Below are 230,686 nucleotides of genomic sequence, written 5' to 3' on the forward strand. Positions count from 1 at the left end.
CAAGATGGTTCAGTTTAGGTGCAAAATTTGTTACTTTTTAAATACAAAGGCAAAAAAAAGAGGCTGTCTCAAAAGTCGGAGCAGCCCCTTTTTATTTTACATATTCTTTGTTCCGTAGGAACATTTCATAGGTAGAAATTATATTATTATCATCGTTTACGTTCCGTAGGAACGTTTGATTTTGACATCGTTTTTTAATAATCTGGCATATCAAACGTTCCTACGGAACGTAAATGTGTCCGACCTCTGTTTTTGCAGCCTATGAAACATTCCTAATGGAATGAAACCAGATATCAAAAGCGGTATTTACATTAAAAACAAATTTCCTAATTCGTTCCCGCAGCACTTTTATCTACAAGAAATAATAATTCTCCAGAAAGAGGTTTAATCAACTGCATTGGGTAAGTCGTAGGATTATATACTCCTGTTGTTACTTCTTTTAAAGCATGTGCTTTTTTCTCTCCAAAAGCGACTACAATAATCTTTTCGGCTTTATTTATTAATGGTGCAGTCAGCGTAATGCGATGCATATTTTGCGGTGCTAAATAATAAGCAGCAACCCATTTGTTTTGTTCGTCTAAAACCGCTTCACGAGGAAAAAGAGAAGCCGTATGTCCGTCGTCTCCCATACCTAATAAGATAAGGTCAAATTTTCCTTCATCACCTAAAACAGTTCTGATAGACTGCTCGTAAGTAACCGCAAAATCTTCAGGCGTAACACCGTCTTTATACATTTCAAAAATGTTTTCTGAGGGAATAGGAACGTGGCTTAATAATGTAGCGTAAGACATTTTTGCATTACTCAAATCATCATTTAGCGGAACCCAGCGTTCGTCGCCCCAAAATATAAAAACTTTACTCCAGTCAATTTTTGTTTTGTAAGCATCAGAAGCTAATAACTTGTAAATTCCTGCAGGAGAAGAACCTCCGGTAAGAACAGCAGTAAATTTGCCTTTTTCGGCAATAGCTTTCTGTGCAGATGCTGCAAAAAGATCGGCTGCTTTCGTATTAATTTCTTCTGTGTTATTATAAATCTGTATCATTTAAAACTTCTTCTTTTGTTTGTGTATTCGGAATCCATTTGTGTCCTTGACGGGCTAACAATTCGTCAGCTTCTTCAGGGCCCCAGCTTCCAGCTTTGTAATTAGGGAAATTGGTTGGCGCAATAGTTTTCCATTCTTGTTGAATCGTATCAATAGCGTCCCAGGCTTCTTCTACCTGATCCCAACGCATAAATAGGGTAGGATCTCCTAACAATGCATCTGCAATTAATGTTTCATAAGCTTCCGGCGACATTGTAGAACAAGAGAAATAATCAAATACCATTTCTGCTGGTCGTAACGAAAGCGAAAGCCCCGGTTTTTTGGTCATAAACTGTAGTTTAATATCCATTGCAGGCTGAATATTGATAATCAATCGGTTTGGTGTCATTCCTTCTTTTCCATAAGAAAAGGCAGAGTGCGGCACTGGTTTGAACTGGATAATAATAGAAGATTGTTTTTCTTCCATTCTTTTTCCGGAACGCAGATAAAACGGAATTCCCTGCCATCTCCAGTTGTCCAGATAAATTTTCATTGCCACATACGTTTCTGTATTAGAATCTGGTGCAATTCCTTTATCTTCACGATATCCCGGAACCGGAACTCCTTTTATTTCACCTGCACCATATTGACCTCTTACAATATAATGATCTACTTCCTCTGGTTTGATTCTGCGAATCGATTTCAAAACATCCGCTTTGCGATTACGAATATCATCGGCATTTAACGAAGCAGGCGCTTCCATAGCCGTCATACATAAAATCTGAAGCAAATGGTTTTGAATCATATCTTTTAATGCCCCAACACCTTCGTAGAATCCACCTCGTTCTTCAACGCCCACTTCTTCTGCAACGGTAATCTGGACAAAATCAATAAAATTACGGCTCCATAAAGGTTCAAACATTGAATTTCCAAAACGGAAAGCCAAAATATTTTGAACGGTTTCTTTACCTAAATAATGATCAATTCTGTAAATCTGTTCTTCTTTGAAAGTCTCAGAAAGCATTTCGTTCAATTCAATCGCAGAAGCTTTATCGTAACCAAAAGGTTTTTCGATAATAATACGATCTTGTTTTGGATTTGCCGCAAGTCCAATCTTTTTGATATTGCTTGAAATCGTTGAAATGAAAGAAGGTGTAATCGAAAGATAGAAAAGACGATTAGCACGTTCGCCAAAAGCCTGATCAAAATTGTTGATTTTTTCGTTTAACCCAATATAAGATTCTTCCTTATCAATATCAAGACTGTGATAGGTTATGTGCGAAAGAAATTTTTCAGTTTCAGGATCAGAAATTCCTTTTCTTCTTGAAAAAGTATTTAGGTTTTCTAAGACATAACTGCGAAAATCTTCATTGGTTTTTTCTGCTCTTCCAAGAGCAATAATCTGAAACTTTTCAGACATACGTCCGTCAAGGTACAGATTTTGAAAAGCGGGAAAGAGCTTTCTCTTTGCTAAATCTCCGGTTCCTCCAAAAATAACAATGATTGTTGGATTCTTAAGTTTATTTTTAGTCATTGTGTGTAGTTGTGTTGCTTTAAGTTGCTTATTCAGACCATTGTGTATGGAAAACTCCTTCTTTGTCGATACGTTCGTAAGTATGCGCCCCGAAGAAATCACGCTGCGCCTGAATTAAATTTGTTGGCAGATTTGCAGATCTGTAAGCATCAAAATAAGCTAATGAATTCATCAATCCTGCAACAGGTAATCCTTTTTGAACAGCAAACTGAACAGCAGTTCTCATTCCGGCTTGATTCTCCGATAATTTTGAAGCAATTCCAGCATCCAAAAGTAAGTTTGGCAAATCTGATTTTGCTACATAAGCTTTTCTGAAATCTTCTAAAATAGTAGCACGAATGATACAGCCGCCGCGCCAAATTTTGGCAACAGTTTCTAAGTTTAATCCGTAATTATATTCTTTAGAAGCCGTATGAAGCTGAGCTAATCCTTGTGCATAAGTCACAACAATAGAAAGGTACAATGCCGATTTTAAGGCAGCAATTGCTTCGCTTGTATTTACATTACTTTCAGCAGCGTTCCAAACTAATTTTTTAGCCGCTTCAATTCTTTCAGGTTTGGTTTTAGACATATCGCGCATGTTAACCGCAGCGTCGATAGTTGGAACCGGAACCTGCAAATCCATTGCGTTTTGCGAAGTCCATTTTCCTGTACCTTTAGATTTTGCCCAATCTGAAATTTTATTGATTAACAAACTTCCGTCTTCATCTTTTTGTTTCAGGATTTTTCCGGTAATTTCAATCAAATAAGATCTAAGATCATCCGTTTGATTCCACTCTTCAAAAGTTTTCTGAATTGTTTCATCATCCAGATTATAACCTCTTTTCATAAGGTCATAAATCTCAGAGATCAACTGCATGATTCCGTATTCAATTCCGTTATGAACCATTTTTACATAGTTACCCGCAGAACCGTTTCCTAGATATTCTACACAAGGTTCACCGTCTACTTTTGCTGCAATCGCTTCAAAAATAGGACGAAGTCTTTCGTATGCTTTTTGATCACCGCCCGGCATCATTGCAGGACCGAAACGAGCTCCTTTTTCTCCGCCAGAAATTCCCATTCCAAAGAAATGGATTACTTTTTCAGATAATTCTAAAAATCTTCTGTCAGTATCCGTATAAAAAGTATTTCCGCCGTCGATTATAATATCACCTTTATCTAAATGAGGTAATAAACTTGCGATTGCGCTGTCAACCGGTTTTCCCGCAGGAACCAATAACATAATCGCTCTTGGCTGTTGAATAAGCTCTACAAAATGCTTCACATCTGTAGTTGCTTCAATTGTATGATCAGAATCGGCTTCTTGTTGAAGTGAGTTGACTTTTTCGGTGTCTAAGTCTAAACCTGCAGCCGCAAAGTTATGGCTTGCAATATTTAAAAGTAGGTTACGACCCATTACGCCGAGTCCTACAATTCCAAAATCAAATTTGCTCATAGTTTTTAATTAACTAAATTATTAGAAGTATGTTTTTGCAGCAAAAAGTAAGAGAAAGTATGGTAATTCTTTTTCAATCAATGTTTTGCAGAAAAACAAAGTTTATTTTAATCTTACATTTTAAAATGTAGACCGCTAAGTTAGAGAAAAATGCTGAAACATAAGGAGTAAAATAGTTCACTTTTAGGGTATATTGTGATACTTTTTTAAGTGTGGAAATTAAACTTATTTTGAGTTTTAAGTCTGTTTGAAAATCAAAACAAAAGTTGTTCGTTATTTTACAATTTTCCGCTCAAAGGAATCAATTACTTTGAGAAAAATTATTTAAGATGAAAAGAGCACTTATTTTAAACGGATTACTACTGCTTACCTTTTGGTGTAATGCACAAACCTCAAATTCTGAACTGAAAAACGTCAGAAAGATTATAGAAGCCAGTAATGCAATTTATGCAGATCTCGCTAATAAAAATGACGGATCTATTTTAACAAGGTATACCAATGATGCCTGTTTGTTCCCGCCAAATGCATCTCCAATATGCGGAAGCGAGCAAATTGCTGTGTTTTTTAAAGGCGGTCCAAAAGTACAGGTTAAGTTTACCATTCAAAATTTATATGGAGACGGTAAAACAGCTGTAACAGAAGAAAGTTATTATGAAATGACTGATTTGGAAGGTAAAAAATTAGACGATGGAAAAGTGATTGTTATTTGGAAGAAAACAAAAGACGGCTGGAAAATGCACCGCGACATGTTTAGCAGCAACCATCCGGCAAAATTAAACTAGAAACCAACATTAACAGCTTCTTGAAAATCAGTGCCATTTTTTAGCAGCGAAGATCGCGATGCAAAAGGAGTAATGCCTGTAAACTTTTTAAACTCTTTAATAAAATGCGCCTGATCGTAATATCCGCAGTCGTAGGCTATAGTGGTTAACGACTCAGAAGTATTAAGGACTAAATGCAGACTTTTGTTAAATCGTATTACAGAAGTAAATGCCGAAGGACTTATCCCAATATTTGACAGGTAAAGTTTTTGAATATATCTTTCTGATAATCCCGAATGTTGAGCCATTGCAGGTAGATTTAGTGAATTAGTAACAAAAAGATTTTGACTGAGACCTTGAAGTATCGATACTTTTTTTAATCGGGTTTCATTTTTTTTCAGAAGTTGGAGAAAGTGATTTTCTAAAATATTGATTTTGGAGGTAAGTCCATCTGCCTCCATTATTTTTTCGTACAACTCTCTATTTTCAACTTGTGCTACATCGTACATATCGGTAGCATAATTGGTAAATTCTGATAACGGATCTGAGAAAAACAACGCACTCGCATGCGGATAAATTCGTGTAATAAGTATTGAAGTTCCTTTTGCGACGGTAAGTCGGGTAGGAAGGGTTAAATGTCCCAAAAGTTCGATGGCTGGAGTATCTTTTCGTCTGCCATTAATAATAGTAGCCGCCATTCCTTCAGAAATATTGATAATGAAATCTACATAACCGCTTGGATAAAACACTTCATTGTCAAGATCCTTTTCGATCGTAACAACAGTATAATTTTTTATATACGGCGCTAAACTGGCGGAAGGTAAAATCTGCATTTGATTTTGTCTTAATTCTGAAATTAATTAGTTGATTTATAATTGATTCTAAATTAAAAATAAATTCGATTGAAATGGATATAAAATGGAAATAAAAAAGCTGGATGAACTTTTGTTTTTAAGGTTTTGTATGATTAATAAGAGTTCAATTGAAGAGGCAATGTTTTTTCGTTGCAAAAAATATTAAGTACATTTATAGCACCCAAAACTTGATTTATTTTTTAATCAATTTTTTGAATACGCTTTAAATGGAAAGAAAACAAAATACCAAGAAAGTGAGTAATGATCAAAAGGTTGATGCGTTACAATCTAACGACAGCATTTTTGAAGTAAGTGCTATTTTGCTGGACCTTGGAAAAGATATTACCAAAGTAAGAGAAAAGAAAGATTTGATTTTGCTTTTTTCAAAAAGAATCAAAAGCCTTTTTTATTTCACTCATATTACCATTACACTTATCGATCATAAGGATAAAACGTATGCGGGTTTTTTATTAGATAAAGATGCCGATGCCATATTAGAGAAAGAATCGTATGCGAAACTGCAAAAAACACATTTTACACTTAACGAACCTTTTATAAAAGAAGTTCTGGCTGCCGAAGATCCGATTTCTTTTATGGTAGCAGAAGTGAAAGACAAACCCCAAAGCCCGCATTTTTTGCAGGTAAATTACGATGGGGGCGTTAGGGAATTATTGATGACGACGCTCTGGAATGCCGATGAACCTTTAGGATTTATTCATATTTATACCGATAAACCAGGCAGTTTTACACCACAATTTCGAAATATTATAAAAGGTATTGCACCACAGCTTTCTGTTGCGGTTTCTAATATTATCAAAAATGAAGAATTGCAGAAAAAGGAACAGGAAAAATCATTTCTGCTGGACTTTAGCAATGATATTTCAGAAGTAAGAACTAAAGACGATCTCGAAGCGGCCGTTCGTACCGCATTAAAAAGAATAAATCCGCTTAGAGGTTATGTAATCCGGAAATTAAACAGCGACGGAAATTCTTTAAGTACTTATATATACGACAAAAGCATTACAAACGATGATGATCCTATTTTAAAAGAATTATTACAATCTAAATTTCCGGTAAACGACGGATTGCAAAACAGAGTTCTGGACAGCTATATTCCGTTACTTTTTAATGTCGATATTGAAATAGACCGAGGAATTACTTCGTCCTATCTTTTGTTTTGGAAAAGTTTAGGATTTAAAAGAATGGTTGGGATTGCACTTCGCAACGGCGACATTGTATTAGGGATGTTATGGCTGGCGATTGAGGAAATCAATATTTCGCTGCTGCAGGGAATTTGTTCGCAGATTTCAACGGCAATGTCTAATATTATTGCCAATGAATTACTGGAAAGCAAAAACAATGAACAAGCCGTTCTCTTGCAGTTTAGTAATGAAATCGCCGGAGTTCGTACCAAAGACGATTTAGAACACGCCATTATTAATGTACTTCGGGATCTTCTGGATACTAAACTCGCCATGCTTAATATTTTTGATGATGACGGATTTGGTTTGACTTCCTATATGTATGATCCATCATTATTTGTAAAAGCCGAAATTGATTTTGATAAAATGGTTTCGATAAAGCTGGATATAAAAGAACCTTACACGGCGCAAGTTATAAAAAGCGAAAGTGCGATTGTTTTTAATGTTGAAGAAGAACTCAAAACGACCAATTCTGGTTTTGCTCAATTGTGGAAAAAAGTAGGATTTGAAAATGCTTATGGCGCTTTACTAAAAGTGGGATCTTTAAAAGTTGGTACATTGTGGCTGTTGGCAGATCAATTAAACCCTTCCATTTTAAAAGGATTATGTTCTCAAATTTCTGTAGCGATTGCCAATATACAGGCAAACGAAAAATTACTGCTTTATAAACAGCAGTTAGAACATGAAAATGTTTATTTGAAAGAACAAATCAAGAATATTTATAATTTTTCGGAGATTATTGGAAGCGGTGAAAGAATGCAGAAAGTCTATCATTTAATGTCTTTGGTAGCCGATTCTAATTCTACAGTTTTAATTCTCGGAGAAACTGGAACCGGAAAAGAATTAATTGCCCGCGCCATTCATAACGCTTCTCCACGAAAAGATAAATTAATGATTAAAGTAAACTGCGCTGCAATGCCGGCCAATTTAATCGAAAGCGAATTGTTCGGCCATGAAAAAGGTGCGTTTACCGGAGCAACAGAACGACGAATAGGAAAGTTTGAACTTGCTAATAACAGCACTTTATTTCTGGATGAAATAGGCGAAATGCCGCTTGAAGCACAAGTAAAATTACTGCGGGTTATTCAGGAACGGGAACTGGAGCGAGTAGGAGGAAAAGATACTATCAAAGTTGATGTGAGAATCATTGCCGCCACAAATAGAAATTTAGAAGAAGAAGTGGCAGCCGGACGTTTCCGTTCGGATCTTTTTTACCGATTAAATGTATTTCCAATTTACCTGCCCGCACTTCGGGAAAGAATGGAAGATGTAGAACATCTCGCTAATTTTTTCGTTGCCAAATACAATAAAAACAATCGCAAGAACATTAACCGAATTGCACCAAAAGCCATTCAGCAGCTTCAAAGTTATTTGTGGCCCGGTAATGTGCGCGAGTTAGAACATCTTATAGAACGTAGTGTTTTAATGGCGGAAGACAATGTTTTGAGAGAAGTGTACATTCCGAGAAAAACAGAAAAAACCAGTGAAGAAGAAAATATTTTCAGCAAATCGCTTGAAGAAATGGAACGTCTTTTTATAATCAGTGCTTTAAAAAGATGCAAGGGAAAAATTTCTGGTGCCGGCGGTGCTGCCGAAGTTTTGGATATTCCAGGAAATACACTTCATTCTAAAATGAAAAAACTACAGATTACCAAAGCCGATTATTTTTAAAACTCATTACAACTATAAAAAAGCCCATTGCGAAATAAAAGCAATGGGCTTTTTTATTTTTTCACTATATAAAGTGAATGCTAAAATGAATTCCCTTTATAGAGGGAAAATTTAAAACATGATTTCGTTGTAAGTGTTTGACTTTTAGTTGTTTAAATGAATGGTACACATCTTGGCTATTACTAAGTGAAAATGAAAATCAATTTATAACAATTTAAAAATTAGTATCATGAAAATTTTAGTAATCGGAGGAACAGGATTAATTGGATCAAAAGTAGTAAACAAACTTCGCGATCAGGGACATAACGTAATTGCGGCTGCACCATCAACAGGAATTAACACTATAACAGGCGAAGGACTTGCAGAAGCAGTTAGCGGAACAGATATCGTAATCGATTTGGCAAATTCCCCATCATTTGCAGACAAAGAAGTTTTAGAATTTTTTGAAACCTCAGGAAGAAATCTTTTAGCAGCAGAAATTAATGCAGGCGTAAAACATCATATTGCACTTTCGGTAGTTGGTACAGACCGTTTGCTGGACAGTGGTTATTTTAGAGCTAAACAAGCTCAGGAAAATTTAATTAGAAAATCAGGCGTTCCGTTTACTATTATTCACTCCACTCAATTTATGGAATTCCTTGGCGGAATTGCAGCATCTGCTCACGATGGCGGAAGCGTTGTAATTTCTCCGGCAAAAATTCAGCCAATAGCTTCAGAAGATGTAGCTTCTTTAGTGGTAGAATTCTCACTAGGGAATCCAATAAATGATATTGTAGAAATTGGCGGACCAGAGCGTTTCAAACTTTCAGAACTTTTACAAAATTATTTGATCAAAACAAATGACCCTCTGGAAGTTATATCAGATGAAAAAGCATTGTACTTTGGCGCACCACTTCAAGAACTTACTCTTGTTCCTGCTGTAACAGCAAAATTGGGTGCCATAACTTTTGAAGAATGGTTTCCTAACCGTCCTCAAAGAGCTTAATTAAACCCTTAAAAATATAAAAAGCTTCGAAGCCCGTTGAAACGAAGATGACGGGTAGGCAGTTTGTCGAGGCGGTTGTAATTGGGCGTACACTTTCCACCCGTTCGTGTACAGTTAAACCCTACGTCAGCGTTAAAAAACGGAATCTGATCAACAACACGGCAAATCAATGGGCAGCGGTGCATTTTTTAACCCAAAAACAAATAGTATGAACAAGTTAAAACTCTCAGCAGTGATCATGCCCGAAGTACAGGGAGATGAGCAGTTTTTTGCCAGAAAAGCAAGAAACAATGATTTTGACGGATTGATGGATCCTATTATTGGGTTCGATCATTTTGAACTCACACATGATATTTTCGGGCCACACCCGCATGCAGGAATGTCGGCTATAAGTTACGTTTTCGAAAAATCGGCTCCTTATCACAGTATAGATTCCCGCGGAAATAATGTAATTATAACTCCCGGAAGCCTGCTTTGGACATACGCCGGAAAAGGGATTGTTCATTCTGAATTTCCGGTTCCCGATGGTGCCGCTGTTGAAGGTTTGCAATTGTTCGTAAATATTTCGGCTTCACAAAAACAGCAAGAACCTAAAAGTATCTTCATTGACAAATCGAAAATACCGGAAATAAAACAAGAAGGTTTACGAGTAAGAGTGGTTTGCGGCGAAAGCGGAACAACTTTAAATAAAACACAAACTCCGGATGAACTTACAATGCTGCATGTTTTTCTGGAAGCAGGAAAAGAGTTTTCGCATCAAATTCCGGCACAATGGTCAGGAACCGTTTTAGCAGTCGAAGGTTATTTTGATTTTATGACGAGCCAATCTACAACTGAACTTGAGGAAGGAATGGTAATCGCGATGGGAGAATCAGATTTTGAAGAAACGATAAAATTTATCGCCATCACAAACAGCGAATTACTATTTATTTCAGGTAAACCGCTGCACGAACCTTTATTTTCTAAAGGAGCTTTGGTAATGGATTCTGAAGAAGCTTTAGCAAATGCCACAGAAAATTTTAAAAATGGAAAAATGGGCTTTATTGAAAGAAAAGGTGAAAACCGAAAAGTAATCAAGCCGGTTTAGAAATTGAATTAACCCTTAAAAACTGTAATCATGAAACTTATCAACCTTTTCAAAATAATGGGTTTGTCCAGAACGCCTGTTTATAGCAGCGAACCCGATAATGAACTCAATCTGCATCATCACGATTTAACTGATGGCTGTGAATTGCTTGATGAAACCGTACACATGCAGGATCAGCCATTTGAGGAGAACGAAGAAGAAGATTATACTTCTATCTCTTAAAAATAAAACAAGCATGTCTGCACCCCTAAAGACATGCTTATTTCAATATTATAAAAAATAAAACAACCATCATGTATATAGGTAAATCGTATAAATTATCGGAGTTTATTATCTGGACCAGAAAAAGCATTTATGTACTGCTTATTTTGAGCATTGTGCCCACTGTTTTATATGAAGTTTTTGATTTAAAATGGCTCGGAATTTCCTGGACTGTCGTCGCTTTATTAGGAACGGCAACGGCCTTTATTGTAGGTTTTAAAAACACACAGACGTATAACAGAACTGTTGAAGCACAGCAAATTTGGACTTTTATCTTAAATACCAGCCGTTCATGGGGAATCATGAGCCGGGATTTTATAAACGATCCTGAGAAATCGAAACAGCTTATTTATCGTCATTTTGCGTGGCTGGCCGCATTGCGATACGAAATGCGTTCGTACCGTATTTGGGAAGCAAGCCAGAAAAAACATAATGCAGAATATCAGCAGTTTTATTATGTAATTCCCGAAAATGAAATTAGTCTTGAAGATGAATTGTCAAAATTTCTTTCTCCCGAAGAGTTAGAATATATTCTAAAAACTAAAAATAAAGCAACACAACTTATGGCACTTCAAAGTAAAACCTTAAAAAAGTTATTTGATGATGAAGAAATTGTCTTGCTTCAATTTGTTGATTTTCAAAGAACCATAAAAGATTTTTACGCACAGCAGGGCAGAAGCGAGCAGTTAAAAGATTCTCCTTATCCGAGACAATATGCGATTATAAATACTTTATTAGTGCATTTATTTTGTTTTTTACTGCCTTTTGGTTTACTAAAAGAGTTTGATAAAATGAACGAAACGGTTACCGGCATTGCACAAGGAAATATGGTTTGGCTCGTGATTCCGTTTAGTGTTATTATTTCCTGGATGTACACTTCACTTGGACAAGTAGGAGAAAGCACCGAAAACCCTTTTGAAGGAAATGCCAACGATGTACCTATTTCGCAAATATCTAAAATTATTGAGATTGATTTGAGAGAGATGTTAGGGGAAACTGATTTGCCGGTTTTGGCTGAGGCACAGCATAATATTGTGTTGTGAATCAGAGCATTTTATTATTTTCATGGCGATTAACTCTATAATGAATAATCTTTATTATTAAACAAGGAATCAAATCAGGTAGAAATACCTGTAAGGGGGAATTTTTTTTTATCTATACTTGTTCTTGTTTAATTTTAACTATCTGATTATGAGATATTATGCTATTCAAAAAGATATTCCTTTAGAAAGGAGAGGGTTTGTGGTAGACAACCTTATAACTCTTAAAAATAATATTGGGCCGATTACGGCACCGAAAAAAACAGATAAAAACCTTCTTATAGCCACTTGGAATATAAGAGATTTTGATTCCAATAAATTTGGGTACGGTTATCGACTCAAGGAGTCGTTCTATTATTTGGCACAAATTATATCTTCTTTTGATTTAATTGCAGTTCAAGAGGTGAATAAAAATCTTGCAGGGCTAAATCAGTTAATGTACGTTCTTGGTGATGAATGGGATTATATAAGTACAGATGTTACTGAAGGCCATAGTGGGAACGGAGAAAGAATGACATTTATTTATGATACCAGAAGGGTTAGTTTTAAAAAAATTGCAGGTGAAATTGTTTTACCGAAAACAAAAGAAATTCAAGGCGATGTTCAATTTGCCCGATCTCCGTTTTTAGTTTCTTTTCAGGCAGGCTGGAGCAAGTTCAGTCTTTGTACAGTACATATTTACTATGGTGCAGATACAGGCGCGAAGCTGCAAAGAAGAAAAAACGAAATCGAAGCCATAGCAAAATTTTTAGAAAAGAGAGCAGAAACAGATTTGGAAAACCTTATTGTACTTGGGGATTTTAATATTATTGACCGCAAACATGAAACAATGAAGGCACTGGAAACAAATGGTTTTGAAATTCCTGCTGTACTTAAAAGCAAACCTGAAAGTGAGACTGCAACAAATATTTCAAAAACCAAACATTACGATCAGATTGGGGTTTGTTCGAAAGGAAAACATTTTAAATTAGGTGAGACACCACAAAGTGCCGGTGCCTATGATTATTATAAAGACGTATTTACTGAGCAGCAATTTGATAGATATGAGGAAGCTATGATTTTATCTATAAATAAACAGATTGTGGATTTAAACAAGCTTTTGGAATCAGAAACTGACAGCAACAAACGAACAGAATATCAAGAACAATTAAATTCACTACAGGATACGATAACTAATAAAACTAAACTGAAGAAGTATTATAAAGAGTGGAAGACTTTTCAGATGTCTGACCATCTTCCGATGTGGACTGAACTTTTGATAGATCACAGTGAAGATTATCTCCGAGGGCTTGTGGTATAAAATTCTACATGTTTTTTATTATTCCTGATTTTTAGTTTAATCTTTTTAAGAATTATATAAGTGAGTTCAATAACTTAAGTAAAATTTTTATCTAAATAAAAATAAGGTATTGCTAATAAGTAAATTGTGTTTTGTGTTAAAATGAATTATTGAAATTGAACCCGTTTAAAACCGTCATTCTATTAGTGTTAAATATAAAAAAAAGCCTATAAACAGTAGAGTTTACAGGCTTTTTTTGTGGATTCGATGGGCTGTAATCGAACACCCTATACCAATCTTAACTTTTTTTAAAGTTTAAAATAAACTATATAACATATTTATTTTTTGCATTTTTAAAATTGTTGTTGAGTGTATGCAGAATAAAAAATTGAAGTTTTCTAAATTAATATTAATAAAGGTACTGCTGCAAAAATATTCCTTTAAAAATTTGAGAATATTTCCCTAAAATAAAACCTGATTAACGGTTAACTCTTTCCATGTCTTTCAGCCCCCATTGCTGTATCGTTATTATCACTGGTAAAAATGTCCTGCCATATTCGGAAATATTATATTCTACTCGTGGGGGAATTTCAGCAAAAACTGTTCGCTCAATAATTTTATCTTCTTCCAGTTCCCTTAATTGATTTATGAGCATTTGTTTACTTATCGCCGGGATTACTTTTTGTAACATGCTGAAACGGTTATGTCCCATGTCGATTGCATGAATTACTAATACTTTCCACTTACCGCCAACCATATTCATAAAATGAGTAACCGGGCAGTTATTAGGGTTAAAATCTTTATTTTTCCTTTTATTTTCCATAAGTCTAAAAAAATGTACTAAGGATTATTTTGTGTACTAATCGGTTGATTTTAGCAAATGTATTAATTTTACTTAAATAATAAAATCTATAAAAATGACTAACAAAGAACTCGCTTTAACAGCAATTACAGATGTATTTGTAAATAGGGACATCACTGCTTTTGACAGGTATTTTTCTGAAAATTACAAACAGCATAATCCAGGCTTTCCCAACGGAACTGAGTTTTTAAAACAAGTTGTCCCAACATTCCCAGACGATTTTAAATATCAGCCAGGAATAGTAGCTGAAACTGGTAATTTTGTGATGATACATGGCCGTTATGAGAATTGGAGCGGAAAGAATATGATTGCTGTAGATATTTTCAAGATTGAAAATAGTAAAATAACGGAACATTGGGATGTATTGCAGGAAGAAGTACTTGCAGAACAATCTGCAAATGGAAACGCCATGTTTCCAATAGAATAAAGCCATAGGATTAGAACTCTGCTTCATTAAAAAACAGAAACAATGAAACTTATAGAGGTACGATTTACCCAGATAATATTCATCACATGGATCAATAACGTTAGTACATAAATAAGTAATAAGTATTCTAAAAAATAAAAAGTAATGACAGTTGAGCAAGTAAAACAGCAATCGTTAGGTAGATGGGAAAGTATTACGGTAGAAGTACGCCCAAGTAGTGCAAAAAACGCCGATGGGACTTTGAAACCTTTTTACCTAACTAGAGAATTTACATTTTTATCCAACGACAAATTTGAACTCATAGTAATTAATTTTGCCGACCCATACGGCAAAGTGCCTTTAGCAAAAATGAAAATTAAAGTGCATACGGAATGGAAAGGCGAACATCCAATCGCAGTTGATGCTCAAAAAGCCGATTTTATAGCTGATGAAGAATATGCTGTAACACCTTTATTACAAGGCTTTGCCGATGTTCTGAATCAATACAAAAAAGGATTTAACAAATGGAAAGCAGGGGAAACACAAAATATTTTAGGGAAGGCTTTTGCCCCATTCGGTTTGACAGAAGGACAAATTTTTAAAGAATATGATTTGATTTATCTGAATAATGACATGATGTTTTGGGGAGCAAGAAATATTGACGGACGTGGATTTGATACAGAAGCAAACCGCCCAGCCAATTTACAGATACCCATGATAAGAAAGAAATAGATTTTATCAATTTTTTTCTTGACTGTAATTTTGACATCACTACCTGTGATCTGTATCATCATATTATAGAAAACCAAATAAAAAAGGCAGAAAATCATATGATTTTCTGCCTTTTTGTGGGATGGATGGGACTCTAATCGAACATTTGATTCCTATGTTGATGTTTTTGGAGAGTTTGAAAGAATAGCTGATAACTTCTTTATTTATACGGTTTTGTTATTTTATTTTCAATTCTTAAATCATTTTTTTAATCAATAGTTTCGTCTGCTTTTTTATATCTTATTGTGTTTTCCCCATTGTTTCTATATACTAGTCTAATTAGATATTCTTTATATCAGACTTTATCCAATTTACAGTATCATTAAAGTAAAAATCAAGCACACATATTGTTTTAGATTAAGAGATGGAGATTAAAAAGGAACCATAAATAAATTTCCACCTTTATTATTTGAATTAAATAGTCTGTTTATGTCCAAAACTTCATCTCTAGTATTTTCTTTATATCCTTGAATTTTTATATCATTCTCTTTACTTTTTTCTTTATTAAATTCAATTTGTGATGAAGTATCAAACTCATATTCAATAATAGCTTCAGAACCTTCTAATCCAATATCTTTATTAATTTGAATAGCTTCTTCTTTTCTTTTATTTATTATGTCATCTAATTCGTCTTTCTCTAAAGTTTTATCAATTCCATAAGCATCTGTCATATAATCATTTGAAAGTTTCTCCCAAGAATCATTAATGTTTTTCTGAATTTGATTGTAATAATCACAATCAGATATTTTTGAATCATTGATAATATCAGAATAACTAGAATTCTCTTTAATCAGACTTGCGAAGCTTTTTATTTGATAATAAGAAATGACATCTCTTGAAAGAATTTGTATTAATTCAGATAAATTATTTATTTGCTGAACTAAATTATTTTGAGCTATATATTTTAAAATTTCATTCAAATGATCACGATCATCCCAACTTAAATAACTTACATCTAAATCATTAATTCTCTCTAATAACTCTACTTCAATTTCATTTTTGTTAAATAAACGAATAAGAGTAGATATGATATTTAGATTAGAATCACTATAAAATCCCTTTAGAAGTTTTTTCTTTTCTTCAAAAATATCATATAATTCTTTTCTGCTATGTTTATTAGAAAAGTCTATTCTTTTTTCACCTTTAACTATTGTAGTTGCTATTCTGTATTTGAATTGTTCAAAAAATACAGATGATTTAAGTAGTTGCAAATACTCTTCATAAGAATTTTGAAAATATGCAAAAATAAAGTCATCTATAGATGGATTAAAAAAACTATATCTGACACTATTTTTATCAATAGTTCTAATTATAAAAGCACCTACTAATTCTTTTAAGGCAAAATTATATTCATTTCCTTTTCTCTGATAATTATTAGAAATAACTTCGTGGTTTATTCTACTATTAAAAGCTTCTTTTAGTCTTTCATCTGTGATATAATAAATTCCACCACCCAATGAGTACATGGTTAATAACAATAATCTAGATATATGCGAAATCTGAATATTAAAAGGTTTTTCCCATATTTTTTTTGGATCATTTAATATATCTAAAACAAATTTTTCTGAATAATCGGAATCAATTATATTACTCTTTTTTGTAATGTCTTGAATTACCCTAGGATTATAGTATCGATGCTTAATAACTTTCCAATGAAAATCATTCTGAAAAAAAATCAACTTTTGTTCATCCTGTAAATCTGAAAGATATATGTGATTATATAGAATTCTTGCTTTATCCCAATCTGTATAGTTTTCAATTCTGACTTCATAATTTGAAATATCAATATTAGAATTTTGAATTTTATCAGAAATGTTTTTTGCCTGATTTAAAATTGTTGTTCTACAAGTTAATATTAATCGTTTATGTTTGTCATCCCTAACTCTTTCTATAAAGTTTACAATAGCAGAGTCAGCATTTCTTGAACTATATAAATCCAAAGTAATTGCTCCTAAAAAGTCATCAAAATAGAATATTTGTTTTTTTTCAGGAGAAAAAGATTCTTCAGCTTCTGTTATTTCTCTGACGTATACTAATTCAAAATCTTCAGCTAAAAACTGATAAGTCAACATATTAGCTAATGTTGATTTACCTATACCCGGAGCACCCGTTATTAATATAAAATAATTGTTGTTTAGTGCATTAACGGCTTCATTATGAGTTTTATTTGGAACATATATTGTAATCTCTTTTACTATTTTTTCTTTATAAAATTCTGATCTGCCTTTGACACCATTTTTGACTATTTTCTTTATTATATCAATAGAAGACAGCCAAAGTTTAAAATGTCTCTCTTGAATCTCAGGATAGTCATCTAGCCATTTATTTAAATCTTCTTTGCCTATAATATCTGATGTTGATTGAATATATGGCAAGAAAGTATTTTTAATTTCTTCTTTATCTTGTGGAGATAATGGCAATGAAGTACAGAAAATATATCGCTTAGGTTTTAATGATGCCACTTTTTGAACTTCATTCTTCTTTAAATCTAGTTTTAATTTAGAAATACCAGAACCTATGTAGTGTTTAACTTGAACTACTATTTCGTTTTCATCATTTATTGTTGAAAATCGCAAATCGATACCTTTGTCAGGTCCTGGTTTGAAGGATTGAAAATTTACATTTAATTCTTTTGAAAGCAAATCTCTTGTTAATTCTTCTAAATCTCTATCGTTTAAAGTTGAAAAGTCGTAATTAGCCATTATGATTTACTGAATATGATTTCAAATTAATTCTTTTTTGTGTTAAATCATAATTTTTGAATTTATATCTCATATATGCAGAAGCCATATCTTCATGTGTAGATATTACTAATTGATTAGAATAAAACTCATTTCTTAGTAATTCTATAAATCCCGCAATATTGATTTCATCCATAGTTTGAACAGGGTCGTCAATTAAAATAATCTTGTTTTGAGAATATTTTTTATGTAATGCCAAAGTAAAGGAAATAATTAATGCGGAAAGTTGCCCCGAACTCATTGAAAAAACAGCATCAAATGTTTTTGATGGATTAGTTTGAAATCTTATACCATCTTTATCTGAAAATATAAACAATCCTAAACCTCCCTGAAAATCTTGCATAATTCTTCCAGAGTATATATGAAATATAATTTCAATATCTTTTATTACTTTTTTCTGATATTCTTTTAAAGATTTTTTATATATGTTACTCAGGTTTTTCAAGTTGTCTTCTAATGTTTTTGCATTATTGAACTTGTCTTCTTTGTTATGTAATTCCTGCTTGTTTTTATCGAGAGTTTCATTTTGTAATAGTGAATATTTATATTTTAGGTAATTTTCTTTTTGTATAAAATTTTCTATTTTAATAGAATTCAATAAATCAAACTTATTATCAAAATACTGAGTAAAAAATTCTCTGTAATAAGATTCAATACCATCTAACTCAATTTCTATTTTAAGTGAATTTAATATTGGCGTAAATTTTTCAATTTCAATTAGACTATCACTACTTATAGTTTCGTTTAAGTGTTCTCTATAATCAAAATCAATACTTTCAAATTCCTTTTTAACATTATTAAAAAAGACTTCATCAATTGATAAAAACTTATTTAAAAAGTTAATATCAACTTTAATTTCGATAATTTTCTGATTTAAAATTTCGATTATAGAAAATATAATATCTTCCTTAAAATTAATTAATTCTTCATTGAAGATTTTACTCTTCGATGTAGTCATTTCTTCTAAATTAAGAGATTGGATTTCTATATTTTCTAATAAATCGTCAATATTAGACCAATCATAACCACACAAAAAGCAAGTTCCAGTTATTTCATTATTTTCATCATCTTTTAGTTTTTTGATGCTATCAACTAATTTTTCCCTTGATTCATTTATTTTAGAATAGATATTTTCTAATTCATCTAACTCTTTTAATCTGTTATTTAAAGATTCATATCCTTCATTAAAATTTAAGATTAAATCTTCGTCTATAAAATCAAAATCTTCGAATTTAATTTCAAAGGAATCATCTTTAATATTTTCAATTGAAAATTCAGTTAAATCCTCAATCATTTTATTTATTCTTATGAATCCATTTTTTTCTTCTTTTAGAGATTCTTTTAGAGGAAGAAAATTATAATACAATAAAAAGTTTTCTATTTTTTCTGTATCTGAAATTAAGCGATTAATCTTTTCATTTCGGATATAACTTTTAAACAATTCTTTATTTTCAACTAATTTCTTTAATTTCGGAATAACTCCGTCTTCATTAAAAAGATATTCGTAGTTATTACTCTGAAAGTTGAATTCTTCTAAATCCCAAGAAATTTCTTTTTCAGAAAATAATTTTATGTACTCTGTATTATTAAATTCATTTGCTAAAAATTTTTCAATTTTTAGCATTGATTCTTTTAAATTATCAATTTCACTTTTTTTCTCAGCGTTACACAATTCGCTGATTCTATTTTTTAGTTTATCAATCTTTACAATTTTGTTTTCAAATTCATAGACATTAAATAAATGAGATATATGTTGCTTTCTATTTTTATCTTGGCTTCTTAATAAAAATAAACTGTCCTCTTGTTCAATATAGTTTAAAAATTGAAAATTTTGGTTGTAGTTATGACCTAAAATTTGACTTAGATATTCTACTTCATTTTGAATAAAATTACTTTCTTCTGATTCAAAATCATTTTTTTTCATAAAGTTTGTATAAACCAAAATCTACAGAATTTGTTAACTGATCTCTTTTTGCTATCCTCTTCAAGATATGTGTAGTATCGTTTTTTAGAAATTGAATTGTTATTGAAATATCACCATTTGAATAATCACATAGAAATGGATGTTCGGAAAAACTTTCTCGGCCATCAATCAATCTGTTTCTTAAATCATCAAACCGTCTGATTTTACCGGTAAAAAGTAATTCTATTGCATCATAGATAGATGTTTTACCAAAACCATTAGGACCATCAAAGACAATTAAATCTGAAGATTCAAAATCAATATTAATATTTTGAAAAACTTTGAAATTTTGTATTACTATTTTTTTAATTTTCATCTGAATTCAATGTGCTTAGTAATATATTATATAAAGTGTCAGATTCTATTTCATTAATATTTTCCAGACTTCTATTGAAAAAATTTTGATCAATATGTCTATTGAGTTCTCCAAAGGAACCTGCTTCAATTTTTTGTCTATTATTATCTGTCAAGGTTACTAAACCATTTTCTTGGAGAATATCTAGTTTGATAAATGGAATTTTATGAGCTAAGCGATAAAGGAGTGATTCAAAATTATTATTATTGATATTATCTTTATGTGCTTTAAAGACAGCTTCGTCTAAAATTTTATTCTCTATAAAATTTTTAATAGTTATTTCTTGTTCTTCTAAAGCCTGATATAATTTTTCTAGTTCAATTTCCTTATATAGAATAATTTCCTTTTTAAATAAATATGGATTTTCTTCTATTTCTAGAACCAAATTTTGAATATTATCAAAATTTTCAACTTTATGTAAGATTAGCATACTCACATTTTTGTCAAACCATTCATCATTGACTATTTCTTTAGCAGAATTAAAATATTCAGATTGTTTTTGTAGAACTTCTTTTAAATTATCGGTCTCAATTACCAACCAATATGAATGTTTATTTTCACCTTCAAAAAAATGTATAACGCCACAATTTAGCTCTTTATTTATAAGACCTAATTGAGAGAATAAGTTATTAATTATTGTTTTCATTTAGTTTTTGTTTTGCTTGGTCTATTTCAATCAACGTAATGTTTTTCCACTTTGTAATTTTATCATATTCGGCAGATGTTGAATCATTTAAAATGTCTATATCGGATTGATTTATTCTAGTTGATCTATTAGCTTCTTCTAAAATAGAAAGCACATTACAACCTTCGGTAATTATATAATCTGTGTTAAAGGGAACTTCTATCAATGTTTCTAATGCAGTGTTGAGTATTTCAACAGAAATGATTTGTTTACTTTGGGATGTGTTTGAGACTATTATAGTTGATGGAAAATACTTCTTCTTTTCTGTATCAATCCAACCTATTTTATTTATATCATCATCCGAATGTCTAATACTATGAAGTATATTGAAAAAAACTTTTTTAATTTCATCTTTTAGGAGTGAATTGTCTTTGTACTGTTGAAGCGTTGAGAATTTAACAATTCTATGAGGCATTATTTTTTGCAAAAATGATTCAAACAAAGAATCGTTTAAATTATTAAAATAAACTAAATATAGATGGAGTTTTTTTTGAGCTTCTTGATCAATTTCATTTTCATTTTCAAAACAAAATTCCTGATAATATCTGTTTAAATCTGTTTTTAGTTTTTTTGTAAAATAAATTTTATCTTGGTGAAGTGATGTCAAATCTGTAGCAATAAAATCTCTAAATCTATTCAAAGAAATAGTTTTATAATAGGCGGATTTATTAATTGAATCACCATTTGGTAAATGATTTTGAGCATGAATTGAAACAACATTATCAGTGATTAGTGACTCAAGTTCATTAGATAAAGTTTCTAAATAATTATCATTAGATAAATGAGGTAATCCAAATTTAGTTAAGCAATTGTTTAGTTGGGCTTTTATTTTATCTTGTAAATCCTCTATTTTACAGTAAGAATCACCATCATAGTTATAGATTTTCATTTTAGTATGTAAAGCTTCAATATCCAATTTACTTTTCTCATTGTTTGTTGCTAAATGAAAATAAGCTTCTTCATCACAAGGGAATCATCTTTTCGTTTTTCTAATTTTTCAAATGCTTCTTTATATCTTGAATAATAATGACTTTTGACAGCTTTCACTTGGTGTAATGTAACTGGTTTTGGGTTATTATTTTCATATCTTACTATAGCAAAATCTTCTAATGAATCAAGCTGTAAATGCAATCCATCAACATTACCTTTTTCATTTAGCAATTTTAATATATGGTAAAGAGCTACTTTACCTTGATATATAAAACCATTCCAAGTATCGACTGCAGAATGGATATCATTAGGGTCTATTAATGGAGTCATAGCATATTTCTTTATAATAATACTTGTTGTATTAATTATATTGTTTTAAATCTTTCATTAAGATTTTTTATTTTTTTAAATTCAAACGTTTCCCTATTGAAGAATCTCAATTTATATTAGCTTTTAACGCATTTTGCTAATTCAAAATAAAGATTATTTTTATCCGTATCAATGTTTAAAGCTAAACTATTTTATCAATAGATGGATTAATGTCATATGCTGGATAGTATTTGTTAGTACGAAACCATGATTTCTTAAATGGTCGTCCGTATTGAAAATTATTCTGCAGCATGGCTGATGTAAATTTGCTTCTATGCCATATTGAATTTTTATATTTTAACTGCATTTGATCAATAAAGCAAATGTTACTATTTAATTCATAGCTTTTTTACGGAAAACCATAAGTCTCAAATTGAGTATCTCCAAAAGTATCAATTTAGCAATATAAAACAGTCCGTATAAATACCTAATTTACAAGTGCAAATCTGTTATTCAGTAAGATGAATACTGATTTAAAATCATTTTTATTTAACGATCAGTTTAAATCTAATTTTAAACTTTAAGTCAATAATTTCAATTTGATTCAATACGACTGTTATGAAATCAAAATCTGGAAAATCTTCAAAAAAAGGAACAAAGAAAAAAATGACTGAAGCTGAGAGAGAACAAGCTTTGCTTGATTGGTTGGTCAGAGTTATTATTGCACAAACGCTAAAAGAATTCTATGGAAAAAACAAGGATAGTGAAAGGGATTAAGAAAAATCTGTCGAACAATTATTTTATTCGTTTGTAATGTATTGGTTTTTAATAGTATAAAGTGTTCGATTCTCACTGACTATTAACTTTTTTTAATGAAATTTTGATGCCTTTTCAAATAAAAACGCATCAAAATTTTGAATTGTAAGAATGTAAAATATTGATTAGGAGTGTTTTATAAAATAAAAAAGGAAGGTGTTCGATACCTTCCTTTTTGTGGAGTCGCCGGGAATCGAACCCGGGTCCAAACAAGCAACTAAAGAGCTTTCTACACGCTTATTTCCTGATTAGATTTTCGATGTTAAGCTAGGCCAGAAACAGCCACCGAACACTTATCTTCTTAAGTTTCGAAACCCACCCGAAGCTCATGGATATCTAGGTTTATTTTTACGGTTCCCCTTGACGGAACGCCACAAACCAAGGCTTTCCAGGAGAATCCAGCTTCTCTACCTTGTAGAGACGTGGCGCAATCGTACTATGATTCGGATTATGCAGCTAAAGCGTAATTATTTTCGCCGTGTAAAAGTTTGAGATCTTATATTTACGAGCAAGGTCTCAATGCTCGACGTGCTTACTGTTCAATTCGACTTGCTGTCAAAACCAGTCGACCCCAAAAATAAGTCTGCAAATTTAGAGTATTTGAAATTACTTTCTACTAAAAATTTCAGAAAAATTAGAAAGTCAAAAGTCGAAAGTTGTAAAGTTTTTAAAGTCAAATGCTTGATTACGATTGTTTCTTTTTATTTTACCCAATTGGTGTAGTTAAAAAAGAACAAAGTCAATATTGGTAACAATTTTAAGACTTTACAACTTTCGACTTTTGACTTTATGACTATTTTATTCTTCGTCTTTAAAATTAAAAGGATAATCCCCAAAAATTGGAGCTAATTTACGAACAGCATAAGTGTTTCTTGTCATTTTGTTAGACAACGCAATTATGGTAACATGCTCTTTTATTAAAGTAATGTAAGATGAGGTATTGCCATGCCACCAGCCATTATGGAAATAATAGTTTTGACCCGTTTCCCAATTAATCATTCGAATTCCAAGACCGTAATTTTTAGTTCCTTTACGTTCATTACTATAACCCGTATAAACTTGTTTTAGTAATTCAGGTTTTAAAAAATCAGGTGATTGTCTGGCGCGATCAAATTTTAGAAGATCTCTTACTGTTGAAAAAACATTTTTATCTCCGTAAACATTATCTAAATAGTCAAAACCAATTTCTGCACCATTTCCTTTATATGACGGGACAATTGTTTTTCTGTCTTTATCATCGTCAAAAACATACGTATGCGTCATGCCTAAAGGTTTGAAAATCATTTGGCTCATAGCTTCTTTATAAGTCAAACCAGTAATTTTTTCAATAATAAGTGCCAGCATTGCATAATTGGTATTACAATAGCTGAAACGGGTTCCGGTTTTAGATTCTAAACCAATATCTTTAGTTGCCAAAAGATTTAAAATATCCTTATTGGTCAACTGATTATGTCTGTCCCAAACCGATTTGTCATGATCTGTAAAGTAAGCATAATTACGCATTCCGGTACGGTGGCTCAAAAGCATTCTAATCGTGCAGTCTTCGTAAGGAAATGTTTTTAAAATTGTATTTACTTTTTGGTCTAAGTCAATTTTACCTGCATTCACCAATTTTAAAACGGCTGTTGCAGTCAATACTTTACTTACAGAAGCAATTTGTACGGGTGTATCTGCTGTTATTTTAGTTCCTTCATTTTTATTAGCAAAACCATTGTATTTTTCGTAAATGATCTGACCATTTCGGGCAACTAAAAAGCTTCCGTTCATGCTGTTGTTGGGCCAGTTTTTATAATAAAAATGATTTATTCTGCCAATTACCGAATTTTTATAAGCCTGTGAAATTTTCTTTTCAGGACCTAACGGCTTCATTTTAGGTAATGTATCTTCGACTGTTGGAGTAGTAGCTGTTTTTGTTTTATTGTCATTACCACAAGAGCTTAAAACTAATACTGAGAAAAGTATTTGTGGTATCTTTGTTTTTTTAAGGAAAATCATTTGCATCGTTCTTTAAAAACAAATATATCGAATTCAATTTTGTTGTATTCTCAGTTTTTGATGGTTTAAAAGGATTGTTTTAACATAATTTTAAGAACTGTTTTTTTTATTTCTTTGTTTTTCAGCTGCTAACGGTTTTTAAACATTCTAAATAGTAAATTAGAAACAAAAATTTAACTATATTTGTTATATTTGAAACAAATACGATGTAAAAAGTTATATTATTAAATGCTTTAAATTTATTTAAATGAGATTTGGAATAATAAAAGAAAGAAAAAACCCACCAGACAGAAGAGTTGTTTTTTCTCCAAATGAACTGACAAGACTAAAACAACTTTACCATGAAGCTTCTGTTGAGGTAGAAAGTTCAGATATTAGAGTTTTTTCTGATGCCGAATATAAAAATATGGGAATAACCGTTACAGAAGATGTTTCGGATTGTGATGTACTATTTGGTGTAAAAGAAGTTCCCGTTGACAATTTAATTCCAAACAAAGCGTATTTCTTTTTTTCTCATACGATAAAAAAACAGCCACATAATAAGAAATTACTACAGGCTATTTTAGAAAAAAATATTGATTTATATGATCATGAAACGATTGTAGATTCACTTGATCGTAGATTAATTGGTTTTGGTAAATATGCCGGAATGGTTGGCGTATATAACGGAATCCGTGCTTTTGGAATTAAATTCGAATTATTTAAACTTCCAAAAGCAGAAACCCTTTCAGGAAAAGAAGCTTTGATTATGCATTTAAAGCGTATTACAATGCCGGCTTTAAAATTTGTAATTACCGGAACAGGAAAGGTTGGGAGCGGGGCAAAAGAAATTTTGGATGCTATTAAAGTAAAAGAAATCACTGTAGATAATTACCTCACTAAAAAATATGCGCAGGCAGTTTATGTTCAGTTAGATGTTTTAGAATATAACAAACGTATTGACGGTCAGGTTTTAGATTTTAATGATTTTGTTGAAAACCCGGAAGCTTATACTTCAGATTTTGAGAAATTTACGAAAGTTTCTGATATCTATTTTGCAGGTCATTTTTATGCGAGTAATGCTCCAATGATTTTGACCAGAGAAATGTTAAACGCAAGTGACTGCAAACTAAAAGTGGTGGCAGATATTTCCTGCGATGTAAACGGACCAATTGCAAGTACACTTCGTTCTTCGACAATTGCAGAACCTATTTATGGATATTTTCCTTTAGAAGATAAAGAAGTAGATGTTTTTCATCCGGCAGCAGTTGTGGTTATGGCGGTTGATAATCTTCCATGTGAAATACCAAAAGATGCCAGCGAAGGTTTTGGAGAACAATTTATGGAGCATGTAATCCCGGCTTTTTTCAACGGAGATAAAGACGGAATTTTAAAACGTGCCAAAATCACCGAAAACGGAAAACTTACCGAAAGATTCAGCTACTTACAAGATTATGTAGACGGTAAATAATTTATTTAATTGTGAATTGTTAATTAATTAAAAGAGCTTTCTAAATTTTAGAAAGCTCTTTTTTTATAATAATTAGGCTGAAAAATTAATAATTAACCATTAACCATTAACCATTAACAATTTATAATTAACAATTAAATTAAACCATTTCCTCCGGTTTCACCCAGGCATCAAAATCTTCAGGGGAAACATACCCTAAACGAACCGCTTCTTCTTTTAGAGTAGTTCCGTTTTTGTGGGCGGTTTGAGCAATTTCAGCAGCTTTGTAATAACCAATTTTAGTGTTTAAAGCCGTTACAAGCATTAGAGAATTGTCTACTAATTCTTTGATACGTTTGTGGTTTGGTTCGATTCCTTGTGCGCAATGTTCATCAAAAGAAACGCAGGCGTCTCCAAGCAAACGTGCCGATTGCAGGAAGTTTGCTGCCATAACCGGTTTAAAAACATTCAATTCATAATGTCCCTGCATTCCGCCAACAGCAATTGCCATATCGTTTCCAATAACCTGAGCGCAAACCATTGTTAGAGCTTCACATTGTGTTGGGTTTACTTTTCCGGGCATAATAGAAGATCCTGGTTCATTTTCGGGAATATGAATTTCTCCAATTCCTGAGCGTGGGCCAGATGCCAGCATTCTAACATCATTAGCAATTTTATTTAAGGAAACAGCCAATTGTTTTAATGCCCCGTGTGTTTCCACAATAGCGTCGTGTGCAGCCAAAGCTTCAAATTTGTTTTCGGCAGTAATAAAAGGATGTTTGGTAAACTGAGCGATATATTCGGCTACTTTTACATCGTAACCTTTTGGTGTATTTAATCCGGTTCCAACTGCGGTTCCTCCCAAAGCGATTTCAGATAAATGCGCTAAAGTATTTTTAAGCGCTTTTAATCCAAAAGCTAATTGCGCTGCATATCCTGAAATTTCTTGTCCAAGTGTTAAAGGCGTTGCATCCATTAAGTGCGTGCGGCCAATTTTTACAACGTCTTTAAATTCATTTGCTTTTTTTACTAAAGTTGCGTGTAGTTTTTCAACTCCCGGAATTGTAGTTTCAACTACCATTTTGTAAGCGGCAATGTGCATTCCGGTTGGGAAAGTATCGTTTGATGATTGCGATTTATTTACATCATCATTTGCTTTTATAAATTGTTCGCCTTCGCCAATTTCAAAACCCTTTAAAACCTGAGCACGGTTAGCAATTACTTCGTTTACGTTCATGTTGCTTTGCGTGCCTGAACCTGTCTGCCAAATTACAAGTGGGAATTGATCGTCTAATTTTCCTTCCAGAATTTCGTCACATACAGCAGCGATTGCATCTCTTTTTTCTATTGGTAAAACTCCTAAATCAAAGTTTGCATAAGCGGCCGCTTTTTTTAAATAAGCAAATCCTTCGATGATTTCCTGCGGCATCGAAGCGGAGTTTCCAATTTTAAAGTTATTTCTTGAACGTTCTGTTTGTGCACCCCAATACTTATCGGCAGGGACCTGAACCTCACCCATGGTGTCTTTTTCTATTCTGTATTTCATTTGTTGTAAATATGTTGTTTGTAAAAATGTATTGTTTATAATTGTGAAATGTGATATTTGAGTTGTAATTTGTTTGTGTAAATGGAACGCGGATGACGCTGATTTACTTCGTAAAGACGCGGATTGAAACGGATTTTATGTTTTGGTGTTTAAATTTTTCTTTTGAATACGGATTCTAGCCCCGATAGGAGTGAAAATCCTTTTATGTTTTTTCTTTAAAAACCAGCAGATAGCGGGAAACAGCTCCTGAAAACACTCATGTTCTTCTAATTTAGATGGTTGAATAATTTATCAAAAAATAAGCTTATTTAAAATGAGTATAAATATACGTATAAATGTTATTTCACGAAAATTGATTTAGATTTTATTGCTGAGGAAAAATATATAGCCTACATTTGTCGTAACATTCAAAAATTCCGGAAAACATGTTTGAATTTTCACAGTACTTAGGCTTTTTACTTTTCTTAACCATACTAACTATAGGGTTTTGGTTAATGTTTTTCTTGGTTGGTTTCGTATCTTATTGGGTTACGGGAGCTAGCTGGGAAATGTTCAAAGAAAAGAGAGCTAAAAAAAGACAAGAAGAACAATCAATTTAATTTGAATTGATTTCATAAAAGGATTCGTGAAAACGAGTCCTTTTTTTATTAAATTTCAAAAATAAAATCCCAAATTCCAATGAGAGTCAATCAATTGGAATTTGGGATTTTTTAGTATTGGAATTTATCCGGTGAAATTGGAATTTGGAATTTTAATTTTTGGATTTTAACTTATATTATCCCGGGAAATCGCCGCCGCCATCTCCGCCGCCGTCATTTTTAGGCTGTGCATTTCTGTCTCTTTCACTTTTTGGTTTGTTGAAACGATACGTAAATGATAAATTGAACTGACGTTTACGGAACTGCATTTCGCTGTACGATTTTTGACTTTCAAGGGTAACATCATTTTGAAGATAGGTGTCGGACCTCATGATACGTGAGTTGAAAATATCGCTAATATTGAATGCAATTGTTGCTTTGTCTTTTAAGACATCTTTACTAAATGCTGTATTCATACCAAACTGACCTAAGTTTTTACCTTGAGCCGTTTTTTGTTCGCCATTGTAAACAGCACTTAACTGCCAGTCTATTTTGTATGGTAACGTTAATTTTGAGTTGATTCTGGCAAACCATGTATTAGCTTGATTATCCAGATCTTGTACCACTATATTTTCTTTAGTATCTGTATAAGTATTTTCTCCGGTAGTTTTTACGTTGTAAAAATTGAAGTTACTGTTGATTCTCCATACTTTGAATGGTGTGTAATTAAGAGTAAACTCAAAACCAAATTTTTGCTCTCTTCCTAAGTTAATTGGACGGCTTAAAATAACCGGAATTCCATCAACTGGATTAGCCGGTGTAGGAGTTACAACCTCACCATCTGGAGTTACAACGTCACCTGTTGGAGTTCTCACGAAACTGAAAACGTCTTTTGTGTTTTCGAAATATGCAGAGGTATTAAAAGTTAATTTTTCCCAGCGTTTGATGTATCCAATATCGTATTTGTCTGTCAAAGATGGATCTAAGTCCGGATTTCCCCTAAAAATATTAACATTACTGGAGTAATTTGTCGCAGGATTCATGAAACGTCCCCTAGGTCTTGTCAAACGCTTGCTGTAACTTGCAGTGAAGTTGCTTTGGTCTGAAATTTCGTAACTAATGAAAGCACTTGGAAACAGGTTGTTGTATTTTTTAGTATTGAAATCGTTAGTATCTAAAAGGTTTACCTGAATGTTAGTGTCTTCCCAACGTAATCCAAATAAATAAGAGAACTTATTGATTTTGAAACCGTATTGCGTGTAAATTGCGTTTATGTTTTCCTTGTATTCTAAAGTATTTGATAATTTTGGATCTGGGTTGCCTTGATTGTCGGTTATTACATATTCGTTGTTCAAGTCGCCAAAACTTCCTTTATATCCGGCTTCAAACTGGCTTCCTTTGCCTAATGGTAATACATAATCTGCTTGTAATTGTACTTGTTTTTGAACCTGATCGTTCAATGTATTGTTGAAATTTGGTGGTGCTGTAATGGAACTATTACTATCGTCTGTATTTCTTGAAATCGATAAATCGGCGGTAAGTTTATGTCCTTTATCGTTGAAATTTTTGATTAAGTTTGAAGTATATTCTACGTTTTCACTTCCGGTAACACCATCATTTAATCGGTATGAATTACCTGTAAAATCATGTGCTGCGTCAAAATTACTATACGTGATGTAGTCTCTTGTGTCACCAGAACTCTTTTGATAATTAATGGCGTTTGTCCAAAACGTATTTGGAGCAACAGTCCATTCTATACCAGCCCTTCCGTTAAATCCGTCAGAAGTTCTTTTAGTATCACGATCTTCGTCAAGAAATCCTTTTGGAGTTCCGTCAGCATTTAAGTAGGATGTATTAGTTAAACCTGCACCTTCGCTTGTTCTGTGGTTGTAGCCAAGAGTTGTGAAGTAATTTAATTTCTCTGTTTTATAATTTAAATTACCGCTTAAACCATATGTTTCAGGAAGTCCAGTCGAAGCAATAAAAGTTCCATTTAAACCTTGATTTTTACCTTTTTTTAGAATAATGTTAATGATTCCAGATCCACCTTCGGCATCATAACGTGCTGATGGATTGGTAATAACTTCAACTTTGTCAATGGCATCTGCCGGAAGCTGACGTAAAGCTTCAGCAACATTTATCGCGTTTGAAGGCCTTCCATCAATTAAAATTCGGATATTGTCACTTCCTCTTAAACTTACATTTCCTTCGGTATCAACAGAAACAGATGGTACATTGTCTAAAACATCACTTACCGTTCCACCTTTTACCATCATATCCTGACCAACATTATAAACTTTTTTGTCAAGTTTAATTTCTACTGATGATTTTTCGGCACGAACCACAACTTCGTTTAATTGTGCAGCATCTTCAGATAAATTTACCACACCTAAATTGGTGTCTTCCTGAATACTTTTTTGTTTAATTTCTGTCGATTTAAACGAAATGAATTCTACTTTTATATCATAAGTTCCCGGTGCAACAGCTACTTCAAATTCACCTTTTGGGTTGGTTATTCCGCCGGCAATAACTTTTGTGTCATTTGGAGCCATGATCGAAATAGTAGCATATTCAAGCGGCTGCCTGCTTACTTTTTCGAAAACTTTTCCAGTAACCTTAACCTTGTTTCTTGCTGGTGGTCCTTGTTGCGCATAGTTGTAAAAGCCTGTAAAAAGCAGCACGAGCATTACAACAAAATTGATTTGTTTCATTTTTTTCTGGTTTCTTTTCTTCTTAGATGGCAAATGTACCTTTTGGTTTAAAGAGCAAGATCACAAAAAAATGTTAATTGATTGTAAAATAATTAATCTAAAAAAGAGGCAACTTTGTCTAAATCCCTTCCAATAATTGCTTTTCCGTCTTTTATAACAATAGGTCTTTCTATTAAAATTGGATGATCTACCATTGCCTGAATAGTTTGATCATCGCTTAAATCTTTTCCTTTATAATTTTCAATCCAGATTTTTTCTTTGGTTCGAACCAATTCATTGGGCTGAATATTTAATTCTTTAAGAAGTTTTTTTAGTTCCTCAAAACTCGGAGTATCTGTTAAATAAGGAATTATTTCATATTCTTGTTTGGTATCTTCAATAAAAGCCAAACAGCTTCTCGATTTTCCACAACGTGGATTATGGTAAATTTGTATCATTTTCTTATATTTAAAGTCTGCTAGAATAAGATCTGTTAAAAACCATCGTTATTTAGTACAACAAAAATAGGATTTCCTATTTAAATCGAATTCTCATTTTAAAATTTTTAATTGTATGTTTTTAGAGCAAGGAGTTAAACCTGAAAATCATTTTTGGAAATATCTTTTAGGATCTGTTTTTATTATCACAGCTTCATTTGTAGGTCAAATTCCTTTTTCTATTGCGGTTCTTTATAAAAGTTTTAAAGAAAACGCCGTTTTCCCAGCCGACAATGATTCGGCTTTAAAAATGTTTCAGCCCAATCTTACCTTATTTTTAGTAATGCTTTCGTTTGTTTTTGCTTTTGCGGGAATATATTTTGTGGTAAAATATATGCATCATCAAACACTTTTATCGGTAACAACGGGACGAAAAAAAGTAGACTGGAACAGGATTTTATTTTCTTTTCTGCTTTGGGCTTTGTTTTCTGTAATTAGTTTTCTGATACTCTATTTTCAATCTCCGGAGAAATTTGTCTGGAATTTTAAATTAGTTCCTTTCTTGATTTTAGCGGTTATAGGAACAATTTTTATTCCCATTCAAACCAGTACAGAAGAATATGTTTTTAGAGGATATTTGATGCAGGGCTTTGCTAATCTGGCCAAAAATAAATGGTTTCCGTTAGTTATGACTTCGCTGATATTTGGTTCCATGCACATTCTTAATCCCGAAGTAACCAAGATGGGATATATTATCATGGTTTATTATATTGGAACGGGATTATTCCTTGGAATCATTACTTTAATGGATGATGGAATGGAATTGGCTCTGGGCTTTCATGCTGCAAATAATCTTGTTGGAGCTTTATTAGTAACTTCAGATTGGTCGGTTTTTCAAACGCATTCTATTTTTAAAGATATGTCAGAGCCTTCTGCCGGTGCAGATGTTATTTTACCGGTTATAATCGTTTATCCTATTTTGCTTTTTATTTTTAGTAAAAAGTACAAATGGACTAATTGGAAAGAGAAATTAACGGGTAAAATTGATGAATCAAACAATGAGATGTCAGAATTTTTAAATTTAAACTAACAGGATCATGCCAAACTTAACACATAAGAATGTACATAATTATTTTAAACTTGATGGCTATCATTTAAATGCTGCAGATTTATGCCGTATAGGATATAGTTTTATTAAAGAAGGTGATGTTTATGAACGTGCCATTGGAGAATTTTTTCTGGATTGGTTTGATCATAAAGATTATATTGAAATGACAACTTCTGGAACTACCGGACTGCCTAAGTTAGTTAGATTAGAAAAACAAGCCATGATTCAGTCTGCATTAGCAACGGGAGATTTCTTTGGCTTAGAACCTGGAAATAAAGCTTTGCTTTGTCTGCCGACTCAGTTTATTGCCGGTAAAATGATGCTAGTGAGAAGTTTAATTTTAGGTTTAGAATTAGATGTTGTAGTTCCAAGTACAGAACCTTTGGCTTACAACAATAAACAATACGATTTTGCTGCGATGGTTCCTTTACAGGTTCAAAATTCGCTTGAAAAATTGGGTAACATTAAAAAGTTAATTATTGGCGGAGCAAAAACAGACAGCGACCTTATAGAGAAACTTCTGCCTTTTAAAACAGAGATTTACGAAACGTACGGAATGACCGAAACGATAACGCATATTGCTGCTAAAAGAGTAGGAGAAACTGCTTTTACAATTTTGCCAAATGTTAAAATCGAAAAAGACGATCGCGGCTGTCTGGTTATTTATGTTTCTTCAATTTCAGAAGAGCCAATTGTAACCAATGACTTAGTTGATTTAGTAAATGAAAATCAGTTTATATTTTTGGGAAGAATTGACAATGTGATTAATAGTGGAGGAGTGAAGCTGATTCCGGAGCAGATTGAAGCGAAGTTAATAGGCAGAATTAGTAATCGCTTTTTTGTAACGGGTGTTCCTGATACTGTTTTAGGCGAAAAACTGATTCTGGTAATTGAAGGTGAAAAATATGATTTCTCTGCTGATTTTTTTGATGTTTTAGGAAAATTTGAAAAACCTAAAGAAATTGTTTTTGTTCCGAAGTTTAAGGAAAATGAAAATGGGAAGTTATTGCGTAAGTCGAGTTTGAGATAGGGAAATCCCAATATTTTAAATCCCAAATTCCAATTTTATAGTTGGGGTTTGGGATTTTTTATGTGGAATGTTAAGTCCCTACGGGACAAATGTTGATGTCGTCTCCTGTGTTTTTACCGATATTTAATCTCTACGAGATATTGGGAGTAGGTATTTTTTGTTACCGATATTTAACTCCTAACGGGGTTTAAAGAAAGAAAATAATAATTTGCTAAAAAATAGATTTTTTAAGAATATCTCGTAGAGATTAAATATCGGTAGAAAAAAAGTGAGTACCGATAAAGTTGTCCCGTAGGGACTAAATAAATTATGGCAGCAAAATATCCAAAAATAAAAATTCCAAATCCCAACTATAAAATTGGAATTTGGAATTTAAAATATTAGAATTTAAAATATTGAATTTTATTTTGTTTTACGCTCTAATAACGCCATATAAAATCCGTCAAAACCAGATTCTGAAGCTAGTATTTTACGATCCTGAATAAACGTAAATTCTTTTCCGATATCTGTTTTTAAGAATTTCTCTACTTGTTCCTGATTTTCTGATGGTAAAACTGAACAAGTTGCATAAACTAATTTTCCGCCTGGTTTTACAATTTTAGAATAACTTTCTAAAACCTCACTCTGAACTTTACGAATGTTATCGATAAATTCCGGCTGTAATTTCCATTTAGAATCCGGGTTTCTTTTTAAAACTCCTAAACCGCTGCAAGGCGCATCAATTAAAACACGGTCTGCTTTTTCATGCAGTTTTTTGATCACTTTTGTAGTGTCAATAATGCGGTATTCAATATTAAAAGCACCATTTCTTTTGGCTCTTAATTTCAATTGTTTTAGTTTGCTTTCGTACAAATCCATTGCAATCAATTGTCCTTTGTTTTCCATTAAAGAAGCAATATGCAATGTTTTTCCACCCGCTCCGGCGCAAGTATCAACCACGCGCATTCCGGGCTTAACATCAAGGAAACCGGCAACTAATTGTGAGTTAGCATCCTGAACTTCAAAAAGTCCTTGTTTAAAAGCATCTGTTAAAAATACGTTTGCTCTTTCTTTTAAAACTAAAGCCTCAGGCTGATCTTTTAAATATTCTGTTTCAATATTTAAATCCATCAATGTATTTCTCAGGTTTTCTTTAGTTCCTTTAAGAGTGTTAGTTCTTAAAATAACTTTAGCAGGCTGATTTTGAGCAGCAATTTCTTTTGCCCATATTTTTTCGCCAAGTTCTTTTACACCCAATTCGTCCATCCAGTCCGGGATAGATTCTTTTAAAGCTCTAACTTTTGAAAGCTCGTCAAAACGGCCTTTTATTTTTCTTTCCGGAGTTCCTTCTAATTGTCTCCAATCCGGAATTGGGTATCCTCTTAAAACTGCCCAAACCGCAAACATTCTCCATAAATTGTCTCTGTCGAAAGGCTCTTTTACTTCTGCAATTTCTGCATATAAACGTTTCCAGCGAACAATTTCATATATCGTTTCAGCAACAAATTTCCTGTCAGAACTTCCCCAGCGTTTGTCTTTTTTTAATGCTCTTGCTACCACTTTATCTGCATATTCGCCTTCATTGAAAATTGCGTTCAAAGAATCGATGGTAGTATAAACTAAATTTCTGTGTAATCTCATTTTAATTATTTGAGTTGCAAAGGTACTATTAATTGATTGAAAGTTAAATTTTTAATTATGATTGTTGTTTAGCTTTCTTTTTAAAAAAGAAAAACACTCTGATAAAGTTTTAAAAGAGTGTTTTTCTGAATAGATTTCTGCAAGCAGATTATTCTTTTGTAGTTATTCTTGTCAATCCGATATTTTCCGGAGCATGAAGCACCATCGGGAATTTCTCTACTTTTACCGAGCTGCTGTCTAATCCAAAAGCCCTTTCTTCGGATAAACTCAGTTTCTTAATAAAGAAATAAGAGTTCATAATAATATTTTCGTGCCATCTTAAATCATTGTCATTTGATAAGAATTTCTCAGACAATACAAATTTAAAGTCACCAATAATATTGTTTTTGTTTAATGATTCGTAACGGCTGGTAATATCAACTTCTCCGCGTTTTACCATGTCACGAATAACTTCTCTAAACATTAAATTGATTTTTGTAGGTTCTCTAAATCCTAAATTAAAATCGATTCTGTAAATATCGTCTTTAGCGATTTCGGTAACTTTATATTGTGTTTTATAAGGTTCAGTCAAAATGTTTACGTGTACAAACCAGTAAATATCAGCTCTTTTTGGACGTTTTTGTAAAATCGAATAAATTACTTTTTCCTCCAGTTCATCAACACGGTTTGCATTTGTCATGTAAACTAAATGTGTTGCATATTTAGGAATCGATAAATCTTTACTCAATTCAACCAATACCTTTTTGTAATCCTCAATTTTGATGATTTTAGTATAGCTTTTGTTAATTTTCTTAGCTAAATACCAAATTGTCATTATCGAAATAAGGAGTGTTGCAATGATTAAAGTTACATAACCTCCTTCGGCAAATTTCGTGATATTGGCAATCAGAAAACTAAATTCGATCAATAAATAAATGGTAATAAGTGGAACCATGAAATACAATTTCACACGTTTCATGATTAAATAATAGTTCAGCAAAATGGTTGTCATGATCATACATAAAATGATTGCTAAACCATATGCGTGTTCCATATTTCCTGATTTTTCGAAGTGCAATACAATTCCAACACAACCAAAAAACAATAACCAGTTTATTGACGGAATATACAATTGCCCTTTAACTTCTGTAGGATATTTGATTTTTACTTTTGGCCAAAAATTCAAACGCATTGCCTCATTTATCAAAGTAAATGATCCGCTGATAAGTGCCTGAGATGCAATTACTGCAGCCAAAGTTGCTACTACAATTCCGAATGGTAAAAACCAATGCGGCATGATTAAATAAAACGGATTCCCGTTTTCTCCACCTAATTGCTGTAGTGTACTTCCTTCATGATGAATTAAGTAAGCAGCCTGACCAAAGTAATTTAATACCAGAGTAGCTTTTACAAAAATCCAGCTGATTCTAATGTTTTTTCTACCACAGTGTCCCATATCTGAGTACAAAGCTTCGGCTCCGGTTGTACATAAAAATACAAATCCAAGAACAAAAAAGCCATCAGGATGAATCGAAAGTAAATGATAAGCATAATAAGGATTTATGGCTTTAATAACTTCCGGGAAGTGAATAATTTGTATAAACCCCAAAGTTCCAAGCATAGCAAACCAAATCAGCATCATTGGTGCGAAAAACTTACCAACTAACTTAGTTCCAAACTGTTGTATGGTAAACAAGATAAAAAGAATAGTAATTACAATAGAAATAATGGTCTTTGTTTCCATTGTAGGGTAGAATGCCCTAATACCTTCAACTGCAGATGAAATCGAGATGGGCGGTGTTATAATACCATCAGCAAGCAAGGCGCTTCCTCCAATAATGGCGGGCACAATGAGCCACTGAATTTTTGTCTTTTTGACTAATGCATATAATGCGAAAATTCCACCCTCACCATGATTATCGGCACTTAGGGTAATAAGAACATACTTTATTGTAGTTTGTAGAGTAAGAGTCCAGAAAACGCAGGAAATACCTCCCAATACAATATCAGCATTTATGGTATGATCGCCAAGAATAGCTTTCATTACATAAAGTGGAGACGTACCAATGTCTCCATAAATAATCCCTAATGTTATCAATAAACCCCCTATAGACAACTTACTATGTAAGTTTTTATGCGATGCGCTCATGTATATTTTTAATAAAAGACGGTTGCAAATTTACTGTTTTAAAACAAATTAGCGACAATTATAATTAAAAAGATAAAAAAAAGCACAATCCCCAAATTGTGCTTTTAATTTTTAATATAAATTGAAATATTCTTAACCTCTTCTACCGCCACCTCTAGAGCTTGAATTGCTTTCTCTTTGAGGCTGGCTGGCTCTAGATTCCTGGTTCACTCTTGGTGATTCAGAACGCTGTGGAGCACTTTGAGGTCTTGAAGCATTTGAATTGCTTTGAGAGCTTGATCTGTTTTCGTAGCTTCTTGGAGCTTCAGTTCTTTGAACAGGTGCAGATTGAGTTGGGCTTGGTCTGCTTGCTCTGTTTTCAGAATAACTTCTAGGCGCCTCATTTGTTTGTGAAGATGTTCTGTTAGAATAGTTTCTGTTTTCTGAGTTTCCTCTTGGAGCAGCAGCTGTTGGGTTGTTTCTGTTATAATCACCTCTTGGCTCTGTTCTTGGGGTATTATCAGTTCTTACAGGATTATTTACAGTCCCGGCATTATCTCTGTTAGTTGTTGCACGATTCGTACTGTTGTAACTTCTATCAGAATTATTTCTGTTGCTGCTGTTGTAATCTCTGTTTGTATTTCTATTTTCAGTAGAAGTTACTCTTCCTGTATTTGATCTGTTAGAATCGTAATTGTTTTGAGTTCTGTTAGCTTCTCTGCTGGCAACTCTTCTTTGATCTAAATCATATCTGTTGCTTACATTAGCATGTCTTTGAGCAAAACTATAGTTTGGTCTCATTCTTTCGTAACCGTAAGTACGTCTTGATTCATAAAGAACTGGAGCTCTGTAACTTCTTCTTGTAGTTACATAATTGTAATTGTTGTGAACATTGATACATACATTTACATTGTTTCTGTATCTGTACACAGGATAAGGTCTCCACGCTGCATAGTAAGCAGGGTAGTAACCCCAATACCAAGTTGAGTAGTATGGTCTGTAATTAGTAACCCAAAATGAAGTATAAATTACTGGAGCTATACTATAAACCGGCTCATATATATAGTTGTCACCATATAAATATGTGTTACCTACAACCTGAACGCTTACTTTATTGTAGTTGTCTCTTTCAACATCAATTGTAGCTACATCTTGATAAACATCGCGATCTAAAACGGCCTGAATAATTACAACGTGAGTTCTGTCTTCTACAGATTCAATTACACGTAAATAATCAACCTCGTCGTCGCCATTTAAATCAAGGTTTGAAATTTGATATTTTGGATCATTTAATCTTCTTTCAAAATCCTGAAGATTAGCAGATTCTCCAAACATGGAAGCAACTGCTCTTAAATCTAAATTATCGCTTATATCTGAGTTTTTTGCGTAAACAGTAGTTTGGTTTTGTGCCCCGCAAGAACTAAAAACTAATGCTACAACCGCTATTAAAAGTAATTTCGTTTTCATGACTAAATCATATTAAATTATTTGTGATAGGAGATATCCAATTACTGTGCCACAAATTAAATTAGATACTTTTGGTTTGTAAACGGCACGTTTGTAGTTTGTTATGTTTTTGTTGAATTGTATTTGAATTTTGATTGAACAAAAAATACTGGAAATTATTATTTTCTGAAAATAAACAAAACATATTTGAGATGTTAGAAATAATTGTATTTTAGCATTGAACAAATCTTAATTTTTATGAAAAAACTAATTTTATTTTTTGGTGTTTTTATTTTATTAATGTCTTTTAGAACGCTTAATATCAGCAATAAAAAAGCTTATAGCAGTGGTTTTATATCAGTAAAAATTGATACATTATTTCAGGATAAAATTAGCATACGAGCAATCTTAATTGATAAAGATAAAGTTTGGTATGGAGGAGATAACTCACGTTTTGGCTATTACGATTTAGATAAGAAAGAAAAATTTGAAGAACATATTTATCGTGATACGTTAAAATTAGAGTTTAGAAGTATTGCACAAAACTCAAAAAACATCTTTTTATTAAGTGTTTCTAATCCGGCTTTGCTTTATTCTGTTTCTAAAAAAGACCATAAAGTTAAATTAGTTTATAAAGAAGTTAATGCAAAGGTTTTTTATGACAGTATGCAGTTTTGGAATGATAAAGAAGGAATTGCAATTGGAGATCCTACTGAAGATACTTTTTCTGTAATTGTAACTCGTGACGGAGGGGAAACCTGGACAAAATTATTGTCTGATAAATTGCCTACAAATGCAACCGGCGAAGCAGCTTTTGCCGCAAGTAATACTAATATAGTTGTAAAAGGGGATGATACGTGGCTGGTTTCTGGCGGAAAAAAAGCACGTGTTTTTTATTCTCCAGATAAAGCAAAAACATGGAAAGTAGTTGAAACTCCTATTGTTCAGGGAAAAGCTATGACGGGTATTTATACAGCCGATTTCTATGATTCAAAACACGGTTTTATTGCAGGTGGTGATTACGACCTTCCAAACAAAAAATCAGGAAACAAAGCTTTTACCAAAGATGGTGGAAAAACATGGGAATTAATTGGTCAGGATCTGGGCTTTGGATATGCTTCTTGCATACAATACGTTCCGGGTGGAAATGGCAAAGAGATTATTTGTGTTGGTTCTGAAGGAATTCAATATTCTCAAAATGGTGGAGAAAACTGGACACAATTATCAACAGATTCTAAACTTTTCACCATTCGTTTCGTTAACAGAAACACTGCAATTGCAGCCGGATACAATAAAGTAGTTCGATTAAACTTTAAATAAAAAAATAAGAACCCTAAATAATAAAGTAAGTATTATATTTAGGGTTCTTATCACTGTTGTTTCTTCAAGGAAATTTATTTTCCTGCTTTATCCCGATATTGTTTTAATAATTTTCGGTTAAAATCATCTTCAGATTTTTTAAGCTTTAATATTTTTTTTGCTGGTAATACCTTTTTTAGGTTTGTCATAAACTTTTCACGTAAAAGATATAATTCTTTATCGGTGCATTCAATTTGAGACAATAGTGTAATGGCTTCTTTTTCTGAAATTGAATTTATGTTATCATCATCCAATTTTTTCAGATACGTTTTCATTTTATCATGACGCAATTCATACTGTTTGTCATCATACGCATTGTAAATGGGCCAAAATTTCTCTGCTTCTGTTGGTGTAAGTTCAAGTTCTGTAGTCAAAAAAGAAACCTTAAAAGCTTTAACTTTTTCACGTTTATCATCTGTTTTTTCATTTTGAGCATAAAATGAAAAAGTAACTAAAAACAGAAGTAATGCTAATATATTTTTGATTTTCATATTTGTATAATTTTGTTTTTATTCAGAAATTAAATTTTCGATATTAGGATTTGTAGCCAAAATATCCTCTAAAGTCTCTTCTTCAAGGGCTACATTTTTATTTAATTTGTCAATGTCTTTAGTGTCCAACTCTTTAATTAAATCGTATTGATTTAAGTTTGATTGATAAGTAAGATATGTTTCTAATGTTGCTTCGTCAAGCTCTTTTGATGCTTTATAATAGTGATTTGCAGTTGGAATCAAAAAGGCAATAAAAACTGCCGCCGCCGCAGCTATCGAAATAACTTTTTTGCGTTTATAAAGAGGAATTACTTTTACTTCTCTTTCATTAATCTCTTCTAAAACTTTTGCCGAAAGGGTATCAAAATAATGATCTGGAGTTTTAAATCCTGATTTTACTTTCGGTTCGTTTTCTAATTTAAATTCTTTCATAATGTCTGTAAGATAAGATTTGCTATAAAAGGTTTAATTTGTTGTAACATATAATTCAATTTTTTTCACCGCATGATGATATGATGCTTTTAATGCACCAACGGATGTGCTAAGAATTTCTGCGATTTCTTCGTATTTTAATTCTTGAAAATATTTCATCTTAAAAACCAGCTGCTGCTTTTCGGGCAGTGTAACGATTGCTTTTTGAAGTTTGATTTGGATTTCATCTCCATCAAAATATACATCTGATTTTAGATTGTCGATCGTTTTATTTTGTAAATCTTCAGAAGTTATACCTTTTAATTTTGCTTTCTGATTTAAAAAAGTCAAAGCTTCGTTTGTCGCAATTCGATACATCCAGGAAAAGAGTTTACTTTCTCCTTTAAAGTTTTTTAAATACTGAAATACCTTTACGAAAGTATTCTGCAAAACATCGTCTGCATCATCATGATTCAAAACAATGTTTCGAATATGAGAATACAGAGGTTTTTGATAATCAGATATAAGTTTTTGAAACGCTGTGTTTTGCGTTTTAGGATCTAATAATTGTTGTATAAATTCCTTTTCGTCGATCAAACTTTTTGTTTTATCAATCCTTATATTAACTTAGAATGAATTTTAAGCAAAAGGTTTAATCTAACCTTAAAAAAATTAAAATTCAGAGTCCTCTTCTGTTTTTGCAGGAGTTGTTGTTGCGGGTGCTGCAGGTTTTGGTGTAACTGGTTTTTGCACAGCAGGTTTTTGAACTGCTGGTTTTGGTGTTGTTGGCGTTCCAGTTTCAGCGTCAACTTCAATTCCAGTGTCAGTTCCAGAAGTGTAAACTGGTGTTGTAACAGAAGCAGGAACAACTTTTGGCTTAATTGGGAAATAAATTTCTGTAACTAATTTAGAAGGACTTTTTACATCTAATTTGCTTACCGATAGAATTTCAAGATGTGACCATCCCAATTCAGGTATAATTTTTTGATTGTTAATGTAAGTTATTGTTTTTGTAATTGCTTCATTTGTATGAGTGTAATCCCCTTGTAAAGTTGTTTTAACAGCATCAAAAGCATTTAATTTTCCTGATAAAATATCACTTCCTGAACTAATCGAAATTTCTTTGTTAATAGGTAAACAAATGGAGATTTTTGCCAGCCCTTTTGCAATATCATAAGTATGATAAATAATAAAAGGTTTTCCGTTTGCATTTAGATCATTGGTTTCACTAAAATGAATCAGTTTCGGAATTACAATTCTGGCATTTTTATTAATCTTAGAAATCTCGCTTGTAAATGTCTGTTTGATATATGGTGTCTCCATTTTTTTAACTACTCCATCCACTTTTACAGCGTAAGTTTTGGTTTCGTAATCAAGATTTTTGTCAATGTTTACAAGACTTTTTTCATAAATAGTTCCAATAACTTTATCTGAACCGCCATTTAATGCTGCATATATTTTAAACAAAAAGCTCATTGTTCCTTTTGCTTTCCAGGTCACTTTTGTTTTTCCTGCAAGAGTATCTTTAAAAGTCCATGTTACATCAGCTTCGGTGCCGTCGTATTTCATTTTTTGCTCGATACTTTCACCGTCTTTTGTTTTTAATGTAATGGCATTTCCAGTTTCTTCTTCGCTAGACCAAGAAAATGAACCTCCGTTTCCGGAAGTTTTATTTGGGAAAGTAAATTTTAAAGACGGATCTTCAACTGCCCAAGATTCAAAATCTTCGTAGTTTCTAAAGTCATTTACATAATTATATACAGTTGCTTTAGGCGAATTGATTACTTTGCTTCTTTCAACAGAAAAAATCCCTTTTTGGGTAGCGACAAAAACGGTAAGAGCAACTAAACTTAATAAAAGTAAAAGAAATAAATATTTTAGAATCTTCATTGGTGCAGGTTTTTCGTAAAGTTATAAATTTTCTTGGAGTCTAAACTAATAACTAAAAATAATAGATTGTATTATCTCTTTAAAAAGATTTTGATGACAAATAAAAGGGCAATAAAAAGAAGAAATACAAGTAATACTTTATAATTTCCTTTGTAAAAAATTTTGTGAAGTGCAAGATCTTTGCGGTAAGCGAAAATCATTACGATTACAAATGCAATAAAAAAACAGAGTCCGAATATTAATTGTCCTTGACTAAACATACTTAAAAATAATTTTTGACAAATTTAGAGAATTGTATACGATTTGTTGCTAATTTGCCGACTCATTTAATAGAATAAAAACATGAAAAAACAACTAGACGCAGTTACTGAATTTCATACTGCTTTTAAAATAGGTCACAGCCAGACTCCAATTGCTGATTTGGGAGAAACTAAAAAACTGCTTCGTTATAATTTAATGAAAGAAGAAAACGAAGAATATCTTGAAGCGGTACAAAATAATGACTTAGTCGAAATTGCTGATGCTCTTGGAGATATGATGTATATTTTATGCGGAACTATTATTGAACATGGTCTGCAGGATAAAATCGAAGCTGTTTTTGATGAAATCCAACGCAGTAATATGAGTAAACTTGGAGAAGATGGAAAACCAATTTATCGTGAAGATGGAAAAGTAATGAAAGGCCCAAATTACTTTAAACCTGATTTTTCGAAATTACTATAAATAGAAAACCCGACAGGTTTTTAAAACCTGTCGGGTTTGTATTGTGAACTTATTTTGAATTATTGAACTTTAACTGTCCATCCATAAGTATCTTCAGAAAGTTTATTTTGAAGACTTGTTAGTTTTTCTTTTAAGAAAGAAGCGTAAGAATTCTCGATTGGTGTCATTTCAAAATATTCACCTTTATATGAGAACCCTTTAATTACGCTGATAACTGCAGCAGTTCCGGCTCCGAAGATTTCTTTTAAAGATCCGTTTTTAGCAGCTTCAACTAATTCAGAAACAATTACCGGACGAACTTCAACATTTAATCCTTCTTTTTCAGCCATTGCAATTAAACTTTTTCTGGTAATACCATCTAAAATTCTTTCGCTTGTTGGAGCCGTTAATAAAGTATCGTTGATTCTGAAGAAAACGTTCATTGTTCCAGCTTCTTCCAGTTTTGTATGCGTTGCATCATCTGTCCAAATAACTTGTTGGAAACCTTCTTTGTTTGCCAAGTTAGTAGGGTAAAACTGCGCTGCATAGTTTCCGGCAGCTTTTGCAGCACCAATTCCACCATTTGCAGCTCTACTGTAATGTTCAGCAATAATTACTTTTACTTCGCCGCCATAATAAGATTTTGCAGGAGAAAGTAAAATCATGAATTTATATTCGTCAGATGGATTTGCAATAACCCCAGGACCAGTAGCAATCATAAAAGGACGAATGTACATACTTGCACCGTTTCCTCTTTGAATCCATTCCTGGTCAATTTTTAATAATTCATTTAAACCTTCTAAAAATACATCTTCCGGAACTTCAGGCATAGCCATACGTACAGCAGAATTATTGAAACGTTTGTAGTTTTCATCAGGTCTAAACAACCAAACATCATTATTTTCATCTTTATAAGCTTTCATTCCTTCAAAAATCGCTTGTCCATAATGAAAGACTTTTGAAGAAGGATCCATTAAAATCGGTGCATAAGGCTTAATGACCGGAGCCTGCCATTGTCCGTTTTTGTAATCACATTCAAATAAATGGTCTGTAAATACAGCACCAAAGCTTAAGTTTTCAAAGTCTACAGAACTTATCTTAGACGAAGTAGCTTTTCTGATTTCAATTTTGCTTGTTTGAGTTGTACTCATAATTATGTAAAGTTTTTATCTAATTTGTATTCTTAACAGATGAAAATATAACGTAATGATCTGATGAAGAATAGGTTTTCTTAAATGCAAAATTACGGAAAAATATATAATTTACTTGGTAAAACTGCATTAATTCCTGTGTTTAACTGAGATTTATTTATCTTATAATAAACCTAAAATTTTTGCAGAGTTTTATAAGGAATTTATGAAAAAACTATCATTTTTTAAGGCTTTACGCATTTGTTTTGAGTAAATTTGACTTAGAAAATGGATTATAAATCAATAATTATCCATTGCAAAATTCGAAAATTGTGAAAAGAGAAATAATTAAAACGCTAGATGGTTCAACCACAATTCATTTAGAAGAATGGAACGAAAGTTACCATTCAAAACACGGTGCCATACAAGAAGCAAAACATGTATTTATAAAAAATGGTTTGGCCTTATTTGATAGTAATCCGGTTTCTATTCTTGAAATTGGATTTGGAACTGGTTTGAATGCTTTTATAACTTTTTTAGAATCAGAACATAAGCAACAGCAAATAGATTATGTTGGAGTAGAGGCGTATCCTGTAAATGCCGAAGAAATTCTAGGAATGAACTATGTTGCCGAACTTGAGGCATTGGAATTTGAGAACATTTTCGAGAAAATGCATAAAACGGAATGGAATGAGAAAAACGAAATTAGCAGCAAATTCTCGTTAACTAAAAGGAAACAATTTTTTGATGAAATAAACGATTTTGAAATTTTTGATTTGATTTACTTTGATGCCTTCGGATATCGCGTGCAGCCGGAGCTTTGGAGTACTGAAATTTTTCAGAAAATGTACAATAGTTTAAAGCCTAATGGAGTCCTTGTAACTTATGCAGCCCGCGGAGTTGTTAAAAGAAGCATGATTTCTGTTGGATTTACAGTCGAAAAATTGGCAGGCCCGCCGGGAAAACGAGAAATGTTTAGAGCCTTTAAAAAGGTGTAATTTAGTTGTTTAGAATGGTTCTATATTGATTTATCTGTACTAAGAAAACGTATTCGTTGCTAAAGTTTTTAAAAAAATAAGTTAAAATGAAACTTTATATGTGATTAATGTTTACATTTGGTGCGAGTTTAAAAATATAGATAACCCCCAAAAATCTTATTTTATTATGTCAAAAATGATGTTTGATTACACGAAATCAATACTTGAGAGAGTAAGTTTCGACCCGGTACTTTTCTGCAGAGAGTTAGAAAAAGCTATCAAAACACTGTTACCATACGAAATGGAACAATTGCAAGAATGGTTATTAAATTTTATTATTGAAAAACCAGAATTAAAACAAAGTCTACTACTAATTAAAGTATAAAAGAAAAGGAGCCAAATTGGCTCCTTTTTTTATGCTTGCTTTTTTTGCAGCGGACTAATGATTTGAACATTCTGAAAAACAATTGCGCCTTTTACAACGCCGGCAATTGTAGATCGAATTGCGTCAATGATTTGCATTTTTAATTCGCTCTTTGGGTAAATTAAACTTACCTCTCGGGCAGGTTTTGGTTCCTTAAAGTTTCGTAGTTTCAGTTTGTCGGATTCTTTTAAGTCTAAGGTGTGCAAGTACGGAAGTAATGTTGTGCCTAAACCTTCGTCGGCTAATTTTATTAAAGTTTCAAAACTTCCGCTTTGAATCTGAAAATTATTTTGCTCGACATCAGTGCCGTTTTTGCATAAATTTAAAATCCCGTCTCTAAAACAATGTCCGTCCTGTAAAAGTAAAATCTCATTAATGTTTAAATCAGCCACTTCGATTTCTTCTTTTTGAAAACTGTGGTGATGCTCCGGAATATAAGCTACAAATGGCTCAAAGTATAAAACGATTTCTTTGATCTTTTCATCTTCAAGCGGAGTTGCCGCAATTGCAGCATCAAGATGACCATTTTTTAGTTTTACAATAATTTCATCTGTATTGAGCTCTTCAATTAAAAGCTTAACCTTTGGATATTTCTTAATGAAATTATTTAAAAACATTGGTAAAAGCGTTGGCATAATCGTTGGAATAATTCCTAAACGAAATTCTCCGCCTATAAAACCTTTTTGCTGTTCGACAATATCTTTAATGCGATCTGCTTCGTTTACAATATTTTTGGCCTGATTTACAATCTTTTGTCCAATATCTGTAAGCTGGATAGGTTTTTTACTTCTGTCAAAAATTAAAATATTAAGTTCTTCTTCAATTTTTTGAATCTGCATACTTAATGTGGGTTGTGTTACGAAACATTTTTCGGCCGCAAGAGTAAAGTTTTTATGCTCTGCAACTGCTAACACATATTGTAATTGAGTTATCGTCATTTTGATAGTAATTTTTGATACAAAAATAAGTAAATATAATTTTTTTTTATAATTTTTTTAATGAAGATAATTTAAATTTGTAGTAAACTTAGTTATAAAAAAGGAAGATTATGAAAACAAATATTTTAGGATTACCTGTAAAAGAGTCAGAATTGTTAGTGAAAGAATTAAATGTTTTATTATCAAATTTTCAGGTATACTATCAAAATTTAAGAGGAATTCATTGGAATATTCGTGGAAAACGTTTCTTCGATTTACATGTAAAATTTGAAGAACTATATACAGATTCACAATTAAAAATAGATATGATTGCAGAAAGGGTTTTGACAATTGGCGGAACTCCATTGCATACTTTTGAAGATTATATTAACAACAATAAATTAACTGTTGGGAAAAATATCTCAAACGATGAAAAAGCAGTTCAGTTAATTGTAAATTCATTATCTGATTTATTAAAAATTGAAAGAGAAATCCTGAATAAATCTGGTGAAATTAATGATGAAGGTACAAATTCAATGATGAGTGACTTCATAGCAGAGCAGGAAAAAACAATTTGGATGATGAATGCATGGCTAGACGAATCGCTATAATTTATTGTTTATGAATATCTTAAAAAGCAGATTGGTCATTTTTGATCCTTCTGCTTTTATCTTTTTGTTAAAATTGTATAAAATTTTTAGCCAGTCGCTTTGATTTTATTTGTTTAACGCTATTTTTGCCCCAATGAAAATATTAGCACGCATATTATTATTCATATTTATTGCCTTCTTATCGACCCCAACAATTGTTCAGGCGATTAAGAAAGGGAATTCGTGCGTATCTTTTAATTTTTCTGAAGAAGAAGTGCATAAAGAACTAAAATCTGTAGTGCATCCTGTAATTTTAGAGCATGAAGCACCGCTTCCTGTTTACATTCAAAAGAAAACGATAGTTTCTGAAAACATTGTAAAACTAGATAATATTTCTCCGAGCATATTTGCTCCACCACCCAACTTGGCATAATACTTCCGATTATTTGAAGAACAACTGTATTTACGACAAATGCAGCATGGTTCTAATGTATTAATTTTTAGTATTGTATTATGACAAAAAAAATCAATCTTTTTGCCAACCTTAAGTCTGATTTTGCATCAGGTTTAGTGGTTTTTTTGGTGGCTCTTCCATTGTGTTTAGGTATTGCAATGGCTTCTGGAGCGCCGTTATTTTCTGGAATTATTGCGGGTGTTATTGGTGGTCTTGTGGTAGGTTATTTAAGCCAGTCACATATTAGCGTTTCTGGCCCTGCGGCTGGTTTAACAGCAATTATTTTAACTGCTATTACTGATTTTGGTGCCTTTGATGTGTTTTTACTGTCTGTGTTTATTGCAGGACTAATTCAATTGGCATTAGGATTTTTAAAAGCGGGAAGTATATCAAATTATTTTCCAACAAACGTAATTGAAGGAATGCTTGCAGGTATCGGAATTATCATTATTCTGAAACAAATTCCGCATGCATTTGGTTACGATGCTGATTTTGAAGGCGATCAGGCTTTTATTCAAAATGATGGAAGCAATTCATTTTCATTTCTTTTTGATCTCTTAAATCATATTCAATTAGGAGCCGTTGTGATTTCATTGATTTCACTTGTAATATTAATTTCTTGGGATAAAGTTCCATTTTTAAAGAGATTAAAATTAGTTCCGGGTGCGCTTGTAGCCGTTATCCTGGGCGTATTATTAAATGAATTTTTTATATCAACAGGAAGCTCATTGGCAATTGCAAAAGAACATTTGGTTTCTTTGCCAGTTCCAAAGTCTTTTGATGATTTTAAATCAATTATAATTACACCAAATTTTGCAGCGATTACAAATCCGCAGGTTTGGGTTGTGGGTATTACAATTGCCATTGTTGCTTCTATTGAAACACTTTTGTGTATTGAGGCTTCAGACAGAATGGATGTTCAAAAACGTTATACGGATACCAATGTTGAGCTTAGGGCGCAGGGTATAGGTAATATGGTAAGTTCACTTTTGGGCGGATTACCAATGACTTCTGTTGTGGTAAGATCTTCTGCAAATAATAACGCAGGTGCAAAATCTAAAATGTCGGCCATCATTCATGGTGTGCTTTTATTAATAAGTGTATTGTCTATTCCGGCAATTTTAAATAAAATTCCTTTGGCAACTTTAGCTACGGTTTTAATCTTGGTTGGATATAAATTAGCAAAACCAGCAACCTTTATGCATTTCTGGGAAAAGGGGAAATACCAGTTTGTCCCTTTTATTGCAACTTTGGTCTTTGTCGTTGCGACAGATTTGCTTAAGGGAGTTGCTTTAGGAATTATCATTAGTATCATTTTTGTTTTGAGAGGAAATTTAAAAAGAGCTTACATCTTCAAAAAAGAAGAGTATGAAGACGGCGATGTCATTCATATTGATTTAGCTCAGGAAGTTTCTTTTTTAAATAAAGCCGCGATCAAACAAACGTTGAATGAAATTCCAGAGAATTGTAAAGTAATTATTAATGCGCACGATACAGAATATATTGCGCATGATGTATTAGATTTAATTCGCGAGTTTAAAGAAACCCGTGCCATTGATGAAAATATCAAAGTAAAACTAAAAGGTTTTAAAGAGGCATACGAATTAGAAAACACTCCTGATAACAACAATCACGTTTCGATTGAACATTATTATGATGTTGCAAAACGAGCATTGGTTAAGAAAGAACAAAAAGAAAAATTTTAAACAAATTATATAAATAAAGATATTGATCAGGCTTGAGAAATATCAAAATTTAAATAACTTTACAAAAAAGTCTTTTTGATATGCTTAAGCATTGACAATTCTATAAAAAAAACTAAAAAAATGAGAGAGTTTTATAAGCAGATACTTGAAAACAATAAAAAATGGGTCGAAGATTCATTAGCAAAAGACCCTAATTATTTTGCTGATTTAGCAAAAGGACAATCTCCGCCACTATTGTGGATTGGATGTTCTGACAGCCGTGTTCCTGCAAATGAAATTATTGGAGCAAAACCAGGTGAAGTTTTTGTACACAGAAACATTGCTAATATGGTTGTTCACTCAGATATGAATATGTTAAGCGTACTGGATTATGCAGTAAACGTTTTAAAAGTAAAACACGTTATTGTTTGCGGACATTACGGATGTGGTGGTGTAAAAGCGGCTATGGGTAATTTATCTGTTGGAATTATCGATAACTGGATTCGTCACATTAAAGATGAATACCGTTTACACGATAAATATTTGAATTCTATTGAAGATGAAACAGAACGTTTTAATGCTTTTGTAGAAATCAATGCAAAAGAGCAGGTTTACAACTTAGCAAAAACTTCTATTGTACAAGGAGCTTGGAAAAACGGTCAGGACTTAATGCTTCACGGCTGGGTTTATGGATTAAATTCTGGTTTTGTAACCGATTTAAATGTAAACATCAGTTCAAATGATGAGTTAGATGAAGTTTACCAGCTTACTAATCTATAAAAATAAAAATCGCCTCAAAAGGGCGATTTTTTTATTCGTTTTCGTCTAGGTTTTCATTAAACGCAGATGGTAACATCGTTGGGATAAACTTGATTAAAATCGGCAGTAATAAACTTCCGCCCGGAAGTAAAAATATAGTCAGGGACGGAATCGTTTTACAAATATCTAAAAGCTGTTTTTTTACTTTTTTCTTTTCTTTCGCATCTAAATCCCTTGTTGTAGAATAAGCTAATAGAACCATTAATTCTTTACTCTGAACAATTTCCTTAATTAATCTGTTTTTGTTTCTTATAATCAGTTTTACAACACTGTGCGTCATCTGATCATAGAAATGTTTAACCGGATTTGAATAATTAAAGTATGGAATCTTCTTTTTATGGGTGGTAATAAAATCATGAGTGGTGTCGATACTTGCTTTTACAAAATCATCAGAAACGCCCATCATTGAGCCTAGAGAATACAAGAAATACGATTCTTCATTTTCGACAACGCCATCGCTCCACAACGCCATTCCCGCCATGTCAATTAAATAATAATGCTCTAGAGTATTGTTGAAATAATCTAATTGTAAGGTATCTAAAGTCTCTACGGTAACTTTCGAAAATTTGGAATAACGTATAGAAGCCTCAAAAAGTTTAATTAGCAAATCGTCGTGCTGCGATTTGATTGTTTTTGTTTTTAAAGCTAAACCTACGATTCCAAGAACCGTTTCTTCAATTCTTTTTAGATATTTTTCAGGAATTTCTCCATGTTCTAAATATTGTCTAAAGGCCAAAACATCAATAAACAAAAGCGCATTAGTTACTAAATGCGAAAAATTTTTGCTAATGATACTGTCATTTGTCTGCACTCTTTCGTCAATTATACTTTCTAATGAATGAGAAGGAGTGTCTTTTGGAAGCAGAATCTTAAACAAATTAAACCCTTCCGGATTCATCTGTTTATAGAATTTTAAAACTTCGGTAATAAAGTTATTCGGTTCAGAATTTCTTTTTTCTAAACAAAAAACATGATAAAGTGTATTTAATAAGGCAATTTTAGAAATTTCGGTTTTAAACCAGCCTTTTATCGGAATTGGAATTTGAGAATCAATTGCAATAATATGACCATAGATAAAACCAGTTTCTCTAACTTTATAGTAAAAGGAATCTGTAGTTTCAAAAGGAATTGCTTCTGAAAACTTCTGCTCACTAAAAAACTTATCGATCCAGCCGTGTGCTGATGGGTTAATCATTGAATTAAATTTATTGCTGCAAAGCTATATCTTTTTCTTGTTTTAGAGTGAATTAAAAATAAAATAACCACTAGATTTTTGTGAAATATAGTGGTTATTAGCGTTTTATTATTTTTTATTACTTAATTATCCCGGCACAGGCAACTCTTCCGCCGGCATTTCCGGTTGGCTGAGTTGTAAAATCATCTGTTCCCTGATGTACAATTAATCCTTTTCCTAACACATCTTTAGTTGCATCGCCACAGCCTACGCACCATTCGTCTGTAGTTAATGTAATAGTTCCGTTACCTTTTTCATCAGCGGTAAAGTTTCCAATATCACCTTTATGATATTCTCCAACGCCCCATTTTCCGTGTTTTTTAAAAGTTGGATTCCAGTGTCCGCCAGCAGAACTTCCGTCGGCAGCAGTACAATCTGCTTTTTCGTGAATATGTATAGCATGAACTCCAGGCTGTAAACCAGAAACTTTTGCAGTAAAAGTTACTTTACCATCTTTCTCCGTAAAAGTAGCAGTTCCGCTTACATTACTACTGCTTTTTGGTTCTAATGCTACAGTCAAAGTTTTGGCATCATTTGATTTTGTATTGGTCTTACAGCCAACGATTAAAGCTGTAATTATAGCGAATGATACGATCAGTTTTTTCATATATACGGGCATTTTAAATTAAAGATTAAGTAAATTTAACATAAAATAACGGAATAATTTGACTCTAAAAGTTAAAAAAAAGTCAAACTATACGTCGTAATTTAAGATCGATTGAGCACAAAAACGAAAAATATTGTTTAAATTCGTAATAGTTTTAACGAAAAATTTCTGAAACTAAATTTATCTAATTCGTTCATATTTAATACTTAATGTTATGATGAAAAAGATTTTTATCCTCGTTTTTATTACTTCGTTTTTATTTTCCTGCAAGTGTCAAAAAACAGATTCGGCTGCAAAACTCGACGGAACCTGGGAACTCAATTATATTACCGGACCACGAATTACTTTTGATGGTTTGTATTCGAATAAAAAATCGACTATAACTTTTAATACAAAAGATAATCAGGTTTCTGGAAACAATAGTTGTAATTCCTATACAGGAAAATTGGTTGTAAACGACAATAAAATTGATTTTACGCAGCCAATGGCGGTTACTAAAATGATGTGTGTGGACGGACAGCAAGGTGAACAAACCTATATGAGTACGCTGCAAAAAATTACATCGTATGATATTACAGATGATGGGAAAACGCTGAATTTAATTTCAGGAGATATTGCAATGATGCGATTTACTAAAAAGTAAACAAATAGTTTTACTTAACACGATGTGAGATGAAAATTAAATTATACCTTTTATTAGTATTGTTTGGCTTTTTGAGTTTTTCTGTATTTGCACAGCAAAAAAGCAAAAAAGAACTAAAAGTCGAAAAAGAATTACAAAAGCAAAAAGATACTGAAGCTTTAATCGATTCTAAAAATTTTGTTTTTGAAGCTCAAAAAGTCACACCACAAGGCGGACGGCTTATTATTTTAGATTATAATACTTATTTTTTGAAGTTTAATGCTGAAAAAACAACCTGTGATCTTCCTTTTTTTGGCCGTGGATATAATGTGGGTTACGGAAGTGACGGCGGAATTAAATTTGAAGGAACACCAGAAAATATAAAAATAGGCAAGAAATCAAAAAATTATAGTGTGAGAGCCACGGTTAGAGGCAGAGATGATGTTTATGATTTAATATTTACTATTTTTTTTGATGGAGGTGCTTCACTTTCTGTCACCAGTAATAATAGAGGTCCAATTTCTTATGATGGAGAAATAAGCGCACCAAGAACAGAAGAAACGAAAAATTAAAAGCTGCTTTTTTATAATTAAACTCCCATTTTTTAAATCAATTTAATTTTAAGAATCAAATATATTTTAGAACGCATAATTTTTAGAAACACATTAAAAATCAAACCTATGAAAAAATTAAGTCTTATTTTTATTATGGCAATTGCCGCGTTTTCGTCTTATGCACAATCTTCATTTAAAGAAGATGTAGATGTTTTACAAAGTGTTTACGGAAAATCTAAAGCCGATTTAGTAAAGCAGTATATGAATTTATCTGATACACAATCAGCAGCTTTTACAAAGGTTTATGATGATTATGAAACACAGCGTAAAGCTTTGGGACAAAGTAAATTTCAACTGATAAATGATTATGCTGCTAATTATGCAACTCTTACAGATGCAAAAGCAGATGAATTAGCAAAAGGAACTTTAAAAAATCATATTGCTTACGAGAAACTATATTGTAAAACGTACAGCAAAGCAAAAAAAGCAATTGGAGCCATAAATGCGGCTAAATTTATTCAGTTAGAAGTTTATTTGCAGACGATAATTAGAGCAGAGATTTTAGAATCAATTCCGTTTATTGGAGAATTAGACAAATCAAAAATCCAATAAAAACATCTTTATAAAAAAACGGCAGTTACTTAAAAAAATAACTGCCGTTTTTTATTTGTATTAATGAAACTTATTTAGTCGTTTTAACTTCATAAATGGCATTAACCATTCCGTCACGGAAACTATCTAAAGTCAATTCCCAAAACATGATTCCGCCTAATTTTTTAGACTTTACATATTCTGTTTTTGCTTTAATAGATTTAATATTATCCGAAGTTGCAAAAGTTTTAGTTCCTTCATTATACCAGTATGGAGCTTTTGCTTTATCATCCCAGAAATATTTCCAGCCGTTTGCTTCTGTATAAGTTGTGGCATAGTTTTTAAAGTCAGCACCTTGAAAATGCTCTCCTGCCTGATACAATCCGTTATTGATATTTTCTACATTTTTCCATTGTCTGGTATAAAATGCGCCTCCGATTACTAATTTTTCAGATGGAACTCCAGCTTTTAACAAAAACTCAACCGCTCTGTCTGTAGATTCTTCTTTTGGATTTGTGCTGTACAATGGTGTATGATGTCCTGTAACTTTAGAATATCCATTTACTAAATCATAACTCATAATGTTGATACGATTAACTAGTGGTGCAACCGCTTTCCAGTCAATAGATTCATCTAAATATTTTTGAAAACCACCGGCAGCAAAACTCAACTCGTATTTTTTACCTAAAGTAGAACGTAATATTTTGATCAATTCTGTAAAGTTAGGTTTGTCGGCAGCTTGGTATAAATGTCCAGGAAGTCCTTCGATAGCTGGATATTCCCAATCTAAATCTAAACCGTCCACTTTAAAATAATCGCTGACTTCTTTTACTGATTTTGCGAATTTCAAACGCCCATCAGCAGTAGAAAATGCATCAGAACATGGTTCGCAGCCGCCCCATCCGCCAAGAGATAAAACGATTTTTAATTGTGGATTTTTAGCTTTTAGAGAAACTAAATGCTTTATGGTAATAGAATCTTTAGGAGAATCAACACTTAGTTTTCCATCTTTTAAATGACAAAAACTAAATATAATTTGATCTAGTTTATTGACTTCGTATTCGTCAATTAGTTTAGAATCACCAGTATAATAAGCGATGATATCTAATTTCTTATTCTTCTGCGCAAAAATGTTTGTGGATAAAAGGCAGATAAATAAAAGGGCAATTAGGCTAATTTGTTTCATTTTATGTTTTTTGAAGTTTTAGAACGCTAAATATAAAACATTAGAATTTAAATTTTACTATCAATCCTGTAACATAACCTCAATTTTAATAAAGATTTGTGAAATTGATTAAAACCATATAAGTGATATAAGTTCATTTTAGGTTGAACTTAATTTTATTCCGTTCCAATATTCCGTAGAGACGCACAGCAGTGCGTCTAACATGGCGTAGACGCACTGCTGTGCGTCTCTACAAAAAAATGCCACAGATTACAGGATTAAAATGATTAAAAAATCTGTGAAAATCCTGTAATCTGTGGCAAAACATAAAAAAAACATAGTAGACGCACTGCTGTGCGTCTCTACAGAAAAAAATGCCACAGATTAGAGGATTAAAATGATTAAAAAAATCTGTGAAAATCCTGCAATCTGTGGCAAAACTTAAAAAAAAACCATAGTTAGACGCACTGCTGTGCGTCTCTACAGCAAAAAATCTTTTTAAATGAACTTATATAACTTATATGGTTCAAAACAAAAAAAAATAAACCCGCACAGTTTCGGACTTGTGCGGGTTTAAACAAATTAAAAGCTAAAAACTATTTTTGAATTAGAAGCAGTATGAATTTTCTGCAACTAATTTAGAGGCAATTGTTTCTCTTAATGCCACAACATTTGGCAGGTTAGTGTATTTTGTAAAACGTTTTAATCCCATTAACATCATACGTTGTTCGTCACCTTCAGAGAAAGAAGCGATTCCTTCTTTTCCTCTCAAGTTTACGATATCTACCGCTTTGTACAAGTATAATTTTGCCATAGCGATTTGCTCTTTTACTTTATCTTCACCTTCTCTCTTAGCTAATTTCTCAGTTCTAAGAATAGTACTTTCTGCCATGTAGATTTCTATTAAGATATCAGCAGCAGCCATCAATAATTGTTGGTGAGAATCTAAATCCGGACCATATTTTTGAACAGCACTTCCGGCAACCATTAAGAAAACTTTTTTCAGGTTAGCCACGATTGTTTTTTCTTCTGCAAATAATTCAGAGAAATCCGGAGTATCAAAAGAAGGAATTCCCATTAATTCTTCCTGAACTTTCATTGCTGGTCCAAGTAAATCAACGTGACCTTTCATTGCTTTTTTGATCAACATACCTACAGAAAGCATTCTGTTGATTTCGTTTGTTCCTTCGTAAATTCTAGCGATACGAGCATCTCTCCAGGCACTCTCCATTGGAGTATCTTCAGAGAATCCCATCCCGCCAAAAACCTGAATACCTTCGTCAGAACAGTTTTGAACGTCTTCAGAAACGGCTACTTTCAAGATAGAACACTCGATAGCATATTCTTCAACACCTTTCAATTCCGCTTCTTGATGACTTGTTCCTTCAGCTTCACGAGCAGCGATTCTGTCTTCAATGTCTTTTGCAGCACGGTAAGAAGCACTTTCTCCAGCATAAGCGCTAGTTGCCATTTCAGCTAATTTAGAACGGATAGCTCCAAAAGTTGAAATAGAAGTATTGAACTGAATTCTTTCGTTAGCATATTTTACAGCTCCAGAAGTAACTCTTCTTTGAGCATCTAAACAAGCAGCAGCTAATTTAATACGGCCAACATTTAAAGCATTCATTGCGATTTTGAAACCGTTTCCTCTTTCAGACAACATGTTTTCAACCGGAACTTTTGTATCGTTGAAGAAAACCTGACGAGTAGAAGAAGCACGGATTCCTAATTTATGCTCTTCTTCATTCATAGAAATTCCGTTTGAAGGATCGTTTTCTACGATGAAACCTGTAATGTTTTTATCATCACCAATACGGGCAAAAACGATGAAAACGCTGCAGAAACCTGCATTCGAAATCCACATTTTTTGTCCTGTAATTAAATAATGCGTTCCGTCTTCAGATAAAACAGCTTTAGTTTTTCCTGAGTTAGCATCAGATCCTGCGCCCGGTTCTGTTAAGCAATAAGCTCCAAACCATTCTCCAGAAGCTAATTTCGGAACGTATTTTTTCTTTTGTTCTTCAGTACCATAAAGTGTAATTGGCATAGTTCCAATTCCTGTATGCGCACCAAAAGCAGTTGAGAATGAACCTGTTGCTCCAGAAATATAGTCGCAAACTAACATTGTAGAAACAAATCCCATTCCTAATCCGCCGTATTCTTCCGGAACTGCAACTCCTAAAAGTCCAAGTTCACCAGCTTTACGCATAGAAGATTCTGTATAAGCGTAATCTTTTTTCTCAAAACGATCTTTATGTGCCCATAATTCTTTGTCTACGAACTCTTTTACAGAGTCACGCATCATTAACTGCTCTTCAGAAAAATCTTCTGGTGTAAAGATATCTTCGCTCTTTGTTTCTTTAACTAAAAACTGACCACCACGAGTCACGTTTTTTTCGATTGTATCTGCCATTTTTTATTTTTTTAGAGAAAAGAAAATAGAATATAGAAAATAGATTTTGACTGGACTTACTTTAATCCGTTTTGAAAACCCATTGTCATTCTTTGAAATTCTTCTATTTTAATTTCTAATTGGTTAAATTGTTTTTCGTTTATATATTTTCTATGTGTCGCAATCAATAATTGCGTAATTAGTTCAAATGACGAACCTAGAGAAATGTCTAAAAAATGGCTGAAAGATTTATCAGTTCTTGAAGAACCTTCGGCAATATTACTAGGCATCGAAACAGAACATCTGCTTATTTGAGAACTTAGATCATATCTTTCATGTTTTGGAAACTCTACTAATAAATCTGAAATTTCATTAGCAATTGAGATTCCAATCTGCCAAATCTTCAAGTTCTTATAATTATGTCGCATTCTAAAAATCTATATTCTATTCTCTATATTCTATTTTCTTCTTTACAATACCTCGTAAATCCCTGCAGAACCTTGTCCAGTTCCTACACACATCGAAACGATTCCGTATTTGTTACCTCTTCGTTTCATCTCATCAAATAACTGAACAGAAAGTTTAGCTCCTGTACATCCTAGTGGGTGTCCTAAAGAAATTGCTCCACCGTTTACGTTTACGATTTCTGGGTTAATGTTTAACTCGCGAGTTACTGCTAAAGCTTGTGAAGCAAAAGCCTCGTTTAATTCAATTAATTCGATATCATTCAAAGTTAATCCCGCTTGTTTCAACGCTTTTGGAATTGCTTTTACAGGACCAATACCCATGATTCTTGGCTCAACACCAGAAGAGGCAAAGTTTACAAGTCTTGCAATTGGCTCAAGATTTAATTCTTTAACCATGTCCTCACTCATGATTAAAACAAAAGCTGCACCGTCGCTCATTTGAGATGAGTTCCCCGCAGTTACACTTCCGTCAGCAGCAAAAACTGGTCTTAAACCTGCTAAAGCTTCTTTAGAAGTTCCTGCTCTTGGACCTTCGTCTTTGTTTACAACGTATGATTTAGTTTCTTTTTTACCATTTTCATTGATGAAAGTCTGCTCAACAGTAATTGGAACGATTTGTTTGTCAAATTTTCCTTCTGCTTGCGCTTTCAATGCTTTCATGTGAGAGTTGTAAGCAAACTCATCCTGATCTTCTCTAGAGACTTTATATTGGTTTGCAACCGCTTCAGCAGTTAAACCCATTCCCCAGTAATAATCTTCGTGACCTGCAGCCGCAACTTTATAATCCGGAGTTGGTTTGTAACCTCCCATCGGAATAAAACTCATACTTTCTGCACCACCTGCAATAATACAATCTGCCATTCCTGATTGGATTTTAGCAGTCGCCATTCCGATAGTTTCTAGTCCAGAAGCACAGTAACGGTTTACGGTAACTCCAGGAACATCTTCTACTTTTAATCCCATAAGAGAGATCAAACGTCCAACGTTAAGTCCTTGTTCAGCTTCCGGCATGGCATTTCCTACCATAACGTCGTCGATACGTTTTTTATCAAAATCAGGCAACTCATCCATCATAAACTGAATGGTTTCTGCAGCTAATTCATCAGGTCTTTTAAATCTAAAAACACCTTTTGGAGCTTTTCCAACTGCTGTTCTATATGCTTTTACTATATATGCTGTTTTCATTTGTTTTGTTTTTTAAGAGTATAGAAGATAGAGTATAGAAGATAGACTTTACAAAGTCTTAAATCTATATTCTATTCTCTTTGTTCTATTTTCTAATTTCTAAGTGGTTTTCCTTTAGTTAACATATATTGAATACGCTCCAGAGTTTTTCTTTCTGTACATAAACTCAAGAAAGCTTCACGTTCAATATCTAATAAATATTGTTCAGATACTAAAGTTGCTTCAGATAAATCACCACCAGCCATTACGTAAGCCAGTTTGTTAGCGATTTTCTTGTCGTGTTCAGAAATGTATTTTCCAGCCTGCATTTGATCTGTTCCAACTAAGAACATACCTAGAGCTTGTTTTCCTAAAACTTTAATATCGTTTCTTCTAATAGGCTGTGTATATCCAGTTTCAGCTAATAATAAAGCATGTTTTTTAGCTTCAGCAATCTGACGATCTTTGTTTACTACAATAACATCTTTTCCATGCTGCAGAAGTCCTGTATCAAAAGCCTCATAACCAGAAGTCGAAACTTTTGCCATTGCGATTGTTAAGAAATACTCTTGAAGAACGTTCAACTCCACATCGTTTTTGCGGAATAAATCAGATGCTCTTAAAGTCATTTCTTTAGAACCTCCACCACCAGGGATAACTCCAACACCAAATTCAACTAATCCCATGTATGTTTCAGCAGCAGCAACTACTTTATCAGCATGTAAGCTCATTTCGCATCCACCACCAAAAGTCATTCCGTGAGGTGCTACTACGACTGGAATAGAAGAGTAACGAACGCGCATCATAGTGTCCTGAAACAATTTAATTGCCATGTTCAATTCGTCGTATTCCTGCTCAACAGCCATCATGAAAATCATTCCGATATTAGCACCAACAGAGAAATTCGCTGCTTGGTTACCAATAACTAAACCTTGATATTCTTTTTCAGATAAGTCAATTGCTTTATTGATGGCTTGTAGAACGTCACCACCAATAGTATTCATTTTAGATTGGAATTCTAAGTTTAAGATTCCGTCTCCTAAATCCTGAATGATTGCACCGCTGTTGCTCCAAACTTTTTTGCTTTCGCGAATGTTGTTTAGAATAATGAATGAATCTTGTCCAGGAACTTTAACTTGTAATTTTGTTGGAATGTTATAGAAATAAGTCGCTCCTTCTTTTACAGAGTAGAAACTTTCGCTTCCAGAAGCTAACATTTCAGTAATCCATGCAGCAGGCTCAAGACCTTCTGCTTTCATGATTTCAATTCCTTTGGCAACACCAATCGCATCCCAGATTTCGAATGGACCATTTTCCCATCCAAAACCAGCTTTCATGGCATCATCAATTTTGTATAATTCGTCTGAGATTTCAGGAATTCTGTTTGATACATAAGCAAACATTCCAGCGAAACTCTTACGGTAGAATTCTCCCGCTTTGTCAGTTCCTTTTACTAATACTTTAAAACGATTGATTGGTTTATCAATAGTTTTTGTTAGTTCAAGCGTAGCAAAATTTGCTTTTTTTGCAGCGCGGTATTCTAATGTATCTAAGTCTAAAGAAAGAATATCTTTATCTACTTTTTTATAAAAACCTTGTCCAGTTTTGCTTCCTAACCAATTATTCTCCATCATTTTGTTGATGAAATCAGGAAGTTTGAACAATTCGTGTTGTTCGTCGTTCGGGCAGTTCTCGTAAATACCGTTGGCAACGTGTACCAAAGTATCTAAACCAACAACGTCAACTGTACGGAAAGTAGCCGATTTTGGACGACCAATTACTGGACCAGTCAATTTATCAACTTCTTCAATCGTTAATCCCATTTCTTTCACTAGATGGAATAAACTTTGGATTCCGTAAATACCAATTCTGTTTCCAATAAACGCCGGAGTATCTTTAGCAACAACCGAAGTTTTTCCTAAGAATTTAGATCCGTATTCGTTTAAGAAATCCAATACTTCAGTTGAAGTTTTTGGACCAGGAATAATTTCAAATAATTTTAAGTAACGCGCAGGGTTAAAAAAGTGTGTTCCGCAGAAGTGTTGTTGAAAATCTTCGCTTCTTCCTTCGCTCATAAAATGAATTGGAATACCAGAAGTGTTAGAAGTAACTAAAGTTCCCGGTTTACGGAATTTTTCGATTTGTTCAAAAACTAATTTCTTAATGTCTAAACGCTCTACAACAACCTCGATAATCCAGTCAACATTGGCAATTTTTGCCATATCATCAGTCGTATTTCCAGTTGTGATTCTGCTTGCGAATTTTTGGCTGTAAATAGGAGAAGGTTTTGATTTTAATGAATTCGCCAAATGTTCGTTTACCACACGGTTGCGAACGGCTTTACTTTCAAGTGTTAATCCTTTTTTAGCTTCAGCTTCAGTCAGTTCGCGAGGTACGATGTCAAGAAGTAAAACTTCAACACCAATGTTGGCAAAATGACAAGCTATACCTGAACCCATAATTCCGGATCCAATTACAGCAACTTTTTTAATTGTGCGTTTCATATTTGTAAAATTTGTTTTTTGGGTAGAATTTGAATTTCTCTTAAAAAAGATTATTCATTTTCTGAGTTTTCTGTTTGCTTCGCCAGTTCGCTGGCGTTCGTGTGATTGAAAATATTTTTATCCTGAATTAATTCGTTTATGATTTCAGAAACTTCGATAAAATGTTTCAGTTTTTCGTCTGATACATGTTTTCTCACGGTTTCATTAAATTTCAGAACTGTATTTTTAGATAAATCTCTTTTTTCTTTTCCAAATTCGGTCAGGTAGATTAAGACGCCCCGGCCGTCACTTGGGTTCTTTTTGCGAACAATTAAACCTTTTTCTTCCATAGATTTAAGTGTTCTCGTTAAGCTGGTTGCTTCCATACCCATTCTTGGGCCTAAAGCGGTTGATGGAGTTCCTTCTTCCTTATCCATACTTAAAAGAGCAAATCCTGTTGCCATGGTAGCATCGTACTTTGCAGCCTCTTCATTATACATTCTTGAAACAGCCTGCCATGTAGCTCTCAAAATATAATCTATTGTTTTGTCTTTCATAGGTAACTATATCGATTTCAAATATAATTAAAAAATACTATGCATGCATATAATTTTTTAATAATTTTTTGGTTAGTTAAAAAATCCCACTGATTTAGAGTGGTTTGGTGGTTTATTTAGAGTGAAATATACTATTCTTTTTTTAGATTTTAACATTTTTTGTACGGTCAAAATCTTTTTTTAATTTTAAAATCGGCTTTAATTCTTCATTCTTCAAAAAATTATGAATTTAATTCAATAGAATTTTCAGGTTCATATCTCGAAATTGCCCTTTGAAGAATTTTTTTCATTCGGTTTCGAAGATTTTCGGGTCTCAAAATTTCGATAGAATCTCCAAAACCTAATAAAAGGCGCTCCATTTCATAATTTGGCGAAATGAATAAATGGACAATAATACTTTGGTCTTCATTTTCCTTAATTAATCGCTGTGAAGGATGCAGTGGTTTTGTAGTAACATAAGGCGCATTTGCGGCATCAATCCATAATTCGATGCGTCTGGGCTGCAAACCAGAATTTACTGTTACACCTATTATATCTTTATAATAAGAATCGGCATTAAAATCTTCTTCTAAATAAGGAAGATTAAAATCGTAATCAATCGAAATAATACGGTCAAGTGCTAAATTGGTAATTGGCTGTGAGCCTTTAGTTTTGCCAATTAGAAACCATCGATTATTGAACTCCTTTAATATAAAAGGATGAAAATGAAATTTGGTTTCCTCTCTCGATTTAAAAGATTTATAAGTAATTATAAGAACCATCTTCTTTATAATTGCCTGATAAATTTCATCTAAATAATGCAGACCTTTTAGATTCTCATTTTTATCTAAATAGATTACAGGTTTTGTATGCGACTTTTCAGCATAGATTTTATCTTCCAAACGTTGCAAAATATCGGATACATCATTAAAGAGAGAGAAATCTTTAAACTGTTTTAACATCGAAACCGTTTCGGTCAAAACATTCATATCCGTTTCCGTCAGCGGAATATCGGTTATCGTGAAATCTTCGTCTTCATATTTATAAAACTTTTTATCGTAAACAACAATTGGTGCATTGTAACCCAGCTTTTCACTTCGCATTAATTGAATGTCCATTTGAATAGTTCGTTTGCTTATGGGGTTTTCACGGCCTTCATATTCAAATAAAGCTTCAGAGCAGCATTCGATTAAATCTTCTAAAGTCCATTGCCGGTATTTATTCTGTAGACATTTGTCAATTGTTTTGTACCGAATTAAGGCGTTTTTATTTTGTGACATAAATTATATGTTTTGGTCGCAAAAGCGTTAATTTTTTGTTTCACGCAGATTTAACAGATTTCAGCAGATTTTTTTTATTCATTTTAATCCTTTAATCTGTGGCATTAAATAAACTTAGTGGCTTTGCGAGATTCAAACTAGTACTGTGTTTTTATTTTTTCGGGTGATAGTTTGTGTTTATTTACAGATAAAAATAGTGATTTTATTATAATACGCAATAGCTTTGCGTAGTAGTTTTAAAACTTATTTAAAATGAGTATTTATACTATTTTTTTGTTAAATAAAATCATCTACTTTTACCGCACAAATTTTAACAATACCACATGGGGAAACTTTACTCGCTGCACATATATTGTGTTTTTTTTATAACCACTTCATTATTTGCTTTTAATACAAATGACAGAAGTAATTTAGCCCTTAAAGATTATTATAATCTTACTGTTCCCCCAACTGTTGATTTTAATTTTACCAATAACAATGCCTGTTCAGGTACTCCTGTGACATTCAATGCAGTAGTTACCGGCGCGGCACCTTTTACTTATAAATGGGATTTTGGAGACGGTACTTCAGCAACAATAAATAACCCGAACCATACTTTTACAGCACTTGGCTGCGGTTCTCAAAATTTTAGCGTAAAACTTACGGTTACAGATGCTAATGGCGAAGTAAATTCGGTTACCAAAACCGTTTCGGTTAAGCAAAAACCAGATTTAAAATTCGTAGATTTAAGTGCTCCGACATCTGCAAAACCTTTTGAAAGATGCGGTGATAATAACTCGAATCCAAAATATACCATAAATGTAGGAAACAGTTCGGCTTCTGCATCTTGTATCACATCTTATAATGTTGATTGGGGAGACGGCAGTACAGAAACAAATGTTGTTTTTCCTAAAAAACACGAATACAAAAAACTAGGTTCGTTCAACATGGTAATTACTGCAATGGGAACAAGTACCTGCAATAATTCGATTACCTATGTTGTAAAAAATTCTAATAACCCAATTGGAGCACTTATCGCACCGGGTAACACCACAAACTTATGTACGCCTGTACCGCCAATGGATTTTGCAATTGGATCTTGGGGACTTAACCCGTCAGATACTAATTATCAAGTAAATTATGGCGATGGAACCTACCAAAGTTATACGCAGGCTCAATTAGAAAGCTCTCCTTATTATAATAGTTTAAATCCGCAGGCGTCGCAAAATTTCCCGATACCGCATACGTTTAAGCGATTTAACTGTCCGTCAGGAAATACCGTTACATTAACCATAACAACTTCTTGCGGAAGCACTTTTTTAACAGCCGGGCCTATTATTATTTTAGATGTTCCCGTAATAAGTTTTAATGTACAAAGTATTGCATGTGCCAATACATATACGCCGTTTTATAATACAACTCAGGCGGGTTATACAAACGATTGCAGCACTTATAATGTATACACTTGGGATTTTGGAGATGGAACACCTGTTTCCAGAGAAGTAAATCCTTCTCACGTATATACCACACCGGGAACTTATACCATAAAATTATCTGCTCAAACTCCCTGCGGAATTGGAAGATCAACCACGCAGACTATTTGTGTAGAGCCAGTATTAGTACCAAGTTTTACTTATGCAACGGCTTGTGCCTCAGAAAATGTTCAAATAACGAATACAACAGATACAAGTTTAGGCTGTGGTACAGAAACTTATTATTGGGAAGTTTTGAATTATTATGAAGGATTTTGTGGAAAAGGAAAGGGACAATATTATTTTGTAAATGGTCAGTATGTTAGAAATCCGGTTATTAATTTTAGTAACCCGGGAACATACGAATTACAATTAAGAACAATAAATTCTTGTGGTGTCTATCAATATACTTCAAGATCTATTCAGGTAAAAAAGAAACCAGTAATCAAATTAGATCCTATTTCTGATTTTTGTAAATCTGCCACAATCAGGCCAGTAGGTACAGTAGTAGAAACTTGTTCGCCAAGTTCAGAAATTACCTATTTGTGGAGTTTTCCGGGAGGAACGCCTTCAACTTCTACATCACTTAATCCGGGTTCTATTAATTATACCACAACCGGAAATTATGTAGCTACTTTTAGTGTTACAAATAGTTGTGGAACAACAAGTGTATCAAGGAATTTTTCTGTAGATATGGTTCTTTCGCCTGTAATAACGCCCAAAACGGCAGTAATTTGCAGCGGGAATTCATTTCAAATCACACCAGTCAGCAACGGAACAACTGATAATGTACCAGCCGGAACAACTTTTGTTTGGTCGAATCCTGTAGTTACTCCTGCAGGAGCAATAAGCGGCGCATTTGCAGAAGCAACACCAAGAACAAGCATTGGACAAACTTTAACCAATCTTACTAATAATCGCGCAACAGTTGTTTATACCGTTTCACCAATTTCTAAACTTTGTCCGGGACCAGATTTTACAATTACAGTAACCGTTGATCCATTGATAAATGTGACAGAAATTATAAAACCGGGAACTTGTTTTGAAGCAAATGACGGTGCAATAAACATAACAGTTGCGGGAGGAATTCCGTTTACAACAGGCGCACCTTATACTTATACGTGGACAGGTCCTGATGGATACACGAGTTCGAACCAAAACATTTCGAACTTAAAACCGGGTTATTATAATTTGAGAGTAGGAGATAACGGAAATTGTCCGTTTTCACGATCGTATTATGTTGGTGAACCGGGGAAATTCCAGATTTTAGGAGAATACAAACAAGACATAACCTGTTTTGGTCTTAACGACGGAAGAATTAATATAAACGTATCTGGCGGAAATCAGCCCTATACCTATGTATGGACAAAAGACGAAAATCCTTTTACTGCAAATTCCGGAAACCTTAGCAATCTTGAACCGGGAGTTTATGATGTAACTATTACAGAAAAGAATAACTGTGGAATTCTACATGGAAATTATAAGATTGAAGAACCGCCATTATTAGAACTTAGTTTTGTGAGCAAAGTTGATATTTTATGTTATGGTTATTCTACAGGAGAAATTGATGTAAAAACTGTTGGCGGAAGAGTAACAGAAACTTCTCCGGGTGTTTATAGCTACAGATATTTTTGGACAGGTCCAAACGGATATACGAGTTATTCTCAAAATCTAAGAAATGTTCCTGCCGGAAATTATCATCTAACCGTTTCAGATAATTCGGGTTGTACAGATGATCTTGATGTTATTTTGCTTCAAAACGACGAAATAAAATTAGAATATACCAAAACCGAAATTGCGTGTTATGATTATGCCGATGCTTCGATAACTATCAACAAGATAACTGGCGGAGTTCCATTTGCAACCGGAGATCCGTACATTATTAAATGGAGCAATTTAGGGACCGGACTTGTACAAAATAATTTATCAGCAGGAACTTATATTATTTCTATTACCGATGCAGTTGGCTGTCCTAAAGATTTTACGATAGTAATCGACAACGCACCAATTTTTAAAATCAATCCAGATATTAAAAAAATATCTTGTTATGGCGAAAAAGACGCTCATATCCGTTTAAATCTTGTAGGCGGAAAAGCTCCGGTAAAATTAGTTTGGGATGATGATGCAACAGCTGGAATCGAAAGAAATAATTTAGGACCAGGAACATATTCTGTAACCATTACAGATGGAAAAAACTGTATCATTAAAGGTTCTTGGATCATTGATAATCCGTTGCTTTTAGAATTAAATGCTGATGTTAAAAACCCATTAGACTGTCTTAATGCCAATACAGGTTCTATCAATCTGGTTGTAACAGGCGGAACGCCGCCATTTACATATGACTGGTCAAATGGTGCAACTACTGAAGATTTAGAAAACCTAATACCAAATAATTATACCGTAAAAGTAACCGATGCCAACGGATGTAATAAATCAGCATCATTTAAAATTACCCGTTTCGAACAGCTTACGCCATCAATCGAAGTCTTAACAGATTTTAATTGTGACACAAAACATGTTAAGCAAACATTTGTAGGTCATGTAAAAGGAGGAATTCCGCCTTATACATTGAGCTGGTCAGATGGAGTAGTTTCCGGAGCCAATGGTGAAATCATGAATACCGACAATAATGGTTTGGTAATTTTTACCGTAAAAGACAGTTTTGGTTGTTCTGCCGATGTTTCATACAATGTTGATACGCCAGTTTTAGGTATTGCTAACTTCTCTACAGGTTCTTACGGAAAAGACATGTACGACTTGTATTCAATTTACGATCCTATTACGTTTACCAATTTAGCGACTGGAACTTTCACTTTAATTTCTTGGGATTTTGGAGATGGAAATTTCTCAGACGAAGAAAATCCTAAACACATTTATACTAAAGAAGGAACGTATACTATAAAGCAAACCGTAACTTATCCTTTTGGCTGTCAATACACGTACAGTACAACGTTAAAAGTAGAAAAAGGATACAGTTTAATTATGCCAAATGCCTTTACACCAAATAATGACGGAACGAACGATACGTTTGCGCCCGTATTCCTTGGTTTATCAGACATTACCTTAGACGTTTATGATACTTGGGGAGCTGTTATTTATTCAGAAACCGGAACAAACATCAGAGGCTGGAATGGTAAAGTAAAAGATATAGATGCCGAAAACGGAAACTACTATTATAAAATAACCTTAAAGACCTTTTACCACCATACTGTAGTAGAAAAAGGAGCATTTACACTAATTAAATAAGCAACAGAATAACCAATGAGATTAAAACTATTTATTATAATTATTACATGTTGCTTCTATTCTCAGGCAAAAGCGCAAGATCCTATTTTTACACAATATTTTCTAATTCCGGAAACCCTAAATCCGGGATTTACAGGATTTATGGAAACGACCTATACAGGTATAATTCACCGCGAACAATGGCCGGATTTAGATTTAAGGATTGATACCGATTATGCATTTGTAAATACCTGGAGTGACAAATTAAACAGCGGTTTAGGAATCAGTTTTTTAAACCAAAGAGAAAACCTGACCAGCTATAATTATTCGCAGATAAACGCCAATTACGCCTATAAAGTAAGACTAAACGACGACTGGTATTTTAGACCCGCAGTCGAAGCAGGTTTCGGACTTAAATCATTTGGATTTCAAAATTTATTGCTCGAAGATCAAATTAATATTCGAACAGGTGTTATCAATTCAAACACAATGGATCCGACATTATTAAACAGAAAAATGACATTTTTCGATGTTTCTGCCGGAATGGTTTTCAATAATGACAATGCTTGGGTTGGCCTTTCGATGAAACATCTTAACAAACCGAATATTGCCTTTAGTTCAGATGGAAATGTGCCTTTAAATACCTTTTTTTCGTTAAGCGCAGGTTACGAATTCCTTGTAATAGATTATATAGATGTATTACTGCTTCCGTACGAAACCAAGTTTTTTGTCACTTCAAATTACATGCAGCAAGGCCGATACAACCGACTTGATTTAGGAGCTTCGATTTTATTCGAGAAAATATTCTTTGGCGCAACAGCGGTAACAAATCCCGCAAAAAACGGAATCAATGGCGATTTGCTGACATCTATAAACCTTTTCACAGGCTTGCAATACGAGCATTTAAGATTTGGACTTTCATACGATTTAAACACAACCAAAATTGGAAAAACGGGCGGAATCTACGAACTTTCGTTAACCTATCAGTTTGATTTAAGCAGAAAATGTTTCGGCTGTCCTAATTATTCGGGGAAATAATATAAATCAATAATTCCAATTTCCCGTTCCAAATATTCCGTAGAGGCGCACAGCAGTGCGTCTCCGCAACGATTATCCACAACATAAAGCACATACAGAAAACCCAACAGATTTTCAAAACCTGTCGGGTTTAATTATTGCGTCATATTGGTGTCGAATTACTTTGCGTAGACGCACTGCAGTGCGCCTCTACGGTGCGTCTCTACAGAATATCTATGTGTATAATTTTACGTTAATAAAGAAATCTCTTTTTCAATATTAATTCTCGCTTTCTCTTCATATAAATTCTGAAACTCATCAGTCTGAAAAATAAACTCATTTTCCAGAAAATGTTTCAACGCTTTAGCACGTCCGGATTTGTATAGAAAATCAGGATAAATACGATATTCTTTTCGGATTTGTTCGCAATAGATTTTATAATCTTCCCAATCTTTAGCGAGAATCTTCAAATCAAAATCAATTAGCCAGTTAATATCTTCAATGTCATTATGTTGATGTTGCTGCGTAGCACAAATAGCATCAAAAACTAATTGTCTATTAATACTGATATTTTCAGGTAAAATCGCCAAAGCATATTCGGCACTTTTGAGTTCGTTATCTTTTTTAGAAGCCAAATAAACAAAATCATGGTAAAAAATAGAAAATAATATCTCATTTGGATTTTGAAGTTTATCACGATACGTTTCAAAACTCTCAATCATAGCCGAAATATGAGTTAAGTTATGATAATGTCTTGATTTTGTTGAATATGTCTTTTCTAAATCCTGCCAGTTTTTTTGAATATCATTTGCTGAAAAGCCAATATTTAAAAGTAATTCAGAATAGATTTTCTCTAAATTCATGATCTTTTTTACTCAAATTTAAAATTATTTTTTCACTACGCAAAATAATTGCGCAGTAGTTCTGAAATCTTTGCTCAGGAAATAAAACAATAACTATTGTCTAATTTTAAAAACCAGAAATTATGAAATTCAATTTTTTAGCAAAAGAAAAAAACAATATAGTTAATCACGAAAATGCACTAGCTTTTTCTTTAACATCAGAATACGAATTGTATGCAGCAGTTGTAACAACAAGTTTAAATGCTTCATTTTATGAAAAAGATACAACTCGTTTACAAAGAATACAAAGCTTAATCAAAAAAAGCAATCCGGTATTTGTAGCAAAATTGGCTGTCTATGCCCGCAACGAAATGCATATGCGTTCTGTGCCATTAGTTTTGATTGTAGAATTAGCCAAGATATATTCTGGCGATTCATTAATCAGTAAAATGATTACACATGTTATACAACGTTCAGACGAAATAACAGAATTATTGGCTTACTATCAAATGGCAAACGAACGAAATGGTGTTAAGAAATTAAACCGTTTATCAAAACAAATACAAAAAGGTTTAGCAGTTTCGTTCAACAAATTTGACGAATACCAATTCGCAAAATACAATCGTGATGATGCAGTGAAATTAAAAGATGCCTTGTTTTTGGTGCATCCAAAAGCAAAAGATAAAGCGCAGCAATTAATCTTTGATAAATTGGTAAACAACACTTTGCAAACGCCATATACATGGGAAACAGAATTGTCGCAATTAGGTCAAGTAAAATTTTACAACCACATTGAAAAACAAAAAGCATTCAAACAAAAATGGGAGGAATTAATCGATAGCGGTAAAATAGGTTACATGGCTTTGTTACGCAACTTACGAAATATCTTAGAAGCAAATGTTTCCGGTTTTCATATGTTAAAAGTATGCGATTACCTTTCTAACGAAAAAGCAGTCGCAAACTCAAAACAATTGCCATTCCGATTTTTAGCAGCATATCGTGAAGTGAAAGATTTGAATTTCAAATACACTTCAATGGTTTTAGATGCTTTGGAAGATGCCGTTATGGTGAGTTCACAAAACATAAAAGGTTTTGATGTTAATACATCGGTTGTAATTGCCTGCGACGTTTCGGGTTCTATGCAAAAAGCGATCTCACCAAAAAGTAAAGTAATGCTTTACGACATCGGTTTGATGTTAGGTATGTTAATGCAAAGTCGTTGCCAAAATGTGGTAAGCGGTATGTTTGGTGACCGTTGGAAAATAATCAATATGCCAAAACGAAGCATATTGGCCAATGTTAACGAATATTACAAACGCGAAGGTGAAGTAGGTTATGCTACAAACGGTCATTTGGTTGTAGAAGATTTAATCAGCCGAAAAGAAATTGTAGATAAAGTAATGTTGTTTACAGATGTTCAAATGTGGAATAATGCTTACACAAAAGATTCATTTGCAAACTCCTGGAACCGATACAAAACTATCGCACCAAACGCAAAATTATATTTGTTTGATTTGGCAGGTTACGGTAACTCGCCAATAAACATCGAAAAAAACGATGTATATTTAATAGCCGGCTGGTCCGATAAAGTATTTGATGTTTTAAATGCTTTAGAAGATAAAAACAGCGCGTTGAATTACATCAACCGAATAGAATTGTAAAAAAAGAATCTACTGCGCAAAATAATTGCGCAGTAGTATTTGAATCTTTGTAAAAGGAAAAGTTCATTAAAAATAAAGAAAAAAACAAGTGTCGTAGATAAGTATTACTTCGATCCAAACGTCTCGGTCGAGAGTTCGATTCTCTCCATTTTTGTTAATAATAAAAATGTAGCTCAGTGGTTAGAGCAAGATGAACAATTACTTATTGGTTGTTGCCTTGTTTAAAAAAACATTGGTGTCGTAGACAAGAGTTACTTCGAGGGAATTGTGTTACAGGTTCGAATCCTGTTCAGGTAATCTGATGGTGTAAGTGGAAACACGCATAAAATAGTCTCTTGTCGCTCATAACCCGATAAAATAAAAAGAATGTCGTAAATAAGAGATACTTCGTATCCAATTTTAGGGGAGGAATAACGAAGTTGTAAAATCAGCAAGGTTATCCAGTTCGACTCTGGCACAGACAAAGCCCCGCCCAATTCTCTTATTGCTTTTTACTTCTTTTAAAAAATGGAAAATGTCGTGTGTGAGAGTTACTTCGTATAGGGTTCAAAATACTCTCATCAATTATTACTTTTTCAAAAAATAAGATGCCGTTTATAAGTGTTACTTCGTTGGTTGATTTATTAGGTTCGAGTCCTAAATTATCACTTATACAATATTGCTCTTAAAAAAAGAGTGTCGTCAGGAAATGGTTCCTTCGTTCCAAAGAAAATTAAACCATTCCTAAACATTACCTCTTTTAAAATTATTAATTAAAATGGATGTAGAATAAACATCAAATAAATAAAATTAAACACCAGGTTTGTCATTTCGAGGAACGAGAAATCTCCGCAAGTAACTCCGTAACGAGAGTCCAATCTTTGTAGAGCTTCTCGTGGAGATTTCTCGTTCCTCGAAATGACAAACTGTGTGTTAATCACTTAAAATAAAACTTTGTGCCCTTGCGACTTTGCGAGAAATACGTCTTCGCTGAGCAAAAAAACTTAGAATTAAAACAGCTACGCAAAATAACTGCGCAGTATAAAACAACCTTTGTACTATCAAAAAAACAAAAACAAATGAATACACAAATAAACGGTACAGATATATTAGAATTAGGATTCCCGGAAGGAAAAATAATCGGAATTGCGTTAAAAATAAACAGCAAAAGAAACGGATTTAACCGCGATCAAATGATCACAAACTTTAAAAACGTACTGGAAACTCCAGAAAACTATATAGACGATAAAATCTTTAGCAAACTAGCCGTTGCATTAATCGAAAAAGCAAATGAAAAACCAGAAGATTTCATCGCTTTAAACGAAACTCCAAATGCGTATTCCGCTTACGGATTAGAGCATATCGAAGACGGAGCCAGAAAACAAATGGAAGTTGCCATGAAATTGCCTGTGACAGTTGCCGGAGCTTTAATGCCAGACGCACATCAAGGTTACGGATTACCAATTGGCGGAGTTTTAGCCACAAAAAATGCCATTATTCCGTATGGTGTTGGTGTTGATATTGGTTGCAGAATGGCGTTATCGGTTTACGATATTCCAGAAGATTTTTACTTTGAAAACGAAGCCAAATTCAAAAGAGAATTAATAGCCAATTCTATTTTTGGAGCAGGTCACGGATTTCACGGTCAATACAAATCAGATCATGCGGTTTTGGAGAACGATACATTTAACATGAATCCGTTTGTGAAGAATTTAAAAGATAAAGCCTGGTCGCAATTAGGATCTTCCGGTGGAGGAAATCACTTTGTCGAATTCGGAATCATGGAATTTGCAAAAGACGATCCTGTTTTGAATATTCTAAAAGGTAAATATGTCGCTTTGTTAACGCATTCAGGTTCACGTGGAATGGGCGCAACAATCGCCGGACATTATACCAAAATTGCCAAAGACGAATGTAAACTTCCAGAAGTGGCAAGAAACTTAGCTTACTTGGATATGAATTCACAATTAGGTCAGGAATACTGGTTGGCGATGAATCTTGCAGGAGATTACGCTTCGGCTTGTCACGAGATTATTCATAACAAAATGGAAAAAGCTTTGGGAGCAGTAATTTTAGCCAAAGTCGAAAACCATCATAATTTTGCATGGAAAGAAATCTGGAACGGCGAAGAAGTAATCGTACATAGAAAAGGAGCAACCCCAGCCGGAAAAGGCGTTATGGGAATCATTCCGGGAAGTATGACCGCACCGGGATTTTTAGTGAGAGGAAAAGGGGAGGAGAACGCCATAAATTCTGCTTCACACGGAGCAGGAAGACAAATGAGCAGAACTCAAGCCATAAAAAACATCACACAAACCGATATGAAATCCATCCTGAAACATCACGGCGTTACGCTTATTGGAGCAGGACTTGACGAAGCCCCAATGGCTTATAAAGATATCAACCAAGTGATGGAAGCACAACAAGACTTAGTTGACGTTGTCGCCAAATTCACCCCAAAATTAGTGAGAATGGCAGATGACGGAAGTAGAGAAGACTAGTGGTCAGTGATCAGTTTTTAGTGTTCAGTGTAGAGACGCACAGCAGTGCGTCTAACTCTTTGTGATGATTTTAACCGCAAAGTTCACAAAGATTTACGCAAAGTTCGCAAAGAATTTTTTCACGCAGATTCGGCAGATTTTGCAGATTTTTTATAATCCTTATTAATCTTTATAATCTGTGGCAAAAATAAAAACTTTGCGACTCTGCGAGATTAATACAATAATAATTGGACCAAAGAATAAAAAAAACTTTGTGTCTTAGCGCCTTCGTGGCAAAAACTTAAAAAAATGAAAACATACATAGACATAGGAATCAACCTAACCAATAAACAATTCCAAAACCACATAGACGATGTTGTACAAGATGCGCTCGACGCCGACGTATCGCAAATGATCCTAACCGGAACAAGCATACGAAACAGCGAAGCATCATTAAAAATCGCAAAACAATATCCGGGAATATTATATTCGACAGCCGGAATTCATCCGCATGATGCGAAGAGTTTTGATGCACAAAGCATTTCAAAACTGCGAAATTTATTAAAGCAGAAACAAGTCGTTTCGGTTGGCGAATGCGGACTCGATTTTGATCGTGATTTTTCGCCCAGAAACAAACAGGAAGAATGTTATAAAGCCCAATTAGAATTGGCGATCGAAGTCGAGAAACCTTTGTTTTTGCACGAGAGAGCCGCTTTTAATAGTTTTATCAATATCACCAAAGACTATTTACCGCAATTGCCAAAAGCCGTTGTGCATTGTTTTACAGGAACGCTCCCCGAAGCCAAAACCTATATTGATAACGGATTTTATCTTGGTTTTACCGGAGCGATTTCTGATACCAAACGTTTCAGTTATTTAAAAGAAGTCATTCAATATGTTCCGCTTGACCGAATGATGATCGAAACCGATGCGCCATTTATGCTTCCAAAAAATACTCCAAACAGTCTTTTGAAAAAATACCACGAACGAAGATGTGAACCAGCTTTTCTGCCGTATGTTGCCGGAACAATTGCACAGTTTAAAGGAATTACTTTAGATAAAGTGGCAGAGGAAACGAGTAAGAACGCTAAAAGTTTTTTTAATATTTAAAATGCAATATGTTTTATAATTTAGTAAAATGACAAATCTAAAAAATAGAGGGAAAGAAGCCAGCGATGATGTTTTATTCGGGACTTTAAAAATCCAGTTAAAATTAAAAGAAGCCGTTGCAGATATGCGTTATTTTCTTAGCCGAGGTTATGGCGAAAAAGCGACATTAGCTTTGGTAGGAAATCGGTATCGTCTTAATTCTCGTCAGCAGCAGGTTGTTCGGGGTATGAGTGCTTCTCAAAACCAAATTGAAGATCGGAAATCTAAAGAAATTGAAATTCAAAATCTTGCAGGAAAAGAAATTATCATCGATGGATTTAATGCATTGATTCTGCTGGAAAGTATTTTGTCAAATGCATATGTTTTTAAAGGATTAGATGGTTTTATTAGAGATTTATCAAGTGTTTACGGAACTTACAAAAAAGTAAAACAGACTTCGCAGGCAATTGAAATTATTGCCGATTTCTTTGTAAAACAACAAATTAAAAAAGCCTATTGGTTATTTGATAAACCAGTTTCAAATAGTGGTAAACTAAAACAAATAATTGAAGAAATAGCTTCAATAAACAACTATAACTGGACAGTAGAATTGGTAAATAACCCAGATAAAATAATTGCCGAAAGAAATTTAATCGCCATAACTTCTGATGCCTGGATTTTAGATAATTGCTCGGCTAATTTTAATTTGATAAAACATATTTTAGAGGATCTAAATGTCCACGAAACTATTATTTACAGTGAATAAATATGAATCCCATTCCATTATTTAATAAATTAAAAGAAGTAATTCCTTATCTCAATAAAGCATGGAAAACAAAATATGCTTTGTTTTTAATCGACGAAAATCTGTATCTCTTTGCGGTCAACCTTATTTTCTTCCATAATCAAAATGCAGAAGTTTCAAGAAAACCTTTTTTTAAAGAGGAAATTATAATTTCGATACAAGATAAAATGGTTTACTTTAAAAAAGTTTTGGAGGATTTCGAAAGTAATTCAAATGAAATAAATTCAAGTCTTATCAAAGCTTTACAAGAAACACCTTTTGATATTATTTTGCTTATTTTGGGACAAAGATTAACTTCGGCCAGCAAATGTGACGAAACCGGAATTCCTCCTTCAAAAATAAATCTATTCGAAAGTTGTTTTGCACCTTTTAATAATGAAATTTCTGTTGTTGAAAGAGCCTGGGAAAAACATGTGGGCAGAAAAAATGACAGCGAAAGTGTTTTGGGAGAAATAAAAGGAAACCGTAATCAAAAACGGCTTATGGTAGAAAAATTATTGCATCATATGATTGGATACAAAACATGGTGGAATATATTTTATCATTACAAACACGATTTGGTATACGAAATCAGATTGAGTAACGGACAAGGAATGCGCTGGTCTGCCGATGGGAAAAAATTCATAGGATTTTTAGAAGATTTTTTAGAAGAATAAAATGGAAGAAAATAAAAAATATGCTTTTAGTGATCAAGAATGGGAAGCTTGCATCAAGGTTCTGAAGACATTAAAAGAAGTTCCGCTTGATAATCCTGATAATGATTTGTTTTCAGGACTGATTACTAAGATTCATAAAAATGCAAAAAAGAACTTGCGCAGTGCCAGTTATACTTCTAAAAGAAAAGAAGATCTCAACACAAGTTTAAATGCCGAATTAGCATCAAAAGCATTAAGCGGAGAAACATTATTTGCCGAAAAAGAAAATCCAGATGAGCAGCAGTTTACAGCATTAAAAATTCCTAAAAACTGTTATTGCTGTAATCAATCGTACAAATTTGCCCATAGTTTTTACACACGCCTTTGCCCGGAATGTGCGACAGAAAATTATGAAAAGCGTTTTCAAAAAATAGATTTAAAAGGAAGAAACGTTATTTTAACAGGCGGCAGGGTAAAAGTAGGATTTGCAACAGCCTTAAAATTATTGCGTAATAATGCCAATGTTGTGCTTACAACACGTTTTCCGGCACTCGCTCTGGAACAGTTTCGTCAGGAAAATGATTTTGAACTTTGGAAAGAAAACCTAATTGTATATGGCTTAGATCTTAGAAATTTAAACGCCATAAACGATTTTGTTTCGTTTTATAAATCTAAATTTCAAAGCGTAGATATTTTGATCAACAATGCTGCGCAAACCATAAAATATCCAGATGAATATTATGTGCCTTTAATTAGCAAAGAAAATAAACTGCTGTTAAACTTTAAATCAAACGGAAACCTTATTGCCAATCAAACCAATGTTGTTAAGGAAGTAAAAGCTTTAGAATATGGTTCTGATGAAAAAACAGAACTCAAGCTAACACGTTTTGGACAGCCTGTAGATAATCGCGAAAAAACAAGCTGGAATTCGACTTTAGAAGAAATCAGTATGTATGAATTGGTTGAGGTAAATTTAATCAACCAAATTGCGCCGTATTTTTTAATAAAAGAATTAAAACCTTTATTTCTCAACTCTGCTTTTCAGGAACGCTTTATAATAAACGTAACTTCATCTGAAGGGATTTTTAGTTATACAAACAAAACAGTTTTTCATCCGCATACCAATATGACAAAGGCGGCGCTGAATATGATGACGCTGACTTCTGCCAAAGAATTTGCCGATGATTCTATTTTTATGAATAGTGTTGATGTTGGCTGGATTTCGACCGGAGCAAAGGAAAGTTTACGGAAAAAACAATTTGAAGAGGGTTATATTCCGCCGTTAGATTCTGTAGATGGAGCCAGCAGAATTTTAGATCCCATAGTTCAGGGAATAGAAGGAAAAAGTATATTTGGGGTCTTGTTGAAAAACTACAAAGTTTCGCAATGGTAAAAATGGGATAGTAGTTTAATTGGAAAAACAATTACAACCACCGTAGAAGTTTTGGGTTCGAGTCCCAAATGTCCCACTAAGGTGTTAGCTCAATTGGAAGAGTATTCCCCACCACGGGGAAAGGATGCAGGTTCGAGTCCAGGCACACCTTTCTTTTTGAGCTTCAAAGTTACAGAGATACAAAGGTTCAAAGCTTTTTTCTTGGCATTTATACAAAGAGGTGTTAGTTCAACTGGAAGAACGCTTGTCATGCAAGCAAGAAGCTGCGGGTTCGAATCCCGTACACCTTACTTTTTTAGTCTCAAAGCTTAAAAAAACTTCGTGGCTTTGTGACTTCGTGGCATTTTAAAAACGCAGACAAAAAACACGTGTAATTACTTGGTTCAAAACTTCGATGTTTAATTACATTTGGAACAATCAGGAATAAAATAAATATCAGAAAAGTTTAAAACAATGAACATTCAAAAAAGCAGATTAATTCTATTTTCGGCAGTATTACTAATAATGTTTTCTTGTAAAGAAGAAAAGAAACCCAAAAAGCTTAAAACAAGTCATAAAAAAGAAGTTGCAGCAGTTGAACCTGAGGAAATAGAAGGCAGAATCCTGAATGAAACGCAAAGTAATTTTCTGAAACAAGTCATGTTAGAAGATATTGGAAAAGATAAATATGATAATCTGCAAACAGAAAAAGCACCTTACGATGTACATTTTTCAAATGATGGTGATCCTTATTCTGTTTCGTATGATATTATAAAAGAACAGGATTTTAACAACGACGGAATTATAGATTATGTACTAAATGTAGATTCAACCGGAATGTTGGGCGGAAACGCAAATACAAACCAATGCTACGTTTATTACATCATGAAAGATGCCATTAATTATAAAGAAAAGCATACCATTTTAGGCTATGCTCCATTTTCTTATAATATAATTGATGAAGCAGAATTTGCCGGAGATAAATTTAAAGTCAAGATCACGCAAAATTTCAGGACTTATTCAAACGACAATTTAAAAACAGCTTCTTTGTCGTTTGTTTATAAAAACGGAAACCTATACGAAGAATCCTATTTATCTGATTGTAAGCTGGCAAAGTTAGAATCTAAAACAATTTTTGATGATATACCCGAAGTTACTAAACGTGTTCGCGACATCGATTGGCATAATTACTGCGAAACCATTGGAGAAGTATATAAAAAGAATGATACGCTTATTTTAGCTGATTTAGGAGGCTGCGATAACTTATCACTAACTTTTGATACCGAATACAAAGTCGATAGAAATAAGTTAAAAGATATTCAATTTAGAAAAAATACGGCTTTAAAACTCTTAACCTTTTTAGCAGCCAATACTCAGTTTGTTGAAGAAATTAATGTTATGATCAAATACTATCAGGAAAATCCAATAACCGACAAATTTATCGAATCTGTAGAAGGATATGGTTTTAGGGTTTTAATACAAAATAATGATCCAAAGAAAAATATACTTCGTTTCTTAGTTCAGCTCGACAAAATTGATAATCCTTATCAAAAAGAAAATTGGGAAATAGCAACACGTAATAAAACCGCTCCAAAAGAAGAAGAGATAGATGATTGATTTTTTTAGGGCAAAGGTTTAAAGCTTAAAAAAACTTCTCGGCATTCATACAAAGGTGTTAGCTCAACTGGAAGAGCGTCTGTTTGCTAAACAGGAGGATGCGGGTTCGAGTCCTTGCACACCTTTAATTTAAAATAAAAAAGGTTTTCTTCTTAGAATCTTATGACGAAATCAAAAAAAATATTCAGATATAGATGTTAGCTCAACTGGAAGAATGTCTGTTTTGCAGGGGGGGAGGCTGCAGGTTCGAGTCCCGTACATCTATCAAATTTCAAATGAAATCATTCAATACATCTGGTTTGACAGAATGATGATCGAAACAAATGTACCGTTTATGCTTCCAAAAAACACTCCGAACAGTCTTTTAAGGAAATACTATGACGTTGCTGCGAACCTGCTTTTCTGTCTTTTGTTGCAGAAACGATTGTACAGTTTAAAGGAATTTCAGGAATTAAGATTGTTGCTAAACTATTAGAAATGGGAATAGTTTTTTTATTATTGGGTAAAGAAAATATTTGACAGTAAATTTGCTGTTATTTGTTTTTAGCAGTATATTTGTTGTCAAATTATTTTAACAGTAATTTTGTTGTCAAAAGTTTTTAAAAAAAATATCAATCTATGAGTATGTACTGGAAATCGCCTAAAATTGTTTTAGGTCCTGTAGCAACAGGTGATTATTATTATAAAAGAGAAGAAATTGTAAATGATATCTGGGCGGAACTAGACAAAGGCTCATTTGTTTTAATGGCTGCTCCACGTAGAGTTGGCAAAACTTCAGTAATGAAGCATTTAGAAAAATATCCTAAAGAAAATTATAGAGTTATTTTTAAAAATGTACAAAGCTTAAAATCAGAAAAGGAATTTTATAAGACTATCTATGGGTTAATATTGAGTTGTTTAAGTAAAAGTAGCAAGCTTAAAAATTATTTTAAAAAATATATAGCAAATAAATCAATTAGTGAAGTTGATTTGACAGGTTCTTTCAAGATTGACAGTAAAGAAATTGATTATTTAGAAGAAATTAATGTTGTTATTTCAGATATACAGAAAGAAGGTGAAACGGTGGTACTTTTAATTGATGAATTGCCAGAAGTATTACATAATCTTAATAAAAACAGTAAAAAAGAAGAAGCAATAGGTATATTGAAAAACCTTAGATCTTGGAGGCAAGAAGAAAGATTTAGTAAATTAAAATTTGTACTAGCAGGTTCAATAGGTATTCATTATGTGGTAAATACTATAGAAGGCAGAAGTACTGATTTAAATGATCTAAAAAAAGTTTCCTGCCATGCTTTAGATTATGACGAAGCTAATCAATATATTGATTGGGCGACTAAAGATGCTACAGTTCAATATAATCAAGACTTAAAAAAATATTTATTAGCTAAAATCCAATATTTTATTCCATATTTTTTAAATATAATTTTTGACGAAGTTGATAAGAAAGCAAGAAAAAATAATAAGATTGACATAACCGAGAGTGATATTGATGATGCTTTTAATGTATCAATAAAAAATAATGATCACTTCGAAGATTGGAAAAAAAGACTATCAGATTATTTACCAGCTGAAGATTATACTTATGCCAATAAAATTCTAACACACATAGCTCATAAGAACAAAATTCCAATTCAAAAAATCCATGACTTTGCTATAACATATAATAAAAAAGATGATTTTATGGATATTATCGATGAGTTAGAAAAAGATGGATATATTGTAGAAAATAAGAAAAGTTATAGTTTTATATCACCATTTTTAAAAGAATTTTGGAAAAGAAAAAACCCCATTAATCATGAATAATGAAAATTTTAAAGCAGGAAATTGGTTTATTGATCAATTGAATCTTTATCAATCCGCTAATAGTGATTTTAAATCCGTCAAAAATAATTTTATTATTAGAGAAATGGAATTTGAGATTATAGCAAAATCATTACTTTCTAAAAAGATAAGTGATCCTTTACAACATGAACTTATTTTAGGTAGACGGGGAAGTGGTAAATCAACGTTGTTAAAACGAATAGAAATTGAAATCTGTGAAAATGCTAAACTAAATAAAAAATATATTCCAATTAATTTAGCTGAAGAGCAAGCAGGTGTCTATCGTTTATTTGACTTATGGGAACAAGTTCTCGAAGAGATAAAATATCAATTAAATATTGATCTTGTATTAACTGAATTTTCTGAATTTAATTCTAATGATGATTATACTAATTATTTGTATAGATTAATTCATGATATATGTAAGAAGTATAAGAAAAGAATTGTCTTAATACTAGACAATTTTGATAGAATAGTTGAGAATTTTATTGATGATGGTAATTTATTAAGAGAGACATTAATAAACTATAATGATATTCAAATTATTGCTGGAAGCACTAGAATGGATGAACATTTCTGGAGATATGATATGCCTTTTTATGAGTTTTTTAGGAGACATAGATTAGAGACATTAAGTAAAGAAGAAATATTAAAGTTACTTAATCATTGGAGTTCTTCTTTAGATATTCCGGAATTAAAAATTTACTTAGAAAGTAATATTGGAAAAATTGAAAATATAAGAATTCTTACCGATGGTTTACCGCGTACTTTACAATTTTTTATTCAAATGGTTTTGCAAAATACGGATTTAAATAGTTATGATTATTTAAAAAAAATAATGGATAACGTTACACCTCTTTATCAGGAACGATTAAATAGTTTACCGCCACAATTGCGAAAAACTGTATTGGAATTGGCATTTGTTTGGGAAGCTTGTACAACAAAAAAATTAGTCGAAAAGGTGAAAATGGAAAGTAAATTAATTTCAGCTAATTTAAAAACCTTAGTAGAGAAAGGAGTTGTTGATAGGATTGAAACGAGTAAAAAAAATCATTTATATAGAATTTCAGAACGATTTTTTAATATGTGGTTGATTATAACCCAAGGAAATCCTGAACAAAAAAGAAAAGCAAAATGGTTAAGTATTTTTTTGGAAAATTGGTATGATGCTAAAGATTTAAAAAAAATAGCAGGAATCCATATTCAGAATTTAAAAAATAAGGACATAACTTGGGATAAAGCATTGATTTTTTCAAAAGGTTTATGTCAAAGTAGATATATTTCTACTTTAGAAAGAGACAGTATTATAGAGCTTACAGAGAGAATTAGAGATACAGGTAATAACAGTTTTTTGATTGAATTACCAGAAAAATTCAATAAAATATATGATAATATTATGGAATTTTTAGAAGCTGGAAAGTATTCAAAAGCTTTAGATTTAATTAACGGTATTGAAAATGAGGAAGATGGGGTTAAGTTTAATTTACTAGGATATGTTTATGAAAAGCTGGACAATCCAATAAATGCAGAGAAATTTTATTTAAAAAGTATTAATAAGGATCATACGAATGCATTTTTTAATTTATCATTATTGTATTCGGATTTGAATAGAATAGAAGATGCTGAAAAATTTTATCTAAAAGCTTGTGAAAAGGGAATAAATATGGCTATGTATAATTTAGGAAATCTATACGTAAACCAAAATGAAAATAAAAAAGCAGAAAATTTTTATTTGTTAGCAATTGAAAATGGTGTTGTAGAGGCATATAATAATTTAGGGCTTTTATATTTTTATCAAAAAAAATATGATGAAGCGGAAGAAAATTATTTACTTGGGATAAAAAATAATGATATAAATTCAATGTTTAATTTGGCTATTTTATATAGAACTCAAGGGAAATATGAGGATGCAAAATTTTATTATCTATTGGCTTCTAAAAATGGAATAGATGTAGCACTTGATGATTTAGCTTTGATGTATGAAAAGATTGGAGATTTTGATAAAGCAGAAAAATATTATTTATTATCGATTAAAAAACAATATTTCGAGTCATTAGAAAATTTAGCAATATTGTATCACAAGCAGGAAAGATACGAAAAAGCAGAAAAGTATTACCTATTAGCAATAGAGAAAAAGAAAGTAAATTCTTTGAACAATTTAGCATATTTATATTATGAATTAAATGTTAAAAAAGAGGAATCTCTAAAGCTAATTGAAGAATGTGTAGAAAGTAAAAAAAGTACTATTTCTTTAGAAACCCAATTGATTGTCGAAATTTGGAATGGTATTTTTAGCAATATTGAAGAGAGGATAAATTCAATTGTATCGGAAAAAAAAGGAAATGATTTGGAAGATTTTTTATTTGATTTATTAGTTCAACAACAAAAAAAGATAGTTTTTCAATTATTCCAAAATCAAGATTTTGGTAAAATTTTGCAAGAAAAATATATTGTATTTTATTATGTAGTTTTGTTGCTAAATAATAATCAAGAGGAAAATCTCTCATTAAGAATTCCACCAGAATTAAAAGAAACAATTGATGATGTAATATTGCGTATTCATGAAAAAGAATATTTATATGATTATAAATAAAATAATTTTAGATTTTAAAAAGAATCTTACCCTATAAGATCATAACTTAAACAGGCAAGTTTCAATAAAAAAAAGCGCAAACCCTTTTAAAAAGTTTGCGCTTTTAAAATTCTATATAAAAGAAAAAGAAATCCTTTATTTCCCCTTCATCAATTTTTCTAAATATTCAACTTTATCTTTTTCAGCCTGAACCAAACGTTCATAAAGTTCCACAACTTTATCAAGAGGATTGAAGTTACAATGATTATTAGTTGTATTTCCCTGAGCACCATTATTAGCACTATTATCGTAAAAGTTATTAAAGAAATTAAAAACAGATTCTTCTGTAAAATTTTCAATAGCTTCTACCGTCACGCCAAGTGCTTTTGCAATTTGTACCAATTTTTCGAATTCAACAGTTTCGCTGGTTTCAATGCTTGAAATAGTCTGCTGGCTTGTGCCAATGGCATCCGCAAGTGCTCCTTGTTTCATTCCGCGAAGCTCTCTTATTCGGCTGATATTTCGGCCAATATTTCTGGGTCTGGTTTCTGTACTCATAATTCAAAGATATTTAAAATTTTTGACAAAAATAACTGTCCGTAAAATACAAGATCGATTTGATAAAATACAATTCGTGTTGTTTTTTGAAAAAGTAAAAATACTCTTTTTCTTACTTTAGTTAAAAAAACATTTTTAAAATTAACAAGAGAATTATATAAATAGAAAAAAACTTCTACATTTGCACCCGTAATAAAAAAAACAAAAATACAGATGATACTTTCAGTAAGACAATATTTTGATCACTTAGCAGGAAATCTTCCGGCTAAAATATCAGGATGTATCATGTATTTTTATGAAATTGAAATGTAAATTTTAGAGTTCAACTCAACATAAAATATAAAAGCGTCCTTATTTCGGGACGCTTTTTTTGTTTTTAAGCATTTCGATTTCGTTTAAAAAGCACTTCGACTTCGCTGAGTGTGACAAAAAGTTGGCGAGAATGACAAGAAAAATGATAAAAAATAAACCATAACTAAAAATAATTAAAAAAATAATTGACCAAATGTTTAATGCATAATCTAAATATTGAAATATAATCTTGAAAAGTAATCTGATGAGAGACAGTCATTTGATACAAAAAGGAATCTGCACCAGTATGCGGACAAGGATTTCTATGTTTTAATCTTAAGTATAACTATTTGGTAATCAGTAAAATAATTTTAAAAATGATTTGGATAATTGATTTTTTCGACTTTATCTTTGCCGAAGAAAATCTGAAAACAGAAATTCAAATATCAACAACAATTTCAAAATATAATACAACATATAAAATGGCTTTACATAACAACATATATAACACACAACTGCTAGACCCGAGATTCGATCTTGGACGTTTAACAACACAGGTGCATCAATACAGGCAATAGGATAGTTATATCATATTGAATTTATAAAGCACCTTTAACCGGGTGCTTTTTTTATGCCCAAAAATTAATGATTTTGTAGCTCAGCTGGATAGAGCGTCTGTCTTCTAAGCAGATGGTCGAAGGTTCGAATCCTTACAAAATCACTCGTTCTCTAGAAGGAACTGGCTCATTGGGGTTACTGGCTAACCTTCCCGACTGTCTCTCGGGAGAAACGGGTTCGACTCCCGTATGGGCCGCGAGTTTTGCCACGAAGGCACAAAGGCGCAAAGTTTTTTGTTTCACGCAGATTGAGCAGATTACTTAAGTAAAAACTTTGCGACTCTGCGACTTTGCGAGAGATTGACAAAGTATTGTAAAAAGAGCTGGCGAGCAATTTTCTCGCAAAGGCGCAAAGTCGCTAAGAAAAATAACCTTTGTGTCTTAGTGTCTTCGTGGCAGAACATAAAATGGTGTTTTTAGTTTATTAGGTAAAACCTCGGGCTGTGAATCCGAAGAACAGGGTTCGATTCCCGAAAACACCCAAAACTGGGAAGATAACGGTGGTTGTTTACCCGCCTTGGACGCGGGAGGTCGCAGGTTCGAATCCTGCTTCCCAGACATATGCAGGAATGGCGCAATTGGTAGACGCGGCTGACTTAGAATCAGTTTTTTGAGAGTTCGAGTCTCTCTTCCTGTACTATAGCCACAAAGGCACAAAGACGCAAACAGAAAACAAACTTAGTGTCTTAGTGCCTTGGCGGCAGAAAAATTTGAAGTTTAATTTAAACATTAAAGAATGAAAAAGATAAGCACATTGTTTGCTAAAGACCCAAATAACTTAGCAAGAGTAGTAAATAAAATCAATGCAGAAAATGCATGGGTAATAAACGGAGAAGCAATCGCAACCAGAAAATTTGACGGTACATCTTCGGCAATTATCAACGGAGAATTATACAAAAGATTCGACGCCAAAAAAGGACGTACGATTCCGGCGAATGCGATTCCGTGTCAGGAAGCAGATTTAATTTCAGGACATCACCCGCATTGGTTAAAATGTGATCGTTCAAAATCTGAAGACAAACATTTCTTCGAAGCATTCGACCGTTTAGAAGATAAAACAGACGGAACATACGAGTTATGCGGGCCAAAAGTTCAAGGTAACCCTGAAAATTTTGAGAAACATACTTTGGTAAAACACGGTTCTGAAATTCTTGATTTTGTAAGTCTTGATTTCGATGATTTAGAAAAAACCTTATCAGAAAATGATATTGAAGGAATTGTTTTCCACCACATTTCAGATGGAAGAATGTGCAAATTAAGAAAAACAGATTTCGGAATCAAACGCCTAAAACTAGAAGCCGTTTAAAAAGTAAAAACAAACCTGTTGAATGTAATTTGTAAAAAATATTCAACACATAGAGACATAGATTTAAAATAAGAGTAAAGGATACAAAAGAGAAATATATTTCTCTCACATAGCTAACTCTGTGTTTTTAACAAGTGAAACGCCTTTTTTAAGGCAGAAAAACTATGTCACTATGTGTTAAAATAATTACGTTCAACAGGTAAAACAAGTAACATTTAAAATTAAAAACGATGAAACAAAAATACAACCGAATAGCCCTTGTTGGAATTGAACAGGAAGAATATGACATTATAAAAGCCCAGTATTCAGGACATATTATCTGGCATCAGTCTATACCTAAAATCGTGGTTAAGGATGAGGTTTTGTATATGGAAAAATCGAATGGAGTTGGAATGTTACCTGTAGATAAAGTCGTCTATTACGGAATTTACGACAATGATTTTGATTTTATTTCAGGTCTTGCGATCTGGAATGGCGATTGTTATCCAAAGGCTTCAGCAATGCTGGACTGCCGTTTTAAAATTCCTTGTCTGGTAAAAGGTTTGTCTCTTTCAAGATTCAGTGCCCCACGCGGATTTATAAGTGCAGGCACTTCTGTCAACACAACTGGAGATACCATTGCAAAATGGGGAAACTGGCATTGTGGTGAAAACAAACATCGTTTTACCGGAGAATGGGAAAGCGAATTTACAGCAACCATTGAACCTTATTTTGAAGGTGATGCCGTTCGTATTATGATGATTGGCGATACCTATTGGCAGATAAAACTAGAAGGTGACGATTGGTTAAAATCAATCCATCCTGATAATGCCAATTTTATGCCTGTCGATCAGGATTTGTTAGAAGACACGCTTTATATCAAGAATGTTTTGCAGATGGATATGATAGGAAATGATTACATCGTTGCAAAAGACGGTTCTAAATATTTATTAGAAGTCAATCATATTCCCAATATAACCCGATTTGAAGAGGTTAGACAAGTCTATTTATCGACTGTAATAGAATGGATTAACTAAAAATTTTTACACTGCGCAAAATTACTGCGCAGTGTAATTTGAATATTTGTTCAAGAAAAATAATGGTTATGAAAACGATTAGAATTTATTGTAAAAAATGTAAAGAACAGCTAACTCAAAATTTAGTTGAAACAGAATCAAAACATTTAAGATTTGAAGATGGAACTAGAGCAATTAATTCAGGTAAATTTTCAATTTATGAAAACGAGAATAATGTTAAAGAAGTTATTGTTGCTATTGAGGATTATGAATTAAGAAATCATAAAGATTTGAGAAGATTTACAGGATGTTGTGGAAGTTCTGGAACGGATGGAATGAATAAGACTTGTAAAAATGGTCATGAAGTAGCAACAGAAGTTTCAGATTGCTGGACACCGCATTATATAAATTTCGATTTAAACAATATTATTATAAAAGAAGTTATAGATGATTATAATCTTAGAATAATGAAATTTTAAAAATATCAAACAAGCCCAGTTGCGTGTTTCTGTATAGCACCATTGTAGGGAACTTTCCGCGAAAGCGAATTATGTTTTTCTATGCAGCTTGGTTTGGAGGTTTTCGGGTGGTTTTCCAAAAAACTATTCATCGATCTATGGGTCATGGGTTCGACTCCCATTCGCAGCAATGCGATAGCTCAGTCTGGTTAGAGCAATAGAAGTTTACGCAGGTTCGAATCCTGCACTACTCCCGATGGGGTAGTTGGACGAGCGGTAAGTCAACTACAGACTGAAAATCTGTTTTTCCAGAGACCATCACTCTTAAAAAGATGACCAGAAAAAAAGCTGATTTGTCTTTGTCAGTGAAATTAGGATTTTCTCCCGAGGTTTCGGGACTAAAATTTCACACTCATGATAAAGCCAGTGCGAAAAGCAATGTTTTTTGAAATACTTGTTTTCTTCTCGATATGATTGTTAAGATGATTTGGGGATCGTCGCTGCAAAATACAATCGAAAACAATTCGGGTAAACAAATTACAAACTCTTCATCCGTTTTTTTCGGAGGAGAAAGACAAAGAGGTTTTTTTATTTAGAAAGAGAGAATAGAATAAAGAGAATAGAATAAAGAGAATAGAATAAAGAGAATAGAATAAAGAGAATAGAATAAAGAGAATAGAATAAAGAGAATCATTCTAATCTGACAAATCTGTGGCAAAAAAATAAACAAAGATTTTCACGTGTTTCATAACCTGAAACCTGAAACAAGAAAAACTTGAAACAAAAAACAACATGATAAAAAGAATTAAAATCGAAGCGTACCAAGTAGGTTTGCTTTTCGAAAACAGAAAATTAATTAAGGTATTAGAAGAAGGTTTACACTGGACTTTTGGAAACAAAAGCGTATTGATTTACGATATGAATGCCATTTTTCACGCTCCTTTTGAATTGAACATTTTATTGCAGAATGAAGTTTTGGCTTCAATGCTTGAAGTTGTTGAGGTTGCCGATAACGAGATTGTTTTACATTTCGTAAACGGAAACTTTAAAGGAACGCTGACTCCGGGAAGACATCCTTTCTGGAAAGGAATTGTAAAAAACGAATTCAAAAAAGCAGATCTTTCTAAAATTGAAATTACAGAAAACATTCCGGTAAACTTATTGGAACATAATCAATTGAAATACTTTGTTAGAAAATTTATTGTAGCAAGTAACGACAAAGCTTTGTTGTTTGTGAACGGAACTTTCGTTAAAGAATTAAAATCTGGAACGCATTACTTTTGGAACAACTCTATTACAATCGAAGTTAAAACAATCGATATGAGACAGCAGCAAGTAGAAATTTCAGGGCAGGAATTATTGACTAAAGATAAAGCAGGATTAAGAATCAACTTTTTTGTGAGATACCAAGTTGTGAATATCATGAAAGCTTTAGTTGACAACAAAGATTTTGAAAAACAATTGTATGTTGCCATGCAGCTGGCTTTAAGAGCTTTTGTAGGCGGATTAACTTTAGACGAATTATTGGCTAAAAAAGATACCATTGCCGAAGCTATTTTAGCAGAAGTAACCACTAAAATAGAAGATTTAGGTTTAACGATTTCTGATGCAGGAATTCGTGACGTAATCTTGCCTGGAGATATGAAAGAGATCATGAATCAGGTTTTGGTTGCCGAGAAAAAAGCACAGGCCAACAGTATTATGAGAAGAGAAGAAACCGCTTCAACAAGAAGTTTATTGAACACAGCAAAGCTGATGGAAGAAAACGAAATGTTGTGGAAATTGAAAGAGATGGAATACGTTGAAAAAATCGCCGATAAAATTGGAGAAATCACAATTTCAGGAAGTGGAAACGTAATTGGTCAATTGAAGGAAATCTTCGTGAAATAATGGAAAACCATCAACGGAAACGCTGGTGGTTTTAGTTTAAAAATAAAATTTAAAATGAATCAAAAAATATTTTTTACGTCAGACCATCATTTTGGTCATACAAACATAATTAAGTTTAGCGAGCGTCCGTTTGCTTCAGTAGAAGAAATGGATTCGGAACTCATTAAACGATGGAATGAAAAGGTGAGTCCGAGAGATATTGTTTATCACTTAGGTGATATTTCTCTGGCAAGACCAGAACGAACAAAAGAAATTTTAGACCAGTTAAACGGTTCAATTTTTCTGGTACAAGGCAATCACGATAAATCGGCTTTGAGTTATAAAAAGCGATTTGAGTGGATTAAAGATTACTACGAGTTAAGCGTTGAAGATGCAGATGCGCCAAACGGAAGACAGAAAATAATCTTGTTTCACTACGCCATGAAAGTGTGGAGAAGTTCATTTAGAGGAACATGGCACTTGTACGGCCACTCGCACGGTCATTTGTTTGACGATGAAACATCACGTTCTTTTGATGTTGGCGTAGACTGCCACAATTATAAACCACTTTCTTATGATGAAGTAAAAGCACTCATTATGAAGAAAGACTGGAAAGCTCCTTTTGGAGATAGAGAATTATAAAATATTTAAAAATTAGAAAAAATGAAAACTACAGATAAAATTATCATCATTGATTTAGAAGCCACATGTTGGCAGGGCGCGGTCCCGCAGGGCCAGCAAAACGAAATTATCGAAATCGGGTTAGCCGTTTTAGATTCTAAAACTGGACAAATTACTAAGAACAAAGGTATTTTAATAAAACCGCAGCGTTCGCACGTGAGTCCGTTTTGTACCGAATTAACGACTATAACTCAGGATTTACTGGATAAAAACGGAGTAAGTTTTGAAGATGCCATTAATGAGCTAATCGACGAATATAATCCCGATTTATATACGTGGGCAAGTTACGGTCAATACGACCTGAATATGCTTAAAAAACAATGTAAATCGTTTGGTATTTCATACCCAATGGGAGATGAGCATATTAATGTAAAAGAACATTTTGCCGAAAAGTTTGGTCTGCAAAGGTCAACCGGAATGAATGGTGCTTTACATATGCTGAATATTCCACTAGAAGGAACACATCACCGCGGAATTGACGATGCCAAAAACATCGCTAAGATTTTGCATTGGTGCCTTAAAAATTAGAATTTAATTTGTTAATCGCAGTTATAAAAGGATAGTTGATAGCTGCAGAAGGAAACTGCAGGTGTTTTTGCAGCTGTGGTTTCTCTTTTTATTTTAACACAATAAGTGCACATATTATTTGTGTTCAAAACAATTGCAAAAGTGAGAATAATATTTTGACAAACGCTCGTATTTAATAATATATTTGTCGGTATAGAGTATGCCAATACTGGGTTTCGATAAAATAATAATTTGATGCAAATGGCATAATTTAAAAATATGGATAAAACAAAAACACCTTTTTTAGATACTATTTATCATCTCAGAACCATCGAACAGGTTATTTTGTATGATAAACTTATAACGATTTCTGAAGCAGAAGAAACAGAAGCCGTTTTGTTTCTTGAAACAGAATACGAAAAGGAAATTTTAGAATACCCCGGAACAGCACCCGATTTTAATGCAGAAGCTGCTTTATGGGCTGCCAAAACGGTATATCTTGCCGCACAATTGTTATTGCACAGGGAACATAAAAGAGATGACCTTAATATACTTTTGCCAGATTATGCAGGAATACAAGATGCTTCGGCAATTATTTCGGCTGATCTTTGTCTTCGGTTTTTACCACAGATTGTTGGCGAAATAAAAAGATTAGATCCAGAAGATTTAATTATTGAAATTTTAGAAAAACATTTAACCCAATTTCATTATTCAGCCATTGGTTCTGAATTAGATATTGAAAATGTAAGTTTTGAGATAATCGAAGCAAATGATTGTTTGCTGCAGCTTTATATTGACAGGATTGTTCAAAGAAAATCCATAAAATGGGCACAGCCTGATTTTATAAAAAAGCAATTAGAAATAGGATTTGGCGATTACCAAAAACTATTCTGGTCACAACTTTAAAACAAGTAAACGAATAAAAAATAGAAGTAAACTAATGAATGCTACAGCTAAATTAAATGCCGTTTTAAAACATATTAAAGAAACTTTTGTTGGTAAAGATGAAATTATCGACCTTCTTGGGATTGGATTACTGGCAAGAGAAAATGCCTTTTTGCTGGGGCCTCCGGGAACGGCAAAAAGTGCTATCGTGAGATCATTGTCTAAAGGAATTGAAGGGGATAAAAATTTCGAATATCTGTTAACCCGATTTACGGAACCAAATGAGATTTTTGGACCTTTTGATATTCGAAAACTGAAAGAAGGAGAATTGATCACCAATACTGACGGAATGATGCCAGAAGCTTCAATGGTATTTCTTGATGAAATTTTTAACGCCAACTCGGCTATTTTGAATAGTTTGCTGATGGCACTTAACGAGAAAATCTTTCGCCGCGGAAAGGAAACTAAAAAATTGCCGGCATTAATGTTTGTTGGTGCAAGTAACCTTATGCCCGAAGATGAATCGCTAAATGCTTTGCTTGACCGTTTCCTAATTCGTATAAAATGTGATTATGTAGAACCAAACCTGCTGCATCAGGTATTGCTGGCGGGATGGAAACTGGAAGGATCTGCTGCTGAGGAAGTGCCGACAATTTCTGCAGCCGAAGTTCAGGAACTGCAAAAGCTCTGCCGCCAGGTAGATTTAACTGCAACCCGAAACGAATATGTAGATATTATTCACAGTCTTCGAAATACGGGAATTAAAGTGTCTGACCGACGTGCGGTTAAACTTCAAAACCTTATTGCGGCAAGTGCCTTAATGTGTGGCAGAAAAGAGTCAATAGTATCTGATTTCTGGGTTTTAAAATATATCTGGGACAACGAAGAGCAGATTGAAATTCTGGAAGGGATTATTAATAAAATTATCGAAAAAGATAATTCGACAGAAGCACATCCACAGGCTTTGTACAATAAAACACCAGATGCCGAAAGTGTGATGAAAGAAGTAAATTATCTAACCGAAAAATGGCAGGATGATTCGCTTTCTTTTGAAGAACAAAATGTAATAAAGGATAAACTGAGATACATTCAAACCCGCTGTGACTGGATTAAGGATTCAGAACAGAAAAAATATATACAGGAACATATAGAATCTTTGTGGCAGAAAATTCTACAAACTATTTAAAATGTATTTTCTAGAAATTAATAAAGAACATAAAGATTTTTTAGGTGCAGTACGACATTGGGAAAACCTCAAAATCGCTTTTGAAACAAATACAATCTGGATTAAGGATTTTTCGGCTGAACAGATAAATTCAGCCGAGATCCTGCAGATTCCGTATATCAAAATATACGAGCTAAAGAAAAATTTGCTGTTTGAGAAAAGGAAACAACTTCCTTCTAAAAAACTGCCTTCGGGATTGTTGTGGACGCCAATTTTGCGTGCTTTGCCAGTTTCGCAGCCAAAGTTCAATCACAACTTTTTTGGTATCAGCGATACGTTTCAAATAACTTTAAAACGTTCAGAAGAAGTCAAAGAAGCTTATGCTTTGCTGGTAGATTATGAGGAATTGAAATCCTATATAGAATTTGCACCAAAATTTCGACTTGAACCATTGCGATGGATTGTTATTGATAATAAAGCATTAATTATCGGAACTCCGTTACTGCCTTTAAAAGGTAATACGTTTTGGTTTAAAGAAGGTTTTTTAATGCCTTCGGGATATGATTTTGAATGGCATGTTTTAACAAAGACTTTGCAGGAAAAATTAAATCCTTTTCAGGAAAATCTAATACTGTGGAATAAGGATAACAGTTATTCTATAATTCCAAAAAACAATATTAAAGAACTATCAATTAGTTCATTTCGCTTAACTTTTTCATAAAATAAAAATGGAATTTCAAAGATATTTTCAATCGTTCACAGACTATTTTTGGGAATGGGATAATCAAATATTTTCTTCGGACAGTGTATTTGAAACCATCACAATTCCGAATGGACAGACTATCGGTTATGAGAAATTTGTCTTTGAAATTTTAGAATTTCTTTCAGAAAATAATTTTCCGCCATTCGGAACCCTTTTATTAGCCATTACGGCTACCAATCATGATAGCCAAGAAGCTATTGACAGGATTCATAATTGGGCAAAAAGCAGAGAAATAACCAAATCTTTTCCGGTAGAACATTCGTTTCGATTAGGCGCGAGTATTGGTTTTTTGAGACAGCTTTCGGCTCTGCCATTAGAATATAAAAGTGGTGAAAACAGGCTGAAAATGTTTCAGACCATTTTTGATGGATGTCATAACAGGATTTCAGCTGAAAAAGCAAAAAAGATTCTGGATGAATACAAAGAACACAGACATCATTTGGTTAGAGCAAGTGTAAAAGATCCTTTTAATGAAGCTAATTTCATAAAAGATTTTAGAACGCTGGCTTTATTAAAAACAAGGTTTCCAACGGTTCAGTCGATTTTGTATGCTATGGAAAATCTTCCGCATGAAAATTTGAATGATAAGCTGAAAGAGGAAATTTTAGAAGAGAAAAATCCATCTGATACTGCGAGTTTTGTAGATCAGCTTATTGAAGATAACAGGACATTTGAAGTAGGAAGCCTTATCAAACGATTGTGGTCAGGATTAAATATTCCGCTGCACCATAATCATCCGAGTGAACAGCCTTTGGGCGGAGTTTCGGATTTGACAAACAAAGGTGATTTTGATAAACTGGTAATTTCTGAATTTGCTTATGACGATGACATTTTTATGTCCAGAATTGCAAACAATGAAGCCCTTTATATTCAAAGAGAAGTACCGCCGCAGTCAGATAAGTTTGAACGCATTTTGTTAATCGACAGCTCGCTAAAAAACTGGGGAAATCCTAAGATTTTGTCGTTTGCTTCGGCAATTGCGATTGCAAGGCACCCGAAGACTGATATCGCGTGCAGAGTTTTTATTTTTGATCAGGATTTTAAGGAAGTATCTTTAGAAAACATTCATGACGTAATTAATGCGCTGGGTAGACTTAGTGGTAAACTGGATTGTTCAGACGGACTTGAATCATTTTTTCTGCAAAATAAAATCAGCAGTAAAAATCAGGAAGTGTTTCTTTTTTCTTCACAAGACAGTTTGAAACTAGCTCGAATGCAAAACATCATAAGTAATTATTTTACGGATATAAAGTATGTTTTTGAGATGGAGATGGAAGGCATCAAAGTATATAAAAACCAAAATAAAGGCAGAAAAATGCTCCAGCATATTATAATGCCTTTAGATGAATTATGGCAAAAAGAAAAGCAGAATTTGCCTCGCAGAGTAAGAGATGGAGAATTAAATGAGTTTCCGATTTTGTACCCGGTAGAAAGAGGTTATCAAAATATTTTTCATTATGAAGAGGATTTTTATATCTATTTGAATGGAAGTTTATTCTTGTTTGTCAGTAATACGTTTGATAAAGGATTCAAAAAGATTGCTTCAAATCTTCCTTTTGAAAACGGAGAGTTTGCCATAAGAAGAAATAATAAGGGACAAAAACTTTTGTTTTGTTATTACAACAATGACTTAGTCCAAAATGCAGGTATAATAAATCTGGAAACACAGGAATTAAGAACTGAAACAGTATCTTATAATGAAGACGAAGAAAAAAAAATCAAGGCATTTGTATTCAACAGGCAATTTTATTTAAGTGATTATACATCATATTGGAACATTGGAACCGATTTTAAAATGCAGCATTCTACAAGTAGTTTGGTAAAAAGTGCTTTCGATGATTATTCAGAAAAACTTAATTCTTTCATAAGTAATTTTATGCAAAGTAGATTTAAATACAGCACTATAAAAAGACTAAAAGGTTTATCTATTGTAGAGGATAGTATCGAAATTAACGGATTTAACCTAACACATTTTGAGTTTTCTAAAAGAACTTACTATTCGAGTATAGTCAGACAAAATGCGATACGATTTGATGAAAAAGTAAATCTTATTTTGAAAAACAAAGGTACATCAGTTTTAGATCTTGTTAAAACGATGAAACTGCAGACAGGTAAATCTTTGGCTGAGAGTAAAGCTATAGTAGATGCAGAATTTGGTGTTATTTTAAATGATGTAACAAAAAAAGAGGCAGAAGAATTGAAGAAAACAATCGAAAGTAACGGAGCAGTTTGTTATATGCAAACCTTGTCTTTTGAGTCTAAAGATGGCAGTAAAGTAACTAATAAGGACGGGATTCTAATATTTGAAAGTAGTAAAGAAGCAATACCCACATTTTATATTCCTTTCATAATAAACGGAAGAACCATTATGGCGACAGAAAGTGAGTATTCCGGAAACGATTATTTTATTTCAGATTCTGTTCTGGAAAGTATAAAAGAGAAAGAATTTCTCGAAAAATATTTGGAGCCATTTATACAAAATGTAAAACAGCATGGAACTTAAACTTAGAATAAATTCTAAAAATACGTTTCCGAAAGGAGGGATTTTTATAAAAAGTGCATTGCCAAAGGTTTGGCTTCAGGAAATCCAGAATATCGGATTAGCGCTCCATTCGGTTAAAGCTTTTCCAGTTCCCGGAGTTAATGCAAACGAATTATTCGGATGCTTATTGGTTTTAGATCAGCGTTCGACTAAAATATATACTGTTGGAAAAAATAATTTCTGTCAATTGATAGAAAACAAATTGTTTATTCCAGAAAATACGATTGTGACTCCTCAGTTAACAAAAGAGGAGTGGCACAATCTGTTTTTAGAGAACTATCATTTCATGCATCCTGAAATTGGTTTGGTTGAATTAAAAGAAGAGGTTTCATGGATCAATTTACTCGAAGCTCCGGCTTTAAGAAATATTGATATAATAGAACCTTCAAAAACGATTCATATTCCGCAGTTTATTTCGTCAATGCGTTATGAAGCAGATACGGAGAAAATTTTAGAAGCAATTGAAAATCCATTTTCAGAAGAAGATGCCATAAAAGAATTGCCTTTTGATTTGCAGGAATTGATGAATGGTAATCAAAAAGAAATGGATAAGTTTTTGGAGTTTTTTGATAAAAATCCAGAATTGGCTTTAAAAATGGCTATTCCACTAGATACTTTAGGAACCGCAAGAGGCGGTAATGACGGAAGGTTTTCTTTTGGAGAAAATAACTATGGCGGAGGTTCTTTTGCAGGAAGACAAACAAATACTTTGAATAGATCTGGATCTGACAGCCAGCCTTTTGTGGTTGCTTTCAAGATAATTTTTGTACTGGTGATTTTGTTTAATTTGAAAAGATGTGATTTTAGCCGTACTAATATTAGTGGCGATTCATCTCTTATTTTGGTGGTTATTGTGTTCGCAATAGGTTTAATTATTGCACTGGCACTTATCAATAGTAGTTCTTCCCGTTCATCTGTGAGTTATTCACAACCGCAAAGATCATCAGGATCAGGAAGTTCAGCTTTAATTGATTCTGAAAGGTTTGCCAGTATACAAAGCCGTTATGAAAAACTAGCCCAGGAATTTGAAGACAGGAAAGACTATACTAAAGCGGCACATATTTATATGAAGCTGCTTAAAAATCGTTATAAAGCAGCAGAAGTTCTTGAAAAAGGAGAATTGTATAGCGAAGCGGCAGCAATTCATTTAAAGTATTTAAATAATAAGCCAAAAGCTGCTGAGTGTTATGAAAAAGGGCATGTTTATAAACAGGCAATCGAATTGTACAGAGAACTTAACCAACATGAAAAAGTTGGCGATTTGTACACGATTTTAAAAGACAAACCAGAAGCTGATAAATACTATGGCAGAGTAATAGAGGAATATAAGGGAAATGGACAATACGTAAAAGCATCGTTTATTTACAAGGATAAAATCAAGAATATAGACGAAGCACAAGAAGTACTTTTAACAGGCTGGAAAAATAAAAAAGATGCAGCCAATTGTTTGAATAACTATTTTGCAAATATCAAACCGACAAAGAAATTATCCGGAGCAATCACATCAATTTATAATGCTGAGGTAACAAATGAGAATTCTGAATTGTTTTTACAGGTCATGAAACAGGAGTTTAAAAAGCATCAGGATTTAGAGGAACTCACTAAAAATATTGCCTACGAAATTGTAGCCGATAAAATTAGTACAAAACCAGAAATTGCTTCAGAATTAATTTCTTTTAATCCAAAGAACAAATCAATGATTAAAGATGTAATGAAGTATAAGCTTAAAAAGAAATAGAATTTTATAGTACAATTAAAAAAGGCTGTCTTATTAAGACAGCCTTTTTCTTTGGTTAAATTATTTTGATTAATTGTGATTATAGATTTTAGCGTAAAGATCTTTATAGATTTCTTTAATGATTTTACGTTTTAATTTTAGAGTAGGAGTAAGCTGTCCGCCATCAATAGACCAAACATCTGGAGTAAGCTCAAAACGTTTGATTTTTTCCCAATGTCCAAATTTCTCGTTGATGCCTTCCACTTCTTCATCAATACGTTTAATAACGTCTGCATTTGAAGCAATTTCTGCATTAGAATCTCCTACATTAATTTTATGGATTTTAGCCCATTCTTTTACAAATTCAAAATTTGGCTGAATAAAAGCTGCCGGCATTTTTTCACCTTCACCAACAACCATAATCTGCTCAATAAAACGAGATTGTTTCATTGCATTTTCGATAAGTTGAGGTGCGACATATTTACCGCCAGACGTTTTAAACATTTCTTTTTTACGATCTGTAATTTTTAAGAAACCTTCGCTGTCAATTTCGCCAATATCTCCCGTGTGGAAATATCCGTCTTGTAAAGCTTCAGCTGTTTTTTCTTCATCTTTAAAATAACCCAACATTACGTTTGGTCCTTTACAAAGAATTTCTCCGTCTTGTGCAATCTTAACTTCAACGTTGCGAATTACTTTTCCAACAGTTCCAATTTTAAAACCTTTGTTTCTTTGATCGTTAACCGCAATTACCGGAGAAGTTTCAGATAAACCGTAACCTTCCATAACCGGAATTTCTGCAGCAGCAAAAACTCTTGTTAAACGCGGTTGTAAAGCGGCACTTCCAGAAACCATTAAATCTAAATTTCCTCCCAAACCTTCTTTCCATTTACTGAAAATAAGTTTGCGGGCAATTTTTAGTTGAAACTCATACCAAAAGCCATTTGCTCCGTATGGTTCATATCTTAAGCCCAAATCAATAGCCCAGAAAAACAGTTTTTTCTTGATACCTGTTAATTCAGTTCCTTTTGCGTAAATTTTATCGTAAACTTTTTCTAAAAGCCTCGGAACAGCCGTCATAACTGTTGGGCGAACTTCTTTTAAGTTGTCACTGATTTTATCAATCGATTCTCCAAAATAAACCGAAACCCCATAATATTGATAAATGTATAAAATCATTCTCTCAAAAATATGGCAGATTGGTAAGAAGCTCAATGCAGTGCTTTTTCCCGGATCAAACGGAATTCTTGGCGCACTGTCTAAAACATTCGAAACAATGTTTTTATGAGAAAGCATAACGCCTTTTGGTCTTCCGGTAGTTCCAGAAGTATAAATAATAGTAGCTAAATCATCCGTTTTGATGCTGTCTTTTCTGGCTTCAACTTCACTTTGATTGCTGTTGTCTTCTCCTGCTAATAATAAATCAGACCAATGTTTACAGCCCGGAATTTCATTAAAAGAATAAACTTCTTTTAAAGTAGGAACGTTAGCTCTAATAGCTTGTACTTTTTGATATACTTCATCATCAGAAACAAAGCAATAGATACTTCCGCTATGGTTTAAAATATATTCGTAATCTTCCTCAGCAATAGTTGGATAAATGGGAACATTTTGCGCACCAGTCTGCAAAATACCAATATCCATCACATTCCATTCGGTTCTGTTATTTGAAGTAATTAAGGCAATTTTATCATCTTTTTGAATGCCCATGCGCAATAATGCTCTCGAAACGGCATTAGCTTTTGCAATATATTCTGCGCTGGATGTTTTTTCCCAGACTCCATTTTTTTTAGTTGCAAGTGCAACCGGAAGGTTATAAGTTTCTTGTTGATAATAGGGAAAATCAAAAAGTCGTGTGATTGAAACCATGTTTAATATATTGAATTTTACTGCAAATTAAATAAAAATAAGGTATGATTTTTTATTTTATGGAATTTTATGGGAAAATTTATAGAGACTATTAAAAATTTACGAAAACGTTTTCTTTTTTATAGCAAATATTCCCAAAAACCAAGAAAAATTTAATTTGCGAGGAAGTTTTAAAAGACTATTGTACGTTATAATCTTCGTATTCTTTTACTCTTTCACCCATTAAGAACATTTTTTTCTTAACAAAATGAATGGAGAATTGAGAATAGAACCATTCGTTACCTTCAACTGGCCTGTACCAAAATGTATAAGACTTACTGTTGAAACCTTCTTTAAAGACCGGAGTTCCTTCTTCAGTACATTCAATTCCCCAATTGATTTTTTGCTTGCTTAAATCTTCGGCCTGAATAGAACCTGTTCCATCAGGATTTAAAACGGTAACAGGCTGTTTTAAACCAATAGGAGCATAAGTTCCCTGAACAGGAAAGCCAATAGTGGTCGTGATATAACGCTCTTTTGAATTGTGGGTTATTACATTTACTTCAGCTTGTGAGTATGATTTTGAGGCAGCAAAAAATAACGTAATAAGTAATAAATGTACGGCTTTCATTTCTATGTAGGTTTAAAAGTGTTCTTTGGCATTTATAAAAATCAGCGGCTAATTTTTATGTAGCGAATATAACTTAAATTTTGATTAAAACAGAAGAATTTGATTCAACTAAAAAATACCGTGTTTTTCCCCTTTTAAAAACAGTAGATTACCTTGTTAATTTAGATTTGGCTTATTCTATTTTTACCCGAATTAAATGCGGAAGCCGAAAAGCACATAGAGTAGGCACTAATCAACCAAAATAATTATGGAAACTGCCTTCTATTTAGCAATGGGCTGGTGCGGTACCAAATATCCAGGCTGGTGGAAACGCTTTTGGAGAAGCCCTCCGCCGCCTCCGGATCCGGAACCGTGGTGGACTATTGTATTAATTGGAATAGGACTGGTTGCGGGAGCTGCCGGCGGCTTATTCTTTAGTAATGCAATTGCAGAAATTCAATTTTTTGCAGGCCAAAATGCAGTTGCCTCAGGGCTATTTGCATTTGGAGCAGCCAATGTCATAACCGGAATTGCATCAGCATTTAAAGACTAAAAAAAAATGCCTCGATTTAGGGATAGCGTCGGGGTATTTTTATTTTATTTAAAGACTAAAAAAGCATTTTAAGATTATAAAAATCGCCACGAATTACACGAATTTTCACGAATTAATTTTTATTTACCAGCATTAACGGAAAATAAACAATCATTTTAATCCTTTAATCTGTGGCTATAAAAAAAGAATTAGTGAAAATTCGTGTAATTCGCGGCAAAAAAAACGCCCGATAAAATTCGGGCGCTTTAATAAAAATATATTTTTAGTTTTTCTCAATCCATTTTCTGGCATTAACAAAAGCTTCGTGCCAAGGCGAAACCTCGTCATTTCTGTCTTTTGGATAATGTGCCCAGTTCCATTGGAAAGTTGAACGCTCAATATGAGGCATCATAACCAAATGTCTTCCCGTTTTATCACACATCATTGCCGTGTTATAATCAGAACCATTAGGGTTTGCAGGATAACCTTCGTAAGCGTATTTAGAAACAATGTTGTATTGATCTTCTGAATAAGGTAATTTAAATTTACCTTCTCCGTGAGAAACCCAAACTCCTAAAGTACTTCCTGCCAATGTCGATAACATAACAGAGTTGTTTTCCTGAACTTTTACAGATGTAAAGATACTTTCGTGTTTTTGGCTCTCATTGTGCAATAGTTTTCCATGAACTTCATGCTCCGGATTGATAACTTCCAATTCCATAAACAATTGGCATCCGTTACAGATTCCAACAGATAAAGTATCTTCTCTTTTGAAGAAATTATCCAAAGCTGTTTTTGCTTTTTCGTTGTATAAGAAAGCTCCAGCCCAACCTTTAGCAGAACCTAAAACGTCTGAGTTAGAGAATCCTCCAACAGCACCAATAAACTGAATATCTTCAAGAGTTTCACGACCAGAAATTAAATCGGTCATGTGAACGTCTTTTACGTCAAAACCTGCTAAGTACATTGCATTTGCCATTTCACGCTCAGAATTACTTCCTTTTTCACGAATAATAGCTGCTTTTGGCCTCTCGACTCCGCTCGAGATGACAGGCGCTTTTCCTGTAAAGTGCGCAGGGAAAGTATAATTTAAAACCTGATTTTTATAGTTTTCAAAACGTGCCTGAGCTCTTCCGTTTTTAGATTGTTTTTGATCTAATAAATAAGAAGTTTCAAACCAAACGTCACGGTAAGTTGGAATATCCAATTTATAATCTCCAAATTCCAAAGTTGCAGTTTGTTGAACTGAACCAATTTTGAAGAATTCGATATTATTAGCTTTCAATTTAGCTTCAACAGTTGTATCAGATTTAGCTTGGAATACGATTCCGATGTTTTCAGCGAAAAGGATTTTCAATAAGTCTTTTTCCGCGAAAGCGCTGAAATCAATTTTAGCTCCAAGATTTACATCAGCAAAACACAATTCTAATAAAGTAGTGATTAAACCACCGCTTCCGATATCGTGTCCGGCTAAAATTTGGCTTTCGCCGATTAATTCCTGAATTGTGTTAAAAGCATTTTTGAAGAAAGAAGCATCTTTTATAGTAGAAGTTTCATTTCCGATTGTATTTCTAATTTGTGCAAAAGATGAACCTCCTAATTTGAAATCATCCTGAGACAAATTGATATAATAAATAGAATCTCCGTTTTTCTGTAAAACCGGTTCCACTACTTTTCTAATATCTGTACAGTTTCCTCCAGCCGAAATAATAACCGTTCCCGGCGCGATTACTTCGTCATTTGGATATTTTTGTTTCATCGAAAGTGAATCTTTTCCTGTCGGAATATTGATTCCTAATTCAATTGCAAATTCCGAACAGCCTTCAACAGCAGCATACAAACGAGCGTCTTCACCTTCGTTTTTACAAGCCCACATCCAGTTTGCAGATAATGAAATTCCTTTTAAACCATCTTTAATTGGCGCCCAAACAATGTTTGATAAAGATTCTGCGATAGCGTTTCTACTTCCCGCAACCGGATCAATCAAAGCAGCGATAGGAGCGTGCCCAATAGAAGTTGCGATTCCTTCTTTTCCTAAATAATCCAGAGCCATAACCCCAACATTATTTAAAGGCAATTGTAACGGACCTGCATTTTGCTGTTTCGCTACTTTTCCTCCAACACAACGGTCAACTTTGTTCGTTAACCAGTCTTTTGAAGCAACAGCCTCTAAACGTAAAACGTCTTTTAAATATGATTCAAAATCTCCTGCGTTGTAAGCAACATCAGCATATTTTCTATCGATAGTTTTGTCTGTCATAACCGTTTTAGGAGAACTTCCGAAGAAATCTTCTAAAGCATAATCCATCGGTTTTGAACCATTTGATTTTGATTCAAATGTAAAACGGTGATCTCCCGTTACATCTCCAACCTGATACATTGGCGAACGCTCTCTGTCGGCAATTCTTTGTAATGTATCAATATCTTTTTGACCAATAACCAATCCCATTCTTTCCTGAGATTCGTTACCAATAATTTCTTTTGCAGAAAGAGTAGGGTCTCCAACCGGTAATTTGTCTAAATCAATTAAACCTCCAGTTTCTTCTACCAATTCAGAAAGACAATTTAAGTGTCCTCCAGCTCCGTGATCGTGAATCGAAACAATTGGGTTATTGTCGCTTTCTACTAAACCACGAATGGCGTTTGCAGCACGTTTTTGCATTTCAGGATTTGAACGCTGAATTGCATTTAATTCGATTCCTGAACCGAAAGCTCCAGTATCTGCAGACGAAACCGCAGCACCACCCATTCCGATTCTATAATTTTCTCCTCCAAGAATTACGATTTTATCGCCTTCTTGTGGTTTCTTTTTAATTGATTGATTCAGTTTTCCGTATCCAATTCCTCCCGCTTGCATGATTACTTTATCGTAACCAATTTTACGGTCGTTTTCTGAATGTTCGAAAGTTAAAACAGAACCTGTAATTAACGGCTGACCAAATTTATTTCCAAAATCAGAAGCTCCATTTGATGCTTTGATTAAAATATCCATTGGAGTTTGGTACAACCATTTTCTTTCTTCAAGAGCATTTTCCCATTTTCTGTCATCCTGAGCGGAGTCGAAAGACTTTAAACGAGAATATGAAGTCATGTAAACCGCAGTTCCTGCTAATGGTAACGAACCTTGACCTCCAGCTAAACGGTCACGAATTTCTCCACCAGAACCTGTTGCAGCTCCGTTGAAAGGCTCAACAGTTGTTGGGAAATTGTGTGTTTCGGCTTTTAATGAGATAACCGAATCAAATTCTTTTATTTCGTAAAAATCAGGTTTGTCTGCCGATTTTGGTGCAAATTGCTGCACTTTTGGTCCTTTTACAAAAGCAACGTTGTCTTTGTAAGCAGACACTATATCGTTAGGATTTTCCTGAGATGTTTTTTTGATTAATTTAAAAAGAGAAGTTTCTTTTTCTTCACCGTCAATAACAAAAGTTCCGTTGAAGATTTTGTGACGACAGTGTTCTGAATTGGCTTGTGAGAAAGCAAAAATCTCAGAGTCAGTTAACTTTCTTCCTAGTTTAGTCGAAAGATTATTTAAATATTCAACTTCTTCTTCGCTTAAAGCTAAACCTTCTACTTTATTGTAAGTGGCAATATCATCAATTTCCAGAATTGGTTCCGGCTGAATGTTGATAGTGAAAATTTCCTGATCTAATTCATTGAATTTTTGGAAAAGCATCGGATCAAAATCAGTAAAATTTTCCGTTGCCGGGTGAAATTCTTCAATTCTGATAATGCCCGGAACACCCATATTTTGAGTGATTTCTACAGCATTTGTACTCCAAGGTGTGATCATAGTGGCGCGGGGACCAACAAAAAAACCCGTCAGTGCGGATTTTTCGATCTTATTAGAGTCGGCAAAAAGCCAGTTTAATTTTGAAATGTCTTGAGCTGAAATTTCGTTTTGCGTTTGTACGGCAAAAACAGTTTTGCTTTGGTTTTCAAAGAAATGGATCATTGTGATGTGTAGTTTGTTGTATTGAGCTGCAAATTTAGTGTAAATAAATAGTAAGCACAAATTTGATAACAAACTCTTTTAAAAAAGATGGGTATTTTTTTACCATGTGTAGAGGCGCACAGCAGTGCGTCTTTTGGCATGTAAGGTTTTCTTGAAAAAGGAAAGTGTTTTAATCTCGCAAAGGCGCTAAGACGCAAAGTTTTTTTGTTTCACGCAGATTTTGCAGATTGAGCAGATTTTTTTGGGTAGAGTTATCAATAAATCTGTGTCAATATTTATTAAATTTTTAATCTGCTATATCTGCAAAATCTGCGTGAAAAAAAAATTTTTTATCAGAATTTAGAGGCGCACAGCAGTGCGTCTTCTTGTATGCAAAGTTTTTTTGTTTCACGCAGATTCAGCAGATTATGCAGATTTTTTTGGGTAGAGTTATTAATAAATCTGTGTCAATATTTATTAAATTTTTAATCTGCTTTATCCGCCAAATCTGTGTGAACAAAAATATTTAGTTGATAACTATCTTTTTAATTATAGTTTTTGAATCTCTTGTAATTTTAGCAATATAAATTCCGCTTGAAAGATGACTTACAGATATTACAGAATCTGATGCGTTTTGTTTTTCGAAAACTTTTTGTCCTGAAAAGGAAAGGATTTCTATCGAATAAGGAGAATCAGAATTGTCTAAAACAATATTAAAAATTCCGTCAGAAGGATTTGGGAAAACCACAATTTCATCTGAAAGTTCTACCACTTCTTCCTCAATTGGTTTCGCTATTTTGCTTGCTAAATTGTTACAAGTATCTTGTGTAAATGAGTCCCATTGTGAACTTAAATTGAATGTCGTACTTGGAGAAGTTACTGTTGATTTTCTTCTTAAAGTAACATCTATAGCAAAATTAGCTGTTCCTCCATTAAAAGTTCCGATGACGTCAATTAGAACTCCATTTTTAAATAAACCTACGGCGTCATTTCCGTTAAAAGTTAATTCAGTTGCCGTTGTTGAAATGTTAGCAGAGCTTGGAGAAAAACAGCTTGAAGAAATAGAACTGTTTACAATTACAAATTTGCTTCCTGTTGTTAAAGTTCCGCTTAAAGCTAAACCTGTACTCCATGAACCAGCACCATTGGTTTGTTTTTTAATAGTATAAGCAGACAAACTAACAGAACTTCCTGTATTGTTTGCAATTTCTAAAGCTTTGTTATTTCCAGAACCTTCAATGTATTCAGAGAAAAGCAAATCTGTAGCAGTTCCTGTTCCGCTGCTGTTGGTTGTAACCGAAATAGTATTGCTTGATGCAGAAGCATTTCCGGCTGCATCTTTTGCTTTTACATAAATAGAATAAGCTGTAGAAGCTGTTAAACCTGTAATTGTAGCCGTAACTCCAGATACAGTTGTTTTTAAAACGCTATTTGCATAAACATCATAACCAGTTACTGCAACATTATCTGTAGAAGCTGTCCACGAAAGTGAAATTGAAGTTGCTGTTTTTGATGTTGAAGCCAAACTTGTTGGAGTAGTTGGTGCCTGAGTATCTCCAGAAGGAGTTCCGCCCCAAATTTGATTTACATATTCCGGATGATCGATATATGGATTTCTATTATTTTGACGTGCATAAATGGCATTATTTCTTGCAATTTCTCTCGCGCTTACAGGATCTTGTGCATTCCAAGCCAAAAGCAGATTTAAGAAAGCTGTTGTAAAAACTTTATTGCTTGAACCGTCAAACATTGCATAAGAATATCCGGCAACAGTATTTTCGTAGCGAGTTGCAAAATAAAAATACATTCTGGCAATATCTCCTTTAAAAGCATTGATAGGTTCAAAAACAGTTCCTGAATATCCAGAAACAGAACTTGATCCTAATTTCCCTCCATTTTGAGAAGTATAAGTTGCAGAACTTACCGTTCCGTGCGGGTAGTTAGAACGTATTCCGTTTACTTTTCCATCTGTTGGAGTTATAAAATGTGCATCGGCAACCATTGGCGACTGCTCATTAAAAACAGATTGTGGAATAATATGCTCTCTGTTATAGCAATCGCCTTCAACGGAATAATTTCCACAACGCTGTGTACTTCCTGTGCTGTAATTGTATGGATCTGTTCCTGATGGATTTTCAGAATACATGTCTAATACTGTTCCGTCATTTTCGTAAAAATTGTCAACGTCTGATGTTTGGTACGTGGTATATAAACCAGCATATCCATTATCAGTATGACCTTTAATAATGTTGTACAATTGAGTTTTTAAAGTATAACCTGTTCCGGTTGCGGTGTTGTAATAACCAGAAGGAATTTGGGCAAAGCCAATCGTAACAGAAAGCAATAACAGTAAAAAGTAATTTTTTTTCATAAAAATAGGGGGTTAAGTTTGGTTGTAATACTTTTTAAAGTTCTGGATTTTAGAATTTTAAATAAGTATTGTAGCAAATCTATTACTTTTATGAATACGAAACGTTAAGCGATGTTTAATTTTGAGGTATATTTTCTTACTGTTGAATTTACTGCCGCGAAGGCGCTAAGGCACGAAGTTTTTTAATCTCGCGAAGTCGCAAAGTCGCAAAGTTTGATTTGTAAGTAAAGCAAAAAATCTTTGCGACTTAGCGAGCAAAATTCACACAGAACTTAAATCTCTTATATCACTTATATGGTTTAAAAACTTTGCGTCAGTGCCTTTATGACAAAACTTCTATTTAGGGAAATCTTTACTTTGATAAGCACCCAAATCTGGGGGAGAAGTTCTGGTAGTTCCTAAAATGTCTAACAGAATTACATACGCCGGATTCCCTTTCGCGAAAGCGGCAGAAGTTTTATCAATATTCAGCTGATTTTTAGAAACATTATAAAATTTCGGATTTACGTTTACTATAATATTGGTGTAATGTTCTGTATCAGTTTTAAATTGATAATCAGGATTTGTTGTGCTTCCAAATTTCAACAGACAGTTATTTAACTGATAAACAAAAGCAGCACTTGCATTTTTTTGTAAATTGAATTCATTCGTGCTGGAACCATAAATAATACAATTATTGAAAGTCGCCTGTGTCAACGGATTTGTTTCTGGAGATGCTCCGGCTAAACTATTACTTAGGGTAACTGCAAAATGCGAACTGCTTTGCCAGTTATTATTAAAGGTACAATGTGTAAAGCTGTAATTTCCGCCGTAAACACAAGATAAACCTGCAATTCCGGCATAATTGATTACGATATTTTCACCGTTGATGTGGGCATTTTGGGCTAAAATTCCGTATTCGACACAATTATAAATCTGTGTATTTTTGATTTCAATTGTATTTAACTGATTTTTAAAATCCAAACCAACAATGGCATTTTTTAAAGTCAAATGATTGATTGAGTGGTTTGTACTTCCGTTTGCAAAAAGAACAGATTTCCATTGTCCCGGAATATCAGAATAAAGAGATTCTAAACGATCGCCTTCAAAAATAACTTCGTTTTCGAGTTTCTCAGTTGTCGATGCAGTTCCGTTAACTTGAAGAGTAGCTTTATCTCCAACATACAAACCAGAATTAGCATGAAAATGCACTCTGGCACCGGCTTCAAAAGTTACCGCTTTATTTTCTGGAACTCCGGCATAACCGTAAATAACGTATGGTTTTTGTTTGGTAAAAATCAATTCATTTCCGTTTTCAGGATCATTTTCTTCGAGATAAAACCCGTCGACATCTTTACCTTCAATCTGTATTTTTTCTTTAGTTCCGTCGGCATTTTGCTTTGGAAATAAAAATACAGCATCCTGAATTAATGTTACCAAAGCCACTTCCTGAAGATTGGCACCGCTGTCAAACTGAATTTCATCGGTATATAAAAAATCAGTAGGATTAGCATCTGTAATATCTGCTGTTGTTTCTATAAAAATATACAAACTGTCTTTGGCTAAAAGTGTAACATCTTTAAAAATCTTTCCGTTGTTGCCGCTCATTCCGTCAACCGTCATTCGGTATTTTGAATTTAAACCTTTTTTTAGCTGTACAATTGGAATCGAAATATCGTTTTTACTTCGGTTGTAAACCTTAAGCTGATACGTGCTTGAACCAATGTTTTTAAAAACAGTATCTAAATAAACGGTGTCTTTTGAAAACTTTAAATCTCCGGTACTGACAACGGTATCAAAATCAGTTCGGCAGGAACTAAAAGCTAGAATTATTCCGAAAATAAAGAGTACAAAGTATTGACGCATATTTGTTTTATTTTTTGCCACAGATTAAAAGGATTAAAAAGATTTTTTTTCGCCATGAATTGCACAAATTTCTGCGAATTTTAATTTGTGAAAATTTTTGCAATTACTTCGTCTGTCCCTTCGGTCGAGTCGTGGCGGTATATTTTTAAATCCTTTTAATCTGTGTAATCTGTGGCAAAAAAAACTTCCAGCCAAAGATTGATGTTTGATTGTTTTTGTAAAAATAGCAAAAAACTTACATGTTTGAAGTTTAATTTTAGAATATGATTTTCGAATTTGTATCTCATCTTTTCTTTAATTTTACGATTTTAAAGTCCATTTTAATGAATTATACAAAAGAACAAATTATAGCGTACTGCAATGAGTTTTCTAAAAACACTTTGATGGAAACGCTAAAAATAGAATATATCGACGCTGGGGAAGATTTTTTAACTGCAAAAATGCCTGTAAATCCAAGTGTTCACCAACCAATGGGCTTATTACACGGCGGAGCTTCAGTAGCTTTGGCAGAAAGCGTTGGAAGTGCAGCTTCGCACTTTTTTATTAATCCAAAAGAACAAGAAGTCCGCGGTATAGAAATCTCTGCAAATCATTTAAAAAGCATTCGCGAAGGTGTAGTTTTTGGTACAGCCAGAATTATTCACAAAGGTAGAAGTCTTCATCTTTGGGAAATTAAAATTACGGATGAAGCCGGGAATTTGATTTCGCTTTGTAAGCTTACGAATATTGTTTTAGACAAAAAGAAAATTTAAAAAATATCTTAATAATCTAACCTTTTAAGTTTAATGACCCAAAATTACCAGGCCCAAGTTTCTTCTACTTTCAAAAAGATGACCACAAAAGCGATTCTTTCTGTTTTGTTCTTTTTACTAGTTTATATCTTTTTAATTCTTTGCGGAATTGGTATTACAGCTCTCGCGGCTGCTGGTGGAATAGCAATTATAATTGCAAAACCAGCGTTTATAACCATTATGATTGGAGCAGGATTACTCTGTATGGGAATACTTGTTTTAATTTTCCTTTTTAAATTTATGTTTGTAAAACATAAGGTCGATCGTTCTCATTTAATTGAAATAACCCGCGAAGAAGAACCAAGGTTATTTGCTTTTATTGATGAAATTGTCAACAAAGTCCAAACAGATTTTCCTAAAAAAGTTTATTTGTCTTCTGATGTAAACGCTTGTGTATTTTACGATTCTACTTTTTGGAGTATGTTTCTGCCAATCAAAAAGAATCTGCAAATTGGTGTTGGACTTGTAAATTCTGTTTCAGAGATAGAACTTAAAGCAATTTTAGCGCACGAATTTGGGCATTTCTCTCAAAAAAGTATGAAAGTAAGAAGTTATGTTTACAATGTAAATCAAATTATTCATAACATGCTTTATGATAATGATTCCTATAATTCCATAGCTCAAAGCTGGGGCAGCGTTAATGGTTATTTTGCTTTTTTTACTGCACTTGCTGTTAAAATTGTTACCGGAATTCAATGGGTTTTGAGACAGGTTTATAATGTGGTTAATATTAGCTATCATGCGTTGTCAAGACAAATGGAATTTCATGCAGATGCCGTTGCAGCAAGTGTTACAGGATCTAAACCATTAATTACTTCTTTATTAAGATTAGACCTTGCAGATCATTCTTTTAATACTGTATTAGATTATTATGGAAAGAAAATCCCAGATTCTATCGCTACAGAAAACGTATATTCACAGCAGTCGTTTGTAATGAATTTTATTGCTGCAAACAGTAATTTAGAAGTTGAAAATGATTTACCGCAATTAACTCCTGATTTTTTAAACAGATTTAATAAATCTAAACTGGTTATCGAAAATAAATGGGGAACGCATCCAAGTACTGAAGACAGAATTAAGGAGTTAGAAAAATTGAATCTGGATGTTGTAAATGACAGCAAAGCATTAGCGATTGGGTTATTTCAAAACGGAGTTGAATTACAAAGTAAGTTTACTAATAAGCTGTTTTCTTCTGTTACCTATTCGAATGCGGTTGTTTTTCATCAAAATGAGGAATTTTTTAATGAATACAAGAATGATTTTTTTGCCAATTCATTTAATGAAATTTATAATAAGTATTATGACAGCAAAAATCCGGAGGTTTTTGATTTAGATTTTTCAGGAGAAGAATCTTCAAAAAAAGAGCTTAAAGATTTATTCAGCAATTCGGAAGTAGATTTAGTTTACAGTACAATTTCGCTTCAAAATGATATTGATACATTAAAACAAATCGCAAACGGTAATTTTAAAATAAAATCATTTTCGTATGACGGACATAAAATTTCTGCTAAAAATGCGCAGGAATTAGTGAATGAACTGGAAGTTGATTTAAAGAAAGCTAAAGATGAAATTATCGAAAATGATAAACAAATCTATCTTCATTTTTTAGCGCTGGCAAACAATCAAAATAAACGTGAAGAATTCAAAAAACTTTACAAAGACCTTTTTGAACTGGATAAAAGCTATGATGAAAAGGTCGATTTTTATATTAAAATGATAAATGCTTCTGAATTTATTTATAGAACATGTACGGTTGATGTAATTAAGCAGAATATGATTTTGCTTAAAAATGAAGAAGAAAAATTTAAAAATCAAATAGAAAAAATCTTAGAAGATAATAAGTATAGAGAAACCATAACAATCGATATGAGAGTTGCTTTTAATAAGTATTTGTCTGAAGATTGGGTTTATTTTAATGGAAATCAATACATGGAAGAACTATTGCAGATATTATCTGAATCGATCCATAATTATCAGATTGTTATATCAAAAACATTCTTTCAAACAAAAAAAGAACTTTTAGATTATCAAGTTCAACTATTAAATCATGAATAATTTTTTCTCAAAAACAAAACAACATTACAATCAAAATTTACCTTTTGTAATTTATTCTAAACCTAATACTTCAAGTGTTTTTGGGCTTTTGCAGCAAAATGACACTTTATATAAAATTACGGATTACAGCGAAAAAGGATTTGTTTTTGCTTCTTTTGATGAAAAGCAACTTATTTTAATTCCCGAAAATGAATCGGAAATTATTAGTGCTGACAAGGAAATTACTGCATTTGAAGTAACTGAATCTGATGATCAAAAATTTGATGCAGAAGCCAAAAATCAATATGAAGGTTTAGTTTCAAAAGGAATCGAGGCCATTAAAAACGAAGAATTCAAAAAAGTAGTTTTATCAAGAAGCGAAAAAGTAAATTTATCCGAATTTGATTTTGCTTCAACTTTTCAGCATTTGGTTCAATTATATCCTACGACTTTTTGTTATTGTTTTTTTCATCCTAAAATTGGACTTTGGATGGGCGCAACGCCGGAACAATTGCTAAAAGCAAACGGAAATGTTTTTGAAACAACCGCTTTGGCAGGAACACAAAAAGCAAATTTAGAAACCGAAATTCGCTGGGAACAAAAGGAAAAAGACGAACAGCAATATGTTACTGATTTTATTGTAAAACGTTTACGAGAAGTTGCCAATTCGGTTGTGGTTACAGAGCCGTATAGTTTAAAAGCCGGATCGATCTGGCATATTAAAACGGACATTTCGGGAGTTTTAAACGAGAATTCAACTCTGGAAGAAGTTATTGATACGCTTCATCCAACTCCGGCAGTCTGCGGTTTGCCAAAGAAAAAAGCAAAAGCGTTTATTATAGAAAATGAAAACTACGACAGAACTTTTTATACGGGTTTTCTGGGTGAATTAAACAGCAGTTTTGCGGGAAGTAAAACAAGTTCTGATTTATTCGTAAATTTGCGCAGCATGCAGATTCAGAATAAAACAGCAATTTTATATATGGGATGCGGCATTACAAGAGAAAGTATTCCCGAAAAAGAGTGGGAGGAAAGCGTCAATAAATCCATGACGATGAAAAGAGTTTTGAGAATAGAGAATAGAGAATAGAGAATAGAGAATAGAGAATAGAGAATAGAGAATAGAGAATAGAGAATAGAGAATAGAGAATAGAGAATAGAGAATAGAGTAAAGAATAAGGACAAAAGATTGATTTTAATTTTCAGAATTGTAATTGAAATTGATTTTTGACATTGATATTAAAAATTATGAAACTAGACATATTAGCCTTTGGCGCACATCCGGATGATGTAGAATTGGGTTGTGCCGGAACAATTTTAAAAGAAGTTTCCCTAGGGAAAAAAGTGGGTATTGTAGATTTAACGCGCGGTGAACTAGGAACGCGTGGAACTGCTGAAACTAGAGATGAAGAGGCAAAAGCCGCAGCAAAGATTTTGGGGGTTTTGATTCGTGAGAATTTAGGTTTACGCGACGGATTTTTTATGAATGACGAAAAACATCAATTAGAAGTCATTAAAATGATCCGAAAATATAAACCTGAAATCGTATTGTGCAACGCAGTTGATGATCGCCATATTGATCACGGTAAAGGAAGTAAACTAGTTTCTGATGCGTGCTTTTTATCTGGATTGGTAAAAATCGAAACTTCGATCGATGGAGAGAAACAAGATGCCTGGAGACCAAAAGTGGTATATCATTATATTCAGTGGAAAAATATTACTCCTGATTTTGTGGTAGATATTACTGGTTTTGAAGCCAAAAAGGTTGAAGCGATTTCTGCTTATAAAACACAATTTTACGATCCGAATTCAAAAGAACCTGCAACGCCAATTACAAGTAAAAACTTCTTTGAGAGTTTGAATTATCGTGCGCAGGACCTAGGAAGACTAGTTGGAAAAGATTTTGCAGAAGGTTTTACTGTTGAAAGATGTTTGGCAGTCAATAGCTTAGAAAATTTGATGTAAATTTTTCATTTTTTTCTTTGTAGAAGTAAACCTTTGTTATATATTTGCACTCGCTAAGCAAAAATGGTGGTTGTAGCTCAGTTGGTTAGAGTAGCGGTTTGTGGTGCCGCGGGTCGCCGGTTCGAACCCGGTCAGCCACCCAGAAATTTAAAGCCTTGAAGAAATTCAAGGCTTTTTTTGTGCGTTTAATTTTTTTTGAACCATATAAGTTATGTAAGGTCATTTTAGATTAGGCTTTAATGCTGTAACTAAAAAGTTTAAAAAGAGAATAGCTCAATATTTGTTGTATCTCAAAATTTTTCTCATTTAAAATATAGCCCGCGGTTTCAACCGCGAGGATGCTTGGGATATGCGTATTATATATAATATGCGTTGTGAGATATTGCATTTGTGTTATACATTACGTTCCAGCGGTTAAAACCGCTGGCTATGTTTGATGCAGCTTATCTAAATTTCTTCTAAAATGTTATTGCATTTCAAATATAGCCCGCGGTTTCAACCGCGAGGACGTTCAGGGTACGTATTGTGATATTCGTTGCTGTATTGAGGTGTGATATACTTTACGCCCCAGCGGTTAAAACCGTTGGACATGTTTCCTTATATGATCTACAATAATTATAACATTAAAATAACCACAAAGCAATCTAAAATGACCTTACATAACTTATATGGTTAAAAATAAAAAAACAAAAAAAAGCATGACGGTTAAATCATGCTTTAGTGGTTATTATATTTGGCTTATTGTGTTTTTAAATTTCCTCAAAGGTAGTTCCCTGTTTGATATCGCCGGTTTTGAAACCTTTTTTAAACCAGTACATTCTTTGTTCTGATGTTCCGTGAGTAAAGGAATCCGGAACAATTTGTCCTTGCATTTTGCTTTGTATTGCGTCGTCACCAACTGCATTTGCAGCACTTAATGCTTCTTCGATATCGCCTTCATCTAAATATTGTTGATTGTCGTGTGCCCAGACTCCGGCATAAAAATCGGCCTGTAATTCCAGAGCTACAGAAAGTTTATTGGCTTCGGCCTGACTTTTACCTTCTTGATCCTGATGCATTTTTGCAGAAGTGCCTAATAAAGTCTGAATATGATGTCCAATTTCATGGGCAATAACATACGCAATGGCAAAATCTCCGCCTTTGGCACCGAATTTTGTTTTTAGTTCTTCAAAGAATCCTAAATCCATGTAAACCTTTTGATCTGCGGGACAATAAAACGGACCCGATGCAGAAGATGCTCCACCGCAAGCAGTTTGAACAGAACCTCTAAAAAGCACCAATTTTGGGTTTTTATACGTCATTCCGTGTTCGGTAAATATTTTTCCCCAAGTATCTTCTGTTTTTGCTAAAACAGATTTTACAAAATGCCCCATTTCTTCATCTTCCTTGCTTAATGGTGCAGCAGCTTCAGTTTGAGTCTGCCCGCCTTGCATTTGTTCTAAAACAGGTGTGATAAGTTTTGCATTTTCACCACCAAAAACATTCAACAGCAAGATAATGATACCAATAACACCGCCTCCAACAGCTATTTTTCCGCCAGAAACTGATCTTCTATCTTCTACATTATCGCTTTCTCTTGAACCTCTCCATTTCATAGTAAATTGTATTTAAGCTTTTTATGTTTTTTCTTGTACGAATTTATATAATTTTTGGGAATAACTTATGATTTGAGGTGATTTAGTTTTAATTATTTTAACCATTTTACCAAAGTCTCTTCGACAGTGCCTTTCATAATTGGTTTCGAAATATAATCATCCATTCCGGCAGAAATACATTTGTTGCGCTCTTCTTTTTCGGCGCCCGCAGTTACCGCAATGATCGGAATATCTTTTCCTGTGGTGGTGTTTCTAATGGCTTTTGTGGTTTCATAGCCGTTCATAATTGGCATTTGAATATCCATAAAAACAAGCGTTGGATTAATGCTTTCAAATTGTTTTACAGCTTCATAACCATTTTCGCATTCAAAAATAAAAGCATTGTGATACAGGTTTTTCACAATTGTTTTTAAGAGCAGCATGTTAACTTTATTGTCCTCGACAATTAAAAAACGTATGTTTTTGCTGGTTGCTTCATTATGATTTTCATCAGGTAGAGCCTGTAAGTTTTTTAATTCTGTATTATACTTTTCATTGATGCTTTGATTGCTGGTTTTTAAATTTAAATCGAAAAAGAAGTTACTTCCTTCACCAATCTTACTTTCCAGCTGTAATCGGCTTTCCATTAAAGCTAAAAGCTGATTGGATATGGTTAAACCTAAACCGGTTCCGCCAAATTTTCTCGTTGTAGAACTATCTGCCTGCGAAAAGGCTTTGAAAATTTTCTTTTGATTTTTCTCCATAATTCCAATTCCCGTATCAATTACAGAAAAACGTATGGTCGAAAAGTTATTTTTAGTTTTCGATAAAACAGAAACATTCAGTTTTATAGAACCCTCATTGGTGAATTTTACTGCATTCGAAAGCAGATTAATCAGGATTTGTTTTATTCGAACAATATCTGTCCAGATATATTTAGGAACGTCTTGATCTACATTGAGTTCCAGCTGAAGGTTTTTTTGATTGGATTCAAAAACAATTAAATCGAAAACCTGACCCAGTACTTTTTTAATATCATATAAATCAATAAAAAGCTCCAGTTTTCCGGCTTCAATTTTAGAAAAATCGAGGATATCATTGATAATCTCCAACAGCGAATGTGCCGATTGATTAATGGTAGTCATGTATTTTTCCTGAATTTCTTCTAATTCAGTTTTCATCAATAAATGTGTAAAGCCTATAATTCCGTTTAAAGGCGTTCTAATTTCATGCGACATATTGGCCAGAAAATCCGATTTTGATTTATTGGCGGCTTCTGCCAATTGTTTGGCTTTAATGGCGTCTTCGGTTTCTTTTTTATTGGTGATATCAAAGTAAATTCCACCCACAAATTCAATTTCATCGCCTTTTTTAATAACGTCGCCAAATTCTTCAACCCAAATATATTCGCCTGTTTTTCGTTTAATGCGGTAAACATTATGCAAAGGCATTCCGTTTTGAAGATTATCAATTTGATTATTAATAACTTCATCACGATCTTCATGATGAATAAGAGATAAAAATGAAAGGTTATTTTCGATAAATTCCGCTTTAGAATATCCGGTTAAGTTTTGAATCTCATCGTTTAGGAAAATCTTAGTCGAAAACGCATCAAACTTCGATAAATAAACGGTTCCGGGAATATTATTGGCGATTAATTTGAATTTTTCTTCACTTTCAATAATCTTACTTTCGTTTCGGTTTCTTTCTAATGCGGATGAAATGTTATTGGCCAAAACCTGAAAAATATAAATTTCCTCTTCAGACCATTTTCGCTCTTTGCTGCAATCATCAAAACCAATAAATCCGGTAAAAATATCATTGATGTACAACGGCAGAATTAAAATTGATTTTATCTCATTATTGATGAGTAATTGTTTGAAAAATTTATCTTCAAGCTTTCTGGTATACGTATTTAGAATTCGCTTGTTTTTTGCGGCATCAAAAATTTCTTGTAAATTTTCCTCTGTCATATGGCGCAAAGGCGTGATTTGATGCGGAATTCCTTTTCGGGACCATTTGTATTTTTGAATAACAGTATTGGTCGTAAAATCTCTTTCATAATAAAACATATGATCTGCTTTTGAAGCTTTTCCAATCAAATCATACGTTTCCTGAAACATTTGTTCTGTAGATTTACTCAGCAAAAATTTCTCAGTACAAAGTGAAAGTGCCGATAAAAGCTGACTTTTAAATTCTAATCGGCGTTCTGTTTCCAAACGCATTTGCATCGAAATAGCCAGCGAAACAACGTCAGAAATAGTTCTGGCATAATTGATATCTTCATTATCCCAATCTCTTTGTTCGTCTGTACTTTCAAAACAAACAACACCAGCCAGCTGTCCGCTTAAAAAAATCGGAACATCCAGCATTGATTTAATTTTGTTTTTAGTGAAATAAAGCTTTTGAAATTCAGATGTTTCTAATTTATTAAAAACGTCAGGAGCATTTATAATCGCTTTATTTTTTAAGGTTTCAAAATAGATAGGATAGGATTCTTTGTTTAGAATATTTTTATCGTTTAAATTCTGATTGTCAACACTGTATAGATTTTTGCAGGTAATCAAATCTCTGGAATATTTCCAAAAACTCACCCTGTTAGCTTTACTTACAGTCGAAGCTTCTTTTATAATATAATCGATAACGGTATTTAAGTTAGTGTAAGTGCTAAAGTCTGTTGTTGATAATTTTTTAGTTGAATTGTTGTATGCTTCAATTTTTTCGAGACGTCTCTTTTTCTCATTTTCGGCATTTTTGATATCGGTAATATCTCTCGCAATTCCTGCAAAACCAATAGTTTGATCTAAATCATTTTTGCGAATGATAATCTTTTGCGAAATCCATAATTCCTGTCCGTTTTTCTTTAAAATAGGAAGTTCAATTATTGGGAATTTATTTTCGTTGCTTTCAAAATTCTCATAAAAATCAACCGCACTCATGGTATACTTTTCATGAATAAAGTTTGAATAATGTTTTTGAAGTATTTCATCTTCAGAATAACCTAAAAGTGAATACGCAAATTCATTTATAAAAGTAAAATGACCGTCGGCATCGACTTCAAAAATAATATCAGTTGCCGTTTGAATTAAATTTTTATATTGATCCTGAACAATAATCTGCTCGGTAACATCCTGACCAATACTAATAATTAAATCCTCTGAGAATTTTTTATCTTTCCATTGTATGTATCTATATTCTCCGTTTTTAGTTTTTAGTTTTCGGGTATAAATTTTATTTTCTTCATGATGTATTATAGAAATACTTTTATCGTATTCGTCTCCTTTTGTAAGTTTCCAAAAATTAAGTCCCATAACTTCTTCGGGCTGATAACCCAAAATAGGAGTTACTGTTTCGCTGCAAAATAAGATTTCCCCTTTTTGATCTGTTGCAATTGTTAGGGAATTTCCTTTGTGTACAATTTCGTTTGCAAACCTGAAATTGTCCCTGTTATTTTGTAAAACAGCGTATTTTACCTGGTTAATAATAAAAATCAGGATACAGAAATTAATTAATAAAACAGAAGATTTTAAAGGAATTAATTGAAATGTAACTGTTGAAAAGAGAAATATAAAAACGAGAGCAACAAAAAACCAGTAAACTTTAATTGGTTTTAAAATGTTGTATGAAAAGAAAAACGAGATTAAAAAAACGATTATCGGCACAACATCTTCTGCCAGAAAAACGATGTTGTAACAAACATAAATAATGTAAATAAAGAAACTAAAGACAAAAATTTGCTGAATTTTATCTCTCAGCCATTTTACTTTGTCGGTTATTACATAAGCAATAAGAACAGAAAAACCAATTGAAACGTTTACGACCAGTAAACTTTTTGGCCTGATTTTAAAAATTTCATTTATGATTTCGATTACAATAACTGCAATTCCAAAAAATAAAATATAAAGCTGATATTCCCTTCCTGCAGTTTCTGCTTCTTTCTTTTTTTCAATGAAATTCCCAATTTTTGCTTTGATGCGAAAAAATTGATAAACCAAAAGCCCCAAAAAGCCCAGCAAAGAAAAGCCGAGAACTATAAATTTTGGGTTATTATAAAAAATAATGTCTGAATTGAAAACATACCAGTTTGTCATAATTGATTTCAGAGTATTACCAGAACAGGTAATACCTGAAACCAATAGATTGAAAAAACTATAGTTTTCTACCATAGATTTTGGGATATGTTTGGTTTAGTAAATAGCAATTTAAATCCTAATAATAGAGTTGGTTAAGCCCTTTGAAATTTACTAGAACTTTGTTTTTATTCAAAATCCGATTTTCCAATTGAATCAATAGAATCTGCTTGCTCTTCTTCGGTAAAAATTGAATAATAAGCAGCATACGTTACTGATGTATTGAATATAACAGTAAAAATTACTCCGATGCAGCAGGCAACAAGACCCACTAATGAGCCAAGAAACCCTATGACAAACAGAGCGAAAATTATTAATGGATTTTTACTTACAATAACAATACTTGATTTAATGGCATCTATTGCTTTTAAATTTCCAAAAATCACTAAGGGAATTGAAAAATAAGTAAAAAACGAAATCATTATTGATACTCCGCCGCCTAAAAACATTATCCCGGTGCTGTCTAAAGCATACGAAATACCAGTACTTACAATGGCTAACAGAAATGCTAAAGAAAATAATTGAAAAAAGTACGGTGCTCTATAATAGGTGAAAATTGTTGAAACATTAAACTCTTCATCTTTATCTGCGCAGTCTGCCATTTTAAGAAATCCGGCTCCAAGCGGCGCAAATATTGCGCTTACTACTGCAACAGCAGCTGTTGAAACTAATTGTTCGATGTAGGTAAGTTTTTGGTTTTCGAAGTTTTTAATGAAATCTTCAGAGAGTGCTTGTATACCATAAACTACGGTGGCTAATCCCATGATTACTATAAAAGCAAGAATTGAAAACACAAGAATTATCAATCCTGAATACAAAGCTATCTTTTTGTAATTTTCAAAAGCATATGTGAAAACAGTGGAAAAGTCTATCGAATAGCCATCTTTTTTGATGTCTTCAATTTGTTCAAGTGTAGATTTCATTTTAAAAGTAGAGTTGTTTTATATTCTTCGTTGTCATAAATTAGTTGACGTAAATATAATATTTTAAATCAATTCCGAATAAAAATCTACAAATATTACGAAATTGTTTCCCTAATTTAAAGCCAGTCTAAAATTCGTTTTATAGAAGCCAGTTTATCTTTATAAGGAGCATAGCGCATTGGCAGATCCAGCCAGTTTGCTTTTTTAACTATCGCTTTATGATGAGAAAAAATGTCAAAACTCAATTTTCCGTGATAAGCCCCAATTCCGCTGTGTCCAACACCGCCAAAAGGAAGCCTTTTATTAGAAAAATGGACTACTGTATCGTTTATGCAGCCGCCTCCAAAAGAGTAATTTGCAATTAATTTTTTAGCAAATGATTTATTTTCACTGAATATATAAAAAGCGAGAGGTTTTTCGTACTTGCTGATCACATTATGAATCTCAGCTTCGGTTTCATAAATTAAAATGGGTAAAATAGGTCCAAAGATTTCTTCTTTCATTACGGCACTGTCCAGGCTTGGTTCTTCAATTAAAGTGGGAGAAATATAGAGTTTGTCAGCATTTGTTTCTCCTCCAAAAATTACCTTTTCGCGTTCAATCATTTGATCTAAACGCACCCAGTTTTTAGTATTTACGATTCGGGCAAAATCTGGCGATTTGTCTATTTTTTTACCATATGCTTTTACAATTTCTTCCATTAAAAAGGTGATGAAATTGACTTTCATGTTTTTTTGAATCAAAACATAATCCGGAGCGATGCAGGTTTGTCCGGCATTTATAAATTTTCCCCACACAATTCGTTTAGCCGCCAGTTTTAAATTAGCAGTTTCATCAATAACGCAGGGATTTTTACCGCCCAATTCAAGTGTTACGGGAGTTAGGTTTTCGGCAGCAGCTTTTGCTACGATTTTTCCAACAGGAGCACTTCCGGTAAAGAAAATATAATCCCAGCGCTGTGCTAGTAATTTGTTTGAAACTTCGACACCGCCTTCAAAAACTTCAACATGGCTGATATGAAATGTTTTCTCAATGATTTTAGCAATAATAGAAGAAGTATGCGGAGTAAGTTCTGATGGTTTTAAAACGACTCTGTTTCCGGCAGCAACGGCTGAAATCAACGGACATAAAGCCAATTGAAACGGATAATTCCACGGTGCAATTACGAGAACATTTCCGTAAGGTTCTTTATAAATATAATCTGAAGAAGGAAAATTAAGAATAGAAGGGAAGACACGTTTGGGTTTTGCCCAGGAATTAAGGTTTTTGATGGTATCTTTTAATTCCGAAATAACGTAATTCGTCTCAGTTATAACAGCTTCAAATTCTGGTTTTTTAAAATCATCATACAAAGCTTTTACAATTAAATCTTCGCTTTTTTGAATGTTATATAATAACTTTTTCAGCGTTTCTTTTCTGTAACCAATGTCGTTTTTGAATTCCATTTTATGATCAGCTTGTTTTTTAGGATATGCAAGTTAATCGATAAAATTTAAAAAATTAACAATTTAATCATAAAAATCAGACGGCATTCCAAATCGTTTCATCTGGAGTTGGAGCAATGATTGTGATGTTTTCCTTTGAAACAGGATGAACAAAAACTAGTTTTCTGGCATGAAGATGAATTCCTCCGTCAGGATTGCTTCTGTCGGCGCCATATTTTAAATCGCCTTTAATAGGAGATCCAATTGCCGACAACTGCGCACGAATTTGATGATGACGCCCCGTATGAAGATTGATTTCCAGAGCCGTATAATTTTGAAGTTCTTTGATTATTTTATAATCCAGACTTGCTGCTTTGCTGTCTGGAACTTCTTTTAAATGCGCCTTTGAAGTATTGTTTTTTTCGTTTCTTTTTAAAAAATGAACTAGTTTGGCAGAAGCTTCAACAGGTTTATTCTTCACAACCGCCCAATACGTTTTTTTAGTTTCGCGATTACTGAACAATTCGTTCATTCGCGTCAATGCTTTGCTGGTTCTTGCAAAAACCACAATTCCGGTTGTAGGACGATCTAAACGATGAATTACACCCAGAAAAACATCCCCCGGTTTATTGTATTTGTCTTTTATGTATTCTTTTACAACATCAGATAAAGGTTTGTCGCCTGTTTTATCACCTTGTACAATATCGCCAACGCGCTTGTTAACCACAATAATGTGATTGTCTTCATGCAAGATTTGGAGATTATTTTTATCCGAAAGAATTTTCATATTAGACGTATGGAGGGAATTTTAGATTTTAGATTTCTGATTGTAGATTGGAAAAGTTTGGCTAAAGCCTTCAGTGAAGCTTAAAAAACACCTCCAGCTAAAGCTGGAGGCAATTATTTTTTTTCGTATTCTTTTAAAGCCTTTGTCCCGAAGCTTCGGGATTGTCACTTTGAACCTTTGTACCTAAAAAAGAAACCTTAGAATCTCAGCAACTTAGAACCTTAGCACCTTAAAAAAATTAATACTGTTCCCCAGCATTAGGGAAATCACTCGACTTAACATCAGCAGCATATTGACCAATTGCTTTTGTCATTAGCTCGTATAAGTTTAAATAACGACGTAAGAAACGAGGACTGAATTCATTGTTCATTCCTAACATATCGTGAATAACCAAAACCTGTCCGTCAACGCCGCCTCCGGCACCAATTCCAATAACCGGAATCGAAATACTTTTCGCTACTTTTTCGGCTAAATCAGCAGGAATTTTTTCAAGAACAACACCAAAACAGCCTATTTTTTCAAGCATTTTAGCATCTTCAATTAATTTTTCAGCTTCTTCTTCTTCTTTTGCACGCACACTGTATGTTCCGAATTTATAGATAGACTGAGGCGTTAAACCTAAATGTCCCATAACCGGAATTCCTGCGTTTAATATTTTTTTGATCGATTCTTTAATTTCTTTTCCACCTTCAAGTTTTACAGCATGTCCGCCGCTTTCTTTCATAATTCTGATAGCAGAACGCAAAGCCTCTTTAGGATCAGACTGGTAACTTCCAAAAGGTAAATCAACCACAACCAAACCTCTTTCTACAGCACGAACTACAGACGAAGCGTGGTAAATCATTTGATCTAAAGTAATTGGCAGCGTCGTTTCATGACCCGCCATAACATTTGATGCCGAATCTCCCACTAAAATCACATCGACTCCTGCGGTATCAACAATTTTAGCCATTGTATAATCATACGCCGTAAGCATAGAGATTTTTTCTCCGTTGCTTTTCATTTCAATTAATGACTTTGTTGTGATTCTTTTATAATCTTTTTTTGCTACTGACATTTTATATTTTTTTGAAGATGTAAAAGTATTGAATAATTATAACTTGAGAATCAGCAATAAAAGATTATTTCGACAGAAAAAAGTTTTCCGTCTTTAAATTCTAATCTAAACTGACTGTCTTCCATTATAATAGAATAATTATGCGGCGATTTTATCGAAGGATCGATATAAGTCCCATATTTTTCAATGAAAGCTTTTTCGGACACTGAATTAAGTTGTTTTGATTTTTTTTGCCACAGATTAAAAGGATTTTCACAGATTTTTTATTTTATACAGATTTAAAAATAAGAAGATTTAATTTTAAATAAAATCTGCTTAAATCTGCAGAATCTGCGTGAAAAAATCATTTTAATCTATGGCAAAAAATATATTTAGCAATCAGCCATGTTTACCGCAATGGCAAGTCCGCCTTCTGAGGTTTCTTTGTATTTAGAATTCATGTCTTTTGCCGTTTGCCACATCGTATTGATTACTTTGTCTAACGGAACTTTTGCATTTTTAGAATCAGTTTCAAGAGCCAATTCAGCCGCATTTATGGCTTTTATAGCGCCCATTGTATTTCTCTCAATACACGGAATCTGAACTAAACCACCAATTGGGTCGCAGGTTAAACCTAAATGATGTTCCATTGCAATTTCTGCCGCCATTAAAACCTGAGCGGGAGTACCGCCCATTAATTCGCAAAGAGCCGCCGCTGCCATCGATGAAGAAACGCCAATCTCTGCCTGACAACCGCCCATTGCTGCAGAAATCGTAGAACCTTTTTTAAAGATACTTCCAATTTCTCCGGCAACCATCAAAAATTGTTTGATTTCTTTTTCGCCGGCATCATGATTTTCAATAACCAGATAATACATTAAAACAGCCGGGATAACACCCGCACTTCCGTTTGTTGGCGCCGTAACAACTCGGCCTAACGAAGCATTTACTTCATTTACGGCCAATGCAAAACAGCTTACCCATTTTAAAATCTGACGAAATTTTACTTCCGTTTTTCTGATTTCTTCCAGCCACGATTGCGGATCTTTATAATTTGATAAACCAATTAAATTTTGGTGCATATCAAAAGCTCTTCTACGAACATGCAAACCGCCCGGAAGGATTCCTCCGGTATGACAGCCAATGTACATGCATTCTAACATTGTATTCCAAATGCGCATTAATTCGGAATGAATTACTTCTTCAGAACGCATTGATTTTTCGTTTTCATAAACAATCTCAGAAATAGATTTGTTTTCAGAAACCGTATAATTTAAAAGCTCAACCGCATTTTGAATTGGAAACGGAAAAGCACATTTTATAACTTCTTTGATTTTGGCATTTTCGCGTTCTTCTTTTACCACGAAGCCGCCGCCAATAGAATAAAAAGTAGATTCGTATTCAGAATCATCATTTTTATAAGCCGTGAATTTTAATCCATTTGCATGGAAAGGAAGAAAGTCTTTATTGAAAACAATATCCTGAAGAAAATAAAACGGAATTTTATATTCATTTGCGAGATTGATCTCGTTTGTATCTTCAATAGTTTTAATGATTCCGGCAATATTCTCCACCGGAATATATTCAGGATCCTGACCACTTAAACCAAGCATAACAGATAAATCGGTCGCGTGGCCTTTTCCGGTTAAGGAAAGAGAACCGTACAAATCGACTTTTACACGTTTAACCTGATCTAAAATTGATTCATTTTTTAACTCTTCTAAAAAACGTTCGGCGGCTCTCCACGGACCTAAAGTATGTGAGCTCGAAGGGCCAACGCCAATTTTAAGCATATCAAAAACAGAGATACATTCTTCCATTGTGCAATTTTTGTTAAGACAAAGATAATTGAATAATGCAATGAAGAATTAATTTTGAATGTTAATCTTGCGTATTTGTTAAAAAAAATATTAAATTTTATCAATTTAGCAACGAAATAAATTTAATTCCTTAATATGGGGTTTTCGTAAAAAGTTCACCTTTTTTCGGTATTTTTGTAGAGATGCAACTATCAAAATCTGCTGTTTCTTTTAATTGCCCAAAATTGAAAATTAACCGAAACTGTAGATGATTTCGTTTTAATTCTACCAATGTCTTTTTACGAAAATTTAGAATACCATAAAAAGATAAAATTATATTATGATAGAATTTTTCAAGCATTTTATACACGAATTTGAATTACCTCTCAGCAATCCAGTATTGATTTTCTCTTTGATACTTTTCATTATTCTGCTGTCACCCATTTTACTTAAAAAAATAAATATTCCGGGAATTATTGGTTTGATTATTTCTGGAGTTATCATTGGGCCGCACGGACTTAATATTTTGGCAAAAAACTCTGCAGTCGATTTATTTTCAACAATCGGGCTTTTGTACATTATGTTTATTGCGGGTCTGGAACTGGATATGAATGAGTTTAAAGCGAACCGAAACAAGAGTTTATTATTCGGATTTTTTACGTTTATTCTGCCGCTTTCAATAGGTTTTCCAGTTTGTTTTTATTTACTGCAATACGATTTCAACGCTAGTTTTTTAACCGCGAGTATGTTTGCGACTCATACTTTAGTAGCATATCCAATTGTGAGTAAACTCGGAATTGCAAAAAACCAGGCTGTAGCCATTACCGTTGGAGGAACTATTTTAACTGATACTGCTGTTTTGATTATTCTGGCCGTAATTATGGGAAGCAGCCAGGGAAGTTTAAATCAGGCATTTTGGATCAAATTAGGCGTTTCATTGGCAATTTTCTCTGCCATTATGTTTTTATTGATCCCTCGAATTGCCAAATGGTTTTTCAAAAAACTGGAAAGTGAAAAACATGCCCATTATATTTTTGTTCTTTCTGTAGTTTTCTTTGCAGCCTTTTTGGCAGAAGTAGCAGGAGTAGAGCCTATTATTGGCGCGTTCGTTGCCGGTTTAGCCTTAAATCCTTTAATTCCGCAATCATCGGCTTTAATGAACAGAATTGAATTTATTGGGAACTCCTTATTCATTCCGTTTTTCCTGATTTCAGTTGGAATGCTCGTTGATATCAGTGTAATTTTAAGCGGGCCAACGGCTTTAATCGTTGCCGGAACTTTGAGTGTTGTCGCTATTTTTGGAAAATGGATCGCAGCCTTTTTTACACAGGTTGTTTTTAAATACAGTAAAACCGAAAGACAGCTTATTTTTGGTTTGAGCAGCGCGCATGCCGCGGCAACTTTAGCCGTAATTTTAGTTGGTTTTAAAGCCAAAATTCTGGATGAAAATATCTTAAACGGAACTATTATTTTAATTCTGATTACTTGTATTGTGGCTTCTTTTGCAACCGAAAAAGCGGCTAAGAAAATAGCCATTTGTGAAGAAGAAATTTCACATACGGACACAGATAAAGATCAAATTTTAGACGAACACATTTTAATTCCGCTGGCAAAAACTTCTGCAGCAGCAAGTTTGCTGGATTTTGCACTTTTAATAAAAGATAAAAAATCTTCGAATCCGATTACGCTTTTAACCATTGTACCGAATAATGATCAGGCTGAAAAGAACATTTTAAAATACCGAAAAGCAGCGGACAAATTTGTGATTCAAGGTTCGGCATCTGAAGTAAAAATAAATACAATTGCAAGGATTGATCATAATCCGGCGAGTGGAATTGCCAGAACTTCTAAAGAAATAATGTCAGACATTGTGATTGTGGGCTGGCCAAAGAAAACGGGTTTCTTAGATAAAATTTTTGGAGAAAATGTAGATTCTATCATAAATAATGTTGACAAAAGTTTGTTTATCAGCAGATTTCAAAAAACATTTATTGAAGATAAAAGACTGGTGTTTATCTGTCCGCCATTTTCAGAAAGAGGAATTGGATTTCAGCTTTTATTACAGAAAATATGCCGATTATCACAAGAATTAAGTATCCCGATTGTAGTTTATGCCGAATATAAAACGCATCAAACCATTCAGCAGATTGCCAATAATCTTCGTTTGAATGCCAAATTAGGTTTTAAAAGTGTAATAGAATGGGATGATTTTGAATCGATTTCAGATGAAATTCGCGAAACGGATTTAATTGTTTTCAATTTATCCCGAAAAGGTTCGGTTTCCTATCATTCTATTTTTGACAGACTGCCTCAAAAATTCGAAAAATTCTTCAACAATAATAATATCATCTTGGTTTATCCGCAGGACGATCGAAAAATCAGTTCTATGGATGCCTATGAGGATTTTACTGCATCACCGTTAACCAAAAGTTTGGAAGCAATCGAACAAATTGGACGTGGTTTGGGAAGTATTTTGAAGAAAGGTTAGATTTAAATAATTATAAGCCATTAAATGATACCAAAGTTTCCGTTACTAGTATTGACATTTTTAACTTTTGCAGCGACTGCACAAAACAAAATGAAAAAAGCCGAAGAACTTATAGACAAAGCAGATCCGGGCTGGACTCTTGTAGAAGATTGGATTAAAACAGCAACAAATAAAGTTGAGATTTTACCGGTCGATGCAGTAAAAGCAAAAGATGCTTTGTATAAAACTCAGGTGACAACCCGTTCAACAATGGGAGCAGTTATTTTTAATACTGGAGGGATTTTAATTGATGATGGCTGGATTAGAATTTTGGGTTCTGGAAGTTCAAAATTTAATCGTTCGCTGCCAGATTGGAACAAAGGAAAATCATTTAATGAGTTTGGAGAAACTCCCGCTTTTTTATTAATTGCCGATGATGCAATTGGCGGTTTTTACTTTTTAAATGGAGGAGGATTAGGAACTGATGTTGGGAAAATTTATTATTTTTCTCCTGATAATCTGGAGTTTGAACAACTTGATATTACCTATTCTGAATTTTTAGGATTTTGTTTTAGTAATGATTTGGATAAGTTTTACGAAGGCAACAGATGGAAGGACTGGAGAACAGAAGTTTCTAAATTAAAAGGTGATGAAGTATTCAATTTTTACCCGTTTCTATGGACTGCCGAAGGAAGTGATATTAATAAAAATACACGAAAAATAATTTCGGTTCAGGAACAATACAGTTTGAATTTAGATTTACGAAAACAGCTTGGGTTTGATAAATAACTTCAAAAACAATAAAAATGAATCATAATATAAAATCAATCCGACCATTTATTGGTGCTAAAGATTTTGAAGTTTCGAGAAGTTTTTACCGCGATTTAGGATTTGAAGAAGTAGTTTTAGAATCTAATTTTTCTGTTTTTAAATCAGGAGAAACGGCCTTTTATCTACAAGATTATTATGATAAAAGCTGGATTGAAAATACGATGATTTTTATTGAAGTTGATGATGCTGATCGATATTATAAGGAACTTTTAGCTTTAAATTTAACTGAAAAATATGGCGTAAAACTAACACCAATTCGCTATTTAGATTGGGGAAGTGAATGTTTTCTGCATGATCCGTCTGGAGTTTTGTGGCACTTTGGAACGTTTAAGAAATAATTTTTCTGCCACGAATTACACTAATTTTTATTTTTAATTCGTGAAAATTCGTGTAATTCGTGGCAAAAACTTAACTCAAATTAAATTCAGTTAAATGAATTGTGTTTTTTGCTCTCTGATACCAATCATTAAAGACTAATTCGAGTTTATCGACTGTGAATTCTCCAAAATTATAATCCCTAAATTGCTCAACAACTTCAATTAATTTTTCAGGATTTTGAAGTTTTTCTGTAAAACGCATTACAGTTGAATGAGCTGTAGCAATTGAATATCGGCTGTCGATACTTTGTTCTAAAGCCGAGTTTCGAAAATTCTCCCGAAGTTTATTTCTTAAAGTATTCAAAGTTTCACCAGAAGGAAATCCCTGAATCATTATTGCAGAATTTGAAGCTGTAACGCCTCGAAATTCAATTTTGATTTCGCCTAAATCTTCTAAACTTTTCTCGATGATTTTGATATAATCTTCTACATTAATTTTATCTAAACTAAAGCCTTCATAACACGAAATAATCGACATTACCGTAATATGAATATCAGAGTTTGGATAATAATATTGATTGGCTTCTATTGCTTTTAATTCATCTAAAAATAACCAAATATTGGTTTTTATTTTTTCGCTGGGGCGGAGGAGAAGCGTAATTCCAAATCGGGAATCAGAAGGATCATTTATTTTGGAATCCAAGCTGTAATTTCCGCTTAAAATAGTTTCAGAAGAACTTGCATAAAGCCGGTTGTAATGTTCTGCTAAATCCATTTCGGTTATTTCTTTTTCGCTTTCTCCAGATTTTGCTTTACTCTAAATTTCACAATTTTAGTAATTAAATCGTACGGCATTTTTTCTTTCAAAGGAAATTGAACAGAACCTTTTCCTGATTTATATTTAGAAAGTTCAGCAGCAAAAGCTTCATGACCACTTGGTAAAGCATAGAGTCCAATATGATTTTTAAAAGCAGCAAAATAAACCACGATTCCGTTTTGGTCAAAAGCCGGCATCGAATAGCTGATTTTTTCTTTAGCATCTGGCGCTGCTTTCTGAATCGTCATTCTCACTTTTTCTAAAATTTCCTGAACATCATTGGGAAATGCACCAATGTATTCGTCTATATTTTCGGGTTTCTTTGTATCCATGATTTTTAGTTTTTTTGTTTCATGTTTCAAGTTTCAGGTTGCTGTAGAGAACTTGAAACTAAAGAAACTTGAAACGTGAAACTTTTCTATGCCAGCCCTTTTGGGAATCTATCTAAAACTAAATTTAACTGCAATTGATGTTCTAAATACGCTTTTGCTCCGGCTAAAACTAACGTAAAACCTTCGGTAGAATTACGGACCTGATTGATGATTTTGTCTGAATCTCCTTTTAAACCTGAGTTTGTAATACTCACAAAAGTCTCATTTTCATTTAATGGTGTAAAAATCCATTCTACTAAAGTTATTTCGTCAGGATTTCCCCATTCAATAACAATCTTTTTATTTTCCTGTAAAACTAATGTTTTAACCGAAAGTGAAAAACCATACATTTCCCAAGTCCATTCGGTTTTCTTACCTTCTTCTAATTTCCCGGAGCCTTTTGTAAACCAAAATTTACTGGTAATTTCTGGATCAATAAAAGCCTGAAAAACTTCTGAAACAGGCTTTCTAATCAGCATTTCGGCTTTTGCGAATTTGTTGTTTTCTGGTTTCATTTTTTCGACGTTAGATGTTATAGCTTAATGCGAGAAGTTGGTTTACATCTCTAAACCTCTAAATTATGAAATTGCTATAGGAAAAACGTCAAAAATAAATTAAAATGTAAATCCGGCTAATAAATTCAGTGAGTTTGTTTTTATAGTACCGCCATTCATAACTTCACCTTTAGCAATATTAGCTAATCCTAAGTTATCTCTCAATTCGATATAAAAATTATGTTTTTCGTTAAGTCTGAATTCTTTCCCAAATCCAGCCGAGATACCATAATCTAATGATTTTCTATTCTTTGTATCTTCTACATCACCATTATACATTGAAGAGAAATTACTTTCTGATTTCATTCCTGATTTAAGTAAATAACCTAAATAAGGTCCGCCGTTTATGTAAAAACTTTTATTCTTAGAGAAATTATATTTTAACATAACAGGAAGTACGATATAGTTTAAGTATGTTGTAGTTTTAGATCTATAAAAGGTTTGCTCAATTGGTAATGGTGATTCTGCATTGTCTATTAAACTAATTGTACTTTTCGATTTCTGCGTTTTTCTCTCATAATTTAAATCAACTTTTATAGATAAGTTTTCTTGAATTTCATGTTGAAACGAAAAACCAAATAAATAAGCAAAGCCTGGGTTGTCGTCTACAAAACCGTCATAACCTCTAAGGCTGGAATAGTTTAAACCTCCTTGCATACTAAATTTAACTTTTGATTCCTGCGCAGTTGTTTTAAATGTGATAAGAACGATTGTAAAAAATAAAAATGTAATTTTCTTCATGTTTGTTTTGGTTGAATATTTTTGACGGCGAATATATGTAATTATGATTTATGTATTTTTTTTATCAATCCATTTTCCAACCGTTGGCGGCGTGTAATTTTTCATTTGGTTTAATAAATCGTCAATATCATCACTTACCAAAAGCATTTTTTGATTAGCTTCTTTCAATAAACCTTTTTCACTCATGGTTTGAAGCAATTCTAAAAGCGAATCATAGAATCCGTTGATATTTAAAATTGCGATAGGTTTTTTATGTAAACCTAACTGCGACCAAGTGAGCATTTCAAAAAGTTCTTCCAGAGTTCCAAAACCTCCCGGAAGTGCAATTACTCCATCGCATAAATCATTCATCTTCATTTTTCTTTCGTGCATGCTTTCCACCAAAATTAATTCGGTTAAGCCTAAATGCGCAATTTCTTTCGATCTTAGAAAATTGGGCAGAACTCCAATTACGGTTCCGTTTTCACTTAAAGCGCCATCCGCAACAGCGCCCATTAAACCCACATTTGCTCCGCCATAAACTAAACCAATATTTTGTTTGGCTAAAGTTTTTCCCAATAATTCAGCTTGATCTTTATATATTTCTTCGGAACCAAAACTTGATCCGCAGAAAACGGTGATATTTTTCATTGTTTATAATGTTATTTTATAGCGTTTTATAGTTTGTTTGTTTGTTTGTTTGTTTGTTTGTTTGTTTGTTTGTTTGTTTGTTTGTTTGTTTTTTGCCACAGATTAAAATGACAAAAAACTGTGTTAACCCGTTAAATCAGTAAAATCCGTGTGCCATCAAGCCATCAAATCCGTCTAATCTGCACACACGAAACATTCTCCATTTTAATTTCTTTTCCTGTTTTCTTCAATAATCCGGTTTTAGGATTTCTTCTAAAAACGATAATATTTCCGTTATTTACATTTGTGGCAACTAAAAATTTTCCAGTTTCATCGATTGCAAAAACTCTAGGATGTTTTCCTAAAGTAGATTGATAACCAATGTTTTTTAATAATCCATTTTCGTCAATTGAAAAGATGGCAATGTTATTTTCTTTTCCGCGATTTGTGGCATAAAGAAATTTTCCGTCTGGCGAAATATGAATATCAGAACTCTCAAAACCTTCTTTTATTTTATCAGGATGTGTCGCAATGCGCTGGATTTTATTTAAAGTTCCGTTTTCGTATTTATAGACACTTATCTGCCCCGCCATTTCTTCAATACAATACCCAAATTTTTGATTCGGATGAAAAGTAAAATGTCTTGGGCCGGCCTCTAAATCAGTTTTTGTAAATGGAGTTTGAGTTTCAGTTAAAGGCTGTTTTTTATTTTCATCGAAGGCATAACTGCGAATTTTATCGGCACCTAAATCGGGTAAAAATAAATAATCGAATTGAGGTGAAAATACGGCCGAATGAACATGAGATCTTGTTTGTCTTTCTTTATGTGTACTTCCATCCATATATTGAAAATTCTGCGCGATAGAATCAATTTTTCCATTTTCGAGAATTGGGAAAACCGAAACACTTCCTTCTGTATAATTAGCATTTGCAATCCATTTCCCGCTTTTATGAACGGTAACATAAACCGGATTTTCGCCGCCGCTTCTCTGGCTGTTTAAAAAAGTAAGGCTTTTATTTTCAGGATTAAATTCAAAACTGCTTATACTTCCCGCATTTGGCGTTTTGGTATCGGTACAGGCATAAACATATTTTCCGTTTGGTGAAACAGTTAAATATGAAGGATTTATAATGTTTTTTACCGAGGCTATTTTGGACAGTTTTCCGTTTAAAGTATCTAATTGATATACCTGAATCGCTTCTGCAGTTTTATCCCGATTGTATGATCCTAAAAACACATAGGTATTTTGAGAAAACATACTGCATGTTATCAAAAATACAATTGTTAGGAAGGTTATTTTTTGTTTCAAGGTTTTGTTTTTTGGATATTAATTTTCTGAAATAAGCGATAATCTGAAACCAAATACAGCCAGTTCTCCCTGCATGAAATCTAAATCTAAAGATCTTTTAAAACCTAGTTTTTCATACATTTCCCAAGCTGTTTTCATGGCAAGTGTCGAATGAATAATAAGCTGTTTCTGTTTATTTTCAGTGGCTTTTTTGATGCATTCTAATGTCAGCAGTTTGCCAATTCCTTTTCCGCGCGCATTATGGTCAACGCCCAATAATCGAAATCCCGCCGAGTTTTTTTCCTGAGTTGCAATTCCGCCAGAACCATAATACTGCATGTCATTAAAAAAAACAACCGCTCCAAGAATGGTGTTATTTTCGTCAACTGCAACTAAAAGTTCTGTTTCCTGATGATTGGTAAAATCACCAATATTCGCCAGCATTTTATAATAATTGGGTTGTTCGTTTTCTTTTGGAAAACCTTCTAATTGCGAATAAACGCGAATTAAAAGTTTCCCAATTTCCTCAAATTCTGAAGGAAAAGCGTTTCGAATATTATAGTTTGAAGTGTTCATGTTTTAGTTTACTTCGTCAGTTCGGCTAAAGCCTCGTGTCAGGTTTCAAGTTTCAAGTCTTGTCAGGCTGAGCGAAGTCGAAGCCCTTTGTGTGCCCTTCGACTTCGCTCAGGGTGACAAAAGAGTGTTTTAGGTTTCAAGTTTCAAGTTTTCAATCTAAAATCTAAAATCTGCAATCTAAAATTTATTTAACCCCTTTCCACCATTGTTTAAATTCCTGATTTTCATTTTTCAATTCAACCAATTCTCCAATCATAGGCGTAATTAAAGGAACTGGATTTGCCGAATTTGCATTCAGTTCCGTTACTTTAATTAATGGTTCGTCCCAGGCATGCAGCGATAATGAAAACTTGGACGAATGCACCGGAAATGCTCGTTTTGCTTTTAAATCCTGTATCGCCTGTACAACATCTTCGGGCATATTATGAATGTATTTCCAGTTTTTATTGTATTGACCGTTGTCGATTAAAACAATATCAAATGGTCCGAATTTCTCACCAATTTCTGCAAAATGCTGATCATAGCCGCTGTCTCCGCCTAAATACATTTTAAAATCTTTGGCTTCTAAAACAAAAGAAGTCCAAAGTGTATTGCAGCGTTTAAAACTTCTGCCTGAAAAATGCCTTGACGGCGTTGTATAAAGCGTTAGATTTTCGTCTAATTCTATTTTTTCATGCCAGTCTTTTTCGATAATATTTTCTTTTGGAAATCCCCAAAATTCAAAATGTGAACCAACGCCAAGTGCCGTGATTACTTTTTTGGTTTTAGGTTTTAGCTGAAGGATTGTTTTATAATCTAAATGGTCGTAATGATCATGCGTAAGCAGTAAATAATCAATTTCCGGAAGATCATCAACCGTATAAATATCTGTTCCTTTAAACGATTTTGTGGTACCCGAAATAGGAGAGGCGTTACCGCTAAAAACAGGATCGATTAAAAAACGTTTTCCTTCCAGCTGAATATAATAAGACGAATGTCCAAACCAAACTAAAACATCCTGATCGAGAGGAAGTTCATGTAAATTGGTCTTGATTGACGGAATTAAATCGGTTGGGATTTTTCTATCGACTTTTTTGAAAATGAATTCGAATAAAACGCCAATTAAGCCGGCACCTTCAGCAAGGTCTGGCGTGAAGTTTTGGTTTTCAAATTTTCCGTTTTTGTATTGAGGTGATTTTTCAATTAAAGCTAATCTTTCGCCGGAAGGCTTTTTTCCGAATTTTGGATGTTGTAAAAAGTTGTAAACGAGAAGAACTATTATTAATAACAGAATTAAGAATGTGATCATTTTTATTTTGAGGGATATAAATTTTGGACTTCTTCAATCGAAAGCGAAATGATTTTTTTTAAGATTTCGATGTCGATATCAGCTAATTTCTTGATGTAAATACAGGCTTTTGATACTTTGTATTTTCCCAGGTTTGAAAAAAGTTCTTCTCTCTTTTCTTCGGGTAAATAAAAATAAACTGTAGTTGCGGCTTTTCTGGGAGAAAAAGCGGCCAAAGGTGCGTCGCCTTCGTGTCCCGTGGCATATTTGTAATGATAAGTTCCAAAACCAATAATACTTGGCCCCCACATTTTAGGTTCAAAACCTGTTATTGATTTCATTATTTTTACCAGTTCAAAAGCATCATTTCTTTTTGCTTCACTATCTACAGCATTTATAAAATCAATAACACTGCTTTGGGTTTCTGCTGTTTTATTCTTTGCCATCGCCTTTTATTTTTGATGTACTAAATCGCTTTTCAGCAGAATATTTTTGATTTTAAATTCAGAAATATAAAACAAATCGCGGCTTTCGTTCATTTGATTTTCTAACACAATTAAGCTGACATCGCTTTCCGGGAAATATAAATTTACCGAAGAAAATCCGTCGCCTAAACCTGTATGACCTACATATTTTACGGCTTCTTTTTCGATAATTTTAATTCCGTAACCATAGCCTTCATCTGCTTTTCCGAAGAAATTATGCTGTGCCAATATATTATATTTCAGCATTAATTGATACGTTTCTGGTTTTAGGATTTTTCCTTTATGAAGATTATTATTCCAAACCGATAAATCATTAACCGTAGAAACAACTCCGTCTGCGCCTAAACTTTGAGGCGTAATCTGCGTAGTTTTTACAGCTTCAAATTTTCCATTAGAGTTAAAATACCCTGTAGCTAAATTTTGAGTTTTGTCTTTAGCATAACAAAATGTATTGTTCATTTTTAATTTCTTAAAAAGAGCATTCGCCACTTCGGTATAATTTTTTTTGGTGCTTAATTCAACAATTTTTTCAGCAAGGCTAAAGCTTAAATTTCCGTAGCTAAATTGAGTTCCGGGTTTAAAAGCCAAAGGCTTTTGCAAATCGACAATTCCATGTGTATGATTTAAAAGCTGATGAACCGTAACAGAATCTGCCCAGGATTGCGTTAATTCCGGAAGATATTTTTTAATTGGAGCATTTAAATCGACTTTGCCTTTTTCAACTTCCAATAAAAGTAAAACTGCTGCAACCTGTTTGCTGTTTGACATGATTTCGAATTGAGAGTTTACCGTTAAAGGTTTTTTTGTTTCAAAATTAGCAAACCCTTTTGCTTTTGAATACAATGTTTTTCCGTTTTTAGAAATCAAAACAACACCGTTAAAAATTGGAGAAGTTGTATGTTCAACCAAACTGTCAATTTTAGCGGTATAATTATCTTTTTTTTGTGCAGAAGAATTGTAGTATGACAAAAGAAAAGTCAAAAGTAATAAAGCAGGAATTTTGTATTTAATGTTCATTTTTTTAGTCTCGGTTTTCGGTTTTTTAGTTTTCAGTCACAGTCTCAGTCTCAGTTTTTCAGTTTTCGACTCAGTTAATAATTAACAATTCACCATTAACAATTCACAATTAATTCAAAACATCCCATTTTCATTAATCATTTCACTTGGAATTGGCTGTCCCAAATCCCAGAGTTCGATAATTTTATCTGACTCGAATTTGAAAATATGAACTACGACAAATCCCAAATCAGTTGAGTTTTGTTTTAAATGCGAATGTACAGCGACCAAATCATGATCGGTTATCATATGATGAATTTTAAAAGTTTTATTTGGATTTGTTCTTGCTGATTCTTCCATTGCCAGCATTAAAGTCTGCGCATCTCCTTTAAAATGAATATTATGATGCTTGAAATTTTCGCCTACATAAAGCCTAAAAGCTTCATGCGGATGACCGCTTGCAGCAAGTTTTAAGAAGTTTTCTACGATTTCTTTCTTAGTCATAATCTAAAGGATTAAACAGCAAACTAAGTTATGAAATTTAGAAGTACTTTTTGAATTAAAAAAACCTGAAAATTTTTATAAATCTTCAGGTTTTATCTGTGTTATATCGATACCTAATTTTGTGAATTCTTTTTCGCCTAAATCGGTAATATAAAAGTGTTTATCAGTTGGGCTTTTCTTGGCGATCCATCCTTTTTCTTCAAAAGTTACAGCGAGCAATTGACCGAGTTTTCCGCCAATATGTTCGTAGCACATTTTTGCCGGTTTTTGTTTGGATGGTTTCTCGCTCATTTTATTCTTAATTACAGTTTTCGTTATAAAAAGCGGCAACTTGTTCTAAGCCGCTTCTCATTCTAAAATCTTTATTTTCAACTTTATCAGTAAGTGCTTTACAATCTGAGAAATATTTTAAAACATTTTCCCTTAAAGTAGAGGACAAAGGATTGTAATTGCCTAATGCTGTCAGTTTTTCTTCAGAAGGTCTTTTAGCAAAATAATAAGTTACGGTATTTCCTCCTGACATTCCTATTCCCGCACCCATGCCCATTCCTCCGGCACTCATTCCAGTATTTATTCCAGTACCCATTCCGGGATAATTGGAATAAGTACAATAAAGTTCAACATTATTTCCTGAAACTACTTCTAAAACAGCAACAAACTTATCACTGTTTGTAGTTTGAAAAAATTTATAAACTTCTGTAACGTTATCCGGTTTTTTAATTTTTACCAGTTTGATTTGCGAAAAATCAATTTCACGTTTATCAGTTCCTGCGTAATTTTTATATTTAAAACTATCGAATTTTATTTTTCCGAAACCATTTAAAGAGTCTCCAGATTTTAAAACTATTAATGAATGATTCATTTGGGCGTTTCCAATACTAATGGTTAGTATTGAAAAAAATAAAAGTAATCTTGAGATCATAAAATGGCGGCGGTATTTAAGGTAATTTGCAGCCAAATTAGGCATTAGGATTGTTTTTTACAAACTAATCTCAAAGCCAAATAAGCCGTTGGAATATAAGCAAAAACCAAATCTACAAATGTAAACCACATTGGTGCCGGCAGGGAGCAGACACTTACAATTCCGCCTAGTAAAAAGAAAGCGCCAATTACTAAGGCTAATTTCTTTTTATGATTAACAGCGATTAAAGCCGTTGTAACTGCTCCTGCAAATGTTCCGATTGCGTGAGCCAGAAAAGGAAAAATAAAATGCTGTACTTCAAATAAATGCATTGTTTTTTGCAAACCTTCCATCGTTGTATTGTCAACTCCATCTGGCGGTGGAATAACGGAGTCACTGATTAAAATGATACTCATATTTACAATACTTCCAATAACAATTCCAGCAATAACAGCCAATATATTCCTTAAAACGGGATTCATAATTTTGATTTTTAATATTACGAATATAGGAAAATTAAGATTGTTTTGACCATTTTTTTTTAGTTGAATGACTGCCTGAATTCTAATGGTGAAACGTTTGTTTTTGTTTTGAATAATTTACTGAATGACTGCTGATGTTCAAAGCCTAATTCATAAGCAATTTCACTTACAGATAAGTTTGTGGTCGAAAGTTTTTCTTTTGCTTTTTCGATTAATTTGTCGTGAATGTGCTGCTGTGTGCTTTGACCAGTAAGATGGTTCAATAATCCGCTTAAATAATTAGGTGAAACATTTAGATTATTAGCGATAAACTGAACGGTTGGCAAGCCTTTTTTTGATAAGGAATCGTTTGTAAAATATTCTTCCAGCAGTTTTTCTAAACGAGCTAAAATCTCATGGTTGCTTATTTTTCGGGTTATGAATTGGCGGTTATAAAAACGCTCAGAATAGGTTAGAAGTAATTCTATTTGTGCTATAATAACATCCTGACTGAATTTATCGATATTAGATTGGTATTCCTGCTGAATATTTTTCATGATATCGATAATCATTTTTTCTTCTTTATCAGAAAGATGGAGTGCTTCGTAAACCGAATATCCAAAATATTCGTATTGTTTTATTTTCTGCGCAAGCGGCGTGTTCCATAAAAAATCCGGATGAACTAGTAAGGAATATCCGGTATGTTTCAATTCTGAGTTTCCTTCGATAGAAAAAACCTGACCGGGCGCGATAAACAATAAAACGCCTTCTTTAAAATCATATTCCTGCTGTCCGTAGCGCATTACGGCATTTGCATTTCTTTTTAATGCGATTGAATAAAAATCAAGAATAAGACTTTTAGGTTCTTGTTCGTTTAGAAATTTTAAATCTTCAAAATTATATACGCTTACAAGCGGATGTTCAGGCTTTGGCAAATCTCTAAACTCATGAAATTCGCTGATACTTTTTATTCGATGTGGTTGTTGATTTGCCATAGCCTAAATTATCTATTTTTGATTATATATTGCTGCAAATTCTTTTGCATATTCTGCCAGTTTTGTTTTTCCTAAAACTGCCGGTTTGTTTTTATAATAATCTTCGCCCAATAAACCGCTGTAAAGTGCGGCGTACATTTCGACCAAACCTGCTGCGATTTTTGGCTGCATTCCTACCGAAATTAATCCGTTTAGCACTTCTTCATCGCTTATAAACTGCCATTTTAAATCTGGTTTTCCAATTGCTGTTCCTAAGATTTTAGCAGTTTCGTGTCCATTTAATTCTTCGCTTGCTACATAACGAATTTTTTTTCCGTCAAGCGGAGTTGTGATTTCCTCGGCAATAGCTTCGGCAATATCATTTGGAGAAACCCACGGAACTAATTCATCGGCACCATAATTTGCCGAAATGAAGCCTTGATTTTTAATTGCAGGAATGTAAGCCAGCAAGTTGTAATAAAAAGAAGTTGGACGCATAAACGTAATCGAAACTTCTGCAAGCTGATTTAAAACGGCTTCAATTTCATTGTAACGCTGAATAATTCCTGATTTTTCTTTTAAATGTGCACCAATACTGCTTAAAAAGACAACACGCTTTACATCAGATTGTTTAATGGCTTGGGCATAAGCGTTTCCGATTTTGCGTGTAAAAGCATCCAGATCTAAATTCGGATCGAAATAATTAGCACGCGGAATCATGCAGTAAACGGCATCTGCGTCTGTAAATGTTTTAGCCAAAAAATCTACATATTCTACTGAGCCAATGGCTGCTTTTGCGCCTAAGGTTTCGATTTCTTGTGTTCTATCGTTACTGCTGGCAATTACGGTAACGGAATGTCCTTTTTGAATTAATTCTTTTGCCAAAGGCTTGCTGATGTTCCCTAGAGAACCTGTAATTATAATTTTCATAAGTTCTAAATTTTTGATGTTACAAAGTTGCGCAACATCAAAAAGATAGGTGTAGCCAAATCTACTATTGTTGTAGCCGGAAAAGTTGCTAAGGCTCTAAGTTGCTGAGATGCTAAGGTTTTGCTTTTTTGCCCACGGATTTTACGGATTAAACGGGTTTTCACTGGTTGCTTTTTTATTTTTTTTTGCCACAGATTTAAAGGATTAGCCCAGATTTTTTTTTAATCATTTTAATCTGTGGCATATTTAAATTAACCAGTGAAAACCCGTTTAATCCGTAAAATCTGTGGGCCAAATAAATCTCTCAGTTTTGAGATAATTTCTTTTCGTTTTCGGTTTGGGGTTTTCCAGTTGCGTTTGGTTCACCTTTTCCAGTTTCGATTAGTTTTTTAAGACTGTTTTGAATGTAGTTTGTCCAGGCATCACGGCAGATTTGGAAGCATTCGTATTCTTGGTTTAAACCAAAATGGGTAAAACGAAGTTCTGTTTTTCCGTCTTTTTCTGTGATTTCAAAAGTTGGTTTTGTTCCTGTCCATTCGGTTTTGTCTTCGGTAAACTTGAAGTAGTTTTCTTCAACCAGCCAGACAATTTTTTGATTTAGAATTACTTCTGTCAATTTAATTTTGCAGCGATGAATATCTTCATAATGATAATTAAATTCATCATTTTGTTTTGCTGTATTTCCTTCAATTTCTTCTGACCACCAGCCTCGCACGTTAGTAATTGCATTAAAAACTTCCTCTGGAGATTGATTGACTAATATTGCTGTTGTAAAATCTGATGCACTCATTTTTATGGTTTTTAAAAGTTGAATATCAAATTTATTCTTTAAAAATCAATAAGTTAGGTTTTAATAAGACAATTGTAAGGTGTATTTCGGACAGATGTTTTGATTTTATATTGTTGATTTTAGATTTTTCAACTTTATGGTTAATTATTCACTTTCTTTTTGCTGAATAAGGCAATTAGTAAATTAATAATGTATAGCGGCGTGGCAATAAAAATGATAAGTAAAAACTGGCTTATTAAAACAACATTAACTAATTGGTAATCGTCAAATAATGGAAAAGCCATGTCTCTTGGAAATAGTTTAAAATAAAGCATTAAAAGCCAGTAACCAATAAAACTTCCTATCAAAATAACAATATGTATTGCGGTTAAATATTTTATAAGCTGTTTTTTAAATACTTTTTGAATAAACCAATATCCAAGTCCCATTAAAAAGTAGAACAGTGAAAGAACAACGGCAATATAAATATGAGCAATTACAAAATAGGTATCATGAACATTAATATCTAAAGTGCTGTCTGGATTATTTATTCCGGCTATTCCGATTAATAAAATGATTGCAGCAGTAATCCAGAATAGGTGGTAAGCTTTTATTTTTTGAAAGTTCATAAAATAAGTTGGTTTTATAGAAGATATTTTTTCTCTAAACGAATAAAAAAGATAATTGCTTTATTATCTCATTATATCCATTCTGCTTATTTTTTGATTTGTTATTTCAAAAATAACAACTTGCTCTTTTTTAGTTTCATCGCCATTTCGTCCTGATACATATTCATGTACTATTATTTTATTATCAAAATGAATGATTTTTATTACTTCGGCATATATAGCAGGCGATTGTTTAAAAAGGTTGATAAACATTTCTTCGCATTCTTTTTTACCATTTATTGCTAATGTAAGGTCTTGAAAATTATAAATTTTTATATTATCACTATACAAAGGCATCATTTCTTGTATCGATCTATTATTAAAAGCAGACATCTGTAAGTCTACAATTTCTTCTATTGTCATTATTTTAGATTGTTTTATAATATGAATTTCTGTTTTTTTAGGCAATATAGTTTTTAATTTTTTCAACAGTTTTATGAATCTGCAAAAAATGATTTTCCATTACATTTTCCAGTTCTAAAGTTCCGCCCAGAATTAGCATTTCTTTATTTTCGAAGCGTTTTCCTAAACGATCTTCGAGCATTATGGTTTCCATACTTTGCGCCATTTTAATTTCGGTTAAAAAAGCATTTGGATGCCCGGCGGTGCAGATTACTAGTCCAAACGGAATTATTTTCATCTTCGGAAAATCATCAGTTTGTCCGTAAGCATATCCAACCGAAAAAACACGGTCGAACCAGCCTTTTAGTTTTGCGGGACAATCACTCCACCAAACGGGATATAGAAAAATAATGCAATCGGCTTTTTCGATTTTTTCTTGTTCTGCTAAAATATCTTTAGAAATGGGAAGATTGAGTTTTGCAAATCCTTCTCTATCATATTCTTCTTCAGACATATCGCTTTGAAAATTAGAAGCGTATAAATCTGAAACTTCGAAATTCCAGTTTTGTTTTGCTATTGCAGATTTTAATTGTTCTAAAACCTGAAATGTATAAGACTTTTTGCTCGGATGACTGTATACGATTAAGATATTCATTTTGATGGTTTTAGAAAGTTGTTGAATTAAAAAAGAGAACCTAAAGTTCTCTTAAATACGAAATTACGAATAAAATTCTAATACCTTATTCTTCGACAAATTCTAAAATATCTACCAGCTGGTATTCCGGAACTTTGCAGATTGCCTCAAGCGTGCTGAAACGAACGGTTTTTGCTTTGCCTGTTTTTAATATGGAAAGATTAGATAACGTCAAATCAACTTTTTCTGAAAGTTCATTTAATGGCATTTTGTGTTTGGTCCATCATCACGTCTAAATTTACTATAAATTGGTATAATTCATAATTCATAACTATTTGACGCGTTCATATTCTGATGTAGAGCAGTCAACACATTCGTCTATTAAATACAGTTTATTGTTGTGAAATTCAAATGATCTGTCCAAATAAAAATCTTGTGTAATGGAATCACCTTTATCAATAACAATCATTTTTCTGTCTCCGCCAAAAACCGATTTTTTTGTTATGATAAAAAATTTCTGCTGCTGCGACAGATTTCCATTTATATAGGTTTTAATTGTAGAATTCGAGATCTCAATTACGATCTTTTGATCTGATGTTTCTGAACTCGTTGGTCCGCCAAATCCGCCAGAAGTGCGAATCCAGCTCCATTTGCCTTCTAAGCGATTTTCGTCAGAACGATTATCATCATTATCATGGCAGGAAGAGAATACAATTAAAATAAGAAGAAGTAAATATTTTTTCATCGGTTTAAAATTTTGGTTCGTTTATTTATAAGATGAAAAAAATGTTAAATAGTTGCTTTAAAGTGTTTTAAAAAAGTTTAAATTATTTCAACCGAATTAAAACGCCTTTTCGTTTCACGATATTTTTATAATCCCATTGAATGTTTCTGGCTTTATCGAGCCATCTTTTTAAATCGTCAATATTGATTTGATCTGAGTTTGTATAACGGGCTTCGGCGGCTTTAAAGCTTCCTTCATTTTGAAGTCCGCTTTCATCAAAAGATTGTCCGCTCCAAAAAAGCAGCCTGACAGAATCTTTAAGTTTGCTATATCCTGCAACGGGATTTCCGTCTAAAAACCAAACCGGATGCCGATGCCAGATTTTGCTTTCGGCTTCTTGCAGGAAATCGTTAATTTCAACGCTTAAGATATCACATATTTTTTTGTCTTCAGCGTTTTGTGAGTCGTTATATGCCTGGATTTCCTGATTCATGGTTTTGAATTTTAATTTATATCTTTTGAAAGCTCAAATAAAATGTAGGTTCCGTTTTCAGAGCGTCCTTTTTCTTTTTCAATAAATCCTGTTTTGTTATAAAATTCAACGGCTTTTATGTTGTTTTCTAAACATTTTAAGGTGAGCGGAAATTTCGTTTTTTGAATGGCTGCTTTTAACAATTCGGTTCCAACTTTCTGCCCTTGATATTCCTGATCAACGTACAGATGATGAATGAAATTATTTGGCATCCAAATCGAAATAAAACCAACGGGAATTTCATTAATATGTGCCACTAAAATGTATTCTCCTTGCGTATGTTTTTCAAAATCGTCTAATTTAAATTCTGATGTATCAAGCCACGAAAATGTTCTTTGTCTTTCTTTTAAATACAGGATTTTTAAAGGTTCAAAATCACTTTTTGTAATTTCTGTTATTTTCATCAAATCGGGTTGTTGAATTTTGTTTTAAAAATAATCTTTTTTGTCTAAAATGATCAATTAAAAAACAATGTTATTATGAAACCGGATTTGCGTTAGGGATGGAAGCGGCATCTCCCGATTTAGAAAAACAAGGCTTTTTAGCCGTAGTTTTTGTTAATCGGGAATATAGTGTACAGTCCGGCCGTAGGAAACGCCCAAATTATTCTATTAATCGGTAATCCACTTTCCTTGTTCTTTGGCAATGTCAATTAACTTTTGTCCGTGTTCCGTCATTAAATTTTCCTGAATCATGCGTTCGGCTCTTTCTATGTTGGGTTTACTCCATTTGCTGGTTTTTGGGTTGCGATGCGAAAAGGTGAGATAATAACTTTCGCCATCGCGTTTTTTGCACAAACTGTCGATCCAGCCAAAACAAAGCGCTTCTTCTGTGGCTTCGATTAAATTTATGCTTTTGGTCTGGCTTTTTTTATGAAACAAAATCAGCCAAACTGATTTTTCGTTTACACTATTTTCTGTCAGCCATTTACGCCAGTCTGCTCTGGTTTCGGCATATACTGCTAATTTTCCGTCTTTTGTTTCCATAAATCTTATTTTTAAGTAAAGGTAAAATGGGAATGTGACAACGGTTTGTCAGTAGTAAAAATAATATTAAAATATTGATTATTTGATGTTTATGTTTTTAAATCAAGTGTTAAAATGTTTGTTGAAAGTAACTGTAATATTGTTTACGAAATCTTTGGTATATTTTCCGGTTTCGTCTAAATCCGGATCAAGAATTGTAATTTCAAGTCCGCTTAGTTTCTTACTTTCAAATAAATAGGAGGTAAGTTCATTAAATTCATCATAGGTTAAACCGTCTGGCGTTCTGCTGTCTACGCATGGCATAATATCGTCGTTAAGAACGTCGACATCGATATGAAGCCAAAAACCATCTAAGTTTTTGTTTTCAACTTCTGAAAGAAATGTTTTTACAGATTTTGTAATGCCTTGTTTTCGCAGTTCCTGAAGACTTAAATATGTTGCCGAAGATTTCCGTATTTCGTTTTCGTATTCATCATCGTATTCGCGATTGCCAACGCACCAAAGGTTTTCTTCTTTTATATAAGGAGATAAATTGAGAATATTGGTTAGTTTTTGATGTCCGTTTCCGGTAACAATTGAAGCCGCCATGCCACCAACACCGCCGGTTTCAGAAAGAGAAACATCCATAAAATCGGTATGGCCGTCGAGATAAAATAAGCCGTAATTGCCTTTTTGTTTTAAAGCCATTGCAGGGCCCAAAAGAATACTGCAATCGCCGCCCAAAATAAACGGAAATTTATTGGCACTCAATAAATTGTTTATTAAATAGGCTTGTTCTCTGGCGTAGGTTACTAATGAATCTGCGTTGAGAATATTGGTTTCGGGATCTTTTATATTGGAGTATTTTGGAGGATCAACTCTTATGATGTTTTTTGGGTTAATTGCTTTATGCAAATTATGTTTCCATAACCAATCCGGCAAACGATTTACGCCTGGTTCTTTTCCTGTCTGCGGTTCTTTTAGGCCTAAATTAGAAGTGAATTCAACAATGCATATTTCTTTCATAGCAAAATTATTTACGGATAAAGTTATTAAAATTAATGCTGCTGTAAATTATTTTTAACAGCCGGAAATCAAAAAATCCGATTTGTTTTCACCAATCGGATTTTTAATATTTTATGATTTTCTCGTTAAATCTGTAATTAACAGCAGGTTGTTTTCTTTTAATTTATTGACCAATTCTTCGACTGTTCCGGGATTTTCTTTTATGGCTTCGTATTCAGCAGAAGTTATTCCGACTATTTGCAAGAAGGAAAGTTCACCATGCGGAGTTTGTTTCTTTTCGATTTCAGGATCGGCAACAATTACTAAAGCTGTTATATCCGTTTCTGTATCAAGTCTTATAGGACCGTTTGCAGGCATATAATGAAATTCTTCAAACCAGTTGCCGCTGTCAAAAACATATTTTGCAATGTTTTGTAAAAGGGCAATTACCCAGCTTGGGTTTCCGTTATCTTCTGCAAAAGGTTTTAGTCTAAAAGTGAGTTCGAATCCCCATTTGCTAAATTCATCTTCGATTTTATTTTCGTCGTAATACAATTCAGAAAATCCATAAGTGACAAAGTGAAAATGATCTGTTTGTTTTTTGCTTTCGTAAATGCTTACGCCGTCCAGCGGATGTTCTCCGCCAAGTATATAACTTATGGCCGGAGCAAAATGTTTGGGCTCCTGATCTGGATAAAGACGTTCAAATTCTTTATCGATTTCAAGCCATCCTACAGCATCATCTTCTGAAAATTGTTTTTTGTATTCTTCTAATGTCATAATTTTCTTTTTATGATTAAACGAATACAATTTAAGATTTTTGGTTAAAAGAAGAAATTAATATGTTTTTAATTTATTCATAATTTGATCGACGGCAAGTTCTAAACCTTTGCCATAATCACCTTTTTTAAATTCGGGAACGGCATAGGTTGTAATAATATTTTGGGTGTCATTGTCGCTTAGTTTATAACGGATAAGATCAATGCTTTGAACCTGGATTTGCCTTAATTCTTTGCTTACTACAATTAAAATAGTAGGGTCTAGTTTTGGGTCTTTAGCCAGATATCTGTCTAATTCTAAAGCATAATCAGGAAAAGTTGTATAAGGCTGTATTGTTGAGGTTGTTACGACCGTAATTTTGTAAAGAAATTGTTTTTCAAATGCCTTTAGCATATTGGTGAGGTTTGTAATTTGATCTGGATTTAAGATTTTTTCGAAATCATTTACATAATCATAAGGTCTTGAAAAAACATTTTGGGCGTCAGGAACTGTGTTTTCTTTTTTTGTTTGGGAAAATAATATACTTGCTGGAAACAAGATTATTATAATAAGGAATAATATTTTTTTCATCGCAGGCGAAGATTAGATTTGGTGCTGCAAAAATACCACATTATTGGTTTAGGATAAAAAGATAAATTGATATTTATGTAAAGAAAAAAACCGATCTGTTTTACAAATCGGTTTTTTACTATTTAAAGAAACTGAACTTAGAAATTTACATCGTCTGCGATATTGCCGCCTTGTTCTGCAGCAAATTTTGCGGCATATTCTTTTTGTTTTGCTTGTTGATAATCATGGAATTCTGTGATATTTTCAGAATTCCAGTTTTGATTTTGCTCTGTCATCCACTGCATTGCTGCAGATTGGAAATCAGCAAGGTTGATCCCGAAAGTTTCTAAAATCCATTGCGCGCCATCGATTCCGTATTCGTATGCAGCTTGTCTTGCTCCGGCAAGTTCTTCGTAGAAATAACGGTCTGTTTTGATTCTTTCAAGATTTGCTGCTCCTTCTTCAGAAATTTCTGCTTTTAGGTTTTCTAATTGCGGAACCGTTACATTTTCTGCATAATACTGCCCGAACAAAGTTGTAACCGTAAATGAAGTGTCTTCGCCCATACGCTGGGGCCAGATTGTGTTTAACTCTTCCCAAATTACAGATTCGAAGCCCATTGCTTTGCAAACTTCCTGATAATCGATTCCGGCACTTATTTTAAGGCACATTGCGGTATACGTTCTTAAATCTACGCCGTGTACAGGCTCAAGAAACGGATTATTTTCTTCAACCTTTATGAATCCTGAAGTTTGAATTCCGGTATATTTTAATGAATTAGCATGTTCAAATCGTATCATTTGGTCAGAATCGCAATTATTCCATTCGGTGTAAATTTCTCTTCTGTAACTAAAATATATGCCTTTAATATCTTTTTCTTCAAGGTTTTCACCACTTGCGCGTTGGTCAGCAATCCATGCTTCGGCTCTTTCTGCTACTTCGGCATCAAAATCATCAACATTATAATGCGTTCCGTGCAAAGTTTCTGGATCGTATTCTACTTCCTGATAATCATTTCTGTAATTATCTTCATAGTTTTCGTTTGATGTTTGTGCCTGCTCAAAATTTTGATTTTCCTGTTTACTGTCTCCAGTTAGAGCTCCAAAAAGTTTCTTAAACATTTGTTGATTTTTAAGGATTAATAATTATTTATTGTGTACCTGATTCTGATACATTTTTTCGTTGTGCTCTTTTAAATCGGGCGTAATTTTATTCCACTCGTCATACATGGCGCGCAGATAAACCTGATATAATTTTGGAGCATTTTTGATAACAAATTGCCTTTGTTCTTCGAGATCATCCATTTTTGCCTGAATTTCATTCAGCACTTTTTTATCTGATTCATGTATTTTGCTTAAACTTAATTCATGTCGCTGATGATATAATTCCCGCTCTTTTTTATCCTCCGTTTCAAAAGCTTCGTATAAGTGTGCTGTTCTTTGTTCAGCAAGTCCGCGTGCAATGTTTTGCAAATTTCTGCCTTGTGTGCTTGGCGCAAACGTGTTTTGCGTTTTACAATACGGACATGAAATATAGGTTTCGATTAAAAAGATTTTTTCGATTTCGATATTTCCGCCGCATTGGGTACAACTGAATTTGTTTTTAATGGCTTCGTATTCGTCTAATATTTTTTTGTATTCGATTTCAAGATCACGTTCCTGCGTTTTTTCAATTTGTTTTCTCCAATAATCATATTTATTGTCAAAATCGCTGTAACGATCAGTACAATCACTTCTAAAATCAGAAACTAGATCGTGATGTTTACTTAAAACCGAAATCTGCGAATTGTAATTTTGGTAAACAGCAAGAATTTTTTCGTCATATGTATCTCTGGCTTTTTCTCTAATGTTATTTAACTGGCCATTTATACCCGAAAGTACTCTGTGAAAAGTTCTTTTATAAAGATCTTCATCTTCTTGTAAAAGCTGTTTCAATTCTGGAATTGAGGCTGTTGCCAGTTCTTCCATTTTTGCTTCGAGTTTTTCTAAAAAGGCAAACCATCTTTGCTGTGATTCCTGAAGTTCTGCGTACCATTCTGGAAACGTTTCTTTACTTCCTTCGTTTTTTTCTGGGCCTTTTGATTTATTAAATAGTCCGAACACGTGATATGATTTTTAAATTGAATTATCTTCTTTTTTAATATAAACTCCGTCTGTAAGTTTTACGGTTATGAATTCAAATCCGCAATAAGCGCAATGCGTTACGCCATCTTGTTTTGCTCTTCCGGCGCCGCAATTTGGACAGTCTTTTGCATTCATTTTGGCGTCGTTGATTTCCATTTCACCGCCATAATTAGTTTGGTTTTGAGCTTTTTGTTTTAGTCTGTCTAAAAACGAATTGACTTTTTTCTCTTCCATTATAATTGGCTTAATAATTCGGATTTTTTTGTTTTGAATTCGTCTTCGTCAATTAAACCGGCATCAAATAAAGATTTCAATTTTTGAAGTTTTGAAGTTAAATCGTCTTTTACTTCTTCTTTTGGTGTTTCTTTATTTTGCTGTAATTGATTTAGAAGAATTCCCATGCTTAATGCGTTTTGGGTTGCATCGTGAAGTGCGGTTCCTTTATCACCAATTGCAGTTGCGGTATTGAATTTGGTAAATTTATCCATATCGGTTACCATATTCATATTGGTGATTTTGTCGTAATGTGCCGTAACTTCTTCGGGTAATGTAACGCTGGTGATTACAAACTGCGTTAATTCAATTCCGAATTGAAGAAAATAAGGTTTAAGATACGGTTCGATTTTTTTGCCTAATTGGGTAATATTTCCGGCAATATCGGTAACGGTTATGTTTTCGTTTGCCAGAACTTCTCCAAATTTTGGCGCAACAAAATCTCTTAATTGGTTTTGTAATTCAAAAATGGTAAGCTGCTGATACGTTCCGGCATATTGGCGGAAGAATTTGGCAACATCAACAATTTGAATATCAAAACTTCCGAAAGCGCGAATTCTGATTTGTCCGAATTGTGGATCGTTTAGCAGAATAGGAGCGGGAGTTCCCCATTTATTATTGATGAATTGATGGGTGTTGAAAAAATAAACATCGACTTTAAAAGGACTTTCAAAACCGTATTTCCAGCCTTTCAGCTTGCTTAAAATCGGAATATTTTCTGTAGATAAAGTGTGAAGTCCCGGAGAATACACATCGGCAAGCTGACCTTCGTTTAAAAGCATTACATGCTGACTTTCGCGAACGGTTAGTTTTGCTCCGTTTTTTATTTCTTTATCTTCATCATAAAATTTCCACATTAGTAAATTAGGGTCACTGGTCGTGGCTTCGATTATTTCTATAAAAGGTAATGTCATAAAATCTTATTTATAAAGAATAAAAATAAGAATTATAAGACGACTTCAATATTTTTTAATGTGAAGTTTTTAACAAATTTTTCTTTATAAATTTTAAAGTTTATGATTTTTGTCAAAGTTTTGTCAATCCTAAATTTTTGCTTTTTTTATTAGTAATAATAAGTTTGTTTTTCTTTTGTTCGACAATTACAACTTCGCCTTTTTTAAACCCAAGTTTTTCAAGCCATTTACCTTCCAGTTTTATTGATGGAATTGTAATGTGTTTGTATGTTCTTTTTTGATATTTGGTGTGAATTTTAAGTTTCCTCTCGTTGTTCATTGCTGTTGTTTTTTTAAGACGAAGTTTGTAAGGACCAAATGTCTAACGAATAGTTGAGAATGTTGTCAACTTAAAATATGACAAATCTGATTTTAAGACAAAGATTGGCGATTTGCTTTGCTGAGTTTTTCTGTCGATATACGAGTGCGATTTCTCGTTCCTCGAAATGACAAAACAAAAAAATCCGATCTGTTTTCACAAATCGGATTTTTAAATTGAAAATTATATATGACCGTAAAACGGTATATTTTTACAAGTGAATTACTTCGCCGTAAGCATCTGCAACAGCTTCCATAACAGCCTCGCTCATTGTTGGGTGAGGGTGGATAGATTTAAGGATTTCATGACCTGTAGTTTCTAGTTTACGAGCTACAACTGCCTCAGCAATCATATCTGTAACACCAGCACCAATCATGTGGCATCCCAACCATTCTCCGTATTTTGCATCGAAAATTACTTTTACGAATCCGTCTGGAGTTCCAGCAGCTTTTGCTTTTCCTGAAGCTGAGAATGGGAATTTACCAATTTTTAATTCGTAACCTTTTTCTTTTGCTTGTTTTTCAGTTAAACCTACAGAAGCGATTTCTGGAGTTGCGTAAGTACAACCCGGAACGTTTCCGTAATCGATTGGGTCTACGTGAAGTCCTTTAATTTTTTCTACACAGTTAATTCCTTCTGCAGAGGCTACGTGAGCTAAAGCCTGACCTGGAGTAACGTCTCCAATTGCGTAGTATCCTGGAATGTTAGTTTCGTTGTAAGCGTTTACTAAGATTTTATCTCTGTCAACAGCAATTCCAACTTCTTCTAAACCAATATTTTCAATGTTTGTTTTGATTCCAACTGCCGAAAGTACGATGTCAGCTTCAAGAACTTCTTCTCCTTTTGCAGTTTTAACAAATGCTTTTACTCCTGCACCAGTTGTGTCAATACGCTCAACAGATGAGTTAGTCATAACCTTAATTCCTGCTTTTTTCAAAGAACGCTCAAATTGTTTTGAGATATCTTCGTCTTCTACAGGAACAACGTTTGGCATGAATTCTACAATAGTAACATCTGTTCCCATTGAGTTATAGAAGTGAGCAAACTCAACTCCAATTGCTCCAGAACCTACAATAATCATAGATTTTGGCTGTGTTGGTAATGTCATTGCCTGACGGTAACCAATTACTTTTACACCATCTTGTGGTAAGTTTGGTAACTCACGAGAGCGAGCTCCGGTTGCGATGATGATATGATCAGCGCTGTATTCAGTAACTTTATTATCTTTATCTGTAACGTCTAGTTTTTTTCCTGGTTTTAGTTTTCCAAAACCTTCAATAACGTCAATTTTGTTTTTTTTCATTAAGAATTGAACACCTTTGCTCATTCCTTCTGCAACACCACGGCTGCGTTGAACAACAGCAGGAAAATCTTTATCGAATTCAGAAACTTTTAATCCGTAGTCAGAAGCGTGTTTTAAATAATCAAAAACCTGAGCTGATTTTAATAATGCTTTTGTTGGGATACATCCCCAGTTTAAACATACACCACCAAGGTTTTCTTTTTCAACTACAGCTACTTTAAAGCCTAATTGTGAAGCTCTAATCGCTGTTACATATCCTCCAGGACCACTTCCTAAAACAATAACGTCGTATTTCATTTTTTGTGTTTTTAGTATTAACTATCGAAAATGAGGTTTATAGATTCCGAAACTCACTTATCGATTTTCTTTTGTTATTTGTGCTTGCGAATTTAATGATTTATTTTAAAAAGAGTATCATGTAAAAAAGTAAAAAGGTAAAATGTGGAAAATTTGAAATATTGATTCATTTGTCAGGCTGAGCGAAGTCGAAGCCCTGCTACTTGTAAAAAAGCTCTTCGACTTCGCTCAGAGTGACAGAAATTATTAAAAAAATAAAGCCACAGATTATCAGGATTAAAAAGATTTTTAAAATCCGTTTAATCTGTGTAATCTGTGGCCTTATATTTTGTTGTCATGGAACTATATGGAAGAGGTTTGCGTGGGCTTCGACTTCGCTCAGCCTGACAAAATAATGGTGAATTGTGAATTGTGAATTGTAAATTGTTAATTATTAATTAAACATTCTCAGTCATTAACAATTCACCATTTACAATTAATAATTAAACCTTCACGTGTCCCCAGTTTTCACCGCTGGCAATTCTGCGAATCTGCATTTCGCTTACGCCGAATTGTTTAGCGATCATTTTAAGACGTGTTTTTTGTTCTGGTCTTGCTAATATTTTTTTGATTAACATGACTTTTGTGGTAGTTAATTTTCGTCCGTCGGCTTTTAAGTTGTGTTCAATCAGGTTTTTCTTCGCCTGAATCACACGCGGACTTTTGCGGCTGTGCGCCATCATTTCTTGTTTTGTTGCCCAGCGTAAATTGCTGATATCGTCATTGCTTCGGTTGTAATCGAGATGCAGAACATAGGTTTGATCTTCTGATTGTTTTGGAAGAAAATATTGGGCAACTAATTTGTAGAGAAATAAATATTTGTTGATGATTTTGTCATCTTTTTTAACCTTAAATCTAAAAGTAGGATATCCATCGCTTAAACCGCCTTTTAAGATTCGGCCGTTTTCAATTTCATCTGTAAAGCTTATTAATCTTCCTCTGTTTGAAATTGCGTATTTAAGTTGTAATGATGCGTTTATTTCTATTTCTTTGAATTCTTCGTTAGGATAAAATCTGTTATGTGGCATTTTCTTTTTCATTTAAATTTTTGTCTCTCAAAGATAAAGAATTCTAAAATGAAGAAAGTTATACTGTAAGTTACATAATATCAACTTTATGATTCTTATAACGCTATTTTAACTTTTTAGAATGATTTTGACACTTATTTGGTCAGTTTAAAACTTCAAATTGTGAATTATGCAGTTTTCAATTTTCCGCGAAAGCGTAAATTTTAGCGTTTTACGATTCAAAAAAATGATCCGTTTTATTGATCGAGCCAGTTTTTGAAATTGTTTATTTCTTTTTTACTGATAATTATTGGGTCGTTTTCGATGGGAGGAACGGTAAGAATGAGTTCTATTTTTTGATGCGAGTGTTTTACGACTTCTTTTATAATGTTTCGGTGTACGATATATTTTCGGTTTATTTTGAAAAAAATAAAAGGATCAAGGCTGTTTATAATATCAGTAATCGTGCTGTTGTACAAATAACTGTTTCCTGATTTTACATAAATAAACAAATGCTTTCCTGATGCAGCAAAATAGGTGATTTCAGATTCGTTTACTGAAATTAGTTTATAACCGTGATTTACTAAAAAATGACGTTGTATTTTGCTTGTTTCAGGATTTTCGATGGCCACTAAAGACTGCAGCGTTGCATCGGCGTTGAAACTGTCTTTTATTTTTTTGAATTTGGTTAGGGCTTCTAATAGTTCTTGTTCTTCAAAAGGTTTTAAAAGATAATCAATTGTAAAGTGTTTGAAAACCGAAATGGCATAAGAATCATAAGCGGTAACAAAAATGACAGGGCAGGAGATTGTGGCTTTCTCAAATATTTCAAGACTTTTACCGTCGCCCAAATGAATGTCCATAAAGGCTAAGTCGACATTGTTTTGTTTAAAAAATTCGACTGCTTCTTTTACCGATTTTAGAACTGCAATTTCGGCTATCTGTAAAATGTCCTGCTGTTCTAAAATTGATTTTAGGTAAGTGGATGCAAGATATTCGTCTTCGACAATGGCAATTTTCATTTTCCTTTTGAGATAAAGTTAAAAAGTTTCATTTTTAAGTGAGAAGCTCTTAAATGATTTTGCAAATATAATTGTCTATAGTTTTTTTACAACAAGTTTTTATAGGAGTTTGCAGTTTTGTTGTTATTTAATCTTTTTTGTCATATTTCAAATATTGTTTGTGGATTGAACGACGGGTTACGGATCGTGAATATATTGTGTTCCCGCGGTTGAAACTACGGGCTATATTTTTTTAAGCTTTAATGAAAATCTATTTTTGTATTTCAAATATAGCCTGTGGTTTCAACCACAGGAAACGAATTGTGAATATATTGCGTTCCCACGGTTGAAACCGTGGGCTATGTTCTTGTATGAATAAATCTGATTGTGTTTAGGTTTCTTTTAAATGCAAAAGAGGCCCAGCTTTGCAACTGGACCTCTTTAAAAAAAAACAATAGGTATTTATAGATTGGGATTGTTTAATCTCGCGTCTGCCGGGTAAATAATGGTATATCGAGGATCGTTTTGTATCAATGTATAATTATCACCGTCAAAAGTATGAACGATTTGTTTTTGAGATGTTCTTCTCAAATCAAACCAACGTTGTCCTTCAACAGCAAACTCACGGTGTCTTTCTTCATAAATGAAGTTTGTTAAATCTGCAGCATTCATTGCGTTAACTTCAATTTCAAGTTGTACATAAGCTGTAGCAGTGTATCTGTTTTTGATAAAACTTAAAACAGTTGTTTTAGCATCAGCAATATTGTTCAGTTTTAATGAAGTTTCTGCTTTTGTTAAATACAACTCAGAAGTTCTGAAAGAACATTTTTGATCAATATTTCCACCTTTTTGAATTCTGTAACGGCTTCCGCTTGCTAAGAAATAAAGAGGAAAACGTAAATCAGTTGTTTTGCTGTAAGCAGCAATTAAATCTGGTGAAGCATAAACAGCACCTTTTAAGTTGTTTATTAAACCATCTTCAAGAGCTAAAATAGATTCTTTTGAATCGTATTTTGTTGCAAATACAGGTGTAGCTTTTAAATCAACTAAAGCGTTGTTAATTGCTAACGCTTTGTTTGCAGCGTCAAGCGATTTTTGCCATTGTTGTACATATAAATAAATACGGCTTTCTAAACTGTATAAAGCAACTTTAGAGAAACGGTAGTTTAAACCTTTTGTTTGAGAATCTTTGTTGATGAATTTTTCAGCTTCCTGAGTATCAGAAATAATTTGATTATAAATTACTTCTACTGTCTGAGGTACGAAAGCCTGCTCTAAATCAATCTCTAACGCTAATGGAACTCCTTTGTCTGAACCTGCAGTTGCTGCATTGTAAGGTTTTCCGAAAAGGTTAATTAAATCAAAGTAAGCCATTGCTCTTAAAGCATACGCTTCTCCAACTAATTGGTTTCTTTCTGGAGTTACATCTAATTTTTTAGACGCTTCGTTAATGATTACGTTCGTATAAAAGATAGTTTTATATAAATCTGCATATTGAAAAGTAGTTGTAATACGATCCGGATTTGCATCTTTCCAAATATAAATATCTCTATAGTATGTTACGTCATCACTAAATTCATTCATCGTTAATTCGTCTGTACGAACTGCCGTTAATGATTTGTGTTCAGGATATACGTCGTATCCTTTTGTTAAAACTGCGCGGTACTGCTCTAATGTTTCTGGAATAACACGACCAACTGGTTGGATATCCAGATAGTCATCACAGCTTGTTACTGCAAGTGCTGCAGCAAAAAGTAGTATATATTTTGAGAATTTTTTCATCTTTATTTTTATTAGAAAGTTACATTACATCCTAAAGTGAATGACTTAGGAACTGGTTGTGCATAAATGTTTCCGAAAGTTTCAGGGTCAAAGTAACCTTTGTAATCAGAACTGATTACGAATAAGTTTCTAGCTTCAACATTAAGTCTGATACTTGAAATGTTAATTTGATCTGTAAACGCTTTAGGGAATGTATAACCTAAACGCATACTGCTTAATCTCATATAACTCATTTCGCTAACCCATGTATCTAAATAATTGTAGGTTGTAATTTGATTTTGTCCAGAATACCATAGGTATGCCATATAAGAATCTCCTGTTCCTGAATCTTTACTCGTAATTCCTGGTAAGTTAGAAGATGTATTAGTTGGTGACCATGCATCTAAAATATCTCTACTGTAATTTTGTCCTCTGTCTACGATTGTTCCATTGTATGGAGGAGTTCTTGTTACAGTCTGTTTAATGTTAAATGAAGCTGCAATTGTTAAATCAAAATTACTTACTTTAAAAGTATTGGTAATACCTCCAGTAAATTTAGGATCCCTGTCTCCTAAATAAACAAATAAGTCTCTAAATTCAGCAGCGGATAAATTTGACTGCGCTAATTCTCCTGGGAAAATATCAGCAAATGGATCGTATAAACCAAAGAATGTTTGAGAGTTTACAGTTTCTCCTTTTTTGTTGATAAATAAAGGATATCCATTTTCGTCGATTCCGTTTGTTTTAAATCCAAATACAGCATTTACCGGACGCCCTTCTCTATTTGGCAGGTAATCTGTGTCACGAACTTCGATACGGTCTACATTACTTTTGTTATGAGAAAAGTTAATACTTGTATTCCATTGAAAGTTTGGACGGTCAATATTTTTTGTAGACAAAGTAATTTCGTAACCTTTGTTACTTACCTGTGCCCAGTTCATATTTGTATACTCAAAACCATTTTCTAATGGAAGTGCTCTTAAACCAATTAAGTCAGAACTTTTTCTTCCGTATAAATCAGTTACAAGGCTAATACGATTGTTGAATAAACCTATATCAGCACCAAGGTTAGTGTTAGTTGTTTTTTCCCAACGTAATTTTTCATTTGGCGGACTCTGAACATCAATAATCTGCTCATTTTGTCCTGGCAAAATAATAGTTGTTCCGTTAGTACCCATTACATAAGGAGAAGTATTTTTGTCAATGTTTCCTTGTAAGCCGTAAGAAGCACGAAGTCTTAAGTTAGAAAGTGTTAGGTTGTCTTTTAAGAAATCTTCTTCAGACACTGCCCAAGATGCAGATGTTGACCAAAGTGGTAAATATTTGTATTTAGGATCTACACCAAATAAATCTGAACCATCGTATCTCACACTTCCAAATACACTATATTTTCTGTTGTAAGTATATGCAGCTGTAGCGAAGAAAGAAGCGAAAGCATTTTCATTTTCACTTTTAGCATATTGTTTATAATCAGATTCCTTAGCGAAACCAGCGTTAGGGAAAAGAATTGGCTGTGTAGTTAAATTTTTCTCATCAAAACCAAATCCTTTAGTTGAAACAGATGTTGTGTAGTTTCTTCTTAACTCGTTACCAACCATTGCTTCGATTTCGTGTTTTTCAGCAATTTCAGTTTTATAACTCACCATTGTTTTTAAGTTATACTGAAAAAAGTCTGTATTTGAGTTTTGAATAATTCCACCTTCTGGAAGGAAATAATTGTAAGCTCCGTTAGTAAAATAACGTGATTTTTCTTTTTGTTTTCTTGTGTAATAAGTTTCTTTTCCAGCAAATTTTTCGCTAGCAGTATTGTCTAATTGTAAACCTAATTGAGACGTTACTTTTAAGTCTTTAGTAACTTTATATTCAGCATCTAATAATGCTTTAATAGCTCTTGTTTTTAAATCGTAAGAAGTATTTGCTCTTTCTTCTAAGATGTTAAAAGGAACATAACGACCAGAATAACCAGTGATATCCGGATCATATTTATAACTTCCATCTTCGTTGTATGGAGTTAAATATGGATTTACGTTTCTTGAGTAATTTGATGGGTTTGTAAACGCATCTGTATCTGTAAGGTAAGATGTAGTTTTGTTTTCAGAACCAAAAATTCCAACACCAACTTTAAATTTATCTGTTATTTGATAGTTGTTTTTTAATGTTAAGTTGTAACGTTTGAAACCAGTTCCAATAGTTGCTCCTTTTTCATCATAGTATCCTAAAGAGAAATAATAATCTGATTTTTCTCCACCACCAGATAAACTTAAACCGTGCTGCGTGTTGATTGCTGTTTGGTATAATAAGTTACCCCAGTTTGTGTTGTTTCCTCTTAAAGAATTGATAGATTGTTGCGTTGCAGGGCTTAAAGAAGAAAATCCTCCAGCTCTGTAAGCGTCTAATTCACCAGATCCGTTTAAGATGCGAGAAATATCTCCGCCAGTATCTCTGTAAGTTAAATCTGCACGGCTTGCCATGTTAAGTTCTAAATCAATTTTCTCGTTTGAGTTCATCAAGTTTAATTTAGAAAACTGAGGTCTCTGCGTGATAAATGTATTCGTATTGAAACTTACTACCATTTTACCAGCTTTACCTTTTTTAGTTGTTACCACGATTACACCGTTTGCAGCGCGTGCACCGTAAATAGCCGTTGCAGCAGCATCTTTTAAAATCGTAATATCTTTAATATCGTCTGGGTTTAAACCTGCAATAGAATAGTTGCCTAATACGTCGATATTGTCTTTGTCAAAATTTTTAGGAACTTCATTTCCTTCTAATGGTAAACCATCAAGTACCCATAAAGGATCTTGTGTACCGTTAAGAGAAGCTGTACCCCTGATTCTGATTTTCGCAGGCGCTCCAGGTGCTCCAGATGGTGTGCTTACCGCAACCCCGGCAATTTGTCCTACCAATAATTGGTCAATACTGGAAACTCCTGTCTGCTGGATTGCAGACATGTCGATTTTAGAAACCGCAGCAGTAAGTTTTCTTTTCTCAATTTTTTGGTAACCTGTTACAACAACCTCCTGAAGTTTTGCAGTTTCAGATGTTAAGTTGATTGTATAATTTTTTTGAGGAGAAAGTTCAAGAGTATACGATTTGTATCCCATGAAAGTAACTCTCAAAGAAGTAATGTTTTTTGAAATTTTCAAAGAGAATTTACCGTCGAAATCTGTAGTAGTTCCGATTCCTTCACTTTGAATAATACCTGCCATAGCAGTTTTATTTGAGATGGAATTGTTCTCAACAAAGATGGATGCACCAGGAATTGGCGACAAGTCAGCTTCATCTTGAATGATCCCCGTAATAGTTCGGGTTTCCTGCGCATATCCTGCGATGGCCAGGAACAGCAGTAGGGCATGTAGAATTTTTTTCATGTTTTGGGTTTGGGTTATGTATTAAAAGGTTGTATTGTTCAAAGCTTTGTCGATTCGTTGTATTAAATCGCGGTAATGATTTTGGGTCGATTCATCTCCGGTACTTCTTTTTGTTCTTAATAATTGAAGTACTTTTGTTAATTCCCCTTTTTTATCAGATGTTACTTCTGTAACTCTTTTTAAGAAAGAATTATTAATGTTTCTCGCCATATGTGCATCATCTAAAGAACATAAATGAGGCATTTGTAATGTTTCTTGTATTTCGACGGGTTTTTTAACATCCGTTTTTTCAAATAATTTATTTGTCGAAACAATTAAAACATCTACATAATTCTTTTGTGTCATACGCTCCAGAATAGTAAGCGATTTGTTTTGGATAGTTCCTGCAAATACATTCTGATGCATTTTTTTAAACAATTCATTTACGGTAAAAACCTTCTCGTTGGTTTTATTTCGCTGGTATAATTCATTTTCTGTCATTCGAAGTAAACGGTCATCGCTGAATAAACTATATATAACATCGTATTGTAATGCTCTTGACATTGTATATGGCGTGTACTCATAAGGCCCAAAAGGAGAATCTTTCAGCGGATTTGTTTTGTCTAAAACGTCATTAAAAAACAACCACTGCGGAATTGTAATTACATTTTTTACTAAATAATCTACTGCTCTTTTTTGCATTGCTGCAGGAACCGGAACATAACTCTGTTTGTTATCGCCGTGAACCGTTGGGTTTAAGTAAACACCGCCAATATTGGTTAATACATGTCCATTGTACGTTTGCCATTGTCCGATAGCTCCAATATACAGTTTACCAGTTTCGTAGTAAGACTGATCTTTATCGTAGGACCAGTTTAAGATATTATCTACAACACGTTTTAAGTTTTTCAATCCGTACTCGCTTGCTTTTACAGCATCGTTTCCTAAATCTTCAGACTGCGAACGAGGATCGATTTGAGAGCCTTGCTCACCGTAAAAATAAATTGGGTCATTTTGATGTTTTGTAATTAAGGCGTTTAGTTTTGCTGTTTCGTTTTCGTTAGGCGAATACCATCTGTAACCCCATTCAATAGCATATTTATCATATTCTCCAATTTTAGGAGTAATTACCGTAACACTATCTTCTGGCTGTGCAACGTAATTATAACGGGCATAATCCATAATTGAAGGTGCAGTTCCACCCATTTTTGCTGTAAATTCTTTAGAACGCAAAGACTCAACATCATAAGCAAACGAAGAGCCCATATTGTGTCTTAAACCAAAAGTGTGTCCAACTTCATGAGATGATACAAAACGAATGGCTTCTCCCATATGTTCATCGCTAAATACATTTCCTCTTGCTTTTGGGTCAATTGGTCCGGTCTGGATACGCATCCAGCTTTGAAGCGAAGTCATCACATTGTGCCACCAAATAATGTCGGCTTCAATAATTTCTCCGCTTCTTGGGTCAACAACCGAAGGGCCCATAGCATTGGATTTTGGTGATGCCGCATACGTAATAACAGAATAGCGAGCATCATCTATGTCAAAGTCTAAATCTTTTTCAGTAGGTTCTTTTGCAATAATAGCGTTTTTAAAACCCGCTCTTTCAAAAGCTGCCTGCCAATCGTGAACTCCATCAATAATATACTTTCTCCATTGCTTCGGAGTCGACGGATCGATGTAATAAACGATTGGTTTTTTCGGCTCTACTAATTCACCTTTCAAATATCGTTCTTCATCTTCTTTCTTTGGTTCTAAACGCCAGCGGGTAATCAATTCTTTTTCAAGCATTGCCTGCTGTGCATCGGCAAAATACCAATGCTTTTCAGAGAAGAAACCAATTCTGTTGTCAGAAAAACGAGCTTTCATTGGAGTTTTATCCAATAAAATAATATTACTTGTTACGCCAAGCGTTACCGACAATGCCGGTCCGCCGCCTTCGCTGATAGAAGTTGTCAGCTGCGATTTTACTACAATATTTTTAGGGAAAGCTTTTAAACTCTCTATATATGATAAGTCAGATTTTACAGAACCGCCAATACCAATGCTGCTCAAAACATCATTGAAGCTTTTTTGTTTTCCGTCAAAAATCTTATTTACTTTAATAACTACAGCACTCGAATCGTTGTTTTTGGTTTCAATATCAAAAACTTCAATAATAGATTCTGAGAAATTATCAATTACAGATGCTGTAATGGCATCTTCTTTTGGTGAAGAAACTTTAGGAACATATGTTTTTATCCAAACTTTCTTTGCAATTGTATCTTTATAAAAGGAAATGATTTTGTTTTCATAATTCATTCCTTTATTTAAGCCAGCTTCGTTAATCTGAAAAGGGACCTGAGATAATTTATTTACAACCAGAAATTCTCTTTTAAATAAACTATCCTGAATTTCAAAATAAACATCGGTTTTAACCTGAATGATATTGAACAGTCCTTTTTTAAGTGTGCCCTTTTTTATTAGGTCACTATATTTTTTTCCTTTTTTGGAGTCAGTAGAATCTTTTACAATTTCAGTCTCTGTTTCTTTTTTCTTTTTCTTTTGCGAAAGAACTGTAACAGGAATGAATAATAATAAAATTAGTAAGCAAAGTAATTTTACATTATGCAGGAATGCCTTTTCCCTCATTTTGGTGTTAAGTTTAAGTTAATTTTCATCGAAACTATTCGATTTTAGTTCAGAAAAAAAACAAAAAGGAGTGAATGGCTTTTTTTTAGGAGTGAATGGATATTAATGGTAAAATACAAACGAAATTGCCTTCTTTTTCTGAGGTTTTTAAATTGGTTCTGGAGTAAAAATTATAAATGCTTGAGAGATATTTTAGACCGAAATTAGTACTGGGTTCACCGTGTGCCTTTTTTTGAAGATTATTACTGATAATAACCTGATCTTTCTGAATTAGAATTTCTGTTGTCAGCGGATTTTCCTGTGTTGCCATATTATGCTTGATAGCATTTTCAACCACAACCTGAAAAGCCAGATATGGGATAAATTTATCCAAAGCTTCTTCGTTTTCGATTTTTATCGAAAAGAATAATTCTTCTTTGAAACGAGTCTGCTGTAAAAAGATATATTTTTCGATAAACAATAATTCATCCTTTAGCGGTACAATATTTTTTGCCGGCGGATCTATCAAATAGCGGTAAATACGGGAAAGATTCAAAGTAAATTTCTGCGCTGTTTTTACATCACTTCCTACCAGCATATAAAGCGAGTTTAACGAATTAAATAAAAAGTGCGGATTAATCTGCTCTTTTAAATGCTGGAGCTGAATAAGCGCTTTTTCTTTTACAATTTTTTCATTCTCTACAAGGAGTCGGTTTTTTTCTTTAATGGCAATTCCCTTCTCTTTATAGGCCCGTCTGTTGGCATACGAGAATAAATAGAAAATCAGCAGAAGCATTACTGTTGTAATCGAATAAATCCAGGTCAAATATTTTTTAACCAAAAAAACATTTTCATTATCAATCATTTTCGGAAAACTAATGCAGACATACCAAGGCAGATTTTTAACATCTAACCTTGTTGTAAAACTGATAACATCCAGTTTTAAAAATTCAGACATCGTATTTTTTTTAGTGTAATCCAATTTTAAAAAATCAGATGCCGAAGTATTGGCGGGATCTTTTTTATAAGTAAAAACCGTATCTGATGGCTGAATAGCCGAAAAATCATAAATATTTTTTCCTATAAAAGTAGAGTCAGGGTGATAAACACATCTTCCTGCGTTGTCAAATACAAAAGCATAATTAGAAGCTGCTTTGTCAACAGTCGCAAAATTATCATGCAATTTTTTTAAGTTGATGTCATAGCCGCAACGAACCGTTGTGTAGTTTTTGGAAATGATTTTAAAGTAAACTCTCCAAACCCATTCTTTTCCTTGTTTAATTACGGTATTGCTGCGCGTAGTGTTTTGGTTTTTTGAAATAAATTCGACAACGTCTTTTTTTATTTCATCAGAAACAGAATCGTTTCCAAATTCTATTTTTTCATCATTAATCTGAAACCAGTTATCAACTATCATTAAATTGATGGACTGAACAGACGAGAGTACTTTTATATTAGCAGATAAATTAGATTTACTGCTGATTTTTAAAGCATGTTTGATTCTGTTTTCCTGCTCCAGAAACCTCGAAAATTCCCGCGACATTAATTCATGTTTTTTAATGAAGTTCAATCGCGCCTCACTTTCATTCGCTTTTTGTGTAACATCAGTAATCAAATTACTTAACATGTAAACAGAAAAAACGATAATAAGAATAGACACAATGACGTAAATTACGAAAGCACGTCGGGATGTTATTTTTTTTAATCTAAATCTCAAAAAGCATTTATAATTTAAGCCTAATTCGCAACCGAAAATTGAGAATCGTATAAGTTTTTATAATAACCATCAGTTTTCATTAATAATTCCTGATGTGTTCCTTGTTCCACAATTAATCCTTTGTCCATAACCACAATTTTATCTGCATTTACAATTGTTGCCAGTCTATGCGCAATAATAATCGAAGTTCTTCCTTTTGTAATGGTTTCAGTCGCACGCTGAATTAATTCTTCAGAATACGTATCTATTGAAGAAGTTGCTTCATCTAAAATCAAAATACTCGGATTGCTTACATACGAACGTAAAAATGCAATTAATTGTCTTTGTCCGGACGAAAGCATTACGCCGCGTTCTTTTACATCAAAATCATAATTATCAGGAAGACTCATAATAAAGTCATGAACGCCTATTTTCTTTGCAGCATCCAGAACCTTTTCTCGGGTAATTTCAGGATTATGAAGTGTAATATTATTGTAAATCGTATCGGCAAACAAAAATACATCTTGTAAAACCACCGCGATTTGTTTTCTTAAAGAAGCCAAAGTATAATCTTCGATATTTTGTCCGTCAATGCAAATCGTTCCGCTGTTGATTTCATAAAAGCGATTCAGCAAATTGATTATAGTCGATTTCCCGGCTCCGGTTGAACCTACAATTGCAACGGTTTGTCCGCGATCTACAGATAAATCAATTCCTTTTATTACTTCTTCTTCGGGGATATAACTAAAACGAACTTGTTTAAACTCGATGCTTCCGTTAAAAACCGGAGCTTCAATTTTTCCTGTATCCTGAATATGATCTTCAGTATCAATAATATCAAAAACACGATTGGCAGCAATCATTCCTAACTGCATCTCATTGAATTTATCTGCAATTTGACGAAGCGGATTAAAAAGCATTCCGATAAACATGGTATAAGAAAACAAATCTCCAAACGTCGTAAAGTTATCTCCGTTTAAAATTTTAAATCCACCAAAAACAACTACTAAACCTAAAGTGATAGATGAAATAATATCGGCAATGGGGAAGAAGATCGAGTTGTATAAAATGGTTTTAATCCAGGCAACTCTGTGTTTGTCATTAATAACCCTGAAATTTTCGGCATCGATTTTTTCACGATTAAAAAGCTGAACGATTTTCATACCCGTTACACGTTCCTGAACAAAGGAATTCATATTAGCAATCTGCGTTCTTACTTCCTCAAAAGCAACCTGCATTTTGCGTTGAAAGATTCGAGTAATGTAAACCAGAATTGGCATGGCAACAACGACAATCCAAGTCAGCTTCCAGTTCATGTAAAACATAAAAATAAGAACCACGAGCATTTTCATCAAATCACTTATAATCATAAACAATCCCTGACTGAAAATACGTGCAATCGATTCAATATCCGAAACAGATCTGGTAACCAATTGTCCAACCGGAACCAAATCAAAATATTTCATTCTAAAACTTAAGATATGTTTGAAAAGTTTGTTTCGAATATCTTTTACAATATCTTGTCCAAGCCAGTTCGCCCAATACACAAAATAAAACTGAGAGAAAACTTCCATCAACAAAACGCCTCCCATTAAAATAATGTATAACAGCAAACCTTCTTTGTCGTGTGTCTTGATATAGCCGTCGACCGTTTGCTTTAATAAGTAAGGTCTAAGTGCTGCAAATATGGAAAGCGAAACCGCAAAAATAATAACGCCGTAATAGCGCCACTTATAAGGTTTCGTATATTTTAAAATTCGTTTAAATAAACCAGTATCAAATGCTTTTGCTTTCATTTATTTTTAAGCTTTAAGCTTTAGGCAATAAGCTTTAGGCACAAGGTTTAAAGCTTATTGCCTACAGCCTACAGCTTAAAGCTATAGATAGTCGTAATATATTTTGGTTAAATACAAACCATGCGCCGGAACCGAAAATCCAGCTTTTTCTCTGTTTTTGCTGGCAATAATATTTTCAAAATCAGCCAGCGTAATTTTGTGTAATCCTATATTAATTAAAGTTCCCACAATTGCCCGAACCATATTTCGTAAAAAACGATTCGCTGAAATTGTAAAAACCAGTTTGTTGTTTTCATTTTTCCAATACGCTTCAAAAATCGTGCAGTCAAAAGTATTTACATCTGTATTCACTTTCGAAAAACATTGAAAATCGGTATGTTTTAATAATAGCTTCGCTGCCTCGTTCATTAAATCAATATCTAACTTTTGATTTACATACCAGCTTAATTCCTCTAAAAACGGATTTTTTACCGTATTGATATGATATTCATACGTTCTTTTTGTAGCGTCGAATCTACAATGCGCATCATCGTGAACGGGAATCAGATTATATATTGCAATATCTTTTGGTAAATACGAATTCAGTTTATGTACAAAAACCGGTATATCAATTGACTTTTCTAAATCAAAATGTCCGTACATTTCCTCGGCATGAACGCCAGTATCTGTTCTTCCGGCACCCATCACGTTTATCTCCGAATTTAATAAAACTGAAAGCGCTTTATTTAAAGTTTCCTGAACTGATGAAGCGTTAGGCTGAAACTGCCAGCCATGATAATGAGTTCCGTTATAAGCAAAATGAATAAAATATCTCATTGTTGAGGTACAGAGGTTTTGAGGTGCAAAGGTACAAAGGTTTTTTTTAAAAGTTGCTAAGGTTCTAAGTTGCTAAGGTTCTAAGTTTTTTTATACCTCAGTATTATGTAGAGACGCACAGCAGTGCGTCTAACGCCAGATTGGTTTTAAAAAGGTTCTAAGATTCTGAGAAGCTAAGGTTCTAAGTTTTTTATACGTTATGATTTGTAGAGACGCACAGCAGTGCGTCTTACGTCAGATTGGCAAATTGTATATATAATAGGTATAATAATTTCCGATATATTTTAAAATCGATAAACATCCATTTTAATAAAATCTAAAAACAAAACTTAGAGCCTTAGCTTCTCAGAATCTCAGAATCTACTCAAAAAACTGTTAACTCCCAAAATGCAAATCATAGTTTGCTCAGCTAAAAATCGTGTCAGAAATTGACAATTCCAACGATATAATTAAAATCATTTTTTAACATTTTTAGGAAGAAAATTCCAAGTGTTAATTTTTAAAATTTTTCATTTTAACACTTCATATTTCTCCTATGTTTGCACAACTAAATATCAAAAACTATGAATGAAATTACTTCTTATTGGTGGATACTTTTAATATTATTCGCCATTGTTTTTTACAAATTTATTTTACGTGTTTTCTTCGGAATGGTGATGGTTCCAGAAGATAAAATTGGTTTAGTGACCAAAAAATTCGTTTTGTTTGGCACGGACAAATCATTACCAGACGGCCGAATTATCGCTACAAAAGGCGAAGCCGGTTATCAGGCAAAAACACTTGCTCCGGGTTTATACTGGGGAATGTGGATTTGGCAGTATTCAATTGATATGACTAGTTTTACAATAATTCCGGAAGGAAAAATTGGACTGGTTTTAAGTAAAGATGGAAAAGAAATTCCAACCGGAAGAATCTTGGCCAGAAGAGTAGATAGTGATAATTTTCAGGATGCAACTGCCTTTTTAGACAATGGAGGTCAAAAGGGACGTCAGACTGCTTTTATCACAACGGGTTCGTACCGTATTAATACATTTTTGTTTGAGATTGTAATTACAGATCAAATCAAAATTTTTGAAAACATGATTGGTATTGTAACCGCTCTTGACGGTGAACCAATTCCGCAGGGACAAATTGCGGGTAAATTTGTTAACGATCATAATAACTTTCAGGATTTTGATAAGTTTTTGGAACATGGCGGAAATCGTGGTTTACAGCCTCAAGTTATGTTAGCCGGTTCTTACTATATCAATACATGGGGCGTTTTAATTGAGCAAAACCCAATGACAGATGTGCCAATTGGTTATGTTGGAGTTGTGATTTCTTATATTGGAGAAGACGGACAAGACGTAACGGGTGATACTTTTAAACACGGTAACATTGTTTCAAAAGGACAGCGTGGTGTTTGGATGGAACCATTTGGACCTGGAAAATATGCGTTGAATAAATACACTACAAAATTAGAAGCAGTACCAACAACGAACTTAGTTTTAAACTGGGCAAACGCACGCAGCGAATCACACGATTTAGATAAAAATCTTTCTACAATTACGGTTCGTTCAAAAGACGGTTTCCCATTTAATCTTGACGTTGCGCAGATTATTCACGTTCCGGCAGCAGAAGCTCCAAAAGTAATTGCACGTTTCGGAAGCATGAACAACTTGGTTTCTCAGGTTTTAGAACCTACGATTGGTAACTATTTTAGAAACTCGGCTCAGGACAGCGATGTGATTTCGTTTTTGACAACCAGAAAAGAGCGTCAGGAATCAGCTAAAAATCATATTAAATTAGTACTTGATGAATATAACGTAAATGCAGTTGATACCTTGATTGGAGATATCGTTCCGCCGGATTCATTGATGAAAACTTTAACAGATAGAAAACTGGCTGAAGAAGAGCAAAAAACGTATCAAACTCAAAGAATGGCGCAAGAACAGCGTCAGGGTATGGAGAAAGAAACGGCGATTGCTGATATGCAGAAAGAGATTGTACGTGCTTCACAAAGTGTTGAAATCGCTCAGCGTACTGCAGATGCTACCGTTAAGAAAGCAGAAGGGGACGCAACCAGTTTAAAACTGAATGTAAACGCAGAAGCAGAAGCTACAAAAATGCGTGCCAATGCAGAAGCCGAAGCAACAAAAGCAAGAGCAGGAGCACAGGCCGAAGCAACTAAATTGAATGCGAGTGCCGAAGCTGAAAGAATTTCGAAAACCGGTCTTGCAGAAGCTGAAAAGATTATGGCAATTGGTAAATCGACTGCTGAGGCATACCAACTACAGGTAACCGCAATGGGCGGTGATAACTTTACGAGATATAAAGTAACTGAGGAAATTGGTAAAGGAAACATCAAAGTAATTCCAGATGTTTTAATTACTGGAAATGGCGGTTCTGATGGTTCTATCAGTGGCTTATTAGGATTAAAACTAATGGAAATGATGGATACAAAAGATTCTAAGGATTTGAAAGAAGTTAAAAATCAAAACCCGAAGAAATAATAATTATTATAAAATGTTAAACGTTAGATGTGAAATGTAAAAGACATCGTATATCGTAGAGACGCACTGCAGTGCGTCTAACACATAGTTTGAAACCGATTTGCACCAGCAGATCGGTTTTTTGTATTTATAAAGAAATGAAAACCTGACGAAAGACGCACTGCTGTGCGTCTCTACATAATACTGACGTAAAAAAAATCTTAGAATCTTAGCGCCTCAGAACCTTAGCCCCTTTTAAAAAACCTTTGTACCTTTGTAACTCTGAACCTTTGTACCTTTAAAAAAATTGAAAAAAATCCTCCTGCTTTCCGATACACACTCTCACATTGATGATGTTATTTTAAAATATGCTGCACAAGCAGATGAAGTCTGGCATGCTGGAGATATTGGCGACTTGCATGTTACAGATACTATAAAAAAGCTAAAACCACTTCGTTGTGTTTACGGAAATATTGATGATGCAAAAGCAAGATTAGAATTTCCGCTTCATAACAGATTTTTATGCGAAAATGTTTCCGTTTGGATCACGCATATTGGCGGTTATCCGGGGAAATACAATCCAAGTATTAGGGAAGAAATGGCTTCGAATCCGCCGAAATTATTTATCTGCGGGCATTCGCATATTTTAAAAGTAATGTTTGATAAAAAGAATAATTTATTGCACATGAATCCGGGTGCGGCAGGAAAAAGTGGTTTTCATCAAATGCGAACTATGCTTCGTTTTGTAATTGATGATGATAAAATAAAGGATTTGGAAATTATCGAGATTGGAAAAAAATAAGACTTTATGAAATTGGAACTTTTATTTTTATAGATGTTCCTGTATTTTCATCTGCTCTCGAAATAATAGAAAAACTTCCTTTTAGTTTTTTTATTCTCACCCGAATTCGGTTTAAGCCAAAACCTTCAATTTCATTTAATTTTTCTGCATTAAAACCTATTCCGTTATCATGAATAATAATGATTAACTGATTATTGTTTTCGTGTATTGAAATTTGGGCTTTTTGTGCTTCGCTGTGTTTTATAATATTGTTGAATAATTCAGAAACAATAAAATACAGTTTTGTTTCAAATTTTTCAGAATATCTTGTATCTGTTGCAACAGAACTTGTAAATTCAAAGTGAATGCTCGAATTGGAGTTTCTTTCGCATAAATCTTCTAAAGCATAAATTAATCCAAAACGAACCAAAAGAGTAGGCACAAGATCGTGTGAAATGTCACGCAGCAAATCGTGGGCTTCTGATAAAATAGCTTTTGCCTTTTGAATTTCTTCAGATTGGATATTATTTTTGGTTGTAAACACATTCAAATGTAATCCTGCAGAAGACAGAAGTGAATTGATGTTGTCATGTAAAAAAGCTGCAATCTTTTTTTGTTCGGTTTCCTGACTGTCAATCCCTGCATTTATTACATTTAAAAGGATTTTTTGTTTGGTGTCTTTTCGCTTAATTTTTTGCTTTAGTTTATTGTTTTGATAAACGAGATAGAAAAGAAAAAATAAAATAATGATTAGCACAATAAATAAACTTACGACTTTTTTGTTTCGTAACTGTTCTCTTTTTGATTGTTCTAAAACCTCTTTTTTTGCTGGTTTTACAATAGAAATAGTAGATTCTTTAAGTGTTTTATTTTGCTGGCCGAAAACCTTGTCTCCAGTAGAGATAAGTATAATAATCGATATTAAAATTCTAATAAAAAACATATTTCGGTATATTATTCTCTTGATTTTTAATTTTACGGGTTTATTAGGTTGTTTTTTAAAGCATACTTTACAAGACCAATTGTGTTTTTTATGTTGAGTTTTTTCATAATATTCTTGCGATGCGTTTCGACAGTATTTATACTGATAAAAAGCTGTTCGCTTATTTCTTTTCCGCTGTATTCTAAGCAGATTAATGTTATAATTTCCATTTCTCGCGGACTTAAAATGGGATTTTCAGTATAAACATTATTGCTTAATTTGGGATTGTTTTGAGAAAACATGCTAAAGATTTTTTCCCGCACAGCATCAGAATAATATTCCTGGTCCTGATAGACTGCATCAATAGCTTCAATGATATTTTCGCCTGCGCATTTTTTGGTTAAATAGCCTTTAGCACCCAATTTCATTACTTCTTTAATGATTTTTAGATCATCATAACTTGATAAAATAATGACTTTACACGGAAATCCTTTTTGACTGAATTCTTTCAAAACTTCGATTCCGTCTTTTTGCGGCATACTGATATCCAAAACTAAAATATCTGCCTGATCCTTTACTACATCATCATATATAGTGATACCGTTCAATGAACTGCCGGCAATTTCAAAATTTGGAACTGTCTGCAGTAAATTGGTGAGTCCATCAATAAGAACCTGATGATCATCAGCAAGGTGTATCTTTATTTTATCTGACATAAATAATTTTGAACAAAAAGCAAATTTATGAATAAATTATCTTACAAAATTGATTTTCGAAAATGATTTCAGATTTCTCACTTTACAGTAAAAATTAACCACAAAAAAACCCGAATATAAATTCGGGTTCTCTTCGCACAAAAAAATTAAGTTTATAGGTTTATCTCAAACGATCTACAGATTTTACAAGATCTTCGTCCTTCTTGATGGCCTTATTAGCAAGAACTAATAACACGATAGCAACAATAGGAAGAAACATCCCAATACCTTTCTCTGATACAATTGTTGTTGTATCTCCAGATAAATTTAGAGAGCGGTAAACAAATAATCCTAATAAAATTAAATTTAATATTATGTTCAGTCGGTTCATCACAAACTGATTTTGTCTCTTTTTGTATGAAATAATACTAACAATCGTAAGCATTGTGCTTAAGCCTAGTAAAATTGTGTAAAACTGGTCTTGCATAAAATAGAAAGCTTTTCCAGTATTTAATGTCCAAAGCGGCATAAAAAACATTAAAACCCCTGTAACAACAAAGGTAAGAATTAGATATACGGTTTGAATTCTTTGTATCATGATCTAAAATTGTTTTACAAAAATATATTTTCTTTTTTTAAAATACTATTGTATGATTAAATTTTATTCGTATTATTGCATCATAATACCGTAAGCACTTCATACTGCGGGCAATTGAAAAAAAATATCTACCTATTCTTTTTACAGTATTTCCTTTAAAATAATTAAACTCATAGAACAATTCATGTTTGATATTTCTGCATTAAAAGAAATGAAGCTTTCTGAGCTTCAAGAAATAGCTAAATTAGCTAAAACTATAAAGATTAATGGCGTTAAAAAAGATACTCTGATTACTCAGATATTAGCGCATCAGGAGGCGGCATCTGCACCGCCAGCAGAAACTATTGCAGAAAAGGAAGCAAACAGTGACAAACCAAAAAGAGCACGAATTGCTCCGGTTAAAAAAACAGTCAGTAAAAATGCCCCTGTTCTTGAATTTGATAGTGTAGAGGAAACTCCAAAGGAAATTGAAACTCCTGCGGCTGTAGAAGAAAAGCAGACAGCACAAACTGAAGAAGCTGTCGAAACTAAAACTCCAGAGAAAAAAGGACCTAAAATTGTAAAATTTAATAAGTCAGCTTATGAAAAAAAGGTCGCTCTGCAAAAGGAAAAAGAAGCTGTAAAAGAAGTAGTTTCTACTGAAGAAGTTACAGAAAATGATACAACAGCACCAGTTGCTGAAAAAACTGAAAATACTGCCCCGGTTAAAAAGATTAATCCTAATCAGAATAAAAACCAAAATCCTAACCAGAATCCGAATCAAAACCAAAACCCAAACCAAAATGGGAACGGAAACGGAAATAATGGGAATCAAAACCAGAATCAAAATCATAAAAATAAAAAGAACAATAATTTCAGGGATTCAGATTTTGAATTCGACGGAATTATCGAAAGTGAAGGTGTTCTTGAAATGATGCCTGATGGTTACGGATTTTTACGTTCTTCTGATTATAATTATTTAGCTTCACCAGATGATATTTATTTATCAACTTCACAAATCCGATTATTTGGTTTAAAAACCGGAGATACTGTAAAAGGTGTGGTTCGTCCTCCAAAAGAAGGCGAGAAATTTTTCCCTCTTGTTCGCGTATTAAAAATCAACGGACATGATCCGCAGGTTGTTCGCGACAGAGTTTCTTTTGAACACCTGACTCCAGTTTTTCCTTCTGAAAAATTCAAATTAGCCGAAAAAGGCAGTTCTATATCAACCCGTATTATTGATTTGTTTTCTCCTATTGGAAAAGGGCAGCGTGGAATGATCGTTGCACAGCCAAAAACGGGTAAAACAATGCTTTTAAAAGATATTGCCAACGCAATTGCTGCTAATCACCCAGAAGTTTATTTGATCGTTCTTTTGATCGATGAGCGTCCTGAAGAGGTTACAGATATGCAGAGAAGTGTTCGTGGTGAAGTTATCGCGTCAACTTTTGACAGAGAACCGCAGGAACACGTAAAAATTGCCAATATCGTTCTTGAAAAAGCAAAACGTTTGGTTGAATGCGGACACGATGTTGTTATTCTTTTAGATTCGATTACACGTTTAGCAAGAGCTTATAATACAGTACAGCCAGCATCTGGAAAAGTGTTAAGTGGAGGTGTTGATGCAAATGCATTACAAAAACCAAAACGTTTCTTTGGAGCGGCTAGAAATGTAGAAAACGGAGGTTCGTTAAGTATCATTGCAACTGCATTGACAGAAACAGGTTCTAAAATGGATGAGGTTATCTTTGAAGAGTTTAAAGGAACGGGTAACATGGAACTTCAGTTAGATCGTAAAATTGCGAACAAACGTATTTTTCCTGCAATCGACCTTACTTCATCAAGTACACGTCGTGACGACTTATTACTTGACGAGAAAACTTTACAAAGAATGTGGATCATGCGTAAATATCTATCTGATATGAACCCGGTTGAATCTATGGATTTTGTAAACGATCGTTTCAAGAAAACAAAAAATAATGAGGAGTTTTTGATTTCTATGAATGACTAAGGGAAGTTGCTAAGGTGCTAAGGTTCTGAGTTGCTAAGTTTTTTTTCTTTGACTTTAAACTTTAGTTCACAATATAAAAAAGGGATGAGTTTTATAAAACTCATCCCTTTTTGTTTTTATCTTAGAATCTGAGAAACTCAACAACTTAGAATCTTTAAAAAAAATCTTAGAATCTTAGCATCTCAGAACCTTAGCAACTTATTTAATCGGTTTATCAACCACCGGTCTATTCTCTCTATTCGCTAATTCCCAAGCTAGGACAAAAGCCAGTTTTGTTCTTTTAGTTAAAGCGTCGTATTCGATTTTTTGAGGTTCGTCGCCTTTTCCGTGGTAATCTTCGTGAACTCCGTTGAAGAAGAAAATTGCAGGAATACCATGTTTTGCAAAATTGTAGTGGTCAGAACGCTCGTAAAAATGATTTGGATCTGCTGGATCATTAAATTTAAAATCTAAGTCCATTTTGATATATTTTTCATTTTGAGCCACAACTGCATTGTGTAAGTCAGATGATAATCTGTCGGCACCAATTACATACACATAATTGTTTGTGTTAGCGTGTTCAATATCGCGACGTCCGATCATATCAATGTTGATATCTGAAATCGTGTTTGCAATTGGAAACAAAGGATTTTCAGAATAAAAACGAGACCCGTGTAAACCATGTTCTTCACCAGTTACGTGTAAAAACAAGATAGAACGTTTAGGTCCGTGGCCTTGTTTTTTAGCTTTCGCGAAAGCTTTAGCCATTTCGATAACAGCAACAGTTCCAGAACCATCATCATCAGCTCCGTTATACACTTCACCATCTTTAATACCCACGTGATCGTAGTGAGCTGAAATTACCAAAACTTCATCCGGTTTTTCAGAACCTTCGATGTAAGCCCAGATATTCTCAGAATCAGGTAAATTTTGATTACGTTTTGCATTTAAATACGATGCAGGAATATGCTGGTAATAATCAGATGCACCTTTAGGGAAAGATACGCCGCTTTTTTTGTATTGCTCAATCATATAAAGACCCGCTTTTTTCTGTCCTGGTGATCCGGTTTCACGACCTTGCATTTCATCAGAAGCAACAATATAAAGCATTTTTTTAAGGTCTTTTTCAGAGATAAGCTTCACGTATTTCGTTGGATCTGAATTATCCTTAGAAGCAACAGACTGCGCATTTTTACATGAAAACGCCGAAGCAATTAATAATAGAATTACAATTTTTTTCATTATAGTATATTAGTGTAAATTGATAAATGTGTATAAAACATAAAATGTTAGTAAAAATAGAATAAAAAAGAAGTTAATAAAGAATAATATTACGCTTTTAACAAACGAAACTACTCTGCTTTCTCCATAAAAACGATGGTGTGCCGGATAAAAATAATAACACATCCATATTGTGCCCACAACATTGACTATACTTGCAATAAAACTAATCGGGTTGTCTTCTCCAAATAATCCAACTACTCTTTCTACGATAAACATAATGAGGAAAATGAGCAGTAAAAACGAGAAATAATGCAGTGTAAAAATTCCGTGATCAAAATAATACCATTTCTTTTTATTATGGAAAATCCATAGAAAGAAAGCGAAAAACGGCATTATAATGAATAGGATTTTGGGAATATTATGGAAAAATGATTCAATGAATTTTGTTACAATTTCTCTTTTGGTATTATTCTCTGTAACATGAACTGATTTTTCATATAACCAGTATTCAAGCTCTGAGAGTTTTTCATCTTCCTTACCATACTTTTGAATCGAATCGATTTCTTTCATCGTTTTTAATTCAAAATGGGTTTTGTACTTACTTTTAACACCATCTTTATCCTGATTAATGAGTTTTGTAGAAATTTCTTTTTCACCTTTACTGATCTGATCGCCTACTTTACTTGGAAATATGGCAATTAAAAGAAAAGTAATAAAACTGATAAAAATATAAAGACGAACGGGCGCCAGATAAGACAATCTTTTTCCTGAAAGATATTCTTTTGTCAGTGTTGCCGGCTTAAAAAGAAGGTTTCTTATTGTTTTCCAAAAAGCATTTTCATAATGCGTTAAATCTTCAAAGAAATGAATAAATAAATGATGAAACGTTTTTCTGGAATCTGAATTTTCCTGTCCGCAGTTTGGACAAAATTTTTGTTCAACAACATACCTGCAGTTTAAACAGGTTTTGTCTTCTCTAATTTTGTTATGTGACATTGATTATTTTTGGTTGATTTGATTTTGGTTATTGGTTTGCCCGCTGATTATACGGGTTAAACGGGTTTACAATGGTTTTTGCTACGAATTACACGAATTTTCACGAATTAATTTTATTATAATCAGTGTAAACCCGTTTAATCAGTATCATCCGTGTGCCATAAAAGGTGTTATTTTTTAAGAACTTCGTTTAAAAAAAGCTGTAAATGTTCAAATGATCTTTTTGCTGCAACGGGATTGTAAGCAGCGCCTTTTGAATTGTCATTTCCGGCTTCAGGATTTGTAAAAGAGTGTACAGAATTTGCATAATAAATCATTTGCCAGTCGGCTTTTGCATCACGCATTTCCTGTTGAAAAGAGGCAATTTCTTCTTTTGGAACAAAAGGATCATCAGCTCCGTGACAAATTAAAACTTTAACTGAAGTTGGTTCGGTTTTTCTGGCTGCATCTTTACCTAAACCGCCATGAAATGAAGCAATTCCTTTTACGTTAAGATGTCCGCGAACCGCTTCAAGAACTCCGGTTCCTCCAAAACAATATCCAATAGCTGCAATATTATCAGCATTTGCTCCGGATTTTACTAATTCCTGCAAAGCTGCGTTGATTCGTTTTTGATAAGCTTCGTAATTTGTTTTATAAAAACCGGCTTGTTTTCCCGCTTCAGAAGTGTTTGTTGGATAATTTCCTTCTCCATAAATATCTGCGATAAAAACATTGTAGCCTAGTTTTGATAATTCTTGGGCAATTCCTTTTGAAGCATTATCGATTCCTAACCAAGCTGGTAAAAGCAAGATTCCAGGATTATTAGCGCTCTTTTTAGCAGATTTTATAAATAAACCATTCAATGCCTGGCTTCCTTCAGCATATTTTACGGGTTTTAATTGTGCATTCATAGTAGTTGAAAACAATATTGCAGCAAAAATAAGGGTGACTAATTTTTTCATTTTTTTACAATTTTTAACAAATATCAGAAATATTATGTTACAAAAAAACCTCGGAAGCTATTTCACGAGGTTTATTTAACACATTTCATCAAACAAAATTATTTTCCGGGATGATAGGTTCGTTCGGCATTTTTAAGAACGTCTTCTTTATAAAATAAAACGTCTTTAAATTGTCCGTTTCGATACATTTCTGCCTGATCTGTAAAATGCTTTGAATTGGCATCACCGCTGTTCCCACCGGCTAATAATGATTTTGCTTTTATTTTTGATCCAAATTCAACCGCGCACACAAAACTGTTTCCATTGTAACCGTATCGTTTTTTTGAATTATTTTGATAATTGGCTTTAAAAGAAGGCAAACTTCCCCATGAACCAGGGCCAAAACCAATTGGTAAACTCGGTTTAGTATCATCATATTTTAAATCAATATCGCCGCTTGAACGCTGAAAACGATTGATTTCGCCCCAAGCCGTTTTCCAGGTTCCCCATTTTGAGTTAAGTTCTTTTATAACAGTTTGCAATTGCGGAATCATTTGCGATACAACAGCATTTTTTGCAAAATTTTTAGTGTTTTCAACCTGATCTAATTCTCCTTCATCAATATAAGCTTTCTGAATAATTGGGTCTAATTTATAAGCCCATTCAACGGCTAAAGTTGTGGCAACAGAATTTTCTTTAGCATAATTATCCCAGTTTTTAAGAATCGAAATAGGTTCAGCTAATTCTGAATATTCAATCGATTCTGGCTTTATATTTTTTTCGAAAACAGCAATTAAACTCGGAATTAATATTTCAAAAATGGACAATTTAGTATCATAACCATTGGCGATAACTTTGTCTAAAGTATATTTTTCGTTGTTGCTGAAAATTCGAACAGCATTTACACCTCTAAAATTTTCTCCATCCGGCGCCATATATGGAATATAATTTTCTTTTTTCGGACTATTATTTCCTGCGACAGAAAAAGGGGTAGAGTTACAATTTTGAAGCCAGCCATTTACTGGATTATACAAATGAACCGTTTCATTAACATCATGCAATCCTTTCCATTGTGTTGAAGAAATTGAGCCGTCAATAACTTTTGCCCAGTTTAAAGTTTTATCCCGAATTGGAATAAAATTGCCGTGCCAATAGGCGATATTTCCTTTACTGTCGGCATAAACCGTATTGTTAGAAGTATTGGCTTTTAAATCCATTGCTTTTTTGTAATCGTCAAAATTGGTCGATTTAGTTCGAACCCAGCTCTGAATCAAACTTGTCATGGAACGATTATTTGATTTTAAACTAATCCATTTTCCATCTCGTTTGGCCATAATTGGGCCGTTATTCGTAGCGTAGGTTTTGAATTTCTTCGGAATTAGTTTTCCTTTTTCCAGATATTTTATCGTGATTTCTTTTTCAATAATAGGTAAAAGTTTAGAATCAAATTCGTAGAAAAGTTTTCCATTTTTATTGGTGATTTTTTCGGCGTACATATCGGCAACATCAACATTTGAAGAAGTATGCATCCAGCCGCAATTTTCATTAAAACCCTGATAAATAAAAAACTGACCCCAGGTTACGGCGCCATAAACATTTAAACCTTCTTCACTTGAAATTTGAACTTCTGGCCTGAAATAAAATGTTGTATGCGGATTAATATATAAAATCGAATTTCCGCTTTCCGTTTTTGATGGAGCAAAAGCAAAACCGTTTGAGCCGGTTTGTACATATTTTTCTCTTTCTACATAAGCCACTTTATCATTATTTCCAGAATAAAAAGCTTTTAATTCTCCAGTCGAAAGATCTGCAGTGCTTATTGCGCCAATACTTCCGTCAGTCCAAAGCAGCGGAAACCACGGTTCAAAATGTGTTAAAAGTGCAGGTTTTACTTCCGGATGTTTGTAGAGATAAAAGTTAATTGCATCGGCATAACTGTTTAAAAGTTTTTTAAGCCAGTCCGGTGCTTTTTTATAATCTGCTTTGGCTTCATTAACATCAATTAAAAGTTTAATTTCTAAATCATTATATAAAACAGATTCGCCATTTATTTCAGAAAGACGACCTAATTTTTCTATATAATTCATTTCAATTCTTTTAAAATCATCTTCACATTGTGCATACAATAAACCAAAAACAGCATCGGCATCAGTTTTTCCGTAAACGTGGGGAATTCCCCAATTATCACGGATTATAGTAACTTTTTCAGCCAGTTTTTCTAATCGGCTACTTTCTTTTGTGCTGATTTTTTGTGCCGAAAGCTGAAAACTAAAGCAGATTAAAAAAGTTATTTTTAAGATTTTAGAATACTGAAACATGTTTATTTGATATTAAATTTTTGCCCGGCGGTATAAATGCTCATTTCTAATTTTTCAATTGAAATTAGATTATCTTTTTTCGCTTTTACAATGCCTTTTGGATTCTTGAAAACAATTACTTCACTTTCTCCGGCAACTTCTACTTTATTATTTCTAACAATAATGGCAGTTGCTTCGTCAATTCCAATTCCCGTTAAATCAGGAAATTCAATCAAGGCAGAAAGTAAACGGTTGTAGCGGTTTCTCTTTAAAAAATGCTGATCAATAACGACAGTTTTTAATAAACCCAAACCTTCATCAGTTTCGAGATTATCGTATTTAATAACAGAGAAAGTTCCCGTATATTCTTTTTGTAATTTTTGGTTTCCGGTAATCATTTTTTCAGACATTACGGCTGCTCCGGCGCTTGTTCCAGAAATTGTACTTCCGTTTTCATACGCTTTTAAAATTGCTGTTTTTATGGGAGTATTATGAACAACTTTCATAAAACGCGTTTGATCGCCGCCGCTTATAAAAATCAATTTAGCATTTTGTACGGAATCTGTCAGAGTCTTATTTTGCGCCGTTTCTTTGTTGAAATTCAGCATTACAATTGGGTTTGATGTCAGCTTTACCATTTGCGTTTTAAAAAAGATAAACGAACTGTCCGGTTCTTCGCTTGACATGGGTAAAACCACGATATAATCTTTTTTGCCCAATTCTGCTACATCCAAAACCTGTTTCATTAAATCATCAGAACGATCGCCGCCGCCAATGATAAATAATTTTCCCTTTGGATTTTGCGCCTGAACAAAACAGCTCGTTAATAGCAAAGAAAGAATGGTAAACGATTTGATAAGTAGCTTATTTTTCATGGTTTATCGTGTTTAGTTTGGCTGGTTTTCTATAAATTTTAAAAGAGAATTGTTGACAATAAATAATACGTCTTGTATTTTATCCAAATCTACTTTTGAAGCTTTATCGCGCGGTGTATGGTAATCTTCGTGAAAGCCGCTAAAGAAAGTCATAATCGGAATTCCTTTTGCGGTAAATGAAGCATAATCGCTTCCGGAATGTCCGTTAGTTTCCCATAAATCTAAAGTAAATGGATTTTGAAGTTTAGCGTTGCTTTCGCTGGCAATTTTCTTTAAGTATTCTGTTTCTTTTTGGGTTCCGATGCTAAGAATTCGATGGGTTTTATCTTCAGACGCACTTCTCGAAATCATATCCATATTGATACAGAGAAGTATTTTTTGATTTTTTAAATTCTGAGCAAAATATTCACTTCCTAGAAGTCCCATTTCTTCGGCAGTCCAGGATGCGAAGAGAATATTATATTTAGGCTGTATTTTAGATTCTGACCAGTTTTTTGCCAAAGCCAGCATTCCAGATGTTCCAGAAGCATTATCATCTGCACCATTATAAATAGAATCATTTTTAATTCCTAAATGATCGTAATGCGCACCAACGATAATTGTTTTTGTTGTGTCTTTTCCGGGAATAAACCCTAAAACATTTTGAACTGGAAATGTTTCAGATTGTAATTCTATCGAAAAATTGATTTTTACATTTTTTAATAGAGTAGAAGTGAACTCTTTTTTTATTGAAATAGAAGTTCCTGAAAAGAGACTTTCTGCAGTTACTTTACTAATTCTAAAAACGGGAATTGCTTCTGATTTTGAGTTTTCTAAAGAATGAAAAACTTCGTTTTCTTTAGCGGTTTCAGGTTTAAAATTTTCTTTTGTATCAATAATAATCAATGCAATTGCACCTTTGCTGATGACCGTTTTTAGTTTTGTTTCCTCTAAATCATTTTCTTCCGGAAATATCTTTTTGAATTTCTTATATGCTGCAGATGTGCTGTCATTATCGCTGGGAAACCCGCTTTGTACGATAACAATTTTATTTTTTGCATCTACGTTTCTATAATCGTTGTAGTTTTCTTTTGATAAACTTAAGCCATATCCCACAAAAACTACTTCAGCTTCTTTTTTCTCAATCGATTTTGATGTTGGAGTCACTTCAAAATCTTTTTCAGGAGATAGGGAGATGGTTTCTTTATTTCCTTTTTTGATTTCTAAAGTGACTTTTTTAACTGAATGTTCCTGAATTTTAAATTCCTGAAAAAAAGATTTTCCGTTGTTATTATAAGGTTTCAGTTTATAGGAGTACATCGTAGACGCAATATAAGTGGCTGCTATATAACCGCCTTTTTGATTGGCTTCTCGGCCTTCCATATAATCAGAAGCTAGAACAGATAACGCTTCTGCAAAATCACTTTTTACAGGATTTGAAACCGTCGTTTGCGATACAAGTATTGATTTACAAAAGAATAATGTAAAAAAGATTAGTATTCGTAAACGCATATTTCACCAGATAATTAATTATAAAATGATATTTCTTTTAAAAGCGCACCCTAATTCAATAATAGAATCTGTTTTAGCGATTCCGGGAATATTATCGATTTTCTCGTAAAGAATTTTTCGCATATGTTCGTGATTCTTTGCCACAATTTTGATGTAAAGCGTAAATGAACCCGTAACATAATAACATTCTGTAATTTCGGGAATATTTTTTAATTCTTCAATAATTCTATCAGAATCAGAATCTTTGTTTAAAGTAATTCCGGTAAAAGATGCCCAGTCAAATCCAATTTTTTTCTCCTGAATAATGGGTTTTATACCGCCAATTATTCCTTGTTCCATTAATCGGTTAATACGCTGATGTACCATTGTATTTGATATTTTCAAATTGGCCGCAATGGCAGAAAAAGCCATTCTTCCGTCTTTTTCTAATTCTTTAATTATGTTGATATCAAATTCGTCTAAACTATCCATTTTGTAATGTTAATTTTTATTTTTTCAAATATTCTTTTTTGAAAATAAATATGTGTTAGCATATGTCTCTACGGGACATTTTAACGTGATTAAATTATTTTTTTCTACCGATCTGTAACTCCTAACGGAGTTAAGATGCTGTACGTTTTATTTTTTAAATATTTTGTTTGAAATAAATTCGTGTTTTACTGTATAGTCCCTACGGGACATTTTACCGTTGTCTTATTCTTTTTCCTACCGATATTTAACTCCTAACGGAGTTGTGCTGTTATGCGCTTTATTTTTCAAATTTTGTTTGAAATGAGTATTTGTTTATCAGATGTCCCGTTGGGATATTTTGCAGTGATCAAACCTTTTTTCTAACAATATTTAACTCCTAACGAGTTGCGCTGCTACTGATTTTATTTCTAATAATCATTTCATGAATTATTGATGACCACTTCATACATTTATCCATCATTTCAAAAATATCTCGTAGAGATAAAATATCGGTAGCTTTAAATATATCGTCCCAGCAATTAGTCCCGTAGGGACTACACTATCATAACCATAAAAGTAGCTATTTTTTTTAATAAAAGATTATAAAGTCAAAATTTCTAAAAATTAAATTTGATTCTACATTGTCTTAAAAACAACTATTTTGACTTTACAATCGTTAATATGGAGTCAAAATATACTATTTAAGCTTGTGGATTTGAAAATTTTATTACTTTTGCTTTTTTAAAGTTAAATATCATGACACATACAGAAAACACCCTTTCGTCAAAATCAGAAATTTTGATTGAAAAAGAGAATAAATACGGAGCTCATAATTATCATCCGCTTCCTGTGGTTTTAGAAAGAGGAGAAGGAGTTTATGTATGGGATGTTGACGGGAAAAAATATTATGATTTTTTATCGGCTTATTCTGCAGTAAACCAAGGACATTGTCATCCTAAAATTGTAAAAGCAATGGTTGATCAGGCGCAGACATTAACGCTTACTTCTCGTGCTTTTTACAATGATAAATTAGGGAATTACGAAGAATACATAACAAAGTATTTTGGTTTTGATAAAGTACTGCCGATGAATACTGGTGCCGAAGCTGTTGAAACAGCTTTGAAAGTATGCAGAAAATGGGCGTATGAGGTAAAAGGAATTCCTGAAAACCAAGCACAGGTTATTGTTTGCGAGAACAATTTTCACGGAAGAACTACTACAATCATTTCATTTTCAAATGATGAAACGGCTCGTAAAAACTTTGGACCGTTTACAGATGGATTTATAAAAATTGAATACGATAATCTTGAAGCTCTTGAAAAAGCTTTAGAATCATCAAAAAATATAGCAGGATTTTTAGTGGAACCAATTCAGGGTGAAGCTGGAGTTTATGTTCCGTCTGAAGGATATTTGGCGAAAGCAAAAGCATTGTGTGAGAAACATAATGTTTTATTTATTGCTGATGAAGTTCAAACCGGGATTGCACGTACCGGAAAATTATTAGCGGTTCACCACGAAAATGTACAGCCGGATATTTTGATTTTAGGAAAAGCAATTTCTGGTGGTGTTTATCCGGTTTCGGCAGTTTTATGTAATAACGAAATCATGAACGTTATTAAACCAGGTCAGCACGGATCTACTTTTGGTGGAAATCCTGTTGCGGCGGCAGTTGCGATTGCAGCTCTTGAAGTGGTGAAAGATGAAAAACTGGCTGAAAATGCAGAGCGTTTAGGTGTTATTTTAAGAAAAGGTCTAAATGAAATTGCTGAAAGAAATCACTTAATTACGCTTGTTCGTGGTAAAGGTCTTTTGAATGCAATTGTGATTAACAGCGGTGAAGATTCTGATTTAGCTTGGGAAATCTGCCTAAAATTTAGAGACAACGGATTATTGGCAAAACCAACACACGGAAACAAAATTAGATTTGCTCCGCCATTAGTTATGACTGAAGATCAAATTAAAGAATGTCTTGAAATTATTGAGAAATCTTTAAATGAATTCAAATTATAAAAGGTTGCAGTTTATTGTTAATGAAGCTGCATTTATGATGCAGCTTTTTTATGAAGTTAAAATTATATAACAAACAACAATAATTATATAATTTATAAATCAGGTTACTGAGTAGTTTTGGGTGTTGATTTAACGTGCTTTTTTGGATGTAACAAAAGTGGCGGTTGAAGCTTAATTGTAATTTGATTAAAAATACCTTTTTAAATATTACTTAGAATCTGTTATTAAATGAAAAAGCCATTCCGTGGGGAGAATGGCTTTTTTTATTTTAAATAATTTATTAAATTCTGTATCCAGGATTTTGAGTGATTTTTTTGTTAGCATCCGTTTCTTTTAATGGAATTGGGAATACTAATTTATCAGCATCATAAGTTAATAATAACGGATCTCCATCTGGGGTTTCAGTTAAAATGGAACGTTTAGTTCTTTTAATATCATGAATTAGGAATCCTTCCATTCCAAGTTCTAATTCTCTTTCTAATAAAATATCATCAATTGTTACGGTTGCCAAATCATCAGCATGGGCTCTTTCTCTGATAATATTAATATCATCAACAGGAGCGTTTCCTATTGCAGTTCCTTCTTCAAAATTTCCTTCTGCTCTAATTAAATACATTTCGGCCAGACGAATAATTCCAACATTGGCAAACTGATCTGTAAATTTAGAAGTCAAAATTCTGCCATTGTCTTCGTTTTCGTAGATAAACTCTGCTCTGTCATCAGGATCACTGAATTTTTCCAAATAAGCATCTCTAATAGAAAAATCTCCACCGCGTCCTCCGTTACCTTCAGAAGCATAAAAAGTTACAGCATCATTTACACCTGTTTGTTTGGTAATTTGAATTGAGAAAACATCTTCTGTTTGGTCTGTATCGTGATTAAAAGCTCCAGCATAACTTTGAGATAATCCATGTCCGCTGTTTTCAATAACGTCATTTGCAGCATCTCTGGCTAAATCATATCTGCCTTGCTGCAAATAGACTCTTGCCAATAAAGCCTGTGCGGCATATTTATCGGCATAAAAACCATTGTCTTCCGGTAAGTTGGTGTAAGCCAGATTTAAACCATCAATTATGACTTGGTACACTTCTTCAACCGTGCTTCTTTCTTTTGAAAGGTCTACACTAAAATCATAAATAGCGTTTGGTCTTATTACAACTCCAAGCTGTGTATTTGTCTGACCAGTTTCGTAAGGTTTTGCGAAAAAACGAACCAAGTCAAAATAAGCCAATGATCTTAAAAAGTTAGCTTCACCAATCATAACCGCTCTTCTGTCTGGATCTTTTACTTTGTCGATATTTTCGATAACCGTGTTTGATGCGTTTATAATTTCATATAATCTTGCATACGTTCCTTCGATAATTACGTTATCAGACAGCATATTTTTGCTATACATTTGTCTTAATTCTCCAAAAGTACCGCGCCATCTTAAATCAGTTGTACTTAATACTCCCGTTACACCAAGTAAATCGGCATACAATAAAACTCTTCCGCCGTAAGCGTTTCCGTTTGCTGCCAGCGCATAAGTTCCGGTAAGTACGTTTGTTACTCCGGTTTCTGTACTTAATGTTGTATTAGCGTCTTCTCTCTGTTTAGGCTCTATGTCTAATTCATTTTCGCAGCTTGTAAAAAACGCAGCGAAAAATATAAATAGGATTAGTTTATTTGCTTTCATCTTTTTCTTTTTAAAAATTAAAGTTTACACCAATTGCAGTTGTTCTCGCTGGAGGTGCTGAATAAAAATCTTCTCCAATTCCGGCATCATCTCTTCTTGCTTCAGGATCGTTTCCTTCGTAGTTTGTAAAGGTCAATAAGTTAACTGCAGTAAAATAAACTCTTAAACTACTCATTCCTAAATTTTTCAGTACGTCCTTAGGAAGTGTATATCCTAAAGTTAAATTTCTTAAACGAACAAAATCGGCTTTGTCAAGATAACGAGAAGAATCTTGTGTACCGTTTGATCCTCCAAATCTGGCCTGCGGTACATCTGTAATATCACCAGGATTCTGCCATCTGTTTAGCTGATCGGCTGTTTGGTTATCAAAATAATCAGCCGCAGTTGATTGATAAATCCCTGCTGAATTATAGATACTTGCGCCCCATTCTCCCTGAAATGTAAAGGTGAAGTCAAAACCTTTGTAAAGAATTGTGTTTGTTAAACCAGACATTAAAGTAGGGAAAGGGTTTCCTGCAATAATACGTTCTGCTTCACTATAATTACTTGTTTTAGTACGGTCAAGTGAGCCATCAGCATTTTTAGTGTTTTTGTAAAATAAAGCATCACCATTTTCTGGATCAACTCCAGCGTATTCAACTAAATAGAAAGATGAAATATTTTCTCCAACTCTATTAATATTGTATGAAACTATAATGTCTCTGTTATCGTTTGGAAGTGATTTTACCTTTGATTCATTTGTTGTCAAATTGAAACTAGTATTCCATTTAAAGTTTTCAGTATCAATATTTTTAGTGTTGATAGTAAGTTCAAAACCATTACTTCTTATTTTTCCAATATTTTTATTGATAGAAGCGGCTCCAGAACTTATTGGTAACGGAACTTCAAAAAGCAACCCGTCAGTATCTTTTTGGTAATAATCTGCTTCAATAGAAAATCGGTCTATAAAACCAATTTCAAAACCAAAATCAGTTTGAGCTGATTTTTCCCAAGTCAAATCATTGTTTCCAGGCTGATCAAATGTAAGCCCTGATTTTAAGTTATAAGGATTTGGTCTGTAAAGCTGACGTGAAGCAAAATTTCCAATTTCGGCATTTCCTAATTTACCCCAGCTTCCTTTTATTTTTAAATTTGAAATAGCTTTACTATCCTTTAAAAACTCTTCTTGCGAAATAACCCATCCGGCAGAGAACGCCGGGAAAACTCCAAATCGTTCATTTTTTCCAAAACGAGATGAGCCATCACGACGAATACTGGCTTTTAAAAGATATTTATTCATGTAAGAATAATTTAATCTTCCAAATTGAGAAACAAAAGCATAATCAGTTTCATTTCCGTGGCCTTCATTTACTTCGGCACCACCGTCAACAGTTTGAAAATCATCACTAGAGAAATAAATACTGTTTACATCCTGATATCTTCTGTTGTATTTGTTGAATTCCATACCAGCTACAACATTAAAAGTATGTTTTTCTGCAAATGTTTTATCAAATGTAAAATAGTTACTCGAAACATAATTTTCTGTATTTACAGAAGTCGCAAATACAGCCCCGTCTGTTGCCATAAAAGGAGCATTTTTACCTTGCCAGTAATCTTCAGTCTGAGATAAAAGATCGTATGAGAAATCAGAATTAAACTTTAATGAAGAAAGTATTCTAAATTCGGCAAAAAGTTTACCTGTAAGTCTGCGCATAATAGTTTTCCAAAACGTATTATCTTTTGCTAAAAGGTAGTTTGAATATTCTGTATTTGGGTTTGCACTTCCGTCTTCTAATCTTGCCGGTGAAATAGGCGCCTGTGCAACTGATTGAAGTGGAGAAGAAAAGGAGTTATCATCCTGAACCCTGTGAATTAAAGATCTTGAAAAACCAAGGTTCATTCCTAATGTTAAACGATCTGTAACTTTATGCGATACGTTTGTTCTGGCCGTAAATCTTTCTAACGTATTACTGTCAACAATACCAGTTGTATTATTATACGCACCAGAGAAGAAATACTTAGTTTTCTCATCTCCTCCAGAAGCAGAAAAATCAGCATCTGTAGTATAACCCGTTCTTAAAGCAATGTCCTGCCAGTCTGTATCAACTTCGCCATTTCTCCAATCCGTTCCCTGAGATAAGTATTCTAACTCATCTTCAACAGATTCTAAATCGTTGACGTTTCTTCCGGCTTCCTGTAATAATTCAACATATTGTTTTGCATTCAGCCATTTTCTTTTGTGTGTAGCTTCACTAACTCCCTGCGAAAGATTTACTGTGAAAGTACCTTTTCCTTCACGGCCTTTTTTGGTAGTAATTAAAACAACTCCGTTTGCTCCACGCGCACCGTAAATTGCTGCAGAAGACGCATCCTTTAAAACATCTATCGATTCAATTTCATTCGTACTTAAAGTCAATAAAGGGTTTGTTGGTGCACCGTTGCTTGATTCATTATCATTAATTAACGGAATTCCGTCAAGAACATACAAAGGCTGCGTTCCCGCACTGATACTCGCCGCACCACGCACACGAATATTAATACCACCATCAACCTTACCATTTGTCTGCGTAATTTGAACCCCGGCCAGTTTACCAACCAAAGCATTTTGCACGTTTGAAACCGGAATCTGCTGGATATCTTTTGCTGTTACACGCGCGATATTATCTGTTAAGTTTCTTTTAGATTGTGTTCCGTATCCCACAACAACTACAGTTTCAAGTTCATTTTGAACTTCATCCAGCTGAATTGTAATGTTATTAGAAGCAGGAACTTCTACGGTTTTATAACTTACATAGGTTACAATAAGTATTTCGCCTTTTTTTGCGGCAATTTTAAAAAGACCGTCAAAATCAGTTTGGGCACTGATATTTTTTCCCTGTACTACAATATTTGCTCCGGGAATTGGCAGGCCTTTTTTATCTGTTACTTTTCCGGAAATAGATTCTTGTGCTGCAGCTATTTGTACAAATAGTAAAAACAACCACAAGCAGTGTTTTAATTTAATTTTCATATTCATTTCGTTTAAATTAGTCTCTCAAATATCCTAATTTATTGTTAATTTTTAATGATAATTTAACATTAAAAATAACAATTATGACTAGTTTTGTGATATTGATAACTTTTACATACGTGTTTGTTGGTTTTTGATGAAAATTGTTTGATTTTTTGATAAAAATGTAAGGCAGAATAATTTCGTTAAAAAAAGTGCTGTTTTTTTAGCGCCAAAAAACGTAGTTTTAATAAAAAAAGCGACTGTTATAAAACAATCGCTTTCAGGGTATAATTACTTAAAATATCAAAAAAAGCAATTATCATTTTTGAGAAGAGTTCTCATTATTTTTAGAATCTAACTTTTTTAAGTTCCCAAATGGTTTTAATAAAAGTATCAACATCATCGGTTGTATTATAAAATGCTAATGAAGGACGAACGGTAGTTTCAACTCCCATTCGGCGTAAAATAGGCTGCGCACAATGATGTCCGGTTCTTACTGCAACACCTTCTTTGTTTAAAGCCTGTCCAACCTGATCGTTTGAATAACCTTGTAAATTAAAAGACAATACACTTGCTTTATCTTTGGCAGTTCCAATCAATCGTACACCCGGAATTTCTTTTAAAAGCCTTGTAGCATATTCTAACAAATAATGCTCATATTGACCAATAGCTTCAATTCCTAATTTGGTTACATAATCGATTGCTGCGCCAAGACCAATGGCATCGGCAATATTTCCGGTTCCAGCTTCAAAACGATTCGGAGCTTTGTGGTATTTTATTTCCTCAAAAGTTACGTCCTGAATCATGTTTCCGCCAGATTGATACGGCTGCATTTCGTTTAGCAAATCTTCTTTTCCGTATAAAGCTCCAATTCCTGTTGGACCAAATAATTTATGTCCGGAGAAAACCAGCCAATCTGGATTTAAATCCTGAACATCTACTTTCATATGTGAAACAGATTGTGCGCCGTCGATTAAAACTTTTGCGCCGGCAGCATGTGCCATTTCAACTATTTTTTTCGCTGGTGTTACGGTTCCCAATGCATTTGAAACTTGTGTAAAAGAAACCAAACGTGTTTTTGAATTTAGCAGTTTTGCATATTCGTCTAGCAGAATCTGACCGTCATCATCAACAGGAATTACTCTTAATTTCAAACCTTTTTTATCTGCAAGGCGTTTCCACGGAACAATGTTCGCATGATGCTCCAGATTACTCACAATAATTTCATCTCCAGAATTTAAATTCTGTTCGCCCCAGGTTGCCGCAACAAGATTTATTCCTTCTGTTGCACCTCTTACAAACACAATTTCGTTTACAGAAGAAGCATTCAAAAAAACTTTTACTTTTTCACGAGCGGCTTCATACGCATCAGATGCGCGGGCAGCTAATTCATGTGCCGCACGATGAATGTTTGAATTTTCATGTTCGTAGAAATACGCAATTCGATCAATAACCGATTGCGGTTTCTGCGTTGTTGCTGCATTATCAAACCAAACTAATGGTTTTCCGTTTACGGTTTCTCTTAGAATTGGAAAATCTTTTTTTACCAATGCTGCATCAAAATGATGTCCTGTAAAAAGATTGATTTCTTTGTGTTCAAAAGAGTTTCCAACAATGATATCTGTACTTCTTTTATCAAAAGCGAAAGGATTCTGATCCAGAAAATAGTAAGAAGATGTTGTTTCATTTCCGTTTAAAGGAAAATCTTCGCGTTTTTTAAACTGTGTATCAACAGATGCCAAAGCAGCTTGTAATTCAATTTCAAAAGAAGAATTCTCTGTTTGAAATGGCAGATATTGATTGTTTAATAACAACGATGAAAAAACAGATTCTTCATTCAATTGAGCAGGTTTTGCATTTTTCAAATTAATATCATGAAATCCGGTATGCGGATCATTGATATTTAAATCATGGTTTTCCTGAACTCCAGACGACGAATTTTTGCTTTGCGGATCAAATCCTGCCCCGGCATTTGGGTATAAAACAGAAGCTCCTGTATTTCCATAATTTAATGCAGAAGGAGAAGCTCCAAAACCGCTAAATGCAGGCGGCGCAGGCGATGTACTCGACGGACTTACTGCGGGAATCTGACCTAACTGATCAAGGTTTCCCGTATGCAATATCGTTTCTGCAATTTTTGTCGCACGCGGGTGTTCGGCTTTATCCGGACTTAATGATATTTCTTTTGGAAATTCATATGGTAAAGCTTTGAACAATTCGTTTGCTAAATTTTGCAAATCGTCGATGTTTGGTAAACCGTTGCTGTTAATATTTGTACTCATGATACTTTCCTATTTCTACATCTTCTAAAACAGCAATAGCATCATCTACTAAAATAGCCAAAGAACAATAAAGAGATACTAAATAAGAAGCAATGGCTTTTTCATTAATTCCCATAAAACGAACTGATAATCCAGGAGATTGTTCGCCTTGTAAACCAGGCTGAATTAATCCGATAACACCTTGACGGCTTTCACCTGTTCTTAAAAGAATGATTTTTGATTTTCCTTTTACGATTGGCAATTTATCCGAAGGAATAAGCGGAATTCCTCTCCAGGTTAAAAATTGTGATCCAAATAATGAAATTGTTGGAGGCGGAACACCACGACGTGTACATTCGCGTCCAAAAGCCGCAATGGCTAACGGATGTAAAAGGAAAAATCCAGGTTCTTTCCACACTTTTGTCAATAATTCATCTAAATCATCTGGAGTTGGAGCTCCGGTTCTTGTTTTTATAATTTGAGATGGCGCAACGTTGCTTAATAATCCATAATCTTTGTTATTGATTAATTCGCTTTCCTGACGTTCTTTGATTGTTTCGATAGCTAAACGAAGCTGTTCTGAAATCTGATTGTATGGTTTACTGTATAAATCAGAAACACGGGTATGAACCTCGACAATGGTTTGAACTGCAGCCAGATTGTACTCTCTTGGATTCTCGATATAATCGACAAAAGTATTCGGTAAAATCCTTTCGTCGCGTGCAGAACAATCAACCTCGATGTGGTTTGCGTTTTTAACTTTATTCAAACGAAACACACCCGATTCTACTGGTGTCCAATGCAAAAGATGCGTTAACCAGCGTGGGGTAATAGTTCCAATTTGAGGAACAGTACGAGTTGCGATCGCTAATTGTCTTGCTGCAACATCGCCTAATGCGGTCTGTTGTTTTGGTAAATCTGCCATAATTTTAAGGTTTTTCGGTTATAATTTTGATTAAAATTTTTCTAGCTTTATTGAATTAAATTTATGGGTTTTTATTCAATTATAAGCTTTTGATTTGTAATTTGTTAAGAGAAAAAATCGAATAATTCCTCTACAGATAGATATCGCTCTCCGGTATCATAATTAAAAGTCAGGATTACGGCATCTTCGGGAATATTTTTCAGTTTTTTTGATACGGCTGCTAATGCTGCTCCAGTCGAAATTCCTCCAAAAATCCCTTCTTCTTTAGTTAATTTTTTTGCAAAATTAAAAGCATCATTTTTTTCAATAGTCACAATTTCATCGATATATTCTCTGTTAAAAACTTCAGGAATAAATCCGGCGCCAATTCCCTGCAATGGGTGAGGAGCAGGAATACCGCCGCTTAATACTGGCGAAAGTGCAGGCTCAACGGCAATCGTTTTTAAATTAGGAAAATGCTGTTTTAATATTTTAGAAACTCCGGTAATGTGACCGCCCGTTCCCACGCCTGTAATCAGATAATCAATTCCGTCCGGGAAATCAGCTAAAATCTCTTGTGCGGTGGTTCTTTCGTGAACTGCGACATTGGCAGGATTTGTAAATTGCGAAGGCAGAAAAGAATTTTTAATCGTTGCAGCTAATTCTTTGGCTTTTTCAACCGCTCCCGAAGTTCCTTTTTCTCTCGGAGTCAAAACATATTCTGCGCCGTAAGCTTCGATAATTTTTCTGCGTTCCACACTCATCGATTCCGGCATAACGATAATTACTTTGTAACCTTTTACGGCTGCCACTAACGAAAGTCCAATTCCGGTATTTCCCGATGTTGGTTCAATAATAATAGAATCAGGATTTAAAAGTCCTTTTGCCTCAGCATCTTCAATCATTGCCAGTGCAATTCTGTCTTTGATACTCGATCCCGGATTTGCTTTTTCTAATTTAATCCATACCTCGTGGGTTTTAAAAAGCTTGTTGAGCTTGATGTGCGGCGTATTGCCAATGGTTTCTAAAATGTTCTGATATTTCATGTGTTTGATATTTTTAAATAGAATAAAAAATGGGTTCGGGAAAAGGATTATTGTCCTTAACCTTCATCTCATTTTTATGGTAAACAACCGAATTGGAAGGCACAGAATACGTAAGCCATACATTTCCTCCAATAATTGAATCTCTGCCTACAGTTGTCTGCCCGCCAAGAATTGTGCTATTGGCGTAAATAATAACATTGTCTTCAATAGTTGGATGCCTTTTGATAAAAGCTTCCTCTTTTTTAACGCTCAAAGCACCAAGTGTCACGCCTTGATAAATTTGAACATTATTGCCAATAACAGTTGTTTCGCCAATAACGATTCCCGTGCCATGATCAATTGCAAAATCATTTCCAATTTTGGCTCCGGGATGAATTTCAATGCTCGTTTTAATATGCGCATATTCTGAGATTGTTCTGGCTAATAATTTTAAATCCTGCTTCCAAAGCTGATGAGAAAATCGATAAACGGCAATAGCGAAAAAACCTGGATACGAATATAATACTTCTTCTAAAGTTTTGGCTGCAGGATCTTTAGCAAAAATGGTTTGAGCATCATTCAATGCTTTTTTATGTAAATAAGGCAGAGCCTCAAAAAATGTTTCCGTCTGTTGTTTGGTGTTTTGATTTTTAGGAGCAAAGTCTAAAACCAGCTCGTCAAATTGTTTTTCTAATCCATCAAACTTATTTTCAATAATAGCCACAATGCCGTAGGATTTTGAAGTATTCGAAAACAAAATTGAAAACAATTCATCTATAAACTGATGGATTAATTTCTTTTCAGGAAGTATTAATAATTCCTGATGCTGTCTTGCAATTTCCTGATAAAATGAATTCATATTGATTTGATTTTATGATTAGAAAAATTAGGCTTGTTTTTTAAACACATAGAGACATAGAATTTGTTACGGATAAAGGCGTTTCACTTGTTTAAATGCACATAGAAGGCTATATGAAAGAAATGTATTTCTTTATTGTAGTCTTTTTTACATCTAAAAATATTCTATGTTTCTATGTGTTTAAATAATTTTATTTTTTAAGTGCCGCGCCGCCCGGCATTGTTTCTGGTTTTAATTTGAATTTACTGTATTCTACCACTCCGGTTTTGTCTGCCCATTCAAAATACGAAGCCGAAAGTTTGTTTACAATTCCGGGATTCTGTTGTGCTACATTAGTAGTTTCGCCTCGATCCGTTTCTAGATCGTACAATTCCCATTCATAAGAAGGATAAATCGAAACCAATTTCCATTTTCCATCACGAACGGCTCTGTTTCCAGCTCTTTCCCAAAATAATGGTGCGCCTCTATCGACCTGTGAAACATTATTAAATAAAACAGGCAACAAACTTTTTCCAACCAAAGCGTTTGTCGTCACGCCATTATATTCTTTTGGGTAATCTATTCCGGCTAATTCGTAGAAAGTAGGAGCGAGGTCAATAATATGTCCAGTTCCTTTATCAATTCTTCCCGCTTTTATTTTGGATGGAAACCAAGCAATAAACGGAGAGCTGAAACCACCTTCGTGCATATTATTTTTATATTGCTGAAGTGGAGTATTCGATAAATAAGCCCAGTTTTGTTCCTGATAATCGAATGAACCCGAAGTTCCAACTGGCCCGTCATTTCGAACCAAACCTCTTCCAAGCGGATTATAAGTATTGAATCCACCTTGAGCGCCATTGTCTGAAATAAAAACAATCAGCGTGTTTTTATCTTTTTTAAGCGCTTTTAGTTTGTCCAGAACTTTGCCAACGTTTTGATCCATATTGTCGACCATTGCGGCGTATACTTCCATTTTAGCTTTCCAGAATTGTTTTTCGTCGTAGCTTAACTTATTCCATTCCGGAACTTCAGGATCTCTTGGCGATATAGTTTGATCGGCAGGTAAAATTCCGCTGGCTTTTAGTTTCTGGATTCTCTTTTCTCTTAAAACATCCCAGCCTTCGTCAAATTTGCCTCTGTATTTGGCAATATCAACAGCTTTCGCCTGCAGCGGCCAGTGCGGCGCCGTAAAAGCTAAGTATAAAAAGAAAGGTTTATTTTCTTTGTTTTGTTCGTCTAAGAAAGTAACAGCATTATTCCCAATTTCATCTGTAAAATAATACGAATCATCTTTTGGATACAGTTCTTCGTTATTACGGATTAATTTTACCGGATAAGGCGTTTTTCCGAAAGGCAAAGGTTTTGTATCAAAATAATTCGATGCGCCTTTTAAGATTCCGTAAAATTTATCAAAACCTCTTTGATTAGGCCATTGTGCCTGATCTTCAGAACCAACGTGCCATTTTCCTGATAAAAGAGTGCTGTAACCGCCGGAACGGAAAACTTCTCCCAAAGTCAAAGATTCTTTATTTAAATAGCCCTGATAAGCTGGTAAACCCAAATTAACATCGAAGAAACCAACTCCGGCTTTATGCTGATATTGTCCGGTTAGGAGGGAAGCGCGTGTTGGCGCACAAATCGAGTTATTGTAGAATTCGCGTAAGCGTAAACCTTCTGTAGCTAGCTTATCGAGATTTGGTGTTTTAATTTCGGAACCATAATTTCCTAAATCCGAATAACCCATATCATCAACCAAAATCAAAATAATATTGGGTTTTGATTCTGTTTGAGCATGTAACTCGTGAGAAGTTACAACTCCGGTTAAGAGAATAGAAAAAAGAAGTTTTGTGATTTTTGTATTCATTGTAATGTAGTTTTTGTCTGTTTTTTTTGTTTTTGTAAGTGATAAATGTTCTTCAAATCAGGTCATTTCTGTTGCCGCAGAAATGACCTTTGGTAATCAAAAAGAATGTTAGTTTGTCGTCTCCATTTTCATTTTTGATTTAGTATAACGTGATATCTTCTGAAGCAAAAGCATCAAAGGAATATTTCAATAAAGTTAGGGAATGGTTGTAGTTCGATTTATAGTTTCTGATTTTTATTTTAAACCGATTCAAAGCGAACGTATAAGGAAGAATTAACAGCAGCTGCACATATAACAAGAGGCGCTATAAGTGTGTTTTTTACGAAGAATGTGATACGTATTATTTACTGTTGTTTTCAAAATGTAAGTTTTTAATTTTAAACTCTACTAATTCTATAGACAAAGTTATATTTAATATTGTAATATCCAAATTAATCTTTGCTTTTTTTGAAAAAAAGATGTGATATAATGGGGTGTAGGTATGTTTTTAGAAGGTAATTTATTGATTTTTAAGTGATTGATTTTTTGTGTGAAAATAAAAAAAATAGCTGAGTCATTGCGAGGAACGAAGCAACCACACTAAATAATAAGACACAAAGTTTGATGTAGCAAATTAAGATTGCTTAGTTCCTCGCAAAGACATACTGGGGTTTTCGCAGAGACTTGTTATTACGAATTGTTAGAATCTTGCAAAGTCGCGAAGACGCAAAGTTTTTGTTTCACACAGATTTTAAAAGATTTAAGCAGATGCGCGCAGAAGTTTTATAATTAAATCTGCAATAATCTGCTAAATCTGCGTGAAAAAAAACCTTTTTAATCCTTATAATCTGTGGCTATAAATAAAAACTTTGCGTCATTGCGAGGAACGAAGCAACCACACTAATAATAAGACACAAAGTTTGATTTAGCAAATGAGATTGCTTCGTTCCTCGCAAAGACATAACTAAATGGTTTTGCCACGAATTACACGAATTTCCACAAATTTAATTCGTGCTAATTCGTGAAATTCGTGGCAAAAAATAATTAACTAAATAGCAAAAACGCAATAATCAACGTAACAATCACATTGAATAATTGTGCAATTAAAAAGGCGTATAACGGTTTACGGCTGTTATTGCTCAATAAATCTTTAAAATTAGTTTCTAAGCCGATACTTGTAAAAGCTAATGCAAACCAAATTCCCTGCAGGTTTTTCAAACTGTCTTTTACGCTGTCTCTGGTTTCGGGCGTAATCAAAAATGAAAAGATTAAAGAAGCACCAATAAAACCAATTACAAATTTTGGAAAGCGTTCCCAAATTACTTTTAAAGTTGGTTTTGATTCTACAGCTTCTGAAGTAGTATTATGCGAATACGTCCAATAAACAGAAATTGCAAAAGCCGCTAATCCTAATAAAACGTTTTGAGAAAATTTTACAATTGTACTAATTTTTAAAGCCGTTTCACCAACTAAAGTTCCAGACGCTGCAACGGCTCCAGAAGTGTCGATACTTCCGCCAAGCCAGGCTCCGGTTACTTCTTCGGGAAAATTGAAATATTTGGCAATAATGGGCATGAAAATCATCATGGGAATTGCGGTTACCAAAACGATTGAAATGACATACGATAATTTCTTTGAATCACCTTTTATTGCGCCCGAAGTTGCAATGGCAGCAGAAACACCGCAAATTGAAACAGCACTAGAAATCATCATGGTTAATTCATCATCAACTTTTAATTTTCGGCAAAGCCAAAAGGCAAAATACCAGACGGATATCACAACAACCAATGCCTGAATTAAGCCTAATGAACCTGCCTTTAATATATCTGAAAAAATTACTCCGGTTCCCAATAAAACCAATCCGATTTTTACAAAGACTTCTGTAGAAAGCGATGAACGAAACCATTCCGGAAGTTTGAAGAAATTCCCGATCGCTAAACCAATTATCAAACTGAAAATTACGGCTTCTAAATTGATGGATTTTATAGCTGAATTTCCGGCGAGAATAAGTGCAATTATGGTTAAAAGATAGACTATCGGAAAAGTAAATAGAAAATATTTTACGGATCTTCCAATTAAAAATGCTCCGATTGTACCAATTGAAATGAGATATAAAAATTGAATTAAAAGGATTTTAAGATTTGCTAAATCAAATACTTTCGTAAATAAATCAGAAGTGTTTGACCAGCTAAAAACGGGAACTTCGGGAAGAAATATAAAAAGGGAAATCCCGATGATAATAAATCCTAAAATTACGACTGTCCAGTCTTCGTGAATATTAAATTGTTTGGGTTGAGTTGACATTTGTTTTTGATTTGATTATTCTAAGAATTATTGATTCTGAGATTTTATTTCAATTGCCTCCAGCTTTAGCTGGAGGTAACCAATTTGTGAATAGAAAAGGTTTTTAATTGCCTCCAGCTTTAGCTGGATTTAACTGATTTGCAAATAGAAAAAGGCTTTAGCCGAATTAAAAGTTTGGCTAAAGCCTTCTGCACTTTAACTCTAAACCTCCAGCTAAAGCTGGAGGCAATTTATTATTTATTTCCTGCAAGGTTTCCAAAACCTTGTAGGTATTAGTTATTAATATAGTATTTAAAAATGAAAGACCTACAAGGTTTTGGAAACCTCGCAGGACTGTTGTAATTGTTACAAATCAACAAAGTATTTTTGTTTACCAAAGTCGAATTCATAATAAGTCAAATTAGGCCAAAGTGGTTTGATTAAACCTTTTTCCCAAGTTTGTAAAGCAGTTTGTAATTCTTTTACTTTTTCAGGATTTTTTGCAGCCAGATCTGTAGTTTCAGATTTGTCTTTTGATAAATTATACAACCATTTTTCATGCGTTTTTCCGCTGATGATTAATTTCCAGTCGCCGCTTCGAATTGCTTTTGCATCGCCTGAACGCCAGTATAAATCCTTGTGAGCTTCTTTATTGTTATTGACAACATCTACTAAATCAACTCCGTCATAAACTCGGTCTTTAGGTAAACCAGAATGTGTAACGGCTGAAATTGTGCTAAAAATATCCAAAGAACTTACGGGAGTTTTGTAAACAGTATGCGGTTTGATTTTTCCCTTCCACGAAAGTGCAAACGGAACATTTATACCACCTTCAAAATGAGAAAATTTTCCCCCTTTTAATGGTGCATTTGTTGTCGCAAAAGTATAATCGGCGCCACCATTGTCGCTGATAAAAAAGATTAAGGTGTTTTCTTCTAAACCTTCTTTTTTTACTTTTTTCCTAATTCTTCCCACGGCATCATCAAGTGCGCTGATCATAGCAAAATAGACGCGTTTGTTTTCGTCTTTTACATTCGGGAAGCGATCGTAATATTTTTTGCGAACCTGAAATGGAGTATGCGGCGAATTAAACGGAACGTATAACAAAAATGGTTTGTTTTTATTTTTGTCGATAAAAGCTTCTGCTTCATCTGCAAAAGTTTCGGTTAGATATTTTTTATCTTTTATGATAGTGGTATCGCGGCGAATTTGTCCAATTCCAACGCGTCCATTCCCCCAAATCGTTTTATCGGTAAAATCTTTGTGATGATGATTTATGATATCCGGATTGTCATCTTCTGGAGTATAAAGCGAAAATGCCTGATAAAATCCGTAATGATAATCGAAACCTCTGTCTAAAGGAAAAAATCCTTTGTTGTGACCCAAATGCCATTTTCCGATAATGGCAGTATTGTAACCTTGTTTTTTAGCTAAATCAGCAAACGTAATTTCAGATTTTGGCAAACCCTGCGTTGCGATCGAAGCTTCGTTTGGATAATTTATTTTGTCGTTTAATCGCCAGCTGTTTGTGTTGATTAAATATTTAAAAGCATAATATTCTAAATTGTTTTTCGGATAACGATCTCCCGGCTGATATTCATGTCCGAAACGTTCCTGATAGCGGCCAGTCAATAATCCCGCACGTGATGGCGAACAAATCGATGCCGAAACATATCCATCTGTAAAAGTTACTCCAGAAGCTGCAAGTGAATCAATTTGTGGCGTTGGTGTTGATTTTCCTCCGTAAAGAGAAATATCATATTTGCCTAAATCATCGGCAACTAGAATGATAATATTTGGCTTTTTTTCTGAAGTTGTATCTTTTTGAGAAAGAAATGCGGCCTTTCCTTCGGCTAGTTTTTCATCGGCTTTAATTAATGTTCCATCGGTATTTATGGGCCAGAATAAAAATGCTGCGATGATAAGAAGCACTAATAAAATAGGAACAACAATCTTGGTTATTTTTTTATAGTTTGCCATTATAGGTTAGTTTATAATTTTGAATTTTGGTTTTGTGTTGTTTAATTTTTTTAGGTACAGTTTGTCAGGCTGAGCGAAGTCGAAGCCCACATAAGTAGCTCCGTCACGAAAATTCAATCTTTGTAGAGTTTCTAACGCGGGCTTCGACTTCGCTCAGCCTGACATTCGACTTCGCTCAGCCTGACACGATTGTAGCGAACTTTGTCAAAGTTTTAAACTTTGACAAAGTTTACGTATATTTTAAGGATGATTATATGTATTTATTTCGAGGCCAAAGCCAAATCAACATCATTTTTCAAATCGCCTAAACCGTCTTTTTTGAAAACGATTTTACCATTTTGATATAAGATCAAAGTAGGGAAGACCTTTACGGTTTTTAAATCGGCAATTACTTGCGGGCTGGTTTCTAATTCGATTTCTACGATTTTTAAATTTTCGCCATATTGTGCTCTAATGGTTTCCAGAACTGGTTTTACTTTTATACACGCACCGCAGTATTTAGAACCAATATCAACCAAAACAGTTTTATTATCAGCAATGATTTTGTTGTATTCCGCTAAGGTTAGTTTGCTTTTAGAATTGGCATAAAAAGGTTTTCCGTTTCCAATCCAATTCGCAATTCCGCCTTCTAAACTGTAGGCTTCTTTAAAACCTTTTTTTAATAAATCGTCTGCTAACCAAACACTTCTTCCGGCTCCAATTGAGTAAGTAAAAACGGGTTTAGATTTGTCTAGTTTTGCAACTTGTTCTGCATAATCTTTTGACTCTAAATTGAAGTTTACTGCGCCATTAATATGGTTTAAGGCAAATTCTTCTGGACCGCGTGCATCAATTATCTGCGGCTTTTTTTCAGCCTGAATTTTACTGTAATAAACATCTAATGAAACGGTAGTTGTACTTTTATTTTGCGAAAAACCTACTATTGTAAACAGCAGGATTAGTGTGGTAATATTTATTTTATTTTTCATGATGGAAAGTTTTTGATAAAAGCTGGCAGCGTATTCAAGGTTAATTTGAATACACTGCCGTACTTTATATTTTTTTATTGCTTTTTAAAATTAAGCCTGTTCTAAAACCGGAGTTTGTTCAACAGTTTCTACTGCTTTTTCTACAGGTTTGGCTTTTAGAGGAAATGCCAATACGCCTTCGGCAAGAGAACTTCCTTCTTTTTTAGATTTGAATATCGGCCACAAAAATTGTGCGTACCATTCTTCCTGTTTGTATGATTTTGTTCCGTAAGATTCCGGGAATTTACGAGTGATTAATCCAGTTCCGAAAATCATGTCCCAAATGAAAAACATGTTTCCGAAGTTTCCTTTAAAGTGTCCAACACCGTCACCGCTAGTATCAGCGTGATGCGCGTGGTGTGTTGCCGGAGTAGAAATCAATCTTTCTAAAACCCAAGCAATTGGATGTAAAACTTTGTATTTGTAAAATGGTTTGTCCCATGCTATGCTTGAGTGCGCGCCTAAAGTGATGAAACTTTTAATTACCAAAACAAATAAAGCCGGTAATCCTAAACCTAAATACGTTAAAGTTGCAGTCAAATAAATTTGAGAAAAGAAAACCGTGTAAATAAAGTTTTGTCTTGAAGCCATCGCCATTCCCATATATGGAGCAGAGTGGTGTGTTCTGTGAAAACGCCATAAAAACGGAACTTGATGGTGTAATCTGTGGTACCAATATTGGGTTAAATCATCGGCAATTGCGATTAGGAAAAAACCTCCCCAAAATGGAACCCATGAAAGTGTGTTAGCTAAATTTGGTAATAAATAAGGTAAAGCTGTTAAGCTGAAAAATGCAATTACAGGAGGTAAAAGTAATTTTGGAGCTAAGAAACAAACAATATCTATTTTACGTTCTTCGCCTGTCCATTCGTCATCGTATAAACCTGCCGCAAATTCTATAATTCCCAAAACTACCATAAAAACGGTTAATCCCCACGTGCGGATGTTTTCGAATGCTGGTTTTGCGAATTCTAAAAATGAAGGAAGTGCAATATGCGATTCGCTTACGGCTCCGCCTGTTAATTTAAAATACAGGAAAATTGCCACTACTGGCAAACTGTATATTAATAAACTGATACTTAAATCTCTTTTTAGTTTTTCTTGTTGAACTATTGCCATGATTTCTTATTTTAAAAATTGATTAATTAATGCTAATCCTCCGGCTAAAATTACCAGCGGAACTAAAAATACAATTGCCCCAACGACAATCTTTTTTCCTATGATTTCATAATCTACTCGTTTCATATCTTTTTGAATTTTAATATGTTAATGTAAAAATAAATAATTTAACTTCTAATTCTATGGATGTAGTCGAGTTTTATTTTTTATTTTTTCACTAATTTGTTAGAATCTTCTGTTTTTTATTGAAAAACCTACAAGGTTTTTTAAACCTTGCAGGTTGATAATCATTATTTTGCAGTTTCTGTATCTGCAGGTTTAGTTACTTGTTTCACTAAATCTTGTAATGTTTTACCTTTATCAGCTCCTGTATTGTGGATTCTTCTGTTGTAAACATCCTGCCAGTCAATCAATGGATAAACATTGTTTTCTTTTGCCTGTTCGTCAAATAATTTTTGAAGTTCGGCTAACTTTTCAGGATATTTTTTAGCCAGATTGTTACGTTCGTTGAAATCTTCGTTTAAGTTGTATAATTCCCAAACATCAGTATCAAAATTGCTTGCAGCAGGTTTTTCGTTTTTACCTATTGATTGTTTTACAGCAAATGAATCTGGTAAATGCGCCGCAGCAGCTTTCCATCCATCTTTATAAATAGCTCTGTTTCCGAAGATATAGTAGTACTGAACTTTGTGTAAAGATTCTGCTTTTGGATTGTCTAAAGAAGCTTGGAAAGAAGAACCCTGAATAATATCTTGTTTAATTCCTTTGATATATTCCGGAGCTTTAATTCCTGCGATTTCTAAAGTTGTTGGAAGTAAATCTGTTACGTGGCTGTATTGATTTCTGATTCCGCCTTTGTCTTTAATTCCGTTTGGATAAAAAACAATTAACGGGTTACGAGTTCCACCTTCAGAATGTGCATCTTGTTTCCAGTTTTTAAAAGGAACGTTTGTTGCCTGCGCCCATCCTAACGGATAATTTGTATTTAAACCTTTTGCAGTTCCAATTTCTCCAATATTATTTAAATTGCTTTGAAGATTTTCTGCTTCTGTTTTTCCTTGAGAAAATAAACTTTGGTTGATTGTTCCTTGTAAAGTTCCTTCTTTACTTGCTCCGTTATCTCCAATAGCAACAAAAATTAAAGTGTTGTCAAGCTGTCCGCTTTCTTTTAGATAATTTACAACTCTTCCAACTTCAGCATCCGTATAAGTCAGGAATCCAGCGTAAGCTTCCATGAATCTTGCGTATACTTTCTTTTCATCCGGAGTTAATTTTTTCCAATCTGTTATAAGAGCATTACGTTCCGGTAATACCGCGTTAGCAGGAACAACACCTAATTTCTTTTGGTTTGCCAATACTTTTTCGCGATACACATCATAACCTTCGTCAAATTTTCCTTTGTAAGGCTCGATCCATTTTTCAGCAACCTGATGAGGTGCATGAACAGCTCCCGGCGCATAGTACAAAAAGAATGGTTTTCCAGGTGCCGCTTTTTGCTGTTTTTTAATGTAGCTGATCGCTTTATCTGTAATTAATTCATTTAAGTGACGTCCATCTGGTTTCACATGTGCCTGATCTTCCACTAAATCAGGATTGTATTGATCAGTTTGAGAACCAAGGAATCCGTAGAAATGGTCGAAACCTTTTCCGGTTGGCCATCTGTCAAACGGACCAGCGTCTGTAGCATCTTCATCTGGAGTTACACCGTATTTACCAACGGCAAAAGTGTTGTATCCATTTTCACGTAAAATCTCTGCAATTGTTCCTTTATCAGATGGAATTCTTCCGTCCCAGCCCGGAAAACCAGCTGATAAAATAGTGTGTGAAAATCCGCTTTCGTGTACTCTTCCAGAATTTCTTCCAGTTAATAATGCTGCACGCGTTGGCGCACAAATTGCAGTTGTATGAAAGTTGGTATAACGTAAACCGTTATTTGCCAGATTTTCAAAAGTTGGCGTTTGAATTAAGCCGCCAAAAACACTTGCAGCTCCAAATCCAACATCATCTAACAAAATCCAAACAATATTTGGAGCTCCTTTTGGTGCTTTTACAGGCTCTGGCCAATATTCTTTTGAATCGGCTAATGTTTTACCAATTGTTCCTTTGAACTCTTGAGTATCTTGTGCAAAGCCAAATTGTGCAGCTAGCAATGCAGTAATCAAAAGCCCTTTTCCAGAGCTTTTGATTGTACTGAAATTTTTAAAATTTTTCATTCGATTAAATTTTTATTTATTAGTAATCAGTATTTTAATTAAACTATTTTATTCTATTCCAATCTTCGACACCTACTTTTACAGACCATTTTTGATGTAACTCAATTAGGGTTTGGAGTAGTTTCGGTTCTAATTTTGCTACGTTTTTTGTTTCTGTTCTATCTGCAGTAAGATTGTACAATTCCCAAGGCTGATTGTTTTCGGCTACTGCTTTCCATTGATCTTTTCTTACTGCTTTGCTGCCTTCATGTTCCCAAAACAAGGCTTCATGTACATCAGATTGCTGTCCTTCAAATTCCTTTTTTAAGCTGATTCCTTCTAAAGGTGTGAGGTTTTTTCCTTGAAAAGCATCAGGGTATTGAAAATCTGCATATTCCAGACAAGTCGGGAAAATATCAATCACATGACTTACTCGGTTACTTACTGTTCCGGCTTTAATATGCTTTGGATAGTAAGCAATAAAAGGAGAAGCAATTCCGCCTTCGTGGGTATTCTTTTTGAATAGTTGAAAAGGCGTGTTGCTCACATTTCCCCACGGACTTTCGTAACTATCAATAGATACAGCAGAACCTGGTGTTCCATTTTTTTGTGTAACATAATTCCAGTTTTTTACATCATCGGCACTTCCTCCATTATCTGAAAGAAAAAGAATTAGGGTATTATCTTCTTCTCCCAACGTCTTGACTTTCTGCAGGATTTCTCCAATTCCGGCATCCATTCTGTCTATCATGGCGGCGTAAATTGCCATTCGGGTATCCCATTTGTCTTTTTCTTCGGTGCTTAGTTTTTCCCAATCCGGCACTTTTTCAAAACGATTAGATAAGTCCCAATTTTTATCAATAATTCCTTGTTCTTTTAATTTTTTAAAACGGCTTGCCCTCAATTTATCCCATCCTTTTAGGTATTTACCTTTGTATTTTGCAATATCTTTCGGCAATGCCTGAATGGGCCAATGTGGAGCATTATAAGCAACATACAGAAAAAATGGTTTTTGCTGATTGTGCTGTTTTTCTAAAGAACTGATGGCAAAATTGGTAATTTCCTGAGTCAGATAAGTTGAAGTATCCGTGCGGATAATTTCTTTATCTCCTTTCAAAAAAGTAACTTTTCTTCCGTCATTATATAAAGGCTGCGAGTTAAAATAACTGCTCCCGTTGTTTTGTAATGTAAAAGAATCATCGAATCCTCTATTAACCGCCCAGGCTGATGGCACTAAACCAACGTGCCATTTTCCTGAAACAATCGTACTGTATCCTGCCTGTTTAAGTGCTTGTCCAATGGTGATACAATGCTCGTTTAAATATCCCTGATAAGCCGGAAATCCTTTATCCTGAACCATATCGCCAACACCTGCCTGATGCGGATACAAACCCGTTAGCAATGAAGCCCGCGAAGGACAGCAGCGGCCTGCATTATAAAACTGCTTTATAATAAGCCCGTTTTTAGCAAGTTTATCCAGGTTTGGAGTTTTAATTTCTGAGCCAAAAGCACCAATATCTGAGTAACCTAAATCATCCGCCAAAATGACGATGATGTTAGGCTGCTTTTTCTGTGCAAATAGGTGAGATTGTGCAGCAACCAATAGGGCAAGGATGAACAGTTTTTTAATCATTTTATTAATAACCTGGATTTTGTGGCAATCCTATCGGATCAATATTTCTTTCGCTTTGCGGAATTGGATATAAATTATTACGTTCTGAAACCGAGTTTTTAGCCGTAACTTTTTTAACTTCAGTAACAAGTGTTCCCCAACGTACTAAGTCAAACCAGCGTTGTCCTTCTTGAACAAATTCTTTTTTGCGTTCTTCCTGAATGGCAGCCCTAAAAGTGGTTTGGTTTAATCCAGCTAAATCTACAGCTGCATCTGGTGTTGCAATTGGTTTTCCGTAAGCTCTTCTTCTTACCTGATTAATTAATTCATAAGCTTCTGCAGTTGGTGCACCTTGCTCATTTATGGCTTCCGCCAAAGACAATAAGATGTCTGCATAACGAATTAAAGGGAAATTGATCGCTACGTTTGATGGAGTAGCCAAATTGGACAAATCAAGGTATTTTTTGAAAATTGGTTTTGGGAAAGTATACAAAGTTCCTGTAGTTGGGTTAAGCAGTTGTTTAGCATAACTTACATCTCTACGCGTATCTCCAGCTTCATAAATGTCATAAAACAAGGCTACATCTGAAATAATATCAGCAGGTTCAGTTGCTGTAAATCCGGTAAAAGATGTTGCCTGAAAAGTACTTCCGCTAGATCCGTTTCCGGCTTGGTTTGGCTCAAATTGAACAGAGAAAATATGTTCTTTTCCGTTCTTTTTTGTTTTCGTAAAAATGTCCTGAAAGTTTTCAAATAAAGCATAACCGTATCCTCCGTTAATTACTTCTCTTGCTTTTAAAATAGCATTTGGATAATCTTTTCTTGTCAAATACACTTTTGCCAAAATAGCTTTTGCAGCTCCAGAAGTAGCACGTCCGGCATCTGCAGCAGTGTAAGTTGCAGGTAAACTTTCGGCAGCAGTTAAATCTGAAATAATTTGAGCATACACATTATCTACAGATTCTCTTCTTGATTTTAAACTTTCTAATTGAATAGAAGTTGGTTCGTGTAAAACAATTGGAACACCGCCCCAGATACGAACAGCCTGAAAATAAAGTAATCCGCGGATAAATTTAGCTTCGTTGATTAATCTTGTTTTTACAACTTCAGATCCTGTAACTTTTGGGATATTGTCAATAGAAACATTGGCTCTGTTAATTCCCGCATAAATTTGTCTCCATGCCACCTGAACACGGTCTGAAGTTGCATCGTGCGTTAAACTGCTCAAAGCTCTAACCTGTGGGTTTGTTGCAGAAACTCCGGCTGCAGCATAATCAGAACCCATATCGGTTAAGAAATATAAGTTTCTCCCAAATAAACTCTGCTCTCCCGGATCAAGGCTTAAAGAAGCATAAACCGCAGTTACACTCGCAACGGCATCATCTTGGGTTATAAAGTAATTATCTTCGGTTACAAAAGAGGTTGGTGTTACCTCCAGATCCGTGCACGATACAAACAGTCCGGCACTTAAAAGGAATGTTATTATAATCTTTTTCATTTTGATATATTTTTTTTACTTAGAAAGTTACGTTCAAGCCCGAGATGAATGTTTTTGAGTTTGGATAAGAACCAAAATCAATTCCCGGATATAAGTTGTTTTGTTCGTATGAACTTACTTCTGGATCATAACCAGAGTATTTTGTCCATGTAATTAGGTTTTCTGCAGAAACATAGAATTTCACACTTTTTGCTCCCAGTTTTTTAGAGGTACTTTTAGGTAATGTATAACCAAGAGTGATTAATTTTAATCGTAAGAAAGAAGCATCTTCTACATAACGCTCAGAAACAATTCCTAACGGAGAACTTGTTGCTCTCGGAATTTCGTTGCTTGGGTTTGTTGGTGTCCAGCGATCTTCTAACGTTACATTAGCATTTGTTCCAAGAGTTGAAATTTCTAACTGCTGGTTTAAAGCATTGAAGATTTTTCCTCCATAAGAACCTTGAAAAGAGAAATTCAAATCAAAATCATTATAGGAAATCGTGTTGCTGAAACTTCCAACAAATTTTGGCTGAGATGAACCTAAATTTCCTTTGTCAAGAGCTGTAATTACACCGTCTCCGTTTGTGTCAACATATTTTCTGTCTCCCACTTTTGTGTTCGCTAAACTGTTGATTTTTGGCTGTGTATTAACTTCTTCCTGAGTTTGGAAAATTCCATTTGTTCTGTATCCCCAGAAAGTTCCTAAAGGCAGTCCTACTTTTACTGTAACCGGCTGCTGTTGCAATAAAGAACCGTTTGGTACTACAGGGAAAAACTGATTTACTCCGTTTCCAATAGCTACAACTTTGTTTCTGTTAGCAGAGAAAACAATATTTGAATTCCATGAGAAATTTTCTGTTTTTAAGTTTTCAGTCGTTAAACCAATTTCGATACCTTTATTTTCAACCCCTCCAATATTTTGAAGTACACTTGCATATCCTGAAGTTAACGGCACCGGAACACTGATTAACAAATCGTTTGTTTTTTTGTAATACACATCAAAAACAAAATTGATTTTTCTTTCTAATAATGATAAATCTAAACCAACATTATACTGCGTTGTTTTTTCCCATTTCAAATCTGGATTTGCCAATCGGGTAGGAGCAAGACCAGTGTATAATGTTCCGCCAAAAGAATAGTTTACAGATCCCATTTGAGCTAAAGCTAAATAGTTTCCAATTTCCTGATTTCCTGTTGTTCCGGCAGTAAGTCTAAGTTTTGCCTCAGTTACACCTTTAATGTTGTTTGCAAATTCTTCATCGGTAATATTCCAGGAGAAACCTGCTGAAGGGAAATAACCCCAAAGTGATTCCGAACCAAATCTTGAAGATCCATCCGCACGGGCAGAAAGTGTAAAGTTGTATTTTCCTTTATAAGAGTAGTTAACTCTTGCCAGCCATGATTTTAAAACACTTTCAAAAGCATCACTGCCAGGTTTTACCGCAACACCATCCTGAAGTGCATTATAGGTATTGGCATCATTTACAAATGTATTAGCTCCAGCTGTAACCACTTCACCTTGTGTGTATTGAAGTGTATAACCTCCTAAAGCTGAGAATTTATGGTTTTCACCGAAGTTGGTATTATAGTTTAAAGTATTTTCATTTAATACAGAACTTACCAATCTGTCTCCAACAGAAGCTGAACCTTTTGTTCCTGCACCATTTGATGTATTTGCAGGGGCATAATAGTTTTGTTTTGTATTGATAACGTCACCGCTTACAGCAACTTTAGCCGTCAGTTTTTTAGTGATTTTATATTCTCCAAATAAACTGGTTAGGATTCTGTTGATTTTAGTTTCGTTAATTGTATTTTCCAAATCATTAATAGGGTTTGGAACAAAACCGTTAACAGAAGTTGCATAAGGATTGTTAGTTACATTATAACTTCCATTTTCATTTCTAATAGGCACTACAGGAGCAGTTAACAAAACACTAACCAAAGGGTTTGGATTTCTTCCTCCGCTTCCGTTATTGGCTATACCATTAGAAAGTGAGTTGCTGTAATTGGCATTAATACCAAATTTAAAGTTTTGAGAATAGTTTCTTTCATAATTAATACGAAGAGAGATACGTCTAAAATCAGATCCCAGAACAGTACCTTCCTGATCAAAGTATCCTGCAGAAACCGCATATCTTGATCTTTCGTCTCCGCCTGAAAAAGACAATTGATGATTTTGAACCGGAGCCGCAGTTCTAAACGCTGCATCCTGCCAGTCGTAACTTCCAGAAGTTTTAAAAGCTTCGATCTGCGCTGCAGAAAAAGACGGAGCCTGACCAATACTTGCCTGAACATCATTTCGTAAACTAGCCCATTGGCTGGCATTCATTACATGAAGTCTTTTTGAAACATTTTGAAATCCAAAATAACCTTGGTATGAAATATTATCCTGTCCTTTTGTTCCTTTTTTAGTTGTAATAATAACAACTCCATTTGCACCACGTGAACCGTAAATTGCAGTTGCAGACGCATCTTTTAAAACTTCGATTGATTCAATATCAGCAGGATTTATAGTAGACAAAACATTTAAACTTGCTCCGGCGTTAGATATTCCGGCAGAACTGTTATTGTTGTCATTATAAATCAAAATTCCGTCAACTACATATAAAGGCTCGTTACCCGCTGTGATTGAGTTTCCTCCACGAATACGTACACTTGAAGAAGCGCCCGGACGACCAGAACTTTGTGTAACTACCACACCGGCAACAGCGCCTCGTAATAAGTTATCTGCTGATGAAGTTACCTGAGATAAATTGGCTTTTGGTACAGAAGCTACAGAACCTGTAATGTCTTTTCTCTTTTGAGTTCCGTAACCTACAACAACTAATTCGTCCAGTTCTTGTCTTTCTTCTTTTAAATGAATCGTTACCGGATTTTTCTCAACTATAATTTCTAGTTTCTTATATCCTATGTAACTTACGATTAAGGTGTAAGGAAATTTCTGACCCGTTTGAAAATAAAATTTTCCTTCTGCATCTGTCTGTACACCGTGAGTAGTACCTTTAATTGTTACTGATGCACCTATAATTGGCTGATTTGTAATATCATCGACTACCGTTCCGTCGAGTTTAGATTGGATAAGCGGTGTTGTATTTTGTGCCTGAAATTGCAGGGATGTTAACAAAATTGTAACCCATAAAATGAGGTTTATATTTTTTTTCATTTCTTTGTAATGGTTTAAGTAATTAACAAGGCGCCCTGAGAGCTGAATTTTCAGCACTCTGATTGTTTCCTTGATTTAGTGATAAATGTTCTTTAAGCCTCGCCATTTCTGTTGCCGCAGAAATGGCTTTTTTTATTTACAGCAGCAGGTTTGCATTGTTTTCATTTTGGTTGTTTTTTAGTTGATTAATTATTTTCTTTTTAAAATATAGGTATATTCAAAAATCCTTTTGCTGCAGTTTTATGCATCAATTAGACAATTGTAATTCAATAAAAGTAATCTTGGTGGTGAAATTGAGATTTCGTTTATTAGATTTAAAATTTAATCTAATAACGAACGGATTGCGTTGGTAATTAACAACAGAAGCACATATAACAACAATTGTTATAAGTATCATTTTTTGGAAGAATATAATACGATATGCTTTCGGTTGTTTTCAAAATATAGTTTTTTTGGTTTCGAATATTATTTATAACTCTACTAATCCTATAGACAAAGTTAATTTTAATCTAATAAAAACCAAAAGTTTAGTAAACTTTTTTTCAAAATGATGCAGATAAAAGTATTTAATTAATCTATTTTTGTTTTTAAAATATTGATTATCAGTATTTTGATTGTTTGTTTTTATTTCTCAAAATGTTAAAAATATTTTTCTGCGTAATAATAAATTGTAATATTTTTCATTTAATTTGCTAGTTTTTAATGTCTTAAATTACTTTTTAAGCATTTAAAAAACACTCAAAAATGTCTTGAAAAGCACTTCAATTCAAAAAATTAGAAAAATACTTCAGATTTATAAAAACTACTTTTAGAGTTTAAAAGATTAATAATTAATGTTTTAATAGGTTTTTTTCTTAATTTTAATATATCCATATAAAAACAGACTGAAATTTTATTCGCCAAAACATCGGAGTTATACACAATAAGTTTTTAATCACTAATTACTAAAAAGTATTTTCTATGGCAGATCTTTCACAATCACACCGCATTCTTTTTTTCAATACGTTAGCCTTTATGGTTTGTTTTGCCTGCTGGACGTTAAACGGCGTATTAGTTACTTTTTTAAACGACAGGGGAATTTTTGAATGGAGTGTCGTCGAGATAGGATGGCTGCTTGGGATTCCAATTTTAACGGGCTCAATTATGCGTTTGCCAATGGGAATTCTAACCGATAAATTTGGCGGAAAACCCGTTTTTTCCTGCTTATTGATTTTATCCTCAATTCCGCTTTTTTTATTACCATTTGCAGATAGTTTCTGGACATTTGCCATTTTAAGCTTTTTGTTCGGAATGGTGGGAACCAGTTTTGCAATTGGCGTAGGATATACTTCTATTTATTATCCAAAGGAATGGCAGGGAAGAGCTTTGGGAATTTTCGGAATGGGAAGTTCCGGTGCCGCACTTACCACATTTCTTGCCCCAACCTTATTAACCAATTTTTCAGAAACTGATCCTGAAAATGGCTGGAAATGGCTTCCCGTAATTTACGGAAGTGCTTTACTCTTAATGGGAATTGTATTTTTAATTTTTACAAAAAATAAAAAAATAGAAGCGCAGTCTAAAACTGTCGGTCAATTATTAAAACCACTTAAAAGTGCCAGAGTCTGGCGATTCGGATTATATTATTTTCTGGTTTTTGGTTCTTTTGTAGCCTTTTCACAATGGCTGCTTCCTAATTTTTTAAATGTATACCATACGACTTTAGTAATGGGCGGACTTTTTGCGGCTTTATTTAGTCTACCGTCAGGCGTAATCAGAGCGTATGGCGGATTTTTATCGGATAGATTCGGAGCGCGAAAAGTAATGTATTGGGTTTTAAGTTCCTCAGTTGTACTTAGCTTTTTACTAATGTTTCCTAAAATGGATATCACAACTTCAGGCTCAGGGCTTGTGGCTTCAAAAGCCGGAACAGTAACCAAAGTTTCAGAAAATGAAGTTGTAGCAGGAGGTAAAACGTATCAAATTGCGCAGGAAGATAAAAATGCGGTACACAATAAATATTTCCCTTCTAAAAAATCTTGGCAGGAAGTTGTTGTCGAACAAAATCAGCAGGTTCAAAAGAAAGATTTATTGGCCGAAGGAATCACACAAATTCATTTTGAAGCCAATATGTGGGTATATCTTGTATTAGTTATTTTGATTGGTGCCGCATGGGGAATTGGCGCCGCTGCGGTTTACAAACACATTCCGGATTATTTCCCTAATGAAGTAGGTGTTATTGGCGGAATGGTTGGCCTTCTTGGCGGTCTCGGCGGATTTTTCGGCCCAATCATATTTGGTTATCTTTTAAGTTTTACGGGTTTCTGGACCAGTTCCTGGATGTTTATTTTAGCAATATCCTTAATTTGTTTGATTTGGATGCATCGTATTGTAGTAAATCTCATGAAAGAGAAATCACCAGAATATGCAAAAGATATGGATCGAAAAAATTAAAAAATTATAACTCAAAATTTATAAAAGCTTTTCTCTTACAAAGAAGAAAAGCTTTTTTTATGCAAATAAATTTAGATGTTTATTTTCAGTTATATCTCTATTAAAGATAAAAATATCTTTTTTGTATGATATATATCATTTTCTATAAGAAAGTGTCGCTTTAATTTTGCTTTTGATAATTGAGGAACTATACCTCATTAAGTCGAAATAGATTAAAGTTTTTATGAGCAGTTTATCTCAATCCCACCGAATTTTATTTTTAAATACTCTCGCTTTTACGATATGTTTTGCCTGCTGGACACTAAACGGAGTTTTAATAACATATTTAACAGATAAAGGAATTTTCAATTTTACAGTAGTCCAAATAGGATGGCTGTTAGGAATTCCAATTCTTTCCGGTTCAATTTTCAGACTTCCAATCGGGATTTTAACAGACAAATATGGCGGTAAAATCGTTTTCTCAGTTTTACTTTTACTTTGTTCAATTCCACTTTTTTTACTGCCTTTTGCCAGTTCGTTTTTAAGTTTTGCTTTGCTGAGTTTTTTCTTCGGATTAGTAGGAACAAGTTTCGCTGTCGGAATTGGATATACTTCAATCTGGTATCCAAAAGAATGGCAGGGAAGAGCTTTAGGAATCTTCGGAATGGGAAATGCCGGCGCAGCCATTACCACTTTTATTGCACCAACTTTATTGAATTATTTATCTGAAAAAGACCCAATAAACGGCTGGAAAATGCTTCCCGTAATTTATGCCGTTATGCTGGTAATAATAGGAATTCTTTTTATTGTTTTCGCTAAAAATAAAACCAATCCCGGAGTTTCTAAAACAATCCCACAATTAATGTCTCCGCTTAAAAACGCCCGAGTTTGGCGTTTTGGAGCTTACTATTTTTTAGTCTTCGGATTTTTTGTGGCGTATTCGCAATGGCTGCTTCCCAATTTCATGAATGTTTACAGCACCACATTAGTTATGGGCGGAATGTTTGCAACACTATTTAGTTTACCATCGGGCGTTATCAGGGCTTTTGGCGGCTATCTCTCAGATAAATTTGGAGCCAGAAAAGTAATGTATTGGGTTTTAGGATCATCAATAGTAATCAGCTTTTTATTAATGTTTCCGAAAATGGAAATCTACACCGCAGGCCCGGGCGTTTTGGCAATGAATAATGGAGTTGTAACAGAAGTTTCGGCTGATAAAATAATCGTAAACGACAAAACACATCAAATCAATACTAAGGAAAATTCAGAAGTAAATAGCGAATCTGTTTTTCCAGTAAAAAAATCATGGCAGGAAATTGTTGTAAAGCAAAATCAGGAAGTCAAAAAGAAAGAATTATTAGCGAAAGGAATTACACAAATTAACTTCAGTGCCAATCTTTGGGTGTATCTGGTTTTAGTAATCCTGATTGGTATTTCATGGGGAATTGGAAAAGCCGCCGTCTATAAACACATTCCCGAATATTTTCCAAATGAAGTGGGAGTGGTTGGCGGAATGGTAGGTTTAATTGGCGGACTAGGCGGGTTCTTCGGGCCTATAATCTTTGGATATCTTCTCAATTACACCGGACTATGGACAAGTTCATGGATCTTCATTTTTATAGTTTCTGTGCTTTGTCTGCTCTGGATGCATAGAACGATCATTAAAGCTTTGAGAAGCAAATCACCAGATTTTACAAGAGAAATAGAAGATAAATAATTTAATAAATAGAAAGAATGAAAACTTGGTTAGACAAATGGGAACCGGAAGATGAAGGATTTTGGAATTCTGGCGGAAGTAAAATTGCATGGAGAACGTTAACAATAACAACATTAACATTAATATTATCATTTGCCTCTTGGTTTATGATGAGCGTTATAGCCGTTAAATTACCCGGCTTAGGATTTAATTTTTCAAAAGACCAGCTTTTTTGGTTAACCGCAATTCCTGGATTAGCGGCCGGATTGCTGCGAATAATTCACACATTTATATTACCCATATTTGGAACACGTCACGTCGTTTCTTTTGCAACAGCAATTAAATTAATTCCCGTAATAGGAATTGGTTTTGCCGTTATGGATGTAAATACACCTTTTTGGGTATTTGCTGTTTTAGCATTTACAACAGGTTTTGGAGGAGGCGATTTTTCATCTTACATGCCAAGCACAAGCCTGTTTTTCCCAAAAAGATTAAAAGGAACAGCACTGGGAATTCAGGCTGGAATAGGAAATTTTGGTGTTTCGATAGCACAATTTGTAACGCCGCTTATTATAAGTGTCGGAATTTATGGCGCATCAACAGTATTTACAAGTATAGATTCTAAAGAAGTCGTAACAGTTCTTCAAATCACAGCTGTAGAAAAACAAAAAGAAGTTTTCACATCACTTGATGCAGAAATTCAAACCAAAATACTTTCAAACGTAAAACAAAACGTAGTTGATTCTGTAAGTACAGCAGTACATTCTACAGATAAAACAATTGTTTTTGCTTTATTGCCTGTAAAAGCAAAAGCCAAAGCAATTGCCAATGCAAATCCAAAACTGGCTGAAAAAATATTAAATCAAATCAGCCCGGAAAATTCAGCAGTTAAAAATACACCAATTTATTTGCAGTCAGCGGCATTTTGGTTTGCACCATTTTTAATTCTTTTAGCCATTGTAAGCTGGTTTTATTTGAGAAGCATACCAATGAAAGCTTCTATTAAAGAACAGCTGGATATATTTTCTAATAAACATACGTGGTATTGCACCATTACTTATGTAATGACTTTTGGAACGTTTGCAGGACTTTCAGCGGCTTTCCCTCTAATGATTAAATTTTTATACGGAGATTTTCCAAACGCACCAGATCCATTAGTATATGCATTTTACGGTCCGCTAATTGGTTCAGCCAGCCGAATTGCTTTTGGTTTTGTAGCTGATAAAGTAGGCGGGGCGATATTAACTACCATAACAGGTTTAGGAATTTTGGCAGGAGCCGTAATTCTCGTAACACAAGGATTAGTAGCGCCAACAAGTATGGATCAGTTTCCTCTTTTTGTAGCTGTAATTCTGGGAATGTTTTTCTTTACCGGAATTGGAAACGCAGGAACCTTTAGACAATACCCAATTATTTTTGCCGAAAATCAGCGTCAGGCAGCGGGAGTAATTGGCTGGACAGCCGCAATTGCAGCATTTGGGCCCTTTATATTTTCTAAACTAATTGGGAATAATATTTCTGCTAATGGTACTGTAAATCAATTTTTTATTGGTGTTTGTTTTTTCACTATATTAGCTACAGGTATCAATTGGTGGTTCTACAATCGTAAAAATTGTGAGAAACCAAGTTAAAAAGTAATCATTAAATTAAAAATTAAGGATGAAAGATAAAACGTACAATACCAAAGCCTTACTTGTTGCGACACTAGTTTCTATACTTACAATCATACTAGTGTTTTACGGATCAAGACAATTACAAAATTTTGATGCAGCATTAGTTACTTATTTATTCGGAACCGTTTTTGCCTTCTTCGGAATCGTTTATCGATACACTGTTTGGCTGCAAAGACCTCCAACGTGGATGTATTTTAAAAGAAGTCTTAAATTTCTTTTTACCGGAAAAATAATTTCTCATTTATGGTTTCTGGGAAAAGAATCCGTACAAAATATTGTCGTTCAAAAGTTTATATATCCAAGAAGCAAATGGCGCTGGTTTGCCCATTTTTGCATTGCAATAGGCTGTTTATCGGCTTTTGCTATAACAATCCCGCTTACATTTGGATGGATTCACTTTACACTCGCACCAAATTCAATTTCCATTTACGAAGCACATTTCTTCGGATTTAAAATGATGGATTTTCAAATAAACTCATTTCTGGCTTTTCTGATTTTTCATGCCTTAAACTGGTCGTCATGGCTAGTAATTATTGGATCTGTTTATTATTTAAGAAGAAGATTAACCAATCCCGGATTAATTGCAACCCAAACTTTTGAAGGCGATTTATTGCCATTGATTTTATTAATCGCCATTTCAGTTACAGGATTATGCCTAACATATTCGTATCAATTCATGAAAGGATTTGCATATGATTTCCTTGCCGTAATTCATGCCGTAACGGTAATCATGTTTTTGATCTGGATTCCGTTTGGAAAATTCTTTCATATCATTCAGCGTCCGGCGCAAATTGGAGCGCACATTTATAAAAAAGAAGGAATTAAACAAGGAATGGCAGTTTGTCCGCATACGGGAGAAGAATTTGCAACCCAGCTTCATATAAACGATTTAAAAATTGTAACCAAAGAACTAGGTTTTGATTTCACCCACGAAGATGGAACATCTCACCTCGATTTAAGCCCAGAAGGAAAAAGATCCCGCTTAGCTCAAGCACACTTAAAAGCCAGACAAGAAGGCGGAAATTTATTTGGATAGAAAAAAAATAGTTTCAAGTTTCAAGTTTCAAGTTCCGCACAGAACGTGAAACTTGAAACCTGAAACTTGAAACAAAACAAACAAAAATTAGACATGGCAAAACTACCCGTATCAACTGAAAAAATAATTGAAGCATTTGGTCCACATCTAAACTATGCACCAGTAGATGGTTATGATGGAAGAGATGAACCAGATGACGTCGTAAAAACACATTGCTGTTTTTGCGGAATGCAGTGTGGAATTCAGTTATTGGTTAAAGAAAATAAAGTAGTAGGTTTTGAACCGTGGATGGAATTTCCTTTTAATGAAGGACGTTTGTGTCCAAAAGGCGTTCAAAGGTATCTTCAAAATAATCACCCGGACAGACTTTTACATCCGATACAAAGAGTAGAAGGAAAAGGTTTTGAAAAAGTTTCATGGGATGATGCGATGGATAAAACGATTTCTGAAATAAAAAGAATTCAGGAAAAATACGGAAAACATGCATTCTCGATGTTATCTGGAGTTTCATTAACCAATGAAAAAAGTTATTTAGTTGGAAAATTTGCCCGTGTCGCTTTAAAAACAAGAAACCTCGATTACAACGGAAGACTTTGTATGGTAAGCGCCGGAGCCGGAAATAAAAAAGCATTTGGTTTAGACAGAGCTTCAAACAATTATTCTGATTTAGAATATGCCGAAGTTATCATTGTAACCGGAGCTAATATCAGCGAAACTTTCCCAACCTTAACACATTGGATTTGGAAAGCCAGAGATCGCGGTGCAAAATTAATTGTAATTGATCCGAGAATGATTCCGCTTGCCAGAACAGCCGATATTCACTTAGATGTAAAACCCGGAACAGATTCTGCTTTATACGGCGCAATGCTAAAATATTTAGTAGATCATGATATGCTGGATCACGATTTTATTGATAATTATACATCAGGATTTCAGGAAACAATTGACGCCGTAAAAGATTATACTTTAGAATGGGCAGAAGAAGTTACCGGAATTGATAAAGAAAAAATAAAAGCCGCCGCCGAATTATGGGGAAAAGCAAAAACAAGCTTTTTACTCCACGCGCGCGGAATAGAACATCACTCAAAAGGTGTTGATAATGTTTTAGGCTGTATCAATCTTGTTTTGGCAACAGGAAGAATTGGAAAACCTTATTGTGGTTATGGAACCATAACTGGACAAGGAAACGGTCAGGGTGGAAGAGAACACGGTCATAAATGTGATCAATTGCCCGGAAACAGAGATATTGAAAATCCTGAACACAGAAAATACATATCAGAAGTTTGGGGAATCGACGAAAAAGATTTACCCGGAAAAGGACTTACCGCTTATGAAATTATTGAAGCCATTCACAGAGACGAAATTAAAGGATTAATTTCCATTTGTTTCAATCCGCTGGTTTCTCTTCCAAATAATAATTATGTGCGTTCTGCATTAGAAAAATTAGAGTTTTACGTTTGTATTGATTTCTTTTTGAATGAAACTGCGCGTCATGCTGATATTGTTTTGGCAGGTTCTTTACAGGAAGAAGAAGAAGGAACAACAACTTCTGCAGAAGGAAGAGTAATCAGAATCAGACAAGCGGTTACGCCTCCGGGAGAAGCCAGAACCGATACTTCAATTTTATTAGAAATAGCTAAAAGATTAGGCGAAGAAGATAAATTTACTTACGATAACAGCGAACAAATTTTCAACGAATTGCGTGTCGCTTCAAAAGGCGGAACAGCAGATTATTTCGGAATTACGTATAAAAAAGTTGAAGATAATATGGGCGTTTTTTGGCCTTGTCCAACAGAAGATCATCCGGGAACGCCAAGATTATGGGAAGATAAAAAGTTTAAAACACCAGACGGAAAAGCACATTTTAATCCCGCACCATACAAACTTCCGGGCGAAGTTACCGATGAAGAATATCCAATAACCTTAACAACAGGCCGTGTTGTTTCGCAATATTTAAGTGGAACTCAAACACGCCGAATAGGAAAACTGGTAGATCAGTTTCCAGAACCTATGTTAGAAATTCACCCTGAATTAGCTGCGAAATACGGAATCAAACAAAGAGAATTAGTAAGAGTAGCAACAAGAAGAGGCGAAGGAATTTTCCCTGCCAATATTGTAGAAACCATTAGAAAAGATACCGTTTTTATTCCGTATCACTGGCCGGGACACAAATCAGCCAATCAATTAACACCGGGAACTTTAGATCCAATTTCGAAAATTCCAGAGTTTAAAGTCTGCGCCTGTTTATTAGATCCGCAGGGAAAAATAGCGCCGCCAGCCAAAGAATCGGAAGCGTATGCAAGTGTTTAATCTATATAAAAGGAAGTTATGAATTTGACCAATTTTAATACAAACGAAGAGTTTTTTGTAGATATGCAGCGCTGTATTGGCTGTAAAGCCTGTGAAATGGCCTGTGCCGAATGTGAAACCAACGGCCAGCAAACTTTAATAAGCGTAAATTATGTAGATCGTTCGTCGACAATTCAAACCACAGTTCAGGTTTGTATGCACTGCGAAGATCCGGTTTGCGCCAATGTCTGCCCTGCCGATGCCATTTCGCAAGACGAATTTGGTATAGTACATACTGCAAATACGGAAAGATGTATAGGATGTTCGAACTGCGTTATGGCTTGTCCTTTTGGAGTGCCGAAGAAAGTCGAAGAATACGATTTGATGATGAAATGCACGATGTGTTACGACAGAACAAGCGTAGGCAAAAAACCAATGTGTGCTACAGTTTGTCCAAGTGGAGCGTTGTTTTACGGAACAAGAGAACAAATCGAAGAAATGAGACCAAATAGTACGCCAATAAACAACTTTATTTTTGGACAGGAAAAAGTCAAAACAAAAGTCAATATCATGATGCCAAAAGGCAGTACAGAATTAAGAATTTATTAAACCAGAATCATGTCAAAAGAAGATAATTTAAATCAAAACTGGAAAAAAGATTTCCCCATAAAAAAACAGGAATCAACTCAGGTCAGCCGACGCGATTTTGCTAAATTCCTGACTTTTGTTTCCGGCGGATTAATGGTTGGAAGCGGATTTGTAACCGCAAAAGCCTTTTTATTACCGAAAGAAGAAGTACAAGGCGAACATTTTATCTGCAATAAAGAAGATGTTCCCGTAGGCGGAACTCGCGGTTTTGTTTTAGAAGGAAGTACAATTCCGTATATATTAATTCATTTAGAAAGCGGTGAATTTAGAGCTTACGAACAAAAATGTACGCATCTTTCGTGTTCCGTATTTTACAAACCCGGAACCGGAATAATTCATTGTCCTTGTCATGAAGGTTCTTTTGATGCCATGACAGGTGATGTGCTTGCAGGTCCGCCGCCAAGAGCTTTACCACAGTTAGAAGTGATATTTAAAGAAAATGCTGTTTTTGTAAAAGCAATGATAGAAAAAAAAGACAGCTAAACTGTATAATTAAAATTTATAAATATGAGTACTTTTAGACGAAGCCAAAATCGCGCTAACCCTAATAAGCTGAACAATATACTTTCGACACTTATTTTTATTCTGATTTTAAACGTCAGCATTCAAATCTGGCTTTTATATGCATCCTTAAATAATGCATTAGAAAATAACAAGGAAATATTAATTCCTGCCTTTATAGCTTCTGCGATACTATTTTTTATTGGTTTTGCATGGTTATATTACCTTCCAAAAGGTAATTTTAAAAGAAAGTAAATCAAACACTTCAACTTTAAAAGCTATTTGATTTTTTCGCTCGGTATTTAAAAGAATTAAGCTAAATTTATATTTTTAAAAAATTTAGGTACTTAATTGATTTAACTAAGTAAAAATACTTATATTTGTAATAAGTATTTTTTGCTTGTAAAAATAACACGAATGATTAAAGTAGAAGATGCTATAGCGATTATTGAGGCGAACAGCAAAAAAATGCCCACAAAGCTAATTCCGGTTAGCAAAGCGTTAGGATATGTTTTGGCAGAAAAAGTAATTTCGCCAATCGACATGCCGCCGTTTCGTCAGTCAGCAATGGATGGATATGCATTTACGCACAGTATTCGACATCAATACGATATTATTGGAACTTCGCAGGCTGGAGATCATTCAAACATAAAGCTAAAAAATACAGAAGCAATTCGAATATTTACAGGCGCTTTTGTTCCCGATAATGCAGATACAGTTGTAATGCAGGAACATGTAATGGCAAATAAAGATTCAATTTTGATTGCCACAATGCCTGAAAAATTGTCAAACGTTCGTCCAAAAGGAGAACAAATTGCGAAAGATGAAGTAGTTTTTGAAGCCAATACTTTAATCACGCCCGCAGCAATTGGATTTCTGGCTTGTTTAGGAATCACAGAAGTTGAGGTTTACAAAAAACCGAAAGTGGCCATTTTAGTTACCGGAAACGAATTAGTACAACCGGGGAAAAAGCTTAAAAAAGGAAAAATTTTCGAAAGTAATTCATTTATGCTGGAAGCGGCTCTTGAAACTATCGGAATCAAAAAAACAAAAGTTTACAGAGTAAAGGATAATTTAAAAGCGACAAAAAATGCGCTTAAAAGTATTCTGAAAAAATACGATGTCGTTTTAATTTCCGGTGGAATTTCAGTTGGAGATTATGATTTTGTAAAAGAAGCTTTATTGCAAAACGGTGTTCAGGAATTGTTTTATAAAATCAATCAAAGACCCGGAAAACCAATGTTTTTTGGCTCAAAAAATGAAACTTTAGTTTTTGCATTACCTGGAAATCCAGCTTCATCGCTGACGAATTTTTACATTTATGTTTCGCCCGCAATTAAAAACAAATTAGGATTTTCGGAAATTCATAAAACAAAAGTAGTTCGAAAATTAAATTCGGATATTAAGAATACGACAGGAAAAACATTATTCTTAAAAGCAAAATACGACGAAACAAAAGTCACCGTTCTCGACGGACAAAGTTCTGCAATGCTCAACACTTTTGCCGTTGCCAACAGTTTACTTATTGTACCGGAAGATATTCAGGAATATAAAAAAGGACAATTAGTAACGTTATTGCCGATAGATTAAGAAATTTTAGATTTTAGATTTTAGATTTTAGATTGTTGATTTTAGATTTTTAGAAAATAGAATAAAGAGTATAGAAAATAGATTTTTGGGATTAAGGATGAAAAGCAGTATGTAATATAAAACATACAGCTTGGCAACTTGAAACCTGAAACAAAGAAAACTTGAAACAAAAAAATAATGAACCTATTAAGTTCCGAAAATATAGTACTATTCAGTTTTGCACTAATCGTTATTGCGTTTTTATATTCTAGTGTTGGTCATGGCGGTGCTTCTGGATATTTGGCATTGATGAGCATTTTTGCTTTCCCAATTTCGATTATGAAACCATCGGCTTTGTTATTGAATTTGTTTGTTTCGAGTATATCATTTTTGTTTTATTATCGAAAGAATTATTTCAAACCAAAGCTTTTTTATCCGTTTGCCATTGCCTCAATTCCGGCAGCATTTATTGGCGGTTTTATAACTTTAGATAATGCGATTTATAAAATAGTTTTAGGAATTGTATTGGTTTTCGCAGCATTGAGATTGTTTGGAGTATTTAATTTTAAAGAAAAAGAAGAAGTAAAAGTCAATCTCCCAATTGCATTGGTAATTGGTTTTGCGATAGGTTTATTGTCAGGAATGTTAGGAATTGGCGGCGGAATTATCCTGAGTCCGATTTTATTGTTTTTAGGATGGGCATCAGTAAAAGAATCGGCAGCGGTTTCGAGTTTATTCATTTTTGTGAATTCAACTGCAGGAATGTTAGGATTCTTTTTAGGAGGAAAAACAATCCCGATGGAAAGTTTTTACTTAGTTCCAATTGCAGTTGTAGGAGGAATGTTAGGTGGATTTTACGGAAGTGGTTCTTTCTCCAACAGAACATTAAAAATGGTTTTAGGAACGGTTATTTTGATGGCAAGCGTCAAATTGATTTTTCCTTGAAAATATTAAATTAGAATTAACCGCAAAGTACGCAAGGTTTTGTAAAAGCGGTTAATAGAAATAGTAAAGTTAAGTTCGCAAAACTTTGCCACAGATTTCACAGATTTAAAGGATTTTTATTTGCCACGAATTGCACGAATTATCACAAATTTTTATTCGCAAAATCAAAAAATTAATTCGTGGAAATTTGTGTAATTCGTGGCAAAAGAATCAAGACAAAGCATTTTAAAATAATCTGTTTAATCTGTGAAATCTGTGGCAGAATAAATAAAAGAAAACCTGAAACAAAAAAGATATGGAAACATTAACAACATTTATTCTTTGCGGTGGAAAAAGCTCCAGAATGCAGTCTGAAAAAGGATTAGTGCTGTTTCAGGAAAAACCATTTATCGAACATATAATTAAGGCGATTTTGCCCATTACAGAACAAATAAAACTGATTACGGCATCAAAAGAATACGATTATCTGCCGTATGAAAAAATACCGGATATTATTTCAGATAAAGGTCCTTTAGGCGGAATTTATACCGCTTTATCCTATTCTGAAACCGAATTTAATTTGATTTTAAGCTGTGATATTCCGTTGATTTCAACCGAATTGTTAAGCGAATTAATTTCAAAACATACAGAAGAAGCCGGAATAACCGTTTTTGCTTCAGAAAGTAAAACGCATCCATTAATTGGGATTTATTCAAAAAAAATTGTTCCGATTATTAAAAATGCGATTGATTCAGATGAATTAAAAATGATGGATTTATTGGCTAAAGTGCCGCATCAAATTTTGAATATAGAAGAAAGTGAAAACTTTCATTTGACGAATATTAATTCGGCCGACGAATTAAATGACCTGAATATCAATTTAAGTTAAAGATTATGCAAAACTTAAAAACACCAAAATTAACGATTGTTGGCGCAGGCCCAGGGGACGTTGAATTGATTACGATGAAAGCGATTAAAGCTTTAAAAAGTGCCGATGTAGTTTTGTACGATGCTTTGGTCAACGAAGAATTGTTAGAATATGCATCAAATGCAGAAATTATTTTTGTTGGAAAACGATTAGGCTGCCACGCTTACACACAAGATCAAATTAATGATTTGATTGTTTCGATGGCCAAAAGTCATGGGCATGTGGTAAGATTAAAAGGCGGAGATCCGTTTGTTTTTGGAAGAGGTAGCGAAGAAATCGGGTTTGCAGAAGATTTCGGTATCGAAACCGCTATTGTTCCCGGAATTTCATCTGCTTTAGGCGTTCCAGCTTCGGTTGGAATTAGTTTGACACAGCGTAAAGTAGCCGAAAGTTTCTGGGTCATTACCGGAACAACTTCAGATCATAAATTATCTAAAGATGTTCTTTTGGCGTCAAAATCGGCGGCAACGGTAGTTATTTTGATGGGAATGCATAAATTGAACGAAATAATTTCGATTTATCAGGAAAACAGAAATGACGATTTACCCATCGCAATTATTCAAAACGGAACAAAAAATTCAGAACAAAAAGTGATTGGAACTATCAATACAATCACTAAATTGGTTGCTGAAAAAAATATATCATCGCCCGCAATTATTGTGATTGGCGAAGTGGTTAGAAATACTTCAAGCTGGATTTCCTATTTTCAGGAACATTTTGAAGATGAATTCATTTTTCAGAATTTAAATTTATAAAAATGATTGAGGTTAAATATTTTGGAGCTGTTGCCGAAAAGACAAAATGTGAGTTCGAAAAAGTAGCTTTTTCTGAAGTTTCACTGCAAGATTTATTACGTGATTTAGATGAGAAATATCAATTTGAATCGCTTTCTTTCAGCGTAGCAATAAATCAAAAAATAGTTTCAAAAGCAGCAGCATACGATTTGCAGACCAATGATATTGTTGCTTTATTACCGCCGTTTGCGGGAGGATAAAAATTAATTTATGAGTGCATCAAACCGATATAACCGACAAATGATTCTTCCTGAAATAGGAGAGGATGGTCAGTACAAATTATCGAAATCTAAAGTTTTGGTTATTGGTGCCGGAGGTTTGGGCGCAGCAATTCTGCCTTATTTGGCTGCAGCCGGAGTTGGAGAAATAGGAATTGTAGATGATGATGTTATTGAGATTTCAAATTTGCACAGACAAGTTATTTACAAAAGCTCAGCTGTTGGAAAATCTAAAGTTGAAGAAGCAAAATTGATGATTTCAGAATTGAATCCGCTGATAAAAGTCAACGCTTTTGCTGAAAAATTATCAGGTAAAAATGCCATTTCGTTATTTGAAAAATATGATATTGTTGTTGATGCAACAGATAATATTTCGATTAAATATTTAATAAATGATGCTTGCCTGTTAACCAATAAATCAATGGTTTACGGATCTATTTTTAGATTTCAGGGGCAAGTTTCGGTTTTCAATTATCAAAACGGACCAACATATCGATGTTTATATCCAGATGAAAACAATAACGCATTAAACTGCGAAGATGCCGGAGTAATAGGAATTTCGGTTGGAATTATCGGAATGCTTCAGGCAAATGAAGTCCTGAAAATGATTCTGGGAATTGGAGAAGTTTTAAGCGGAAAAATATTGGTTTATAATATCCTGAATAACGAACAGCAAAAATATGATTTCGATAAAAGTGATTTCCAGTTAATAAGCCGAGAATCATTTGAAGAAAAATATAATAAATCTGAAGTTGAAGAAGTCAATTTTGAATCGATTTTGGATGAAATAAATAATGATGCTGTTTTATTTTTGGATGTTAGAAACGAAGAAGAACTGCCAAAAATCAGTTTAAAAAATCAAATCCAGATTCCTTTGCAGTATCTAGAAAATGAAATTGAAAAACTGGATAAAAACCAAACGATTTATATTTTCTGTCAATCCGGAATTAGAAGTAAAATAGCAGCAGAATTACTTCAAAAACATCAATTTAAAAATATAAAAAGTATTGCTGGCGGTGTTTTAGCGATGAAACAATTATTAGCAATTGAAATAAATTTATAGCTACAGATTACACAGATTAAAAGGATTTTTGAATTATTTTGTATAAAGTTGTTTGCCACGAATTACACGAATTTTCACGAATTAATTTTTTGATTTTTGAGAATAAAAATTAGTGGAAATTAGTGTAATTCGTGGCAAAAGAAAAAAATCATTTTAATCCATATAATCTGTGGCAAAAAAAAACATAAAAAATGAGTAAAAATGTATTTGTAGAAGGGCCAATTTCTCCTGAATTTATAGCCGAGTCGATTGCGAAACACCAATCGAAACATACAATTGGGGCGCACAATATTTTTTTAGGACAAGTTCGTGCCGATGTAATTCACGACAATACAGTCGTGGCGATTGATTATTCGGCTTATACTGATATGGCGAATGAAGCTTTGCACACCATTCGCGAAAAAGCTTTCGCTAAATTCGATTTGACCTGTATGCACATTTACCACAGTTTAGGCGTTGTAAAAGCAGGTGAAATTTGTTTGTTTGTGTTTGTTTCGGCAACACGTCGCAAACAAGTTTATGAAGCAACAGAAGCTATTGTAAACTGGATTAAAACTGATGTGCCGATTTTTGGTAAAGAAATGTTTGAAAACGATACATTCACCTGGAAACAAAATACCTAATAAAACAGAATGGTAGATATTACGCATAAAATAAGCACATTAAGAAAAGCAACCGCAACAGCAATTGTGAAAGTCAGCAGACAAGAAACCATTGATGCCGTGGTGAATAATTTAGTTCCGAAAGGGAATGTGCTCGAAATGGCAAAAACGGCAGGATTATTTGCGGTAAAAAATACTCATTTATCGATTCCGGATTGTCACCCGCTTCCAATTGAATTTACTTCGGTTGAATATAAAATTGAAGATTTGGAGATTCAGATTATCTTTAATGTAAAAACCGTTTATAAAACCGGAGTTGAGGTTGAAGCCATGCACGGCGCATCGATTGTGGCATTGACGATGTATGATATGTTGAAACCAATTGATAAAGAAATCGAAATTTCAACCATTAAACTGATTAATAAAGAAGGTGGAAAATCTTCTTTCAAAAATAAATTTCCGTATGCGATAAAGGCAGCAGTTTTTGTTTGTTCTGATTCGATTTTTGCAGGAGATAAAGAAGACAGATCTGGAAAAATTATTGTGGAAAAATTAGATTCATATGGAGTTGAAACTTCGCATTATGAAATTATTCCTGATGAATTGGATATTATTCAGGAAAAAACAAAAGCTTACGCAAAAGATAATCAGCTGGTAATTTTTACAGGCGGAACGGGATTGTCTCCAAGAGATGTTACACCGGAAGCTTTGTCGCCAATTTTAGAAAGCAGAATTCCGGGAATCGAAGAAGCAATTCGCGATTACGGACAGCAGAGAATGCCATATGCCATGCTTTCGAGAACTGTGGCGGGAACTTTGGGTAAAAGTTTAGTTTTGGCTTTGCCGGGCTCAACAAATGGAGCGAGAGAATCGATGGACGCTGTTTTTCCGCATGTAATGCACGTCTTTCATATTTTAAAAGGAAAAAATCATGACAGCCTCTAACACAATTTTGACGGATGTTTTTGGGCGCAGGCATAATTACCTGCGCATTTCGCTGCTGGAAAAATGCAATCTGCGTTGTACGTACTGCATGCCGGCTGACGGAATTGCGCTTTCTCCTAAAGCCAGTTTAATGACGGCCGACGAGATTTTTGGTATCGCTCAGACTTTCGCACAAAATGGTGTTGACAAAATTAGATTAACAGGCGGAGAACCACTTTTACGAAAAGACTTTCCGGAGATAATCGCAAAATTAGCTGATTTAAATATTTCACTTTCGATAACTACAAACGGAATTTTAATCGATCGTCATATAGACGTTTTAAAGCAGTTTAAAGTCAAAAAGATCAATTTGAGTTTAGATACTTTGGTTTCGTCTAAATTCCATTCTATAACGCTCAGAAATCAGTTTGAAAAAGTGGTTGATAATCTGCATTTGCTTTTAAATCATGATTTTCAGGTGAAAGTAAATGTCGTTTTAATGAAAGGTTTTAATGATAACGAAATTGTCGATTTTGTTAAGCTGACACAGTTTCTGCCTATTTCAGTTCGGTTTATTGAGTTCATGCCTTTTGCTGGAAATGAATGGGACAGAAGCAAAATGGTTTCTCAAAATGAGATTTTATCTTTGGTAGGAAATAATTTTGCAGAAGATGAAATTCAAAAACTGGAAGATGAAAAAAACTTTACGGCCAGAACGTATAAAATAAAAGGTTTTCAAGGTGATTTCGGAATTATAAGTTCGATTACAAACCCGTTTTGTGACAGCTGTAACCGAATTCGTTTAACTGCGGATGGAAAAATAAAAAACTGCCTTTTCTCAAACTCTGAAACGGATCTTTTAACGCCTTATAGAAATGGCGAATCGATTACAAATTTGATTTCTGAATCTGTTCAAAATAAAAAGAAAGTCCGCGCGGGAATGGTAACGATTGATGAAATGAATGATCCTGCCAAACATTTTGATAATCGTAGTATGATTGCGATTGGGGGGTAGTCCTTCGACTTCGCTCAGGATGACAGAATGTTGGTGAGGTTTATATAATTACTGCTCATTGCAAAAAGCCCTTCGACTTCGTTCAGGGTGACACAGGTATTGTCAGGCTGAGCGAAGTCGAAGCCTTTAACCGCAGTGCTTTGTCCTTGCGAGGAACGAAGCAATCTCACTATTATGAACAACGTTACTTATTGCTAGTGCGGTTGCTTCGTTCCTCGCAATGACTGCATAAAAAAAGGTTCAACTTTATTAAAGTCAAACCTTTCTTAGATATTATTTTTTATTTTTAGCTTTAGCCTTCTTTTTAGACTTAACTTTCTTTTTAGCAATTTTTTTCGCTTTCGCTTTATCTTTTGCTTTTTTCGCTTTTTCTTTTTTCTTAGCTGCAGCTTTTAATTTCGCTTTCTTAGCTTTTTCTTTCAGTTTGTCTTTTTTAGCTTTCTCTTTTTTCTTAGCTAATTTCTTTTTCGCTTTGTCCTTTTCTGTGTCTTTCACTTTCTTTACTT

At 33.7% G+C, this 230,686-nt stretch carries 190 protein-coding genes, 10 tRNA genes, 1 other RNA gene and 1 pseudogene (2 of these 202 only partly in view); 86 read left to right on the forward strand and 116 right to left on the reverse strand.

Going from position 1 to position 230,686, the window contains the following annotated elements:
• On the forward strand, nt 1-41 hold the 3' portion of the coding sequence (locus BUE10_RS09960; protein WP_073484695.1) for a TonB-dependent receptor plug domain-containing protein. The gene continues 1,825 nt to the left of window position 1, outside the view; the window shows 41 of its 1,866 coding nt (coding positions 1,826-1,866); its start codon lies off the left edge, out of view; the stop codon is at nt 39-41.
• Between the two features lie 285 nt (nt 42-326).
• On the opposite strand, the gene pgl is transcribed toward BUE10_RS09960, so the two are convergent.
• Genes pgl through gndA form a run of 3 tightly spaced genes read right to left on the reverse strand, consistent with a single transcriptional unit; the run spans nt 327 to nt 3,994 of the window.
• Nucleotides 327-1,043 carry a 6-phosphogluconolactonase gene (gene pgl / locus BUE10_RS09965; protein WP_073484697.1) on the reverse strand — a complete coding sequence of 239 codons (717 nt, stop codon included), beginning with the start codon at nt 1,041-1,043 and terminating at the stop codon, nt 327-329.
• Nucleotides 1,027-2,556: a glucose-6-phosphate dehydrogenase gene (zwf, locus tag BUE10_RS09970; protein ID WP_073484699.1), complete on the reverse strand. Its 1,530-nt coding sequence runs from the start codon at nt 2,554-2,556 to the stop codon at nt 1,027-1,029. The genes pgl and zwf overlap by 17 nt, the downstream gene beginning before the upstream one ends.
• A 28-nt stretch (nt 2,557-2,584) precedes the next feature.
• Nucleotides 2,585-3,994, reverse strand: coding sequence for an NADP-dependent phosphogluconate dehydrogenase (gndA, locus tag BUE10_RS09975; protein ID WP_073484700.1), 1,410 nt, complete (start codon nt 3,992-3,994; stop codon nt 2,585-2,587).
• A 329-nt stretch (nt 3,995-4,323) separates the two neighbouring features.
• Between gndA and BUE10_RS09980 the strand changes: the two genes are divergently transcribed.
• The gene (locus BUE10_RS09980) at nt 4,324-4,776 is read left to right on the forward strand and encodes a YybH family protein (RefSeq protein WP_073484702.1); all 453 of its coding nucleotides are present in this window, start codon (nt 4,324-4,326) and stop codon (nt 4,774-4,776) included.
• On the opposite strand, the gene BUE10_RS09985 is transcribed toward BUE10_RS09980, so the two are convergent.
• Nucleotides 4,773-5,588 carry a helix-turn-helix domain-containing protein gene (locus BUE10_RS09985; protein ID WP_073484704.1) on the reverse strand — a complete coding sequence of 272 codons (816 nt, stop codon included), beginning with the start codon at nt 5,586-5,588 and terminating at the stop codon, nt 4,773-4,775. The genes BUE10_RS09980 and BUE10_RS09985 overlap by 4 nt on opposite strands.
• Before the next feature lie 248 nt (nt 5,589-5,836).
• Here BUE10_RS09985 and BUE10_RS24225 point away from each other — a divergent pair, with 248 nt between their 5' ends.
• The 6 genes from BUE10_RS24225 to BUE10_RS10010 all read left to right on the forward strand — a co-directional run bounded on the left by BUE10_RS24225 (nt 5,837) and on the right by BUE10_RS10010 (nt 13,155).
• Nucleotides 5,837-8,482, forward strand: coding sequence for a sigma-54-dependent Fis family transcriptional regulator (locus BUE10_RS24225; RefSeq protein WP_234984731.1), 2,646 nt, complete (start codon nt 5,837-5,839; stop codon nt 8,480-8,482).
• 229 nt (nt 8,483-8,711) lie between these two features.
• Nucleotides 8,712-9,467, forward strand: coding sequence for an SDR family oxidoreductase (locus tag BUE10_RS09995; protein WP_073484706.1), 756 nt, complete (start codon nt 8,712-8,714; stop codon nt 9,465-9,467).
• Between the two features lie 208 nt (nt 9,468-9,675).
• A complete protein-coding gene (locus BUE10_RS10000) occupies nt 9,676-10,554 on the forward strand; it encodes a pirin family protein (RefSeq protein ID WP_159439056.1) in 879 nt (292 codons plus the stop codon).
• Nucleotides 10,555-10,584: 30 nt separating this feature from the next.
• Entirely contained in the window at nt 10,585-10,776 is a 192-nt protein-coding gene (locus BUE10_RS23875; RefSeq protein WP_143055955.1) for a hypothetical protein, read from the forward strand.
• Between the two features lie 71 nt (nt 10,777-10,847).
• On the forward strand, nt 10,848-11,858 hold the full coding sequence (locus tag BUE10_RS10005) for a bestrophin family protein (protein ID WP_073484710.1): 1,011 nt from the start codon (nt 10,848-10,850) through the stop codon (nt 11,856-11,858).
• Nucleotides 11,859-12,006: 148 nt separating this feature from the next.
• Nucleotides 12,007-13,155, forward strand: coding sequence for an endonuclease/exonuclease/phosphatase family protein (locus BUE10_RS10010; RefSeq protein ID WP_073484712.1), 1,149 nt, complete (start codon nt 12,007-12,009; stop codon nt 13,153-13,155).
• Nucleotides 13,156-13,612: 457 nt separating this feature from the next.
• Here BUE10_RS10010 and BUE10_RS10015 read toward each other — a convergent pair whose 3' ends face one another.
• Nucleotides 13,613-13,957, reverse strand: coding sequence for a winged helix-turn-helix transcriptional regulator (locus tag BUE10_RS10015; RefSeq protein WP_073484714.1), 345 nt, complete (start codon nt 13,955-13,957; stop codon nt 13,613-13,615).
• 94 nt (nt 13,958-14,051) lie between these two features.
• Between BUE10_RS10015 and BUE10_RS10020 the strand changes: the two genes are divergently transcribed.
• Complete coding sequence (locus BUE10_RS10020) at nt 14,052-14,423, forward strand: nuclear transport factor 2 family protein (RefSeq protein ID WP_073484716.1); 372 nt, start codon at nt 14,052-14,054, stop codon at nt 14,421-14,423.
• Between the two features lie 144 nt (nt 14,424-14,567).
• Nucleotides 14,568-15,134: a hypothetical protein gene (locus BUE10_RS10025; protein WP_073484718.1), complete on the forward strand. Its 567-nt coding sequence runs from the start codon at nt 14,568-14,570 to the stop codon at nt 15,132-15,134.
• Nucleotides 15,135-15,544: 410 nt separating this feature from the next.
• Here the strand turns inward: BUE10_RS10025 and BUE10_RS10030 are convergent, their stop codons facing one another.
• From BUE10_RS10030 to BUE10_RS10055, 6 genes are read right to left on the reverse strand one after another with little or no spacing between them, the layout of a single operon-like run.
• The gene (locus BUE10_RS10030) at nt 15,545-17,875 is read right to left on the reverse strand and encodes an nSTAND3 domain-containing NTPase (RefSeq protein WP_073484720.1); all 2,331 of its coding nucleotides are present in this window, start codon (nt 17,873-17,875) and stop codon (nt 15,545-15,547) included.
• Nucleotides 17,868-19,838, reverse strand: coding sequence for an ATP-binding protein (locus BUE10_RS10035; RefSeq protein WP_073484722.1), 1,971 nt, complete (start codon nt 19,836-19,838; stop codon nt 17,868-17,870). The genes BUE10_RS10030 and BUE10_RS10035 overlap by 8 nt, the downstream gene beginning before the upstream one ends.
• Nucleotides 19,825-20,193 carry an AAA family ATPase gene (locus BUE10_RS10040; RefSeq protein WP_073484724.1) on the reverse strand — a complete coding sequence of 123 codons (369 nt, stop codon included), beginning with the start codon at nt 20,191-20,193 and terminating at the stop codon, nt 19,825-19,827. The genes BUE10_RS10035 and BUE10_RS10040 overlap by 14 nt, the downstream gene beginning before the upstream one ends.
• Nucleotides 20,183-20,878 (reverse strand): ABC-three component system middle component 1, encoded by a 696-nt coding sequence (locus BUE10_RS10045; protein ID WP_073484725.1) that lies wholly within the window; start codon nt 20,876-20,878, stop codon nt 20,183-20,185. The genes BUE10_RS10040 and BUE10_RS10045 overlap by 11 nt, the downstream gene beginning before the upstream one ends.
• The gene (locus BUE10_RS10050) at nt 20,862-21,806 is read right to left on the reverse strand and encodes an ABC-three component system protein (RefSeq protein ID WP_143187736.1); all 945 of its coding nucleotides are present in this window, start codon (nt 21,804-21,806) and stop codon (nt 20,862-20,864) included. The genes BUE10_RS10045 and BUE10_RS10050 overlap by 17 nt, the downstream gene beginning before the upstream one ends.
• A gap of 50 nt (nt 21,807-21,856) precedes the next feature.
• The gene (locus BUE10_RS10055; protein WP_073484729.1) at nt 21,857-22,177 is read right to left on the reverse strand and encodes a dsDNA nuclease domain-containing protein; all 321 of its coding nucleotides are present in this window, start codon (nt 22,175-22,177) and stop codon (nt 21,857-21,859) included.
• 597 nt (nt 22,178-22,774) lie between these two features.
• Here BUE10_RS10055 and BUE10_RS24005 point away from each other — a divergent pair.
• Nucleotides 22,775-22,933, forward strand: coding sequence for a hypothetical protein (locus BUE10_RS24005; protein ID WP_159439057.1), 159 nt, complete (start codon nt 22,775-22,777; stop codon nt 22,931-22,933).
• Between the two features lie 214 nt (nt 22,934-23,147).
• On the opposite strand, the gene ssrA is transcribed toward BUE10_RS24005, so the two are convergent.
• Together ssrA and BUE10_RS10065 are read right to left on the reverse strand one after the other, a co-directional pair.
• Nucleotides 23,148-23,545: a transfer-messenger RNA gene (ssrA, locus tag BUE10_RS10060) on the reverse strand.
• Nucleotides 23,546-23,770: 225 nt separating this feature from the next.
• Complete coding sequence (locus BUE10_RS10065; RefSeq protein WP_073484731.1) at nt 23,771-24,973, reverse strand: serine hydrolase domain-containing protein; 1,203 nt, start codon at nt 24,971-24,973, stop codon at nt 23,771-23,773.
• A gap of 241 nt (nt 24,974-25,214) precedes the next feature.
• Between BUE10_RS10065 and BUE10_RS10070 the strand changes: the two genes are divergently transcribed.
• A complete protein-coding gene (locus BUE10_RS10070; protein WP_073484733.1) occupies nt 25,215-26,417 on the forward strand; it encodes an NAD(P)-dependent oxidoreductase in 1,203 nt (400 codons plus the stop codon).
• A gap of 139 nt (nt 26,418-26,556) precedes the next feature.
• Here the strand turns inward: BUE10_RS10070 and fumC are convergent, their stop codons facing one another.
• The 3 genes from fumC to arsC all read right to left on the reverse strand — a co-directional run bounded on the left by fumC (nt 26,557) and on the right by arsC (nt 31,668).
• Nucleotides 26,557-27,942 carry a class II fumarate hydratase gene (fumC, locus tag BUE10_RS10075; protein WP_053471812.1) on the reverse strand — a complete coding sequence of 462 codons (1,386 nt, stop codon included), beginning with the start codon at nt 27,940-27,942 and terminating at the stop codon, nt 26,557-26,559.
• 775 nt (nt 27,943-28,717) lie between these two features.
• Entirely contained in the window at nt 28,718-31,231 is a 2,514-nt protein-coding gene (locus BUE10_RS10080; RefSeq protein ID WP_073484735.1) for a TonB-dependent receptor, read from the reverse strand.
• A gap of 92 nt (nt 31,232-31,323) precedes the next feature.
• The gene (gene arsC / locus BUE10_RS10085) at nt 31,324-31,668 is read right to left on the reverse strand and encodes an arsenate reductase (glutaredoxin) (RefSeq protein WP_073484737.1); all 345 of its coding nucleotides are present in this window, start codon (nt 31,666-31,668) and stop codon (nt 31,324-31,326) included.
• A 115-nt stretch (nt 31,669-31,783) separates the two neighbouring features.
• Between arsC and BUE10_RS10090 the strand changes: the two genes are divergently transcribed.
• Both BUE10_RS10090 and BUE10_RS10095 read left to right on the forward strand, forming a co-directional pair.
• Nucleotides 31,784-32,737, forward strand: a complete 954-nt coding sequence (locus tag BUE10_RS10090; RefSeq protein ID WP_073484739.1) for a CPBP family intramembrane glutamic endopeptidase — start codon at nt 31,784-31,786, stop codon at nt 32,735-32,737.
• A gap of 7 nt (nt 32,738-32,744) precedes the next feature.
• The gene (locus BUE10_RS10095; protein ID WP_073484741.1) at nt 32,745-33,785 is read left to right on the forward strand and encodes an AMP-binding protein; all 1,041 of its coding nucleotides are present in this window, start codon (nt 32,745-32,747) and stop codon (nt 33,783-33,785) included.
• A 402-nt stretch (nt 33,786-34,187) separates the two neighbouring features.
• On the opposite strand, the gene BUE10_RS10100 is transcribed toward BUE10_RS10095, so the two are convergent.
• The 3 genes from BUE10_RS10100 to BUE10_RS10110 form a co-directional block, all read right to left on the reverse strand.
• Nucleotides 34,188-35,405 carry an RsmB/NOP family class I SAM-dependent RNA methyltransferase gene (locus BUE10_RS10100; protein WP_073484743.1) on the reverse strand — a complete coding sequence of 406 codons (1,218 nt, stop codon included), beginning with the start codon at nt 35,403-35,405 and terminating at the stop codon, nt 34,188-34,190.
• Between the two features lie 148 nt (nt 35,406-35,553).
• Nucleotides 35,554-37,533 carry a KUP/HAK/KT family potassium transporter gene (locus BUE10_RS10105; protein ID WP_073484745.1) on the reverse strand — a complete coding sequence of 660 codons (1,980 nt, stop codon included), beginning with the start codon at nt 37,531-37,533 and terminating at the stop codon, nt 35,554-35,556.
• Nucleotides 37,534-37,665: 132 nt separating this feature from the next.
• On the reverse strand, nt 37,666-38,979 hold the full coding sequence (locus BUE10_RS10110; protein ID WP_073484747.1) for a hypothetical protein: 1,314 nt from the start codon (nt 38,977-38,979) through the stop codon (nt 37,666-37,668).
• A gap of 237 nt (nt 38,980-39,216) precedes the next feature.
• Between BUE10_RS10110 and BUE10_RS10115 the strand changes: the two genes are divergently transcribed.
• A complete protein-coding gene (locus BUE10_RS10115; protein ID WP_073484749.1) occupies nt 39,217-40,278 on the forward strand; it encodes a WD40/YVTN/BNR-like repeat-containing protein in 1,062 nt (353 codons plus the stop codon).
• A 74-nt stretch (nt 40,279-40,352) separates the two neighbouring features.
• On the opposite strand, the gene BUE10_RS10120 is transcribed toward BUE10_RS10115, so the two are convergent.
• The 4 genes from BUE10_RS10120 to BUE10_RS10135 all read right to left on the reverse strand — a co-directional run bounded on the left by BUE10_RS10120 (nt 40,353) and on the right by BUE10_RS10135 (nt 43,109).
• The gene (locus BUE10_RS10120) at nt 40,353-40,808 is read right to left on the reverse strand and encodes a sensor of ECF-type sigma factor (protein ID WP_073484750.1); all 456 of its coding nucleotides are present in this window, start codon (nt 40,806-40,808) and stop codon (nt 40,353-40,355) included.
• An 18-nt stretch (nt 40,809-40,826) separates the two neighbouring features.
• The gene (locus BUE10_RS10125) at nt 40,827-41,240 is read right to left on the reverse strand and encodes a hypothetical protein (protein ID WP_073484752.1); all 414 of its coding nucleotides are present in this window, start codon (nt 41,238-41,240) and stop codon (nt 40,827-40,829) included.
• A gap of 33 nt (nt 41,241-41,273) precedes the next feature.
• Nucleotides 41,274-41,816, reverse strand: coding sequence for an RNA polymerase sigma factor (locus BUE10_RS10130; RefSeq protein WP_073484753.1), 543 nt, complete (start codon nt 41,814-41,816; stop codon nt 41,274-41,276).
• 75 nt (nt 41,817-41,891) lie between these two features.
• Nucleotides 41,892-43,109, reverse strand: coding sequence for an SRPBCC family protein (locus BUE10_RS10135; RefSeq protein ID WP_073484755.1), 1,218 nt, complete (start codon nt 43,107-43,109; stop codon nt 41,892-41,894).
• A 342-nt stretch (nt 43,110-43,451) separates the two neighbouring features.
• Between BUE10_RS10135 and BUE10_RS10145 the strand changes: the two genes are divergently transcribed.
• Entirely contained in the window at nt 43,452-43,832 is a 381-nt protein-coding gene (locus BUE10_RS10145; RefSeq protein ID WP_053471798.1) for a pyrophosphohydrolase domain-containing protein, read from the forward strand.
• 59 nt (nt 43,833-43,891) lie between these two features.
• On the opposite strand, the gene BUE10_RS10150 is transcribed toward BUE10_RS10145, so the two are convergent.
• Entirely contained in the window at nt 43,892-44,962 is a 1,071-nt protein-coding gene (locus tag BUE10_RS10150) for a branched-chain amino acid aminotransferase (protein ID WP_073484759.1), read from the reverse strand.
• A 311-nt stretch (nt 44,963-45,273) separates the two neighbouring features.
• On the opposite strand from BUE10_RS10150, the gene mnmD reads away from it, so the two are divergent.
• Nucleotides 45,274-45,939 (forward strand): tRNA (5-methylaminomethyl-2-thiouridine)(34)-methyltransferase MnmC2, encoded by a 666-nt coding sequence (mnmD, locus tag BUE10_RS10155; protein WP_073485264.1) that lies wholly within the window; start codon nt 45,274-45,276, stop codon nt 45,937-45,939.
• Between the two features lie 166 nt (nt 45,940-46,105).
• The gene (locus BUE10_RS24235; RefSeq protein ID WP_053471796.1) at nt 46,106-46,303 is read left to right on the forward strand and encodes a hypothetical protein; all 198 of its coding nucleotides are present in this window, start codon (nt 46,106-46,108) and stop codon (nt 46,301-46,303) included.
• A gap of 29 nt (nt 46,304-46,332) precedes the next feature.
• Here BUE10_RS24235 and BUE10_RS10165 read toward each other — a convergent pair whose 3' ends face one another.
• Nucleotides 46,333-47,280, reverse strand: coding sequence for a LysR substrate-binding domain-containing protein (locus BUE10_RS10165; protein ID WP_073484761.1), 948 nt, complete (start codon nt 47,278-47,280; stop codon nt 46,333-46,335).
• 110 nt (nt 47,281-47,390) lie between these two features.
• Here BUE10_RS10165 and BUE10_RS10170 point away from each other — a divergent pair, with 110 nt between their 5' ends.
• The 4 genes from BUE10_RS10170 (at nt 47,391) to can (ending at nt 50,768) form a co-directional block, all read left to right on the forward strand.
• Nucleotides 47,391-47,870, forward strand: coding sequence for a Dps family protein (locus tag BUE10_RS10170; protein WP_073484763.1), 480 nt, complete (start codon nt 47,391-47,393; stop codon nt 47,868-47,870).
• A gap of 133 nt (nt 47,871-48,003) precedes the next feature.
• A complete protein-coding gene (locus BUE10_RS10175) occupies nt 48,004-48,282 on the forward strand; it encodes a hypothetical protein (protein ID WP_073484764.1) in 279 nt (92 codons plus the stop codon).
• Between the two features lie 80 nt (nt 48,283-48,362).
• Nucleotides 48,363-50,009, forward strand: a complete 1,647-nt coding sequence (locus BUE10_RS10180) for a SulP family inorganic anion transporter (RefSeq protein ID WP_073484766.1) — start codon at nt 48,363-48,365, stop codon at nt 50,007-50,009.
• Between the two features lie 120 nt (nt 50,010-50,129).
• On the forward strand, nt 50,130-50,768 hold the full coding sequence (gene can, locus BUE10_RS10185) for a carbonate dehydratase (RefSeq protein WP_073484768.1): 639 nt from the start codon (nt 50,130-50,132) through the stop codon (nt 50,766-50,768).
• Between the two features lie 31 nt (nt 50,769-50,799).
• Here can and BUE10_RS10190 read toward each other — a convergent pair whose 3' ends face one another.
• Nucleotides 50,800-52,002, reverse strand: a complete 1,203-nt coding sequence (locus BUE10_RS10190) for an LETM1-related biofilm-associated protein (RefSeq protein ID WP_073484770.1) — start codon at nt 52,000-52,002, stop codon at nt 50,800-50,802.
• A 118-nt stretch (nt 52,003-52,120) separates the two neighbouring features.
• Nucleotides 52,121-52,648, reverse strand: coding sequence for a superoxide dismutase family protein (locus tag BUE10_RS10195; protein WP_073484772.1), 528 nt, complete (start codon nt 52,646-52,648; stop codon nt 52,121-52,123).
• A gap of 214 nt (nt 52,649-52,862) precedes the next feature.
• Between BUE10_RS10195 and BUE10_RS10200 the strand changes: the two genes are divergently transcribed.
• From BUE10_RS10200 to BUE10_RS10210, 3 genes are all read left to right on the forward strand, one after another.
• On the forward strand, nt 52,863-53,291 hold the full coding sequence (locus BUE10_RS10200; protein WP_073484773.1) for an META domain-containing protein: 429 nt from the start codon (nt 52,863-52,865) through the stop codon (nt 53,289-53,291).
• Nucleotides 53,292-53,320: 29 nt separating this feature from the next.
• Nucleotides 53,321-53,842 carry a DUF4251 domain-containing protein gene (locus BUE10_RS10205; protein ID WP_073484775.1) on the forward strand — a complete coding sequence of 174 codons (522 nt, stop codon included), beginning with the start codon at nt 53,321-53,323 and terminating at the stop codon, nt 53,840-53,842.
• A 108-nt stretch (nt 53,843-53,950) separates the two neighbouring features.
• Complete coding sequence (locus BUE10_RS10210) at nt 53,951-54,436, forward strand: hypothetical protein (RefSeq protein ID WP_073484777.1); 486 nt, start codon at nt 53,951-53,953, stop codon at nt 54,434-54,436.
• Between the two features lie 70 nt (nt 54,437-54,506).
• On the opposite strand, the gene BUE10_RS10215 is transcribed toward BUE10_RS10210, so the two are convergent.
• From BUE10_RS10215 to BUE10_RS10245, 7 genes are all read right to left on the reverse strand, one after another.
• Nucleotides 54,507-55,601 (reverse strand): glycoside hydrolase family 18 protein, encoded by a 1,095-nt coding sequence (locus BUE10_RS10215; protein ID WP_073484779.1) that lies wholly within the window; start codon nt 55,599-55,601, stop codon nt 54,507-54,509.
• Nucleotides 55,602-56,187: 586 nt separating this feature from the next.
• Nucleotides 56,188-57,993: an acyl-CoA dehydrogenase family protein gene (locus BUE10_RS10220; RefSeq protein WP_073484781.1), complete on the reverse strand. Its 1,806-nt coding sequence runs from the start codon at nt 57,991-57,993 to the stop codon at nt 56,188-56,190.
• A gap of 56 nt (nt 57,994-58,049) precedes the next feature.
• A complete protein-coding gene (locus BUE10_RS10225) occupies nt 58,050-58,400 on the reverse strand; it encodes a four helix bundle protein (protein ID WP_053471784.1) in 351 nt (116 codons plus the stop codon).
• A gap of 42 nt (nt 58,401-58,442) precedes the next feature.
• Nucleotides 58,443-59,624, reverse strand: a complete 1,182-nt coding sequence (locus tag BUE10_RS10230) for a thiolase family protein (RefSeq protein ID WP_073484783.1) — start codon at nt 59,622-59,624, stop codon at nt 58,443-58,445.
• A gap of 92 nt (nt 59,625-59,716) precedes the next feature.
• Complete coding sequence (locus BUE10_RS10235; protein ID WP_369826604.1) at nt 59,717-62,158, reverse strand: 3-hydroxyacyl-CoA dehydrogenase/enoyl-CoA hydratase family protein; 2,442 nt, start codon at nt 62,156-62,158, stop codon at nt 59,717-59,719.
• Entirely contained in the window at nt 62,158-62,643 is a 486-nt protein-coding gene (locus tag BUE10_RS10240) for a MarR family winged helix-turn-helix transcriptional regulator (protein WP_073484785.1), read from the reverse strand. Before BUE10_RS10240 ends, BUE10_RS10235 begins: the two co-directional genes overlap by 1 nt.
• Before the next feature lie 221 nt (nt 62,644-62,864).
• On the reverse strand, nt 62,865-63,902 hold the full coding sequence (locus BUE10_RS10245) for a helix-turn-helix transcriptional regulator (RefSeq protein WP_073484786.1): 1,038 nt from the start codon (nt 63,900-63,902) through the stop codon (nt 62,865-62,867).
• A gap of 323 nt (nt 63,903-64,225) precedes the next feature.
• Here BUE10_RS10245 and BUE10_RS24355 point away from each other — a divergent pair, with 323 nt between their 5' ends.
• Both BUE10_RS24355 and BUE10_RS10255 read left to right on the forward strand, forming a co-directional pair.
• A complete protein-coding gene (locus BUE10_RS24355; RefSeq protein ID WP_073484788.1) occupies nt 64,226-68,599 on the forward strand; it encodes a PKD domain-containing protein in 4,374 nt (1,457 codons plus the stop codon).
• A 15-nt stretch (nt 68,600-68,614) separates the two neighbouring features.
• Complete coding sequence (locus tag BUE10_RS10255) at nt 68,615-69,616, forward strand: PorP/SprF family type IX secretion system membrane protein (RefSeq protein WP_073484791.1); 1,002 nt, start codon at nt 68,615-68,617, stop codon at nt 69,614-69,616.
• Nucleotides 69,617-69,843: 227 nt separating this feature from the next.
• Here the strand turns inward: BUE10_RS10255 and BUE10_RS10260 are convergent, their stop codons facing one another.
• Nucleotides 69,844-70,458 (reverse strand): HD domain-containing protein, encoded by a 615-nt coding sequence (locus BUE10_RS10260; protein ID WP_073484792.1) that lies wholly within the window; start codon nt 70,456-70,458, stop codon nt 69,844-69,846.
• Between the two features lie 122 nt (nt 70,459-70,580).
• On the opposite strand from BUE10_RS10260, the gene BUE10_RS10265 reads away from it, so the two are divergent.
• The 13 genes from BUE10_RS10265 (at nt 70,581) to BUE10_RS10320 (ending at nt 84,489) form a co-directional block, all read left to right on the forward strand.
• Entirely contained in the window at nt 70,581-72,098 is a 1,518-nt protein-coding gene (locus tag BUE10_RS10265; RefSeq protein ID WP_073484794.1) for a TROVE domain-containing protein, read from the forward strand.
• 1,058 nt (nt 72,099-73,156) lie between these two features.
• Nucleotides 73,157-74,578 (forward strand): RtcB family protein, encoded by a 1,422-nt coding sequence (locus tag BUE10_RS10270; RefSeq protein ID WP_073484795.1) that lies wholly within the window; start codon nt 73,157-73,159, stop codon nt 74,576-74,578.
• Nucleotides 74,579-74,866: 288 nt separating this feature from the next.
• Nucleotides 74,867-75,667, forward strand: coding sequence for a TatD family hydrolase (locus BUE10_RS10275; RefSeq protein ID WP_073484797.1), 801 nt, complete (start codon nt 74,867-74,869; stop codon nt 75,665-75,667).
• Nucleotides 75,668-75,695: 28 nt separating this feature from the next.
• The gene (locus BUE10_RS10280) at nt 75,696-76,412 is read left to right on the forward strand and encodes a DUF434 domain-containing protein (RefSeq protein ID WP_073484799.1); all 717 of its coding nucleotides are present in this window, start codon (nt 75,696-75,698) and stop codon (nt 76,410-76,412) included.
• Nucleotides 76,413-76,414: 2 nt separating this feature from the next.
• A complete protein-coding gene (locus BUE10_RS10285; protein ID WP_073484801.1) occupies nt 76,415-77,107 on the forward strand; it encodes a hypothetical protein in 693 nt (230 codons plus the stop codon).
• 1 nt (nt 77,108) lies between these two features.
• A complete protein-coding gene (locus BUE10_RS10290) occupies nt 77,109-78,479 on the forward strand; it encodes an SDR family NAD(P)-dependent oxidoreductase (RefSeq protein WP_073484803.1) in 1,371 nt (456 codons plus the stop codon).
• Between the two features lie 4 nt (nt 78,480-78,483).
• Nucleotides 78,484-78,555 (forward strand) — tRNA-OTHER (locus BUE10_RS10295).
• A gap of 2 nt (nt 78,556-78,557) precedes the next feature.
• Nucleotides 78,558-78,631, forward strand: a tRNA-Trp gene (locus BUE10_RS24010).
• Between the two features lie 65 nt (nt 78,632-78,696).
• Nucleotides 78,697-78,769 (forward strand) — tRNA-Ala (locus tag BUE10_RS10300).
• A 163-nt stretch (nt 78,770-78,932) separates the two neighbouring features.
• Entirely contained in the window at nt 78,933-80,075 is a 1,143-nt protein-coding gene (locus tag BUE10_RS10305) for a hypothetical protein (protein WP_143055956.1), read from the forward strand.
• Nucleotides 80,076-80,127: 52 nt separating this feature from the next.
• A tRNA-Ser gene (locus BUE10_RS10310) sits at nt 80,128-80,201 on the forward strand.
• 492 nt (nt 80,202-80,693) lie between these two features.
• Nucleotides 80,694-81,878 carry an AAA family ATPase gene (locus tag BUE10_RS10315; protein WP_143055957.1) on the forward strand — a complete coding sequence of 395 codons (1,185 nt, stop codon included), beginning with the start codon at nt 80,694-80,696 and terminating at the stop codon, nt 81,876-81,878.
• Nucleotides 81,871-84,489 carry a tetratricopeptide repeat protein gene (locus tag BUE10_RS10320; RefSeq protein WP_073484808.1) on the forward strand — a complete coding sequence of 873 codons (2,619 nt, stop codon included), beginning with the start codon at nt 81,871-81,873 and terminating at the stop codon, nt 84,487-84,489. Before BUE10_RS10315 ends, BUE10_RS10320 begins: the two co-directional genes overlap by 8 nt.
• 135 nt (nt 84,490-84,624) lie before the next feature.
• On the opposite strand, the gene BUE10_RS10325 is transcribed toward BUE10_RS10320, so the two are convergent.
• Entirely contained in the window at nt 84,625-85,026 is a 402-nt protein-coding gene (locus BUE10_RS10325; protein ID WP_073484810.1) for a helix-turn-helix transcriptional regulator, read from the reverse strand.
• Between the two features lie 938 nt (nt 85,027-85,964).
• Here BUE10_RS10325 and BUE10_RS10335 point away from each other — a divergent pair.
• From BUE10_RS10335 to BUE10_RS23640, 16 genes are all read left to right on the forward strand, one after another.
• Nucleotides 85,965-86,038, forward strand: a tRNA-Arg gene (locus tag BUE10_RS10335).
• A gap of 20 nt (nt 86,039-86,058) precedes the next feature.
• Nucleotides 86,059-86,131, forward strand: a tRNA-Asp gene (locus BUE10_RS24015).
• Between the two features lie 213 nt (nt 86,132-86,344).
• Nucleotides 86,345-86,415 (forward strand) — tRNA-His (locus BUE10_RS10345).
• Nucleotides 86,416-86,420: 5 nt separating this feature from the next.
• Nucleotides 86,421-86,492, forward strand: a tRNA-Pro gene (locus BUE10_RS10350).
• Nucleotides 86,493-86,497: 5 nt separating this feature from the next.
• Nucleotides 86,498-86,571 (forward strand) — tRNA-Leu (locus BUE10_RS10355).
• Between the two features lie 99 nt (nt 86,572-86,670).
• Nucleotides 86,671-87,240, forward strand: coding sequence for an RNA ligase 1 family protein (locus tag BUE10_RS10360; protein WP_073484815.1), 570 nt, complete (start codon nt 86,671-86,673; stop codon nt 87,238-87,240).
• A gap of 230 nt (nt 87,241-87,470) precedes the next feature.
• Complete coding sequence (locus BUE10_RS10365) at nt 87,471-88,256, forward strand: ATP-grasp domain-containing protein (protein WP_073484817.1); 786 nt, start codon at nt 87,471-87,473, stop codon at nt 88,254-88,256.
• Between the two features lie 68 nt (nt 88,257-88,324).
• Nucleotides 88,325-88,714 carry a hypothetical protein gene (locus tag BUE10_RS10370; RefSeq protein WP_143055958.1) on the forward strand — a complete coding sequence of 130 codons (390 nt, stop codon included), beginning with the start codon at nt 88,325-88,327 and terminating at the stop codon, nt 88,712-88,714.
• A 771-nt stretch (nt 88,715-89,485) separates the two neighbouring features.
• A complete protein-coding gene (locus BUE10_RS10375) occupies nt 89,486-90,583 on the forward strand; it encodes a slipin family protein (RefSeq protein ID WP_073484820.1) in 1,098 nt (365 codons plus the stop codon).
• Nucleotides 90,584-90,637: 54 nt separating this feature from the next.
• Nucleotides 90,638-91,204, forward strand: coding sequence for a metallophosphoesterase family protein (locus tag BUE10_RS10380; RefSeq protein ID WP_073484822.1), 567 nt, complete (start codon nt 90,638-90,640; stop codon nt 91,202-91,204).
• 21 nt (nt 91,205-91,225) lie between these two features.
• Nucleotides 91,226-91,771 carry a 3'-5' exonuclease gene (locus tag BUE10_RS10385; protein ID WP_073484824.1) on the forward strand — a complete coding sequence of 182 codons (546 nt, stop codon included), beginning with the start codon at nt 91,226-91,228 and terminating at the stop codon, nt 91,769-91,771.
• A 258-nt stretch (nt 91,772-92,029) separates the two neighbouring features.
• The gene (locus BUE10_RS10390; protein ID WP_073484826.1) at nt 92,030-92,656 is read left to right on the forward strand and encodes a hypothetical protein; all 627 of its coding nucleotides are present in this window, start codon (nt 92,030-92,032) and stop codon (nt 92,654-92,656) included.
• Between the two features lie 34 nt (nt 92,657-92,690).
• Complete coding sequence (locus tag BUE10_RS10395; RefSeq protein WP_073484828.1) at nt 92,691-93,821, forward strand: AAA family ATPase; 1,131 nt, start codon at nt 92,691-92,693, stop codon at nt 93,819-93,821.
• A gap of 1 nt (nt 93,822) precedes the next feature.
• Complete coding sequence (locus tag BUE10_RS10400; protein ID WP_073484829.1) at nt 93,823-94,521, forward strand: hypothetical protein; 699 nt, start codon at nt 93,823-93,825, stop codon at nt 94,519-94,521.
• Between the two features lie 7 nt (nt 94,522-94,528).
• Nucleotides 94,529-97,066, forward strand: a complete 2,538-nt coding sequence (locus BUE10_RS10405) for a ribosomal protein L7/L12 (protein WP_073484831.1) — start codon at nt 94,529-94,531, stop codon at nt 97,064-97,066.
• Nucleotides 97,056-98,843, forward strand: coding sequence for a hypothetical protein (locus BUE10_RS23640; RefSeq protein WP_083598028.1), 1,788 nt, complete (start codon nt 97,056-97,058; stop codon nt 98,841-98,843). The genes BUE10_RS10405 and BUE10_RS23640 overlap by 11 nt, the downstream gene beginning before the upstream one ends.
• A 69-nt stretch (nt 98,844-98,912) precedes the next feature.
• Here the strand turns inward: BUE10_RS23640 and BUE10_RS10415 are convergent, their stop codons facing one another.
• Nucleotides 98,913-100,691, reverse strand: a complete 1,779-nt coding sequence (locus BUE10_RS10415) for an AMP-dependent synthetase/ligase (RefSeq protein WP_073484833.1) — start codon at nt 100,689-100,691, stop codon at nt 98,913-98,915.
• A gap of 178 nt (nt 100,692-100,869) precedes the next feature.
• A complete protein-coding gene (locus BUE10_RS10420; RefSeq protein WP_073484834.1) occupies nt 100,870-101,301 on the reverse strand; it encodes a hypothetical protein in 432 nt (143 codons plus the stop codon).
• 247 nt (nt 101,302-101,548) lie between these two features.
• Here BUE10_RS10420 and BUE10_RS10425 point away from each other — a divergent pair, with 247 nt between their 5' ends.
• Complete coding sequence (locus tag BUE10_RS10425; protein WP_073484836.1) at nt 101,549-101,833, forward strand: hypothetical protein; 285 nt, start codon at nt 101,549-101,551, stop codon at nt 101,831-101,833.
• Nucleotides 101,834-102,095: 262 nt separating this feature from the next.
• Here the strand turns inward: BUE10_RS10425 and purL are convergent, their stop codons facing one another.
• The 3 genes from purL to BUE10_RS10440 all read right to left on the reverse strand — a co-directional run bounded on the left by purL (nt 102,096) and on the right by BUE10_RS10440 (nt 109,962).
• On the reverse strand, nt 102,096-105,767 hold the full coding sequence (purL, locus tag BUE10_RS10430) for a phosphoribosylformylglycinamidine synthase (RefSeq protein WP_073484838.1): 3,672 nt from the start codon (nt 105,765-105,767) through the stop codon (nt 102,096-102,098).
• 505 nt (nt 105,768-106,272) lie between these two features.
• Complete coding sequence (locus tag BUE10_RS10435; protein WP_073484840.1) at nt 106,273-108,117, reverse strand: endonuclease; 1,845 nt, start codon at nt 108,115-108,117, stop codon at nt 106,273-106,275.
• 336 nt (nt 108,118-108,453) lie between these two features.
• A complete protein-coding gene (locus tag BUE10_RS10440; protein ID WP_073485267.1) occupies nt 108,454-109,962 on the reverse strand; it encodes a hypothetical protein in 1,509 nt (502 codons plus the stop codon).
• Nucleotides 109,963-110,285: 323 nt separating this feature from the next.
• Here BUE10_RS10440 and BUE10_RS10445 point away from each other — a divergent pair, with 323 nt between their 5' ends.
• The 5 genes from BUE10_RS10445 to BUE10_RS10470 all read left to right on the forward strand — a co-directional run bounded on the left by BUE10_RS10445 (nt 110,286) and on the right by BUE10_RS10470 (nt 114,892).
• Complete coding sequence (locus BUE10_RS10445) at nt 110,286-110,714, forward strand: PaaI family thioesterase (RefSeq protein ID WP_073485269.1); 429 nt, start codon at nt 110,286-110,288, stop codon at nt 110,712-110,714.
• Nucleotides 110,715-110,747: 33 nt separating this feature from the next.
• Nucleotides 110,748-112,808, forward strand: a complete 2,061-nt coding sequence (locus BUE10_RS10450; RefSeq protein WP_073484841.1) for a M48 family metallopeptidase — start codon at nt 110,748-110,750, stop codon at nt 112,806-112,808.
• Entirely contained in the window at nt 112,801-113,877 is a 1,077-nt protein-coding gene (locus tag BUE10_RS10455; protein WP_073484843.1) for a chorismate-binding protein, read from the forward strand. The genes BUE10_RS10450 and BUE10_RS10455 overlap by 8 nt, the downstream gene beginning before the upstream one ends.
• A 158-nt stretch (nt 113,878-114,035) precedes the next feature.
• Nucleotides 114,036-114,752, forward strand: a complete 717-nt coding sequence (gene bshB1 / locus BUE10_RS10465) for a bacillithiol biosynthesis deacetylase BshB1 (protein WP_073484847.1) — start codon at nt 114,036-114,038, stop codon at nt 114,750-114,752.
• Nucleotides 114,753-114,818: 66 nt separating this feature from the next.
• Nucleotides 114,819-114,892: transfer RNA gene (locus BUE10_RS10470), tRNA-His, on the forward strand.
• A gap of 609 nt (nt 114,893-115,501) precedes the next feature.
• Here the strand turns inward: BUE10_RS10470 and BUE10_RS10475 are convergent.
• From BUE10_RS10475 to BUE10_RS10505, 7 genes are all read right to left on the reverse strand, one after another.
• Entirely contained in the window at nt 115,502-116,347 is an 846-nt protein-coding gene (locus tag BUE10_RS10475; RefSeq protein ID WP_073484849.1) for a KPN_02809 family neutral zinc metallopeptidase, read from the reverse strand.
• A 92-nt stretch (nt 116,348-116,439) separates the two neighbouring features.
• Complete coding sequence (locus BUE10_RS10480; RefSeq protein ID WP_073484851.1) at nt 116,440-120,492, reverse strand: PAS domain S-box protein; 4,053 nt, start codon at nt 120,490-120,492, stop codon at nt 116,440-116,442.
• Between the two features lie 92 nt (nt 120,493-120,584).
• Nucleotides 120,585-121,379 (reverse strand): DUF2189 domain-containing protein, encoded by a 795-nt coding sequence (locus tag BUE10_RS10485; protein WP_073484853.1) that lies wholly within the window; start codon nt 121,377-121,379, stop codon nt 120,585-120,587.
• Between the two features lie 116 nt (nt 121,380-121,495).
• Complete coding sequence (locus tag BUE10_RS10490; protein ID WP_073484855.1) at nt 121,496-122,824, reverse strand: aldehyde dehydrogenase; 1,329 nt, start codon at nt 122,822-122,824, stop codon at nt 121,496-121,498.
• Between the two features lie 76 nt (nt 122,825-122,900).
• Complete coding sequence (locus tag BUE10_RS10495) at nt 122,901-123,590, reverse strand: RluA family pseudouridine synthase (protein WP_073484857.1); 690 nt, start codon at nt 123,588-123,590, stop codon at nt 122,901-122,903.
• Between the two features lie 238 nt (nt 123,591-123,828).
• Nucleotides 123,829-124,647: a 3-methyl-2-oxobutanoate hydroxymethyltransferase gene (panB, locus tag BUE10_RS10500; RefSeq protein ID WP_073484859.1), complete on the reverse strand. Its 819-nt coding sequence runs from the start codon at nt 124,645-124,647 to the stop codon at nt 123,829-123,831.
• Nucleotides 124,648-125,018: 371 nt separating this feature from the next.
• On the reverse strand, nt 125,019-126,446 hold the full coding sequence (locus BUE10_RS10505; RefSeq protein ID WP_073484860.1) for an L-serine ammonia-lyase: 1,428 nt from the start codon (nt 126,444-126,446) through the stop codon (nt 125,019-125,021).
• 319 nt (nt 126,447-126,765) lie between these two features.
• Between BUE10_RS10505 and BUE10_RS10510 the strand changes: the two genes are divergently transcribed.
• From BUE10_RS10510 to BUE10_RS10520, 3 genes are read left to right on the forward strand one after another with little or no spacing between them, the layout of a single operon-like run.
• The gene (locus BUE10_RS10510; RefSeq protein WP_073484862.1) at nt 126,766-128,913 is read left to right on the forward strand and encodes a cation:proton antiporter; all 2,148 of its coding nucleotides are present in this window, start codon (nt 126,766-126,768) and stop codon (nt 128,911-128,913) included.
• 24 nt (nt 128,914-128,937) lie between these two features.
• Complete coding sequence (locus BUE10_RS10515) at nt 128,938-129,681, forward strand: DUF2625 domain-containing protein (protein WP_083598031.1); 744 nt, start codon at nt 128,938-128,940, stop codon at nt 129,679-129,681.
• A gap of 17 nt (nt 129,682-129,698) precedes the next feature.
• Nucleotides 129,699-130,061: a VOC family protein gene (locus BUE10_RS10520; RefSeq protein ID WP_073484864.1), complete on the forward strand. Its 363-nt coding sequence runs from the start codon at nt 129,699-129,701 to the stop codon at nt 130,059-130,061.
• 70 nt (nt 130,062-130,131) lie between these two features.
• Here the strand turns inward: BUE10_RS10520 and BUE10_RS10525 are convergent, their stop codons facing one another.
• The 42 genes and pseudogenes from BUE10_RS10525 to truA form a co-directional block, all read right to left on the reverse strand.
• Nucleotides 130,132-130,815, reverse strand: coding sequence for a 2'-5' RNA ligase family protein (locus BUE10_RS10525; protein WP_073484866.1), 684 nt, complete (start codon nt 130,813-130,815; stop codon nt 130,132-130,134).
• 5 nt (nt 130,816-130,820) lie between these two features.
• Entirely contained in the window at nt 130,821-131,189 is a 369-nt protein-coding gene (locus BUE10_RS10530) for an iron chaperone (RefSeq protein WP_073484868.1), read from the reverse strand.
• 86 nt (nt 131,190-131,275) lie between these two features.
• Complete coding sequence (locus tag BUE10_RS10535) at nt 131,276-131,743, reverse strand: SRPBCC family protein (RefSeq protein ID WP_073484870.1); 468 nt, start codon at nt 131,741-131,743, stop codon at nt 131,276-131,278.
• Nucleotides 131,744-131,842: 99 nt separating this feature from the next.
• Nucleotides 131,843-132,523 (reverse strand): porin family protein, encoded by a 681-nt coding sequence (locus tag BUE10_RS10540; protein ID WP_073484872.1) that lies wholly within the window; start codon nt 132,521-132,523, stop codon nt 131,843-131,845.
• A 48-nt stretch (nt 132,524-132,571) separates the two neighbouring features.
• Entirely contained in the window at nt 132,572-133,153 is a 582-nt protein-coding gene (locus BUE10_RS10545; RefSeq protein ID WP_073484874.1) for an LOG family protein, read from the reverse strand.
• 164 nt (nt 133,154-133,317) lie between these two features.
• A complete protein-coding gene (locus BUE10_RS10550; protein ID WP_073484876.1) occupies nt 133,318-134,442 on the reverse strand; it encodes a lactonase family protein in 1,125 nt (374 codons plus the stop codon).
• 18 nt (nt 134,443-134,460) lie between these two features.
• Nucleotides 134,461-134,997 carry a GNAT family N-acetyltransferase gene (locus BUE10_RS10555; RefSeq protein WP_073484878.1) on the reverse strand — a complete coding sequence of 179 codons (537 nt, stop codon included), beginning with the start codon at nt 134,995-134,997 and terminating at the stop codon, nt 134,461-134,463.
• A 184-nt stretch (nt 134,998-135,181) separates the two neighbouring features.
• On the reverse strand, nt 135,182-136,285 hold the full coding sequence (locus tag BUE10_RS10560; RefSeq protein ID WP_073484879.1) for an MBL fold metallo-hydrolase: 1,104 nt from the start codon (nt 136,283-136,285) through the stop codon (nt 135,182-135,184).
• A 2-nt stretch (nt 136,286-136,287) separates the two neighbouring features.
• Nucleotides 136,288-136,710 carry a DUF1801 domain-containing protein gene (locus tag BUE10_RS10565; RefSeq protein WP_073484881.1) on the reverse strand — a complete coding sequence of 141 codons (423 nt, stop codon included), beginning with the start codon at nt 136,708-136,710 and terminating at the stop codon, nt 136,288-136,290.
• A 6-nt stretch (nt 136,711-136,716) separates the two neighbouring features.
• A complete protein-coding gene (locus BUE10_RS10570; RefSeq protein ID WP_073484883.1) occupies nt 136,717-137,766 on the reverse strand; it encodes a serine hydrolase domain-containing protein in 1,050 nt (349 codons plus the stop codon).
• Nucleotides 137,767-137,880: 114 nt separating this feature from the next.
• Nucleotides 137,881-138,249 carry a nuclear transport factor 2 family protein gene (locus BUE10_RS10575; RefSeq protein ID WP_073484885.1) on the reverse strand — a complete coding sequence of 123 codons (369 nt, stop codon included), beginning with the start codon at nt 138,247-138,249 and terminating at the stop codon, nt 137,881-137,883.
• Nucleotides 138,250-138,324: 75 nt separating this feature from the next.
• On the reverse strand, nt 138,325-138,540 hold the full coding sequence (locus tag BUE10_RS10580) for an ArsR family transcriptional regulator (protein ID WP_073484887.1): 216 nt from the start codon (nt 138,538-138,540) through the stop codon (nt 138,325-138,327).
• A gap of 7 nt (nt 138,541-138,547) precedes the next feature.
• Nucleotides 138,548-139,216 (reverse strand): hypothetical protein, encoded by a 669-nt coding sequence (locus BUE10_RS10585; protein WP_073484889.1) that lies wholly within the window; start codon nt 139,214-139,216, stop codon nt 138,548-138,550.
• The gene (locus BUE10_RS10590) at nt 139,216-139,632 is read right to left on the reverse strand and encodes a hypothetical protein (protein ID WP_073484890.1); all 417 of its coding nucleotides are present in this window, start codon (nt 139,630-139,632) and stop codon (nt 139,216-139,218) included. Before BUE10_RS10590 ends, BUE10_RS10585 begins: the two co-directional genes overlap by 1 nt.
• 59 nt (nt 139,633-139,691) lie before the next feature.
• Nucleotides 139,692-140,606: a helix-turn-helix domain-containing protein gene (locus BUE10_RS10595; RefSeq protein WP_073484892.1), complete on the reverse strand. Its 915-nt coding sequence runs from the start codon at nt 140,604-140,606 to the stop codon at nt 139,692-139,694.
• Between the two features lie 12 nt (nt 140,607-140,618).
• Nucleotides 140,619-141,515 carry an NmrA family NAD(P)-binding protein gene (locus BUE10_RS10600; RefSeq protein ID WP_073484893.1) on the reverse strand — a complete coding sequence of 299 codons (897 nt, stop codon included), beginning with the start codon at nt 141,513-141,515 and terminating at the stop codon, nt 140,619-140,621.
• Nucleotides 141,516-141,819: 304 nt separating this feature from the next.
• Complete coding sequence (locus tag BUE10_RS10605) at nt 141,820-142,305, reverse strand: SRPBCC family protein (RefSeq protein WP_073484895.1); 486 nt, start codon at nt 142,303-142,305, stop codon at nt 141,820-141,822.
• Between the two features lie 140 nt (nt 142,306-142,445).
• A complete protein-coding gene (locus tag BUE10_RS10610; protein ID WP_073484896.1) occupies nt 142,446-142,913 on the reverse strand; it encodes a cbb3-type cytochrome c oxidase subunit I in 468 nt (155 codons plus the stop codon).
• Between the two features lie 63 nt (nt 142,914-142,976).
• Nucleotides 142,977-143,315 (reverse strand): nuclear transport factor 2 family protein, encoded by a 339-nt coding sequence (locus BUE10_RS10615; protein ID WP_143055959.1) that lies wholly within the window; start codon nt 143,313-143,315, stop codon nt 142,977-142,979.
• A gap of 37 nt (nt 143,316-143,352) precedes the next feature.
• Nucleotides 143,353-143,949, reverse strand: coding sequence for an NAD(P)H-dependent oxidoreductase (locus BUE10_RS10620; RefSeq protein ID WP_073484900.1), 597 nt, complete (start codon nt 143,947-143,949; stop codon nt 143,353-143,355).
• An 85-nt stretch (nt 143,950-144,034) separates the two neighbouring features.
• A pseudogene (locus BUE10_RS10625) lies at nt 144,035-144,257 on the reverse strand (helix-turn-helix domain-containing protein).
• 2 nt (nt 144,258-144,259) lie between these two features.
• Entirely contained in the window at nt 144,260-144,673 is a 414-nt protein-coding gene (locus BUE10_RS10630; protein ID WP_073484902.1) for a hypothetical protein, read from the reverse strand.
• An 82-nt stretch (nt 144,674-144,755) separates the two neighbouring features.
• The gene (locus BUE10_RS10635; protein ID WP_073484903.1) at nt 144,756-145,145 is read right to left on the reverse strand and encodes a DUF1801 domain-containing protein; all 390 of its coding nucleotides are present in this window, start codon (nt 145,143-145,145) and stop codon (nt 144,756-144,758) included.
• A gap of 11 nt (nt 145,146-145,156) precedes the next feature.
• Nucleotides 145,157-145,588, reverse strand: coding sequence for a GNAT family N-acetyltransferase (locus BUE10_RS10640; protein ID WP_073484905.1), 432 nt, complete (start codon nt 145,586-145,588; stop codon nt 145,157-145,159).
• A 207-nt stretch (nt 145,589-145,795) separates the two neighbouring features.
• Entirely contained in the window at nt 145,796-146,170 is a 375-nt protein-coding gene (locus BUE10_RS10645; protein WP_073484907.1) for a YdeI/OmpD-associated family protein, read from the reverse strand.
• Nucleotides 146,171-146,272: 102 nt separating this feature from the next.
• On the reverse strand, nt 146,273-147,175 hold the full coding sequence (locus BUE10_RS10650; protein WP_073484909.1) for an arginase family protein: 903 nt from the start codon (nt 147,173-147,175) through the stop codon (nt 146,273-146,275).
• A gap of 111 nt (nt 147,176-147,286) precedes the next feature.
• A complete protein-coding gene (locus tag BUE10_RS10655) occupies nt 147,287-147,934 on the reverse strand; it encodes a suppressor of fused domain protein (protein ID WP_073484911.1) in 648 nt (215 codons plus the stop codon).
• Nucleotides 147,935-147,991: 57 nt separating this feature from the next.
• Nucleotides 147,992-148,504 (reverse strand): TPM domain-containing protein, encoded by a 513-nt coding sequence (locus BUE10_RS10660; protein ID WP_073484913.1) that lies wholly within the window; start codon nt 148,502-148,504, stop codon nt 147,992-147,994.
• 137 nt (nt 148,505-148,641) lie between these two features.
• Nucleotides 148,642-149,604 (reverse strand): DUF6620 family protein, encoded by a 963-nt coding sequence (locus tag BUE10_RS10665; RefSeq protein WP_073484915.1) that lies wholly within the window; start codon nt 149,602-149,604, stop codon nt 148,642-148,644.
• Nucleotides 149,605-149,628: 24 nt separating this feature from the next.
• The gene (locus tag BUE10_RS10670; RefSeq protein ID WP_073484917.1) at nt 149,629-150,585 is read right to left on the reverse strand and encodes a hypothetical protein; all 957 of its coding nucleotides are present in this window, start codon (nt 150,583-150,585) and stop codon (nt 149,629-149,631) included.
• Nucleotides 150,586-150,597: 12 nt separating this feature from the next.
• Nucleotides 150,598-150,840 (reverse strand): hypothetical protein, encoded by a 243-nt coding sequence (locus tag BUE10_RS10675; RefSeq protein WP_053471715.1) that lies wholly within the window; start codon nt 150,838-150,840, stop codon nt 150,598-150,600.
• Complete coding sequence (locus BUE10_RS10680) at nt 150,840-151,793, reverse strand: SPFH domain-containing protein (protein ID WP_073484918.1); 954 nt, start codon at nt 151,791-151,793, stop codon at nt 150,840-150,842. Before BUE10_RS10680 ends, BUE10_RS10675 begins: the two co-directional genes overlap by 1 nt.
• 112 nt (nt 151,794-151,905) lie before the next feature.
• On the reverse strand, nt 151,906-152,112 hold the full coding sequence (locus BUE10_RS10685) for a SymE family type I addiction module toxin (RefSeq protein ID WP_073484920.1): 207 nt from the start codon (nt 152,110-152,112) through the stop codon (nt 151,906-151,908).
• A 250-nt stretch (nt 152,113-152,362) separates the two neighbouring features.
• Entirely contained in the window at nt 152,363-153,751 is a 1,389-nt protein-coding gene (lpdA, locus tag BUE10_RS10690; RefSeq protein WP_073484922.1) for a dihydrolipoyl dehydrogenase, read from the reverse strand.
• A gap of 482 nt (nt 153,752-154,233) precedes the next feature.
• On the reverse strand, nt 154,234-154,830 hold the full coding sequence (locus BUE10_RS10695; RefSeq protein WP_234984732.1) for an NUMOD4 domain-containing protein: 597 nt from the start codon (nt 154,828-154,830) through the stop codon (nt 154,234-154,236).
• Between the two features lie 224 nt (nt 154,831-155,054).
• Nucleotides 155,055-155,819, reverse strand: a complete 765-nt coding sequence (locus tag BUE10_RS10700) for a LytR/AlgR family response regulator transcription factor (RefSeq protein WP_073484924.1) — start codon at nt 155,817-155,819, stop codon at nt 155,055-155,057.
• Between the two features lie 441 nt (nt 155,820-156,260).
• Nucleotides 156,261-157,580, reverse strand: a complete 1,320-nt coding sequence (locus tag BUE10_RS10705) for a RagB/SusD family nutrient uptake outer membrane protein (RefSeq protein WP_073484926.1) — start codon at nt 157,578-157,580, stop codon at nt 156,261-156,263.
• 11 nt (nt 157,581-157,591) lie between these two features.
• Nucleotides 157,592-160,930: a SusC/RagA family TonB-linked outer membrane protein gene (locus BUE10_RS10710; protein ID WP_073484928.1), complete on the reverse strand. Its 3,339-nt coding sequence runs from the start codon at nt 160,928-160,930 to the stop codon at nt 157,592-157,594.
• A gap of 21 nt (nt 160,931-160,951) precedes the next feature.
• The gene (locus BUE10_RS10715; protein ID WP_073484930.1) at nt 160,952-163,543 is read right to left on the reverse strand and encodes a zinc-dependent metalloprotease; all 2,592 of its coding nucleotides are present in this window, start codon (nt 163,541-163,543) and stop codon (nt 160,952-160,954) included.
• Nucleotides 163,544-163,628: 85 nt separating this feature from the next.
• On the reverse strand, nt 163,629-165,182 hold the full coding sequence (locus BUE10_RS10720) for a sensor histidine kinase (protein WP_234984733.1): 1,554 nt from the start codon (nt 165,180-165,182) through the stop codon (nt 163,629-163,631).
• Nucleotides 165,183-165,259: 77 nt separating this feature from the next.
• The gene (locus BUE10_RS10725; RefSeq protein WP_073484934.1) at nt 165,260-167,014 is read right to left on the reverse strand and encodes an ABC transporter ATP-binding protein; all 1,755 of its coding nucleotides are present in this window, start codon (nt 167,012-167,014) and stop codon (nt 165,260-165,262) included.
• Nucleotides 167,015-167,095: 81 nt separating this feature from the next.
• Nucleotides 167,096-167,830, reverse strand: coding sequence for a tRNA pseudouridine(38-40) synthase TruA (gene truA / locus BUE10_RS10730; protein ID WP_073484936.1), 735 nt, complete (start codon nt 167,828-167,830; stop codon nt 167,096-167,098).
• A 563-nt stretch (nt 167,831-168,393) separates the two neighbouring features.
• On the opposite strand from truA, the gene BUE10_RS10735 reads away from it, so the two are divergent.
• Entirely contained in the window at nt 168,394-170,322 is a 1,929-nt protein-coding gene (locus BUE10_RS10735; protein WP_073484938.1) for an SPFH domain-containing protein, read from the forward strand.
• 286 nt (nt 170,323-170,608) lie between these two features.
• Entirely contained in the window at nt 170,609-171,103 is a 495-nt protein-coding gene (locus tag BUE10_RS10740; RefSeq protein WP_073484941.1) for a metallophosphoesterase family protein, read from the forward strand.
• Nucleotides 171,104-171,107: 4 nt separating this feature from the next.
• Here the strand turns inward: BUE10_RS10740 and BUE10_RS10745 are convergent, their stop codons facing one another.
• The 3 genes from BUE10_RS10745 to BUE10_RS10755 form a co-directional block, all read right to left on the reverse strand.
• On the reverse strand, nt 171,108-172,025 hold the full coding sequence (locus BUE10_RS10745; protein ID WP_073484943.1) for a sensor histidine kinase: 918 nt from the start codon (nt 172,023-172,025) through the stop codon (nt 171,108-171,110).
• Nucleotides 172,026-172,057: 32 nt separating this feature from the next.
• Nucleotides 172,058-172,720, reverse strand: a complete 663-nt coding sequence (locus BUE10_RS10750) for a response regulator (RefSeq protein ID WP_073484945.1) — start codon at nt 172,718-172,720, stop codon at nt 172,058-172,060.
• A gap of 160 nt (nt 172,721-172,880) precedes the next feature.
• On the reverse strand, nt 172,881-173,297 hold the full coding sequence (locus BUE10_RS10755) for a DUF4293 domain-containing protein (protein ID WP_053471698.1): 417 nt from the start codon (nt 173,295-173,297) through the stop codon (nt 172,881-172,883).
• Between the two features lie 184 nt (nt 173,298-173,481).
• On the opposite strand from BUE10_RS10755, the gene rho reads away from it, so the two are divergent.
• On the forward strand, nt 173,482-175,287 hold the full coding sequence (gene rho, locus BUE10_RS10760; protein WP_073484947.1) for a transcription termination factor Rho: 1,806 nt from the start codon (nt 173,482-173,484) through the stop codon (nt 175,285-175,287).
• A 198-nt stretch (nt 175,288-175,485) separates the two neighbouring features.
• On the opposite strand, the gene BUE10_RS10765 is transcribed toward rho, so the two are convergent.
• From BUE10_RS10765 to BUE10_RS10795, 7 genes are all read right to left on the reverse strand, one after another.
• Nucleotides 175,486-176,508: a M28 family peptidase gene (locus tag BUE10_RS10765; protein ID WP_073484949.1), complete on the reverse strand. Its 1,023-nt coding sequence runs from the start codon at nt 176,506-176,508 to the stop codon at nt 175,486-175,488.
• Nucleotides 176,509-176,517: 9 nt separating this feature from the next.
• Nucleotides 176,518-177,486 (reverse strand): DUF3667 domain-containing protein, encoded by a 969-nt coding sequence (locus tag BUE10_RS10770; protein WP_073484951.1) that lies wholly within the window; start codon nt 177,484-177,486, stop codon nt 176,518-176,520.
• 170 nt (nt 177,487-177,656) lie between these two features.
• Nucleotides 177,657-178,430: a dienelactone hydrolase family protein gene (locus BUE10_RS10775; protein ID WP_073484953.1), complete on the reverse strand. Its 774-nt coding sequence runs from the start codon at nt 178,428-178,430 to the stop codon at nt 177,657-177,659.
• A 98-nt stretch (nt 178,431-178,528) separates the two neighbouring features.
• The gene (locus tag BUE10_RS10780) at nt 178,529-180,727 is read right to left on the reverse strand and encodes a penicillin acylase family protein (protein ID WP_073484955.1); all 2,199 of its coding nucleotides are present in this window, start codon (nt 180,725-180,727) and stop codon (nt 178,529-178,531) included.
• Nucleotides 180,728-180,729: 2 nt separating this feature from the next.
• Nucleotides 180,730-181,581 carry a cyanophycinase gene (locus BUE10_RS10785; protein ID WP_073484957.1) on the reverse strand — a complete coding sequence of 284 codons (852 nt, stop codon included), beginning with the start codon at nt 181,579-181,581 and terminating at the stop codon, nt 180,730-180,732.
• A gap of 12 nt (nt 181,582-181,593) precedes the next feature.
• Nucleotides 181,594-183,072: a M20/M25/M40 family metallo-hydrolase gene (locus tag BUE10_RS10790; RefSeq protein WP_083598035.1), complete on the reverse strand. Its 1,479-nt coding sequence runs from the start codon at nt 183,070-183,072 to the stop codon at nt 181,594-181,596.
• An 18-nt stretch (nt 183,073-183,090) separates the two neighbouring features.
• Nucleotides 183,091-183,543, reverse strand: a complete 453-nt coding sequence (locus tag BUE10_RS10795; protein WP_056202639.1) for an Lrp/AsnC family transcriptional regulator — start codon at nt 183,541-183,543, stop codon at nt 183,091-183,093.
• A gap of 735 nt (nt 183,544-184,278) precedes the next feature.
• Between BUE10_RS10795 and rocD the strand changes: the two genes are divergently transcribed.
• Nucleotides 184,279-185,532 carry an ornithine--oxo-acid transaminase gene (gene rocD, locus BUE10_RS10800; RefSeq protein ID WP_073484960.1) on the forward strand — a complete coding sequence of 418 codons (1,254 nt, stop codon included), beginning with the start codon at nt 184,279-184,281 and terminating at the stop codon, nt 185,530-185,532.
• Between the two features lie 280 nt (nt 185,533-185,812).
• Here the strand turns inward: rocD and BUE10_RS10805 are convergent, their stop codons facing one another.
• The 15 genes from BUE10_RS10805 to BUE10_RS10875 form a co-directional block, all read right to left on the reverse strand.
• Entirely contained in the window at nt 185,813-187,207 is a 1,395-nt protein-coding gene (locus tag BUE10_RS10805; protein WP_073484962.1) for a RagB/SusD family nutrient uptake outer membrane protein, read from the reverse strand.
• Nucleotides 187,208-187,217: 10 nt separating this feature from the next.
• Nucleotides 187,218-190,196: a SusC/RagA family TonB-linked outer membrane protein gene (locus BUE10_RS10810; protein WP_073484964.1), complete on the reverse strand. Its 2,979-nt coding sequence runs from the start codon at nt 190,194-190,196 to the stop codon at nt 187,218-187,220.
• Between the two features lie 329 nt (nt 190,197-190,525).
• Nucleotides 190,526-192,460, reverse strand: coding sequence for a family 2A encapsulin nanocompartment cargo protein cysteine desulfurase (locus tag BUE10_RS10815; RefSeq protein WP_073484965.1), 1,935 nt, complete (start codon nt 192,458-192,460; stop codon nt 190,526-190,528).
• Nucleotides 192,444-193,364 (reverse strand): family 2A encapsulin nanocompartment shell protein, encoded by a 921-nt coding sequence (locus BUE10_RS10820; RefSeq protein ID WP_073484967.1) that lies wholly within the window; start codon nt 193,362-193,364, stop codon nt 192,444-192,446. The genes BUE10_RS10815 and BUE10_RS10820 overlap by 17 nt, the downstream gene beginning before the upstream one ends.
• Before the next feature lie 104 nt (nt 193,365-193,468).
• Nucleotides 193,469-194,389 (reverse strand): cysteine synthase A, encoded by a 921-nt coding sequence (gene cysK / locus BUE10_RS10825; protein ID WP_073484969.1) that lies wholly within the window; start codon nt 194,387-194,389, stop codon nt 193,469-193,471.
• 13 nt (nt 194,390-194,402) lie between these two features.
• Nucleotides 194,403-195,227 carry a serine O-acetyltransferase EpsC gene (gene epsC / locus BUE10_RS10830; RefSeq protein ID WP_073484971.1) on the reverse strand — a complete coding sequence of 275 codons (825 nt, stop codon included), beginning with the start codon at nt 195,225-195,227 and terminating at the stop codon, nt 194,403-194,405.
• Nucleotides 195,228-195,417: 190 nt separating this feature from the next.
• On the reverse strand, nt 195,418-197,073 hold the full coding sequence (locus tag BUE10_RS10835; RefSeq protein ID WP_073484973.1) for an arylsulfatase: 1,656 nt from the start codon (nt 197,071-197,073) through the stop codon (nt 195,418-195,420).
• A 1,023-nt stretch (nt 197,074-198,096) separates the two neighbouring features.
• Nucleotides 198,097-199,356 (reverse strand): YeiH family protein, encoded by a 1,260-nt coding sequence (locus BUE10_RS10840; RefSeq protein WP_073484975.1) that lies wholly within the window; start codon nt 199,354-199,356, stop codon nt 198,097-198,099.
• A 345-nt stretch (nt 199,357-199,701) separates the two neighbouring features.
• The gene (locus BUE10_RS10845) at nt 199,702-201,315 is read right to left on the reverse strand and encodes a sulfatase-like hydrolase/transferase (protein ID WP_073484977.1); all 1,614 of its coding nucleotides are present in this window, start codon (nt 201,313-201,315) and stop codon (nt 199,702-199,704) included.
• 260 nt (nt 201,316-201,575) lie between these two features.
• Nucleotides 201,576-202,283, reverse strand: coding sequence for a rhodanese-like domain-containing protein (locus BUE10_RS10850; protein ID WP_073484978.1), 708 nt, complete (start codon nt 202,281-202,283; stop codon nt 201,576-201,578).
• A gap of 90 nt (nt 202,284-202,373) precedes the next feature.
• A complete protein-coding gene (locus BUE10_RS10855) occupies nt 202,374-203,441 on the reverse strand; it encodes a sterol desaturase family protein (RefSeq protein WP_073484980.1) in 1,068 nt (355 codons plus the stop codon).
• Between the two features lie 290 nt (nt 203,442-203,731).
• Entirely contained in the window at nt 203,732-205,654 is a 1,923-nt protein-coding gene (locus BUE10_RS10860; RefSeq protein WP_073484982.1) for an arylsulfatase, read from the reverse strand.
• A gap of 43 nt (nt 205,655-205,697) precedes the next feature.
• Entirely contained in the window at nt 205,698-207,266 is a 1,569-nt protein-coding gene (locus BUE10_RS10865; protein WP_073484984.1) for an arylsulfatase, read from the reverse strand.
• Nucleotides 207,267-207,270: 4 nt separating this feature from the next.
• The gene (locus BUE10_RS10870) at nt 207,271-208,743 is read right to left on the reverse strand and encodes a RagB/SusD family nutrient uptake outer membrane protein (RefSeq protein ID WP_073484985.1); all 1,473 of its coding nucleotides are present in this window, start codon (nt 208,741-208,743) and stop codon (nt 207,271-207,273) included.
• Between the two features lie 19 nt (nt 208,744-208,762).
• A complete protein-coding gene (locus BUE10_RS10875) occupies nt 208,763-211,888 on the reverse strand; it encodes a SusC/RagA family TonB-linked outer membrane protein (RefSeq protein ID WP_073484987.1) in 3,126 nt (1,041 codons plus the stop codon).
• A gap of 960 nt (nt 211,889-212,848) precedes the next feature.
• Here BUE10_RS10875 and BUE10_RS10880 point away from each other — a divergent pair.
• The 17 genes from BUE10_RS10880 (at nt 212,849) to moaA (ending at nt 230,180) form a co-directional block, all read left to right on the forward strand.
• Entirely contained in the window at nt 212,849-214,321 is a 1,473-nt protein-coding gene (locus tag BUE10_RS10880; RefSeq protein WP_073484989.1) for an MFS transporter, read from the forward strand.
• A 223-nt stretch (nt 214,322-214,544) separates the two neighbouring features.
• Nucleotides 214,545-216,017 (forward strand): MFS transporter, encoded by a 1,473-nt coding sequence (locus tag BUE10_RS10885; RefSeq protein ID WP_073484990.1) that lies wholly within the window; start codon nt 214,545-214,547, stop codon nt 216,015-216,017.
• Nucleotides 216,018-216,034: 17 nt separating this feature from the next.
• The gene (locus BUE10_RS10890) at nt 216,035-217,627 is read left to right on the forward strand and encodes a magnesium transporter MgtE N-terminal domain-containing protein (protein WP_073484992.1); all 1,593 of its coding nucleotides are present in this window, start codon (nt 216,035-216,037) and stop codon (nt 217,625-217,627) included.
• A gap of 28 nt (nt 217,628-217,655) precedes the next feature.
• Nucleotides 217,656-218,705 (forward strand): MFS transporter, encoded by a 1,050-nt coding sequence (locus tag BUE10_RS10895; protein WP_073484993.1) that lies wholly within the window; start codon nt 217,656-217,658, stop codon nt 218,703-218,705.
• A 93-nt stretch (nt 218,706-218,798) separates the two neighbouring features.
• Nucleotides 218,799-221,015 carry a molybdopterin oxidoreductase family protein gene (locus BUE10_RS10900; RefSeq protein WP_073485273.1) on the forward strand — a complete coding sequence of 739 codons (2,217 nt, stop codon included), beginning with the start codon at nt 218,799-218,801 and terminating at the stop codon, nt 221,013-221,015.
• Nucleotides 221,016-221,033: 18 nt separating this feature from the next.
• Nucleotides 221,034-221,603, forward strand: a complete 570-nt coding sequence (locus BUE10_RS10905; RefSeq protein WP_073484995.1) for a 4Fe-4S dicluster domain-containing protein — start codon at nt 221,034-221,036, stop codon at nt 221,601-221,603.
• A 9-nt stretch (nt 221,604-221,612) separates the two neighbouring features.
• Complete coding sequence (locus BUE10_RS10910; RefSeq protein WP_073484996.1) at nt 221,613-222,125, forward strand: Rieske (2Fe-2S) protein; 513 nt, start codon at nt 221,613-221,615, stop codon at nt 222,123-222,125.
• Between the two features lie 24 nt (nt 222,126-222,149).
• Nucleotides 222,150-222,398 (forward strand): DUF6755 family protein, encoded by a 249-nt coding sequence (locus BUE10_RS10915; RefSeq protein ID WP_053470284.1) that lies wholly within the window; start codon nt 222,150-222,152, stop codon nt 222,396-222,398.
• A 162-nt stretch (nt 222,399-222,560) separates the two neighbouring features.
• On the forward strand, nt 222,561-223,733 hold the full coding sequence (glp, locus tag BUE10_RS10920) for a molybdopterin molybdotransferase MoeA (protein WP_073484998.1): 1,173 nt from the start codon (nt 222,561-222,563) through the stop codon (nt 223,731-223,733).
• A 177-nt stretch (nt 223,734-223,910) separates the two neighbouring features.
• A complete protein-coding gene (locus tag BUE10_RS10925) occupies nt 223,911-224,657 on the forward strand; it encodes a sulfite exporter TauE/SafE family protein (protein ID WP_073485000.1) in 747 nt (248 codons plus the stop codon).
• 295 nt (nt 224,658-224,952) lie between these two features.
• On the forward strand, nt 224,953-225,525 hold the full coding sequence (locus tag BUE10_RS10930; protein ID WP_073485001.1) for a molybdenum cofactor guanylyltransferase: 573 nt from the start codon (nt 224,953-224,955) through the stop codon (nt 225,523-225,525).
• A 5-nt stretch (nt 225,526-225,530) separates the two neighbouring features.
• A complete protein-coding gene (gene cobA, locus BUE10_RS10935) occupies nt 225,531-226,319 on the forward strand; it encodes a uroporphyrinogen-III C-methyltransferase (RefSeq protein ID WP_073485003.1) in 789 nt (262 codons plus the stop codon).
• A gap of 2 nt (nt 226,320-226,321) precedes the next feature.
• Complete coding sequence (locus BUE10_RS10940; RefSeq protein WP_073485005.1) at nt 226,322-226,558, forward strand: MoaD/ThiS family protein; 237 nt, start codon at nt 226,322-226,324, stop codon at nt 226,556-226,558.
• 10 nt (nt 226,559-226,568) lie between these two features.
• Nucleotides 226,569-227,639, forward strand: coding sequence for a HesA/MoeB/ThiF family protein (gene moeB, locus BUE10_RS10945; protein ID WP_073485007.1), 1,071 nt, complete (start codon nt 226,569-226,571; stop codon nt 227,637-227,639).
• A gap of 191 nt (nt 227,640-227,830) precedes the next feature.
• Entirely contained in the window at nt 227,831-228,262 is a 432-nt protein-coding gene (locus BUE10_RS10950; RefSeq protein WP_007807486.1) for a molybdenum cofactor biosynthesis protein MoaE, read from the forward strand.
• A 9-nt stretch (nt 228,263-228,271) separates the two neighbouring features.
• Nucleotides 228,272-229,186, forward strand: coding sequence for a bifunctional molybdenum cofactor biosynthesis protein MoaC/MoaB (gene moaCB / locus BUE10_RS10955; RefSeq protein ID WP_073485009.1), 915 nt, complete (start codon nt 228,272-228,274; stop codon nt 229,184-229,186).
• Nucleotides 229,173-230,180 (forward strand): GTP 3',8-cyclase MoaA, encoded by a 1,008-nt coding sequence (gene moaA / locus BUE10_RS10960; protein WP_073485011.1) that lies wholly within the window; start codon nt 229,173-229,175, stop codon nt 230,178-230,180. The genes moaCB and moaA overlap by 14 nt, the downstream gene beginning before the upstream one ends.
• A 273-nt stretch (nt 230,181-230,453) precedes the next feature.
• On the opposite strand, the gene BUE10_RS10965 is transcribed toward moaA, so the two are convergent.
• On the reverse strand, nt 230,454-230,686 hold the 3' portion of the coding sequence (locus tag BUE10_RS10965) for a hypothetical protein (protein ID WP_073485012.1). Its footprint extends 445 nt past the window's final position; 233 of the gene's 678 nt are visible here — the last part of the coding sequence; its start codon lies beyond the right edge, outside the window; its stop codon occupies nt 230,454-230,456.

This window comes from Flavobacterium sp. CF108, from assembly GCF_900129795.1.
Lineage (GTDB): Bacteria > Bacteroidota > Bacteroidia > Flavobacteriales > Flavobacteriaceae > Flavobacterium.

Excerpts from the sequence above, each read along its gene's own strand:
- BUE10_RS10190 (WP_073484770.1), bottom strand. The coding sequence starts at position 52,002 with ATGATTAACCCATCAGCACACGGCTGGATCGATAAGTTTTTTAGTGAG.
- BUE10_RS10225 (WP_053471784.1), bottom strand. The coding sequence starts at position 58,400 with ATGCGACATAATTATAAGAACTTGAAGATTTGGCAGATTGGAATCTCA.
- BUE10_RS10010 (WP_073484712.1), top strand. The coding sequence starts at position 12,007 with ATGAGATATTATGCTATTCAAAAAGATATTCCTTTAGAAAGGAGAGGG.
- BUE10_RS10805 (WP_073484962.1), bottom strand. The coding sequence starts at position 187,207 with ATGAAAGCAAATAAACTAATCCTATTTATATTTTTCGCTGCGTTTTTT.
- moaA (WP_073485011.1), top strand. The coding sequence starts at position 229,173 with ATGACAGCCTCTAACACAATTTTGACGGATGTTTTTGGGCGCAGGCAT.
- BUE10_RS10495 (WP_073484857.1), bottom strand. The coding sequence starts at position 123,590 with ATGAAAATTCTTTCGGATAAAAATAATCTCCAAATCTTGCATGAAGAC.
- BUE10_RS10400 (WP_073484829.1), top strand. The coding sequence starts at position 93,823 with ATGTATTTTCTAGAAATTAATAAAGAACATAAAGATTTTTTAGGTGCA.
- BUE10_RS10940 (WP_073485005.1), top strand. The coding sequence starts at position 226,322 with ATGATTGAGGTTAAATATTTTGGAGCTGTTGCCGAAAAGACAAAATGT.
- BUE10_RS10880 (WP_073484989.1), top strand. The coding sequence starts at position 212,849 with ATGGCAGATCTTTCACAATCACACCGCATTCTTTTTTTCAATACGTTA.
- BUE10_RS10290 (WP_073484803.1), top strand. The coding sequence starts at position 77,109 with ATGGAAGAAAATAAAAAATATGCTTTTAGTGATCAAGAATGGGAAGCT.
- BUE10_RS10165 (WP_073484761.1), bottom strand. The coding sequence starts at position 47,280 with ATGACGATAACTCAATTACAATATGTGTTAGCAGTTGCAGAGCATAAA.
- BUE10_RS10750 (WP_073484945.1), bottom strand. The coding sequence starts at position 172,720 with ATGTCAGATAAAATAAAGATACACCTTGCTGATGATCATCAGGTTCTT.
- BUE10_RS10375 (WP_073484820.1), top strand. The coding sequence starts at position 89,486 with ATGATAAAAAGAATTAAAATCGAAGCGTACCAAGTAGGTTTGCTTTTC.
- fumC (WP_053471812.1), bottom strand. The coding sequence starts at position 27,942 with ATGAAATACAGAATAGAAAAAGACACCATGGGTGAGGTTCAGGTCCCT.
- BUE10_RS10325 (WP_073484810.1), bottom strand. The coding sequence starts at position 85,026 with ATGAGTACAGAAACCAGACCCAGAAATATTGGCCGAAATATCAGCCGA.
- BUE10_RS10000 (WP_159439056.1), top strand. The coding sequence starts at position 9,676 with ATGAACAAGTTAAAACTCTCAGCAGTGATCATGCCCGAAGTACAGGGA.
- BUE10_RS10630 (WP_073484902.1), bottom strand. The coding sequence starts at position 144,673 with ATGAAAAAATATTTACTTCTTCTTATTTTAATTGTATTCTCTTCCTGC.
- pgl (WP_073484697.1), bottom strand. The coding sequence starts at position 1,043 with ATGATACAGATTTATAATAACACAGAAGAAATTAATACGAAAGCAGCC.
- BUE10_RS10170 (WP_073484763.1), top strand. The coding sequence starts at position 47,391 with ATGAAAACAAATATTTTAGGATTACCTGTAAAAGAGTCAGAATTGTTA.
- BUE10_RS10835 (WP_073484973.1), bottom strand. The coding sequence starts at position 197,073 with ATGAATACAAAAATCACAAAACTTCTTTTTTCTATTCTCTTAACCGGA.
- BUE10_RS10655 (WP_073484911.1), bottom strand. The coding sequence starts at position 147,934 with ATGACATTAGAAGAATACAAAAAACAATTTTCAGAAGATGATGCTGTA.
- panB (WP_073484859.1), bottom strand. The coding sequence starts at position 124,647 with ATGTCAGTAGCAAAAAAAGATTATAAAAGAATCACAACAAAGTCATTA.
- BUE10_RS10405 (WP_073484831.1), top strand. The coding sequence starts at position 94,529 with ATGGAATTTCAAAGATATTTTCAATCGTTCACAGACTATTTTTGGGAA.
- BUE10_RS10795 (WP_056202639.1), bottom strand. The coding sequence starts at position 183,543 with ATGGATAGTTTAGACGAATTTGATATCAACATAATTAAAGAATTAGAA.
- BUE10_RS10005 (WP_073484710.1), top strand. The coding sequence starts at position 10,848 with ATGTATATAGGTAAATCGTATAAATTATCGGAGTTTATTATCTGGACC.
- BUE10_RS10520 (WP_073484864.1), top strand. The coding sequence starts at position 129,699 with ATGAATCATAATATAAAATCAATCCGACCATTTATTGGTGCTAAAGAT.
- BUE10_RS10615 (WP_143055959.1), bottom strand. The coding sequence starts at position 143,315 with ATGACAATAGAAGAAATTGTAGACTTACAGATGTCTGCTTTTAATAAT.
- BUE10_RS10120 (WP_073484750.1), bottom strand. The coding sequence starts at position 40,808 with ATGAAAATCAAAAATATATTAGCATTACTTCTGTTTTTAGTTACTTTT.
- BUE10_RS10565 (WP_073484881.1), bottom strand. The coding sequence starts at position 136,710 with ATGGCAAAGAATAAAACAGCAGAAACCCAAAGCAGTGTTATTGATTTT.
- BUE10_RS24225 (WP_234984731.1), top strand. The coding sequence starts at position 5,837 with ATGGAAAGAAAACAAAATACCAAGAAAGTGAGTAATGATCAAAAGGTT.
- BUE10_RS10270 (WP_073484795.1), top strand. The coding sequence starts at position 73,157 with ATGAATACACAAATAAACGGTACAGATATATTAGAATTAGGATTCCCG.
- BUE10_RS10485 (WP_073484853.1), bottom strand. The coding sequence starts at position 121,379 with ATGAAATCTACACTTGAACAAATTGAAGACATCAAAAAAGATGGCTAT.
- BUE10_RS10030 (WP_073484720.1), bottom strand. The coding sequence starts at position 17,875 with ATGGCTAATTACGACTTTTCAACTTTAAACGATAGAGATTTAGAAGAA.
- BUE10_RS10180 (WP_073484766.1), top strand. The coding sequence starts at position 48,363 with ATGACAAAAAAAATCAATCTTTTTGCCAACCTTAAGTCTGATTTTGCA.
- purL (WP_073484838.1), bottom strand. The coding sequence starts at position 105,767 with ATGATCCATTTCTTTGAAAACCAAAGCAAAACTGTTTTTGCCGTACAA.
- BUE10_RS10850 (WP_073484978.1), bottom strand. The coding sequence starts at position 202,283 with ATGAAAAATAAAATAAATATTACCACACTAATCCTGCTGTTTACAATA.
- BUE10_RS10125 (WP_073484752.1), bottom strand. The coding sequence starts at position 41,240 with ATGAAAGAATTTAAATTAGAAAACGAACCGAAAGTAAAATCAGGATTT.
- BUE10_RS10570 (WP_073484883.1), bottom strand. The coding sequence starts at position 137,766 with ATGAACATTAAATACAAAATTCCTGCTTTATTACTTTTGACTTTTCTT.
- BUE10_RS10910 (WP_073484996.1), top strand. The coding sequence starts at position 221,613 with ATGTCAAAAGAAGATAATTTAAATCAAAACTGGAAAAAAGATTTCCCC.
- BUE10_RS24005 (WP_159439057.1), top strand. The coding sequence starts at position 22,775 with ATGAAATCAAAATCTGGAAAATCTTCAAAAAAAGGAACAAAGAAAAAA.
- BUE10_RS10785 (WP_073484957.1), bottom strand. The coding sequence starts at position 181,581 with ATGAAAAATAAGCTACTTATCAAATCGTTTACCATTCTTTCTTTGCTA.
- BUE10_RS10695 (WP_234984732.1), bottom strand. The coding sequence starts at position 154,830 with ATGAAAAAGAAAATGCCACATAACAGATTTTATCCTAACGAAGAATTC.
- BUE10_RS10370 (WP_143055958.1), top strand. The coding sequence starts at position 88,325 with ATGAAAACGATTAGAATTTATTGTAAAAAATGTAAAGAACAGCTAACT.
- gndA (WP_073484700.1), bottom strand. The coding sequence starts at position 3,994 with ATGAGCAAATTTGATTTTGGAATTGTAGGACTCGGCGTAATGGGTCGT.
- BUE10_RS10025 (WP_073484718.1), top strand. The coding sequence starts at position 14,568 with ATGACAGTTGAGCAAGTAAAACAGCAATCGTTAGGTAGATGGGAAAGT.
- cobA (WP_073485003.1), top strand. The coding sequence starts at position 225,531 with ATGCAAAACTTAAAAACACCAAAATTAACGATTGTTGGCGCAGGCCCA.
- BUE10_RS10810 (WP_073484964.1), bottom strand. The coding sequence starts at position 190,196 with ATGAAAATTAAATTAAAACACTGCTTGTGGTTGTTTTTACTATTTGTA.
- BUE10_RS10440 (WP_073485267.1), bottom strand. The coding sequence starts at position 109,962 with ATGCGTCAATACTTTGTACTCTTTATTTTCGGAATAATTCTAGCTTTT.
- BUE10_RS10675 (WP_053471715.1), bottom strand. The coding sequence starts at position 150,840 with ATGGAAGAGAAAAAAGTCAATTCGTTTTTAGACAGACTAAAACAAAAA.
- BUE10_RS10305 (WP_143055956.1), top strand. The coding sequence starts at position 78,933 with ATGAACATTCAAAAAAGCAGATTAATTCTATTTTCGGCAGTATTACTA.
- lpdA (WP_073484922.1), bottom strand. The coding sequence starts at position 153,751 with ATGAAATACGACGTTATTGTTTTAGGAAGTGGTCCTGGAGGATATGTA.
- BUE10_RS10925 (WP_073485000.1), top strand. The coding sequence starts at position 223,911 with ATGAACCTATTAAGTTCCGAAAATATAGTACTATTCAGTTTTGCACTA.
- bshB1 (WP_073484847.1), top strand. The coding sequence starts at position 114,036 with ATGAAACTAGACATATTAGCCTTTGGCGCACATCCGGATGATGTAGAA.
- BUE10_RS10480 (WP_073484851.1), bottom strand. The coding sequence starts at position 120,492 with ATGGTAGAAAACTATAGTTTTTTCAATCTATTGGTTTCAGGTATTACC.
- BUE10_RS10610 (WP_073484896.1), bottom strand. The coding sequence starts at position 142,913 with ATGAACTTTCAAAAAATAAAAGCTTACCACCTATTCTGGATTACTGCT.
- BUE10_RS10475 (WP_073484849.1), bottom strand. The coding sequence starts at position 116,347 with ATGAAATGGAGAGGTTCAAGAGAAAGCGATAATGTAGAAGATAGAAGA.
- BUE10_RS10560 (WP_073484879.1), bottom strand. The coding sequence starts at position 136,285 with ATGATCACATTCTTAATTCTGTTATTAATAATAGTTCTTCTCGTTTAC.
- BUE10_RS10595 (WP_073484892.1), bottom strand. The coding sequence starts at position 140,606 with ATGGCAAATCAACAACCACATCGAATAAAAAGTATCAGCGAATTTCAT.
- BUE10_RS10580 (WP_073484887.1), bottom strand. The coding sequence starts at position 138,540 with ATGAGCGAGAAACCATCCAAACAAAAACCGGCAAAAATGTGCTACGAA.
- cysK (WP_073484969.1), bottom strand. The coding sequence starts at position 194,389 with ATGAAATATCAGAACATTTTAGAAACCATTGGCAATACGCCGCACATC.
- BUE10_RS10095 (WP_073484741.1), top strand. The coding sequence starts at position 32,745 with ATGCCAAACTTAACACATAAGAATGTACATAATTATTTTAAACTTGAT.
- BUE10_RS10515 (WP_083598031.1), top strand. The coding sequence starts at position 128,938 with ATGATACCAAAGTTTCCGTTACTAGTATTGACATTTTTAACTTTTGCA.
- BUE10_RS10665 (WP_073484915.1), bottom strand. The coding sequence starts at position 149,604 with ATGTTTAAGAAACTTTTTGGAGCTCTAACTGGAGACAGTAAACAGGAA.
- BUE10_RS10070 (WP_073484733.1), top strand. The coding sequence starts at position 25,215 with ATGAGATTTGGAATAATAAAAGAAAGAAAAAACCCACCAGACAGAAGA.
- BUE10_RS24235 (WP_053471796.1), top strand. The coding sequence starts at position 46,106 with ATGTCAAAAATGATGTTTGATTACACGAAATCAATACTTGAGAGAGTA.
- moeB (WP_073485007.1), top strand. The coding sequence starts at position 226,569 with ATGAGTGCATCAAACCGATATAACCGACAAATGATTCTTCCTGAAATA.
- BUE10_RS10540 (WP_073484872.1), bottom strand. The coding sequence starts at position 132,523 with ATGAAGAAAATTACATTTTTATTTTTTACAATCGTTCTTATCACATTT.
- BUE10_RS10230 (WP_073484783.1), bottom strand. The coding sequence starts at position 59,624 with ATGAAAACAGCATATATAGTAAAAGCATATAGAACAGCAGTTGGAAAA.
- BUE10_RS10775 (WP_073484953.1), bottom strand. The coding sequence starts at position 178,430 with ATGAAAAAATTAGTCACCCTTATTTTTGCTGCAATATTGTTTTCAACT.
- BUE10_RS10445 (WP_073485269.1), top strand. The coding sequence starts at position 110,286 with ATGAATTATACAAAAGAACAAATTATAGCGTACTGCAATGAGTTTTCT.
- BUE10_RS10285 (WP_073484801.1), top strand. The coding sequence starts at position 76,415 with ATGAATCCCATTCCATTATTTAATAAATTAAAAGAAGTAATTCCTTAT.
- BUE10_RS10700 (WP_073484924.1), bottom strand. The coding sequence starts at position 155,819 with ATGAAAATTGCCATTGTCGAAGACGAATATCTTGCATCCACTTACCTA.
- BUE10_RS10080 (WP_073484735.1), bottom strand. The coding sequence starts at position 31,231 with ATGAAACAAATCAATTTTGTTGTAATGCTCGTGCTGCTTTTTACAGGC.
- can (WP_073484768.1), top strand. The coding sequence starts at position 50,130 with ATGAGAGAGTTTTATAAGCAGATACTTGAAAACAATAAAAAATGGGTC.
- BUE10_RS10735 (WP_073484938.1), top strand. The coding sequence starts at position 168,394 with ATGAATGAAATTACTTCTTATTGGTGGATACTTTTAATATTATTCGCC.
- BUE10_RS10195 (WP_073484772.1), bottom strand. The coding sequence starts at position 52,648 with ATGAAAAAACTGATCGTATCATTCGCTATAATTACAGCTTTAATCGTT.
- BUE10_RS10765 (WP_073484949.1), bottom strand. The coding sequence starts at position 176,508 with ATGAAAAAAATTGTAATTCTATTATTAATTGCTTCGGCGTTTTCATGT.
- BUE10_RS10590 (WP_073484890.1), bottom strand. The coding sequence starts at position 139,632 with ATGAATCCCGTTTTAAGGAATATATTGGCTGTTATTGCTGGAATTGTT.
- BUE10_RS10490 (WP_073484855.1), bottom strand. The coding sequence starts at position 122,824 with ATGGAATTCAAAAACGACATTGGTTACAGAAAAGAAACGCTGAAAAAG.
- BUE10_RS10210 (WP_073484777.1), top strand. The coding sequence starts at position 53,951 with ATGAAAAAATTAAGTCTTATTTTTATTATGGCAATTGCCGCGTTTTCG.
- BUE10_RS10605 (WP_073484895.1), bottom strand. The coding sequence starts at position 142,305 with ATGAGTGCATCAGATTTTACAACAGCAATATTAGTCAATCAATCTCCA.
- BUE10_RS10930 (WP_073485001.1), top strand. The coding sequence starts at position 224,953 with ATGGAAACATTAACAACATTTATTCTTTGCGGTGGAAAAAGCTCCAGA.
- BUE10_RS10385 (WP_073484824.1), top strand. The coding sequence starts at position 91,226 with ATGAAAACTACAGATAAAATTATCATCATTGATTTAGAAGCCACATGT.
- BUE10_RS10450 (WP_073484841.1), top strand. The coding sequence starts at position 110,748 with ATGACCCAAAATTACCAGGCCCAAGTTTCTTCTACTTTCAAAAAGATG.
- BUE10_RS10685 (WP_073484920.1), bottom strand. The coding sequence starts at position 152,112 with ATGAACAACGAGAGGAAACTTAAAATTCACACCAAATATCAAAAAAGA.
- BUE10_RS10220 (WP_073484781.1), bottom strand. The coding sequence starts at position 57,993 with ATGGCAGATACAATCGAAAAAAACGTGACTCGTGGTGGTCAGTTTTTA.
- BUE10_RS10425 (WP_073484836.1), top strand. The coding sequence starts at position 101,549 with ATGGAAACTGCCTTCTATTTAGCAATGGGCTGGTGCGGTACCAAATAT.
- BUE10_RS10215 (WP_073484779.1), bottom strand. The coding sequence starts at position 55,601 with ATGAAACAAATTAGCCTAATTGCCCTTTTATTTATCTGCCTTTTATCC.
- BUE10_RS10950 (WP_007807486.1), top strand. The coding sequence starts at position 227,831 with ATGAGTAAAAATGTATTTGTAGAAGGGCCAATTTCTCCTGAATTTATA.
- BUE10_RS10455 (WP_073484843.1), top strand. The coding sequence starts at position 112,801 with ATGAATAATTTTTTCTCAAAAACAAAACAACATTACAATCAAAATTTA.
- BUE10_RS10525 (WP_073484866.1), bottom strand. The coding sequence starts at position 130,815 with ATGGATTTAGCAGAACATTACAACCGGCTTTATGCAAGTTCTTCTGAA.
- BUE10_RS10260 (WP_073484792.1), bottom strand. The coding sequence starts at position 70,458 with ATGAATTTAGAGAAAATCTATTCTGAATTACTTTTAAATATTGGCTTT.
- BUE10_RS10050 (WP_143187736.1), bottom strand. The coding sequence starts at position 21,806 with ATGAAAATCTATAACTATGATGGTGATTCTTACTGTAAAATAGAGGAT.
- BUE10_RS10780 (WP_073484955.1), bottom strand. The coding sequence starts at position 180,727 with ATGTTTCAGTATTCTAAAATCTTAAAAATAACTTTTTTAATCTGCTTT.
- BUE10_RS10870 (WP_073484985.1), bottom strand. The coding sequence starts at position 208,743 with ATGAAAAAGATTATAATAACATTCCTTTTAAGTGCCGGACTGTTTGTA.
- BUE10_RS10905 (WP_073484995.1), top strand. The coding sequence starts at position 221,034 with ATGAATTTGACCAATTTTAATACAAACGAAGAGTTTTTTGTAGATATG.
- BUE10_RS10420 (WP_073484834.1), bottom strand. The coding sequence starts at position 101,301 with ATGAAAGCCGTACATTTATTACTTATTACGTTATTTTTTGCTGCCTCA.
- BUE10_RS09985 (WP_073484704.1), bottom strand. The coding sequence starts at position 5,588 with ATGCAGATTTTACCTTCCGCCAGTTTAGCGCCGTATATAAAAAATTAT.
- BUE10_RS10365 (WP_073484817.1), top strand. The coding sequence starts at position 87,471 with ATGAAACAAAAATACAACCGAATAGCCCTTGTTGGAATTGAACAGGAA.
- truA (WP_073484936.1), bottom strand. The coding sequence starts at position 167,830 with ATGAGATATTTTATTCATTTTGCTTATAACGGAACTCATTATCATGGC.
- BUE10_RS10855 (WP_073484980.1), bottom strand. The coding sequence starts at position 203,441 with ATGGCAATAGTTCAACAAGAAAAACTAAAAAGAGATTTAAGTATCAGT.
- BUE10_RS10705 (WP_073484926.1), bottom strand. The coding sequence starts at position 157,580 with ATGAAAAAATTCTCAAAATATATACTACTTTTTGCTGCAGCACTTGCA.
- glp (WP_073484998.1), top strand. The coding sequence starts at position 222,561 with ATGATTAAAGTAGAAGATGCTATAGCGATTATTGAGGCGAACAGCAAA.
- BUE10_RS10150 (WP_073484759.1), bottom strand. The coding sequence starts at position 44,962 with ATGAGTACAACTCAAACAAGCAAAATTGAAATCAGAAAAGCTACTTCG.
- BUE10_RS09980 (WP_073484702.1), top strand. The coding sequence starts at position 4,324 with ATGAAAAGAGCACTTATTTTAAACGGATTACTACTGCTTACCTTTTGG.
- BUE10_RS10660 (WP_073484913.1), bottom strand. The coding sequence starts at position 148,504 with ATGAAAAAAATATTATTCCTTATTATAATAATCTTGTTTCCAGCAAGT.
- BUE10_RS10745 (WP_073484943.1), bottom strand. The coding sequence starts at position 172,025 with ATGTTTTTTATTAGAATTTTAATATCGATTATTATACTTATCTCTACT.
- BUE10_RS10710 (WP_073484928.1), bottom strand. The coding sequence starts at position 160,930 with ATGAAAAAAATTCTACATGCCCTACTGCTGTTCCTGGCCATCGCAGGA.
- BUE10_RS10240 (WP_073484785.1), bottom strand. The coding sequence starts at position 62,643 with ATGAAAGACAAAACAATAGATTATATTTTGAGAGCTACATGGCAGGCT.
- BUE10_RS10020 (WP_073484716.1), top strand. The coding sequence starts at position 14,052 with ATGACTAACAAAGAACTCGCTTTAACAGCAATTACAGATGTATTTGTA.
- BUE10_RS10380 (WP_073484822.1), top strand. The coding sequence starts at position 90,638 with ATGAATCAAAAAATATTTTTTACGTCAGACCATCATTTTGGTCATACA.
- BUE10_RS10530 (WP_073484868.1), bottom strand. The coding sequence starts at position 131,189 with ATGGATACAAAGAAACCCGAAAATATAGACGAATACATTGGTGCATTT.
- BUE10_RS10815 (WP_073484965.1), bottom strand. The coding sequence starts at position 192,460 with ATGAGTACAAATATTAACAGCAACGGTTTACCAAACATCGACGATTTG.
- rocD (WP_073484960.1), top strand. The coding sequence starts at position 184,279 with ATGACACATACAGAAAACACCCTTTCGTCAAAATCAGAAATTTTGATT.
- BUE10_RS10885 (WP_073484990.1), top strand. The coding sequence starts at position 214,545 with ATGAGCAGTTTATCTCAATCCCACCGAATTTTATTTTTAAATACTCTC.
- epsC (WP_073484971.1), bottom strand. The coding sequence starts at position 195,227 with ATGAATTCATTTTATCAGGAAATTGCAAGACAGCATCAGGAATTATTA.
- BUE10_RS10640 (WP_073484905.1), bottom strand. The coding sequence starts at position 145,588 with ATGAAAATAACAGAAATTACAAAAAGTGATTTTGAACCTTTAAAAATC.
- BUE10_RS10315 (WP_143055957.1), top strand. The coding sequence starts at position 80,694 with ATGAGTATGTACTGGAAATCGCCTAAAATTGTTTTAGGTCCTGTAGCA.
- BUE10_RS10390 (WP_073484826.1), top strand. The coding sequence starts at position 92,030 with ATGGATAAAACAAAAACACCTTTTTTAGATACTATTTATCATCTCAGA.
- BUE10_RS10245 (WP_073484786.1), bottom strand. The coding sequence starts at position 63,902 with ATGTCACAAAATAAAAACGCCTTAATTCGGTACAAAACAATTGACAAA.
- BUE10_RS10555 (WP_073484878.1), bottom strand. The coding sequence starts at position 134,997 with ATGAACACTTCAAACTATAATATTCGAAACGCTTTTCCTTCAGAATTT.
- BUE10_RS10275 (WP_073484797.1), top strand. The coding sequence starts at position 74,867 with ATGAAAACATACATAGACATAGGAATCAACCTAACCAATAAACAATTC.
- BUE10_RS10650 (WP_073484909.1), bottom strand. The coding sequence starts at position 147,175 with ATGAAAGAAATATGCATTGTTGAATTCACTTCTAATTTAGGCCTAAAA.
- BUE10_RS10755 (WP_053471698.1), bottom strand. The coding sequence starts at position 173,297 with ATGATACAAAGAATTCAAACCGTATATCTAATTCTTACCTTTGTTGTT.
- BUE10_RS23875 (WP_143055955.1), top strand. The coding sequence starts at position 10,585 with ATGAAACTTATCAACCTTTTCAAAATAATGGGTTTGTCCAGAACGCCT.
- BUE10_RS10435 (WP_073484840.1), bottom strand. The coding sequence starts at position 108,117 with ATGAAAAAAAATTACTTTTTACTGTTATTGCTTTCTGTTACGATTGGC.
- BUE10_RS10360 (WP_073484815.1), top strand. The coding sequence starts at position 86,671 with ATGAAAAAGATAAGCACATTGTTTGCTAAAGACCCAAATAACTTAGCA.
- BUE10_RS10415 (WP_073484833.1), bottom strand. The coding sequence starts at position 100,691 with ATGGTTTCAATCACACGACTTTTTGATTTTCCCTATTATCAACAAGAA.
- BUE10_RS10015 (WP_073484714.1), bottom strand. The coding sequence starts at position 13,957 with ATGGAAAATAAAAGGAAAAATAAAGATTTTAACCCTAATAACTGCCCG.
- BUE10_RS10065 (WP_073484731.1), bottom strand. The coding sequence starts at position 24,973 with ATGCAAATGATTTTCCTTAAAAAAACAAAGATACCACAAATACTTTTC.
- BUE10_RS10100 (WP_073484743.1), bottom strand. The coding sequence starts at position 35,405 with ATGAGATTACACAGAAATTTAGTTTATACTACCATCGATTCTTTGAAC.
- zwf (WP_073484699.1), bottom strand. The coding sequence starts at position 2,556 with ATGACTAAAAATAAACTTAAGAATCCAACAATCATTGTTATTTTTGGA.
- BUE10_RS10090 (WP_073484739.1), top strand. The coding sequence starts at position 31,784 with ATGTTTTTAGAGCAAGGAGTTAAACCTGAAAATCATTTTTGGAAATAT.
- BUE10_RS10110 (WP_073484747.1), bottom strand. The coding sequence starts at position 38,979 with ATGAAAACGAAATTACTTTTAATAGCGGTTGTAGCATTAGTTTTTAGT.
- BUE10_RS10600 (WP_073484893.1), bottom strand. The coding sequence starts at position 141,515 with ATGAAAATTATAATTACAGGTTCTCTAGGGAACATCAGCAAGCCTTTG.
- BUE10_RS10575 (WP_073484885.1), bottom strand. The coding sequence starts at position 138,249 with ATGACTAAGAAAGAAATCGTAGAAAACTTCTTAAAACTTGCTGCAAGC.
- BUE10_RS10915 (WP_053470284.1), top strand. The coding sequence starts at position 222,150 with ATGAGTACTTTTAGACGAAGCCAAAATCGCGCTAACCCTAATAAGCTG.
- BUE10_RS10395 (WP_073484828.1), top strand. The coding sequence starts at position 92,691 with ATGAATGCTACAGCTAAATTAAATGCCGTTTTAAAACATATTAAAGAA.
- BUE10_RS10265 (WP_073484794.1), top strand. The coding sequence starts at position 70,581 with ATGAAATTCAATTTTTTAGCAAAAGAAAAAAACAATATAGTTAATCAC.
- moaCB (WP_073485009.1), top strand. The coding sequence starts at position 228,272 with ATGGTAGATATTACGCATAAAATAAGCACATTAAGAAAAGCAACCGCA.
- BUE10_RS10585 (WP_073484889.1), bottom strand. The coding sequence starts at position 139,216 with ATGCCTAATTTGGCTGCAAATTACCTTAAATACCGCCGCCATTTTATG.
- BUE10_RS10715 (WP_073484930.1), bottom strand. The coding sequence starts at position 163,543 with ATGAGGGAAAAGGCATTCCTGCATAATGTAAAATTACTTTGCTTACTA.
- BUE10_RS10845 (WP_073484977.1), bottom strand. The coding sequence starts at position 201,315 with ATGGCAAACTATAAAAAAATAACCAAGATTGTTGTTCCTATTTTATTA.
- BUE10_RS24355 (WP_073484788.1), top strand. The coding sequence starts at position 64,226 with ATGGGGAAACTTTACTCGCTGCACATATATTGTGTTTTTTTTATAACC.
- BUE10_RS10320 (WP_073484808.1), top strand. The coding sequence starts at position 81,871 with ATGAATAATGAAAATTTTAAAGCAGGAAATTGGTTTATTGATCAATTG.
- BUE10_RS10505 (WP_073484860.1), bottom strand. The coding sequence starts at position 126,446 with ATGGAAGAATGTATCTCTGTTTTTGATATGCTTAAAATTGGCGTTGGC.
- BUE10_RS23640 (WP_083598028.1), top strand. The coding sequence starts at position 97,056 with ATGGAACTTAAACTTAGAATAAATTCTAAAAATACGTTTCCGAAAGGA.
- BUE10_RS10860 (WP_073484982.1), bottom strand. The coding sequence starts at position 205,654 with ATGAAAAATTTTAAAAATTTCAGTACAATCAAAAGCTCTGGAAAAGGG.
- BUE10_RS10280 (WP_073484799.1), top strand. The coding sequence starts at position 75,696 with ATGACAAATCTAAAAAATAGAGGGAAAGAAGCCAGCGATGATGTTTTA.
- BUE10_RS10105 (WP_073484745.1), bottom strand. The coding sequence starts at position 37,533 with ATGAGCGCATCGCATAAAAACTTACATAGTAAGTTGTCTATAGGGGGT.
- BUE10_RS10875 (WP_073484987.1), bottom strand. The coding sequence starts at position 211,888 with ATGAAAAAAAATATAAACCTCATTTTATGGGTTACAATTTTGTTAACA.
- BUE10_RS10545 (WP_073484874.1), bottom strand. The coding sequence starts at position 133,153 with ATGAAAAATATCACCGTTTTCTGCGGATCAAGTTTTGGTTCCGAAGAA.
- BUE10_RS10865 (WP_073484984.1), bottom strand. The coding sequence starts at position 207,266 with ATGATTAAAAAACTGTTCATCCTTGCCCTATTGGTTGCTGCACAATCT.
- BUE10_RS10175 (WP_073484764.1), top strand. The coding sequence starts at position 48,004 with ATGAAAATATTAGCACGCATATTATTATTCATATTTATTGCCTTCTTA.
- BUE10_RS10255 (WP_073484791.1), top strand. The coding sequence starts at position 68,615 with ATGAGATTAAAACTATTTATTATAATTATTACATGTTGCTTCTATTCT.
- BUE10_RS10535 (WP_073484870.1), bottom strand. The coding sequence starts at position 131,743 with ATGAAACCAGAAAACAACAAATTCGCAAAAGCCGAAATGCTGATTAGA.
- BUE10_RS09995 (WP_073484706.1), top strand. The coding sequence starts at position 8,712 with ATGAAAATTTTAGTAATCGGAGGAACAGGATTAATTGGATCAAAAGTA.
- BUE10_RS10135 (WP_073484755.1), bottom strand. The coding sequence starts at position 43,109 with ATGAAGATTCTAAAATATTTATTTCTTTTACTTTTATTAAGTTTAGTT.
- BUE10_RS10680 (WP_073484918.1), bottom strand. The coding sequence starts at position 151,793 with ATGACATTACCTTTTATAGAAATAATCGAAGCCACGACCAGTGACCCT.
- BUE10_RS10200 (WP_073484773.1), top strand. The coding sequence starts at position 52,863 with ATGATGAAAAAGATTTTTATCCTCGTTTTTATTACTTCGTTTTTATTT.
- BUE10_RS10840 (WP_073484975.1), bottom strand. The coding sequence starts at position 199,356 with ATGTCAACTCAACCCAAACAATTTAATATTCACGAAGACTGGACAGTC.
- BUE10_RS10040 (WP_073484724.1), bottom strand. The coding sequence starts at position 20,193 with ATGAAAATTAAAAAAATAGTAATACAAAATTTCAAAGTTTTTCAAAAT.
- BUE10_RS10790 (WP_083598035.1), bottom strand. The coding sequence starts at position 183,072 with ATGCGTTTACGAATACTAATCTTTTTTACATTATTCTTTTGTAAATCA.
- BUE10_RS10895 (WP_073484993.1), top strand. The coding sequence starts at position 217,656 with ATGAAAGATAAAACGTACAATACCAAAGCCTTACTTGTTGCGACACTA.
- BUE10_RS10035 (WP_073484722.1), bottom strand. The coding sequence starts at position 19,838 with ATGAAAAAAAATGATTTTGAATCAGAAGAAAGTAATTTTATTCAAAAT.
- BUE10_RS10725 (WP_073484934.1), bottom strand. The coding sequence starts at position 167,014 with ATGAAAGCAAAAGCATTTGATACTGGTTTATTTAAACGAATTTTAAAA.
- BUE10_RS10770 (WP_073484951.1), bottom strand. The coding sequence starts at position 177,486 with ATGTCACATAACAAAATTAGAGAAGACAAAACCTGTTTAAACTGCAGG.
- BUE10_RS10635 (WP_073484903.1), bottom strand. The coding sequence starts at position 145,145 with ATGAATCAGGAAATCCAGGCATATAACGACTCACAAAACGCTGAAGAC.
- BUE10_RS10890 (WP_073484992.1), top strand. The coding sequence starts at position 216,035 with ATGAAAACTTGGTTAGACAAATGGGAACCGGAAGATGAAGGATTTTGG.
- BUE10_RS10510 (WP_073484862.1), top strand. The coding sequence starts at position 126,766 with ATGATAGAATTTTTCAAGCATTTTATACACGAATTTGAATTACCTCTC.
- BUE10_RS10900 (WP_073485273.1), top strand. The coding sequence starts at position 218,799 with ATGGCAAAACTACCCGTATCAACTGAAAAAATAATTGAAGCATTTGGT.
- BUE10_RS10115 (WP_073484749.1), top strand. The coding sequence starts at position 39,217 with ATGAAAAAACTAATTTTATTTTTTGGTGTTTTTATTTTATTAATGTCT.
- BUE10_RS10205 (WP_073484775.1), top strand. The coding sequence starts at position 53,321 with ATGAAAATTAAATTATACCTTTTATTAGTATTGTTTGGCTTTTTGAGT.
- BUE10_RS10820 (WP_073484967.1), bottom strand. The coding sequence starts at position 193,364 with ATGGCAGATTTACCAAAACAACAGACCGCATTAGGCGATGTTGCAGCA.
- BUE10_RS10045 (WP_073484725.1), bottom strand. The coding sequence starts at position 20,878 with ATGAAAACAATAATTAATAACTTATTCTCTCAATTAGGTCTTATAAAT.
- rho (WP_073484947.1), top strand. The coding sequence starts at position 173,482 with ATGTTTGATATTTCTGCATTAAAAGAAATGAAGCTTTCTGAGCTTCAA.
- BUE10_RS10055 (WP_073484729.1), bottom strand. The coding sequence starts at position 22,177 with ATGACTCCATTAATAGACCCTAATGATATCCATTCTGCAGTCGATACT.
- BUE10_RS10145 (WP_053471798.1), top strand. The coding sequence starts at position 43,452 with ATGAAAAAACAACTAGACGCAGTTACTGAATTTCATACTGCTTTTAAA.
- BUE10_RS10645 (WP_073484907.1), bottom strand. The coding sequence starts at position 146,170 with ATGGAAACAAAAGACGGAAAATTAGCAGTATATGCCGAAACCAGAGCA.
- arsC (WP_073484737.1), bottom strand. The coding sequence starts at position 31,668 with ATGATACAAATTTACCATAATCCACGTTGTGGAAAATCGAGAAGCTGT.
- BUE10_RS10620 (WP_073484900.1), bottom strand. The coding sequence starts at position 143,949 with ATGAATATCTTAATCGTATACAGTCATCCGAGCAAAAAGTCTTATACA.